Raw genomic sequence first — 225199 nt, forward strand, 5'->3', positions numbered from 1 at the left:
CCCGGCTGCCGGGAGGGCAGTCGTCAGGCGCGCGAAGCGCGTCAAGCCCGCTGCCGCAAGGTAAGCAGGAACCTCCCGGCTTCAGCCGGGAGAGCACTTCAAGGCGAGCTCACGAAGAGCCTCACCACCGACGAGGCGCCGTCGGCCGGGCACGGCCCGACGGGGGCGCACGCGGGGTCCGCGTTCCAGTACGGCTGGTGGAGTTACGTCGACAAGGACCTGCGCAAGGTCCTCGGGCAGGAGGTTGAGGGCCCACTGGCGAAGACGTATTGCGGCAACGGCGACCTCGCGGCTTGCCGCGACACCCTCCTCGCCACCCTGAAGCAGGCCGTCGCCAAGCCCGCCACGGAGGTCTACCCCGGCGACGACAGCTGCAAGGCGGGGGAGCAGTGGTGCGCCGACTCGATCGTGCACCGGGCGGTCGGCGGACTCACCCACCCCGCGATGCACTGGCAGAACCGCCCGACCTACCAGATGGTCATCGAATACCCGTCGCACCGCTGAGGGTTCCCGTAACTGGGGCGCTGCCCCGGACCCCGGTCCTCATGCGCCGGAGGGGCTGAAGTAGCCAGGGGAGTGGGGCTCCGCTCCAGGCCCCGGTCCTCAAGCGCCGGAGGAGCTGGGTTTGCCGGGCGGGGACGGATTTTGCGGCCCTGGCCGCAACGTTCACCCCGTCCGGCGAAAAGGCCCGCCGCAGGCGTTGGCCGGCGCTAGCCCCCCATCCGGCCCGCAGCCACCACCACCCGCGCCAGCTCCGCGTGCAAGATGTCGCTGTGCGCCCCCGACGGCGGCCCCCCGCGCCGCACGACCGCCGCCGCGTCCACATTCACGCACCCCGAGCCCGGGACCCCGTCCCGCAGCGCCTGCGCCAGCGTGAGCACAGGCGTGTCCCGCACCGCCTGGATCCCGCCGAAGCCGATCGCACCCCACTTACCACCCAGGCCGACCACCCCCGCCGAGTCACCCGCCAGCCGCGACGCCAGCGGATAGATGACGCCGAGCGCCGAGTCGTGGCGCGAGTAACAGGCCACCACGGGCCCGTCCACCCGCCGCTCCATCCCCCGCAGCGCGCCACCACTGCCCACCGCATGCGGCAGCCGCCCCGCGAACGCGTAGTGCGAGAAGGCGCCTTGGAGCAAGGTCACGGACTTCACGTTCCGTACGTCGCCGGGCAGCCCCCGCAGCGCGAAAGCGACCAGCCGCGCCCCCTGGCTGTGCCCGACCAGATGCACCCGCATCGACGGCGACGACCGGGCGAGCTGCCCGAGCAGCGGCCCGAGCCCCAGCCGGCCGACCGTCCCGGCCCGCCGTTTCATCTCGTAGTACGTCGCCTGGCGGAGCAGCTCCTTGGCCCCGTTCCAGACCTTCTTCAGACCGCCGCCGAACGACAGGGCCTGCGCCGCCGGCAGCGGCTCCGGCTCCGCGGCGCCGGTCTCCGCCAGCGCGGCTGCGAAGTCGCGGCACACGGTGAGCGTGTCGTCGTACAGCATCCGCGGCAGCGCCTCCGCCTCCATGTCGGACGCGTCGGAGCCGTGTACCGCTACGAGCCCGCCCCCAGAAACCCCGGCCAACCTGCGCACCAGCACCCCGAATTCCTCGAACGCCGCCACCTCCTCCGGCCGCGCGTCGAGCAGCTCGGCCAGCCGCTCCACGATCTGCTCACGGCCGGGGAAAGCCTCGGCCAGCGCCTGCCGGGTGTGCTGGTCGAGGCCGGGACCGGCGTCGGCGGCCGGGACGGCGCTCCGGTCGAAGTCCGGGATCGGTTCGTCCGCGAACCGGATCGACGGCCACACGATGCCCGCATAGCCGAGCCGTACGCCGGGCGAGTCCGTCAGCAGACCAGGAAAGGGGGCGTAGAAACGGTCGTACATCCTGGTCGCCACCGAGCGGTTGCTGTTCCAGCCGTGCGCGAACATCACCAGGTCGGTGACATCGAGTTCCGCCAGCCGGTCGCGCTGACGCGTGTTCACGTCACCGTCCGCGTCGAACGTGATCTCCCGGTACGGCTCCACACTCACACCCGCCATGGCGCACCCCTCGGGTCCGTGCGGGCCCGCTACCCGCAGGCTCAGCATCCCGCTGGACCGCAGGACTGGCCATACGTCACGTCAGAGCAGATCGGCCGCAGTGATGCGCCGCAGGTGGACGAGTACGTCGTACGAGGGAGCCAGCGCCACCCGCTGCTGACGGAACGAAGAACTCGGTGGAGCTGTGCGTGGCTTCGCCGAGACCGACGAGCTCACCCGTCTCTTCAGGGTGTAGCCGGCTACACCCACGCCCACACCCGGACCCTCAGCGGTACAGCAGATACTCCCGGCGTACGGAGCTGAACGCCGCGAGGTCGGAACGCCAGGCGTCCACCACCTCGCCCGTCCCGGCCCCCGCGTTGATCATCGTGCGGACCCGCGTATTGCCCGTCAGCTTGTCGACCCAGTTGTCGGCCCGCCACGCGAAGCCGCTCCAGCTCTTCTTCGCCGTGATCAGCAGCGCGATGCCGGTGCGCACAGGGTCGTACGCCTCCCGGTCGTGCACATGCAGCTGTACGCCGCCGATCGTCTTCCCCTGGAACTTGGAGAACGTCGGAGCGAAGTACGCCTCCCTGAAGTGCACACCGGGCAGCCCGGCGGCGTTCGCGGTCTCCGCCCACCGGCGGTCGATGCCCTCCGCGCCCAGCAGTTCGAACGGCCGGGTGGTGCCCCGCCCCTCCGACAGGTTGGTGCCCTCGAAGAGGCAGGTGCCCGAATACACGAGCGCCGTGTCGGGCGTCGGCATGTTGGGACTCGGCGGCACCCACGGCAGACCCGTCGAATCGAAGAAGTCGCCGCGCCGCCAGCCCGTCATCCTCACCGTCTCCAGCGCCACCGGCCGTGCCAGGAACTCGCTGTTGAAGAGCCGCGCCAGCTCGCACACCGTCATCCCGTGCGCCTGCGCGATCGGCTCGCGCCCCACGAACGTCGCGAACGCTTTGTCGAGCACCGGACCGAGCGCGGCGCGCCCCGTCACCGGGTTCGGCCGGTCGAGCACCACGAACCGCTTGCCCGCGAGGACGGCCGCCACCATGCAGTCGTACAGCGTCCAGATGTACGTGTAGAAGCGCGCGCCCACGTCCTGGATGTCGAAAACGATCGTGTCCACGCCCGACGCTGTGAAGATGTCCGCGAGCGGCTGCCCGCTCTTCAGGTACGTGTCGTACACCGGAAGCCCGGTCGCCGGATCGTCGTAACGCCCCTGCGAGCCGCCCGCCTGCGCCGTGCCGCGAAAGCCGTGCTCGGGCCCGAAGACGGCGGCCAGGTTCACCCGGTCGTCGGCGTGCATGACGTCCACGATGTGGCGCACGTCCGAGGTGATGCCCGTCGGATTGGTGACGACGCCGACCTTCTGCCCCGCCAGGAGCGCGTAACCGTCGGCGGCCAGCCGGTCGAAGCCGGTACGCACCCGCAGGTGCCCGGGCCGCCCAGGGTGCCCGGCGGCGGCCGCTGGGGCCGCGGCACCGAGTGCTCCCGCCGCTCCCACGGCTCCCGCCGCCCCGGTGGCGGCCAGCAATCCGCGTCTGGACAGGTTCATCCCAGTACCTCCGTGATCGGCGCCGTCTGTCATGGCCACGCACGCTAGCGCGCGTGGCCGCGCCGGGGAACGAGCCGGGCACGGCGGGTTGTGACCTTCCGACCTCTTCCACTGCTCCATACCGACCGGTTAGTCTGCCGAGGCTGTCGGCAGGAGAGGTGGGCCTCAAGGATGAGCCAGTTCCAGGACGCGGGAGTCGTCGTCACCGGTGCGGGAGGCGGCATCGGTGCCGCCCTCGCCCGCAGATTCGCGGCTGAGGGGGCACGGGTCGTCGTCAACGACCTCGACGCGCAGAAGATCAAGGCGATCGCCGACGAGACCGGCGCCACCGCCGTCGCGGGCGACGCCTCCGCGATCGTCGAAGAGGCCCGCGAGGCACTCGGCGGCAAGGTCGACGTGTACTGCGCAAACGCGGGCCTCGCCTCGCCCGGCGACGCCTTCGCCGACGAGGAGGTCTGGGCCGCGGCCTGGGACGTCAACGTCATGGCCCACGTCAGGGCGGCCAAGGCGCTGCTCCCCGACTGGCTGGAGCGCCGCAGCGGCCGGTTCGTCCCCACCGTCTCGGCGGCCGGCCTGCTGACCATGGTCGGCGCGGCCCCGTACAGCGTCAGCAAGCACGGCGCGCTCGCCTTCGCCGAGTGGCTCTCGCTGACCTACCGACACCGCGGCGTCAAGGTCCACGCGATCTGCCCACAGGGGGTACGCACCGACATGCTGACCGCCGCGGGCTCGGCCGGCGAGCTGGTCCTCGCGCCCACCGCCATCGAGCCGGAGGACGTCTGTGACGCACTCTTCGACGGTATGGCGGCCGACCGTTTCCTGATCCTGCCGCACGCCGAGGTGGCCGGTTACTACCAGGCACGCGCCGGGGACCCGGACCGCTGGCTGACCAACATGAACCACCTTCACCAGAAGTGGGAAGAGGCAGCGCGATGAGCGGGACGACGACCGGGACGACGGCCGGGACCACCAGCGAGTCGATTTACGCGGCCAAGCCCTGGCTCGCCCAGCTCACCGACGCCCAGCGGGCGCCCATGGACCCGCCGGCCACCCTGCTGCACGCCTTGAAGAACGCGGTGAACCGCGCGCCGGACCACCCCGCCCTCGCCTACTTCGACGGCCGCCTCACCTACCGCGAGACCGACGAGCTCTCGGACTCCGTCGCGGGCCACCTGGCCGCCAAGGGCCTGCGGCACGGTGACCGGGTCGCGGTCATGCTCCAGAACAGCCCGCACTTCGTCATCGCGCTGCTCGGCGCCTGGAAGGCCGGCGCTGTCGTCGTACCGCTCAACCCGATGTACAAGTCGGCCGAGGTCGGTCACGCGCTCGGGGACGCCGAGGCGACCGCGCTGGTCTGCTCGGACCGCGCGTGGGAGGCGTACCTGCGCGAGACCGCGGAGGATTCTCCCGTACGAATCGTCCTCACCGCCTGCGAACTCGACCTCCAGACCAGGAACGACACCCGCGTCCTCAATTTCGAGCGGGCGGCTGCGGCCTCCGACGCGGACGACCTGGTGACCGTCGCACGCCTGGGCCTCCCGGCGCCGGCGGACCGCGAGCTCACGGCCACCGACGTGGCGCTGATCAGCTATACCTCGGGTACCAGCGGCACCCCCAAGGGCGCTATGAACGTCCACGGCGGGATCATGTACAACGCCGAGCGCCAGCGCACTGGGCACCCCATCGCCGAGGGTTCGGCGTACTTCGCGCTCGCACCCCTTCTTCCACATCACCGGCATGGTCTGTGAACTGGCCGTCTGCGTCGCCAACGCCGGCACGCTCGTCCTCGCCTACCGCTTCCACCCGGGCGTAGTCCTCGACGCGTTCATCGAGCACCGCCCCGCCTACACCGTCGGCCCCTCCACCGCCTTCATGGCGCTCGCCGCCACTCCCGGAGTCACGCGGGAGCACTTCGAGTCCTTCGAGGTCATCTCGTCGGGCGGCGCGCCCGTGCCGCCGGCCCTGGTGGAGAAATTCCGCGAGGGATTCGGCCCGTACATCCGCAACGGTTACGGCCTCACCGAGTGCACCGCGCCCTGTGCGGCCGTGCCGCCGGAGAAGGAAGCCCCGGTCGACCCGGCCTCGGGGACGCTTTCCGTGGGCGTGCCCGGGCCGGACACGGTCCTACGTATCGTCGATGAGAAGGGCGCCGATGTGCCCTTCGGCGAGCAGGGCGAGATCGCCGTCAGCGGTCCGCAGGTCGTCCCCGGCTACTGGCGCCGCCCCGAGGCGACGGCCGAGGCCTTCCCGGGCGGCGAACTGCGTACCGGCGACATCGGGTTCATGGACGAGGACGGCTGGCTCTACGTCGTCGACCGCAAGAAGGACATGATCAACGCGTCCGGCTTCAAGGTCTGGCCGCGCGAGGTCGAGGACGTCCTCTACACCCACCCGGCGGTGCGCGAGGCGGCCGTCGTCGGCATTCCCGACGCGTACCGGGGAGAGAGCGTCAAGGCGTACGTGAGCCTGCGCCCCGGAGCTGAGGTGGCGCCTTCGGAGATCTCCGCGTACTGCGAGGAGCGGCTGGCCGCGTACAAGTACCCGCGCGAAGTGGAGATCCTGCCCGAACTTCCCAAGACGACGAGTGGGAAGATCCTCAGGCGGGAACTGCGTTCCCGTTCCTGAACCCTCATTTGGTTGTTTCGACGAAAGGCAGGTGGCGGCACATGGCCAGGACGACGGACGGAAGCGGCATCCCCGTCCCACAGCGGCTGCTGGCCGCCGCCACCCGCCTGTTCGCCGAGCGTGGATACGACCGCACGTCGGTGCAGGAGATCGTCGAGGCGGCCGGCGTCACCAAGGGTGCGCTCTACCACTACTTCGGCTCGAAGGACGACCTGCTGCACGAGGTGTACGCCCGTGTCCTGCGGCTCCAGCAGGAGCGGCTGGACGCGTTCGCTGACGCGGACGCGCCGGTGGAGCGGCGGTTGCGGGACGCGGCGGCGGATGTGGTGGTCACGACCATCGACAACCTCGACGACGCGTCGATCTTCTTCCGGTCCATGCACCACCTGAGTCCGGAGAAGGACAAGCAGGTGCGGGCGGAGCGGCGGCGGTATCACGAGCGGTTCCGGGCGCTGGTGGAGGAGGGCCAGAAAGCGGGGGTCTTCTCGACGGCGACCCCGGCGGATCTGGTGGTGGACTACCACTTCGGCTCGGTCCACCACCTGTCGACGTGGTACCGGCCGGACGGCCCGCTGACGCCGCAGCAGGTGGCGGATCATTTGGCGGATCTGCTGCTGCGGGCGTTGCGGCCGTAGGGGCCGGCGCCGCGGGGTGGATGCGGGTGCGGGCCGCTGCGCAGGGCCTTTTCCCCACCCAAAACCGCCGGAGGGGCTGGATTTGCCGCTCAGCGGCACTATCCAGCCCCTCCGGCGTTTGCGGAGCGGCCGCCGCAGGCGCACCCGCACCCGCCCCACCCCAGCCGCGCTAGACGTACTTCTTCAGCTCCCGCCGCGCCAGCGACCGCTGATGCACCTCATCCGGCCCGTCCGCCAGCTTCAGCGTCCGCGCCGCCGCCCAAAGCTCCGCCAGCGGGAAGTCCTGGCTGACGCCACCCGCCCCGTGCAGTTGCACCGCCTTGTCGATGATGTCGACAACCGCCCGCGGCGTAGCGATCTTGATCGCCTGGATCTCCGCGTGCGCCCCGCGATTGCCGACCGTGTCCATCAGCCACGCCGTCTTGAGCACCAGCAGCCGCAGCTGCTCGACGGTCACTCGCGCGTCCGCGATCCAGTTGTGTACGACGCCCTGCTGGGCCAGCGGCTTGCCGAAGGCCTCGCGCGACACCGCGCGGCGGCACATCAGCTCGATCGCACGCTCGGCCATGCCGATCAGCCGCATGCAGTGGTGGATCCGGCCCGGGCCGAGCCGCGCCTGGGCGATGGCGAAGCCGCCGCCCTCCTCGCCGATCAAGGCGGAGGCAGGCACCCGCGCCCCGTCGAAGACGACCTCCGCGTGCCCGCCGTGGTAGTGGTCCTCGTACCCGTACACCCGCATGGCGCGCCGGATCTCGACGCCGGGCGTGTCACGCGGCACCAGGATCATCGACTGCTGACGGCGGACGTCCGCACCGTCCGGGTCGGTCTTGCCCATCACGATGAAGATCTTGCAGTCCGGGTTCATCGCCCCGGAGATGTACCACTTGCGGCCCGTGACGACGTACTCGTCACCATCACGCTCGATCCGGGTCTCGATGTTCGTCGCGTCCGACGAGGCGACCTCCGGCTCGGTCATCGCGAACGCCGACCGGATCTCGCCCGACAGCAGCGGCTCCAGCCACTGCTTCTTCTGCTCGTCGGACGCGAACTGCGCCAGCAGCTCCATGTTTCCCGTGTCCGGCGCCGCGCAGTTCAGCGCGGTCGGCGCCAGGTGCGGGCTGCGGCCGGTGATTTCCGCGAGCGGAGCGTACTGCAGATTCGTGAGCCCGGCGCCGTACTCGGCGTCCGGAAGGAAGAGGTTCCACAGGCCCTGCCTCCGCGCCTCCGCCTTCAGGTCCTCCACGACCTGCGGCGTGTCCCACGGCGACGCGAGCTGCTCGCGCTGCTCGTCGGCGACGGGCTCGGCCGGGTACACGAAGTCGTCCATGAAAGCGAGAAGCTTGCCGCGGAGCTCTTCGGTCCGTGCGTCGTATGCGAAATCCATGGTGGTGTCTCAGCCTTCCTGAAGGGTGGTCAGGCCGTGCTCGATGAAGACGGGCACGAGGTCGCCGATCCGGTCGAAGCCGGCGCCGACGGTCTGCCCGAGCGTGTAGCGGTAGTGGATGCCCTCGAGGATCACGGCGAGCTTGAACCAGGCGAACGCCGTGTACCAGGCGATGGCGGAGGTGTCCCGGCCGGACCCGGCGGCGTACCGCTCGACGATCTCGCGCGCCGAAGGGTGACCGGGCGCGCCGGCCGTCGTGGAGACGGGGGAGTCGGGCAGCCCCAGCTCGGCGCTGTACATCACGAGCAGTCCGAGGTCGGTGAGCGGGTCGCCGAGGGTCGACATCTCCCAGTCGAGGATGGCGTTGATCCGGTCGTCGGCGCCGCCGATCAGGACGTTGTCGAGACGGTAGTCGCCGTGTACGACCGTGGGCGCGGGGGAGTCGGGCAGCGAGCGCCCGAGCGCCGCGTGCAGCTCGTCGATGCCGGCCAGTTCGCGGTTGCGGGAGGCGTCGAGCTGCTTGCCCCAGCGGCGCAGCTGCCGGTCGAGGAAGCCCTCGGGGCGGCCGAAGTCGCCCAGACCCACCGCCTCCGGATCCACGGCGTGCAGCGCGACGAGGGTGTCGACCAGGCCCAGTACGGCGGCGCGGGTACGTTCGGCGCCCAGCGCGGCGAGCTCGTCGGCCGTACGGTACGGAACGCCCTCCACGTACTCCATGACGTAGAACGGCGACCCGATGACCGACTCGTCCTCGCACAGCAGCAGCGGCGCGGGCACCGGCACATCGGTCGGGTGCAGAGCGCTGATCACCCGGTACTCGCGCTTCATGTCGTGCGCGGTCGCCAGCACATGCCCGAGCGGCGGCCGCCGCACCACCCACCGGGACGTGCCGTCCGTGACGGCGTACGTCAGGTTCGACCGGCCGCCCTCGATGAGCCGGGCGCTGAGCGGTCCGCTCACCAGCCCCGGCCGCTCGCGGTCGAGATGACCGCGCAGTTGCTCGGGATCGAGACCTGGCGGGTGGACTGCGCTCATGGGGGCACCTCCGAGGGCGAACACTGCTGACAAGACGACGTCGCGACTCATCATGCCGACCAGTCGGTATGCCGTCCAGTGTGCCGACGTACCCCGAGACGCGGATCACGCGTGGCAGGCGACAGGCTTCCCGCCGTTCATGGCCGCCATGTCGCCGAAGACGACGACCGGATCGAGCGGCGAGCCCTCCGGCAGACCGTCCAGTTCGGCGTACGCGCGGTGCAGATTGGCGACGAGCCGTTCGCTCTCGCGCAGGCCGGCGAAAGTGCCGAGGTCGGCCTCCCGGGCGGTCTCCAGGGGCGTACGGCCCTTGGCGTGCCCGGCCTCGGCGAGCTCGGCGACGTACCGCAGGTAGCTCTCCGTCGCGTCGTACGCCGACGGGTCGGTCACGGGGCCGTGACCGGGCACGACCGTCTCCGCGCCGAGCGAGCGGAGCACGTCGAGCGCGCGCAGTGACCCGCTCAGCGATCCCATCGGGACGAAGGGGGTGCCGCCCTGGAAGACCAGATCGCCGGTGAAGACGATCCCGTACTCCGGCAGGTGAACGATTGAATCGCCGGTGGTGTGCGCGACGCCCGGGTGGATCAGCCGCACCTCGGTGCCGCCCGCGTGGACGGTGAGGCGCTCGCTGTACGTGAGGGTGGGCGCGGTGACGGTGATGTCACCGAAGTCGGTCTCCGGCCACATCAGGTGCAGCTGGAGCCCGACGGCGAGGACCTCGGCGCGGCAGGTGTCGTGCCCGATGACCGTGGCTTCGGGTACGAAGACGCTGTTGCCGTAGGTGTGGTCGCCGTGGTGGTGGGTGTTGACGACGGTACGGGGGAGCGGCGCGCCGGTCGCGAGGAGCGCTTCGCGCAGGGCGTGCGCGCGGCGCTCGGTGGCCGCGGTGTCGACGAGCAGGGTCGAAGCGCCGTCGCTGACGAACCCGGCGTTGTTCAGGCACCAGCCGCCGTCCGGCTGGATGTACGCGTGCACTTCGGGCGCGAGCTGAACGATGTACGGGTCCGTGGCGGGCACGGGGGTTCCCCCGGGTCGGGTCGCGTCGGGTCGACGGATCAGTCAATGGCCGAACTGGTCGGGGAGAGCCTGCCAGTTCGTGCCCGCCCGGGGGAAGGCAGGTCCGGGACATGGACCTCGTGCTCAGTGATCGTCCCAGTGGCCGTCGTGAGCGGCGTGGCGGTGGCCGTCGTGGACGTAGTCGACGTGATCGCCGTGCGTGACGGCGCTGTGCCCGCAGTTCTTGCCGTGCTCATGGGGGTGACTGCTGTGGGTGACGTGATCCGTGGACTCGCATTCGTCCCAGTGTCCGGAGTGCTCGCGGTGCATGTGCCCGTTGTGCGCGTAGTCGGTGTGGTCGCCGTGCGGTACCGCGACGTGCCCGCAGACGGGACCGTGGATGTGCTCGTGAGTGGGGTGCTCCTGGTGGAGGGCGGTCATTATGCTCACCTCTAGTGTGATTGCGGATACTTTGCGATACCTCCAGGCTAGTCCCGGACGACCGCTTCATCCGTCTCCCACCCCTGCGCCGCGGCGAATTCGTCACCGTGTTCCGCCGACCACCTGCCCAACGCCCGGATCGGCTCCAGGAGACTCGCGCCGAGCTCGGTCAGCCCGTACTCGACGCGCGGCGGTGCCTCGGCGTAGGCGTGGCGCTCCACCAGGGCGTAACCCTCCAGGCGGCGCAGCGTCTCGGTGAGGACCTTGGCGCTGATGCCGCCGATCTCGGCGCGCAGCTCGCCGGGGCGGCGCGGGCCCTCGCCGAGCGCGTAGATGACGACGCCGTTCCAGGTGTTCGCCAGTAGATCGAAGCCGAGCCTGGCCCGGCAGTCCGCGAGCAAGCTGTTCACAACCACTGTCCCCCCACGGCCCGTTGGGCACCGATCGGTAACCAACGGATCTCCTAGCGTCCTGTCCTGACACGTTACGTGGGAGAGGAACACACATGCGCATCGGAATGCTCGGTACGGGCAACATGGCGGACGCACTCGGCACCCAGTGGGCCAGGGCGGGCCACGACGTGCTGGTCGGCGGCCGCTCGGCGGACCGCGCGGCCGAACTGGCCGCCCGTATCGGTGGCCGGGCGGGCACCCTGCGCGAGGCCGCCGCCTTCGGGGACGCGACGCTGCTCGCCGTCCCGCACGACAGTGTGCCCGCGGTTCTGAATGAGGCCGCGGGCGCGGACGAAGGCGGCGACGGTGGCGGCGTACTGCGCGGCCGCGTCCTGATCGACTGCACCAACGCGGTCGGTCCCGGCTTCGTCCTGACGACACAAGGCGGCCCGGGTGCGGCGGAACGTATCGCCGCCGCGACCGGCGCGCACGTCGTCAAGGCCTTCAACCACTGTGCCGACAGCGTCTGGCGGCTGACCCCGCCCGCCTTCGCCGACGGACCGCTGGCTGTGCCGCTGTGCGGGGACGACGAACGGGCGCTGGAGACGGTACGGACGCTCGTACGGGACATGGGCTGCGAACCGCTGGCCGCGGGGGGCCTCGACCGGGCGGTGTACGTCGAGACCGCGACGGCCTTCCTCATCGGACTGTGGGTGAACGGCGAGGACCCGCGCCGGATGCTGCCGCCTTTGGCGGCGGCCACGGCCTGAGCCGGCCCGACCTCTCAGACGACGATCGCCACGGCGAACCCGGCGAGCGCGATCGTGCAGGCCGTCGCTGTCATCGCGGCGCGCACCGACATCGGCGCGGGTCTGGCGGTGCTGCCGACAGCCTGGATGCGGTGGTGGGCGACCCGCAGGAACCCCAGCCAGACCAGCACGCAGAGCGCCGTGGCGATCACCCCGGCTACGCTGATCCCGTCATGGACCGCCTGCTTCGCCGCCAGTACGGCCACCACCGTGCAGGCCAGCGTGGTCCTGCGCCAGGCGAGCCGGGTCCGCTCCGGCTGAAGGCCGGGGTCCCTGGCGGGGTCGGGGTCGGGGGCGGCCGGGCCGGTCAATTGCGGCCGTCCCAGCCGAAGAGGACGATCACGACCATGACGACGGCGACGAAGGCCACCACGAGGCTCAGCACGGTCGGAAAACGGGTGACCGGGAGGTCGTCACCGCGCCGCATGGCCTGCTCGCAGCGCACCCAGTGATTGACCGCCCGCAGCGCACACAGCACACCGGCCGCCAGCAGTCCGAGCGCCATGCCGGCGCGCACGCCCCAGGCGAGTCCGGGCAGGAACTGATCGACCGCGAAGCCGCCGCCGATGAGAGCAAGCGCGGTACGGATCCAGGCGAGGAAGGTGCGCTCGTTGGCCAGCGAGAAGCGGTAGTCGGGGGTCTCGCCCTCTTCCCGGATGCGCTGCGGCGCGAACCAGAGCCGCAGACTCCGCACGAACTCGATCACGCGCCGCACCTTACCGGGCGGGATTGTCAGTGGCCGCTCCTGCTTGGTTGCCGCAACGCGGCACTATCCAGCCCTTCCGGCGTTTGATCGCCGCGGCGCACGCGGACGCCCTGGCGGGCAGGGCGGCGAAGGTACGGACGGAGGTACGGTCAGGCCTGCCCAGCACCTGACGAGGGCAGCGGACCGGGGCCTGCGAACGCGCGCAGCCGTTCCCACGCCGCGAGACCGTCCGGCACCCACTCCCACTCCCGCCCCGACTCCGGTTCGGCGAGCCGTCGCTCCAGCTCCGCGCGGGTCAGGAAGCCGTGCCACGCGACCTCCTCCGCCTGCGGATTCACCGGCAGATCGCACCGCACCTCGTAGACGTACGACCACCAGGTCTGCGCGCCGTCCTCGCTCTCGTAAAGGAACTTGAACAGCGGTACGGGCGCGGGCAGCCCGGACACACCCAGCTCCTCCTCCGCCTCACGCAGCGCCGCCTCGCCGTACGACTCGCCCGCGCCGACGACCCCGCCCACGAACATGTCGTACATCGAGGGGAAGACCAGCTTCACGGGCGTCCTGCGGTGCACGAAGTACCGGCCCTCGCCGTCCCGCGCCAGGACGAAGACGCAGCGATGGCGCAGGCCGCGGGCGTACACCTCGCCGCGCGGGGCCTGTCCGACGACTTCGTCGTTCGCGTCAACGACGTCCAGAATCTCCTCAGCGGGAGTCATACGACCCATCCAACCTCACCGCTGTGTACCCACCGGTTGATGCCCCGGCCGCCTCTGCCGAAGATCTGACGCACGAGTAACTTCTCTCCACTTCGCCCCGGCAAGGACGGAAACCATGGCGTACGACGCTGATGTGATCGTGATCGTGATCGGGGCGGGCCTGGCAGGCCTGGCGGCCACCGCGGAGCTGGTCGACGCGGGCCGCAAGGTGATCCTGCTCGACCAGGAGCCCGAGCAGTCCATTGGCGGTCAGGCGCACTGGTCCTTCGGCGGGCTCTTCTTCGTCGACTCGCCCGAGCAGCGCCGCATGCGCATCAAGGACAGCCGCGAGCTGGCGCTCCAGGACTGGCACGGCACGGCGGGCTTCGACCGCGAGGAGGACCACTGGCCGCGCAAGTGGGCCGAGGCGTACGTCGACTTCGCGGCCGGCGAGAAGCGGGCGTGGCTGCACGGGCAGGGCGTGCGCTTCTTCCCGGTGGTGGGGTGGGCCGAGCGCGGCGGTTACGACGCCACCGGGCACGGGAATTCCGTACCGCGCTTCCACATCACCTGGGGCACGGGCCCCGGCATCGTCGCGCCCTTCGAGCGCCGGGTGCGCGACGGGGTGGCCCGCGGCCTCGTCCAGCTGAGGTTCCGCCACCGCGTCACCGGCCTCACGCGCAGCGCCGGGTCCGTGGACACGGTCACCGGCGAGATCCTGGAGTCCTCGGCCGCCGAGCGTGGGGCCGCCAGCAGCCGCGAGGCGACCGGGTCCTTCGAGCTCAGGGCGCAGGCGGTGATCGTCACCTCGGGCGGGATCGGCGGCAACCACGATCTCGTACGCGCCAACTGGCCACAGCGGCTGGGCACCCCGCCCGCCTCGATGCTCTCCGGTGTACCCGCGCACGTCGACGGCCTGATGCTCGGCGTCACGGAGGCGGCGGGCGGCCGCATGATCAACCGCGACCGGATGTGGCACTACACGGAGGGCATCCAGAACTGGAACCCGATCTGGGCCAAGCACGGCATCCGCATCCTTCCCGGCCCTTCCTCCCTCTGGTTCGACGCGCGTGGCAAGCGCCTGCCCGTACCTCTCTTCCCGGGCTTCGACACCCTGGGCACGCTCGACCACATCATGAAGACGGGGTACGACTACACCTGGTTCGTCCTCGACCAGAAGATCATCGGCAAGGAGTTCGCGCTCTCGGGTTCCGAACAGAACCCGGACCTCACGGGCAAGTCCGTCCGGGAGGTCATCGGCCGGGCACGGGCCGATGTCCCCGGCCCGGTCAAGGCGTTCATGGACAAGGGCGCGGACTTCGTCGTCGAGAAGGACCTGTCCGCGCTGGTTCGCGGCATGAACGCGCTCACCAAGGAGCCGCTGATCGACGAAGCGGCGCTGCGCCGCGAAATCACCGCCCGGGACCGGGAGATCACCAATACCTTCACCAAGGACCTCCAGGTGATGGCGATCCGCGGCGCCCGCAACTACCTGGGCGACAAGCTGATCCGTACGGCCCCGCCGCACCGCATCCTCGACCCCAAGGCGGGCCCGCTCATCGCCGTACGCCTGCACATCCTTACCCGGAAGTCGCTCGGCGGCCTGGAGACCGACCTGTCGTCGCGGGTGCTGACGGAGGGCGGCGCCGTGCTGCCGGGCGTGTACGCGGCGGGGGAGGCGGCGGGGTTCGGCGGCGGCGGCGTCCACGGCTACCGCTCCCTGGAGGGCACGTTCCTGGGCGGCTGCCTCTTCTCCGGCCGCACGGCGGGCCGCGCGGCGGCGAGGGCGGTGGCGTAGGGGCGTGCGCCTGCGGCGGGCTGGGGCGCTGCCCCAGACCCCGCTCCTCGCCCCGCTCCTCAAGGGGATTGCCCCCAGTTTCGGGAAGGGGCGGGGCAGGGGAAGAAGCCCGCCGCAGGCGTACCGCACCGCCTACCCCGCCCCGCCCAACCGCTCCACCACCCGGAACCGCTCCGCCACAACCACCGTCGTGTCGTCGACCGTGAACTCCGGGTCGCCCAACGCCTCCCGCATCTCGTCCCCGTGCCAGAACCTCTCGTGCCCCGCACGCCAGTCCGCGACCGACGTGTAGCCCTCGCCCTCGTCCAGCGCGTGCTGGAGATCGACGTCGCCTAGCGCCAGCACCCGCACCTCGGTCAGCTCGATCACCGCCACCTCGCGGCCGTCCGAGTCGATCACCACGGACCGCTCGCCGACCGGCGGCAGCTCCTCCTTCTCGGCCTCGTACTCGGCGAGCAGGCCGGTCGTCGAGACCTTCTCGCCGGACAGCACAGCGGCGACCAGCCGGTCCCGCAGCGGTCCGGGAAAGGCGAACAGACACGGCGGCAGTGACGAGTGCTCAGACATGGGGGCAAGACTAGGCCCTGAGGCCGGCGGGTAAGCGGTTGTGGCAGCTCAGTGCCGGTTTCAACTACCGCCGCACCGCACAAAGTTGGTTTAGACCGCTCTTGACGCGGACTACCCCCTACCGCTTTGCTGTGCGTGATCAAACGCTCGCACTCTGCGCCGTGGAGGACCCGCGGATGCCCCCTCCTCCGCCACCCCTCGGCCGCTCACGCCGCCGTACCGACCGCTTCTTCGACCCCGCGCTCGACGACGCCGAACTCGTCACCGTGCGCACCCAGCTGGCCCAGGGCCGCTGGACCAGAGCCCGTTCCCTGCTCGCCGAGACCGGCGACGACTGGGACCGCCGGAGCCACCGTCTCGTCGTACTCGCCCAGGCCACCGGCGCCGCTGCCTGGGCGGGCGACTGGCTGCTCGCAGAGCCCGAGAGCGCCGACGCCGTCACTCTCATCGCCTGCGCCACCGTCCTCGGCGCGCTGCGCCGTAAGGAACCCGAGGACCGGGCGCGCGAGGCATGCCGCCGCGCCGCCGAGCGCTCACCCGCCGACCCGACCCCGTGGCTCGGCCTACTGCTCCTGGCCCGCTCGCTCGGTACGGAGGAGGAGGTCGCCCAGCTCTTCGACCAGGTACGGCTGCGCCACCCCGAGCACCACCACGCCCACCACCTGATGGCCGCCCGCCTCGCCGAACGCAGGCCGGACATAGGCAGCGACCCCCTCCACGAGGTGTACGACTTCGCCGCCTGGGCCGCCGAACAGGCCCCCGCCGACTCTCCCCTGGCCGTACTCCCCGTGGTGGCCCACGCCGAGCGCTACCGCGCCCTCGCGGTAGCGGGCCAGGTGCCGAAGGACCCCGCGGCCTCCGGCCACTGGTCCGGCCGCCGCGCCCGCCAGGTGATGAAGGCGGCGTTCGACTGGTGGCTGGAGTGGGAGCACGAGGGTCACCCGCGCCGCCTCATCGACCTCAATTACCTCGCCCACGCGAAGCTCTGCGAGGGCAGGCCCGCCGAGGCGGCCGCACTCCTCAACCGCATAGGCCCGCACGCCACCGAGGGCCCGTGGTCGTACCCCGAACGGGACCCGCACCAGGCCTTCCGCGCCGCGCGCAGCGCCGCGCTCGGGATCGCATGACTCAGCAGTTCGACCTCATCCACCGAAGTGAAGGGACAACCCCGCCATGTCGACGGGCAGTTCTAGCACGAGCGAAAGAAGCAGAGACACCAGCGCCGGCGAGATCCGTACGTACAAGGGGCAGGAGCGAGCCCTGCGAGCCGGCCGCCTGGGCACCACGGGCCTCCTCCTCTCCGTACTGGCCGCGAGCGCCCCGCTCATGGTCGTCGCAGGTGTCATGCCCACCACATACGGCCTGATGGGCATCGTCGGCCAGCCCCTCCTCTTCGTGATCCTCGGCGTGGTCCTGATGCTGTTCAGCGTCGGATACGCCGAGATGAGCCGGCACGTCCACAACGCCGGCGCCTTCTACGCGTACATAGCCCGGGGCCTCGGCCCGACCGCCGGCGCCGGAGCGTCCCTGGTCGCCCTCGTCGCGTACAGCGCCATGCAGGTCGGCATCTACGGCATCCTCGGCTTCGAGATCTCCGGCCTCTTCGCCACCTACCTCGACATCACCATCGCCTGGTGGATCCCCGCGCTCGTCGCCGTGCTGGTCGTCGGCGCGCTCGGCTGGCTCAAGATCGATCTCAACGCCAAGGTCCTCGGCGTCCTGCTGGTCGTCGAATGCGCGCTCGTCGTGATCTTCGACGTGGCAGCGATCGCCGACCCGGCCAAGGAGGGCCTGTCCCTCCAGGCGTTCAACCCCGAGACCCTCACCGGCGCCGGACTCGGCACCGCGCTCTGCTTCTGCATCGCCGCCTTCGTAGGCTTTGAGCAGGCCCCGGTGTACGCCGAGGAGACCAGCCGCCCGCAGATCGTCGTCTCGCGCGTGATGTTCCTCGCCGTCGGCTACGCCGCGCTCTTCCTGGCTCTCAGCGCCTGGGCGCTCAGCGTCGCCACCGGACCCGGCCAGATCGTCAAGGTCGCGGGGGAGCAGGGACCCGGACTCCTCTTCACCCTCACCGAGAGCAGGCTCGGCTCCACCTTCACCGACGTACTCCACGTCCTCTTCGTGACCGGCATGTTCGCCGCCCTGCTCAGCTTCCACAACGTCGTCGCGCGGTACGCGTTCGCCATGGGCCGCGAGGGCCTGCTGCCGGCCTCCTTCGGGCGTACGAACAAGACGAGCGGCGCCCCGGCCGCGGGCTCCCTGCTCCAGTCCGGCGTGTCCCTGGTAATCGTGCTGGCCTTCGCCTTCACCGACGACACCCCGGCCGGCGACCCGACCGTGCCCGTGCTGCACCTGTTCACGTGGATGGGCAACGTCGGCGCGCTCGGCGTCATCCTGCTGATGGCCGCCGCGTCGTTCGCGGTCATCGCCTTCTTCGTACGCCGCGGAGCCGGCCGCGCGCAGGCGGGACGCCTCGCGGCCTCCGGCATCGCGGCGGTCGCGCTCCTGGTCATCGCGTTCTACACGGTCAAGGACTTCGACGTGCTCGTGGGCGCGGGCCCCGGCTCCGCGCTGAGCTGGATCCTGCCGGGCATCATCGGCGTCGCGCTCGTCGGAGGCCTGGTGTACGGCGCGGTACTGCGCTCGGCGAAGCCCGAGGTGCATGCCCGCATCGGCCTCGGCAACGAGGCGTTCCAGCTGGAAAAACAGGCCACCGAAGTCTGACGGAAGTCTGACGGACCCCCGCGGTCGCTGGCTCTTGGCGGCCGCGGGTGTTCGAATTGTTCTGTGACTCCTCAACCACCGGCCGGCCCGGACAGCGGTGGCGCACCCGTCGGCCGCCGCGTCGTCCTCGGCATGCTGGGCCTCGGGGCCGCGGGGCTGGCAACCGCGCCGTACCTCCAGAGCGGGCTGGACTCCTTCCTCGGCGCCGCCGCGGACAAGGACCCCACCGGCCTGACCGGCCTCCTCCCGAACGGCGGCGGCTTCCGCTACTACTCAGTCGCCTCCTCCGTACCGCACAAGGGCCCGGAGAACTACCGGCTGAAGATCGACGGCCTGGTCGACAGGCCCGCCACCTACACCCTCGACGACCTGCGCGCGATGAAGCAGACGCGCATCGTGCGCGACGTCCAGTGCGTCACGGGATGGCGGGTCCCGGACACGCCGTTCGAGGGCGTACAGCTGTCGCGGCTGCTGGCCGCGGCAGGCGTGAAACCGGAGGCCAAGGCGATCCGCTTCACCTGCTTCGACGGTACGTACAGCGAAAGCCTCACCCTCCAGCAGGCCCGCCGCAAAGATGTACTGGTCGCTCTGCGCATGCAGGACAAGCCACTCAGCCACGCGCACGGCGGCCCGGTGCGCCTCTATGTCGCGCCCATGTACTTCTACAAGTCGGCGAAATGGCTCTCCGGTATCACCGTCACGCCCGAGGTGCGGCCCGGGTACTGGGAGGAGCGCGGCTATGACGTCGACGCGTGGGTCGGCCGCTCGAACGGACGCGACGATGCTCCTACGGTCTGAACTTCCCACCCGCCTCAGACGCTTCACCCGCTCCGAGCGCTGGGTACACCGAGCCACCGCAGGCCTGGTGCTGCTGTGCATCGCGACGGCGGCCTGTCTGTACGTACCCCAGCTCGCCGAACTCGTCGGCCGCCGGCACCTGGTGGTCACCGTGCACGAGTGGTCGGGGCTGCTGATCCCCGCGCCGTTCCTGCTCGGCCTGGCCTCCCGCGCCTTCCGCTTGGACCTGGGCAGGCTCAACCGTTTCGGGCCGCACGACCGGCAGTGGCTGCGGGCCGCGCTGCGCCGCGACATGAGCCCCGCGTCGCGCCCCGCGGGGAAGTTCAACGCGGGCCAGAAGCTCTACGCGGGCTGGATCGCCGGCGCGGTGCTGGTGATGCTCGGCACCGGGCTGCTGATGTGGTTCACGGACCTGGCCCCGCTGGTCTGGCGTACGAGCGCCACCTTCGTCCACGACTGGCTCGCCCTCGCCATGGGCATCGTGATCGCCGGACACATCGCAATGGCCCTCATGCGGCCGGAGTCCCGGCGCGGCATGCGCACCGGGACTGTCGACCGCGAATGGGCGGAGCTGGAACACCCGCTGTGGGCAGAGGAGTTGAAAAACTCACCGGACCTAAAGGACGAGTGACAACAGCAGCACGAAGCCCAGCGAGACCACCGAAATGATCGTCTCCATCACCGACCAGGTCTTGATCGTCTGGCCGACGTCCATGCCGAAGTACTCCTTCACCAGCCAGAACCCCGCGTCGTTGACGTGACTGAAGAAGAGCGAGCCCGCACCCACCGCGAGCACCAGCAGCGCGGAGTGCGACGGCGACATGTCGGCCGCGAGCGGGGCGACGAGACCGGCCGCCGAGATGGTGGCCACGGTCGCCGAGCCCGTCGCGAGGCGGATGGCGACAGCGATCAGCCAGGCCAGGAGCAGCGTCGGAATCGCCCAGTCCTTGGAGAAGTCCAGGATCATCTGGCCGACGCCCACATCGATGAGCGTCTGCTTGAAGCCGCCGCCCGCGCCGACGATCATCAGCACGCCCGCGATCGGGGCGAGCGACTTCTCGACGGTCGAGGAGAGACGGTCCTTGGTGAACCCGGCGGCGCGGCCCAGCGTGAAGAGTCCCACCACTACGGCGGCGAGCAGCGCGATCAGCGGCGAGCCGATGACATCGGTGACCCGCTGAACAGCGTTCTCGGGGTTGTCGACGACGATGTCGACGAGCGCCTTGGCCAGCATGAGCACGACCGGCAGCATGACGGTGGCGACGGTCGCGCCGAAGCCGGGACGGCGCTCCAGGTCCTCGGAGGGGCGCTGAAGAACCATCTTCTCGGGCACCGGTACGTCGACCTAGCGGGCGGCGTACTTCGAGAAGACCGGCCCCGCGATGATCACGGTCGGGATCGCCACGACCACGCCGAGCGCCAGCGTGACGCCCAGGTTGGCGCCGATCGCGTCGATCGCGACCAGCGGACCGGGGTGCGGCGGGATCAGCCCGTGCATGACGGACAGGCCTGCCAGCGCCGGGATGCCGATCCGCATGAGGGAGTAGTTGCCGCGCTTGGCGACGAGCAGCACCACCGGGATCAGCAGCACGATGCCGACCTCGAAGAAGAGCGGCAGACCGATGATGCTCGCGATCAGCACCATCGCCCACGGCATCGCCCGGCCGCTCGCCTTCGCGAGGATCGTGTCGACGATCTGGTCCGCGCCGCCGGAGTCGGCGAGCAGCTTTCCGAGGATCGCGCCGAGCGCGATCAGCACGCCGACGCCCGCGACCGTATTGCCGAGGCCGGTCGAGAAGCTGGTGATGGCCCTGTCGAGCGGGGCGCCCGCGAACGCTCCGAGCGCCAGCGACCCGATGGTCAGCGCGAGGAAGGCGTGGAGCTTGAACTTCGTGATGAGCAGGACGATGACGGCAATGCCGGCGAGGACGGCTATCCCCAACTGGCCGTTGCCCGCCGAGGTGATCGGCTCGACGACGCCCGCTGCCAGCGTCTCGACGCTGAGACTGGTCACGGCTCTCTACTTTCTGAAGTCTTGGGAGTCTTGGCGGTCGAGCCGGCGCAGGGCCGCGACGGCTCGTTCGGTGATGTCGTCCGGAGACCCCGAGACGTCCACGGACACGCCCGCCTCGTCCTCCTGGAGCGGTTGCAGGGCGGCGTACTGCGAATCGAGCAGGGTGGTCGGCATGAAGTGCCCCTTGCGCTCCCGCATCCGCTCCTCGATCAGCTCCCGGTCGCCCGTGAGGTGCAGGAATACGGCGTCGGGGGCGGCCGCGCGCAGCCGGTCGCGGTAGGCCCGCTTGAGCGCGGAGCTGCTCACGACTCCGCCGAGCCCGGCCCTGCTGTGTGCCCACTGGCCGATCGCGTCGAGCCAGGGCCACCGGTCCGAGTCGTCCAGCGGGGTGCCGGCCGACATCTTGGCGATGTTGGCCGACGGGTGGAAGTCGTCGCCCTCGGCGTACGGGACGCCGAGCCGGGCGGCGAGCAGGGGGCCGATGGTGGTCTTGCCGGTCCCTGCCACGCCCATCACCACGACGACGTGGGGGCTGTTCATGAGTGGAGTGCCTCGCTGTCTTCTTCGACATCGGTCCGTCGCGCTACTGAAACCTATTAGGTACGACGTATTCAAGACCCTGTGACATAAACGTCGTACTTATGCTTCCCGGAGGGCGCCCCGTAGGCTGAGCCCCATGACCAACCAGGCCCGGGGACTGCACTCCCAGCTGCTGGAAAGCCTCGGTCCCGCGATCACAGCCGGTGAGTATCCGCCCGGCAGCGTGTTGCGTACGGACGAGCTCGCCCAGCGCTTCGACGTATCGCGCACGGTGATCCGCGAGGCGGTCCGGGTCCTGGAATCGATGCACCTCGTGGAGTCCCGCCGTCGGGTGGGCGTGACCGTACGCCCACCCGAGGAGTGGAATGTCTACGATCCGCAGGTGATCCGGTGGCGGCTGGCCGGCGCCGACCGCCCCCGCCAGCTGCGCTCCCTCACCGTCCTGCGGTCCGCCGTGGAGCCGGTGGCGGCGGGACTCGCCGCGCAGTTCGCGACCCCGGAGCAGTGTGCGGAGCTCACCGAGCGCGCGCTCGGCATGGTGGCGACCTCGCGGGGCCGGCAGCTCGACGCGTACCTCGTGCACGACATCGCGTTCCATCGCGTCGTACTGCGTGCATCAGGCAATGAAATGTTCGCCCGGCTCGGTGATGTGGTGGCCGAGGTCCTCAGTGGACGCACCAGGCACCAGGTGATGTTCGAGGATCCGGACCCCGCGGCCGTCACGCTGCACGTCCAAGTCGCCGAAGCGGTAAGGGAAGGCGACGCGGCGCGGGCGGAACGGCTGACCCGCGAGATCGCGGTCGGGGCGCTCCAGGAGCTCGACGTACTCGCCCCCTAATTCGCCCGGAATGTCCACTCCCTTATCCTTCTGTTCGTCTTAAATCAACTCTCTGAACACTCTTGACGCTTGCATGTCCGACCTCCGAGCATTCTCCGCATGGTCTTGTCAGACAGCCGGACAGGTGGCGGCGCACCCCGGCGCATCAGCGCGATGGAAGCCGTCCTCACCCACCTCCGGGACGCCATAGAGCGGGGTGAACTCGTCGTAGGCGAGAAGCTCCCGACGGAGGCAGAGCTCGGAAAGCACTTCGAGGTCAGCCGCTCCGTCGTACGGGAGGCCCTGCGCGCGCTCCAGGCGCTCGGTCTCACGGTGTCCCGGGCCGGCAAGGGCACGTACGTCGCGGCCAGCGGCGCCGACCAGAACCCGATCTTCGGTGCGTACTCCGCCCGGGATCTGATCGAAGTGCGACGGCACGTCGAGATCCCCGTCGCGGGTTACGCTGCTACCCGTCGCACGCAGGACGACGTAGACCTGCTGACGCACCTGATCGGGAAGATGGAGCAGGAGCCCGACCCCACCGCCTGGGTGGCGCTCGACACGCTCTTCCACATTTCCGTCGCCCAGGCGTCGGGCAACCCTGTCTTCCTCAAGATCATCGAAGAGATCAGGGACGCCCTTGCCCGGCAGTCCACCCTTCTGAACCAACTCGGGGACCGACGACGCCAGTCGGACCTCGAGCACCGGGCCCTCGTAGAGGCGATCGTCGGCGGCTCCGAGGGAACGGCGGTGCAGGCCATGGCCGCGCACCTCGAACACGTCGAGATCACGCTCAACACGATCGTGCGGCCCGGTACCGCACAGCACCCCCCCAAATGAAGGCGAAGAAACAGCATGAGTGACCGCACCCTGTCTGCGGCCCCCGCCGGTCCCGCCGATCCCGTATCGACATCCCCACATGTCGATGCGGGTGACGAGGGTTACAGTAAGGACCTGAAGTCCCGCCACATCAACATGATCGCCATCGGCGGAGCGATAGGCACCGGCCTGTTCCTGGGCGCGGGCGGCCGCATGGCCGGAGCAGGCCCTTCTCTCGCCATCGCGTACGCCGTCTGCGGCGTCTTCGCCTTCTTCGTGGTCCGCGCGCTGGGCGAGCTGGTCCTCTACCGCCCGTCGTCGGGCGCGTTCGTGTCATACGCCCGTGAATTCATGGGTGAGAAGGGCGCCTTCGCCGCCGGCTGGCTGTACTTCCTCAACTGGTCGACGACGGCAGTGGCCGACATCACAGCGGCCGCGACGTACGCCCACTTCTGGGCCATGTTCAGCGACGTACCGCAGTGGGTCCTGGCCCTGATCGCGCTCGCCGTCGTCCTCACCGCGAACCTGATCTCGGTGAAGTACTTCGGCGAGATGGAGTTCTGGTTCGCGATCGTCAAGGTCGCCGCCCTGGTGGTCTTCATGGCCATCGGCATCTACCTGGTCGTCACCCAGCACCAGCTCGACGGCCACACCCCCGGCTTCTCCACGATCACTGACGGCGGCGGCCTGTTCCCGGTCGGCATGCTGCCGATGCTCCTGGTCATCCAGGGTGTCGTCTTCGCGTACGCCTCGGTGGAGCTGTGCGGCGTCGCGGCGGGCGAGACCAAGAACCCCGAGAAGATCATGCCGAAGGCGATCAACTCGATCATGTGGCGCGTCGGCATCTTCTACGTCGGCTCGGTCATCCTCCTCGCGCTGCTGCTTCCGTACACGGCGTACTCGGGCGGCGAGAGCCCCTTCGTCACCGTCATGAACAAGCTCGGCGTCGCGGGCGCCGCGGACGTCATGAACCTCGTCGTCCTGACGGCGGCCCTCTCCAGCCTGAACTCGGGCCTGTACTCCACCGGCCGCATCCTGCGCTCCATGGCCCTCTCGGGCTCTGCCCCCAAGTTCACGGGCCGCATGAACAAGGGCCAGGTCCCGTACGGCGGCATCCTCCTGACTGCCGGCTTCGGTGTCCTGGGCGTCGGCCTGAACTACGTCATGCCGGGCGAGGCCTTCGAGATCGTCCTGAACTTCGCGTCGATCGGCATCCTCGGTACGTGGGGCATGATCATGCTCTGCTCTCTGCTCTTCTGGCACCGCTCGAAGGACGGCCGGGTCACGCGCCCGTCGTACCGCCTTCCCTGGGCCCCGTACACCCAGATCGTCACCCTCTTCTTCCTCGCCAGCGTCGTCGTCCTGATGTGGTGGGGCGGCGGAGTCGGCCGTACGACCGTGATGTGCCTCCCGCTGATCGCGGCGGCGCTGGTGGGCGGCTGGTTCGTGGTCCGCAAGCGGGTCGCCACGCTGGCCGCGGACCACAAGGGCGCCTAGCCCCGCACCGGCGGGACTGCTTCCCGCTCCGCCGAGTGCGGACGGGAGCAGCCCCCGGGGACGCTCCCGGGCGTGTCCTCAATCGCCGGAACGGGCTTGATTTCCGCCCGGACCCGACTCTGCCGACGCGGCTCAATCCGAGTCGCGTCGGCAGAGTCGCTTCCACAAGGTTCGGACCGCGCCTCGCAAGGGTCAGCCCGGGCGTATTCAGCCCGTCCGGCGTTTGAGGACCGGGGTCCGGGGCGGAGCCCCCGACGCGGCGGAGCCGTAAATGTCGCGGCCGGAACCGGGCGGGGTGGGGGAAAGAACCGCCTCCAGCCGAGCCGCGGCCGCCGCCAGCACCATCTCCAGCGCCGCCGGATACCCACTGCGGCCCATCTCCGCCACCAGCACCGGCGCGGTCGCGGCGATGTTCGGATGGCTGTCGGCAGGCAGTCGCGCGTACGTCTCCCGCCAGGCCCGCGCCTCCGTCTCCTGGGCAGCCGATGGCAGCGTGAGCGTGGACGCGTCCAGCGCCGCGAACGCCAGCGTCTGGTCGACGAAGGCGTGATAGACCCGTACCGCCTCGGGGTCGGGGAAACCCGCCCCGCGCAGGATGCCCAGGATCGTCTCCACCGACCGCGTCTCGTTCTCCCGCCCGGTCACCCGCGCGCAGGTCAGCATCGCCGCCTGCGGATGCGCCTGATAGTCGGCGTGCATCATCAGACCCAGCGTCCGCAGGTCCGCCCGCCACTCACCCGTCGGCCGGAACCGCCGCAGCGTACGGCCGATCAGCTCGTCGGCGACCGCGAGCAGCAGGTCGTCGGTGTCCCGGAAATACCGGTAGAGCGCGCTCGGGTCGGCCCCCAGCGCCGCCCCCAGCCGCCGCACGGTGAGCGCCGCCGCCCCGTGCTCGTGGATCAGCCGCAGCGCCGTATGGACGATCAGCTCCTCCGACAGGACCGTGCCCTGCTTGGTGGGCCGCCGGCGCCGCCGCCCCTCCTCCGGCACCACTCGCTCACTCATGGCGCGCACGTTACGACAACACCGTTGACGTGTGAAGGCCCCGCGGAGTTCGATGTGCCGCCCTCGGGGCCGTTGTGGCCCCCCGGTGAAGGAGCTGGCGATGACGCCATCGAAGACCCCGTACGGCAGCGACCCGCCCGCACCCGCCACGCTCACCAGGACCCTCGGCGTCATGACGGCTTCGCCAACGCCGCCTCCAGCACCGCCGCCACTACCAGCATCGGCATCGGCCTGGGCGTCACGGCGGGCGTCGTCTGCCTGCATATGCGTGCCGATGCTCAGCGCGGCCGTCCTGCTCGCCCTCGGCGGCTACCTCTGCTGGACCTTCTCCACCTACCTCCGCCGACCACTTCGAAATCAGCCCGGACAACGGCTGGTTCATGCTCGCGTGCCCCGCCGTGATGGTGCTGAGCGGATTCGTGGCGGCGGCCTGGGCGAAGCGGGTCCGCAAATCCTCTACTTCGTCACCGGCCGCGGCACCGACCCCGACGCGGTCCCCCTGACCGTCTGGCCTTTTCCACCCCGCCACTCCTACCGAAGGAACCCGCACCATGCGCCACAACCCCGCCGACCTCGTCTTCACCGGCGGCCCCGTCCTCACCCTGGACGCCGCCCGCAGCCGCGCCACCACTGTTGCCGTCACGGGCGACCGCATCACCGCAGTCGGCCACGACGAGGTACACGACCTCATCGGCCCGAAGACCGAAGTCGTCGTCCTCGCCGGGCGGTTGCTCGTGCCCGGCTTCCAGGACGCCCACATCCACCCCGTGTCGGCCGGCCTGGAACTGGCGCAGTGCGACCTGACGGCCGTCCGTACGGCGGCGGAGACAACCGCCGCCGTACGGACGTACGCCGACGCCCACCCCGACCGGGAGTGGATCACCGGCGGCGGCTGGTCAATGGAGGCGTTCGCCGGCGGCAGCCCCACCAAGGACCTGCTCGACGCGGTCGTTCCCGACCGCCCCGTCTACCTGCCCAACCGGGACCACCACGGCGCCTGGGCCAACACCCGTGCCCTGCGCCTCGCGGGCATCGACCGCACCACCCCCGACCCCGCCGACGGCCGTATCGAGCGAGACGCCCACGGCGAGCCCACAGGCCTCCTCCAGGAGGGCGCGATGGACCTGGTCGCCCGCCTCACCCCACCGTCCACCCCCGCCGACCGGCTCGCCGCCCTGCTCCGCGCCCAGCGACTGCTCCACTCGTACGGCATCACCGCCTGGCAGGACGCCATCGTCGGCACCTTCGGCGCGATGGAAGACCCCGCCGACGCGTACGTCGCCGCCGCCCGCGACGGCTCACTCACCGCCCGCGTCACCGGCGCCCTCTGGTGGGACCGCGAACGCGGCGCCGAGCAGATACCGGAACTGGTCGCACGCCGGTCGGAACTGAGCCACGGCCGCTTCCGCGCCGGATCCGTGAAGCTCATGGTCGACGGAGTGGCCGAGACGGGCACCGCCGCGCTCCTCGATCCCTACCTGGACAGCTGCGGCTGTGCCACGGCCAACCGGGGCACCAGCTTCATCGACCCCGCCGACCTGCGCCGGTACGTCACGGAGCTGGACGCCCTCGGCTTCCAGGCCCACTTCCACGCGCTCGGAGACCGCGCCGTACGTGACGCCCTGGACGCGGTCGAAGCGGCCCGCAGCGCCAACGGCCACCGGGACACCCGCCCCCACCTCGCCCACCTCCAGATCGTCCACCCGGACGACATCGCCCGCTTCAGGGAGCTCGGCGCCACCGCCAACATCCAGCCCCTGTGGGCGGCGCACGAACCGCAGATGGACGAACTCACCATCCCCTTCCTCGGGGACGAACGAGCCGGATGGCAGTACCCGTTCGGCGCACTGCTGCGCTCCGGTGCCACCCTCGCCGCGGGCAGCGACTGGCCGGTCAGCAGCCCCGACCCGATGCACGGCATCCACACGGCGGTCAACCGCGTCGAGCCGTACGGCGACGGCCCCGTCTTCCTCCCGGAACAGCGCATCGGCCTCACGGACGCCTTCGCCGCGTACACGGCCGGCTCCGCGTACGTGCACCACCTCGACGACACGGGAAGCATCCGCCCCGGAGCTCTCGCCGACCTGGCCGTGCTCGACCGCGACCCGTACGCCGCGCGGCCCGAGGAGATCGCGGCGACCCGCGTCGCCCGCACCTACGTCGGCGGGCGGAAGGTCTACGACGCCGGTCTGTAGAGCGAGTACGGTGCGGGAAACGGGGGCGTACTCGTCGCGCGAGGAAGGAAGTTCACCTATGACACAGCAGGTCCAAGGCGTAATCGCACCGGGGAAGAACGAGCCGGTGAGGGTGGAGACCATCCTCGTCCCGGACCCGGGACCGGGCGAGGCCGTCGTCAGGGTCCAGGCGTGCGGCGTCTGCCACACCGACCTGCACTACAAGCAGGGGGGCATCAACGACGACTTCCCCTTCCTCCTCGGCCACGAGGCGGCGGGCATCGTCGAGTCGGTCGGCGAGGGCGTCAGCGACGTCGCCCCCGGCGACTTCGTCATCCTCAACTGGCGTGCGGTGTGCGGCCAGTGCCGGGCGTGCCTGCGCGGACGTCCCCAGTACTGCTTCGACACCCACAACGCCGAACAGAAGATGACCCTGCTGGACGGCACCGAGCTGTCCCCGGCGCTCGGCATCGGCGCGTTCGCCGAGAAGACCCTCGTCGCGGCAGGCCAGTGCACCAAGGTCGCCCCGTCCGTCTCGCCGGCCGTCGCGGGCCTGCTCGGCTGCGGCGTCATGGCCGGCATCGGCGCGGCCATCAACACCGGCCAGGTCGGCCGCGGCGACTCGGTCGCCGTCATCGGCTGCGGCGGTGTCGGCGACGCGGCCGTTGTCGGGGCCAGGCTCGCCGGCGCGGCGAAGATCATCGCGGTCGACATCGACGACCGCAAGCTGGAGACCGCCCGCACCATGGGCGCCACCCACACCGTCAACTCCCGCTCCACGGACCCCATTGAAGCCATCCGCGAGCTCACCGGCGGATTCGGCGCCGACGTCGTCATCGAGGCGGTGGGCCGCCCCGAGACGTACAAGCAGGCATTCTACGCCCGCGACCTGGCCGGCACCGTAGTCCTGGTCGGCGTACCGACTCCCGACATGCGGCTCGACCTCCCACTCATCGACGTCTTCGGCCGCGGCGGGGCCCTCAAGTCGTCCTGGTACGGCGACTGTCTGCCCTCCCGCGACTTCCCGATGCTGATCGACCTGCACCAGCAGGGCCGTATCGACCTCGCCGCCTTCGTCACCGAGACCATCGGCCTCGGCGACATCGAGAAGGCCTTCGCGCGCATGCACGAGGGCGACGTACTGCGCTCGGTGGTGGAGTTCTCATGACGGCCGCATCCGCACCCTCACCCGCCCGCATCGACCACCTGGTCACCTCGGGCACCTTCTCCCTTGACGGCGGCACCTGGGACGTCGACAACAACGTCTGGATCGTCGGCGACGACACCGAGGCGATCGTCATCGACGCGGCCCACGACGCGGACGCCATCGCCGCCGCACTCGGCGGCCGTACGCTGCGCGCGATCGTCTGTACGCACGCCCACAACGACCACATCGACGCCGCTCCGGCCCTCGCCGCCGCCACCGGCGCCCCCATCCTGCTCCACCCCGACGACCTGCCGCTGTGGAAGCACACCCACCCCGACCGCGCCCCCGACGGCGAGCTCACCGACGGACAGACCCTCACCGTCGCCGGCACCACGCTGACCGTCCTGCACACCCCGGGCCACGCGCCCGGCGCCGTCTGCCTGTATGCGCCGGAACTGGCCACCGTCTTCACCGGCGACACCCTCTTCCAGGGCGGCCCCGGCGCCACCGGCCGGTCCTTCTCCCACTTCCCGACGATCGTCGACTCGATCCGCGACCGGCTGCTGACCCTGCCGCCGGACACGGAGGTACGTACCGGCCACGGCGACGCGACCACCATCGGCGCGGAGGCCCCGCATCTTCAGGAGTGGATCACCAGGAGGCACTGAGAAACAGAAAAACCCCCAGTTCAACTGGGGGTTTTCGCTGGTGTCCGAGGGGGGACTTGAACTCTCCACTCGGGCACCAGCTCATTAGTTAGCTGACCTGCGAGAACGTACCCTCTGAGTCCCCTTCGAGGCTGTGAGGGTCGGTCAGCTCACCTGCTGTTTCTGCCCGCTCCTGGCCGCTGTTGGTCATGCGTTGGCCACGTGGCCAACCGTTCCAGCTCAGGCCAATAGAGCCTCCCGCCTGGTCGAGGACCACGCTCACTCAGTCCAGGGACGCCAACGCACCCGCTATCAGAGAACGTGCCGCAGCTCCCCGCGCGGCCCCCTGCGAGAGCCGCTCAAAGGCTCGGGCGTACAGCTCGACCTGGCTGGGCTGCGTGAGGGTGGAAGCAGCATCCAACGTGTCCGCGTGCACCCTGGTGTCGTCGAAGATCGTGAAGGTTGGCATGGGCCACACAGTCCGTTGCGCTGAAAACGGGACGATACCCACGGCAACGTTCTGGAGATCCATAACCCCGAGCAAGTGGCCAAGCTGCGCGGCCATGGTCTCGGCGCTGCACAGCCGGTACCGCAACACCGCCTCCTCCAGTACGAACGAGAAGCGCCGGGAGCCGTTGCTCAGCACCGCGTTACGCCTTATGCGGGCCACGACCGCATCACTCACGTCGTCCGGGGTTCCCCGGAAGTCCGCGATGGATGACAAGAGGGCAGCGGCGTATCCGGGTGTCTGGAGGAATCCAGGGATCACGTCAGAGACGTAGACGCGAAAGATCTTGGTTTGTTGGTACAGGTCGCCTGTGGACTCTTGCAGGCGACGGAGACCGCTCCGCTGGAGTCGCCTCCACTGCACATGAGCATCGGCGGACTGCCTGTTTGCCGCGATCAAGTCAGGGGCCTGATCATCAGTGGCGCAGGCCCGGCACCACGCTTTGATGTCCGTGTCAGAGGGAGGGGTCTTTGCGTTCTCAATCCGGGACGACTTCGACTCTGACCAGCCGCACCTGACAGCCAGCTCCCGCCCGCTGATCCCCGCATCCTTCCGAATCTCACGCAGACGCCCGGCAAGATCTTCGCGGGCCTTCTGAACGCTCGAAGAGGGGTGCGGGGGCATGGAGCTGGCCTTCGTCAGATCTTGTAGAGGTGGTGCGGGATCGCTCGCTCCCAGACTGCTTCGAAGGCAGCGGAGCACAGCTTTACGGTCTCCGGCTCGGCTGTGATCTCATCCTCGACCACCGCGCCGTCACCAGAGAAGTGGTGCACACGGAGAAGCGTGCCGTCGAACAGCCAGAAGTCATTTCCCGGCAGGGGGATGCTGGTGGCCCGTCGTCGTGACAGCCACCGAACTTCCTCACCCGCCGTGACGTTGGCGTGAGTGACGTAGTGCTCCCAGCGGATGTACTCCGATACGGGCTCGGAGACCACCCGGGCCCGTCGGACCGCTACGCCCCGGGCCACGGTGTCCGTGATCAACTGGTCATAGGGATGCCACCAGGATTCGCGGTCCTCCCAGTTGATCCGCTCACCACGCTTCCACGCCTCGAACCGGTCTGTCGAGGCGTAGGAGTCGCGTAGCTCCAGGTGGACGGCAGACCGCTCACACTGGCCAAGCAGCTCAGCGAAGCTGGGCACGCTCGACGGCATCACACGCCTCCCTGATCATCGGGATCATCCGGGCCGGAATCCTGACGATGGCTTCGCTGTCAGGCACCGGGCCGTTCGCGGGGCTGCTTGCCTCGCACTCCGCCTGAGTCTCGGTGCTCGGCTTCCACCCCTGCAACAAGATCTCCTGAGCTTCCGCGTCCGCCCACACGGTGGGGCAGTGGTCCCGGTCGGTGTCGGGGTCGATTCCAACGAACTCTACGGCCATGGCTGGCTCCCTGGTCTAGGTGCTTGCTCGGGCTTGCATCAGCTTCGTTGAACTGTGGAGACAGCGTCAATACCGCTATCAGTCATGCCAATTGGCGTGCAAGCTCATGCAAGTTTGTAGAGCCCGACACTCGCCACTTCCTACGGTCGGCACATCGACGCGGAATCGACTGGGAGGGCGGGCCATGGTGGGCGAAGGCAGGATGCACGACACGCGAGCGACTGATCACATGGGCAGCAGCGAGGCCCGACGGTTTCTCTCCCGTCTCTCCGGGGCTCTGGGAGTCGGCGGCGTGCTCATGGTGCGCAAGTCCGGCCCTGGACCGGAGGGGGCGGACGTTGTCCCTGGCGACGGACTGAAGTGGCCTAAGTGCGAGTGCGGAAGCCCCCGTTGCCCGGACTACGTCCTCCCGGCGAAGTCCGCTACGGAAGACCTGAGTCCCAGGGTGGCCGAAGCCAACAGGCGGAGTCGTAGGGGCGGACTGTGAGCATCAAGACGGCCATGCGGTACGTGGTGCACCGGATCATGGAGCACCCGGATACGGACGTGAGCTTTGGGGCCGAGTGCCTTCACTGCATGTGGAAGGCGACGCCTGCCGATGACTCGGCGGCTGTCGATGTGGAGTGCATGACCCACACCGGCCGGTCTGGCCACGCTGCCTTTCGGCGCATCCGTACGTCGTTCGCGATGGTGGTTCGCGCCGAGTAGAGACCCCCGCCCCGGTGGATCACGGCCCTAGGACAGCCAGAGTGCCCGCCGGGGCGGGTCAGCAAGTGCAGTGCACCACTCCCATTTGAGAGAGGTACCACGCATGACCGCAGTCCCCGAATTCGAGTTCCGCACGTCGAGCGCGTGCCAGTACAACAACAATGACCCGCGCTGTGTCGAGGTCGCGACCAACGTCCCCGGCACGGTCGCGGTCCGCAACTCCGTGACCGGCCGAACGGTTGAGTTCACCGCCGTGGAGTGGGCGGAGTTCCTTCCCGGTGCCAAGCTGGGGGAGTTCGACGTCACAGCGTAGGGAGTCGTCATGCAGCAGTGCCCCCGGTGTGGTGGCAGCGCGGAGAGAGACCCGGAGCACTCCGGGGTGATGCGCTGCCTGTCGTGCTGGGAAGTGTGGGCACTGCCGACTGAACGACGTTGTCCAGGTGTAGGCCGGGGCACCTTCGCCTCCGCGCTGCGGTTGTTGGAGGAGCACCGGGATCTGAACCGCTGATCCAACAAACGAATGCCCCTGCCGTGATCGGCAGGGGCATTCTTTGGTTTGTTCGAGCGGTCAGAGCAGAGCGCGGAACGGGTTGGCGGCAACGACAGGAACGGGAGCGGGCGACCGCTTCACCTGAACGGGGGTCTCCTTCAGATCCGGTCGATAAGCGTCCATCTGGACGACCTTGGCCCCGTTGCTTTCCATTACTGTCCGCTTCGCCGGCCCCGGCTCCTTGGGCAGCGCTGCGTGACGGGAATCGCCATCGCGGACAGTGAAAACGGTGGCAGGGCGACCGGTCTTCCCTGACCGTTCGACAGTTACGACGATTTCGGGAAGGGCCTTGACCTCACTCGCACTTGCTCCCACATACGGAAGGACCTGAGACGACGTGGCCCGACCGCCGTGCATCTCGATGCGGGCACGTACCTTGTCCGCGAGGCTGAGCGGCTGACGCTTCACCTTCGGAGCATCAGCCCCCTTGGTGATGCGTACCGCGTCCTGGACGGAGCGACGTACGAGCGTGAACGCGGCCGACAGCATCTCTTCCGTGATGGTCTCGGAGCACTCGGAGGCGGCCAGACAGGCCGCGACCCTGAGCGTCTGCTCTGCTGTCCGTTCGATGAACACGGCTTGTCCCTCGGGCAGAGTCTCACCCAGGATGCGGGCGTACCGGCGCACGATCCGCCACAGCGGCCGGGCGTCTTCCGCAAGCGTGATCACACGGGGCCGGGCAGTGGCCCAGCCGTAAGCGTCGGACAGTTCCCTACCGTCCACCTCGGGCAGGCTCACTCGGTCGTCATCGAGCATCGGCACCGAACCGAGGAGGAAGGGAAGGATGCGGTTGTACGAGCCTCCGGCCGCTTCCGACTCACCCACGTACTTGGCCCAGTCGGACGGCGTTATGTGGGAGTGGAGCACCATGGCAGGGTCTCGGACTTCCTGAGCCTCTTCCTTGGTGGTGTTGCGCAGCGTTGTCCCATCCCACGCCGCCCGGAGTTTGGTTGTGAACGAGGGGTCACGCTTGACCCGCTTCAACACCTCCGTCCACTCCTCTTCAACCACGACACAGCGTCGGTCGGTCCCCGCCTCTGTCTCCGCTGTCGCTTCCTGTTGCTGCCACAGGTGATGCACCATGCTCGCGCCAGAGGTGATGCCGGATGTGGTGTGGGTGGCCAGGAAGCGGCCTAGCGACCGGTCCAGGACGTGAAGCGCTGCGCGGAGCGCGGTTCCCTTTCCCCTGCCCGTTCCGGCCACCAGGGCCGACCACAGGAGCACGGGGCGAGCGTTGCCACGGGATGACACCTTGACCGTGCCGCCGATGGCAGCCGACCACATCGACAGTGCGGCGACGTACACCCCCAGCGCGTCCGCTTCCAGGAACGGGGCGATCTTGCGGACCGCGCGGCCGATCGGACCGTACAGAACGGGGGTGTTCATGCTGCCTCTATCTCAAGAAGGGTTAGTTGGGTAGCCACTGGCCGGGGGTGCCGGGCGCACTCAGGGCCCGGCACGGTGAACGCGGCACTCAGGCCGCTGCCGCTTTTCCCTCGGATGCGTCCTGGTGGGCCAGGTCGTACGCGTGCCTGACGTGCATCGGGACGCGTCCCTGAGCGGACAGGTTCGGCCAGCCGTTCTGTCGGGCCCATGTCCGGATCATCCGGTTGCGCTCCCGCTCACTCATCCCGGAACCGTCCACCCCGGCAGGCTCGGGAAGTGGGTCACGACCGACCAACTCACCGGCACGGACAGCTGATTTGAACGTGCCAGGCTCCCGCACGTCCATGCAGGGGATGCCACGCTCCTGCGCGTCCCTCAGCTTGGTTGCGTTGCGCTCCCCACCCTCACCCAAGATGAGCAGAGCCGTGCTGTCATCGGCACGTCCGACCACCTGATAGCCAAGGTTCCGGACAGCTTCCCGCGCGTCGTCCCAGTCGTACCCCGGTACCTCACCGGCCAGCATCACGGACCGGACAAGCTCAGGCTCAGTCGCTTCCTCGCACTCCGCACCGCCCGGCAGATACGGGCACAGGAACAGAAGTACCCGACCGTGGACGACGACCAGACAGGGCGATTCCTGGGCTCGGTGTGGGAGCCGTGCGGCAATCGGGCCTGTGACGGCGGCCTGGCTCACCACTGCCTCCGGGACGCTCCCCTGTGGACGGTCTACGCCGCCGCTGGTGTCCGCCGCAGTGAAGCTCTGGGCATGAAGTGGTCGCTCGTCCGCTGGGACGAGGGGGCTATTGAGCTGGGGTGGGTCGTGGTCGAGGAGGGCAACACCTATCGGCTCCGGAAGCTCACCAAGGACGGCGACGACAACGCCGTCATCTACGTGGATCAGTCCGTGATGAGCGTCCTGAAGCGGCAGAGGGAGCGCCAGGACGCCGAGCGGAAGCGGCTCGGCTCCGCGTGGGTCGATCATGACCTGGTGTTCGCTCGTGACGGCTTCAAGCTCTACCGGGGTGAGGCAGGCGGCCCGCAGGACCCCGAGAAGGTCTCGGCTCGGTGGCGCACCCTGCGCAGCCGGTTGAAGCTGCCTGAGGAGTTCCGCATTCACGACTGGAGGCACAGCAAGGTCACGAACGATCTGGAGGCCGGGGAGAACCCTGTCGAGGTCTCCGCGAACGTTCGACACCACTCGCCGGGCTACACCATGTCCCGGTACGGCCACTCACGTAAGGACGGAGCCCGGAAGCTCGCCGCCTCCGGTGCGGGCCGACTCGGCCTCTCATCCCTGGTCTGACCAGGCGATTCACTGGGCTGTTGGTCACGTGGTTGGTCACGCCACAGCCCTGAAATGCAGAAAACCCCACGTGAAGTGGGGTCTCAGCTGGTGTCCGAGGGGGGACTTGAACCCCCACGCCCGATAAAGGGCACTAGCACCTCAAGCTAGCGCGTCTGCCATTCCGCCACCCGGACAAGGTGTCTGTCTCGCGGCCCTGGGCCGTTCCGACGTGGAAAACCATAGCAAACATTCAGACCCCCTGATCACACCCCTGGTCAGCAGCGGGAGGATGAGGGGGACCACCAGCAACGCCAGTGGGAGGAAGCAGCGTGAGCGAGTCGAAGACGGCCGGCCAGGACAGGACGGTCTCGGGCGAGGACGAGGTCGTCGATCTCTGTCGTGACCTGATCAGGATCGACACCAGCAACTACGGAGACCACTCGGGGCCGGGGGAGCGGGCGGCGGCGGAGTACATCGCGGAGAAGCTCGCCGAGGTGGGGCTCGAACCGCAGATCTTCGAGTCCCACCCGGGGCGGGCCTCCACCGTGGCCAGGATCGAGGGCGAGGACCCGTCGAAACCCGCGTTGCTCATCCACGGGCACACCGACGTCGTACCGGCCAACGCCCAGGACTGGACGCACCACCCCTTCGCGGGCGAGATCGCGGACGGCTGTGTGTGGGGCCGGGGCGCGGTGGACATGAAGGACATGGACGCGATGACCCTCGCGGTCGTACGCGACAGGATGCGCAGCGGCCGCAAGCCCCCGCGCGACGTCGTGCTGGCCTTCCTCGCAGACGAGGAGGCGGGCGGTACGTACGGGGCGCGGCATCTCGTCGACAAGCACCCGGGCCTCTTCGAGGGCGTCACGGAGGCGATCGGCGAGGTCGGCGGCTTCTCCTTCACCGTCAACGAGAACCTGCGGCTGTATCTCGTCGAGACCGCGCAGAAGGGCATGCACTGGATGCGGCTCACCGTGGACGGCACGGCGGGGCACGGCTCGATGACCAACAACGACAACGCGATCACCGAGCTGTGCGAGGCCGTGGGGCGGCTCGGGCGGCACAAGTGGCCGGTCAGGATGACCAAGACCGTACGGTCCTTCCTGGACGAGCTCTCCGACGCGCTCGGCACCCCGCTCGACCCCGAGGACATGGACGCGACGCTCGCGAAGCTCGGCGGCATCGCGAAGATGATCGGCGCCACGCTGCGCAACTCCGCCGCCCCGACGATGCTCGGTGCCGGGTACAAGGTGAATGTGATCCCCGGGCAGGCGACGGCGCATGTCGACGGGCGGTTCCTGCCCGGGTACGAGGACGAGTTCCTCGCCGACCTCGACCGGATCCTCGGCCCGCGCGTGCGGCGCGAGGACGTGCACGGCGACAAGGCCCTGGAGACCAGCTTCGACGGGGACCTCGTCGAAGCGATGCAGCTGGCGCTGAGGGCCGAGGACCCCATCGCGCGGGCCGTCCCGTACATGCTCTCCGGCGGCACCGACGCCAAGTCCTTCGACGACCTGGGGATCCGCTGCTTCGGCTTCGCGCCGCTGAAGCTGCCGCCCGAGCTGGACTTCGCCGGGATGTTCCACGGCGTCGACGAGCGAGTCCCGGTGGACGGGCTGAAGTTCGGCGTACGCGTCCTGGACCGCTTCCTGGGCCAGTGCTGACCGGCTAAGTGCTGAAACGACTTTCCAACTAATCGGCCGGACGTGCTATTTGACTGAAAAGAGTGAAAGGGAACATACGCTAGTAGCCCCGGCACTTTTCCTTCGTTACTCGGTGTGCGGTCCGCGGCTGGGATCGCATTTGCCAACTAGGAGGAAACGTAATGATCAAGAAGGTCGTCGCTGCTGCGGCTGCTACTGGTGGTCTGGTTCTCGCCGGCGCGGGTATGGCCGTCGCTGACTCGGGTGCCCAGGGTGCTGCTGTCGGGTCCCCCGGCGTGCTTTCGGGCAACGTCGTTCAGGCCCCGATCCACGTGCCGGTGAACGTGTGCGGCAACACGGTCTCCGTGATCGGGCTGCTGAACCCCGCCTTCGGCAACACCTGTGTCAACAAGTGACGTTGTGCATGAACCCGTAAGGGTCTGAGTCCCGGGTGGCCCCGGAGTGCGCTGCAACGCACTCCGGGGCCACTGGGAATTCGGCTCGCGGCCGGCACAACGTTCCGCGGGCATTCGGTGAAGGTAAGAGGCAGAGGAACGTACCAATGCGTCAGGTAACGAGAAAGAGCCTGATCACCGTGGCGGCCGCGAGTGGTCTGCTGGCCATGAGCGGCGGCAACGCGCACGCCGGCTCAGGGGCCGAAGGGTCCGCTTCGGACTCCCCGGGCGTGCTCTCCGGGAATTCCGTGCAGGCTCCCGTGCATGTCCCGGTCAATGTGTGCGGGAACACCGTGAACGTCATCGGTGTGCTCAATCCGGCGATGGGCAACAGCTGCGCCAACGGCTCGCAGAGCTCGCACCCCGGCAAGAACAACGGCGGCGGATCGACGGCCAAGGGGCGCACGAGCGACTCACCCGGTGTCGGCTCTGGCAACAACGTCCAGGCACCGGTCCACGTGCCGGTGAACGCCTGCGGGAACACGGTCACCGTCGGCGGCCTCGGCAACGCGGCCACGGGCAACGACTGCGCCAACGACTCGACAGGTACCCCGCCGGGGCACGGCCCCGGGAAGCCTCCGGGCAAGCCGGGCAAGCCGGGCAAGCCGGGTGAGCCGGGCAAGCCGGGTGAGCCGGGCAAGCCCGGAGAGCCGGTGGAGCCCACGGAGCCGGGTAAGCCGGGGACTCCGGGCGAACCCACGGAGCCCGGAGTGCCGGCGGACCCGGACGAGCCGGCGACGCCCGGCAAGCCGGACAGTCCGAACGGCCCGGACACCCAGACCGTCACGCAGCCCAAGGGCAGCGACGTGCTCGCGCAGACCGGCGCCGGCGCTCCGCTCGGCGTGGTGATCCCGGCGGGTGCGGGGCTGCTGCTGGCCGGTGCGGTGCTGTACCGCCGGTCGCGCTCAGCGACGTAAGGCAGGAAATGTGCCGGTACGGCCGGCATGGAACGGAGCGGGCCCCGCGATCGCGAGGCCCGCTCCGTCTTCACCAGGTGGCACGCAGCTGGCGAATGATCCGCCTGCGCAGCCGCACGCGACGGCTGCCGTCCCGGCGCAGAGTCAGTCGGTCCAACTCCCAGTGTCCGTACTCGGCATGGTCGGTCAGCAGGCGCGTCGCATCCTTGCGGGAGACCCCGCGTGGCACGTACACGTCGACAAATTCGTATTCCGGCATCGCATCTATTGTGCGTGCAGAGCCCCAGTACGGATAGCGTCTGCACTATGTCTGATGCTGCGCAGCCCACCGCTGCCGAGGTACGCGCCGCCGCCGAGGCGGTCAAAGTCGCGCTCGACCGTCACCTCGACGCGGTCGAACGCCGCACCGGGGACGACGACCCTGCCGTCTACGACGCGTTCAACGAGCTTGCCGCGGCCGCCGAGGCGTACGACGAGCGGCTCTACGACCGCTATGACGAGGTCACGCCCTTCGAGATTCCGGGATCCGACGACTCCCTGCCCCCTTACACCGGGCCGGAGGAGCCCAATGCGGTCACCATCCTGATCCGCCGCGACTACGCGGTGGTGGAAACCCAGCGGCTGCTCGCGCAGGCGCAGCGGATCGCCGATCTCGACCCGGACGTCGACGCCCCGGCGATCGAGGTCGAGGTCGAGGTCGATGCCGAGGTTGGCTCCGAGGAGCGCGGCAACGCGGTGGCGATCGTCGGCGGCAGCGTCCATGCGGCGCTCGGAGTGCTCTTCGGGGAGTACGAACCGGATGAAATCGCTTCCCGGCACCAGGAATTCGGCCTGGAGGAGGGCGACTCCACCCTGTGGGTGGCCGCCTCGGACGACCTGCCCGAGCCGGGGGAGTGGCTGAGCGCCCCCTTCGAGCAGGTCGATCCGCAGCGGGTCGTGTGCCGCTTCGACGTCAGCTCCGTCTTCGACGACGAGTTCGACGAGACCGACGGTCCCGACCAGGGCTGACCGCCTCTGACCGCCGGCCCGCACCGGGTGTTCTAGGGCGCCGGCTGCTCGGCCGGGGGCTGGAGCAGGGTGCGCAGACGAGTGGTACGGGGCCGGTCCGGGATTTCGGTCACCGCGCGGGGCAGGGCCTGGTCGACGCCGTGGACCACGGACAGGTGCCGTTCGCCGCGGCTGAACGCGGTGTAGATCCACGGGCGGCTCAGCGCCGGGGCGGCGTCGCCGGGCAGCACGACCACGACCGCGGGCCACCGCATCCCGGTCGCCTGGTGCGCCGTGAGCGCCCAGGCGTGCCGCACCGCGGTCTCCACCCTCTCCTTGGGTACGACGATGGGCGTGCCCTCGCAGTCGAGGTGCAGGCCGTCGGCGTCTGCCGATACGACCGAGCCGGGCAGCGTCCGGCCGGGCGCCGGGACGTACGCGACCCGGTCTCCCGGGTCGAAGCCGCCGAAGCGGCCCGGGCCGGGGTTGAGCCGCTGCTTGAGCGCGGCGTTCAGCGCTCGGGTGCCCGCGGAGCCGCCGTGGCCCGGGGTGATCACCTGGGTCTGGGCGGGGGAGACCCCGAAGGCGCGCGGCACCGAGTCGGCGACCAGCTGGACGCTGCGGTGCACCGCCTCGCCCGCGTCACGCACGGGGACGATCACCACCTCCTTGCCGGGCGCCTCCACCTGGTTCAGCTCCCCGATCCCGATGCCGGAGACCAGCTCGCCGATCGGCCCGGGATCGGGCGTACGCGAGACGACATGCGGGCACGCGCGGGCGGCCAGCAGGTCCGCGAAGACCCGGCCCGCGCCTGCGGAAGACAGGACGCCGGGGTCGCCGCTGAGGACGAGCCGGGTGCCGTCCGCCAGCGACTCCACGAGGACCGCGGCGGTCTCGACGTCCAGCTGCGGGGCGTCGAGCACGACCAGTAGATCGAGGGCGAGTGTGCCGTCCCCGTCCCGGCCGGGGCCTTCGGTTCCGGCGACCAGCCCGGAGAGGGTGACGGACGCCGACGCGTCGCCGATCGCCGCGGCGACGCGCCGTCGGCCGTCGGCGCTGTGCGACGCGGCGTACGCCCGAGGGCCGGCCCCGCGCGCGACGGCGACCAGCGCGGCCGGTTCGGCGCGGGCGGCCTCGCCGCCGCTGTGGGCGACCAGGCCGTTCGCCGCGACGACGCGGACCAGCTCGGCGGCGGAGGGCGGGACGGGCCCCGCGTCCCAACCAGCGGTTTCCTTCGCCTCATTGCCGAACGTACTGGCCAGCCGGGCGAGGCCGTCGGCGAGACTTTCCTCGGCGAGGGCGTACCGCTCGAGCCCCAGCAGAACCTCCACGGGCTCGTCGCCCTCGGCGCCCTCGTCGGCTCCGCCGTCCTGGAAGACCAGCACCACACCCTCGGCGACAGCGTTCTGAATGGCCTCGTCCGGGTCGGGCACCTTGTGCTCGGCAAGCGCCTTGCGGACGGCGCCGGACTCCAGGGCGGTGTGGCCCTGGACCGCCGCCCGCTCCAGGAGCCAGCCGACGAGCGCCGCCGTCCTGCGCTCGTCGGCTGGACCGCACTCCGCGCCGAGCAGGGCGCGCGCGAACCCGTCGGCCTGTTCGGGCCGCACAGCGGGTACGGACAGCAGCTGCCAGGGGTCGTCGCGCAGCACCTGCCCGGCCTGCTCCCCGAGGACGCCCGCGACCGCCCCGGCGAGCGCCTCCGGGGCACCGCCCTCGGCCAGCACGGCCCGTACGGAAGCCACGGCTTCGGGCGCGACGGTGACCGCCCCGGCCGCCTGCGCCACCGGCGTGGGAGCCGGAGTGGGCGGGGGCGCGGGCGCGACACGGCGCGGCGCGGGCGCCGGGGACGCGAAGAACGCCTCCCCGGACTTGGCGCCGCTCTCCACGGCCCGTACGGCCGCGAGCAGATCGGCGGCCTGCCCGCTCAGCTTGGCACCGGCCTCCACGGGCGCGGTCTTCTCGGCCTTGCGCCGCTCAATCCGCTCCCGCAACGCCCGCTGAGCAGCAAGCTCAGCCTCAGCCTCGGACAACTGCGGCACAGTGGCCGCTTCTTCCCCCTCCGCCGGGCTTCCACCGACACCGTCCGAGGCCCCTTCACCGGTCCCGGCGGGGTGGCCTGCGGTGTCGCCGCTGTCCAAGTGCTCTTCGGAATCCGCCGCGCCAGCGTCCGCATGGCCGTGACCGCCGTCGGCGGACGGCCTTGCGGTGCCCGCCGCGTTTTCGTCGGGACCGCCTGAGCGCCCTTCGTGGGCGCTGTTCGAGGGCTCCTCGGCGTCTGCCGCGCCCGCGCCGGTGTCCGTCGACCGGCCGGCGGGGCTGTCACCGGCGTCGGCGGACGGCCCTTCGGCGGCTGCCATGTCGGTGGCGGTGGCGGCTGGTTCGCCCGTGGTGTTCTCGGCGGCATCCGCTTCGGCGGTGGGGTGGGGGTTGTCGGCGGCGTGCACGTTGGTACCTGCGTTCTCGTTCGCGTCCGTCGGGGCCGCTGCCGCACGCGCGTCGGCCGGGGCGTCGGCTCCGGGGCCGGGCTCGGTGTGTGTCTTCGCGTTGTCCCCGGCGGCTCCCGGCGCCGGGACCGCCGGCTCGGCGGTCGGCTCGGTGTCGGCCGCCGCGGTCGTGTCGCGGTGTTCGGCCGGGGATCCGGGGGTTGCCCCCCGGGGAAGCGCAGTCACAGCGTGCTCCAGTCCTGGTCGGGATAGCGGTGCACGGGCGCCGACACATCGTCGAGCGCCTGGCAGATCTCGTCTGGAAGACTAAGCGCCTCCACTGACAATGCCTCCGCGAGCTGCCGCGCGTTGCGCGCGCCCACGATCGGGGCCACCACCCCCGGCCGGTCGCGGACCCACGCGAGGGCCACCTGGAGAGGGGTGGTGGCCAGGCCGTCCGCCGCTGTCGCCACCGCGTCCACGATGCGGCTCGCCGCCTCGTCGAGGTACGGCGCGACGAACCCGGAGAGGTGCTCCGAGCCGCCGCGCGAGTCCGGCGGTACGGAGCGCCGGTACTTGCCCGTGAGTACGCCCCGGCCGAGCGGCGACGACGGCAGCAGACCGACCCCCAGATCGAGCGCGGCCGGCAGCACCTCCCGCTCCACACCGCGTTGGAGCAGCGAGTACTCCATCTGCGTGCTGGCGAGCCGGGTGCGTACACCGGGTGCCGCGAGCTGCCAGGTGGCGGCCTTCGCCAGCTGCCAGCCGGAGAAGTTGGACACCCCCGCGTACCGCGCCCGGCCGCTGCCGACCGCGATGTCGAGCGCCTGCAGCGTTTCGTCGAGCGGCGTCGCCGAGTCGAAGGCGTGCACCTGCCACACATCGACGTAATCCGTGCCGAGCCGCTCCAGCGACGCGTCGAGTGCCGCCAGCAGATGGCCGCGGGAGCCGTCGAAGCGCCGGTCCGGGTCGGGCACGCTGCCCGCCTTGGTCGCGATGACCAGATCCCGCCGCGGAACGAGCCGTTCCACGAGCTGGCCGAGCAGATACTCCGCGTCCCCGTCGCCGTACACGTCCGCCGTGTCGACGAGCGTGCCGCCCGCGTCCCAGAAGGCCTTCAACAGGTCGGCGGCGTCGTGCTCGTCGGTGTCCCGGCCCCAGGTGAGGGTGCCGAGCCCGATTCTCGATACGCGCAGGCCCGTGCGGCCGAGATGCCTCTGCTCCATGGGCGCTGAGATTACTGGCCAAGGGCCGGTGGGCAGCAGACCCTGTGGACAACTCGCACGGGAGCCGGGCGCGGGACGCCCCCTGACGGATCGCGCCCCCGCGCGTTAGAGTCCCCGGCACAGGGAGTTACTGATCAGTAAAGGGAGTGGCTATGCGGCTCGGCATCAATCTCGGTTACTGGGGCGCCGGGATGGACGGCGACAATCTGGCCGTCGCCCAGGAGGCGGACCGGCTCGGCTACGACGTCTGCTGGGCCGCCGAGGCCTACGGCTCGGACGCCGCCACCGTGCTCTCCTGGGTCGCCGCCCAGACCGAGAGCATCGACGTCGGCTCCGCGATCTTCCAGATCCCCGCCCGTACGCCCGCCATGACCGCGATGACCGCCGCCACCCTCGACTCCCTCTCCGGCGGCCGCTTCCGCCTCGGCCTCGGCGTCTCGGGCCCGCAGGTCTCCGAGGGCTGGTACGGCGTGAAGTTCGACAAGCCGCTGGCCCGCACCCGCGAGTACGTCGAGATCGTCCGCAAGGCCATGACCCGCGAGCGCCTGTCGTACGAGGGACAGCACTGGACGCTGCCGCTGCCCGACGGCCCGGGCAAGCCGCTGAAGCTCACGGTCCACCCGCAGCGCGAGCACATCCCGCTCTACATCGCCGCGATCGGCCCCAAGAACCTGGAGCAGACCGGCGAGATCGCCGACGGCGCTCTGCTGATCTTCCCCTCCGCCGAGCACATCGAGGACACCGCGCTCCAGCACATCCGCGCGGGCCGCGAGAAGGCCGGCAAGAGCATGGACGGCTTCGACGTCTGCCCCACCGTGCCGCTCGCGGTCGGCGACGACGTCAGCGCGCTGGCCGACACGTTCCGCCCGTACACCGCCCTGTACGTCGGCGGCATGGGCAGCCGCAAGCAGAACTTCTACAACCAGCTCGCGCAGCGCATGGGCTACGAGAAGGAAGCCGCCGAGATCCAGGACAAGTACCTGTCCGGCGACAAGAAGGGAGCCGCCGCCGCGATCCCGCACCAGCTGATCGACCAGACGACCCTGCTCGGCACCGTGGAGCGGATCGCCGAGCGGATGCAGGCGTACGCCGCTGCCGGAGTGACGACGCTGACGCTGGCCCCCGCGGGCTTCACGCTCGATGAGCGGATCACCGCCCTGCGGGCCGGCACCGACGCTCTGGAGCTCGCCGGTCTGGCGTAATCCCGCAGGATGAGAAAGCTGACGAAAAAGATCTGCGGCCGTGGTGGGGGCTCGGGGGGTCTTCCCCGCCACGGCCGTCATGCACAACAACGCCCGGGGGCCCGCTGGGGTTACGCCCCCGCACCACCCCGGGTTCGTAATTCTGGCTGAGTTGACCGCCGCAGCTGTTGCCTGCCGTCCTGTACCGCTCTTGACTTGTTCTTTGCGGACGCCTGCACGGAGGTACACGGAGGTATTCAGTGATGCTGTCGGCCCGAAGTATCTTTCAGGAAATTCTGGACAACGACGAGTCCTTCCGGCTCTTCTGCTCCATCGCCGCCAGCGGCGAGAGCCAGGGCGGCTGGGAGAACGGCCGCATCGCGGCTCTGGTGCCCGAGAGCATGAAGCATCTCGCTCCCAAGATCACCCGGCACGGCGCCGACGAGGACAAGCACGGCCGGCTCTTCAACGCCCTGCTCAACAAGCGGGACCTCGAACCCGTCCCGGTCCCGCCGGAAACCGACTACACGATGCTGCTCGAAAAGCGCGGCATCGGCCTGGCCCACGACAAGCTGGGCCGCGACGAGCCGCTGACCGAGCAGGACATCCTTGTCTACCTCTCGCACAGCCGGCTGACCGAACAGCGGGCGGCCGACCAGATGGACATGCTGGTCAAGTACTTCGGTGAGCATCCCGAGGTGGGCAAGTCGATCAGGATGATCTGCCACGACGAGGAGAACCACCTCGCGTACTGCCACGAGGAGCTGCTCCGGCTGGCCCGCGCGGGACACGGCCGTACGATCCAGCGCGTCCTGCGCGAGTGCGCCATGGCGGAGTGCCGCGTCTACCGGGACGTCAGCCTCGCCGTCATGGCCCACATGGGGCGCATCCTGAAGTGGCCGAAGGCCAAGTCCGCCGCCCTCGCCGCGGGCATCCACGCCATGTACACCTACGAGCGCCTGGGCGGCTGGCGGCGCATGGTGAGCCTGACGATGCCGGAACGGCGGGACGCGCTGGGCGGCCCGGCGACGACGTCCGCGGCCGGAATCGCCTGAGGACCGCTGAGCACCGCTGAGCACCGCACCGCGCCACGGCTGCCGGTCAGAGCCACCCGCGGCGCTTGAACAGCCGGTACAGGCCGATCTCGCACATCACCATCAGCAGGATCACGGCGGGATAGGCCCACACCCAGGTCAGTTCTGGCATGTGATCGAAGTTCATGCCGTAGATCCCCGCGACCATCGTGGGGACCGCGGCCATCGCCGCCCACGCCGAGATCTTCCGCATGTCGTCGTTCTGCCGCACGCTCATCTGGGCGAGATGCGCGGACAGGATGTCGGACAGCAGCCGGTCGAGCCCCTCCACCTGCTCGTTCGCTCGGGTGAGGTGGTCGCTGACGTCCCGGAAGAACGGCTGCGCGTGATCGTCGACGAACGGCAGGCCGGGGTTCGACAGCCGCAGCATCGGCTGGGCGAGCGGCCCCGTCGCGCGGCGGAATTCGAGCACCTGCCGCTTGAAGGTGTAGATCCGCGCGGCCGTGTTCTTGGAGTCGCGGCTGAACGGCGCGAAGACCTCCGCCTCCAGCTCCTCCAGGTCGGTCTGGAGCTCGGCGCCGACCTCTATGTAGTGGTCGACGACGGCGTCGCTCACGGCGTACAGGACGGCGGTCGGACCGTGCCGCAGTACGTCGGGTTCGGCTTCGAGGCGGTGGCGTACGGCGGCCAGCGGTGCGCCCTCGCCGTGCCGCACCGTCACCACGAATGAGTCGCCCACGAAGACCATCAGCTCGCCCGTCGTCACGGTGTCGGTCTCCGGTTCGTAGATCACCGGCTTCAGCACCGCGAACAGCGAGTCGTCGTACACCTCCAGCTTGGGCCGCTGGTGGGCCGACAGCGCGTCCTCGACGGCCAGCGGATGCAGACCGAACTCGCTGCTCACGAGATCGAATTCCTTCTCGGTCGGCTCGTGCAGCCCGATCCACAGGAAGGCGTCCCCGGCGGAGGCGGCCCGCGCCTCGGCGAGGGCGTCGGAGAAGTCGGAAGGGCCTTCGGTACGGCGCCCTTCCCGGTAGATGGCACAGTCGACGATCACGGCGCGCATTCTCCCCCGGTGCGGGCCCGGGCACACCCCGGAGCCGGCTTCGGCCTAGGCTGGCGGCCATGGCCACGCTGATCCTCGTACGCCACGGACGTTCCACCGCCAACACCGCAGGGCTGCTCGCCGGCTGGACGCCAGGTGTCCTGCTCGACGAGCGCGGCGCCGCGCAGGCGGCCGCGCTGCCCGGGCGGCTGGCCGACGTGCCGCTCGCCGCCGCCGTCACCAGCCCCCTCGAACGCTGCCGCCAGACCCTTCAGCCGCTGCTCGACGCGCGGCCGGGTCTCCCGTCGCACACCGACGAACGGATAGGGGAGTGCCACTACGGCGACTGGTCGGGCCGCAAGCTCGCCGAGCTCTCCGACGAGCCGCTGATGGCCGCCGTACAGCAGCACCCCTCCTCGGTGACGTTCCCGGGAGGGGAGTCGATGCGGGCCATGCAGGCACGCGCGGTCGAGGCGGTACGGGACTGGAACGCGCGCATCGAGGCCGAGCACGGCGAGGACGCCGTGTATCTCATGTGCTCTCACGGCGACCTCATCAAGTCCGTCGTCGCGGACGCACTCGGCCTTCATCTCGACCTCTTCCAGCGGATTCACGTGGACCCGTGTTCCCTGACAGTCATCCGGTACACCGGGCTCCGCCCCTTTCTCACGCGTCTCGGCGACACGGGCGACCTCTCCTCGCTGGCGCCGCGTGAGAGCGGCGATGACGGGGACGCGGCCGTAGGGGGCGGCGCAGGCGCACCGTGATCGATCGGCGCAGTAGGGTGGACGCGCCCCAAGACCGCGCATACACACGATTTCAGCGCTTGGATGAGTACAAGGGAGATCAGGACGTGTCCCGTCAGGTATACCTCTACGACCCGCCGGACCGCTTCGTCGCCGGTACGGTCGGGCTGCCTGGACGTCGTACGTTCTTCCTCCAGGCATCCGCGGCCGGCCGCGTCACCAGCGTCGCCCTGGAGAAGACCCAGATGGCCGCGCTCGCCGAGCGCATCGACGAGCTGCTCGACGAAGTGGTACGCCGCACCGGAGGCAACGCCCCCGTGCCGGCCGTGGCTCCGGCCGATGTCACTGACAGCGCCCCCCTTGACGCCCCCGTCGAGGAGGAGTTCCGCGTCGGCACCATGGCGCTCGCCTGGGACGGTGAGGAACAGCGCATGATCGTCGAAGCGCAGGCCCTCGTCGAGCTGGACGTGGAGACCGACGAGGATCTCGCGGAGGCCGAGGAACGGCTGCTCCAGGACGAGGAGAACGGCCCGCCGATGCTGCGCGTCCGGCTCAGCGGCGCCCAGGCCAGAGCCTTCGCCAAGCGCGCCCTCGAAGTCGTCAACGCCGGCCGGCCGCCGTGCCCGCTCTGCAGCCTGCCGCTCGACCCGGAGGGACATGTATGCCCGCGTCAGAACGGATACCGCCGCGGAGCGTGACTCCGGCGGACGACGGCCTCCTCACCGTTCTGGCGAAGGGGCAGCTGACGGTGCGCGGACGCGTCCGTGAGGCGTCCAACGCGGTGCTGTACTGCGCGATCGAGTACGACGGCGTATCGGCGTCCTGCGTGTACAAGCCGGTCGCCGGTGAACGGCCGTTGTGGGACTTCCCCGACGGCACGCTCGCACAGCGCGAGGTGGCGGCGTACGAGATCTCCGAGGCGACGGGGTGGGGGCTTGTGCCGCCGACTGTGCTGCGGGACGGGCCGTATGGGGAAGGTATGTGCCAGTTGTGGATCGAGACGGCGGCCGGGGCCGACGGTGATCCGGGGCTGCTGGCGCTCGTCGAGGACGAGGAGCCCGGTGAGGGCTGGAAGGCGATCGCCTTCGCCGAGGTGGGGGAGGGGCGCACGGCGCTTCTCGTCCACGCCGACGATCCGCGCCTGCGGCGCCTGTCGGTCTTGGACGCGGTGATCAACAATGCCGACCGCAAGGGCGGGCATCTGCTGCCGACGGCGGACGGGAAGCTGTACGGCATCGACCACGGGGTCACGTTCAACGTGGACGACAAGCTTCGTACGCTGCTGTGGGGGTGGGCCGGGGAGCCGTTGACGGCCGAGGCCGTCGAGGTGGTGGGCCGGCTGTCGCAGGAGCTGGCCGAGGGGCGGCCGCTCGCCACCCGTATGGCCGAGCTGATCACTCCGGCGGAGGTGGCGGCGCTGCGGGCGCGGGTGGCGGCGCTGCGGGACACGGGGCGTCACCCGGAGCCGAGCGGGGAGTGGCCGGCCATTCCTTGGCCGCCGGTGTAGGTGCGGGTCGGGGAAAGCCCGCCGCAGGCGCCCCGTGCAAGAGTGCGTAACCGGACACGTTTCCGTATCCGGTTCGTATCCGGAACGTGCGTCCGGTTACGCTCAAGGCATGCATGCCTGGCCCGCTTCTGAGGTCCCCGCCCTGCCTGGCAAGGGCCGCGACCTCCAGATCCACGACACCGCGACCAGTGGGTTGGTTTCCCTCGACCCCGGTCCCGTCGCCCGTATCTATGTCTGCGGCATCACGCCGTACGACGCGACCCACATCGGTCACGCGGCGACCTACAACGCGTTCGACCTCGTGCAGCGCGTGTGGCTCGACACCAAGCGGCAGGTTCATTACGTCCAGAACGTCACGGACGTAGACGATCCGCTGCTTGAGCGGGCGATCCGCGACGGACAAGACTGGACCGAACTCGCGGAGCGCGAGACCGCGCTGTTCCGCGAGGACATGACTGCCCTGCGGATGCTTCCGCCGCAGCATTACATCGGCGCCGTCGAAGCGATACCGGGCATCGTGCCGCTCATCGAGCGGCTGCGGGACGCGGGCGCGGCGTACGAGCTCGAAGGGGATGTGTACTTCTCCGTCGAGGCCGACCCGCACTTCGGCGAGGTGTCCCGGCTCGACGCCGACGCGATGCGGCTGCTGTCCGCCGAGCGCGGCGGCGACCCCGAGCGCCCCGGCAAGAAGAACCCGCTCGACCCGATGCTCTGGATGGCCGCCCGTGAGGGCGAGCCGAGCTGGGACGGTGCCTCGCTGGGCCGCGGCAGGCCCGGCTGGCACATCGAGTGCGTGGCGATCGCCCTGGATCACCTGGGTATGGGCTTCGACGTGCAGGGCGGCGGATCGGATCTCGCCTTCCCGCACCACGAGATGGGCGCGTCCCACGCCCAGGCGCTGACCGGCGAGTACCCGTTCGCCAAGACGTACGTACACGCCGGAATGGTCGCTCTGGACGGCGAGAAGATGTCGAAGTCCAAGGGCAACCTGGTCTTCGTCTCGAAGCTGCGCCGCGACGGCGTGGACCCGGCCGCCATCCGCCTCACTCTGCTCGCGCACCACTACCGGGCCGACTGGGAGTGGACGGACCAGGTGCTCGAAGACGCCCTGGAGCGGCTCGGCCGCTGGCGCGCGGCCGTGTCCCGGCCTGACGGTCCCTCCGCCGACGACCTGGTGGAGGAGATCCGCGAGGCGCTCTCCAACGACCTCGATGCCCCGGCCGCCCTCGCCGCCGTGGACCGCTGGGCCGCCCTGCAGGCGTCCGAAGGCGGTACGGACGAAGGCGCGCCCGGTGTCGTCTCGCGCGCCGTCGACGCGCTGCTCGGCGTGGCTCTGTAGTCGTTTTTCGCTCCTGCCGCCCCTGGACCTCTCACGGAGAGGGCCGGGGCGGCTGCGTTTTCCGGCCAAACGCTGCGGACAAATGCCCTCGTGTGATGAGGTGTTCGCTTTCGCAGAACGCTTGTCGGAAAGGGCGACCTCATGCACCGTTCCTTAGATCGTCGAAGACTGCTCACCGCCGGTGCGGCTCTGGGCGGTGCCGCACTGCTAGCCCCGTTCGCGGGTGTTGCCCACGCGGCCGAAAGCGCCGGAAAGGGCTGGCCGGCCCGGCTGGCGCTGCCGGACGGCTTCCAGCCCGAGGGCATCGCCATCGGCTCGCGCCCGTACGCGTACTTCGGCTCCCTGCGCGACGGTTCCGTGTACGCCGCGAGCCTCGCGACCGGCCGTGGCCGGATCATCAGTGACGGCACGGGCGCGATGTCCGTCGGTCTCAAACTCGACGGCGCGGGGCGCCTGTTCATCGGCGGCGGCTATTCCCGCCAGATCAGGGTTGTCGACACCCACGGCGGCGCGATCCTCGCGACGTACGACGTCGGCACGCCCACCAGCATGATCAACGACGTCGTACTGCGGCCGGGGATCGCCTGGTTCACCGACTCCTACCGCCCCGTGCTCTATGGGCTGCCGCTCGGCCGCCACGGCGAACTGCCGCCGGCGGACCGGATCATCACCCGGAGCCTCACGGGCGAGTGGCTCCAGGGCGCCGACTTCACGGCCAACGGTATTGAGCGCACTCCCGACGGCCGCGCCCTGCTGGTGGTCAACGTTGCCCTGGACGGCGGCGCGCTGATGCGTGTGGACCCGCGCACCGGCGACGCCCGCAAGGTCGACCTCGGTCCGCTCAAGATCCCCAACGGCGACGGCCTCCTGCTGCTCGGCCGCCTCCTGTACGTCGTCCAGCAGGCCCAGAGCGCGATCGACGTCGTACGCCTCAACGAGGCCGGTACAAAGGGCGTTCTGGTCACCCGGATCACCGACCCCGGCTTCAGGATCCCCACGACGGCGGCGGCCTGGGGCGACCGGATCTACCTGCCGAACGCCCGCTTCGACGTGGAGCCCACGCCTGACACCGACTACGACGCGGTGTCCGTAGCCCGGATCTGAGCCCGGATCTGAGCCCGGAACATGACGACTGCGGGGCGGCGCCGACCGGCGCCGCCCCGCTTCACTCCTCTGTGGAGTCTTCCGTTCCGTCCGCGCCGTCAGAGGGCGGCTCCGCGCGAGGCGGCTTCGGCGGTCTCGTACGGCCGCTGGAGCTGTCGCGCAGGTACGTACCGGAGCCCTCGCCCCCGTCCGTCGCGTGACCGTGGCCGGTGCCCGGCCCGCCGCCGGGCCCGGGCCCGGGCCCGCCGTCACGCCGTCGCAGATACCGCTCGAACTCGCGGGCGATGGCCTCGCCCGTCGCCTCGGGAAGCTCCGCGGTGTCCCGCGCCTCCTCCAGCGACTGCACGTACTCCGCCACCTCGCTGTCCTCGGCGGCCAGTTGGTCCACACCGACCTGCCAAGCCCGTGCGTCCTCCGGGAGTTCGCCGAGCGGAATCCGCAGATCGATGAGGTCTTCGAGGCGGTTGAGGAGCGCCAGCGTGGCCTTGGGGTTCGGCGGCTGCGACACGTAGTGCGGCACGGCGGCCCACAGGCTCACGGCAGGAACGCCCGCGTGCGTACAGGCCTCCTGGAGGATTCCGACGATGCCCGTGGGGCCTTCGTACCTGGTCTCCTCCAGATCCATGGTCCGCGCCAGATCCGCGTCCGACGTCACGCCGCTGACCGGCACCGGCCGCGTGTGCGGGGTGTCGCCGAGCAGCGCGCCCAGGATCACGATCATCTCGACGCCCAGCTCGTGGGCGAAGCCCAGGATCTCGTTGCAGTACGAGCGCCAGCGCATGGACGGCTCGATGCCGCGGACCAGCACGAGGTCACGGGGCTTGTCGCCGCCGATCCGTACGACGGAGAGCCGGGTAGTGGGCCAAGTGATCTTGCGGACGCCGCCGTCGATGAACACCGTGGGCCGGTTGACCTGGAAGTCGTAGTAGTCCTCGGCGTCGAGCGCCGCGAAGACCTCGCCCTTCCATTCCCGGTCCAGATGCGCGACCGCGGTGGAGGCTGCGTCGCCGGCGTCGTTCCAGCCCTCGAACGCGGCCACCATGACCGGGTCGATCAGCTCGGGAACCCCCTCGAGCTCGATCACCCAGTGCCCCCTTTCGAAGTTCCCTTGTGCACGCACCAACCTTAAGGCTTCCGCCAGGTGCGGTGACGCCTGATGCGAATGAGGGAAGCGTGCCCTGCGCCCGCCGAATCATTCGAGATCAGAGCCCCGACGTCTGCGGCGCCCTACAGCGTCGAGCGCAGCCACTGCTCGACGCTCGCGATGTGCACCGTCGCCCACGACCTGGCGGCTTCTACGTCCTGGTCGCGCAGGGCGGCGAGGATCGCGCGGTGTTCGTGGAGCGTACGGCTGACCGCGTCCTCCTGGGTCAGTCCGCGCCAGATGCGAGCCCGGGTTGTCGGCCCGGAGAGCCCGTCGAGCAGCGAGCACAGGACCGAGTTGCCGGAGCCCTGCACGATGCGGCGGTGGAATTCGAGGTCGCTCGCGACCAGCTCCTCGACCGACGGGTGCGGCCCCAGGGCGTCCAACTGGGCGCTCAGCGCGTCCAGTTCCGCCTCGCTGATCCGGGTGGCGGCCATCGCGGTGGCGGCCGGCTCCAGGATGCGGCGTACGGCGAGGAACTCCAGCACCGTGTCGTCCCGGTGGAAGTCCACGACGAAACTCATCGCTTCGAGCAGGAGTTGCGGATCGAGGCTGGTGACGTACGTGCCGTCCCCCTGGCGTACGTCGAGGATGCGGATCAGCGACAGGGCGCGTACCGCCTCGCGCAGCGAATTGCGCGACAGCCCCAGCTCGGCGGCGAGCTCGCTCTCCTTGGGGAGACGGTCGCCCGGGCGCAGGGCCCCCGAGACGATCATTTCCTTGATCTTCTCGATCGCCTCGTCGGTGACAGCCACGGTGTGTCTCCTAGTTGCTTCGCTCAGACATCCGATGTCTGGCCTCATTATGCAGGTACGAAGCGACCATGAGTAAGCCCGTGAGTCAGCCCACGGGTAAGGGGCAGCCACTATAGGCGGCTGCCCCTTACCAACCTTGGTGCGCGCAGGGCGTCAGGACCTGCGGCCCAGCACGTCCTCGACCTCGGCGCGGATCTCGTCCGTGGCCAGCCCCCGGATCGTCAGCGTCGTACGGCGGCGCAGTACGTCGTCCGCCGTCTCGGCCCACTCGTGGTCACGGGCGTACACGACCTGCGCCCAGATCTCCGGCGCGTCCGGGTGGATGCGCTTGGCCAGCGCCGTGTCCTCGTTGGCCAGGCGCGCGATGTCGAAGGACAGCGAGCCGTAGTGCGTGGCCAGGTGGCGTGCCGTGTCCGCGGCCATCCGCGGGCCCGGCGTACCGCCGTCGACGAGCAGCCGGTGGGCGACCGCGTTCGGGTTGGATATGCCCGGCAGCGGCTGCTTCTTCGGCAGGCGCGAGATCGGCTCCATGTCCTCGCCCAGCGGGTGGCCGGGCAGGGCGGCGAGCTTGTTCATGACGGTGCGCCCGATGTGACGGAACGTCGTCCACTTGCCGCCCGCGACCGACAGCATGCCGCCGCGTCCCTCGGTGACGACCGTCTCGCGCTTGGCCTTGGAGGTGTCGCCGGGACCGCCGGGCAGCACCCGCAAGCCCGCGAAGGAGTACGTGATCAGGTCGCGGGACAGCTGCTGGTCGCGGATCGAGTAGGCGGCCTCGTCCAGGATCTGGGCGATGTCCTTCTCGTTGACGGCGACGTCCGCCGGGTCGCCCTCGTACTCCTCGTCGGTCGTGCCGAGCAGGAGCTGGTCCTCCCACGGCAGGGCGAAGGTGATGCGGTACTTGTCGATGGGCGTGGCCAGCGCGGCCCGCCAGGGGGCGGTGCGCTTGAGGACCAGGTGGGCGCCCTTGGAGAGGCGGATGGAGGGAGCGGAGTCCGGGTCCTCCAGCTTGCGCAGGTGGTCGACCCACGGACCGGTGGCGTTGAGCACCAGACGGGCCGTCACACCGAATTCCGAGCCGTCCAGGCGGTCCTTGAGCTCCGCGCCCGTGACCCGCCCGTTGGTGAAGCGCAGCCCGGTGACCTCGGCGTGGTTGAGTACGGTCGCGCCCGACTCGACGGCGGCACGGACGGTCATCAGGGCCATGCGCGAGTCGTTCATCTGGTCGTCGCCGTAGACCGCGACGGCCTTGAGGTTGTCCGTACGGAGCTCGGGCACCTCACGCGCGGCCTTCGCCGCGCCGATGACATGTCCGACTCCGTCGCCGAAGGCGGACAGCGCCGAGTAGGCGAAGACGCCCGCGCCGAGCTTGGCCGCACCGTGCGGTCCCCCCTTGTAGACGGGGAGGTAGAACTTCAGCGGGTTGGCCAGGTGCGGCGCGACGTCCCGGGAGACGGCGCGCCGCTCGAAGTGGTTCTCCGCGACGAGCTTGACCGCGCCGGTCTGGAGGTAGCGCAGTCCGCCGTGGAGCAGCTTGGAGGAGGCGGAGGAGGTGGCGCCGGCGAAGTCGCCGGCGTCCACCAGGGCCACCCGCAGCCCCGACTGAGCGGCGTGCCAGGCAGTGGAGATGCCCAGGATGCCGCCGCCGATCACCAGGAGGTCGTACGTCGCCTTGGAAAGCTGGTCCCGGGTTTCGGCGCGGCTCGTGGTGGAACCGTCGGCCGGGCGCGTCCCGAGGGCCGGGACGCTCTGCAGGGTGGTCATTTTCGTAACTCCTCGTCAGCTCTCGTCGTCGAGCCAGCCCATGGACCGCTCAACGGCCTTGAGCCAGCTCTTGTACTCGCGGTCCCGCGTGGCCGCGTCCATGCGGGGGGTCCACTCGGCGGCCCTGCGCCAGTTGGCGCGCAGTTCGTCCGTGCTGGACCAGAAGCCGACGGCGAGGCCGGCGGCGTAGGCGGCGCCGAGGCAGGTGGTCTCGGCGACCATCGGGCGCACGACGGGTGCGTCCAGGAAGTCCGAGAGTGTCTGCATCAGCAGGTTGTTGGAGGTCATGCCGCCGTCGACCTTGAGGGCAGCCAGCTCGACGCCGGAGTCCTTGGTCATGGCGTCACTGATCTCGCGGGTCTGCCAGGCGGTGGCCTCCAGGACGGCACGGGCGATGTGCGCCTTGGTGACGTACCGGGTGAGGCCGGCGATCACACCGCGGGCGTCGGGACGCCAGTACGGGGCGAAGAGGCCGGAGAAGGCGGGCACGAAGTACGCGCCGCCGTTGTCCTCGACTGAGGAGGCCAGCGTCTCGATCTCGGCGGCCGACTTGATCAGGCCCATCTGGTCGCGCATCCACTGGACGAGCGCGCCGGTGATGGCGATCGAGCCTTCGAGGGCGTAGACGGGCTTCTGGTCGCCGATCTGGTATCCGACGGTCGTCAGCAGGCCGTTGTACGAGTTGACGGGCGTGTCACCGGTGTTCATCAGCATGAAGGTGCCGGTGCCGTACGTCGACTTGGCCTCGCCCTCGGCGAAGCAGGTCTGGCCGAACAGCGCCGCCTGCTGGTCACCGAGCGCCGAGGCGACGGGGACGCCCTTCAGCGGGCCGGCCTTGGCGACGCCGTACACCTCGGCGGAGGAACGGATCTCCGGCAGCACGGCGGCCGGAATGTCCATCGACTGGAGGATCTTCTCGTCCCACCGCATCTCGTGCAGGTTCATGAGAAGGGTGCGGGAGGCGTTGGTGACGTCGGTGACGTGTACGCCGCCGTCGGTGCCGCCCGTCAGGTTCCAGATGACCCAGGAGTCCATGGTGCCGAAGAGGATGTCGCCGGCCTCGGCGCGCTCACGCAGGCCCTCGACGTTGTCGAGCAGCCAGCGGACCTTGGGTCCCGCGAAGTACGACGCGAGCGGCAGGCCGGTCTCGCGGCGGAAGCGGTCCTGGCCGACGTTGCGGCCGAGCTCCTTGCAGAGCGCGTCGGTGCGGGTGTCCTGCCACACGATGGCGTTGTGGACGGGCTCGCCGGTGTTCTTGTCCCACATCAGCGTGGTCTCGCGCTGATTGGTGATGCCGATCGCCTTGACGTCGGCGGGCGTGATGCCGGCCTTGCTGATCGCGCTGGCGACGACTTCCTGGACGTTGGTCCAGATCTCGGTCGCGTCGTGCTCCACCCAGCCCGGCTTCGGGAAGATCTGCTCGTGCTCCTTCTGGTCGACCGCGACGATCCGGCCGTCCTTGTCGAAGACGATGCAACGGCTGGAGGTGGTGCCCTGGTCGATGGCCGCGATGAACGGGCCGGTGCTGTGTACGTCGTTCACGGTGTGCTCCCGGAGGTCTGTAGAGGGTCGGCCGGTCGGCTCAGACAAACGCGATGTTGTAGATACCCGCGGCGAGGGCTCCGCCGACCAGCGGGCCGACAACGGGGATCCAGGCGTAGCTCCAGTCGGAGCCGCCCTTGTTCGGCAGCGGGAGCAGGGCGTGCACTATGCGCGGCCCCAGGTCACGGGCCGGGTTGATCGCGTAGCCGGTCGGGCCACCGAGCGAGAGGCCGATGCCGACCACGACGAGGGCGACCATCAGTCCGCCGACGGCGCCAAGACCCTTGCCGCTGTCGTTGAGGCCCTGGGTGAGGACCGCGAGGACCAGCACCACGGTGCCGATGATCTCGGTGGCGAGGTTCTGCCAGACGTTCCGTACTTCCGGGCCGGTGGAGAAGATGCCCAGCACGGGTCCGGCCTTGGGGGCGGCCTTCTGGTCGACCATGCCTTCCTCGGCGGGCTGCTCCGCGAGGATTTCCGGGTCTGTGAGATGGGCCTGGAACTGGCCGTAGTACGCGATCCAGACCAGGGTGGCGCCGATCATCGCGCCGAGTAGCTGGCCGGCGAAGTAGACCGGAACGTTGCTCCAGTCGCCGTCCTTGAGCGCGATGCCGACGGTGACCGCCGGGTTGAGGTGAGCGCCGGAGAGGCTGCCCGTCATGTAGACGGCAGTCAAGACCGCGAAGCCCCACCCGAAGGTGATGGCCAGCCAGCCGGCGTTCTGAGCCTTCGAGCGCTTGAGCACGACGGCGGCGACGACGCCTGCGCCGAGCAGGATGAGTACGGCGGTACCAATGATCTCGCCGATGAAGATGTCGGAGGTAGACACCCGCGACTCCTTTGTCCTTGCGTCCAGGGGAAAGGCGAACCCCGGGTCCCTCCGGGTGGTTCGCGCCCTCGGTGAGGGCCTAGCCCGGTCCCTTGGCGTTGCCACACTCTAGCGCGTATTGCCGGTAGGTGTTCGGCATTGCCGACCGATGAACGGCAGTTTTGCCCCCGGTTAACACGCACGTCAAGAGTTCTGCGACCGGGTGTCGCGATCGTTACCAGCGTGACAGGAGAGGGCGCTGCGCGCCTCAGAAACGCCCGGCGCCCAGGTCCCGGGACACCGCACGGGCGCAGTCCCGTACGGCCGCTACGAGGTCGGGGCGGAGCTCTCCGCCCTCACCGCAGACCCGCTCCACCGCGCCGGTGACGCCGACCGCGCCGACGGGCATCCGCCGGCGATCGTGGATGGGCGCGGCGATCGAGGCCACCCCGTCCCAGGTCTCCTCCACGTCGGCGGCCCACCCGCGCGCGCGGGTCAGGTCGAGCACCTTCTCGAAGTCGTCCACGTCCGTGATCGTGCGCGGAGTGAAGGTCTTGCGCTCGGTCTCGACGACCTCGTTGTGCGCCACCGGGTCGTACGCCGACAGCACCTTGCCCAGGGCGGAGGAGTGCAGCGGCTGCATCGCGCCGACCTCCAGCACCTGCCGGCTGTCGTCCGGCCGGAAGACGTGGTGAACGATCAGTACGCCCTTCTGGTGCAGTACGCCCAGGTAGACGCTCTCGCCGCTGGAGCGCGCCAGGTCGTCGGTCCACACCAGCGCGCGGGCGCGCAGCTCATGGACGTCCAGATAGGTGCTGCCCAGGCGCAGCAGCTCGGCGCCCAGCTGATAGCGGCCGGACGCGGAATCCTGTTCGACGAAACCCTCCGCCTGGAGGGTGCGAAGGATGCCGTGGGCCGTACCCTTGGCAAGTCCGAGGGACGAGGCCACTTCGGACAGGCCGAGCCTGCGCTCGCCACCCGCGAGCAGACGCAGCATCGCTGCCGCCCGCTCGAGCGACTGGATGTTCTTCGCCATGCTCGGCCACCTCCACCTCGGTTCGACAATGCTGAACACTATCGGCTCATGCCGACCTGGTGTCACCGCCAGGGGTTGGCCCAGCGACCGTGAGCCATCAGAGCACGACAACCGTCCGCCCCGTGGGACGCCTTCACGCCATGGACGGGGTCACGGCTACGCTGGCCAGGTGCGCCTTCCGCCGGGAAGCCGCAAAGCCGACAGCCGTCGCACCCCAGGGAGCAGATCCATGGCCTCGTTGCCAACCCCAACGCCTGCCAGCCACAGCAGCCGCGCAGACGCCCTCCGCGAAGCACTCGCCAGTCGAGTCGTGGTCGCCGACGGGGCGATGGGCACCATGCTCCAGGCGCAGGACCCCAGCCTCGAGGACTTCGAGAACCTCGAAGGCTGCAACGAGATCCTCAACATCACCCGCCCCGACATCGTGCGCACCGTCCACGAGGAGTACTTCGCGGTCGGCGTGGACTGCGTCGAGACCAACACCTTCGGCGCGAACTTCGCCGCGCTCGCCGAGTACGACATCCCCGAGCGCGTCTTCGAGCTGTCCGAGTCGGGCGCCCGCATCGCCCGCGAGGTCGCGGACGAGTTCGCGGCCAAGGACGGCCGCCAGCGCTGGGTGCTGGGCTCCATGGGACCCGGTACGAAGCTGCCGACGCTGGGCCACGCCCCGTACATCACGCTGCGCGACGCCTACCAGCAGAACGCCGAAGGCATGCTCGCGGGCGGCGCTGACGCGCTCCTGGTGGAGACCACCCAGGACCTGCTCCAGACCAAGTCGGCGATCATCGGCGCCCGCCGCGCCATGGACGTCGCCGGCATCAGCGTCCCCCTGATCTGCTCCGTGACGGTCGAGACCACCGGCACCATGCTGCTGGGCTCCGAGATCGGCGCCGCGCTGACCGCGCTGGAGCCGCTCGGCATCGACATGATCGGCCTGAACTGCGCCACCGGCCCGGCCGAGATGAGCGAGCACCTGCGCTACCTCGCCCGCCACTCGCGCGTCCCGATCTCCGCCATGCCCAACGCCGGCCTGCCCGTCCTCGGCAGGAACGGCGCGCACTACCCCCTGTCGGCCGAGGAGCTGGCCGACGCCCAGGAAGCCTTCGTCCGCGACTACGGCCTCTCCCTGGTGGGCGGCTGCTGCGGTACGACGCCCGAGCACCTGCGCCAGGTCGTCGAGCGGGTACGCGACCTGACCCCGACCGCCCGCGACCCGCGCCCCGAGCCCGGCGCCGCCTCCCTCTACCAGACCGTCCCCTTCCGTCAGGACACGTCGTACCTGGCCATTGGCGAGCGTACGAACGCCAACGGGTCGAAGAAGTTCCGCGAGGCCATGCTGGAGGGCCGCTGGGACGACTGCGTGGAGATGGCCCGCGACCAGATCCGCGAGGGCGCGCACATGCTCGACCTGTGCGTCGACTACGTCGGGCGGGACGGCGCCGCCGACATGGCCGAGCTGGCCGGCCGGTTCGCCACCGCCTCCACCCTGCCCATCGTGCTGGACTCCACCGAGCTGGACGTGCTGCGGGCCGGCCTGGAGAAGCTCGGCGGGCGCGCCGTCATCAACTCGGTCAACTACGAGGACGGCGACGGCCCCGAGTCCCGCTTCCAGAAGGTCACCAAGCTGGCGCGGGAGCACGGCGCCGCGCTGATGGCGCTGACCATCGACGAGGAGGGCCAGGCCCGCTCGGTCGAGCACAAGGTCGCCGTCGCCGAGCGGATCATCGACGAGCTGACCGGCAACTGGGGCATCCATGAGTCGGACATCCTCATCGACTGCCTCACGTTCACCATCTGCACCGGCCAGGAGGAGTCCCGCAAGGACGGCGTCAACACGATCGAGGCCATCCGCGAGCTCAAGCGGCGCCACCCCGACGTGCAGACCACGCTGGGTCTGTCGAACATCTCCTTCGGCCTCAACCCGGCCGCCCGCATCGTCCTGAACTCCGTGTTCCTCGACGAGTGCGTGAAGGCCGGCCTGGACTCGGCCATCGTGCACGCGAGCAAGATCCTGCCGATCGCCCGCCTCGGCGAGGAGCAGATCAAGGTCGCGCTGGACCTGATCTACGACCGGCGTGCGGAGGGTTACGACCCGCTGCAGCGGTTCCTGGAGCTGTTCGAGGGCGTCGACACCAAGTCGATGAAGGCCGGAAAGGCCGAGGAGCTCCTCGCACTGCCGCTCGACGAGCGGCTTCAGCGCCGCATCATCGACGGCGAGAAGAAGGGCCTGGAGACCGACCTCGACGAGGCGCTGACCGAGCGGCCCGCGCTGGAGATCGTCAATGACACGCTGCTGGCGGGTATGAAGGTCGTCGGTGAGCTCTTCGGCTCCGGCCAGATGCAGCTGCCGTTCGTGCTCCAGTCGGCCGAGGTCATGAAGACCGCGGTGGCCTATCTGGAGCCGCACATGGAGAAGACGGACGACGAGGGCAAGGGCACCATCGTGCTGGCCACCGTCCGCGGCGACGTCCATGACATCGGCAAGAACCTCGTCGACATCATCCTGTCCAACAACGGCTACACCGTCGTCAACCTCGGCATCAAGCAGCCCGTCTCCGCGATCCTGGAGGCCGCCGAGGAGCACCGCGCCGACGTCATCGGCATGTCGGGTCTCCTGGTCAAGTCCACCGTGATCATGAAGGAGAACCTCCAGGAGCTCAACCAGCGCAAGATGGCCGCCGACTTCCCGGTCATCCTCGGCGGTGCGGCGCTGACGAGGGCGTACGTCGAACAGGATCTGCACGAGATCTACGAGGGCGAAGTCCGCTACGCCCGCGACGCGTTCGAGGGCCTGCGCCTGATGGACGCCCTCATCGGCGTCAAGCGCGGCGTCCCCGGCGCCAAGCTCCCCGAACTCAAGCAGCGCCGCGTGCCGACGAAGGCCACGATCGCGGTGCTCGAAGTCGAAGAGCCCGAAGGTTCCGTACGCTCCGACGTCTCCGTCGACAACCGGATCCCGGAGCCGCCGTTCTGGGGCACCCGCGTCGTCAAGGGCATCGGCCTGAAGGAGTACGCCTCCTGGCTCGACGAGGGCGCGCTGTTCAAGGGGCAGTGGGGCCTCAAGCAGGCGCGGACCGGCGACGGGCCGACGTACGAAGAGCTCGTCGAGACCGAGGGCCGCCCGCGGCTGCGCGGCTGGCTGGAGCAGCTCCACACCAGGAACCTGCTCGAAGCCGCCGTCGTCTACGGGTACTTCCCCTGTCACTCCAAGGGCGACGACCTGATCCTCCTCAACGACGACGGATCCGAGCGCACCCGCTTCACCTTCCCGCGCCAGCGCCGCGGCCGCCGCCTGTGCCTGGCCGACTTCTTCCGCCCGGAGGAGTCCGGCGAGACGGACGTGGTGGGTCTCCAGGTCGTCACCGTGGGGTCGAAGATCGGCGAGGCCACGGCCGAGCTGTTCGAATCGAACTCCTACCGTGACTACCTCGAACTGCATGGCCTTTCCGTCCAGTTGGCGGAGGCCCTCGCCGAGTACTGGCACGCCCGCGTCCGCAGCGAGCTCGGCTTCGGGGCCGAGGACCCGGACGCCGTCGAGGACATGTTCGCGCTGAAGTACCGCGGTGCGCGTTTCTCGCTCGGTTACGGCGCCTGCCCCGACCTGGAGGACCGCGCGAAGATCGCGGAGCTGCTTCAGCCCGAGCGCATCGGTGTCCACCTCTCGGAGGAGTTCCAGCTCCACCCCGAGCAGTCCACCGACGCGATCGTCATCCACCACCCCGAGGCGAAGTACTTCAACGCGCGCTAAGTCCGGACGAGTCGTACACTGGTCGGTCCAGTGCAGGCCGGTCGCCTTCCCCCTGGGGAGACGGCCGGCCTTCTCGTCCCTTCAGGAGGTGTGCCCGGATGACCAGTACCGTCCCCGCGCCCAGTACCCGTATGGCCGAAGGCTCGGCCCTGCAGGCCGTTTTTCTCGACATGGACGGCACCCTGGTCGACACCGAGGGATTCTGGTGGGAGGCCGAGGCCGAGGTTTTCGCCGATCTCGGCCACGTGCTGGACGAGGCGTGGCGCGACGTGGTGGTCGGCGGGCCGATGACACGCAGTGCGGGCTACCTCATCAAGGTGACCGGCGCGGACATCACACTGCCCGAGCTCACGGTGCTGCTCAACGACCGCTTCGAGAAGCGCATCGGGCGGGGAGTGCCGCTGATGCCGGGCGCGGCGCGGCTGCTCGCGGAACTGGCGGCGCACGAGGTGCCCACCGCCCTGGTCTCCGCCTCGCACCGGCGCATCATCGACCGCGTCCTGGAGTCGCTGGGGCCGGAGATGTTCACCCTCACGGTCGCGGGCGACGAGGTGGCCCGTACGAAACCGCACCCGGACCCGTATCTGCACGCCGCCGCGATGCTCGGCGCCGAGCCCGGCAGATGCGCGGTCGTCGAGGACACGGCGACCGGTGTGGCGGCCGCCGAGGCGGCGGGCTGCCGCGTGGTGGCCGTCCCGTCCGTCGCGCCGATCGCGCCCGCGCGCGGCCGGATGGTCGTGGGATCGCTCGAAGAAGTCGATCTCGCCTTTCTCACGACTTTGATCACACGGATGAACCGAACCGCGCACTGAGCGTATTCGCGCATCGGGCGGAAACTGAGGGCATTGGGCCGTGCGTTTTACGTGACACACGGAACCGGAAATGCACAGTCGGTCATAAGCCCTGATCGGGTGACGTTAGTCACCCCCAGGCCTGCCCCGATCGGCGCCCAAGGGCGTCAAAGCGGCCTTCTCGGGCCGTATTTGGCGCCCTTGTGTCCTGATTGGTGGAGTAGTGTACGAATCATTCCCGTCCCGCGGTGATGACCCGCCGGGAATCGTGATCGCCGGCCGATAACGGGTCGGCCCGGCCCCGGTAAAGCCCTCCGGGCGATTCCCACTAATCTCAACACGAGAACTTCGCCGCATCACCACGTGCCTCAACACTCAACCAGTTGCTGGGGCCACGGAACCGATCGCTCTGATCCGGCCCGATCGCTCCGCCCCGACCGGGCGGCCGCGGCGGAGTGTCCCGTACACCGCTGAGACCCAGTGCCGGATGAGGGAGAACGTCCAGGATGAACCGCAAGACTTTGGTGCTGCCGGCTGTGATTGGCCTGCTCGCGCCCGTGCTCGCCGGGTGCGGCGGCGCGGACAGCGGAGGCAAGGGCGGTGCCATTGTCGTGGGCACCACGGACCAGTTCGTGGCGACGAAGGACGCGCCCGCGCCCTTCGACCCGGCGTTCGCCTATGACGCCGGCGCCTGGAACGTCCTGCGGCAGACCGTCCAGATGCTGATGCGCGTCCCGCGCGGCGGCGGCGAGCCGGTGCCGGACGCGGCCTCCAAGTGCGGCTTCACGGACACCCAGAACGAGAGCTACCGCTGCACCCTGCGCAGCGGGCTGAAGTTCGCCGACGGTGACGCGCTCACCGCCGAGGACGTCAAGTTCTCGATCGACCGCGTACTGAAGATCAAGAACAACAACGGACCGATCGCACTGCTGTCGAACATCGACACGATAGAGACCAACGGGGACCACGGGATCGTCTTCCACCTGAAGACGCCGGACGCCACGTTTCCGTACAAGATCGCGACGCCTGCCGCCGGGATCGTCGACTCCGACACGTACAAGACGGACAAGCTCCGGGACGGATTCGACGCCGAGGGCTCGGGCCCGTACACGCTGAAAACCGAAACCGAGGGCGAGCGGGTCGTCAGGGCGGTCTTCACCAAGAACCCCGAGTACAAGGGCGACTTGGAGCTCCGCAACGACAAGGTCGAACTGCGGTCGTTCGCCGACACCCGGTCCATGGAGAAGGCGCTGCGGGACGGCGACATCAGCATGATGACGCGCACCCTGCAGCCCGAGCAGATCAAGGACCTGTCGGAGAACCCGACCAAGGGCATCGAACTCGTCGAGATGCCCGGCCTGGAAATCCGCTACCTCGGCTTCGACACCGAAGACTCCACGGTGAAGAACAGGGCGGTGCGCCAGGCGCTGGCCGCCGTCGTCGACCGCGGGGAGCTCGCGAGCGAGGTGTACCCGGCCACGGCCGAGCCGCTGTACTCGCTCATCCCGAACACCATCACCGGGCACCAGAACGCGTTCTTCAACAAGTACGGCGAGCCGAACCGGCCGAAGGCCGCGGGCATCCTGAGCGCGGCCGGCATCAGCACGCCGGTGAAGCTGACGCTGAACTACACGAGTGACCACTACGGCACGGCGACGAAGAAGGAGTTCGAGGTGCTCCAGGAGCAGCTCAACGCCACGAAGCTCTTCGACGTCAGCATCAAGGGCACCGTGTGGTCGAAGTTCCGTGACAGCCAGAAGCGCGGCGAGTACGCCGTCTACGGCATGGGCTGGTTCCCGGACTTCCCGGACGCCGACAACTACGTCGCGCCGTTCCTGGACAAGGACAACTTCCTCAACACCCCGTACGTGAGCAGCGAAACCAGGAACAAGCTCATTCCCGAGTCGCGCCGCGCGGCCGACCGGGCCTCGGCCGCGAAGCCGTTCGAGCGGATCCAGGAAATCGTCGCCAACGACGTACCGGTGCTGCCGCTGTGGCAGGGCAAGCAGTACGTAGCCGCTCGCGACAACATCACCGGCGTCGAGTGGGTACTCAATTCCTCGGCCGACCTGCAGCTGTGGGAGTTGGGCCGCGGCGTCTCCTGACGCCGGCAGTATCCGGCCGCGAAACCCGCGTCGCCGGTGGGTAATTCATCGAATGTGTGAGGCAAGGATCCGTGAAAAGGCGTAACCAGTGGCTGACGGCACCGCTTGCGGCGGGACTGGCGGCGGGGCTGCTCAGCGGTTGTGGCACCGACGAGGGCAGCTCGGGGGGCACTGACGGCGGCGTGGTCATCGGAATGTCGGACGAGGTGCTGGCCACCGACCCGGCATCGGGTTACGACCCAGGTTCCTGGCTGCTGTTCAACAACGTCTTCCAGTCGCTGCTGAGCTTCCCCAAGGGCAGCACCTCTCCGCAGCCGGAGGCCGCCGAGACCTGTGACTTCGACAAGGGCGGCAGCACGGTCTTCCGCTGTACGCTCCGTGACGGCCTGACGTTCAGCAACGGCAACGAGCTGACCTCGAAAGACGTCAAGTACTCCTTCGAGCGCTCGCTGAAGATCAACGACAAGGCCGGCCCCGCGGGCGTCATGCTCGGCTCCATCGACCGGATCGAGACGCCGGACGAGAAGAACGTCGTCTTCCACCTCAAGGTGCCGGACGCCACCTTCCCGAGCAAGATCGCCTCGGGCGCCGGCTCCATCGTCGACCACCGCGAGTACGCCTTCGACCAGCTGCGCACCGACGATCAGGCGGTCGGCTCGGGACCGTACAAGCTGGACAGCCTCGGCGAGGCCCAGGCGGACTTCTCCGTGAACGAGAACTACAAGGGCACCGCCGAGACGAAGAACTCCGGCGTCACCATGAAGTTCTTCCACGGCGACCAGAAGGCGCTCGCCGCTTCCCTCAAGCAGCGTGACGTGGACGTCGCCTACCGAGGCCTCACGCCGGACGACATCGCTGAACTCGAGAACTCGTCGGCCGACGACGCCCAGGGCATCGAGGTTGTCGAGGGCACCAGCGCCGAGGTCCAGCACCTGGTCTTCAACATGAAGGACCCGGTCGTCGGCAAGCCCGCCGTGCGCAAGGCCATGGCGTTCCTCATCGACCGAGACGCCCTGGTGCGGGACGTGTACCAGTCCACCGCCACCCCGCTGTACTCGATCATCCCGAGCGGCATCGACGCCCACAACACGGCGTTCTTCGACGCCTACGGCGGCAGCCCGCAGCCCGCCAAGGCCGAGCGGGTCCTGCGCGGTGCGGGCATCACCGGCAAGGTGAAGCTCACCCTCTGGGCCACGCCCAGCCGCTACGGACCCGCCACGGTCCACGAGTTCGAGACGATCGCCAAGCAGCTCAACAAGAGCGGGCTCTTCGACGCGACCGTCAAGTCGGCCGAGATCAACGAGTACGAGAAGAACATCGCGGCCGGCAAGTACGGCGTATACGTGAAGGGCTGGGTCCCCGACTACCCGGACCCGGACAACTTCACCCTGCCGTTCTTCGGCAAGGACAACGTCCTCGCCAACAACTATGAGAACCGCCGGATCACCGACGGGATCATCCCGGACACCGCCGCCGCGACCGAGCGACCCACGGCGGAGGAGGACTTCGGCAAGCTCCAGGACATCGTCGCCGATGAGGTGCCGATCATTCCGCTGTGGCAGGGCAAGCAGTACGCCGTGGCCTACGAAGACATCTCGGGCCTGGAGTGGACCCTGGACGCGTCGACCGTCTTCCGTTTCTGGGAGATCAGCAAGGGCTGACGGCAAGAACGCCGGGACCCGGCCCCGCATGGGGCCGGGTCCCGGCGTCCTGGCGTCCCGGCGTCCGCTACTGGGCGCCGGGCCTGACCAGGCCGCTCTCGTACGCGTACACCGCGGCCTGCACACGGTCGCGCAGGCCGAGCTTCGTCAGTACGTGCCCCACATGCGTCTTCACCGTCGTCTCGCTCACGAAGAGGTCGGCGGCGATCTCCGCGTTGGACAGCCCGCGGGCCACCAGCTTGAGCACCTCGACCTCACGGTCGGTCAGCGTGTGCAGCGTGTCCGGAACCTGCTCCTCGCCGGACGGCAGGTGATCCGCGTACTTGTCGAGCAGCCGGCGTGTGATGCTCGGCGCCAGCATCGCCTCGCCGGCGGCCACCACCCGGATCGCCTGCACGAGCTCGTTGGCCGGCGCGTCCTTCAGCAGGAAGCCGCTGGCCCCGGCGCGCAGCGCCTCCACGACGTACTCGTCGAGGTCGAAGGTGGTCAGCACGAGCACCTTCGCCGGACCGTCCTTGCCGGGACCACTGATCTGACGGGTCGCCTCCACGCCGTCCATCCGCGGCATCCGGATGTCCATCAGGACTACATCGGGCTGCAGCGCCCGGACCTGGTCGAGCGCCTGGAGACCGTCTCCGGCCTCACCGACGACCGCGAGATCCTGCTCGGCCTCCAGAATCATCCGGAAGCCGGTGCGCAGCAGGGGCTGGTCGTCGACCAGTAGGACGCGGATAGCCACGGAGTCTCCTTCTCTAGACCGGGTCCATTCTGCCCTGGCCGCCCTCGGCCGGATCAGCCGGATCAGCCGGATCAGCCGGATCAGCGGGATCGGCCTGGCGCACCGTGATGGCGACGGACAGCGGGTACACCGGGGGAGTGCCGCCGAATTCCGGGCAGACCGCCCGGTGGTCGCACCATCCGCAGAGCTTGGTCGGGCGCGGCCGCCAGTTCCCCGTCTCGGTGGCTTCCTTGATGGCGTCCCACAACGCGAGCAGCTTGCGCTCCACCCGCTCCAGATCCGCCTCGACCGGGTCGTACGTCACCACATCACCGCTGCCGAGATACACCAGCTGCAGCCGGCGCGGTACGACGCCCTTCCACCGCCAGATCACCAGCGCGTAGAACTTCATCTGGAACAGCGCGCCCTCGGCGTACTCCGGCCGGGGCGCCTTGCCCGTCTTGTAGTCGACGATCCGCACGTCACCCGACGGCGCCACATCCACCCGGTCGATGATGCCGCGCAGCCGCAGCCCCGACTCCAGCTCCGTCTCGACGAAGAGCTCCCGCTCGGCGGGTTCGAGGCGGGTCGGGTCCTCCAGCGTGAACCACCGCTCGACCAGCTCTTCGGCCTCCACCAGCCAGCGCGCCAGCCGCTCTCCCTCCGGATCCTCGGCGAAGAGCTCCGTGAGCTGCGGCTTGGACTCCAGGAGCCGGTTCCACTGACCGGGCACCAGCGCCCTGGCCCGCCCTGCCGTACGCTCCGTCGCCGGATCGTCGAAGAGCCGCTCCAGCACGGCATGCACCAGCGTGCCCCGCGTCGCCGCCTCGCTCGGCTTCTCGGGCAGCTTGTCGATCACCCGGAACCGGTAGAGCAGCGGACACTGCATGAAGTCGCTCGCCCGTGAGGGGGAGAGCGACATGGGGCGCTGGGCAGCGTCGGCCCGACCGGAACTCGTAGTCATGTCCAAGACCCTACGGCCCGCCACTGACACTCGTCCGCATACCATCGACGGCAGAACCTCTCGCGCTGCACGGTCGGCTGATCACCGGGTGCGGCGGCGAGTGACGCCTGCGAACGAAGGGCCCCTGTGAACGAGAGCGGCGAGCGCGACAAGCGCGGCGAGAGCGACGGGAGCGGCGACAAGCCGCAGCGCCCGCGCGAGCCGGGCGGCGGCCTCCTCATGGGCCGCCCGTTCGGCGTGCCGGTCTACGTCGCCCCCAGCTGGTTCCTCGTCGCGGCGCTCATCACCTGGGTCTTCGGCGGCCAGCTCGACCGTGTGCTCCCGGAGTTGGGCAACCTCCGCTACCTCGTCTCCCTCTTCTTCGCCGTCGCGTTCTACGCCTCCGTACTGGTCCACGAACTGGCGCACACCGTGGCGGCGCTGCGCTTCAAGCTGCCGGTGCGCCGCATCCAGCTCCAGTTCTTCGGCGGGGTGTCGGAGATCGAGAAGGAGTCGGAGACACCGGGGCGCGAGTTCATCCTCGCCTTCGTCGGCCCGCTGCTCTCGCTCGTACTGGCCGGTGTCTTCTACGCCGGCATGCGCGTCGTGGAGCCCGGCACCGTGCCCGGCGTCCTGCTGGCCGGCCTGATGATCTCCAACCTCATCGTGGCCGCCTTCAACCTGCTGCCCGGCCTCCCGCTGGACGGCGGCCGGATGCTCCGCGCCATCGTCTGGAAGCTCACCGGCAAGCCGATGAGCGGCACCATCGCCGCCGCCTGGGTCGGCAGGGCGCTCGCCGTCGCCGTCCTCATCGGCCTCCCCCTGCTCACCCACACCGGCGCCCTCGGCAACGCCACCGAGGACATCGGCGGCATGGAGACCGTCACCGACGCCCTGCTCGCCGCCATCCTCGCCGCGATCATCTGGACCGGCGCCGGCAACAGCCTGCGCATGGCGCGGCTGCGCGAACACCTCCCCGACCTGCGCGCCCGTACGCTCACCAGGCGCGCCGTCCCCGTCGAGTCCGCCACCCCGCTCTCCGAGGCCCTGCGCCGCGCCAACGCGGCAGGAGCGCGCGCCCTGGTCGTCGTCGACGGGCAGGGGGAGCCCACCGGCGTCGTCCGCGAGGCGGCCATCGTCGGCGTACCGGAACACCGCAGGCCCTGGGTGGCGGTGAGCGGTCTCGCGCAGGACCTCACCGAGGACATGAAGATCGCGGCCGAGCTGGCGGGCGAGGCCCTGCTGGAGCGCCTGCGGGCCGCCCCGGCCACGGAGTACCTGGTGGTCGAGGAGACGGGCGAGATCTACGGCGTGCTGTCCACCGCCGATGTGGAGCGCGCCTTCGTGTCGGCCATGGCCCGCCCGCAGTAAGCAGTCCCGGCACACAGCCCCGGCCCCTCCGACGGCGTACCGCGGCGAATCCGGCCACCAAAAGACCGGTAGGCTGTTCACATGTCCGAACCGACCGGTGCCGCCCGACGTCGCGGCCCCTTCCAGGTCGGGGATCAGGTCCAGCTCACCGACCCCAAGGGACGCCACTACACGTTCACGCTCGAGGCCGGGAAGAATTTCCACACCCACAAGGGTTCCTTCCCCCACGACGAGCTGATCGGTGCTCCCGAGGGCAGTGTTGTCCGTACCACGGGAAACGTCGCCTACCTCGCGCTGCGCCCCCTGCTCCCCGACTATGTCCTGTCCATGCCCCGCGGTGCCGCCGTGGTCTACCCCAAGGACGCGGGGCAGATCCTGGCCTTCGCCGACATCTTCGCCGGCGCCCGCGTCGTCGAGGCGGGGGTCGGCTCCGGCTCGCTGAGCAGCTTCCTGCTGCGCGCCATCGGTGACCAGGGCATGCTGCACTCCTACGAGCGCCGCGAGGACTTCGCCGAGATCGCCACGCAGAACGTGGAGCGCTACTTCGGCGGTCCGCACCCCGCCTGGCAGCTCACCGTCGGCGACCTCCAGGACAACCTGTCCGACACCGACGTCGACCGCGTGATCCTGGACATGCTCGCCCCGTGGGAGTGCCTGGACGTCGTCCGCAAGGCGCTCGTCCCCGGCGGCATCCTCTGCTGCTACGTGGCCACCACCACGCAGCTCGCGCGCACCGTCGAGTCCATCCGCGAGATCGGCTGCTTCGCGGAGCCGACTGCCTGGGAGTCGATGATCCGCAACTGGCACGTCGAGGGTCTGGCCGTGCGCCCCGACCATCGGATGATCGGCCACACCGGCTTCCTGCTGACCGCCCGCCGCCTCGCGGACGGCGTGGAGGCCCCGCTGCGCCGGCGCCGTCCCGCCAAGGGCGCGTACGGCGAGGACTACACGGGTCCCGGAAGCGAGAGCGGGTCGGCCTCCCGAGGCTGACCCGACAACGAGCAAGCGCCGCCGCTGAGTTCCCCGACCGACCGGGGAACTCAGCGGCGGCGCTTTTCCGTTACCGGATGTCTGTTACGGGATTTCTGTTACGGGTACGGACCCCGCCGTTCCGCCGCGCTGTGACGTGTGGCACGATGCTCGCCACCCCACCGGTACAGCCCCCCAGGAGACACACCGCGTGCAGACCTCCGCCACCCTGGACCTCGCGCACACCCGGCCCCGCCCGGTGCACTGGCTCGCCACCGCCGCCGCCATGGCCGCGGTCGTCGCCGCCGCCGGACTGCTCCAGCCCGAAGCCGCCACCGCCTCCCAGACGGCCCCGGGCGCCGGACCGGTCAAGGCCGCCGCCGCAGCCGCCCCCGATGCGTCGAGCGCGGTATACCCACTGGACTGCCACGGCGAGAAGCCGGCCGTGGTCAAGCAGGGCTCCGGCGACCTCGACGGCGACGGCCGGCCCGAGGCCGTGGCTGTCGTGCGCTGCGCATCGGGAATCGGGACCCCGCCGAGCGGCGTCTTCGTACTCACCGGGCCCGCGTCACGCGTCGTGGCGACCCTGGTGGACCCCGCGGACGGCCTGGGCATCAGCGATTTCGCCGTGAGCGCGGGCGTGGTCTCCGCGACCCTGCTCGGCTACTCGTCGCCGGACGTGCCGCGCTGCTGCCCGGACCGGCAGGAGAAGGTCAAGTGGCAGTGGAAGGGCGGCAAGTTCGCCAGAACCGTCCTGCCGGACGCGCGCAGTATGTGATCCGTCACTCCGCGTCGGGGCCGTAGACCTCGACCCTGTCCGAAACGCGGCGTACGTGGATGCAGTCGCCCGGGCACTCCTTCGCCGAGTCGACGACGTCCCTCAGAAGCGTCAGGGGCACGGGCGTTGTGGCGCCGGGGCTCTGCAGCAGTTCGTCGCCGGAGCTCTTCACGTACGCCAGGCCGTCGATGTCGAGCTCGAAGACCTCGGGGGCGTACTGGACGCAGATGCCGTCGCCTGTGCAGAGATCCTGGTCGATCCACACCTCGAGCGGGTCACCGGTCTGTGCGCCGTCGTCGGTGGGAGCCTTCTGCTGCACGGTCATATCTCCTGCCGTTTCCTGCGCGGTTGTAGCAATTGAAGCCAGCCCTGACGGGTGTTGACCACTTCGACGATACAACCGGCCGCTTTGCCATGTTGATGGGTGGGTATTCCCCTGGTGTGAGCGAGTACGCAAGGGTGAAGATCGGACACACCCCGCAGTCTTTGTGATCTAGGGGTTTCAACCAGCACCCGCCCAGGTAGGGTCAGGAAGCGTCCAGCTCCCCTTGGAGGAGGTGAGGACCGTGGCAGCCCACGACGACGACATCAACCGCGGCATCCGGCCCGGGCGAGGGTCTGAGGACCCCGCCGGCCAGGTTGCCTATCTCGAGCAGGAAATCGCCGTCCTGCGCCGCAAGCTCGCCGACTCTCCGCGTCATACGAGGATTCTCGAAGAGCGGATCGTCGAGCTGCAGACCAACTTGGCCGGCGTGTCCGCACAGAACGAGCGGCTCGCCAATACGCTCCGTGAGGCCCGCGACCAGATCGTGGCCCTCAAGGAAGAAGTCGACCGGCTCGCGCAGCCGCCGGCCGGCTTCGGTGTCTTCCTCATGGCGAACGAGGACGGCACGGCCGACATCTTCACCGGTGGCCGCAAGCTACGGGTGAACGTCAGCCCCAGCGTGGAGCTCGAAGAGCTCCGGCGTGGCCAGGAAGTCATGCTCAACGAGGCCCTCAATGTGGTCGAGGCCATGGAGTACGAGCGCGCCGGGGAAATCGTCACCCTCAAGGAAATCCTCGAGGACGGCGAGCGCGCCCTGGTGGTCGGGCACACCGACGAGGAACGGGTGGTGCGGCTCGCCGAGCCGCTACTGGACGTGATCATCCGCTCCGGCGACGCCCTGCTGCTGGAACCCAGGTCCGGTTACGTCTACGAAGTCATCCCGAAGAGCGAGGTCGAGGAGCTCGTCCTCGAAGAGGTCCCGGACGTCGACTACTCCAAGATCGGCGGCCTGGGCAACCAGATCGAGCTGATCCGCGACGCGGTCGAGCTTCCGTACCTCTACCCCGACCTCTTCAAGGAGCACGAACTGCGGCCCCCGAAGGGCATCCTGCTCTACGGTCCGCCCGGCTGCGGCAAGACGCTGATCGCGAAAGCCGTCGCCAACTCCCTTGCCAAGAAGGTCGCCGAGGCGACCGGCAAGCCCGCGGGGAAGAGCTACTTCCTCAACATCAAGGGCCCCGAGCTCCTCAACAAGTACGTCGGTGAGACCGAGCGGCACATCCGCCTCGTCTTCCAGCGTGCCCGGGAGAAGGCGAGCGAGGGCACCCCTGTCATCGTCTTCTTCGACGAGATGGAGTCGCTCTTCCGCACCCGTGGCTCCGGTGTCAGCTCGGACGTGGAGAACACCATCGTTCCGCAGCTGCTCGCCGAGATCGACGGCGTGGAGGGCCTGGAGAACGTCATCGTCATCGGCGCCTCCAACCGTGAGGACATGATCGACCCGGCGATCCTGCGGCCGGGCCGGCTCGACGTCAAGATCAAGATCGAGCGTCCGGACGCCGAGGCGGCGAAGGACATCTTCGCGAAGTACCTCAGGTCCACCCTGCCGCTGCACTCGGACGACCTGGCCGAGCACACCGGCTCCAGGGAAGCCGCGGTTCACGGCATGATCCAGTCGGTCGTCGAGCAGATGTACGCGGAATCCGAGGAAAATCGCTTCCTCGAGGTCACGTACGCGAACGGCGACAAGGAAGTCCTGTACTTCAAGGACTTCAATTCCGGCGCGATGATCCAGAACATCGTCGACCGGGCCAAGAAGATGGCCATCAAGGCCTTCCTCGACCAGAACCAGAAGGGCCTTCGGGTCTCCCACCTCCTCCAGGCTTGCGTGGACGAGTTCAAGGAGAACGAGGACCTGCCGAACACTACGAACCCGGACGACTGGGCCCGTATCTCCGGAAAGAAGGGCGAGCGGATTGTATTCATCCGCACGCTCGTCACTGGAAAGCAGGGCGCGGACACCGGACGCTCCATCGACACGGTGGCAAATACCGGTCAGTACCTGTAGATCGCAGACCGGCTGCGGGTACCCGCTCGGGTATCCGCAGCCGGTTGTTTTCTCGCCACTACGGGCCGCCACACCGACCACACCAGAGCAATGACGCAATTGATCTCCCCACCAGCGCAAAGGCGTTCTAGGCTGGCTCTTCGGTACCGCCGAGTCGCGCAGTGCGGGCACCGCACACGCACCGGAGAACCAGCGGTACTTGAGTGCCGCCCCCGTCCGGGGGCGACGCGGGCAAGGAGGGCCGCATGACCGTACGGCGAGTAATGGGCATCGAGACGGAGTACGGGATCTCCGTCCCCGGCCACCCGAACGCCAATGCCATGCTCACCTCGTCCCAGATCGTCAACGCCTACGCGGCGGCGATGCACCGGGCGCGACGCGCCCGCTGGGACTTCGAGGAGGAGAACCCGCTGCGGGACGCGCGAGGCTTCGACCTCGCCCGGGAGGCCGCCGACAACAGCCAGCTCACCGACGAGGACATCGGCCTCGCCAATGTCATCCTCACCAATGGCGCGCGGCTGTACGTCGACCACGCGCACCCCGAGTACAGCTCCCCGGAGGTGACCAACCCGCTGGACGCGGTGCTCTGGGACAAGGCCGGCGAGCGGATCATGGCGGAGGCCGCGGAGCGCGCCGCCCAGCTGCCTGGCGCCCAGCCGATCCACCTCTACAAAAACAACACCGACAACAAGGGCGCGTCCTACGGCACGCACGAGAACTACCTGATGAAGCGGGAGACCCCCTTCTCGGACATCGTGCGCCACCTGACGCCGTTCTTCGTGTCCCGGCAGGTCGTCACGGGCGCCGGCCGGGTGGGCATCGGCCAGGACGGCCACGAGCACGGCTTCCAGATCAGCCAGCGGGCCGACTATTTCGAGGTCGAGGTAGGCCTGGAAACGACCCTCAAGCGCCCCATCATCAACACCCGCGACGAGCCGCACTCCGACGCCGAGAAGTACCGCAGGCTGCACGTCATCATCGGCGACGCGAACCTCTCCGAAATCTCGACGTACCTGAAACTGGGTACGACGTCCCTGGTGCTCTCGATGATCGAGGACGGCTTCATCAATGTCGACCTCGCGATCGACCAGCCGGTGCGCACCCTGCACCAGGTCTCGCACGACCCGACGCTGCAGCGGCTGATCACGCTGCGCAGCGGCCGGACACTCACCGCTGTCCAGCTTCAGATGGAGTACTTCGAGCTGGCGCGCAAGTACGTCGAGGAGCGGTTCGGCGTCGACGCGGACGACCAGACCAAGGATGTCCTGGGGCGCTGGGAGGACGTGCTGAACCGGCTGGAGAACGACCCGATGAGCCTGTCGGGCGAGCTGGACTGGATCGCCAAGCGGGAGCTCCTGGAGGGCTACCGCAGGCGCGACAGCCTCGACTGGGACGCCCCCAGGCTCCACCTGGTGGACCTGCAGTACGCCGACGTACGCCCCGAGAAGGGCCTGTACAACCGTCTGGCGGCCCGCGGGAAGATGAAGCGGCTCCTGGACGAGGGCGGGGTGCAGCGGGCCGAGACGAAGCCTCCTGAGGACACCAGGGCGTACTTCCGCGGCCGCTGCCTGGAGCAGTACGCGGACGACGTCGCGGCGGCCTCCTGGGACTCGGTGATCTTCGATCTGCCGGGCCGGGATTCGCTCCAGCGCGTCCCCACCCTGGAACCGTTGCGCGGTACACGTAATCACGTCAAGGAACTCCTCGACCGGTGCAGGACGGCGGAAGACCTGGTCCGGGTGCTCTCCGGCGGCTGAAAGGGGCGGCGGGTGGGAATCATCGAGGTGGTCCCCACGCGTTGTGAAAGTACGGCGCGGATGTCAGACCCCGCTTGTAGGGTCTGATCAAGGACATCGAACCGAGCGAGCGGGGTGAGGTAGAGATGGCGACCAAGGACAGCGACGGCGGACAGCAGAAGGCGACACGTTCCACCGAGGAGGTCGAGGAGACCGCGCAGGACGCGCAGGCTTCCGAGGACCTCAAGGAGCGGCAGGAAAAGCTCTCGGACGACGTGGATTCCGTACTCGACGAAATCGACGACGTCTTGGAAGAAAATGCCGAGGACTTTGTTCGGAGTTTTGTGCAAAAGGGTGGTCAGTGACAAATGCCCGAATTGCTCGCCGAGAAGGGCTGCTCGACTTGTCGGCGAGTGCTGCCGGTCAGTGCATTCGCGGCTAACGGATCGAGGCCCGACGGTCTACAGGCCGTCTGCCGTGAATGCGCTGCCGAGTATTACAGGCGTCGACAAGCAACCCTTGGTAAGGCTGTCCGTGTGAAGGTGGATGTCCCCGACGGCCACAAGCACTGCCGGCAGTGCGGTCAGGTGAAGCCGCACAGCGAGTGGCATCGGAACTCGACCGCTTCTGATGGGCTGTCGACACGCTGCAAAGCATGCAGGGCTATTCAGGGGCGAGCGGGCCATCTGAAGCGTCAGTACGGCTTGACGGAAGCTGAACGCGACGAAATGATCTCCGCGCAAATGGGGATCTGCTCGATCTGTCTGGCTGCTCCCGCAGTACATGTGGATCACTGCCATGAGACGGGTAGGGTCCGTGGCGTACTGTGCTTCAACTGCAATTCGGCCATCGGCAAGTTGGGGGACGATCCCGACACCTTGCGTCGGGCCGTCGCATACCTGGAGGGAAACGCGTGGAAGCCAACACTCGTAGCACCGGGCGTCTACCAGCTGCCTTCCTGACGCCGGGCTCGTCGTCGTTCATGGACTTTCTGGGCGATCATGCGCCCGACATGCTGCCGGGACGGCGCGTCCTGCCGCCCATGAAGGGCGTCATAGAGGCTCCGCACGGCACGACGATCGTCGCCGCCGCGTTTCCCGGCGGCGTGGTGCTCGCCGGTGACCGGCGGGCCACCATGGGCAACATGATCGCCCAGCGCGACATCGAGAAGGTCTTCCCCGCCGACGAGTACTCGGCGGTGGGCATCGCCGGCACCGCCGGTCTGGCGGTCGAGATGGTCAGGCTCTTCCAGCTGGAGCTCGAACACTTCGAGAAGGTGGAAGGCGCCCAGCTCTCCCTGGAGGGCAAGGCGAACCGGCTCTCCACCATGATCCGCAGCAACCTCGGCATGGCCATGCAGGGCCTGGCCGTCGTCCCGCTCTTCGCGGGCTGGGACGTCGACCGGGAGAAGGGCCGCATCTTCTCGTACGACGTGACGGGCGGCCGCTCCGAGGAGCACGGATTCGCGGCGACGGGATCCGGGTCCATCTTCGCCCGCGGGTCGATGAAGAAGCTCTACCGCGACGATCTGACGGAGCAGCAGGCGACCACGCTGGTGGTCCAGGCGCTGTACGACGCAGCCGACGACGACTCGGCGACCGGCGGCCCGGACGTGGCCCGCCGTATCTATCCGATCGTCACCGTGATCACCGAAGAGGGCTTCCGGCGGCTCACCGAGGCGGAGTCCTCCGAGCTGGCCCGCTCGATCCTCGAGCGGCGGCTGGAGCAGCCCGACGGTCCCCGGGCCGCGCTTCTCTGACGGCTCCTGTCCTTGGAATCAACGTGATAACGACAGAAAGGGACGGATAGCCGGTGTCGACGCCGTTCTATGTCTCACCCCAGCAGGCCATGGCCGACCGGGCGGAATACGCCCGGAAGGGCATCGCCCGCGGTCGCAGCCTTGTCGTGCTGCAGTACGCCGACGGCATCGTATTCGTCGGCGAGAACCCGTCCCGCGCACTGCACAAGTTCAGCGAGATCTACGACCGGATCGGCTTCGCCGCCGCCGGCAAGTACAACGAGTACGAGAACCTGCGGATCGGCGGCGTCCGGTACGCCGATCTGCGCGGATACACCTACGACCGTGAAGATGTGACGGCCCGTGGCCTCGCCAACGTCTACGCGCAGACGCTGGGCACGATCTTCTCCAGCAACGCGGAGAAGCCCTACGAGGTGGAGCTGGTCGTCGCCGAGGTCGGGGCCCGCCCCGAGGGTGATCAGATTTACCGGTTGCCTCATGACGGTTCGATCGTGGACGAGCACGGCTCGGTCGCGGTCGGCGGCAACGCCGAGCAGATCAGCAGCTTCCTTGACCAGCGCCACCGCGACGGGATGACGCTCGCGGAGGCGCTCAAGCTCGCCGTGCAGGCGCTCTCGCGGGACACCAACGGCAGCGAGCGGGAGATCCCCGCCGAGCGGCTCGAGGTGGCGGTCCTGGACCGTACGCGCCCGCAGGAGCGCAAGTTCAAGCGCATCGTCGGCCGTCAGCTGTCGCGTCTGCTGGAGGCGGACGGTGACGCGGCCGCGCCCACCAACACTCCTTCGGACACCGAGGAGTCGTAGCTCCGGCCCTGTGTCGGCCTGTGCCCCGGACCGCTCAGCGGCCCGGGGCACCGTCGCGTCGGGAACCGGTCAGACGCGGGCGGTGGAGCCGCGCACCATCAGTTCCACCGGGAGGTCGCCGCCCTCGGGCCGCCGGCCGTCGAGGACGGCCAGCAGCGCCGCCATGCCGCGCTCTCCGACCTGCTCGGCGGGCAGCCGCACGGTGGTGAGTTCGGGCTCCACGGCAGTCGCCAGGGCCAGGTCGTCGAAGCCGGTGACCGAGACGTCCTCGGGCACCCGCAGCCCGAGGCGCCGCACCGCCTTGCAGGCGCCCGCCGCCAGGATGTCGTCGTCACAGACGAGCGCGGTGGGCCGTGGGCCGGGCCCGGTCAGCGCCAGCTCCGCGGCCTGCCTGGCGCCGTGTACGTCCAGGGGCGCCGGCACGGTGCGTACGACGGCGTCGGGGGCCCGGCGTAGCGAGTCGTGGAGCGCCGCGGCGCGTACGTCGAAGGTCCAGGAGTCCACGGCCGACGCGAGATGAACGAACCGGCGGTGGCCGAGGGCGAGCAGATGCTCCGTCACCAGGCGCATTCCGTCGGCGATGTCGAGGTTCACGTGCGCGGCGGCGCCCGAGTCGTCCGGGTCGCTGTCGAGCATCACGAGCGGAAGCCCCGCGCCGCGGATCGCGCCCAGCGCCTCGGCGGCCATCGAGGACGCGATGACGCCGTCGAGGGCGGCCTGCGCCGACGCGAACGGGTCCCTGGCGGGCTGGGTGCCCTCGGGGGAGGGGTAGAGGACGACGCCGAAATCGTGCTCGGCGGCGGTGCGGGCGGCGCCCGCGTAGACCCGGGCGAAGAATTCGTTGGTCAGCGCGGGCACGACGAGCAGCGCGGTCCTGGTCCGGCCGAGCCGGAGGTTCCGGGCGGCGAGATTGGGGCGGTACCCGAGCTCCCGCGCGGCCCCCCGCACGAGATCCGCGGTGCGCTCCGACACACGCCCGCGCCATTTGTCGCCCAGCACCAGCGACACGGTCGCCTGCGAGACGCCGGCGGCGCGGGCCACGTCCCTGCTGGTCGGCGGCGCGGCGGGCGCGCCGGCAGCGGCGGTGTCGTGGGTGTCGTCCCGGCTGGTCACTCGTGCCTCCGCAGCAACGGTTTTCTCGCCGCGAGGTGGACCCGCGGACTGGCTCATGGTACGTATGACACAGCACGTTATACGTAAAACCTCGGTTCGCGCCGGGGCAGAGAGGGGCAGACATGGCCGCCGGATACGCGGATCTCCTCAGGACGCGGTACGCCGCGCGCCTGCTGGCGGGCACTCTGGTGGGCCGGCTGCCCAACGCCACCGCCCCGATCGCGATCGTGCTCTTCACGCGAGCCGAGGGCGGCAGCTACTCGCTGGCCGGCGGACTCGCCGCGGTGTACGGGCTCGGGAACGCGGTGGGGCAGCCGCTGCTCGGCCGCGCCGTGGACCTGTACGGGCAGCCGCGCGTGCAGCTCCCCGCCGCCGTCCTGTCGGCGCTCGGCATGGTCCTGCTCACCTTCGCCGGAATCGATCCGCTGCCCCTCGCGTACGCCGCCGTGGCCCTCGCCGGCCTCTTCACCCCGCCCCTCGAAGGGGGTCTGCGGGCGCTGTGGCCCAACGTGCTCGGGCGCGAGGACCGGGTGCACCGGGCGTACGCCATGGACGCGGTGGCCCAGGAAATCATGTTCACTGTCGGCCCCTTGCTCGTCACGCTGCTCGTGGCGCTCCGGTCGCCGGCCGCCGCACTGCTCGTCATCAACGCGATAGGCGTGCTGGGCGCGCTCTCCGTCGTACTCTCCGAGCCTTCGCGCACCTGGCGTTCGGCGCCCCGCGAGGCGCACTGGCTGGGCGCCCTGCGCTCGCCGGGCCTGCTGGCCCTCCTCGGCTCGTTCTTCTTCGTCGGCCTCGCGCTCGGCTCGATCACCGTCGCGGGTGTCGCGTACGCCGACGACCACGGCCGCGAAGCGGTCTACGGCTGGCTGATGGCGGCGCTCGGCCTCGGCGCGCTCGCCGGTGGCATGGTGTACGGCGCCCGGCAGTGGGCCGGCGCCCCCGAACGGCGGCTGCGGTTCATCGTCGCCCTGCTCGCGGCCGGTTATCTGCCGCTGATGCTCACCCCCGGCATCCCCACGATGGTCGTGCTCGCCGCGGTCTCGGGAGTCTTCCTCGCGCCCGCGCTCGCCTGCGCCTTCATCGTCGTCGACCGGCACGCCCCGCGCGGCACCGTCACGGAGGCCTTCTCCTGGCTGGTGACCACCTTCGGCGTAGGCGCGGCGGTGGGAACCGGCGCCGCGGGACCGGCCGTCGAACACGGCGGCACCGCCGCGAGCTTCGCCGTCGCGGCGGCCGGCGGAGTGGCCGCACTGCTGGTCCTGCTGGCCACCCGGCGGGTTCTCGCGATTCCCCTCACGGCTCCCCTTCCCCACGACTCTGTCGTAATGCCTTGCGAAAATGATCGAATCGGTGCGGCCGAACCCGGTTTCAGGACAGGCCATCAGGCGTAATGTTCAGTCATGGACCGCCGCATTTTCGGGCTGGAGAACGAGTACGGCGTCACGTGCACGTTCAGGGGACAGCGCCGACTGTCACCTGACGAAGTGGCGCGCTACCTCTTCCGCCGTGTTGTGTCATGGGGCCGCAGCAGCAATGTCTTCCTGCGGAACGGCGCCCGCCTCTACCTCGACGTGGGATCGCATCCGGAATACGCAACTCCCGAATGCGACAACGTGACCGAGCTCGTCACCCACGACAAGGCGGGCGAGCGCATTCTCGAAGGCCTGCTCGTCGACGCCGAACGCCGCCTGCACGAGGAGGGAATCGCGGGCGACGTCTATCTCTTCAAGAACAACACCGACTCTGCGGGAAACTCCTACGGCTGCCACGAGAATTACCTCGTGGCCCGCCATGGAGAGTTCTCCAGGCTCGCGGACATCCTCATCCCGTTCCTCGTCACCCGCCAGCTCATCTGCGGCGCCGGCAAGGTGCTGCAGACCCCGCGTGGCGCGGTCTTCTGCGTCAGCCAGCGTGCCGAGCACATCTGGGAGGGCGTCAGCTCCGCGACGACCCGCTCCCGGCCGATCATCAACACCCGCGACGAGCCGCACGCGGACGCCGAGCGCTACCGCAGGCTCCACGTCATCGTCGGCGACTCCAACATGTCCGAGACGACCATGCTGCTCAAGGTCGGCGCCACCGACCTCGTCCTGCGCATGATCGAGGCGGGCACGGTGATGCGTGACCTCACCCTGGAGAACCCGATCCGGGCGATCCGTGAGGTCAGCCACGACATCACCGGGCAGCGCAAGGTGCGCCTGGCCAGCGGACGCGAGGCATCCGCCATAGAGGTGCAGCGCGAGTACTACGACAAGGCCGTGGACTTCGTCGACCGCCGCGGCATCCGTACGGGCACGGTCGAGCAGGTCCTCGAACTGTGGGGCCGCGCGCTCGACGCGATCGAGGCCGAGGACCTCGACCGGATCGGCACCGAAATCGACTGGGTCATGAAGTACAAGCTCATCGAGCGCTACCGCGCCAAGCACAACATGACCATGTCGCACCCCCGGGTCGCTCAGATAGACCTCGCCTACCACGACATCCACCGTCGGCGCGGGCTCTATTACCTGCTGGAGAAGAAGGGACAAGCCGCGCGTATCTGCAACGACTTGAAGATCTTCGAAGGCAAGTCGGTGCCGCCGCAGACCACCCGGGCGCGGCTGCGCGGAGACTTCATCCGCAGGGCCCAGGAACAGCGGCGGGACTTCACCGTCGACTGGGTACACCTCAAGCTCAACGACCAGGCACAGCGCACCGTGTTGTGCAAGGACCCCTTCCGGTCGGTCGACGACCGGGTGGAAAAGCTCATCGCCGGTATGTGATCCGGCCATTGCCGGATTTACCGGAACGCGACCCGGGCCCCGCACGTTCCTCGTGCGGGGCCCGGCCACGCCTTAGAGTGTCGGGCGACTACTGTGCCGTCTGAGATCTGAGGAACACGTGCGCCGACTTGCCGGCCTACTTGTCGTCCCCCTGCTGCTGCTCTCGACAGCGGCGTGCGGCAGCGACGACAAGGGCTCCGATTCCACCTCGTCAAAGAACGGACTGCCGGCGATCACCGCGGGCGAGAAGTTCGGCGAGAAGCCGACCCTCGCCAAGGGGGAGGGCGACCCGCCCAAGGAACTGAAGACCGAGGTCCTCAGCAAGGGCAAGGACGATGCTGCGACCCTCAAAAAGGGTGACGCCATCGAGGTGAACTACCTCGGCCAGCAGTGGGACTCCACGAAGCCCTTCGACAACAGCTTCGACCGCAAGCAGCCCTTCCCGCTGACCCTCGGCGCCGGCCAGGTCATCCCCGGCTGGGACAAGGGCCTGGAGGGCCAGAAGGTCGGCAGCCGCGTCCAGCTCGTCATCCCGCCGGAGCTCGGCTACGGCGCGCAGGGCCAGCCCCCCACGATCAAGCCCAACGCCACCCTGGTCTTCGTCGTGGACATCCTGACGGCCAAGACCATCCCCACGTCCGCCAAGGGCAAGGAAGTCGCGCAGGACAACATCGACCTGCCCAAGGTCGGCACCAACACCGACGGCAAGGCGCCGAAGGTCACCGTGCCGAAGAAGTCCGACCCGCCGAAGAAGCTCGTCTCCAGCTACGTGCTGGAGGGCGACGGCGCGACGGTGAAGGATTCCGACACGGTTTCCGTCGCCTACCAGGGGCTGGTGTGGAAGGACGGCAAGCTCTTCGACAGCACCTACGCCCAGGGCAAGACCCAGCAGTTCGCGCTGCCGCAGGTCACCCTGAAGGGTCTCAAGAACGGTCTGATCGGCAAGAAGGCCGGCAGCCGCGTGCTCCTCGTCATCCCGCCGGACCAGGCCTTCGGCGACAAGAAGCAGCAGTCCATCCCCGCGAACTCGACGCTGGTGTTCCAGGTGGACATTCTCGCGGTGATGTAAGACTGTCCAGGTTGCCCATTTCGTAGTACAGAGGAGCATTTCAGTGAGCATCGAGAAGCCCGAGATCGACTTCCCGGGCGGCGAGGCGCCGACGGATCTGCAGATCCGTGACATCTGGGAGGGCGACGGCGCGGTGGCCAAGGCCGGCGACAAGGTCAGCGTCCACTACGTCGGCGTGGCCTTCTCCAGCGGTGAGGAGTTCGACGCCAGCTGGAACCGCGGCACGCCGCTGCAGTTCCAGCTCGGTGCGGGCCAGGTCATCGCCGGCTGGGACCAGGGCGTGCAGGGCATGAAGGTCGGCGGCCGCCGTGAGCTGATCATTCCTCCGCAGCTCGCGTACGGCGACCGCGGCGCCGGCGGCGGCGCCATCAAGCCCGGCGAGACGCTGATCTTCGTCTGCGACCTCGTCGGGGTCTGACCCGGCAGCTGAAAAGCCATACAAGAGGGGCCCCATGCCATCCGGCGTGGGGCCCTCGGCTTTTGCCGCGACACCCCGGGGCGGTACGGTCGACGGTCGTAGAGCAAGAGAGAGGGTGCCGATGGCGATTGCCAAGGCCGAACGGTTGATGAATCTGGCGTTGTGCCTGCTCGGGACCCGGCGCCCGCTCAGCAAGCGCGAGCTCCGGGGGTCCATTGAGGCCTACCTGGAGGCCGGCACCGACGATTCCTTCAACCGGATGTTCGAGCGCGACAAAGACGATCTGCGCGAACTCGGTCTGGTCATCGAAACCGTCGAAAACCTCGACGGTGACGCCGGCTACCTGGCCCGCCGCGACAGCAACCGCCTCCCCGCCATCACCCTCGACGCCGAGGAGGCCGCCGCCCTCGGCCTCGCCGCGAAGGTCTGGCAGCAGGCCCGCCTCGCCGGCGCCGCCAGCGGCGCGCTCCAGAAGCTGCGGGCAGCGGGCATGCCGGAGGCGGAGGACCCCTTCGAAGGCCACCAGAGCGCCCTCGAACCCCGCATCCCGGTCCACGAGACGGCCTTCGAGCCGCTGATGCTCGCCTGCCGCGACCGGCGCCCCGTCGTCTTCGACTACCGCAAGGCCAACGCCGCCCGCCCCGAGACCCGGCACGTCGAGCCGTGGACGCTGGAGTGCTGGCGCGGCCACTGGTACCTCGCGGGCTGGGACCGCCAGCGCGGCGCCGAACGGGTCTTCCGGCTCTCCCGGATCACCGGCAAGGTCCGCTCCCGCGCCGGGTCCTTCACCGCCGAGGTGCCGGACGTCGTGACCGTACGCGAGACCGTCGAGAGCTGGGCGGGTGAGACCGCCACCCGCACCGCGCTGATCAAGCTCCGCCAGGGCTCCGGCTACCCGCTGCGGGCCAGGGCCACCGCCGTACGGGACCTGGGTGACGGCTGGGACGAGCTGGCGATCCCGTACGGGCACGGGCTCGATGCCTGGCTCGTCGAGCTCGGCCCCGAGGTCGTCGTACTGGAGCCCGCTGATCTGCGGGCGGACGTCGTGGACCGGCTGCGCGCCGTGGCCAAGGACTGAGGGGACCACGATTTCATGGCCACGAACGCGATCGACCAGACCCGGCGGATGCTCTCCCTGGTGACGTACCTGCGCGAGCGCCCCGGCGCGCACGTCAGTGATGTCGCCCGCGCCTTCGGGATCACCGAGGACGAGCTGATCTCCGACCTCGACGTCCTGCCCATGTGCGGAACCAGCTTCCGCGGCGGCGACCTGCTCGACATCGACACCGACGGCGACCGGATCTGGTGGCACAACCCGGATGATGTCGCGGAGCCGCTGCGGCTCGCCGCTGACGAGGCCACCGCGCTGCTCGTCGCCGCCCGCGCCGTCTCCACTCTCCCCGGCCTGCGCGAGGGCGACCGGCAGGCGCTGTTGCGCGCCACGGCGAAGCTGGAGGCCGCGGCGGGCGAGGCGGCGGGCGCCAGCTCCCGGCTCTCGGTGACCTTCGAATCCGAGGGCGGCGTCTTCGCCGACGTCGACCGGGCGATCGCGGAACGGCGCCGGCTGTGGCTGCGCTACTACTCCCCGGCGCGCGACGAGCTCACCGAGCGCGAAGTCGACCCGATCCGGCTCTTCGCCGTCGGCCACACGTACATGGAGGCCTGGTGCAGGCTCTCCGAGGCGCGGCGTACGTTCCGGCTCGACCGGGTCGCCGAGATCAGGCTGCTCGACGAGCCGTCCTCGCCGCCGGAGATCGAGCTCCGTGACCTGTCGGAGGGGCTGGTCCAGCCCTCGGCCGACGATCCGGAGGTCGTGGTGGAGGTCGGGCCCGGCGGGCGCTGGGTCGCCGAGTACTACCCGCACGACAGCGCGGAGGAACTGCCCGACGGCGGTCTGCGGATCACCCTGCGTACACCGGAACCGGCCTCGCTGCGGCGGCTCGCGCTGCGGCTCGGCAGGGACGGGCACATCGTCTCGCCGCCGGAGCTGGCGGTCAGCGCGCGCGAAGCGGCCCGCGAGGCGCTCGCGGCGTACGAAAGCCCCGGCCGGGCGTAACAAGGAGATTGGTGGACATGTCGCTACTGCCAAGGGTTCCCACCCAGGTGGGCCCCGTCCTCTTCAAGGCGGGCTGCCCCGACTGCGGCGCCCGCTTCGAACTGTCGGCGGGCTCGCTGCGCCTCGCGATCGGCGCCAGCCGCCGTACGACCTTCTACTCCTTCACCTGCCCCGAGTGCGAGGCGGCGGTGCGCAAACCGGCGGGCGAGCGGATCATCGAACTGCTCACCGGGGGCGGCGTGCGGACGCTGCGACTCCACTCCACTGTCTGACCGTCTAGGCTCTGCGCATGGTCTGGCCGATGCTCGCAATCGCTCTTGGTTTCTGTGGTCTCGCCGTGCTCGGCGTGCTGGCGATCCGGGTGTTCATGGAGGTCCAGCGCCTCGGGCGCCAGGTCGCCGCCACGTCGCGGGAGATCAACACGGCCGCGGAGAACCTCGAACGGGCGGCCGAGGGCCTGGCTCGCAGTGGCGAAGCCTGGCGGTAGGAAGCGGGGCTGCGATCGGCCGGTTCGGGGGGCGTAGGCTGGTTGAGCGGCTCTTGGAGCGAGGCGTGGGCCGCAATCCGGAGTAGGCACAGGCATTGCCCTGCGTTTACTCCTACGGGTTACGATCGCAGCCAGCGCGGCGTCCGGACATACGTCCGGCCGGTCGGGCATCAGACTCCCTGTCGCCTCGGTGAAGAAGGTAAAAAAAGCTATGGGTAGGATCGGCCCCACCGAGATCATTCTCGTCCTCCTGGTCATCATCTTGCTGTTCGGTGCCAAGAAGCTTCCGGACATGGCTCGTTCGCTGGGCAAGTCGGCCCGCATCCTCAAGAGCGAGGCCAAGGCGATGAAGAAGGACGACGACCAGAGCGCCCCTGCCGACCCGCCGCCGCACGCGACGGGCAACGCCCAGGACCACACCACGCCCGCGCCTCGTACGATCAAGGCCGCGCCCGGTGACGTGACGAGCTCGCGCCCGGTGGCCGAGCCCACTGACACGACCAAGCGCTGACACCTGGGCCGCCGCAGGCACCGTTCCGCGAAGAACGATGATCGCCTGCCGCACGAGATGAGGACGTGGGTTGCTCAAGTCTGCCCCCAAACTGGAGAAGGACCCCGAGGGGCGCATGCCTCTCGTGGAGCACCTGCGTGAGCTCCGCAACCGGCTCGCCAAGGGCGTGCTCGCGATCATGGCGGTCACGATTGTGGCCCTCGTGTACAGCGAGGACCTCATGAAGTTCATGACGAAGTCGGTGCCGAAGTGCCCGCCCAACGTCACCAGCGACGGTGGCAACTGCGCGATCGTCTCCTTCAACACGCTGACGGCTCCCTTCACCGTGACGATCCAGGTCAGCCTCGTCGCGGGTCTCGTTCTCTCGAGCCCGGTCTGGCTGTACCAGCTCTGGGCTTTCGTCGCGCCAGGGCTGCACAAGAACGAGAAGAAGTACACGTACGCGTTCGTCGGCGCCGCGGTGCCGCTGTTCTCGGCCGGCGCATACCTCGCGTATCTCATTCTCCCCATCAGCGTGAAGGTGCTCCTCAGCCTCACGCCGGGTGGTTCGGCGAACATCCTGTCTCTGGGCGACGTCCTCGACTTCACGCTGCGCATGGTGCTCGTCTTCGGCCTGGCCTTCGAGCTGCCGCTGATCCTCGTGATGCTCAACCTCACGGGCATCCTCACCGGCCGTCGCATGCTCGGGTGGTGGCGCGGTGTGATCATGGGGGTCTTCCTCTTCGGCGCGATCATCACGCCGACGACCGACCCGATCGGCATGCTCGCCCTCGCCGGGCCGATTACCTTCCTGTACTTCATGGCGGTCGGATTCTCGCTGCTGAACGACAAGCGACGGGAACGCAACAATCCCGACGCCGGGCTGGACGACGACGAAGCCTCCGAGCTCGACCTCACCCCCGAGGCGATCGGTGAGATCGAGACCGTCCCCGCCGCGCGCGCACTGCCCGAGCAGGCGGGGGCCGAGAGTGCCGGGTCGGGGCCGAAGCAGCTGCAGAGTTACGACGACGTCACCTGACCTTGTAGGGTCCGCCGGGTGACCAGTGAGATCACCCTCTTCGTCAATCCCACCGCCGGACGCGGCCGGGGCGCGCACGCCGCGCAGCCGGCCGCTTCTGCTTTGCGGGACGCGGGATTCTCCGTACGCACGGTCCTCGGCCAGGACGCGGACGACGCCCTGCGGCGGGCGCGCGACGCGGTCGCGGGCGGGACCGGGGCCCTGATAGCCGTCGGCGGGGACGGGATGGCCTCGCTCGCGCTGCAGGCCGTCGCCGGGACGCGAACGCCGCTGGGGTTGATCGCCGTGGGGACCGGCAACGACTTCGCCCGTACGCTCGGACTGCCCGTACGGGAGCCAGCCGCCGCCGGGAGACTGGCCGCCGAAGCGCTCAAGGGCGGGCGGATCATGGACGTGGATCTGGGGCGGGTGGGGGAGAAGTGGTTCGGGACCGTTCTCGCCTCCGGGTTCGACTCGCGGGTCAATGACCGCGGGAACCGGATGCGGTGGCCGAGCGGGCGGTTCAAGTACGACCTCGCGATGATTGCGGAACTGGCCTCCTTCAGGCCTATTCCGTACCGGATCACGCTTGACGGCGGCGACGTCCACGAGGTCGAGGCGACGCTGGTGGCCGTGGGGAACGGGACGTCGTACGGGGGCGGGATGCGGATCTGCGCCGATGCGCGGACCGACGACGGGCTCTTCGACATCACGGTGGTGGGGGACTGCTCCCGTACGACGCTGATCAAGGTCTTTCCGAGGGTGTACAGGGGCACCCATCTCAGCCACCCCAAGGTCTCCGTCCACCGGGCGGCCAAGGTCGAGCTGACGGCGGCGGGGGTTACTGGGTACGCCGACGGGGAACCGCTGGGGGCGCTGCCGCTGACCGCCGTGTGCGTGCCGGGCGCGGCCAGGGTGCTCGGTCCGCCGGTGCTCGGTCCGCGTATTTAAAGATCGGGCTGACTGTCATACGTGGCGGGTAGGCTCGAAGACAAGATGACAGAGGACCTTTCCCCAGCTGAGCGTTACGCCGCTGCCCGGATCCGTACAGCCGAGCAGGCCACCGCGCTTGCGCCCTTCCGCGAGCTGTACGACTTCGAGCTGGACCCGTACCAGGTCGAGGCATGCAAAGCCCTTGAAGCCGGCAAGGGCGTGCTCGTGGCCGCCCCGACCGGCTCGGGCAAGACCATCGTCGGCGAGTTCGCCGTGCACCTGGCGCTCGCCGAGCGCCGTAAATGCTTCTACACCACGCCCATCAAGGCGCTGTCGAACCAGAAGTACCAGGACCTCGTGCGGCGCTACGGCGCCGACAAGGTCGGGCTGCTGACCGGTGACAACAGCGTCAACCCCGACGCCCCGGTGATCGTCATGACCACCGAGGTCCTGCGGAACATGCTGTACGCGGGATCGCAGGCGCTGCGGGGGCTCGCGTATGTCGTGATGGACGAGGTGCACTACCTCTCCGACCGCTTCCGCGGCGCCGTCTGGGAAGAGGTGATCATCCATCTCCCCGACTCGGTGACGCTGGTGTCGCTGTCGGCGACCGTGTCCAACGCGGAGGAGTTCGGCGACTGGCTGGACACCGTCCGCGGCGACACCGAGGTGATCGTCTCCGAGCACCGGCCCGTGCCGCTGTGGCAGCACGTGCTCGCCGGGCGCAAAATGTACGACCTCTTCGAGGAGTCCGACGACGGCAGGGGCGGCAGGCGCGAGGTCAACCCCGACCTGGTGCGCATGGCGCGGATGGAGAACGGCAGCACGTCGTTCACGCGCGGTCGCGGCCGCGGGAACATGCGGGAGGCGGACCGGGAGCGCGAGCGCAGGCAGCGCAGCCGTATCTGGACGCCCGGGAGGCCCGAGGTCATCGAGCGGCTCGACGCCGCGGACCTGCTGCCCGCGATCACCTTCATCTTCAGCCGGGCCGGCTGCGAGGCCGCCGTGCAGCAGTGCATGTACGCGGGCCTGCGGCTCAATGACCAGGACGAGCGCCTGCTGGTCCGCGAGATCGTCGAGGAGCGGACGGCCTCCATCCCGGGCGAGGACCTGAACGTCCTCGGGTACTACGAATGGCTCGAAGGCCTGGAGCGGGGCATCGCCGCCCACCACGCCGGCATGCTGCCGACCTTCAAGGAGGTCGTCGAAGAACTCTTCGTGCGCGGGCTGGTCAAGGCGGTCTTCGCGACCGAGACGCTGGCGCTCGGCATCAACATGCCGGCCCGCTCGGTGGTGTTGGAGAAGCTCGTCAAGTGGAACGGCGAGCAGCACGCGGACATCACCCCTGGTGAGTACACGCAGCTGACCGGCCGGGCCGGGCGGCGCGGCATCGATGTCGAGGGCCACGCGGTCGTGCTCTGGCAGCGCGGCATGGACCCGGGCGCCCTCGCGGGACTGGCCGGGACGCGTACGTATCCGCTGCGCTCCAGCTTCAAGCCGTCGTACAACATGGCGGTGAACCTGGTGCAGCAGTTCGGACGGCACCGGTCGCGCGAGCTGCTCGAGACGTCCTTCGCGCAGTTCCAGGCCGACAAGTCGGTCGTCGGGATCTCGAAGCAGGTCCAGAAGAACGAAGAGGGCATCCTGGGCTACCGGGAGGGCATGACCTGTCACCTCGGGGACTTCGAGGAGTACGCGCGGCTGCGCCGCGAGCTCAAGGACCGCGAGACCGAGCTGGCCAAACAGGGCGCGACGCAGCGGCGGGTCGCGGCGGCCGCGTCGCTGGAGAAGCTGAAGGCCGGCGATGTCATCCATGTGCCCACCGGCAAGTTCGCAGGGCTGGCGCTGGTTCTTGACCCGGGGCTGCCCGCCGGGCGTGCCAACGGGCACCGCGGGTTCGACCAGCACGACGGGCCGCGGCCCCTGGTGCTGACCGCCGAGCGGCAGGTCAAGCGGCTCGCGTCGGTCGACTTCCCGGTGCCGGTCGAGGCGCTGGAGCGGATGCGCATCCCGAAGTCCTTCAACGCGCGCAGCCCGCAGTCGCGGCGCGATCTGGCTTCCGCGCTGCGGACCAAGGCCGGGCACATCGTGCCCGAGCGGCACCGCAAGCAGCGCGCGGCCGCGGCCGACGACCGTGAGATCGCGCGGCTGCGTACCGCACTGCGCGCGCATCCCTGCCACGGCTGCGACGAGCGCGAGGACCACGCCCGGTGGGCCGAGCGCTATCACCGGCTCCAGCGGGACACGAAGCAGCTGGAGCGTCGCATCGAGGGGCGGACGAACACCATCGCCCGTACCTTCGACCGCATCTATGCCCTGCTCACGGAGCTCGACTACCTGCGCGGCGACGCGGCCACCGAGCACGGCAAGCGGCTCGCCCGGCTCTACGGCGAGCTTGACCTGCTGGCGTCCGAGTGCCTGCGCGAGGGAGTGTGGGAAGGCCTGAAGCCGGCCGAACTGGCCGCGTGCGTCTCGGCGTTGGTCTTCGAGGCGCGCCAGGCGGACGACGCGGTCGCGCCGAAGGTGCCGACCGGGCCCGTGAAGATCGCGCTGGTGGAGATGGTCCGCATCTGGGGCAGGCTCGATGCCCTGGAGGAGGACTTCAAGATCAACCAGGCTGAGGGCGTCGGGCAGCGCGAGCCCGACCTCGGCTTCGCCTGGGCGGTGTACATGTGGGCCTCCGGCAAGGGGCTCGACGAGGTGCTGCGCGAGGCGGAGATGCCGGCCGGGGACTTTGTCCGCTGGTGCAAGCAGGTCATCGACGTACTGGGGCAGATCGCGGCGGCCGCGCCGTCCTCGGCGGAGGGCAGTACGGTCACGAAGAACGCCCGCAAGGCGGTCGACGCTGTGCTGCGGGGTGTTGTCGCGTACTCGTCGGTGGGCTGACGGTTCGCTTGAGTGTTACTGGTGCGCCGCTCCCCTGGAAGCTGAGAGGGGGCGGCGCATTGGTGTGTGTGGGGTCAACGGGGCCTGTGTGACGTGTGGTTGTGAGTTATCCACAGGGCTGGTGCGGTGTCGGACCTGTGCGCTTCCATGGAGTCACTCGTAGCGCACGACACGACGCGCGCCACCTGAGCAGGGGAGACCCGTCATGACCACCACGGACACCGGTGCGGCCGTCGGCGTACAGCCGAAGGGGCCAGGGATGACCGTGGCGGGCCCGCGCGGGGTGCCGGTGCTCGGCAATCTGCCGCAGTTCGGGAAGGACCCGCTCGCGTTCTTCGAACGGCTGAGGGCGCGTGGGGACTTGGTGCGCTGGCGGTTCGGGCCCAAGCCGTCGTTGTTCCTGGCCGATCCCGAGCACATCGGCGAGTTGATGACGGAGACGGAACGGACCTTCGACCAGCCGGAGCTCGGGATCGCATTCCGTACGGTGATGGGCAACGGGGTGGTGGTGGCGCGGGGGCCGGACTGGCGTCGAAAGAGGTCGCTGGTGCAGCCGTCCGTACGGCCCAAGCAGGTGCGGTCGTACGCCGCGACGATGGCCGGGTGCGCGGTGGAGCTCGCCGACCGGTGGTCGGACGGTGAACGGATCGACATCAAGCGGGAGATGGCCGCCCTCACCCAGCGGATCGCCGTCCGTACCATCTTCGGCGCGGACACCGATGCCGATGCCGAGGCGATCGGGCGGGCGATGGATGTCGCGCAGCGGGAGATAGGCGCGGAGTTCAGCGGGATCGGGGCGCTGCTGCCGGACTGGGTGCCGACGCGGGGGCGGGCCCGGATCCGGCGGGCCGCCGCGGTCATCGACGCCGAGGTCGCGCGGGTTGTCGCACAGCACCGGCAGGGTGACGGGGAGCGCCCCGATTTGTTGAGCCGGCTGCTCGCCGCGCAGGACGAGACCGGGGCGCGGCTCTCTGACGAGGAGATACGCGACGAGACCGTCACCCTGTACATCGGGGCCACGAGACGACCAGTAGCACGCTGGTGTGGGCGTGGTACTTGCTCGCGCGCAATCCGCGGGTGCGGGAAGCGCTCGCCGGGGAACTGGACCGGGTGCTCGGTGACCGCGAGCCGGGCTTCGAGGACTATGCGCAACTGACGTACGCGCAAGCGGTGGTGAAGGAGACGCTGCGGCTGTATCCGACGATCTGGCTGCTCACCGGGGTGGCCAAGGAGGGTGCGCGGATCGGTGGGCTGCCGCTGGTGCCGGGGACGCGGGTGTGGAGCAGTCAGTGGGCCACTCATCGCGACGCCCGGTGGTTCCCGGAGCCGGAGGAGTTCCGGCCCGAGCGGTGGGATCCGGACGGCGGGGACGAGATACCGGAGTACGCGTGGTTCCCGTTCGGGGGCGGGCCCCGGGTCTGCCTCGGGGCGCGGTTCGCCATGGTCGAGACCGTGCTTGTACTGGCCGTGCTGGCGCGGCGCTTCCAGCTGGACGTCGACCCCGGCGAGATACGGCCGGTGCCGACGCTCACCCTTCAGCCGGACCGGGAGGTGCTGGCCACGGTGCGGGCGCGGTAGGGGATACGGGACGCTGATCGAGATCGACAGACGGGGGGATGTGCGACGATCGGCGTTATGAGCACCACAGGGCGACGGGTCGGACGGCCGCGCGCCGACCAGCGGCCGGACAGCGGGCTCACGCCCCGTGAGGAACTCCTCAAGGCGGCGGCCGAGTTGTTTACCACCCGGGGTTACGCGGCCACGACGACCCGTTCCATTGCCGAACACGCGGGGATGCGTCAGGCGACGATGTACCACCACGTCACCGGCAAGGAAGAGTTGCTCGCCGGCCTCCTGGATTCGACGGTCGCTCCCTCTCTGGTCCTCGCCTGTCGCCTGCTGGCCGATGACACCGTGTCGGCGGAGGCCAGGCTGTGGCAGCTCTGCCGCTCGGACGTCGAGCTGCTGTGCGGCGGTCCGCACAATCTCGGCGCCCTGTACCTGCTGCCCGAGGTGCGCACGGAGGCCTTCGCCGGCTTCCGCCGCGTACGCGCCGATCTCAAGGACGCCTACGGGCAGTTGCTGGCCGCGACCAAGGCCTGCGGCGCGCTCGGCAAGGGCGAGCTGGCGCTCCGTACCGACCTCGTTTTCGGGCTCATCGAGGGCGTGATCCTGATCCACCGCTCTGCTCCTGACCGCCCGCCCGAGGCCTTCGCCGAGGCGACGGCCGATGCGGCACTGCGCATAGCGGGCGTCGCGGAGCGCCCGGCCGCCTGACGTTACGCCGGAGTCCTCACTCGGCTCTGCCGTGTGAGCGCCTTGGTTTTCACCGCGCGCAGGACGAGGAAGACCGGCAGGGCGAACGGTGAGAGCAGGATCGTCAGCACCAGCAGCGGGCCCATCACCAGCGGATGGATCGAGAGCCTGCGCGCTTCGAGGAACATCCACTGGCCGATCAGCAGGTCCCAGGCGATGATCTGGGCCCAGATCGCCCCGGCGCCGTTGGCTTTGGCCGCCAGTTCACGGAAGACGTCGATGTCGGGTGCCTTCACCGCCGCCCACAGCTCCGGGAAGACAGGGAGTGCCATGGCGAAATAGATGACGAGGACCGGAGCGACGGTCCACGGCGATGCCGCGAGCCGCGCGGTCGGTGCCCAGGCGGGGGCGAAGATCAGCAGCAGCCAGACCGGGGCGGCCAGCCAGAAGGTGATTTCGAAGAGCGTTCCGGTCATGCGACGAGCTCCTTGTCAGTGTCGTTCGCCCGTGCGCTTGCGGGAGTTGTGCGCAGCGATACGAGCGTTCCCGCGAGCGCGCCGGCCAGGATCAGCGCCGCGGCCGTCAGCGTCGCGCCGTCCGGGTGGATCAGGGCCTGGCCGCGCAGCGCCTGCCAGGTGACCAGGGCGAGGACGGCGGCGTACGACCCGGAGGCCACCAGGACCAGCCGCAGCCGTACGCGTTCGTCGCGCAGCCGGGCCAGGCGCGGGGCGAGGGCGATGAGGACCAGCAGGAAGAGGGGGATCAGCTGAAGGGCGTGCATGCCGACGAAGTGCGGTATGCGCAGGTCGCCGCCGGTCGTGGACCAGCCCGTCAGCGGCATCGAGGGGCCGCCCTCCGGTACGCCGACGCTGTGGGCCCCGACCACGTCGGAGACTCCCCGGCCGCCGGCCGCCTGCTGCTCGGGGGTTGGCTGCGACATCAGGTTGCCCAGGGCGGCCCCGATCAGCGCGATGACAGCGCCGAGCCGCATCGCCCAGGCGGCCGCGCGGCCGGCCTGCCGAGAGCGGAAGAGCAGGACCGATATGACCAGGGAGCTGATCCACAGCGTCACGATCGTCACGGCCATGACGTTGAACAACAGCCCGTCGAAGGCGGTTTCGTAGTTGAAGTGACTCCGCCTGCCGCGTACCACCTGGCCGACGATGATGACCATCTCGATCGCCCCGGTCAGGGCGACGACTGTGCCGGCCCACCACCCCACCCGGCGGCCGCGGGTGGCGAGCGACAGCATCCAGGCGAGCGTCATCGCGTACATGAGCAGCGATATCGAGAACTTGAGGGGTTTGAACCAGATGGGCGAGCCGACCAAGACCCGTTCGTCGACGGCCATCCCCACCGCCGAGACGACGGCCAGCACAGCCATCACGGCGGAGAAGATGAGCAAGGGCCGGTGCCAGGCGAGCCATGGGCGGGATGAAGGCGCGCTGAGCAGCATAGGGGTCCCCCTGGAGGAGTAATAGATAGTGGCGCTGTCCGCTATCCGATAGCGAGACTATCTATGATGAGATGGGGGTTGGCAAGCACGGAGAGGGCGAACGCGAAGTGCGCATCGGTGAGTTGAGTCGCAGGACCGGGGTTCCGGTGCCGACGGTCAAGTACTACGTACGGGAAGGGCTGCTGCCGGCCGGGCAGCTGACCAGCCCGAATCAGGCGAGTTACGACGAGACGCACGAGCGCAGGCTCCGGCTGATCCGCGCGCTGCTCGATGTGGGCGGGCTGAAGGTGGCCGCAATCCGGGACGTCCTCGCGGTGGTCGACGATCCCGCCCGGCCGGTTCACGGAATACTCGGCGAGGCCACGAACAGCATCATCAAGCGGTACGGCGAGGAGTCGGACGACGAGGCCGTGGCTGCCCGCGCCGAAGTGGACGCCCTGATCGCCCGACGTCACTGGCAGGTCGATCCGGACAATCCGGCCGCCGACGCACTCGCGGCGGCGCTGGCCGCGCTCGGCCGGCTCGGACACGGCGGCTTCAGCCAGGTGCTGGACGACTACGCCGATGCGGCCCAGACGGTCGCACGCGCGGATCTCGGTTACGTCGAGGGGCGGGCCGCGATGGACGATCTCGTGGAGAGCGTGGTGATCGGCACGGTGCTGGGGGACGCGGTGCTCATGGCGCTGCGCAGGCTCGCACAGGTGGACGAGTCCGCCCGTACCTACGGAGGCGACAAGACCCCCCGCTGAAGATCAGCGAGGGGCCGGGTCACTTCCGTACGGACAACAACGGGGGAGCGGACGGTCAGGCGGCGGGCTCCTGCTCGCGCTCGACCTGCTCGTTCCACTCGCGCTTGATCGCACGCCACGCGTCGTCGTCCTGGCCGAGGCGCCAGTAGCCCGAGATGGACAGCCGCTCGCGCGCGATTCCGCGGCCCATGCGCAGGTGGCGGCGGAGGTCCTTCACGAAGCCCGCCTCACCGTGGACGAAGGCGTGGACATCGCCCGCCGGGAAGTCGAGACCGCGCACCGCGGCGATCAGGGTGTCGCCCACCGGGCTCTCGCCCCGGTGCAGCCAGGTCACGTCGACGCCGTCGGGCGTGGAGATCTTCTGCTCCTCCTCGGGGCCCGCCACCTCGACGAAGGCGTGTACGACGGCGCCGTCCGGCATCCGTTCCAGGGAAGCGGCGATCGCCGGAAGCGCGCTCTCGTCGCCCACCAGCAGATGCCAGTCGGCCGCCGGGTCCGGCGCGTAGCCGCCACCGGGGCCGAGGAAGCGCACCGTCTCGCCGGACCGGGCCCGCGCCGCCCATGGGCCGGCCAGGCCCTCGTCGCCGTGCACCACGAAGTCGACGGTCAGCTCGCGCTGTACGGCGTTCCACGCCCGCACCGTGTACGTCCGGGTCACCGGCCACTGCTCCGCCGGGAACTCCTCGCGGATGCGGGCCATGTCGAACGGCTCCGGGTACACCGCTCCGGCCGCCGGGAACAGCACCTTGATGTAGTGGTCGGTGAACTCGTCGGCCGCGAAGCCGGCCAGCCCCTCACCGCCCAGGACGACGCGCACCATGTGCGGCGTGATCCGCTCGGTGCGCACCACCTGTGCCTCACGAACCTGCGGTGTCTTGCGGGCCGGTCGTTCTGCCACGGCGCTTTCCCCTGACTCTCGCTTGCTCCGACACTTGCATGCTTAGGCTTACCTAAGTTAGCAGTCTAGCCATGGAGAGTGTCGAGCAGCCGCTGCAGCGAGCTGCCGAGCCCCCACCGCGCCGCGAGTTCGTCGAGCGACGCGGGGTCGCGCGGCTCGGTGGGCAGCGCCGGATCGAAGTCCGGCAGTGGTACGTCGGAGGCGACGCGCACCACCTTCGGCGCGACGGCGATGTAGTCCCGCGCCTCGTCCAGCCGCTTGCGCTGAGACGGCGTCAGCTTGGACATGGGGTCGCCGACCGCCGCCATGATCCCGGCCAGGTCTCCGTACGCGTCGAGGAGCTTCGCGGCCGTCTTCTCGCCGATCCCGGGAACGCCCGGAAGTCCGTCGCTCGGGTCGCCGCGCAGGAGCGCCAGATCGACGTACCCGGGACCGTTCACCCCGTACTTGTCGCGCAGCCACGCCTCGTCGGTGACCTGAAGCGAGCCGACACCCTTCAGCGGATACAGCACCCGCACCTCACGGGCATCGTCGACCAGCTGGAAGAGGTCGCGGTCCCCGGTGACGATGTCCACGGGCCCGGTGGCCAGGCCGGTGAGCGTCCCGATCACATCGTCCGCCTCGTACGGCTCCACGCCCACCCGGGCGATTCCGAGCGCGTCGAGCACGTCCTCGATGATCGGCACCTGCGGGCTGAGCGTGTCGGGGATGACCTCCTCGTCCGGACCCGTCTCGGTCTCCTCGGCGACACGGTGCGCCTTGTAGGAGGGGATCAGGTCGACCCGCCACTGCGGCCGCCAGTCGGCGTCCATGCAGGCGACGAGGTCGTCGGGATGGTGGGTCTGGACGAGTTGGGTGATGAAGTTGAGCAGGCCGCGTACGGCGTTGACGGGCGTACCGTCCGGGGCGCGTACGGAGTCCGGGACTCCGAAATATGCGCGGAAGTAGAGGGAAGCGGTGTCGAGGAGCATCAGGCGTCGCGTCACACCCCGATGATGCCGTACGGCCCCAATGCCGTACGTCGCGAAAGTGGCCGGCAGGTGAAGTGGATCACCCCGCGTTTGGCTCGTGTAGGCAAGGGCAGGCGTCGCCTCGGAGCAGACCCATTGTGGATTCAACTTCTTGATGGCGAACTACCCGCAGCTGACCAGATGGTTCAAGAACTTCAAGCTGAGCGAGCAGCAGCTCGGCGGCCTGGAGAACGAGATCCACAAGCGTGGCACCGGGCATGAGGAGGAAGCAGTGAAGGCCTGGATGAAGGAGAACCCGGGCATCGCGGAGAAGATGGCGCCGGCCGCGGGCTGAGCCGGTGCCGACGCCGTAGCACCACCGAGGGGTGGGCATCGCCTGGCGGGCGATGTCCACCCCTCGGTGTGTCCTGACCTGGACAGGGGGGCCTTCCCTGACGTATGTACGAAACCGGCGCGCGAAGCTGCGTAGGCTGCACTCAGTGCCGATGAGTGATGACGACCACGAGACAGGGAGGGAGCCGGAGCGATGGACGACAAGGAAACTCTTCGGGTCGGTACGGCCGTCCGGAGGCGCCGCAAGTCCCTGGCCCTCACCCTGGCCACGGTCGCGGCCCGCAGCGGCCTCTCGGTGCCATTCCTCAGTCAGATCGAGAACGAGCGCGCAAGACCCAGCACCCGCTCCCTGGAGCGGGTGGCCCAGGCGCTGGAGACCTCGGCGGCCGAGCTGATCGCCGCCGCCGACTCGGGGCGTACGGTCGATGTCGTACGGGCCGGGGAGGAAGACGGCGACGGCGCGGCCGTGCGGTGTGTGGTGCGCGGCAGGCATCAGCTGCGCGCCACCGAATACATCGGCGAGCAGGACACCGGGCGCGAGTTCCAGCACCACGGCGACGAGCTGATGTACATCGCCGACGGCGCCGCCGAGGTGGAGGCGGAAGGCCGGGCGTACCGGCTGGAGCGCGGGGACACGCTGTTCCTGTCCGGTGGCGTACGGCACCGGTGGCGGGCCACCGAGCCGGGCACCCGGATCCTCGTCGTAGCGGCGGCCGGCACGGTCGGACACGGCGACGACGGCGACTCCGACGCCGACCCGCGTCAAGTCGGCTGACGGCGGGCAGGCCGCCGTGCGCCCACGCGTCGTCTCGCTCGTACCGTCCCTGACGGAGGCCGTGGCCGTCAGCGCGCCCGGCCTGCTCGTCGGGGCGACCGACTGGTGCAGCCACCCGGCGGACCTCGACGTCGTACGGATCGGCGGGACGAAGAATCCGGACGTCGAGGCGGTCGTACGACTGCGCCCCGATCTCGTGATCGCCAACGAGGAAGAGAACCGCGAGCCCGATCTGGCCGCCCTGCGGCAGGCCGGGCTCACCGTCATGGTCACCGTGATCCGCGATCTGCCCGAGGCCTTTGCCGAGCTGGAGCGGGTGCTGGTCGACGGCTGCGGTCTCAGCGCCCGACCCGCCTGGCTCGATGCGGCGGAGGCGGCCTGGGGTGACGTGCCGATGGGCGGCCTGCGGCTGAAGGCGGTCGTGCCGATCTGGCGCAGGCCCTGGATGGTGCTGGGGCGCGACACCTTCGCCGGGGACCTGCTGGCCAGATTCGGCGTAGACCACCTCTACGCCGGCCACGCCGAGCGCTACCCGCGCGTCCCCCTCGACGAACTGCGCGCCTCCGGTGCGGACCTGGTCGTACTCCCCGACGAGCCCTACCGCTTCACGGCCGACGACGGGCCCGAGGCCTTCCCCGGACTGCCCGCCGCGCTCGTCAGCGGGCGCCATCTCACGTGGTACGGGCCGTCATTGGCCGAGGCGCCCCGGGTGCTGCGAGCAGCGCTCCGCTGACCAGCCCGCGAGCCGTACGTACTCCGGCGACCGCCCAGGCCACGACGAGCGCCGCGTACAAGGCCGCCGCCAGCCAGCCGAGGGCGTCGAGGCCGGTGTGGCGGGCGAGTCCGGCGGCGCCCGTCACGCATGTACCGACGGGGAAGGTGAACGCCCACCACGTCATGGCGAACGTCATGCCGTTCCTGGCCGCCCTGACCACCATCGCCGCGGCGAGCGCCAGCCACAGCAGCGCGAAGCCCATCACGGGAACGCCGTAGAGGACCGCGAACGCGCCGAGTGCGTCGGCGTACGGCGCCTGCGTCGCTCCCGGCGCCACGTCCGCGAGGGAGTTGACCGCGGTGGTGGACTGGCCGAGCGGGCCGAGGACGAGGAACAGGGTCGGTGTCAGCGCGAGCGGAAGCGGGCCGTGCTGGAGGAGGCGCGCGAAGATCAGCGGCATCATCAGCAGCGTGGCGAGCAGGCTGAGCCCGAACATCCCGTAGCAGCAGAGCAGCATCGATTCCCGCCACTGGCCCGCGGGCAGATACGGGACGATCTGCGGCCCGAGCGCGGCCGAGACCATCGGCGCCACCACCGGCAGCAGCCACACGGGCGAGGCACTGCCGGGCTCGACACGGTGACGTACGACCATCAGGTACGGGATCGCGACGGCGGCCCCCAGACCGACGGCTGTCCCCGCGCCCCACAACACCGTGCCGGCGGCAACGGCGGCGTCGAGGCCGATGACGTCCCTGCCGACCGTCACCGTGGTGCCGCCGACCGACAACAGCGCCATGGCCAGGCAGCCGTAGAAGGGGGCGACGGCCGGGTCGAGGAGGTGGGCGCCCGCCTGGTCGCGGTGGTACGCCCAGTGCCCGGCGCGCGCGAGCAGCAGGGCGCCGAGCAGCAGCGCGGAAAGCCCCCAGACGACGGTGAGTGCGGGGCGCAGGCCGGGGACGGCGAAGGGGAGGGCGGCGCCGGCGTTGGCGACGATGGAGGTGCCCATGACCGTGGCGTACCAGTTGGGGCCGAGATGGCGCAGCGCGGGGAGCTGTCGTCCGGCGGGGGCGGCGAGGAGAGAGCGCGGCTGCGCATACGTGGCCATACGCCCACACTGGACGTACCGAGCGGCACCCACCAGAGACGGTCTTCCTATGAGGTCATAAACTGACCTTATGGCTTTCGATGACTCCATCCCCGCCTCCGGCGACAGGGCGCCGCTCGCGCACCGGGTGCCCGACCTCGGCGCCATGGAACTGCTGCTCGGTGTCGCCCGGCTCGGCAGCCTCGGACGCGCGGCGCGGGAGCTCGGCATCAGCCAGCCTGCCGCGAGCAGCCGTATCCGGTCCATGGAACGGCAGCTCGGTGTCGCCCTCGTCGACCGTTCGCCGCGCGGCTCGCGCCTCACCGAGGCGGGGGCGCTCGTCACCGACTGGGCGCGCCGGGTGGTGGAGGCGGCCGAGGCCTTCGACGCGGGGGCGCAGGCGCTGCGCGGGCGGCGGGACTCGCGGCTGCGCGTCGCGGCCAGCATGACGATCGCCGAGTATCTGCTGCCGGGCTGGCTGATCGCACTGAGCGGACAGCGCCCCGGTACGGCGGTGTCGCTGCTGGCGGGCAACTCCGCCGCCGTCGCGGAGCGCCTGCTCACCGGTGAGGCCGACCTGGGTTTCGTGGAGGGCCTGGCCATACCGGACGGTCTCGACGGCGTCGTCATAGGCCACGACCGGCTCGTCGTGGTCGCGGCCAAGGACCACCCCTGGGCGCGCCGGCGCCGTCCGGTGGACGCGCGGGAACTGGCCGAGGCGTCACTCATCCTGCGCGAGAAGGGCTCCGGCACCCGGCAGGTCCTGGACGCGGCGCTCGCCGGGTACGGCGGCCTGGCCGACCCGCTCCTCGAACTCGCTTCCACGACAGCGGTGAAGGCGGCGGCCGTCAGCGGCGCGGGCCCCAGCGTGCTCAGCGAACTCGCCGTGCGGGAGGAGCTGGCCTCGCGCCGCCTCGTCGAAATACCGGTCGATGGCGTGCGGCTGCGCCGCGACCTGCGGGCGGTCTGGCCGACGGGACCCCGGCCCACGGGGCCCGCGCGGGACCTGCTGGGGCTGACGCGCCCGGCTCCGGAGAAGGGCTGACTGTTTGTCATGGCCCTTAGCGGATACCCGAAGGGCATGACTGAACAGGACAAGAACACCAAGCCCAAGTCCAACGCCAACGCCACAGCGGCCCGTGCCTCCTCCGGGACCACCGCCTCCAGGACCACCGGAAAGGCCGCGGACACGGCGGGCGCGGCGAAGGCCGCGGCCGATGACGCCACCGCCAAGGCCGCGGACACGGCGGGCACGGCGAAGGCCGCAGCGGCCGACACCACCGCGAAGGCCACGGACGCGGTCGGTTCCGCGAAGGCCGCCGGAATCAAGGGAGTCGAGGCGGGCCGTCAGGCCCTGGACACCGCGGCCGGCAAGGTCGCGTCGACCGCGTCCACCGCGTGGGTGCTGCTCAACGCGCGCAAGGCCGTCATCGCGGGCGCGAGCGCCGGCGCGGTGGCGATCGGCGCCGCCTCGTTCGTGGCGGGCCGCAAGGCCGAACAGCGCACCATGGGCCCGGTCGCCCGCCTGCTGTCGGGGCGTATCTGACTCACGCGCGCGGCACGGCACGGCACAGCGCCCACGTTCGCCGACGAGAACGACCGGGCAGCGCCCCCGGTTCACGTGCTGCCGGACAGGACCATCACATAGCGCCGGCGGGCGCGTCAGGCGCGGAGCCGCACTGACCGATCGCCGCAGCCCCTGCCCGGGCGTAGGGGCGCGCGGCGGGCTCGTCCGTCCGACGGCTGCCGCTTACACAGCGGCGACCGCTGCCGCCGACACCAACGCCTCCATCACCCGCAGGTCCCCGCCCATCTCCGGGTGCCACTGGACGCCGAGCACCCATTGTTCGCCGGGCAGTTCGAGAGCCTCGGGCGTCCCGTCCGCGGCGTACGCCGACACCACCAGGCCGTCACCGAGCCGGTCGGCGGCCTGGTGGTGGTACGTCGGTACGCCGGTCTCCTCCGGTACGGCCGAGGCGTAGCGCGTGCCGGGCACCGGCTTCACCGCGTGCTCGCCGAAGACCCCCGGGCCGCCGGTGTGACCGTCCAAGTGCTGGACAAGGGTGCCGCCGAGCGCGACGTTCAGCAGCTGCATGCCGCGGCAGATGCCGAGCAGCGGCGTACCGGACGCCAAAGCGGCCTTGATCAGGGCGAGTTCCCACGCGTCCCGCTCCCGGGCCGGCGGCCCGGTGCGGGGGTGCGGATCGGCTCCGTACCGTACGGGCTCCACATCGGCGCCGCCCGCCACGACCAGGCCGTCGAGGCGGGCCACCACCTCCCCGGCGTACGACGGCGAGTCGGGCGGCACCATCGCGGCGAGGCCGCCCGCCGCCTGCACGAGGCGCGGATATCCGGCCGGGAGCAGGGCGGCGGGCAGGTCCCAGACGCCCCACTTGGCGGGCTCCAGGTAGGTGCTGATGCCGATGAGCGGCTTGGACACGGATCCTCCGGTCGGTGTGGGGCTCAGTGGTGATCAGTCGCGTTCGAGTTCGGCTTCGGCCTCCGCCAGGGCGGCGAACTCCTCCTCGGGAGCCGCGGCGACGAGCCGGTTGCGACTGTAGAACGCGAAGTAGGCGAGAGCGACGACGTACACCCCCAGCGCGATGAACGCCGCGTCCTTGTCCACCAGGAACGTCGCCACCAGCGCCGACAGCGCCAGCACGAAGGCCACGGACGACGTGACGACGCCGCCCGGCGTGCGGTACGGGCGGTGCAGTCCGGGCTCGCGGCGGCGCAGCACGATGTGGGAGAGCGCCATCAGGGCGTACGAGATGGTGGCGCCGAAGACCGCGATGTTCAGCATCCGCGCGCCGTCCCCGGTCCCCGCCGCCAGCGCGAAGCCGATCGCGCCGGGGATGAGCAGCCCGAGGTACGGGGCCTTGCGGCGGCTGGTCAGCGACAGGAAGCGGGGCAGGTAGCCGGCCCGGGAGAGGGCGAAGAGCTGCCGTGACCCGGCGTAGATGAGCGAGAAGAACGAGGCGACGAGGCCCGCCAGTCCCGCGTAGTTGACGAAGCGGCTGAGCGGCGTCGGATCGCCGTCGCCCTGGAGCGCCACGACCAGCGGATTGCCCGCGTCCTGGACTGCGGCCGAGCCGCGAGCGCCGGTGGCCGCGAAGAAGGTGATCAGGGCGAGCAGCGCGAGGACGGCCATGGAGATGGCGAGGGCGCGCGGCATGGAACGCACGGGGTCTTTCGCCTCCTCGGCGGCCAGCGGAACACCTTCCACGCCGAGGAAGAACCACATGCCGAAGGGGAAGGCGGCCCAGATGCCGAGCAGTCCGAAGGGCAGCCAGGAGTTGGCGCCGAGGGCTTCCTTGTCGACCGGGATGTCGTTGAGGTTGTCCGCGCTGAACTCCGTGAACGCGCCGACCGCGAAGATCAGCAGCGCGGCCACGGCGATGGCGGTCACGACGAGGCTGAAGCGCAGCGCCTCGCCGACGCCCCACAGGTGGATGCCGATGAAGATGACGAAGCAGGCCAGGTAGACCGGCCAGCCGGCGGTGAGCCCGAAGAGGTTCAGCGACTCGACGTACTGGCCGATGAAGATGGAGATGGCCGCGGGCGCCAGGATGTACTCGATCAGGATCGCGGTGCCGGTCAGGAAGCCGCCCCAGGTGCCGAGCGCGCGCCGGGCGAAGCCGTAGCCGCCGCCCGCCGTGGGAAGGATGGCGGACAGCTCGGCGAGTGAGAAGACCAGGCAGGCGTACATCACGCCCATCAGGAGGGTGGCGATCGCGAGCCCGCCGAAGCCGCCTTCGGCGAGGCCGATGTTCCAGCCGGAGAAATCGCCGGAGACGACGTACGCGACGCCGAGTCCGGTGAGCAGCAGCCAGCCGGCGCTGCCGCGGCGCAGGGTGCGCCGTTGCAGATAGCCGGCATCGGTATCGGTGGAGGCTGGTGCTGCTGTGGGTGGTGGGGTGCGCGAGTCGGTGCTGTCGGCCATGAGCCGCTCCTGCCTCGGGTCAATGCTCGGGTCAATGGTGGGTGGCCATACCTTTGTGGTTCGGCCGGTCCCAGCGCAAGACCTGTGCGTTAAGCCGCTGTTACGGATCCGCATCGTCCGGCGTCACATGTCCCATGCGGTCGCATGTCGCATGTCTTGTCACGTGAGGAATCCCCGCAGCAGCGCGGCCGTGCCCGAGCAGTGCTCGCGCATCACCTCGCGCGCCCCGTCAGCGTCGCCGTCGAGCACCGCCTCGACCAGTGCGGTGTGCTGCTGCTGAGAGTGCTCCAGGTTGCGCACGAGCAGCGGGATGCAGTCGAGCAGGCCGTTCACCGTCGCGCGTACGGCGGCGTACTGCGCGGTCAGGGTCGGCGACCCGGACAGCTCCGCGAGCGTGAGATGCAGCAGGGTGTCCAGCCGGCGGTAGTCGGCCAGCGGCGCGTCGTGCGTCGCGGCGAGCGCCGCCCGCAGCCGCTGTGCGCCGTCCTCGTCGAGCCCGTACGCCGCACACAGCCCGGCCGCACCGACCTCCAGCACCTCGCGGAAGCGCAGCGTGTCCTCCACGTCGACGGCCTCCACTCGCCGGCGCAGCTCGCCCTCCCCGGAGGCGTCCGGGTGCGGCAGCACGAACGTACCGCCGTACCTGCCGCGCCTGCTCTCGACGAGGCCCTGGTCCTGGAGGACCTTCAGGACCTCGCGCAGCGTGACCCGGCTGATCCGCAGGCGGTCGGCCAGCTCGCGCTCGGCGGGCAGCCGTTCCCCGACGGGCACCAGGCCCAGGCGCAGGACCTGGAGGATCTGCTCCAGCGCCTCCTCGAAGCCGTTCCCCGCCCGGACGGGCCGCAGGACGGGCGTCAGAGGGTCCATCGAGCCGATTTCATTCGCCACGTTGCGGTTTCCCCTTCCCAAGCAATGGTCTTCAGCAATACCTTATGGCTTCCGGCTGACCGAAGGAGGAACTTTCCGTGGCAGACCGCACACCCCCGCTAGCTCTTGAGGAGCTCCGTGCCCTCGTGGCGAGCGGTGAGATCGACACAGTCGTCCTGGCCTTCCCCGACATGCAGGGGCGCCTCCAGGGCAAGCGGTTCGCCGCCCAGTTCTTCCTCGACGACGTACTGGACCACGGCACCGAAGGCTGCAACTACCTCCTGGCCGTCGACACCGAGATGAACACGGTCGACGGATACGAGATGGCCTCCTGGGACCGCGGCTACGGCGACTTCGCCATGCACGCTGACCTCTCCACCCTGCGGCGCGTTCCCTGGAACGACGGCACGGCCATGCTCATCGCCGACCTGGCCTGGAACGACGGCGCACCGGTAGTGGCCGCTCCCCGCCAGATCCTGCGCCGCCAGCTGGAGCGCCTCGCCGAGCTCGGCTACACCGCACACGTCGGCACAGAGCTTGAATTCATCGTCTTCAAGGACAGTTACGAGGAAGCCTGGAACCGGGGCTACAAGGACCTCGTACCCGCGAACCAGTACAACATCGACTACTCGGTCCTCGGCACCGGCCGCATCGAACCTCTCCTGCGCCGCATCCGCAACGACATGACCGCCGCAGGCCTGACCGTCGAGTCGGCCAAGGGCGAGTGCAATCCCGGGCAGCACGAGATCGTCTTCAAGTACGACGAAGCCCTCGTCACCTGCGACCAGCACGCCATCTACAAGACGGGTGCCAAGGAAATCGCCTCACAGGAGGGTGTCTCGCTCACCTTCATGGCGAAGTACAACGAGCGCGAGGGCAACTCCTGCCACATCCACCTCTCCTTGCAGGATGCGGACGGCCGCAACGTCATGGCGGGCGACGACGCCCCCGACGGAATGTCCCCCGTCATGCGGCACTTCCTCGCCGGACAGCTCGCCGCCCTCCGTGACTTCGCGCTCCTCTACGCGCCGAACATCAACTCCTACAAGCGCTTCCAGCCCGGCTCCTTCGCCCCGACCGCCGTCGCCTGGGGCCACGACAACCGCACCTGCTCCCTGCGCGTCGTCGGCCACGGCCGCTCCATGCGCTTCGAGAACCGGCTGCCCGGCGGCGACGTCAACCCGCACCTCGCCGTCGCGGGCCTGGTCGCGGCCGGCCTCTACGGCATCGAGCACAAACTCGAACTCCCCGAGGTCTGTACGGGCAACGCCTACACCGGCGGCTACGAGCACGTCCCCACATCGCTGCGCGAGGCCGCCGGACTCTGGGAGAACAGCCCCATCGCCAAGGCGGCCTTCGGCGACGAAGTCGTCGCGCACTACCGCAACATGGCGCGGGTCGAACTCGAAGCGTTCGACTCCGCGGTGACCGACTGGGAGCTCCGCCGCTCCTTCGAACGACTGTGAGGCCCGCCGTGTCCCTCGAGCACCACATCCTCAACCCGGCCACCGAAGAAGTCATCGCCACCGTCGCGGCCTCGACCGCCGCCGACATCGACGCGGCGGTTGTACGGGCCACCGGGGCGCAGCGCGCCTGGGCGGCGGCCGCACCCGCCGACCGCGCCCGGCTGCTGCGCCGCTTCGCGGCCAAGGTCGACGAGCACATCGAGGAACTGGCTCAGCTGGAGGTCCGCGAGGCCGGGCACACCCTCGGCAACGCACGCTGGGAAGCGGGCAACGTACGCGATCTGCTCGACTTCGCCGCCGGGGGAGTGGAACGCCTCAGCGGCCGGCAGATCCCGGTCGCCGGCGGCCTGGACATCACCCTCCTCGAACCGCTCGGCGTCATCGGGGTGATCGCACCGTGGAACTTCCCCATGCCGATCGCCGCCTGGGGAACGGCCCCCGCGCTCGCCGCCGGTAACGCCGTCATTCTCAAGCCCGCCGAGACCACCCCGCTGACCGCCCTGCGCCTCGCCGGACTCGCCCTCGAAGCGGGCCTCCCCGACAACCTCTTCCAGGTCCTGCCGGGAGCGGGCGACGTGGCGGGCAACGCCCTGGTCGAGCATCCCGGCGTAGCGAAGATCGTCTTCACCGGCTCGACGCGTGTCGGCAAGCAGATCATGGCCAAGTGCGCCGATCGCGTGAAGCGCGTGACCCTCGAGCTCGGCGGCAAGAGCCCCAACATCGTCTTCGCCGACGCCGATATCGAGGCCGCCGTCGCCGCCACCCCCATGTCCTTCCTGGACAACTCCGGGCAGGACTGCTGCGCCCGTACGCGCATTCTCGTCCAGCGTTCGGCGTACGACCGCTTCCTGGAGCTCCTCGCCCCCGCGATCGAGGGCGTGGTGGTCGGCGACCCGTCGGACGACAAGACTCAGATGGGCCCGCTGATCTCCAAGTCCCAGCTGGAGCGCGTACGGTCGTACGTCCCCAAGGGCGCGGAGGCCATTCGCGGCAGCGCGCCGCAGGGGCCGGGCTTCTGGTTCGCGCCGACGGTCCTCACGGGCGTCGGCCCGGACGCGGCCGCCGCGACGGAGGAGGTCTTCGGCCCCGTCGCCGTCGTCCTGCCCTTCGACGACGAGGAGGACGCGGTCCGGCTCGCCAATGCCACCGAGTACGGCCTGTCCGGCTCCATCTGGACGCGGGACGTGGGCCGAGCCCTGCGCGTCTCGCAAGGCGTCAGGGCGGGCAACCTGTCCGTCAACTCGCACAGCAGCGTGCGCTATTCGTCCCCCTTCGGCGGCTACAAGCAGTCCGGGCTCGGCCGCGAACTGGGCCCCGACGCGCTCACCGCTTTCACCGAAACCAAGAACATCTTCATCAGCACGGAGGCCTGAGACCATGACTGCGACTGACTCGACCGACTCCATCGTCTGCCGCCGCCTGGTCGGACGTACCGCCGTCATCACCGGCGCCGGCAGCGGCATCGGCCTCGCCACCGCGCGCCGCCTGGCCTCCGAGGGCGCGCATGTCGTCTGCGGCGACATCGACGAGATCGCGGGCAAGGCCGCGGCCGACGAGGTGGGCGGCACGTTCGTACGGGTCGACGTCACCGACGCCGAGCAGGTCGACGCGCTGTTCAAGACGGCGTACGACACCTATGGCTCGGTGGACATCGCCTTCAACAACGCGGGCATCTCGCCGCCCGACGACGACTCGATCCTCACCACGGGGCTTGAGGCGTGGAAGCGGGTCCAGGACGTCAACCTCACCTCCGTATACCTGTGCTGCAAGGCCGCCATCCCCTACATGCAGCGCCAGGGGCGCGGCTCCATCATCAACACCGCGTCGTTCGTCGCGATCATGGGCGCCGCCACCTCCCAGATCTCGTACACGGCGTCCAAGGGCGGCGTCCTCGCCATGTCGCGCGAACTGGGCGTGCAGTTCGCCCGCGAGGGCATCCGCGTGAACGCGCTCTGCCCGGGCCCGGTGAACACGCCCCTGCTCCAGGAGCTGTTCGCCAAAGACCCGGAGCGGGCGGCGCGCCGGCTCGTGCACATCCCGGTCGGCCGTTTCGCGGAGGCGGACGAGATCGCGGCGGCGGTGGCCTTCCTGGCCAGCGACGACTCGTCGTTCATCAACGCGACGGACTTCCTGGTGGACGGAGGCATCGCGGGGGCGTACGTGACCCCGCTCTAGCCGTTCGCCGAGGGCCGGTCTGAAGATCAGCGTCCGAAGATCTCAGCCCGGCCCTCACCCTCTCGCCTTATAGGAACGTGCGGCCCTCGCCCCGGTACGTCGGTACGGTCGCCGTCACCGCATCGCCTTCGATCAGCTGAAGCGCGTCGAACCGCTCGCACATCTCGCCGGCCTTCGCGTGCCGGAACCACACCTTGTCACCGATCAGCAGATCGTCGGCCGCAAAGCCGATCAGCGGTGTCTGCACCTCACCGGCCCCCTCCTGGGGGTCGTACCGCAGCCCCTCCGGGAGATACGGGACGGGCGACCGGTCCGGGCCCGGGGCCCCCGAAGCGGGATAGCCGCCGCCGAGCACCGTCACCACACCCACGCCCGGCCTGCGGACGACGGGCTGGGCGAAGAGGGCGGCGGGGCGTCCCGTGAACGACGAGTAGTTGTCGAAGAGCCGCGGTACGAACAGCCCGGAGCCCGCGGCGATCTCTGTCACGGACCGCTCCGCGGCGGTGTGCTGGACGCTGCCGGTGCCGCCGCCGTTGACGAACTCCAGGTCCGGCGCCACGGCTCGTACCGCCCGTACGACGGCCGCCCGGCGGACCGCCAGCTCCCTGCGCGCGGCGCCCTGCATCATCCTGATCGCGCGGGAGCGCAGTGGCTGCCCCGCGATCTCGTCCCCGACCCCGGCGACATGACCCTCGTACGCCATGATGCCGACCAGTCGGAATCCCGGGCGGCGGGCCACCGAGCGGGCCAGCTCGGCGAGCCGGGCGGGTTCGCGCAGCGGCGAACGCAGGGCGCCGATCCGTACTCGGCCCCCGAGCAGCCGCAACGACGTGTCCAGCTCCAGGCAGACGCGGATCTCCTGCTGGCCGCCCTCCCTGGCCCGGTCGATCAGCTCCAGCTGTGCCGGATCGTCGACCATCACGGTCACGGCGGCGGCGAGCTTCGGATCCGCGGCCAGCTCGGCGAACCCGCTTCGGTCCGCAGACGGGTAAGCGAGCAGCACATCCTCGAACCCCGACCGCGCGAGCCACAGTGACTCCGCGAGCGTGAACGACATGATGCCCGCGAAGCCGTCCCGTGCCAGTACGCGCTCCAGCAGCGCCCGGCAGCGTACGGACTTGCTGGCCACCCGGATCGGCTTGCCGGCGGCCCGGCGGACCAGGTCGGCGGCGTTGTCGTCGAACGCCTCCAGATCGACGACGGCGACGGGAGCGTCGAGGTGGGCAGTGGCCCGGTCGTACCTGGCCCGGTCGGAAGCACGCGGTGTCATGGCCAGAGCTTGCCAGAGCGGATTACCGCTGGGTAGGGGGATGATCCGGTCAGATGCCGCGAGCCCGGGGACTGGTTCCCGCCTGGCCCGCGGCAGCCCGTAGAGTGGCGCTCACACGGTGAGGACGACTCGAACGGACCTGCCCCGAAAGGCGATCGGGCATCGCGGGGACAGGCCGGGCGAACCACGAACAGGGGGGCGGATGAGCACCGAGGCACACCGTGCCCCTCTCCCACCCCGCCCCACCACCCCACCACTCCCGGCCTCCTGGCACGCCCCGGACCACCCCACGCGGGCGCCGCGACCACAGCCCGCCGCCCCGGTGCCTTCACCAGCCGCTGCCGCGCCGAGCCCCCCTGGCCCGATGCCGCCACCCGCCGCGAGCCACGAGGCCGGTCCCGCTCCCAGCCCAGCATCACGCCACCCGGAGCCCTCTACCGACCCGCGCCACCCTGCCCCGCCCCCAGCGACCCCGACGCTTCCGCCCGCCCCAGGCACCCACGCCGGGCGCGCGGTGGCCGCTCCCCTTCGCTCCGCCTCCCCGCCGGCGCCCGAGGGCAGGAGGGACGTGCCGGGCGTTGAGACCACTGCGCGGCTGCGGCCCGTGCCCGCCGCGCCGGGGGCGCTGCCGCCCGAGGCTCCGCCGCCGCCCGCAGGGCTGCCCGTAACGCCGCTGCCCGGCTCCACCCGGCGCAGGCCCGTCGGGGCCGTCGACCTGGGTCCGCAGCCCGGTGCGCCCCGGCCCGCGCAGTTCGCCGCGCCGCGGCACTGGGGGGCGGGGGTGCCGGAGACGCCGGCCGAGACCACCACCCGGCTGCGGCCCGTCCGTACCCGGCGCCCCGCCCGCGTCGTGGCCGCCGCGGCCTGCCTCGTACTCGGGGTCGGCCTGATCGGCGGCGCCGTCACGGGCAGCTGGCTCACCGGCGGCGCGGACGCCGAGGCCGCCGCTCCCACCGGTTACGCCGAGGCGCGCGGCCTCTGGCACAGCGCACCCGTCGACACCCTCTTCCCGCCGAAGATCAAGGGTGACGGCGCGGGCCCCGGCGGCGCCGACCGGGTCTGGACGCGCGTCGCCGTCGCTCCCGACAGCGGCTGCGCGAAAGCCCTCGACCCGCTGCTGCTCAAGGCGCTCCAGCCGGTCGGCTGCCTGCGTCTCCTGCGCGCCACCTACACCGACGCCACCACCAGCAGCGTCACCACGGTCGGCATGATCTTCACCGAGGCCGACGCGCCGGCCATGAAGGCCCTGCGCGCGCGCTTCATCAACGAGGTACTCACCGACCGCGCCGACCTCATGCCCCGCACCTACCCGGCCAAGGGCACCGTCGCCGCCGGCTTCGGCGACCGGCAGCGCGCGAGCTGGACGGTGAGCGTGCTCACCGACGTACCCGTCGTCGTGTACGCCGTCTCCGGCTTCGCCGACGGCCGCACCGTCGCCGATCCGCAGCCCGCCAGTCGCGCCACCACCGCGGGTGCGACGAACGCCCCCGCCGAAGCGGGCCTCGGCCACGAGGCCGAGGGCATCGCCGAGCAGGTCGAACGCGGCCTGCGCAGGACCGCACGCCCGGCCACGGAGCCTCCCCGATGAACCACGTAACCGCCGCCGCACCCAAGGCCGCCCGTCGCACCCACACCCGCGCCGTCGCCGCCACCCTCGCCGCCACCGCCCTCGTCCTGCTCCCCGCGGCCCCCGTCGCCCACGCCGACAGCATCCGGGCCCAGCAGTGGGCGCTCGACGCGCTGCACACCGACGAGGCATGGCGTACGACCAAGGGCAAGGGCGTCACCGTCGCCGTACTCGACACCGGCGTCGACGGCAGCCACCCGGACCTCGAAGGCCGGGTACTGGCAGGCAAGGACCTCATAGGTTTCGGCGCGGGGAAGGGCGACCGCGCCTGGGCCCGCCACGGCACCGCCATGGCCGGGATCATCGCGGGCCACGGGAACGGCCCCGGCCGCGCCGACGGCGTCGTCGGCATCGCGCCCGAGGCGAAGATCCTCCCGGTCCGGGTGATCCTCGAAGGCGGCGACCCCGCCCGCAAGAGAGCCCGCAGCACCCGCGGCAACGCCCTCGCCCAGGGCATCCGCTGGGCCGCCGACCACGGCGCCGACGTCATCAACCTCTCCCTCGGCGACGACAGCAAGTCCGCCCACCCCGAGCCCGCCGAGGACGCCGCCGTCCAGTACGCCCTCGCCAAGGGCGCCGTCGTCGTCGCCTCCGCCGGCAACAGCGGCGAGGACGGCGACCACGTCTCGTACCCCGCCGCCTACCCCGGCGTGATCGCCGTGGCCGCCGTCGACAGCGTCGGCACCCACGCCTCCTTCTCCACCAGCCGCTGGTACGCGACCGTCAGCGCCCCCGGCGTCGACGTGATCATCGCCGACCCCGACCGCCGCTACTACGAGGGCTGGGGCACCAGCGCCGCCTCCGCCTTCGTCTCCGGCGCCGCCGCGCTCGTACGCTCCGCGCACCCGGACCTGACCCCCGCCCAGGTCAAGAAGCTCCTCGCGGACACCGCCCGCAACGCCCCCGCGGGCGGCCGCGACGACGCCCGCGGCTACGGCTTCGTCGACCCGGCCGCCGCCATCAAGGCCGCCGGCAAGCTCCGCCCCGCGGACCTGCGCCCGGCCTCGGCGCCGCACGGCAAGAAGTACTTCGGCGCGGGCCCCGACCCCCTGCGCGAGACCGGCGAACCGGCCGGCTGGCTCGCCCCCGTCGCCGGCGGCCTCGGCGCGCTCCTGCTGGCCGGCGCCGTAGCCCTCTGGCGAAGCGCCCGGGTCAGCGCGCCCCGCCGACAGCCCTGACGGCCGTACGCGCCACGTCCTCGACGAGGGTGATCCCCGCCTCCTTGGTGGTGTCGCCGTCCGAAAGTACGGCGACCAGCCAGACCCGCCCGTCGACCGTGACGCGCCCGATGCTGTTGATGTCCCACAGTCCGGTGGCGCTGCGCGGCAGCCACCCGTTCTTCAGTGCCCAGCCGTCCCCGGCCGCCGAAACACCCCAGTCCTGACCGGCGGCTATCTGCTTCATCAGCCCCTGGATGTACGTACGCGACTGCTTGTCCAGCTCCGATTCCTCGCCGAATACGGCTTCCAGCAGGGTGAGTTGATCCTGCGCGGTGGTCTGCGTCAGCCCCCACCGCTCGCCGTTGCCCCCTTCGGTGGAGACGAGCCCCAGCCGTTCGTTCGCGGCATCGAGCCCGTCGCTGCCGCCGATCGCGTGCCACAGGGCGGTCGCCGACGCGTTGTCGCTGTTCACGATCATGTTCCTGGCGTACGCCTTCTCCTGCGCGGTCAGCACCCGCCCGGTGTCCTGCGCCCGCAGCAGCAGCGCCGCCAGAATGTCCACCTTGACGATGCTCGCCGTGTCGTACGCCTGGTCCCCGTAGACCGCCGCGTCGCCGCTCTCCAGGTCGAGTACGCCGACGGACACCGACGCGTCCGTGTCCGCCGCCACCGGACCGACGGCCTTGGCCAGCACCGCGTCGAGATCCACGACCTCCGTCTCGGGTTCCTCGGGCTCCACGATCACCCGTTCTCTCTCCAGTGCGGAGTACTGGGGCGCGCTGCCCGCAGACGGCTCCGACACCGGATCCGGCGGCTTCCGCTCCACGAGGTTCGTATTCGCGGCGACCGTACAGGTCACCAGAATCACGGCCGTCAGTAAGGAGGCTCTCTGTCGAGGCATGAGCCGGACGCTAGGAAAACAAACTTGGCGTCGGCTGTGCCGCAGATTAAACCCCGATGAGAAAACCCTCACCGCCCGGCGGCTAGGCTCGACGTGTGGCGCTCAAGAACATCCCTGACCCCGGTTTCTCCGACGACGACGGCACCGCCGACCCCCGGCTGACGGCGGCGCTCGCCGCCTGGTCCGCCGACAGATCGGCCGAACCGCAGGTCCTGGAGGCGCTCAAGGGCGCCCGGCTCCTGGTCCCCGTCGTCGCCGTACTCGGAGAAGCCGAGACCGACGAGAAGAGCGGGCTGCGCCGCGAGAAGAGCAGCGACATGGCCGTGCCGACCCTCCAGGCCGGCGACCGCCGCGCCCTCCCCGCCTTCACCTCCACCGAGGCCCTGGCCCGCTGGAACCCCGAGGCGCGCCCTGTCGCCGTACCGCTGCACCAGGCGCTCCAGGCCGTCGCCCACGAGCGGGCCGACACGCTGGTCCTCGACCTGGCCGGCCCCGTGCCGTACCAGCTCACCGGGTCCGCGCTGCTCGCCGCCGCCGAGGGACGCACCAGCGCGGTGCCGCTCAACGACCCGGCCGTGACCTACGCGGTACGGGCCGCTGTCGCCGCGGAGCCCGCTGTGCTGCGCGCCCACCTCGGCCCGGGCAGCGCCGACGGCACCCTCGCGCTGGTCCTCGCGCCCGGCGCCGAACCGGCCGAGGCGGCCCGCCGCGTCGCCGAGGCACTGGCCGCCGACGAAACGCTGAGGGCCCGCCTGGTGCGCGGCCTCGACCTGGCATTGCTGCCGGCCGGGGTCACGCCTCCGGGCGAGCCCTTGTTCGTACGGGGATAATTCTTCGATCAGCCGTAAACCGGGCCCGTGTACTTCTCGCCCGGGCCCTGGCCCACCTCGTCCGGTACGGCGGATGCCTCGCGGAAGGCCAGCTGCAGGGACTTGAGCCCGTCCCGCAGCGGCGCCGCGTGGAACGAGCTGATCTCGGTCGCGCTGGCGTCCAGCAGGCCGGCCAGCGCGTGCACGAGCTTGCGGGCCTCGTCGAGGTCCTTGTGCTTGTCGCCGTCCTCGGTCAGGCCGAGCTTCACGGCGGCGGCGCTCATCAGGTTGACCGCCACCGTCACGATCACCTCGACGGCCGGTACTTCCGCGATGTCGCGCGTCATGGCGTCGAAGTCGGGGGCTTCGTCGGGGGATTCACTGGGGGAGGTCGCGTCACTCATGAGGCACACGATATGCCCCGGACAGTGAGGCTCTGGCCCCAGTCCGGCCGGGGTCGCCCCTCCCCCCGAGAGCTGCTAACCTTGTGTAACGACCGGCCGGACACCTGTGTGCCCGGCCCACAAGTGGAGGCTCCGATCTCCCACCTGGCTGTCCTCACGGACGGCGGGTCACCGGTCAGGCGGTCCCCATCGTTCCGTACGGACGATGGAGCGCCGCTCGATATTGCGCCCCGCGGTAGATGCGCGGTGGTGCTCCGGTACATCCAGGAGCCCCGCCTGTGTTCCCGTCCGGGGCATTTTTCATGGCTCCCTGAGGTTGGTCTCACGAAACAGACGTTACGTGGCTGTCTGCCAGACAGTCGTGTGGTGCTACTGAGGAGGATCCATCAGCGCTGAGCCCCGCATTAACGACCGGATTCGCGTTCCCGAGGTGCGACTCGTCGGACCCAGCGGCGAGCAGGTCGGCATTGTGCCTCTTGCGAAGGCCCTGGAGCTTGCGCAGGAGTACGACCTCGACCTGGTCGAGGTCGCGGCGACCGCCCGTCCGCCCGTGTGCAAGCTCATGGACTACGGGAAGTTCAAGTACGAGTCGGCCATGAAGGCCCGTGAGGCGCGCAAGAACCAGGCGCACACGGTCATCAAGGAAATGAAGCTCCGGCCGAAGATTGACCCGCACGACTATGACACCAAGAAGGGTCATGTCGTCAGGTTCCTCAAGCAGGGCGACAAGGTCAAGATCACGATCATGTTCCGTGGTCGTGAGCAGTCCCGCCCCGAGCTCGGCTTCCGACTGCTTCAACGTCTGGCTTCGGACGTCGAGGACCTTGGCTTCATCGAGTCGAATCCCAAGCAGGACGGCCGGAACATGATCATGGTTCTCGGCCCGCACAAGAAGAAGACCGAGGCCATGGCCGAGGCGCGCGAGGCCCAGGCGGCCCGCAAGGCCGAACGCCAGGGCTACGCCACCGACGACGCCGAGCAGGCCGAGTCGACGGACGAGGTCGCCGAGGCCCCGGCCGAGGCGCAGACCGAGACCCCTTCCGAAGCGTGATCCAGGGGCTGCCATCCAGGCGGCCCCGGGTTCGGCCCGGAAGCCACATACCAACGATCTGACGCTCCCGCTTTCCGGTAGGTACCGGGGGAGCGCCACTGACGAGGAGAGAACGGCGCTATGCCGAAGAACAAGACGCACAGCGGTGCCAGCAAGCGCTTCAAGGTCACCGGCTCCGGCAAGGTCATGCGCGAGAAGGCCGGCAAGCGCCACCTCCTGGAGCACAAGTCCTCCAAGAAGACCCGCTCGCTGACCGGCGCTGTCGTGGTGTCCCCGGCGGACGCCCCGAAGATCAAGAAGCTTCTCGGCAAGTGATGTCGCAGCTCCGGGCGACCGGGGCGCGACGTCGAGACCGAGACCAATACGTTTCCGGGCCGTGTGAGTTCACCCGCGGCCCCGCTACAAGGAGTTAACAAGTGGCACGCGTCAAGCGGGCAGTCAACGCCCACAAGAAGCGCCGGGCAATTCTCGAGGCGGCCAAGGGCTACCGCGGTCAGCGTTCGCGCCTGTACCGCAAGGCCAAGGAGCAGGTAACCCACTCCCTGGTCTACAACTACAACGACCGCAAGAAGCGCAAGGGCGACTTCCGTCGGCTGTGGATCCAGCGCATCAACGCCGCTGCCCGCGAGAACGGCATGACGTACAACCGCCTCATCCAGGGTCTGAACGCCGCCAACATCGAGGTGGACCGCAAGATCCTGGCCGAGCTCGCGGTCAACGACCCGAACGCGTTCGCCTCCCTCGTAGAGGTCGCCCAGAAGGCGCTCCCGAGCGACGTCAACGCCCCGAAGACCGCCGCCTGATCCAGGCGAGCGACACCGTCTTCAGACCGGACCCGCAGGCGTGCGCCGCCTGCGGGTCCGGTGCGTTGTACCGCACGTGCACGACCCCCTTCGTACGCAGAGAAGTGAGCCGCCGACCATGGGCACCCCCGAGCTGATCTCCCCGCGATCCCCGCGCGTCACCGCCGCCAAGCGACTGGCCAAGCGGAGCTTCCGCGGCAAGGAGCGCAGGTTCATCGCCGAGGGGCCGCAGGCCGTCCGCGAGGCGGTCGAGCACCGCGGTGACAGCGGGGAGGCGACCCTGATCGAGCTGTTCGCCACCGTCGATGCCGCCGAGCGGTACGCCGACATCGTCGACGCCGCCCGCGCCACCGGCGCCCGGGTGCACCTGGCGCCCGACGAGGTGCTGGCGGAGGTCTCGCAGACCGTCACCCCGCAGGGCATCGTCGGCGTCTGCCACTTCCTGGACTCGCCGTTCGAGGAGATCCTCGACGCGAAGCCCCGGCTCGTCGCCGTCCTCGCGCACGTCCGCGACCCCGGGAACGCCGGTACGGTGCTGCGCTGCGCGGACGCGGCCGGGGCCGACGCGGTCGTCCTCACCGACGCGTCCGTCGACCTCTACAACCCCAAGTCCGTCCGCGCCTCGGTCGGCTCGCTCTTCCACCTGCCGGTCGCCGTCGGCGTCCCCGTCGAACAGGCCGTCAGCGGGCTGAAGAGCGCGGGCGTACGCATCCTGGCGGCCGACGGCGCGGGCGACGACGACCTCGACGACGAGCTCGACGCGGGCACCATGGGCGGGCCCTCGGCCTGGGTCTTCGGCAACGAGGCCTGGGGTCTGCCGGCGGAGACCCGCGCACTCGCGGACGCCGTGGTGCGCGTTCCGATCCACGGCAGGGCCGAAAGCCTCAACCTCGCCACGGCGGCCGCTGTGTGCCTCTACGCCTCCGCGCGTGCGCAGCGCGCTTCCGGAGGGTGCCGCAGCGTTACCTCCAGCTAGTAGGGTGACGGCTCGGGGGCCCTCCCCCAAGCTCTCGGCTCCGCTCGAGCAGGGAGGTACCCCCTCCGCTCTTCGGAAGAGGTGGGATACGGGGATGGCTGTCGGCACGAGTGGTCCGTCGAGCCCGTCGAAGGCGGGCGGTGACGCCTTACCGCGTCCGTACGCGCAGGACGGCAACGGCATCGATCCGGACGACCTCCCCGACGGCCTAGCCGTCGCCGACGAGAGCGGCCGCGTCGTGTGCTTCAACGCCGCCGCGGTGCGGATCACCGCCATCACCAAGGACGACGCTCTTGGCAGACCGCTGGAGACCGCGCTGCCCCTCGAAGACCTGGAAGGCCGGCGCTGGTGGGGCCTGACCGATCCGTACGGCGGACTCGCCACCCGGAGCGGGCAGCCCGAACGCAATCTGCTGCTGCCCGGCGGCCGCGAGGTCCTGGTCTCCGCACGGTACGTACGCCACGAGCCGACCGGGCCCGTGCGGCGGGTCGTCGTCTCCATCCGCGGCACCGACGCCCGGCGCCGTACCGAGCGCAGCCACGCCGAGCTGATAGCCACCGTCGCCCACGAGCTGCGCTCCCCGCTGACCTCGGTCAAGGGGTTCACGGCGACGCTGCTCGCCAAATGGGAGCGCTTCACGGACGACCAGAAGAAGCTGATGCTGGAGACCGTCGACGCCGACGCCAGCCGGATCACCCGGCTGATCGCCGAGCTGCTCGACATCTCGCGCATCGACTCCGGACGCCTTGAGGTGCGCAGGCAGCCCGTGGACGTACCGACGGCCGTCGGGCGCCACATCCAGGCGCACATCTCCAACGGCCAGCCGCCGGACCGCTTCCTGGTCCGTATCCAGCAGCCGCTGCCCGATCTCTGGGCAGACCCGGACAAGATCGACCAGGTCCTCGGCAACCTGCTGGAAAATGCGGTGCGGCACGGGGAGGGAACGGTCACCATTGAGGTGAGCGCAGCCCCGATGAAGACCGCCGACCACTCTGTGAAGGGAACAGCCGTGACCGTGAGCGACGAAGGCGCCGGCATTCCCGAGGAGTCGATGGGGCGCGTCTTCACCCGGTTCTGGCGGGGCAGCAAGCGCGGCGGCACCGGCCTCGGCCTGTACATCGTCAAGGGCATCGTCGAGGCGCACGGCGGCTCGATCACCGTCGGGCGCGGACCCGGTGGCGGCGCCCAGTTCCGATTTATTCTGCCCGTCGGCGCTCCGGCCTATCTCGCCTGAGCAGCCCACGGGCTTCTTCACCTCTCGCGGCCTTTAGACTCGACCTTTGGCACCTTTGCGTCCTCAGTCGTCGAGCGGGGGCCACGCCACCAGCCAATCGGAAGTACGGGAAGAGATGTCCGCACCCAATAAGTCGTACGACCCTGTTGAGGTCGAGGCGCTGAAACCGGAAGAGATCGAGCGCATGCGGGACGAGGCGCTCGCCGCCTTCGACGCCGCGGCGGATCTCGACGCGCTCACGCACGCGAAGACCGCGCACACCGGCCCCACCTCGCCGCTCTCGCTCGCCAACCGTGAGATCGGCGCCCTGCCGCCGGCCGCCAAGGCCGAGGCCGGCAAGCGCGTCGGCATGGCGCGCGGCGCCGTGAACAAGGCCCTCGCCGCCCGCCTCGCCGCCCTGGAGGCCGAGCGCGACGAGCGCGTACTGGTCGAGGAGGCGGTGGACGTCACGCTGCCGTACGACCGCGTACCGGCCGGCGCCCGGCACCCGCTGACCACGCTGATGGAGCGTGTCGCCGACGTCTTCGTGGCCATGGGCTACGAGGTCGCCGAGGGTCCCGAGGTCGAGGCGGAGTGGTTCAACTTCGACGCCCTCAACTTCGTGCCCGACCACCCGGCGCGCCAGATGCAGGACACCTTCTTCGTCCAGGGTGCCGACGGGTCGAAGAGCGACGAGTCCGGTGTCGTGCTGCGTACGCACACCTCTCCCGTCCAGGCCCGCGCGCTGCTCGACCGGGAGCCGCCCGTGTACGTCGTGTGCCCCGGCCGCGTCTACCGCACGGACGAGCTCGACGCCACGCACACCCCGGTCTTCCACCAGATCGAGCTCCTCGCCATCGACGAGGGCCTCACCATGGCCGACCTCAAGGGCACCCTCGACCACATGGTCCAGGCGCTCTTCGGCGAGGGCATGAAGACCCGGCTGCGCCCGAACTACTTCCCCTTCACCGAGCCGTCCGCCGAGATGGACATGGTCTGCTACGTCTGCCGCGGTGAGTCCGTCGGCAACCCGGACCGTCCCTGCCGCACCTGCGGCAGCGAGGGCTGGATCGAGCTGGGCGGCTGCGGCATGGTCAACCCGAAGGTGCTCGTCGCCTGCGGCGTGGACCCCGCGAAGTACAGCGGATTCGCCTTCGGGTTCGGCATCGAGCGGATGCTCATGTTCCGCCACAACGTAGAAGACATGCGAGACATGGTCGAGGGTGACGTCCGGTTCACTCGGCCCTTCGGGATGGAGATCTGATGCGGGTCCCGCTTTCCTGGCTGCGGGAGTACGTCGATCTCCCCGCCACCGAGACCGGCCGTGACGTACAGGCCAAGCTCGTGTCCGCGGGCCTGGAGGTCGAGACGGTCGAGCAGCTCGGCGCCGGCCTCAAGGGCCCCCTGGTCGTCGGCAAGGTCCTCACCATCGAGGAACTGACGGAGTTCAAGAAGCCCATCCGCTTCTGCACTGTCGACGTCGGCATGGCCAACGGCACCGGTGAGCCGCAGGAGATCGTCTGCGGCGCCCGCAACTTCGCCGTCGGCGACAAGGTCGTCGTGGTCCTGCCCGGCGCCGTCCTGCCCGGCGACTTCGCGATCGCCGCGCGCCAGACGTACGGCAAGACCTCGCACGGCATGATCTGCTCCGGCGACGAGCTCGGCATGGGCGACGACGGCACCAACGGCATCATCGTGCTCCCGCCGGAGTACGAGGTCGGCACCGACGCCATCGAGCTGCTCGAACTCGTCGACGAGGTCCTGGACATCGCGGTCACGCCCGACCGCGGCTACTGCCTCTCCATGCGCGGCGTCGCCCGTGAGGTCGCCACCGCGTACGGGCTGCCGCTGCGCGACCCGGCGCTGCTCGACGTGCCCGCCCCCAACTCGTACGGCTACCTCGTGAAGGTCGCCGATCCGCAGGGCTGCGACCGCTTCACCGCCCGTACGGTCGTCGGCCTGGAGCCCGAGGCCCGCTCCCCGATCTGGCTGCGGCGCAGGCTGCAGAAGGCCGGGATGCGGCCGATCTCGCTCGCGGTCGACGTCACCAACTACGTGATGCTGGAGCTCGGGCAGCCGCTCCACGCGTACGACCGGTCCCGCATCGACGGGCCGATCGGCGTCCGCCGCGCCGAGCCGGGCGAGAAGTTCACGACGCTCGACGGCACCAAGCGCGTCCTCGACGCCGAGGACCTGGTGATCACCGACAACCGTGGCCCCATCGGTCTCGCGGGTGTCATGGGCGGCGCCAACACCGAGATCGCCGACTCCACCACCGACGCCGAGACGGGCCAGGTGCACGGCACCACCGAGGTCGTCATCGAGGCGGCGCACTTCGACGCGCTCTCCATCGCCCGTACGGCGCGCCGGCACAAGCTCTCGTCCGAGGCGTCCAAGCGCTTCGAACGCGGCACCGACCCGCAGACCACCTCCGCGGCCGCCCAGCGGACCGTCGACCTGCTGGTGCTGCTCGCGGGCGGCACCGCCGAGGCCGGCGTCACCGAGGTCATCGCGCCCTCCGCGCCGCGCACGATCTCCATGCCGGCGAACCACCCCGACCGGGTGGCGGGTGTCGACTACGGCCGGGAGACCGTCGTACGACGCCTCCAGGAGGTCGGCTGCGACGCGTACGGGCAGGACGAACTGGTCGTGACCGTGCCGTCCTGGCGCCCCGACCTGGCCTTCCCGAACGACCTGGCCGAAGAGGTCATCCGGCTGGAGGGTTACGAGAACCTGCCCTCCACTCTGCCGACGCCGCCCTCGGGCCGCGGGCTCACCGACCGGCAGCGGCTGCACCGCCGCATCGGCCGTGCGCTGGCAGGCGCCGGTTACGTCGAGGCGCTGAACTACCCGTTCATCGGCGAGGCAGTGCTCGACCAGCTCGGCCTGGCGGCGGACGACGACCGCCGCCGCACGGTCAAGCTCGTCAACCCGCTCTCCGACGAGGAGCCGGCGCTGCGCACCACGCTGCTGCCCGGTCTGCTCGGCGCGCTGCGCCGCAACGACGGCCGCGGCTCGCACGACCTGGCGCTGTTCGAGGCCGGTCTCGTCTTCCGGCCCACGGGTGAAGAGCACAAGGCCGCGCGGCTGCCCGTCGACCGCCGGCCCACCGACGAGGAGATCGCCGGTCTCAACGCCACCCTGCCGCGTCAGCCGCGCCGCGCCGCCGTCGTCCTCGCGGGCGCCCGCGAGCAGGCCGGCTGGTGGGGCAAGGGCCGCCCTGGCAACTGGGCGGACGCCGTCGAGGCCGCTCGTACGCTTGCCCGCGAGGCCGGCGTCGAGCTGATCGTGCGCGCAGACCAGCACGCGCCGTGGCACCCCGGCCGCTGCGCCGCGCTGTACGTCACCGTGAACGGCGAGGAGACCCTCGTCGGGCACGCCGGTGAGCTGCACCCGCGCGTCATCAAGGCGCTCCACCTGCCGGAGCGCACCTGCGCGATGGAGGTCGAGACCGACGTGCTGGAGCAGGCCGGTACCGGACCCCTGAAGGCTCCGCGGATCTCTGCCTTCCCGGTGGCGACCCAGGACGTCGCTCTGGTCGTCGACGAGGGCGTGCCCTCGGTGGACGTCGAGGCGGCGCTGCGCGAAGGCGCCGGTGAACTCCTCGAAGCGCTGCGGCTGTTCGACGTGTTCACGGGTGAGCAGCTCGGTGAGGGCAAGAAGTCGCTCGCGTACGCGCTGCGCTTCCGGGCCGCCGACCGCACGCTGACCGTCGAGGAGGCCACGGCCGCCCGCGACGCCGCCGTCGCGCTCGCCGGCGAGCGCACGGGCGCGGTGCTGCGCGGGGCGTAACACCTGGTGAAGCGGTAGTGCTGAGGGGCGTGTCCGGAGTTACGGATGCGCCCCTCACTCATATGGGTGAGAAGTGAGGTGGGGTACGCGAACAGGTACGGACGGTCGACACAATCATTTCGGCCGACGAGGGCCAGCGTCGTACAGGCAGCGTCGTACAGGGCCAGGGCCTAGGGGGCCGTCGGGATGATCCGTACAAAGACCTGGCGGAGCGTGCGCCGCGCGTGCGTCCCGTACGCGCGGCGCGCCCTCGTCTTCGGGCTGCCCGCCGTCTGGCTCGTCGCCGCGACCGTCTGGGAGCTGACCTGCCCGTTCGCCTCCCACGACGGGATGGCGCCCCGCTTCGTGACCTGCGCCGCGTTCATCGCGCTGGTCGCCTATCTGCTGACGAGCGTCCGGCTCGGCCTCGTAAGGGAGTTGCGCCGGGCCCGTGAGGTCGCGCGCGCCGCCCAGCAGGTGCTGCTGCGGCCGCTGCCGCCCCGGCTCGACGGGCTCGCCCTCGCAGCGGGACAGCTGTCCGCGAGCCGCGGGGCGACGGTCGGCGGTGATCTGTACGAGGCCGTCGCCACCGTGCACGGGGTGCGGGTCGTCATCGGCGACGTACGGGGGCACGGGCTTGCCGCCCTCGGGGCGGTCGCCGCGCTGCTCGGCAGCTTCCGCGAGGCCGCGCACGACGAGGCCGAACTGGCGGGCGTCATGCGGCGGCTGGAGCGGGCGCTGCAACGGCACCTGCGGGAGCGGGCGCGGTCCGAGCACCCGTCGGTGAGCGGCGCGGACCCGGACAATCCGGTGGCCGAGGAATTCGTCACCGTACTGCTGCTGGAAATCCACGAGGACGGCGAGGTACTGGCGCTCAACTGCGGCCACCCGTGGCCCTACCGGCTGCGCAGGACCGCCGAACAACTCGCAGGCGGCGACCCCATGCCGCCGCTCGGCATGTTTCCGCTGCCCGCCGACCTGTCCGCGCACCGCTGTACGCGCCTGCTTCCCGGCGACGCGCTCGTTCTGCACACGGACGGGGCCGAGGACGCCAGGAACGCCGCCGGGGCGTTCTTCTGCCTCCAGCGGGCGCTCACCGAGGCCGCCGCGCTGGGCTCGCCGGTATCGCCGGCCGTGGTGGTGCAGCGCGTGCACACGGCGCTGCTGCGGCACACGGGCGGGCGGCTCGCCGACGACGTCGCTCTGCTGGTCGTGCGCAACGACCGCAGGCGAATGCCGGCGCAGCCCGGGGATCAGGGGCTGCGCCGCTCGCGCGCGGAATCCTCCAATCGGTGACCGGCCGTCGCTCCGGCACCCGCCGGCACGGCTCCGTCCGCCCTGCCGCGGAGTGTCGGGCAGACCGGCAGGGCGGACGGTGCAGGATCGGGCCGCCGCACTGTACGAGGGGGAGCCGGCGGCCCGGCCGCCTCTTTTAGGAGGCGCCTCAGAGTCAATCGGATGCGGGGTGTGGTGCGGCAGAGCGCGCGGGGCACGAACGCGGGCACTTGGTTCACACCCCGTGTGAAAGCAGCCCTACTACGATTGGCCGCACCGAGCCACCGGAGAGGCCCATGCAGCCGAATACTCTGCTCGACGCCCTGCTCGACGAGGCGGGCATCTCCAACGCCGGCCTCGCCGCCCATGTGAACCAGGCGGGCAGCGCGAGAGATCTGGCGCTGAGATACGAACACACCGCCGTCGCACGGTGGTTGAAGGGCCAGCGTCCTCGCGGCCAGGTGCCCGACCTGATCTGCGAGGTCCTCGCGGCCCGGCTGCACCGGCCGATAACGCTGGACGACATCGGGTTCGGCATGCCGGGCGAAGAAGCCATGCCGCACGGCTCCCCGCTGACCGGCTTCGTGGAGCGGGCCACCGCGCTGTGGCGTTCCGACGAGCAGCAGCGGCCCCACATCCTCGGCGCACCGGCGGTGACCGGGACTCCGGCGGTGATGCCCGTATGGGAGTGGGAGAACCCGCCGGAGGACGCGGACGTCTCGCGCAAGGGACAGACACGCGTCAGCGTCGCCGACATACAGATGCTGCGCGCGGCGAGAGCGCACTACGAGCTGATGTACCGCAAGGCCGGCGGCATCGCGACCCGGTCGCGCATCGTGGGCTTCCTCAACGCCGAGACCGCGCCTTTGCTGAGGGGCAGTTACTCCAATGCCATGGGGCGCCACCTGCACCGTGCCACGGGCGGGCTGGTGGCGGTGGCCGGCATCTGCGCGTACGACTCGGACGCGCAGGGACTCGCTCAGCGGTACTTCCACCAGGCCCTGCGGCTCGCGAAGGCCAGCGGGGACCGGGGACTTGGCGCGTACATCATCGCGCTGCTCGTCAACCAGTCGCTGTTCATGGCCGAATACCGCCAGGCGGTGGCCTTCGCGGAGGCGGCGCTGCGCACGGCGGGCAAGCAGATCACGCCGGCGCTGGCCGCCGATCTGCACGCGATGCAGGCCAAGGCGTACGCCCATCTCGGCGACGGCAAGGGCGCGTTGTCGTGCATCCGGCGTGCGGAGAGCGAGGCCGAGTGCATCAGGCCGGGCAGCGAACCGGACGAGACCGGCTACGTCCAGCCGGGCCTGGTGAACGTACAGGTGGCCGAGGCGCTGCTGAGCCTGGGTGATCTGCCCGCCGCGCGCGAGCACGCTGACGCGGCGGTCGGTTCTCCCGCGCACGACAGGGGCCGGGTGCACCGGCTCGCCATGCTCACCCACATCGAGCTGCGCCAGGGCAAGGCCGACCGGGCGGTGGAGATCGCGACGGAGATGGCGCAGCGGGCCCAGGGGATGGAGTCGCAGCGGCTGCGCGACCGGTTGCGGGCGGTGCGCGAGCACCTGGTGGGAAGCGGGTGCTCCGGCGCCGAAGAGGCGGCCGAACTGATCGACGGGGCACTGCGCGTTCCGCTGTGACCGTGATCCTGCTGCGATGTTGCCATCTACTTGTCGGAAGGTGGCAAAACAGTGCAGTGGACGAACTTAAGCGAACAGACTGTGTACAAGAACCGTTGGTTCCGGATCAACCTCGCGGACGTCGAACTCCCCGACGGCCGGCACCTCGACCACTTCGTCATACGGCTGCGTCCGGTGGCCGTGGCGACGGCGGTCAACGAGGCCAACGAGGTGCTGTTGCTCTGGAGGCACCGCTTCATCACCGACAGCTGGGGCTGGGAACTCGCCGCCGGAGTCGTCGAGGACGGCGAGGACGTCGAGACCGCCGCGGCGCGTGAGATGGAGGAGGAGACCGGCTGGCGGCCCGGGCCGCTGCGCCATCTCCTCACCGTCGAGCCGTCCAACGGCCTCACCGACGCCCGGCACCACCTCTACTGGGCCGAGGAGGCGACGTACACCGGCCATCCCGAGGACGACTTCGAGTCGTCGCGGCGCGAGTGGGTCCCGCTCAAACTCGTCCCCGACATGGTGGCCCGGGGCGAAGTCCCGGCCGCCAACATGGCGGCCGGGCTGCTGATGCTTCACCACCTGCGCCTCGGCTAGAGCGCCCGCGTCCCTAGCGGCCCAGGGCCTGCCAGAGGGCCACCGCGAGAGCTCCCGCCGCGGTGAGTGCCGAGATGGTGGGCAGGGGCCAGCGGTGGTGCTCCAGGGCCGTCACACGCGCGGCCAGGTCGGCCAGGTCGCTGTCGGCCTGGTCGCCCCGGTGGGCCAGCAGCGCCAGATTTCCGTCGATCCTGGTGAGCCCCACGTCGAGGCGGCGACGTAACTCGGCGTACTCCTCGACGACCACGGTTTGATCGGTGTCGATACTCACGGCTCGCTCCTTCTTCCGACAGGGCCGTCCGGCGGCCCTGTGCATGTGGCACAGAGCCAACTCGCCCTGTGCCCATGGCGGGAGCGTGTGTGCGGGGCATATGCGTGTACGCCCCGCACACTCCGTGCGAATCAGGAGTAGGGGTAGAAGCCGGAGCCCGTCTTGCGCCCGAGCCTGCCCGCGTCCACCATGCGCTGGAGCAGCGGCGGAGCGGCGTACAGCGGCTCCTTGAACTCGGCGTACATCGAGTCGGCGACCGAGGCGACCGTGTCCAGGCCGATGAGGTCCGCCAGCTTGAGCGGGCCCATCGGGTGGGCGCAGCCCAGCTCCATGCCGTTGTCGATGTCCTCGCGGCTCGCGATGCCCGACTCGAACATCCGGATCGCCGAGAGGAGGTACGGGATGAGGAGCGCGTTGACCACGAAGCCCGAGCGGTCCTGGGCGCGGATCGGGTGCTTGCCGAGCACGTTCTGCACCACTGCCTCGGCGCGCTTGACCGTCTCCTCGGAGGTGGTCAGGGCCGGGATCAGCTCGACGAGCTTCTGCACCGGGGCCGGGTTGAAGAAGTGGATGCCGATGACCTGGTCCGGGCGGGAGGTCGCGACGGCCAGCTTCACCAGCGGGATCGAGGAGGTGTTGGAGGCGAGAATCGCGTCCGGCCGGGTCACCACCTGGTCGAGGACCTGGAAGATCTCGGTCTTGATCGACTCGTTCTCGACGACTGCTTCGATGACGAGGTCGCGGTCCGCGAACTCGCCGAGGTCGGTCGTGAAGCTGAGGCGGCCGAGCGTCTCGTCGCGCTCCGCCTCGGTGATCTTGCCGCGCTCGGCGGCCTTCGAGAGGGAGTTGTAGAGCCGGGTGCGGCCGATCTCCAGGGCCTCGCCCGTGGTCTCGGCGACCTTCACCTCGAGGCCGCTGCGGGCACACACCTCGGCAATGCCTGCGCCCATCTGGCCGCAGCCCACTACTCCGACGCGCTGCACATCCGCCATGGAGTCCGTCACATCGTGCCTTTCGCTGATCAACAGTTCGGCAGGCCCCGGCCCTGCCGGTGCCCGCCTCGGCCCCCGACGTTACTCCGGACCCACGTGTGCGTGACGGGCCGGGGCGGGCATGCTCTGCGGATACGACGGGACGTATGCACCTAGTAAGGGGCGACATATGGGTCACATCGGTCGAAGAGGGTTGTTGGCGGCAGCGGTCGGGGTGCTGCCCATGCTCGCCGTCACCGGGGACGCGGCAGCCGCCGCCCCCGACCGGCGCCGGGCGCCGAAGCCCGAGCTCCGGGGGATGTGGCTGGCGAGCGTCGCCAACCGCGACTGGCCCTCCAGGGCCGGCCTGACCGCCGACGAGCAGAAGGCCGAGCTGCTGGCCCATCTGGACACGGCGGTACGGCGCAGGCTGAACGCGGTGATGTTTCAGGTACGGCCGACCGCCGACGCCCTGTGGCCTTCGCCGTACGAGCCCTGGTCGCAGTACCTCACCGGCGTACAGGGCAAGGATCCGGGCTGGGACCCGCTGGGGACGGCGGTGGAGGAGGCGCACCGGCGGGATCTTGAGCTGCACGCGTGGTTCAACCCGTACCGGGTCGCCAATCACACGGATCCGTCGCTGCTGGTCGCCTCGCATCCGGCGCGCGTGCACCCGGAGTGGGTCCTGCCGTACGGCGGGAAGCTCTACTACAACCCGGGGCTGCCGGAGGTCAGGAGCTTCGTGCAGGACGCGATGATGGACGCCGTACAGCGCTACGACATCGACGCCGTGCACTGGGACGACTACTTCTACCCGTATCCGGTCGCCGGGCAGGTCTTCAACGACGACGAGGCGTACGCGCGCCACGGCGCAGGCTTCCCGGACCGGGCCGCCTGGCGGCGTGACAACACCGACCGGCTGGTGAGCGAGATGGCCGCCCGGATCAAGGCGGTCAAGAAGGACAAGAAGGTCCGCTTCGGGATCAGCCCCTTCGGGGTCTGGCGCAATGCCGCGACCGACCCGCTCGGCTCACAGACCCGGGCCGGGGTGCAGACGTACGACGATCTGCACGCCGACACCCGGAAGTGGGTGAAGGAGGGCTGGATCGACTACATCGTGCCGCAGCTCTACTGGAACATCGGTTTCGCGGCGGCCGACTACGCCACGCTGCTGCCCTGGTGGGCCGACGTCGCACGCGGCACGAGCGTCCACCTGTACGCGGGCGAGGCCCTCTACAAGGCCGGTGACCCGGCGCAGCCCGAGGCCTGGCAGGATCCGGCGGAACTCTCGCGCCATCTCACGCTCGGCAAGAGTTACGCAGAGGTGCGGGGCCATGTCTTCTTCTCGGCGAAGGAAGTCGCGGCGGACCGCATCGGGGCGATGGACCGGGTAGTGGCGGACCACTACCCGGACAGAGTAAAACCGCCCAACTGACGCGGCGGCCGGTTGCCTGCCGCCGCGGGGATTCCGGGATTCGGGGGTTATTCCGTCGGACTCTTGTGCCGTACGACGGAGTCCGGACCCGGCGACACCAGCGCCTCGTGTCCGTCGTCGAAGCGGACACGGTACGGCGGGTTGCCCTCGGACCCCAGCACCTCGACGATCTTCGCGACCTTGTCCTCGTGACCCACGGTCCTGCCGTGAACCAGCAGCTGGTCGCCCACGCTCGCTTGCATCGGGACTGCCCTTCTCGAGGCCGACTCTAGGTAAGGCCAGTCTATGACCGGGGGCGGGAGTTGGCGCTTCGCTGCTGCGCCGTTCAGGTCCGCGCGCGCTGGGTGACCGCGATGCAGACGAGTACGCCGACGGCCGCGAGGGGGGCGGCGGGCGACAGGTGCTCGCCTAGGAGGGCGACCGACCAGAACAGGGTCAGCAGCGGCTGGGCCAGCTGGATCTGGCTGGCCTTGGACACGCCGATCTCCGCCATGCCCCGGTACCAGACGACCAGGCCCAGGAACTGCGAGCCGATCGCCACCCACAGGAGCCCCGCGACGCTGTGCGCCGTGAAGTGCACCGGCTCGAAGGCCAGCGCCACGGCCGCCACCGGTACGGCGAGCGGCAGGCACAGGACCAGCGCCCAGCCGATGACCTGCCAGCCGGCCATCTCGCGCGCCAGCCTGCCGCCCTCGGTGTAGCCGGCGGCGCACACCAGCAGGGCGCCGAAGAGGTACAGATCGCCGGTGGACAGCGCACCGCCGCTCTCGCGCACCGTGAAGGCGATCACCACGGCGGCGCCGGCGAGGGCCGCCAGCCAGAACGCGCGCGAGGGGCGGGCTCCGGTGCGCAGCGCCGACATGGCGGCGGTGGTCAGCGGCAGCAGCCCGACCACCACGGCGGCGTGCGAAGTGGTGGACGTCTGGAGAGCGAGCGTGGTCAGCATCGGGAAGCCGAGGACCACGCCGCCGCCGACCACGGCGAGACCGGCCCAGTGGCGGCGGGCCGGTACGGGTATCCGCAGGGCGAGCAGGGCGGAGCCGGCGACCAGGGCGGCGAGGACGCTGCGTACCGCTACGAGCGACCAGGGGCCGAAACCTTCGAGACCCCAGGCGGTGGCCGGGAAGGTGAGCGAGAAGGCGACGACACCGAGCGCGGCGAGAAGCGTTCCGCTGCGGGTCGCTCCGGTAGTGCCTACTGCTACTGCCGTGGTGCCGATAGCGCTATTCTGTACTGTCATGCATGAGCGTAGCAGCGTCGCGGAACTGGCCGAATCCCTCAGGCGGGAACTCAACCACTACTCCCCGGGTGGAAAGCTCCCGTCGAGCCGGGTGCTCGTGGACCGCTACCGGGTGAGCCCCGTGACGGTCGCGCGGGCCCTCGCACAGCTCGCCGCCGAGGGCCTGGTGGTCACCCGGCCCGGCGCGGGCGCGTTCCGTACGCAGCCGCGTACGGACACGGCGGCGCCCGGCGACACCTCCTGGCAGGAGGTCGCGCTCAGCGCCGACGCCACGAGCGAGCTCGTACCGCGCTCGGTCGACGCTTCCGGCGTCCTGGTCACCCTCGCCGCCCCGCCGCCCGGCGTCATCGAGTTCAACAGCGGCTACCTCCACGCCTCCCTCCAGCCGGAGCGCGCGATGGCAGCCGCCCTGGCACGGGCCGGCCGGCGACCCGGCGCCTGGGGCAGGCCTCCCATCGACGGCATCTTCGAGCTGCGCGAATGGTTCGCCCGGGGAATCGGTGGAGCCATCACGGCCGCCGAAGTCCTGGTGGCCGCCGGCGGCCAGAGCGCGCTGACGACCGCCCTGCGCGCGCTGGCCCCGCCCGGTGCACCGGTGCTGGTCGAGTCGCCGACGTATCCGGGCATGCTGGCGATCGCCCGCGCGGCGGGACTGCGTCCGGTACCCGTACCGGTCGACTCGGACGGCGTACGCCCCGAACTCCTCGCCGCGGCCTTCAACGCCACCGGCGCGCGCGTCTTCGTCTGCCAGCCGCTCTTCCAGAACCCGACCGGGGCGGTGCTCTCGGCGGAGCGCCGCCTCGAGGTGCTGCGCATCGCGCGGGAGGCCGGGGCTTTCGTGATCGAGGACGACTTCGTACGGCGGCTCGTCCACGACGACGCGGGGCCGCTGCCCCGGCCGCTCGCCACGGACGACCACGACGGCGTGGTCGTGCACGTCTGTTCACTGACCAAGGCGACCTCGCCCAGCTTCCGGGTGTGCGCGCTGGCGGCGCGCGGGCCCGTGCTGGAGCGGCTTCGGGCCATCCAGGTCGTCGAGAGCTTCTTCGTGCCGCGGCCCCTCCAGGAGGCGGCTGTCGAGCTGGTCGGCTCCCCGGCGTGGCCGCGCCACCTGCGCACGGTCGCGGCGGAGTTGAGGGGCCGCCGCGACACCCTGGCCGCCGCGCTGCGCCTCGACCTCCCCCAACTCGCCCTCCCGCACATCCCGGCGGGCGGCTACAACCTGTGGCTGCGCCTGCCGGACGGCGCGGACGAGAGCGCGGTGGTCTCGGCGGCGCTCCGGGCGGGGGTCGCGATCGCGCCGGGGCGGCCGTACTTCAGTGCGGAGCCGAGCGCGGGGCACGTCCGGCTGAGCTTTGCCGGGGTGGCGGGTCCCGCGGAGATCAACGAGGGCGTACGGCGGCTGCGGGGCGCGTGCGAGGGGCTGCTGGCGGGCGGGTAGGCCCTGCGGGGGTGCGACCTGGGACGCTGCCCCAGACCCCGCTCCTCAAACGCCGGAGCGGCTGGACGGGTGCGGCGGCATCCAGCCGCGCGCGGCAAAAAACCAGCCCGTCCGGGACAAGCCCCGCGCAGCGGCTACCGCCTGACCGCTCGCAGGACCACGAACTTCGGGTCGCTCGCCACCAGTTCGCTGTTGCCGAAGATCCGCCGCAGCATCACGTGATAGCCAAGGTGCCGGTTCCCGATAACCCACAGCTCTCCACCGGGCCGCAGCGCATCCCGCGCCCCGCCGAACATCCGCCGCGCCGTCGCGTCCGTCGTCGCCTGATGGCTGTGGAACGGCGGATTGTTCAGCACGAGATCCACCGTCCCCTCCGGCACGACCGACAGACCGTCGCCCACCAGAAACTCCGCCTTGCGGTCCGCCCCGGCATTCGCCCGGAACGTGGCCTCCGCGGATGCCACCGCCTGGAACGACTCGTCGGTGAACACAACCTCCGCCTCCGGATTGGCGAGCGCAGCCGCCAACCCCACCACACCGTTTCCGCAGCCCAGGTCCACGACACGCTCCGCGCCACGGCGCCGGGGGAGGTGGCGCAGGAAGAATCGCGTGCCGATGTCGAGTCGCTCGGCGCAGAAGATGCCCGCGTGGTTGGTGACCGTAAGACCGGACACCACACCGACATCGGACGGCAGCGCATAGCTGTGCGGCCACGGGTCGCTGCCCCGGGCGAGCCCCGGGTCCGGCGTACAGAAGATGAGCCGGGCCTTCTTCGCCGCCAGTGACGTCCGCGTCGTACCGAGGATCCGCTCGAACAGCCTGAGGGTCGAGGTGTGGATCTCCTTGACCATCCCCGTGCCGACGACAACCGTGCCCGCGTGGACGTGCGGAGCGAGCCGGTGCAGCTGGTCCTCAAGGAGCGCGAGGCTCTTCGGCACCCTGATCAGCAGTACGTCGATCCGCTCCGGCGGGGCCTCCCGGGTGGAGAGCAGACGTACCGCCGACGCGTCGATCCCGTTGCGCTCCAGGTTCACCCGGGTCGCCTGCTGGGTGAGGAACGAGTCGGTGATCTGCGTGGGACGGCACGCGGCGAGCGCGGTGGCCAGGGCGCCCCAGCGGTCGCCCACCACGACGACGGTGCCGGACAGGTCCGCGCGAGGAGCGTCGCCGGTTCCGTCGCCGGCTCCTTCAAGATGCCGCAGCAGATACTCGTCCGCCGCGTCCCAGGCGCGCAGCCTGTCGCGAGGGTCCTCGGGGAAGCGAACGAGGTCGTACTCGCCCAGTGACGTCGTCAAATGGTTCATTGTGCCCTCAGGCTAGCCGAGCGCCCGTCCGCGCCTCACTCCCGCTGGGACGGCGGCCTGGCGATCACACTGAAGGCGGTGCCGAACGGATCGGTGATCTCCGCGTACCGGCCGTACGGGGAGTCCGCCGGTTCGCCGGCCGCGCCTCCCGAGGCGACCGCACGCTCCGCCACCGCGTCGGTGTCCGCGACCTCGAAGGTGGTCTGCCAGGCGGAGGCGGCGGCGGTGGGGTCGCCGAAGATGCCGCCGATCTCGTGACCGTCGGGCCGGCGCAGGAAGGTGAAGTCGAAGCCGGGGAGGTGTTCGTTGCCGTCGAGGGTGAGGCCGAAGAGCGCGGTGTAGAAGTCCCGCGCGCGGCCGGGGTCGGGCGTACTCAGATCGTTGCGGACCAGTGAGCCGGGTTCGTTCACGATCCGGCAGCCGGGGTGAGTGCGTCCCTGCCAGAGTCCGAACCGGGCACCTACGGGGTCCAGGGCGAGAGCCACGCGCCCCCGGTCCGCGATGTCGACCGGAGCCTGCGTCAGGGTGCCGCCCGCGTCCACGACGCGCTTGGCGGTGGCGTCGCAGTCCTGGGTGGCGAAGTACACGCACCAGAAGCCGGGGGCCGGATCTCGCGCGGAGACGAGCTGGAAGCCGGCCACGGCCCGGCCGCGCAGCAGACATGTCGTGTAGCCGCCGGTCTCGGTGGTGGGGGCGGCTGTCTCGAAGTCCCAGCCGAACAGCGCGCGGTAGAACTCCGTCGCGCGGTCCAGGTCAGGGACGTCGAGGTCGATCCAAGTGGGGGTGGAGTCAGGCTGGTTGCTGTCGACGAGGCTCATCGCTGCTCCTGCTTTCCGGGGCTGGTACGCCGAGGCTAGGCCGGGTATAGGACAGCTTCTGGCCTAGACGCGGCGGCTGGTCGCCGGCCCGGTGGCGCCGCGGATCAAGTGGACAGCGAGAAGGCGGCGACGAAGAAGGCCACGTAGAGCACCAGGGCCGCGACCGCCCCGCCGACCACCACGAGGACGACCTTCATCACTGTCTCTATGGGCCGACGGGCAGGGCGGGCGGGGAACGCGGGAACTTCGGGAGACCGCTCGTGCTCACTCATGGAGCCCATTGTCTTGATCGCGGTGGCGGTCCCGCAATCCGTAGAAGTACTCATGTCCTGAGCGGGCGTTAGCCTGACCCGCATGGACGAGCTCGACGGAGTGGAGATCATCGCCTTCGCGGACGCCCAGGCGTTCGAGAGCTGGCTGGCCGGGCATCACACGCTCCACGAGGGTGTGTGGGTCAAGGTCGCCAAGAAGAAGTCCGGCATCGCGACGGTCACCGACGACGAGCTGGTCGACATCGGTCTGTGCTACGGCTGGATCTCCGGGCAACGCCGGTCTCTCGACGAGCAGTACTACCTGCAGAAGTACGTGCCACGTCGGCCCAGAAGCCTGTGGTCGCGGGTGAACGTGGACAAGGTCGCGATGCTGACGGCCACGGGGCGGATGCGCGAACCCGGGCTGGCCGAGGTGCGCAGGGCGCAGGAGGACGGGCGTTGGGCGGCGGCATACGAGTCGCAGAAGACGGCAACGGTGCCGCCCGACCTCGCGGCGGCGCTCGATGCGAACCCTGAGGCCAAGAAGGCGTTCGAGGCGCTCGACAAGACCGGGCGCTACCAGGTGATCCTGCCGTTGCTTCAGGCGCGCACGCCGCAGACCAGGCAGATTCGGCTCCAAAGAGCCCTGCACCTGCTGGTGAACGGTGAGGACGAGGGCAACCGCCGCGACCTGTGAGGCGGAGCGCGCGACGGCTTCTCGGGGTCGTACGTGGCGCGTCGGGCACGCCCGCCCGGTGCGGGGCGGCTCGCGGGGTTACCGTCGGCGGCATGGACGGTGATCGCCGGGGGTGGCGGCAGTGTTTGCTCGGCGGGGCGGTGTTCGCCGTGTGCATGGCCGGCACCACGCTGCCGACCCCCCTCTACGGCCTCTACCAGGAGAAGTTCGGGTTTTCCGAGCTGATGGTGACCGTCGTGTACGCCGTGTACGCCTTCGGGGTCATCGGCGTGCTGCTCCTGGCGGGCAACGCCTCGGACGCCGTGGGCAGGCGGCCGGTGCTGCTGGCGGGCCTGGGATGCGCGGCCGCCAGCGCCGTCTGCTTCCTGAGTGCCGACGGGCTGGACTGGCTGTATGCCGGGCGGCTGCTGTCGGGGCTGTCCGCCGGCCTGTTCACCGGGGCAGCCACGGTGTACGTGATCGAGTCGGCGCCGTACGGCGGCATCTCCCGGGCCACGTTCGTGGCGACCGCCGCCAACATGGGCGGGCTGGGCTGCGGTCCGCTGCTCGCCGGAGTGCTCGCGCAGTACGCCGCCTGGCCGCTGTATCTGCCGTTCGCCGTACACCTCGCACTGGTGGCCGGCTCGGCCGCCGTCCTGCTGTGGCTGTCGGAGACCGTACGCGAGCGGCGGCCGCTGAGCACTGTACGGCCGCAGCGGCCCGGCCTGCCCTCGCAGGTGCGGGCGGTGTTCGCGCCGGCCGCGATCGCCTCGTTCGTGGGATTCGCACTGTTCGGGGTGTTCACGTCGGTCAGTCCGGCGTTCCTCGCGCAGTCCCTGGACGTGCACAATCACGCCGTGAGCGGGCTGGTCGTCGCGCTGGCCTTCTTCGCCTCGACCGCGGGGCAGCTGGCGGTCGGCCGGGTCGGGGTGGGGCGATCGCTGCCGCTGGGCTGCACCGGGCTCCTGGCCGGGCTGGCGCTGCTCGCGGGCGCGCTGCGGTGGGATCTGCTGCCGCTGGTGGTGCTGAGCGCGCTCGTCGGCGGGGGCGGGCAGGGGCTGGCCTTTCGCGGGGCGCTGTCCGCGGTGGCCGAGGCGTCGCCCCCGGACCGTCGCGCGTCAGTGGTCTCGACGCTGTTCGTGGTGGCGTACGCGGGTATCTCGGTGCCGGTGATCGGGGTGGGAGTACTGGCGGGTCCGATCGGCCTGGAGGGTGCGGGGCTGGTGTTCATCGCGTGCATGGCCGCCCTGGTCTCGACCGCGGCCGTCTACCTGCTCCGGCGGCCGGTACGGGCGAGAGTGTGAGCACGTGCGGACGCCGTTACCCGCACGGCGCCCGCACGCGGGCCGCGACCGAGAAGCGGTCAGGTGGCCCATGCGCCCTGTGCGGCGGCGCTGTGGGCACAGTCGGAGAAGTCCCGGGGCCGCCCGGCCGAGTACCTGCCGTACATCGTCGGTGAGCCGGGCCAGGCTGCCGGAACGTACCTGCTCGTACGGGCCGACCAGCACCCGCACCCATTCTTCGGGCACGCCCTGCGCGCGCTGTTCGTCCGCGTACGCTGGACCGTTGAAGCACTGGCAGCGAAGACGGGCGTGTCCCGGGCGGCGTTGGCCCGGCGTTTCACCGCCCTCGTCGGCAGCCCCCGATGACCTACCTGTGCGAGCAGCGCCTCGCCACCCGGCGCACCGCTTTCAAGAAGGCACGCGGCATCAGCCCGGGCGAACACCGGGCAGTCGCGGGCATCGTTGCATAAAACTGCGGTGGTGCGTATAGTCATGCCATCGACGAGGAGGACTCGATGGTGGTACGTGCAGCAGTCGCAGGGGCGAGTGGATACGCGGGCGGGGAATTGCTCCGTCTGCTCCTCGCCCACCCCGGCGTGGAGATCGGCGCCCTGACCGGCCATTCCAACGCCGGGCAGCGACTGGGCTCTCTCCAGCCGCATCTGCTGCCGCTGGCCGGCCGCGTGCTGGAGCCGACCACCGCCGAGGTGCTGGCCGGGCACGATGTCGTGTTCCTGGCGCTCCCGCACGGCCAGTCCGCCGCCGTGGCCGAGCAGCTCGGCGACGACGTGCTCGTCGTCGACATGGGCGCCGACTTCCGGCTCCAGAACGCGGCCGACTGGGACCGGTTCTACGGTTCGCCCCACGCCGGGACCTGGCCGTACGGCCTCCCTGAGCTCCCCGGCGCCCGCGCCGCGCTCGAAGGCTCCAAGCGCATCGCGGTGCCGGGCTGCTACCCGACCGCCGTCTCGCTCGCGCTCTTCCCGGCGTACGCCGCCCGGCTCGCGGAGCCCGACGCCGTGATCGTCGCCGCGACCGGTACCTCCGGCGCGGGCAAGGCGCTCAAGCCGCATCTGCTCGGCAGCGAGGTGATGGGCTCCATGTCGCCGTACGGCGTCGGCGGCGGCCACCGCCACACCCCCGAGATGATCCAGAACCTCAGCGCCGCCGCCGGGGAGCGCGTCACCGTCTCCTTCACGCCCACGCTGGCGCCCATGTCCCGCGGCATCCTCGCCACCTGCAGCGCGAAGGCGAAGCCTGGCGCGACGGCGGCGAGTGTGCGGGAAGCTTATGAGAAGGCGTACGCCGACGAGCCGTTCGTACACCTCCTCCCGGAGGGGCAGTGGCCCGCGACCGCCTCCGTGTACGGCTCCAACGCCGTCCAGATCCAGGTCGCGTACGACGAAAGCGCCGGCCGCGTCATCGTGATCAGCGCCATCGACAACCTCACCAAGGGCACCGCCGGCGGCGCGGTGCAGAGTATGAACATCGCCCTCGGACTCCCCGAGGACACAGGTCTTTCCACGACAGGAGTGGCACCGTGAGCGTCACGGCACCGAAGGGATTCACCGCGGCGGGCATCGCCGCGGGGATCAAGGACAGCGGCAACCCCGACCTGGCCCTCGTGGTCAACAACGGGCCCCGCCTGGCCGCCGCGGGCGTCTTCACCTCCAACCGCGTGAAGGCCGCGCCGGTCCTGTGGTCCGAGCAGGTCGTCAAGGGCGGCCGGATCTCGGCCGTCGTCCTCAACTCCGGCGGCGCCAACGCCTGTACGGGCCCCAAGGGCTTCCAGGACGCCCACGCCACCGCCGAGAAGGCCGCGCAGGTGTTGGAGGGCCACAGCGCCGGTGAGATCGCCATCGCCTCCACCGGCCTCATCGGCATCAACCTCCCCATGGACAAGCTCCTGCCGGGCATCGAGAAGGCCGCCGCCGAGCTCTCCGCGCACGGCGGCGAGAAGGCCGCCATCGCCATCAAGACCACCGACACCGTCCACAAGACGGCCGTCGCGGGCGACGAGGGCTGGACCGTCGGCGGCATGGCCAAGGGCGCGGGCATGCTCGCACCCGGCCTCGCCACCATGCTCGTCGTGCTGACCACCGACGCCGATGTCGAAGCCGACGTCCTCGACAAGGCGCTGCGCGACGCCACCCGCCTCACCTTCGACCGCGTCGACTCCGACGGCTGCATGTCGACCAACGACACCGTGCTGCTGCTGGCCTCCGGCGCGTCCGGAGTGACGCCCGGATACGACGAGTTCGCCGCCGCCGTACGCACCGTCTGCGACGACCTCGCCCGCCAGCTCATCGGCGACGCCGAGGGGGCCAGCAAGGACATCCGCATCGAGGTCATCAACGCCGCGACCGAGGACGACGCCGTCGAGGTGGGCCGCTCCATCGCCCGCAACAACCTCCTCAAGTGCGCCATCCACGGCGAGGACCCAAACTGGGGACGGGTGCTGTCGGCGATCGGCACCACGCGGGCCACCTTCGAGCCCGACGAGCTCAACGTCGCCATCAACGGGGTCTGGGTCTGCCGCAACGGCAGTGTCGGTGACGACCGCGACCTCGTCGACATGCGCTACCGCGAGGTCAAGATCACCGCGGACCTGGCCGCCGGCAGCGAGTCGGCCGTCATCTGGGCCAACGACCTCACCGCGGATTACGTCCACGAGAACAGCGCGTACAGCTCATGAGCACTCGCAAGCACACCGCACTGCCCAAGGCGCAGATCCTCGTCGAGGCGCTGCCCTGGCTCACGCGCCACCACGGCCGGACCGTCGTCATCAAGTTCGGCGGCAACGCCATGATCGACGAGGACCTGAAAGCCGCCTTCGCGCAAGATGTCGTCTTCCTGCGGCACGCCGGCCTCAAGCCGGTCGTCGTGCACGGCGGCGGCCCGCAGATCAGCGCGCAGCTCGACCGCCACGGCCTGGTGAGCGAGTTCAAGGCCGGGCTGCGGGTCACCACGCCCGAGGCCATGGACGTCGTACGCATGGTCCTGGCCGGCCAGGTCCAGCGCGAGCTCGTCGGGCTGCTCAACCAGCACGGCCCGCTCGCCGTCGGCATGACCGGCGAGGACGCGCACACCATCACCGCCACCCAGCACTACCCGCGGATCGACGGCGAGTCCGTCGACATCGGGCGGGTCGGCGAGATCACCGCCATCGACACCGGCGCCATCCAGGCCCTGCTCGACGACGGACGTATCCCGGTCGTCTCGTCCATCGCCCGCAGCGCCGACGACCACCACGTGTTCAACGTCAACGCCGACACGGCGGCAGCCGCGCTCGCCGCCGCGCTCGGGGCGGAGACGCTGATGGTGCTGACCGACGTAGAGGGCCTTTACGAAGACTGGCCGAACAGCGACGAAGTGATCAGCCGGCTCACCGCCAGGGAGCTGGAGAAGCTGCTGCCCGAGCTCTCCAGCGGCATGGTCCCCAAGATGGAGGGCTGCCTGCACGCCGTACGCAACGGGGTCAACACGGCCCGCGTCATCGACGGCCGCGTGCAGCACTCGATCCTGCTGGAGATCTTCACCGACGAGGGCATCGGCACGATGGTCGTGCCCGACGAGCACGAAGGGGGAACGGCGAAGTGACCGCGAACCAGGAGCTGACGCAGCGCTGGCAGGGCGTCATGACGGACAACTACGGCACGCCGAAGCTGGCTCTCGTACGCGGTCAGGGCGCGAAGGTGTGGGACGCCGACGGCAAGGAGTACACCGACTTCGTCGGAGGCATCGCCGTGAACGCGCTCGGCCACGCGCACCCCGCGATCGTCGAAGCCGTCTCCCGCCAGGTCGCCTCCCTCGGCCACGTCTCGAACCTGTTCGTCGCCGAGCCGCCCGTCGCACTCGCCGAGCGGCTGATCCAGATCTCCGGCCGCCCCGGCCGCGTGTTCTTCTCCAACTCCGGCGCCGAGGCCAACGAAGCCGCCTTCAAGATCGGGCGCCTCACCGGCCGTACGCACATGGTCGCCACCGAGGGCGGCTTCCACGGCCGCACCATGGGCGCCCTCGCCCTCACAGGACAGCCCGCCAAGCAGGCGCCCTTCATGCCCCTCCCCGGTGACGTCACGCACGTGCCGTTCGGAGACGTCGAGGCACTGCGGGCAGCCGTCACCCCCGACACCGCGCTGCTGATCATCGAGCCGATCCAGGGCGAGCTGGGCGTCGTCGTCCCGCCCGAGGACTACCTGAAGGCCGCCCGCGAGATCACCCGCGCCACCGGCACCCTGCTCGTCCTCGACGAGATCCAGACGGGCATCGGGCGTACGGGCCGCTGGTTCGAGCACCAGGGGCACGACGGCGTCGACCCCGACATCGTCACCCTCGCCAAGGGGCTCGGCGGCGGACTCCCGATCGGCGCGACGATCGCCTTCGGCGACGCCGCCGACCTGCTCAAGCCCGGCCAGCACGGCACGACCTTCGGCGGGAACCCCGTCGCGTGCGCAGCCGGACTCGCCGTACTGGACACCATCGCGGCCGACGGACTCCTCGACCACGTGAAGCGGATCGGGGAGAAGCTGCGCGACGGAATCGAGTCACTCGGGCACCCGCTTGTCTCCCACGTCCGTGGTGCGGGTCTGCTCCTGGGTATCGTGCTCACCGAGTCCCTTGCTCCCCAGGTGCAGCAGGCGGCTCAGGACGCCGGTCTCCTGGTGAACGCGCCCGCCCCCGATGTCGTACGGCTCATGCCGGCGTTCCTCATCGGAGACGAAGAGGTGGAAACGTTCCTCCGGGCCCTGCCCGGCGTTCTTGACACCGCACACGGGGACCAACGATCCGGAGAATGACACCGATGACCGAGGCGCAGGCGCAGGACAACGAGCACGGCGGCCAGGCGGTACCGCAGACCCGCACTGCCAGGCACCGCCGGATCGTGGACATCCTGAACCGGCAGCCGGTGCGCTCGCAGAGCCAGCTCGCGAAGCTCCTCGCCGACGACGGGCTGAGCGTCACCCAGGCGACGCTCTCCCGCGACCTCGACGAACTGGGCGCGGTGAAGATCCGCAACACGGGCGGCGAGCTGATCTACGCCGTACCGAGCGAGGGCGGCTTCCGCACCCCGCACGCGCCGCTGGGCGAGTCCGCCAAGGAGGAGCGCATGCGGCGCCTCTCCGGCGAACTGCTGATCTCCGCCGAGGCCTCGGCCAACCTCGTTGTTCTGCGTACGCCGCCGGGCGCCGCCCAGTTCCTGGCCTCGGCCATCGACCAGGCCGAGCTGAACGCGATCCTCGGCACGATCGCGGGCGACGACACGCTGCTCCTGATCAGCCGAGACCCGGCAGGCGGCCAGGCCCTGGCCGACCACCTCCTGCGCCTGGCCCAGAACGACCGCTAGCCGCCGCCTGGTGGGATACGGCTGGACGGCAAGCGCTACGCCCTGGCCGCCAGCGGCCGGCTGTGTTCCCGGATCTGGTCCGGTGTCAGGTACACCGAGGTGTTCTCGAAGTCCTGGAGCGTGCCGGCCCGCCGGGCCTGGAAGTCCGTACGGACGAAGTCGTCGCCGGCGACCGCGTTGAGCGTCCAGTTGGTCATGACGCGGGTCCTGGCGGTCATGGTGGGCAGGGCAAGCAGGTGGTAACCGCGGGCCACGGCCTGGGCGGGGAGGCCGTGCAGTTCCATGCCCAGGGGTTTGGAGACCGCGTCCCGGCCGCCGAGGTCCACCACCAGGCCGAGGTCCTTGTGGACGTACGGCTTCAGCGGCATGCCGCGCAGCCCGGCGACGATGTTGTCGGCGAGGACCTTGCCCTGGCGCTGGGCGTGCTGCGCGGTCGGCGGGCACAGCGCGTCGCCGCCCTTCGCGACGTCGGGAACCGCGGCCGCGTCGCCCGCCGCGAACAGGCCGTCGAAGCCGGGGACGGTCAGCCGGGGCGTGGCGGCGAGCCGGCCGCGTACCGTCTCCGCTCCCAGCGTGGCCACCAGAGGGCTCGCGGCGACTCCGGCGGTCCAGATCAGGGTGTGCGACGGCAGCGTACGGCCGTCGGTGAGCTTGACGGACGTCGCGTCGACGGAGGCGACCGAGGTGCCCAGGGAGAACTCGATGGCCCGGTAGCGCAGCATTGCCATGGCCTTCTCGCCCAGCTTCTCGCCGAGTTCGGGCAGCAGCCGCGGAGCCACGTCCAGCAGATGCCACTTGATCTGCGCACGGTCCAGATTCGGGTAGCGCCCGACGGCGGCGGAGGTGAGGCGTTGCAGGCAGGCGGCGGTCTCGGTGCCGGCATAGCCGCCGCCGACCACCACGAACCGCAGCCGCGCCGCGCGCTCCGCGGCGTCGGTCGTGGCGGCGGCGATGTCGAGCTGGGCGATGACGTGGTCGCGCAGATGGGCCGCCTCGGCGAGGGACTTCATGCCGCGTCCGTGGTCCCGCAGGCCGGGGATGTCGAAGGTGCGGGTGGTGCTTCCCGCCGCGAGGACGAGCTGGTCGTACGGCTCAGTCATTACCTCGCCCGTGATCTTCCTGATGACGCACACCTTCGCCTCGGCGTCGATGCCGATGGCGCCGCCGGGGCAGATCCGGGTGCGGCGCAGCCGGCGGCGCAGGGACACCGCGACCGACTGCGGGGTGAGGACTCCGGCCGCCACATGCGGCAGCAGCGGGAGGTAGAGCTGGTAGTCGGACGGGGAGACCAGTACCAGCTCGGCCTCGCCGGGAGACAGCTTGCGTTCCAGCCGCTGTAGGCACTCGACCCCGGCGAAGCCCGCGCCGACCACGAGGATCTTCGGTCGCGTCATGGTGAACACTGCTCCCCTACGGTTACCGACAGCTGCTCGTCCCACCTTCGATGCCGGAGCCGGCAGCCGCGCGTCGGCGGCGGCATTCGGGGGCCGTCAGCCGCGCCGGCCGGCGCGGAAGGCGTCCACGACGGGGCCCTCCGCCTGCTGGGCACGGCACAGGAACCGGTAGTGGTCGCTGGTTTCCATCAGCTCCGCGTGGCTTCCCGCGGCGACCACCTCGCCCGCGTCGAGCACGACGATCAGATCCGCGGCCCGGATGGTCGAGAACCGGTGAGCGATTACCAGCAGCGCGCATTCCGTGGAGGTCTGCCGGATCGACCGGCGAAGAGCCGCCTCGTTGACGGCGTCGAGGTGGGCGGTCGGCTCGTCGAGCAGCAGCAGGCTGGGCCGGGTGAGGAGGGAGCGGGCGATGGCGATGCGCATGCGCTCGCCGCCCGAGAGCGCCATGCCGTGTTCTCCGGCATCGGTGTCGAGACCGCGTGGCAGCCGGGACGCCGGCTCCGTCAGCTGGGCCAGCTCAACCACCCGGGCGAGTTCGTCCGCCCCGGCCTCCGGGGCGGCGTAGAGCAGGTTCTCCCGCAGCGTGCCGTACAGCACCGGGGCGTGCTGCTCGACGAGCCCGATCCGCGCGCGGTGCTGGGCACGGCTGAGGGTCCGTACGTCGCCGCCTTCGAACAGGATCAGGCCGTGGTCGGGGTCGTAGAACCGCTCAGCGAGCGCGAAGACAGTGGACTTGCCCACGCCGGAGCTGCCGATCAGGGCGACATGGCCGCGCTCCGGCACCTGGAAGGAAACGCCGCGCAGCACCGACCTGCGCGGGTCGTAGCCGAACCACACGTCCCGGAACTCCAGAACCGGTGGGCGGGGGCCGCCCTCCGGCGTCGGGGCGACGCCGCGCAGGGGCGCGGTGTCCGGCTCTTCCGGCAGGTCGAGGATCTCGGTGATCCGCCGCAGCGCGCCCGCGCCCTGCTGCATGGTGCTCACCGCCTGGAAGACCGCGCCGACCGGCCCCACCAGATAGAGCATGTAGAGCAGGAAAGCGGCCAGGTCCGCGACCGAACCGCCCTGCCCCGCCACCCGTACGCCGCCGACGAGCAGGACCACCAGGAAGGAGCCGTGGACGGTCAGTTCGATGACCGGTGCGACCACCGCGTCGAGCTTTCCCACCCGTACGCTCGCCGAGAACGCGGACCTTGCCTCCGCTCCGATGCGCTCGGCCTCCCGCTGTTCGGCCCGGCTGGCCCGTACGGTCCGGATGGCGCCCAGGGCCCGCTCCAGCTCCGCGGTCATCGCGCCCGTGGCCTGCTGGGCGACGAGTGAGCCACGTGCGATCCCGTGCAGCACCGAAATGACGGTCAGTCCACCGAGGACGATCATGGCGATGACGATGAGGAAGAGGGCCCAGTCGAGCCACACCATCAGGGCGACCACACCGAGCAGGCCGATGCTGCCGGTGACCGCGTCGGTGAAGCCTTCGGCTATGAGCAGGCGCAGGGCTGTGCTGTCGGTGCCGGCGCGTGAGATCAGGTCGCCTGTCCGGTGCCGGTCGTACGTCCTCATGGGCAGCCGCAGCAGGCGGTCGATGAGGTTGAGGCGGATGCCGAGCACCACTCCTTCGCCGGTGCGCGCGAGGACGTAGCCCGCCACCGCCTGGACCAGTGCCTGGGCGACGAACAGAGTGACCAGCAGGCCGACGTATCCCCCGATGCCCGATCCCGCTCCGGACGACTCGATCACTCGCCTGACCACCAGCGGCTGGGCCAGGCCCAGGGCCGAGGCCACCAGCGTGAGCGCCACAGCGCCGGCGATCCACCGCCGGTGACCACGGAGCACGCGCAGGACCTGGCGGGGTCCGGTCAGGCGGCTGGTGTCGCCGCTCATGTCACGGTCCATGTCACGGCTCACGGCACGGTGAAGAAGGCCCGGAAGTAGTCGGGTGGATGGCCTTCGCCGACCGGTACGCCCTCGGCCTCCACCCAGGCATGTGCCGCGAACGGCGGTATCCGCCGCGCCCCCACGCACCAGGTAGGCCACTGCCCGTGCAGGCGGCACAGCATGGCGGTGGCCAGTGACCGGGGCAGGCAGCCCTCGGGCGCCGCACAGGTGAGGCTGACCGAGACCACCGCGTCCCGGGCCGCCTCGGTCTCGCCGTAACCCGCTGGCCGGGCGCCGTTGCTCACCCGGCCGAGCACCGAGCGGATACGTCGTGGGGGGCGGCGGGCCAGCAGCCGGGCAAGGCCCACGACAAGGAGCGCCTGGACCCGGCGCGCGGGCGGCACCGCGCGCGGCTTGTGGGCGACAGCTTGGGGAAGGGGCACCGGAAATCTCCTCTGCGGTTTCTACCGTTCCACCAGCCCGGACGAGTCGAGCGCCTCGATCAGACCCTGTACGTCCTCACGGGCGCTCTCGGCATCGACGTCGCAGGCGCCGGTCAGTTCCCGCACCGCCTCCTCCGAGGTGCCGCCCGCCAGCAGCGTCCGTACGACCTGGGCGCCGGTGGGGTTCAGTTCCCAGTACTCGCCGCTGTCCTCGTCGAGCAGCGCGATCCCGTACTCGGTGTCGGCACAGGAAACGCCGGTACGCAGCTTGAGTGTCATAGCATCGCTCCCGCTTTCGGGTGGGTGGCGGCCCGCTCCCAGGTGCGCAGCCAGATTTCGCAGGCCACGGCCTGGTAGAGCGCGTCGTGCAGGTCGTAGGGGTGCGGTCGCAGCGGTCCGGTGCACAGCTTGCGCAGCGCGGCCGCGTCGATCAGCCCGGTCCGGCCCAGGCGGGAGTCCTCGAACAGGGCCAGCAGCTCCGCGCGATTGTGTCGCAGCGCGGCGTCCAGGTCGCAGGTGCCACCGGATTTGGCCTGCCGGCCGAGGATCCGGGCGGGAACGATGCCGCGCATCGCCTCCTGGATCAGCGGCTTGTACCCCCATGGGGGGCGCTTCTCCTCGCGCCGCACCGCGAGCGCCGCTTCGAGCACTCGGTCGTCGTAGTAGGGCGCCGAGAGTGTGAGTCCGATCCGGGCGGCGAGCCGGCTGATCTGGCGGACGGGACGGGCCGAGTCACGTATCCCGACCAGGTCGTCATGCAGCCCCCGCGGCCCGAGCGGCCGCGCGGTCGCGGCCTCGGTCCGGATCAGTTCCCGTACGGCGTCGGCCGCGTCCGGGGTGACCCACGGAGCCAGCCGCGGCGTCGGGCCCCAGTCGAGCGCGGGTGCCGTGTCGGGCGGTGGAGGTGTGGTGAGCCGGTCCGCGGCCCCGTTCAGCCACCTGCCGTACGAAGTGCCGTCGCACAGCTGCCTGAGCATCTGGCCGCGCGGCCACCCATACTTGGCGGCGAACCCGCGCAGTTGGAGCAGGGCCGTCACCGGGCGGTGGCGCAGCAGCGTACGCAGATGAGACGTGGCGCAGCCCAGCGTCTCGTCACCGCCGAAGCCGGTCAGGTGCAGCCGCGATCCGTGACCGGCGGCCCGGCCGGCGATGGTGAGCCACCGGGCGTAGTCGGCTATGCCCCCGCAGGGCTCGTCCAGCAGCTCGTCCAGCGGCTCGTTCATGTCCAGCAGACCGTGATAGATCAGTGGCATCTCGTCGGCCGGGATGATGTGGTGCTCGATGCGGCCGATCGCGGCCGCTGTGAGCTGAGCCCACTGCACGTCGTCGTCGAGCGGATCCGGGCTGGCGGCGGTGCAGGCGATCACCTTCGGGCCGTCCCGGGCCGCCAGGCAGCACAGCGACGTCGAGTCCAGACCGCTCAGATCGCTGCTGACCAGCTCGCGCCCACCGGTCCGGACGCCCACGGCCGCTGTCAACGCCTGCCTGAGCGCTGCGGCGCCTTCGGCCAACGGCAGTTCAGGTTCGGGCGGAAACCACCACTGGACCTGGTGCGACCGGCCGTCGGTGTCCAGCACCAGGTAACTGTCGGGCGCCACGAACCCCACATCCCGCCACACCGGGCGGTACGTGAGGGGATGGAGCACGGGCGGGTCCAGGAGATGGAGGGCGAGCCGCTGCTCGTCCAGGCCCGTCCGGCCGAGCAGGGCCAGTACATCGGCCCGGTCCGACGCCACCGTGATGCCGTCGATGTCAGCCCGGAACAGCCGCCGAAAACCGGTCACCGAGCCCTGGGCGCGTACCCGCCCGTCCACCGACGCGATCAGATGGAAGCTTCCCGCGAGTCGGCGTGCCAGGGCGTCGACGTCGGCGACCGTACGCACGTGTGCCGCGGCCTCGGCAAGACGGCCGGTGGTGACGTCGAACTCCCCCAGTACCGCCAGCTTGTTGGCGCCCGCCTGCCCGCAGGCCATGTGCTGCTCGCCCCACCGTCCCATCAGCCAGGGGCGTCCGGAGGGGTGATGGACAGTCAGCTCCGCGCGGTCCCGCAGCGTGTTGTCCGTGCCGACAGCTGACGGGCAGTCCGGAAGAACGACGAACCAGGAGGGAATGGAATCGAGTTCGGAGAATCCCGGCACCGCGCACCGCCCTTCCGCCCAAGCCGGCGACGGGTGCTCACGCGCCTGTCGCCGGTTTTCCCGGATTTCCCGGATTTCCCGGTTCCTCAGACCTCAGAGGAGGTTGCCCTTGATGACGATGTCGGGCGGACCTTTGCCCTTCCTGAACGGCTTACCGGTCTCCTTCGCGAAGGAGCCGACCCGAGTCAGCGTCGGGCGCTCGTATGCGCGCATCTCAGTACACCTCCTTCCTTTTCCCGGATCATGCGGGAGCGGCCGTGTCGGCTGACCGCAAAGGACGTACTGGAATGGTTCACGGATCCGGACGTAGCAGACATACGTGGCCAACAGTCCGGTCAAGCGGCTTCTCTCCGGCGACAGGCCCTCAAACACTGAAGGGCGTCCAGCCGTGTGGAGTTGGGCGCGATGACCCCGTGCATTTCCAGGCTAGACCCTTCTGTGAGGTCGGTCATCCGGAGCGGCACTGTCAGGCCCCTCGGGGCCGCATTGACGAAACATACGGTGGAGTGCATACTTATACCCATCACCGCATGCATCGTAAGGAGAAACCCGTGACCGAGCGCGTCGTACTCGCCTACTCGGGCGGCCTGGACACCTCCGTCGCCATCGGCTGGATCGCCGAGGAGACGGGCGCTGAGGTCATCGCCGTTGCCGTGGACGTCGGCCAGGGCGGCGAGGACCTGGACGTCATCCGTAAGCGCGCGCTCGCCTGCGGTGCCGTCGAAGCCGAGGTCGCGGACGCCAAGGACGAGTTCGCCGAGGAGTACTGCCTCCCGGCGATCAAGGCCAACGCTCTCTACATGGACCGCTATCCGCTGGTCTCCGCCCTCTCGCGGCCGACCATCGTCAAGCACCTGGTCGCCGCCGCCAACAAGCACGGTGCCTCGATCGTCGCCCACGGCTGCACCGGCAAGGGCAACGACCAGGTCCGCTTCGAGGCCGGCATCTCCGCTCTCGGCCCCGACCTGAAGTGCATCGCCCCGGTCCGCGACTACGCGATGACCCGTGACAAGGCGATCGCCTTCTGCGAGGAGAAGAACCTCCCGATCGCGACCACCAAGAAGTCCCCGTACTCCATCGACCAGAACGTCTTCGGGCGCGCCGTCGAGACGGGCTTCCTGGAGGACATCTGGAACGCCCCGATCGAGGACATCTACGAGTACACCTCGAACCCGGCGCTCCCGCGCGAGGCCGACGAGGTCGTCATCTCCTTCAAGGAGGGCGTCCCGGTCGCCATCGACGGCAAGCCCGTCACCGTCCTCCAGGCGATCCAGCAGCTCAACGAGCGAGCGGGCGCGCAGGGCATCGGCCGGATCGACATGGTCGAGGACCGGCTCGTGGGCATCAAGTCCCGTGAGGTGTACGAGGCCCCGGGCGCGATCGCACTGATCACCGCCCATCAGGAGCTGGAGAACGTCACCGTCGAGCGCGAGCTGGCCCGCTACAAGCGGCAGGTCGAGCAGCGCTGGGGCGAGATGGTCTACGACGGCCTGTGGTTCTCCCCGCTCAAGCGGGCGCTGGACGGTTTCATCAACGAGGCCAACCAGCACGTCACCGGCGACATCCGGATGACCCTGCACGGCGGCCGCGCCGTCGTCACCGGCCGGAAGTCCGACGAGTCGCTGTACGACTTCAACCTGGCGACGTACGACTCGGGCGACACGTTCGACCAGTCCAAGGCCCAGGGCTTCATCGAGATCTTCGGCCTGTCGTCGAAGATCGCGGCCAAGCGTGACCTTGCCTAGAAGGCCGATGAAGATCTTGAAATCGCGCCCGGCTTGCACCGGTTCAGCCCGATTGACATTTACCGGCAATCCGGGGTGAGTCGGGCGGTCCGAGCAAGATCTTCAGGAGTCTTCTAGTCAGTAGCCTTAAAACCGCCTTCCCGTCCTCCGCGGCGGGAAGGCGGTCGCACATCCCCACCCTTGAGGAGCAGTAGCTGTGAGCAGCAACAACGGTGACGTCCGGCTCTGGGGCGGCCGTTTCGCCGACGGACCGGCCGAGGCCCTGGCCAAGCTGTCCGCGTCCGTCCACTTCGACTGGCGTCTCGCGCCGTACGACATCGCCGGTTCGCGCGCCCACGCGCGCGTGCTCCACAAGGCGGGGCTGCTCACCCAGGACGAGCTGGAGCGCATGCACGCCGGTCTCGACCAGCTGGAAGCCGACGTCGCGGAGGGCTCTTTCGTCGGCACCATCGCCGACGAGGACGTCCACACCGCCCTGGAGCGCGGCCTCCTGGAGCGCCTCGGCGCCGACCTCGGCGGCAAGCTGCGCGCGGGCCGCTCCCGCAACGACCAGGTCGCCACGCTCTTCCGGATGTACCTGCGCGACCACGCCCGCATCATCGGCGGCCTGATCGCCGAGCTCCAGGACGCGCTGGTCGGCCTCGCCGAGGCGCACCCGGACGTCGCCATGCCGGGCCGTACGCACCTCCAGCACGCCCAGCCGGTCCTGTTCGCCCACCACGTCCTGGCCCACGTCCAGTCCCTTTCCCGGGACGCCGAGCGGCTGCGCCAGTGGGACGAGCGTACGGCCGTATCGCCGTACGGATCCGGCGCCCTGGCGGGGTCTTCCCTCGGCCTGGACCCGGAGGCGGTCGCCGCCGACCTCGGATTCGAGCACGGCTCCTCGGGCAACTCCATCGACGGCACGGCGTCGCGCGACTTCGTGGCCGAGTTCGCCTTCATCACCGCGATGATCGGCGTCAATCTCTCCCGGATCGCGGAAGAGATCATCATCTGGAACACGAAGGAGTTCTCCTTCGTCACCCTCCACGACGCCTTCTCCACCGGCTCGTCGATCATGCCGCAGAAGAAGAACCCGGACATCGCCGAGCTCGCGCGCGGCAAGTCCGGCCGCCTCATCGGCAACCTCACCGGCCTGATGGCGACCCTGAAGGCGCTGCCGCTCGCGTACAACCGCGACCTCCAGGAGGACAAGGAGCCGGTCTTCGACTCCTGCGACACGCTCGAAGTCCTGCTGCCCGCCTTCACCGGCATGATGGCCACGCTCACCGTCAACCGCGAGCGCATGGAGGAGCTGGCGCCGGCCGGCTTCTCGCTCGCCACCGACATCGCGGAGTGGCTGGTCCGTCAGGGCGTGCCGTTCCGGGTCGCGCACGAGGTCGCCGGTGAGTGCGTCAAGGAGTGCGAGCAGCACGGGATCGAGCTCGACCAGCTCACCGACGAGCAGTTCGCCAGGATCTCCCCGCACCTCACCCCCGAGGTGCGTACGGTCCTGAACGTCGCCGGGGCTCTCGCCTCCCGCAACGGACGCGGCGGCACCGCGCCTTCGGTGGTCGCGGTCCAGCTCGCCGAGGTGAAGGCCGACTTGGCGACCCAGCACGCCTGGGCCACCGCCAAGAACTGAACCGCGCGGTCCGGTTGAGTACGGTAGTGAGGGACCGTACTCGACCGAACACGCGCGGAGGCCCACGATGCCCTTTGCCCGTCTGGCGACGGCGACCACTGCCACCGCCCACATCGGACTTGGCCTCGCGGCCGTCGGCCGTCCGGGGTACATCACGCCCGACCGGGACTGTGATCTGCCTGCCGGCCGCACCCCCGACGCCCTGCGCGAGCGCGCCCACGAACTGCTGGACGCCGCCTACGCGCAGGGCGTGCGCTATCTGGACGTCGCACGCTCGTACGGCCGGGCGGAGGAATTCCTCGCGGAGTGGCTGCGCGCCAGGCCCGACGTGCAGGACGTGGTGATCGGCAGCAAGTGGGGCTACACGTACACCGCCGACTGGCGTACCGACGCCGAGGTCCACGAGGTCAAGGACCACAGCGTGGCGGCCTTCGAACGGCAGTACGCCGAGGCCGCCGCCCTGTTGGGCGACCGCCTCGACCTCTACCAGATCCACTCCGTCACGCCCGACAGCCCGGCGCTGACCGACCCCGCGCTCCACGCCCGTCTGGCGGAGCTGGCCGCCAACGGTGTCACCGTCGGCATTTCCACCAGCGGCCCCGCCCAGGCGGAGGCCATCCGGGCGGCGCTCGCCGTCACGGTGGACGGCAAGCCGCTGTTCCGTACGGTCCAGGCGACGTACAACCTGCTGGAGACCTCGGCGGCGGCAGCGCTGGCCGAGGCGCACGACGCGGGCCTGACCGTGATCGTGAAAGAGGCCCTGGCCAACGGCAGGCTCGCCGGGCCGGGCGCGCCGCCCGCGCTGCGGGCCGTCGCCGGCGAAACGGAAGCCACCTGCGACGCCGTCGCCATCGCGGCGATCCTCCGGCTGCCGTGGGCCGGCGTCGTCCTTTCGGGCGCGGCCACAGCGGTCCAGCTTGCGTCGAATCTGCACGCCCCGGTGGTCGACCTCGACGAGGGGCATCTGACCCGGTTGGGGGAGCTGGTGGAGGAGCCGGCGACGTACTGGAAGCACCGCTCGGAACTGCCCTGGAGCTGACTCGCCCTTAGGCCAAAATAGAACACATTGCTACAATACGCTCATAATTGGTCACCCTCTGTTTCGCTGTCGCCGGGCAGCCGATCGGCGCCCTCTTGCACGAAGGAGACAGAAACAGAATGAAGATCACGAGCGGCATTCTGAAGCGCGTCGCTGTCCCGGCTGCCGTCATGGGTATGGCACTGCCCCTGGCTCTCGCCGGGTCGGCTGCCGCCCAGCAGCCGGGTCCCGCCTCCACCGTCACCCGCGCCTTCGGGCAGGTCTCGTACACCGCGTACAGCGGTGAGGACAACAAGCTCACCGTCACTGCCGAGACGGACGCCAACAACAACACGGTCCTGGTGGTCACGGACCTCGAGGGCATCGGCGCCGGTCCGGGCTGTCAGCAGGCGAGCCCCAATGCCGCCGTGTGTGGCCTGGCCGGCTCTGTCACGCGGATCAGCGCCCGGCTGGGCGACGGCATGGACACCGCGTACATCGCGGTGGACATCGCCAGCTCGGTCGACGCCGGCGCCGGTGCCGACATCGTGGAGACCTCTGGCGGAAACGACACGATCAACCTCCGGGACGGTGTGAGCAACAATGACTCCGCGAGCTGCGGCGGGGGAACGGACGCGGCCTCCGGCAACATCGGCGACCGCATCTCCACCAACTGTGAGCGCCGGGCCACCTACTAGAACGTAGCGAGCGAGGCGTGAGGTGCTGCGACGCGCACGGGCCCCGGGAGGGGTGCCGGTCGTGCGCGTCGCGAGCTTTCGAGACATAAATGTCTCATTCGGGTTATGGTTGTCTCATGACTGTCGATCGCGAGCAGGTGCTCCGCACCGCGGCCGCCCTCCTCTCCCGCAAGGCGACCGCGACCATGGACGAGGTGGCCAAGGCGGCCGGCATCGGCCGGGCCACCCTGCACCGCCACTTCGCCGGGCGTGACGCCCTGGTCGAGGCGCTCGAAGAACTCGGCATCCGTGAGTTCGAGGCCGCGCTCGACGCCGCCCGGCTCGATGAGGGACCCGCCGAGGAAGGCCTGCGCCGCCTCGTCGCCGAGATCGAGCCCGCCGCCGGTCTGCTCGCCTTCCTCGTCACCGAGAACCAGCTCTTCGAGGGTGCCCATGTCAACGAGGGATGGGGCCGTCTGGACGCGCGCGTCTCCGCGCATTTCCGGCGCGGACAGCAGCAGGGCGCGTTCAGGATCGACCTCACCCCGGCCTGGCTGACCGAGGCCCTGTACGGGCTCATCGGCACCGGCGCGTGGGCCGTCCAGGACGGCCGGGTCGCGGCCAAGGACTTCCAGTACATGATCGTCGAGTTGCTGCTCGGCGGAGCACGTCGGAACGTGGAGCAATGACCAGTAGCGGCCGGCACCAGATGGCGCGGAACGCCATCCATCATCCCGGCCGCTGGCTCGCCCTCGGCGTCCTCGTCCTCGCTGTGCTGCTGGTCGCCGTCGACGCGACCGTACTCGGCCTGGCGACGCCCTTCCTCAGCGAGGACCTCCAGCCCTCCGGCACCCAGCTGCTGTGGATCGGCGACGTCTACTCGTTCGTCATCGCCGGCCTGCTCGTCTCGATGGGCAGCCTCGGCGACCGCATCGGCCGCAAGAAACTGCTGCTGACCGGCGCGGTCGCGTTCGGCGCGGTCTCCGTGCTCAACGCCTACGCGACCAGCCCCGAGATGATGATCCTCGCCCGCGCGCTGCTCGGTGTGGCCGGTGCGACGCTGATGCCCTCCACGCTCGCGCTGATCCGCAACATCTTCCACGACGCGGAGGAACGCAGCTTCGCCATCGGCATCTGGGGCGCCGCGGCCTCGGCGGGCGCGGCCGTCGGCCCGGTCGTCGGCGGCTTTCTCCTGGAGAACTTCTGGTGGGGCTCGGTCTTCCTCATCAACGTGCCCGTGATGCTGATCCTGGTCCTCGTCGGCATCAAGCTGCTGCCCGAGTCGAAGGACCCGTCGCCGGGCCCGTGGGACCTGCTCAGCGTCGGGCTTTCGCTGGTCGGCATCGTGTGTGTCGTGTACGCCGTCAAGGAGGCGGCGGCGCACGGTTTCCGCTGGGACATCGGGCTCACGGCGGCGGTCGGTGTGGCGGGGCTCTTCTGGTTCGTACGGCGCCAGCTCACGCTTCCGTCGCCGCTGCTGGACATGCGCCTGTTCCACCACCGCGGGTTCTCCGGCGCGGTCCTCGCCGACCTGCTGACCATCCTGGGCCTGTCGGGCCTGGTCTTCTTCCTCTCGCAATTCCTGCAACTCGTCCAGGGGCGCACACCCCTGGAGTCGGGCCTCATCGAATTGCCCGCCGCGGCCGGTGCGGTGGCCGCCGGTCTGGCGGCCGGCTGGGTGGCGCGCAGGCTCTCGGTCCGCATCGCGGTGACCGGTGGCCTGATGGCGCTCGGGCTCGGTCTCCTGACCTGCACCATCGTCACGGCGGACACCGGCGTGACCATGCTGGTCGCGGCCATGATCGTCGGCGGCATCGGGGCGGGCCTGGCCTTCACCGTGACGGCGGACGTCATCCTGTCCAGCGTTCCCAAGGAGCAGGCCGGAGCCGCGTCGGCCGTATCCGAGACGGCGTACGAACTGGGCGCGGCGCTCGGCATCGCCCTGCTCGGCTCGATCGTGACCGGCATCTACCGCGGTTTCGAGGTGCCCTCGGGCACCCCCGCCGAGGTGGCGGACGCGGCGCACGATTCGCTCGGCGGAGCCGTGGAGTCGGCGGCGGCGCTCCCGGCCGACCGGGCCGCCGCGCTGATCTCCGCCGCGCAGGACGCCTTCACCGACGGCTTCCAGGCGGCGGCGTGGGTTGGCTCGGTGGTGCTGTTCGCGACGGCGGTCGCCGCGTGGTTCATGCTGCGGGGCCAGAAGCTGGCGGTGGGAATCGTCGCGGACCTGGACTGAGGGACGGACGTCGCAGGTACGACGAAGGGGCCGCGCCACTGATGCGGCGCAGCCCCTGAGTCGTACGTACGGGCAGCCTCAGGCAGCCTTCGCCTTGGTGGCGTACATGTCGACGTACTCCTGACCGGAAAGCCGCATGACCTCGGCCATCACCGAGTCCGTCACCGCGCGCAGCACATAGCGGTCGCGGTCCATGCCCTCGTACCTCGAGAACTCCATCGGCTCACCGAAGCGCACCGTCACCTTGCCGGGGCGCGGGAGGCCCGCGCCGCCCGGCTGGAGCTTGTCCGTACCGATCATCGCGAACGGCACCACCGGCGCGCCGGTCATCAGCGTGAGGCGGGCGATGCCCGTACGGCCGCGGTAGAGGCGGCCGTCGGGGGAGCGGGTGCCCTCCGGGTAGATCGAGAAGATCTTGCCCTCTTCGAGGACCCGGCGGCCGGTCATCAGCGCCGCGACACCGCCGCGGCCACCGTCCCGGTCCACGGGGATCATGCCGCAGCTGGTGAAGAACCAGGCCATCAGCCGGCCCTTGAGCCCCTTGCCGGTGACGTACTCGTCCTTGCCGATGTAGTAGACCTGCCGGTCGCAGCAGATCGGCATGATCATCGAGTCGATGAACGTCAGATGGTTGCCCGCCAGGATGACCGGACCGGTCCCGGGAATGTTCTGGGCGCCCTCCACCTGTGGGCGGAACATCAGGCGCAGGATCGGTCCGAGCACTGCCTTGATGAGCGCGAGACGGGACAACGGTTCCTCCGGTGTCGTGGCCGGGTCGGGCTGGCGGCCTGTTCTGGATGAAGTCTGTGCAGGTGAGGACGATACTCGCGGTGTCCGCCCGACCGCACATCGGGTTCATCACTTCGATACGCAGTGTTGACGTGTGTTTCCACTGCGTTCCGTCCACGGCCTCGTCTGCGTAAGACGTAGGCGCCTACGATCGGGCCCTTCATTCTTGGCAGGTGCGGGACATGACAGAGGAGCGTTCATGACACAGGGCGGACAGCGAAACCCCGGGCGGCGCACGGTTCTTGGCGCGGCCGTACTCGGGGCGGGCGGAGTCACCCTCGGCCTGCCGGGTACGGCGAGCGCCGCCGAGGACTCGTCGTCGTACCGTGATCTTCCCGTACCCACCGTCGTGGCGCACCGCGGAGCCAGTGGTTACCGTCCCGAACACACGATCGGGTCGTACCAGCTCGCCCTCGACATGGGCGCGCACGTCATCGAGCAGGACCTCGTCCCCACCAAGGACGGGCACCTGGTCTGCCGCCACGAGAACGACATCACGGGGACCACGGACGTCGCGGCGCACCCCGAGTTCGCGTCCCGCAGGACGACGAAGTCCGTCGACGGCGTCTCCCTCACCGGCTGGTTCACCGAGGACTTCACGCTCGCCGAGCTCAAGACGCTGCGCGCCAAGGAGCGCATCCCCGGCACCCGGCAGGAGAACACCCTCTACGACGGCCGCTGGACGATTCCCACCTTCGAAGAGGTACTGCGCTGGGCCGAGCAGGAGGGACGGGCCCGCGGCCGGCGGGTCTGGCTCCACATCGAGACGAAGCACCCCACGTACTTCCGCGGCCTCGGCCTCGGCCTGGAAGAGCCGCTGGCCAAGCTGCTGCGCAAGTACGGCCGGCACAAGAAGAACTCGCCGAACTTCCTCCAGTCGTTCGAACCCAGCAGCATGCAGCGCCTCGCCGAGCTCGTCGCGGCGCCCCGCGTCGTCCTGCTGTCCGGGGCCGGCACCCGGCCCTGGGACTTCGAGGTGGCGGGCGACCCGCGCAAGGTCGCCGACCTGGTCAAGCCCGAGGGCCTGAAGTGGATCGCCGGCTTCGCCCAGGGGCTCGGCCCCACCCTCGACCTGATCATTCCCAAGGACGCGGCGGGCAAGCTGGGCACGCCGACGACGCTGGTACGGGACGCGCACGCGCAGGGCCTGATCCTGCACCCGTACACGATGCGCAACGAGAACACCTTCCTGCCCGCGGACTTCAGGCGCGGCACCGACCCGGCGGCGTACGGAGACGCTTTCGGGGCCTTCAAGGTGTACTTCGAGCAGGGCATCGACGGGATCTTCTCCGACAACCCGGACACGGCGCTGCTGGCGGCGGCGGACTTCACGAGCCGTTGACCATTGGGCGCTGGACAGGGCCGGTTTCCACGGACGGGTGACTGTGGCGCCGCGCGGCAACCGCCGGCCGCCGGCGCCACGTCCCGCCTGGCATGACCTTCACCGTGCCCGCCGCCCCGCCCACGGCCGCGTCGTCCGCCCTGTTCAGTACGCTGCGCCCCCTGCTCGCCGCCGAAGCCGTGGCCGAGGCCGCGGGCGGGGGAGTCGAGCCCGGCGACCTCGAACAGGCCGTATGGCTACGCCTTCTTGAGCTCCTCGACGGGTCGGGCCCGCCGTCCGACCCGGCGGGCTGGCTGCTGCACGCCGTACGGGCCGAGGCGAGCCTGGCCCGCCGTGCGACACGGCGCGAACTGCCGCATCCCGCTCCGCCGGCCGAGACGACGGACACCGCCTGCCCGGAACGCGCCGCCCTGAGCGCCGAGCGGCGGCGCGTGCTGCGTGCGGCGGTGCGCAGGCTGCCCGGCAGGTGTCCACGGCTGCTGGCCGCGATGCTGTCGCCGGACGATCCCACGTACCGGGAAATCGCAGGGGAGTTGGGAATGTCACAAGGCAGTTTGGGGCCCATGCGTTCCCGTTGCCTGGGATGCCTGCGCAGAATGCTGGCGGCGGAGGTTGCAGCTCCTGGGCAAAGGGGAATGGAGCGATAAGCAACCGGCGTATCAGGCGAGCGGGAGGCATGCACACATGGGCATGAGCGTGACCATCTCAGCGGCAACGGCGCAGGATGCCGAGCAGATCCTGAAGTTGCAGTACCTGTGCTATCAGAGCGAGGCCGAGCTCTACGGCGACTACAGCATCGAGCCGCTCACCCAGACCCTCGACGACCTGCTGGCCGAACTCGCGCGCAGCCACGCGCTGGTGGCGCGGCTCGGGGACGAGGTGGTCGCGTCGGTGCGCGCGGCGGTCGACGAGGCGGGGACGGCGAGGATCGCCAAGCTCATCGTGCACCCCCGGATGCAGCGGCACGGGCTCGGCGGGCGGCTGCTCGACGCGATCGAGGAGTACTTCGCGGGGGAGCCGGCGGCGAAGCGCTTCCAGCTCTTCACGGGGCACCGGAGCGAGGGCAATCTGCGGCTCTACCGCAGCCACGGTTACGCCCCGGTCGCCACGGAGCAGATCGCCCCCGGCTTCGCCCTGGTCACCCTCCAGAAGGAGACGGTGGCGGCGGAGGCGTACGCGGCGAGCGCGTAGGCCGACGCCCCCGGACGCCCTGCGGGGGCGTGTCCTCAAGCGCCGCACGGGCTGGAAATCCAGCCCCTCCGGCGTTTGAGGAGCGGGGTCTGGGGCGGAGCTCCAATCGGGAAGGGGCGGGGTGGGGAAAGCCCGCCGCAGGCGCACGCACGCCCTACCCCCGCCGCGCCTTCCGCAGCCACGCGATGCCCGTGACCGGCAGCAGTACCGGGATGAACAGGTACCCCATCCCGAACCCCGACCACACCGTGGCGTCCGGGAACGCCGACGGCTCGATCACCGTCCAGGTCCCCACCACCAGCACCCCCAAAAGCTCCGCACCGCAGCACACCAGCGCCGCCCGCCGAGCCGCCTCCCCGCCCCGTACCAGGGTGTACGTAATGAACGCGTACACCACCGCAGCCACGCCCGACAGCGTGTACGCCAGCGGCGCCCGGTCGTACTCCGTGGCGACCTGGTAGATCGACCGGGAAACCGCGCCGACCGACATGACGCCGTACAGCCACACCAGCAGCAGCCCCGGCCCCTTCACCAGCCGAGTGACAGACTCACTCACGGTCAGCCTCCCCAGATGTCGTGAAGCCGGACTTCGAGCACGGCCAGCACGACCGCGCCGGACGCGACCGTCACCGAACCCCAGCGAGTCCGCTCCGCCAGCGAGAGGAAGCCGGCCGCGGGGACCGCCGCGAGCGCCCCGACGAGGTACGAAACGAAGATCACCGCACCGTCGTGCGGCTTCTCGCCGCGTGACAGCTGCACGACGCCGACCACCACTTGGGCGAGCGCGAGCACGGTCACCACGGCCATGCCGATGAAGTGCCAGTCCTTGGTGGGCTGATCGCGGTAGGCGGCGTAACCGCACCACGCGGCGAGTACGAGCGCGGCCACGGAGACCGCGACCGTCAGGGCGTCAAGCATGACGACGAGCGTATTACGGCCGTTTACGTCCGCGACAACGGGTGGGCGTAGGGTCGTTCCCCATGAAGATCCACGCCGAAGCTCTCCTGTTCGACAACGACGGAACGCTCCTCTCCTCCCTGGAGTCGGTGATCCGCTGCTGGACCCGCTGGGCGGGGGAGTACGGCATATCGGCGGAGGAATTCGCGGCTGTCGAGCTGCACGGACGCCCCGCCGCCGAGATCGCCAACGATCTACTGCCGGCGGATCTGGTGCCGGGCGCGGTCGCCCGTATCGAACAGCTCGAGGTCGAGGACGTGACCCGCCCCGGGGGCGCCGTGCTGCTCCCCGGCACTGCCGAGCTGCTCGCGAGCCTGCCCGCCGACCGCTGGGCCGTCGTCACCTCCGCCACCCGCAGGCTCGCCGAGGCCCGCTTGGCCGAGGTCGGCATCCACCCCAAGGCGATGATCGCCGCGGACGACATCACCCGCGGCAAGCCCGACCCCGAGCCCTACCTCCTGGCGGCCCGCAGGCTGGGAGTCGACCCGGCACGCTGCGTGGTCTTCGAGGACGCTCCCGCCGGGCTCCAGGCCGGCCGCGCGGCGGGCATGAGAACCGTGGCATTGGCCACAACCCACGACCGCTCGGAGCTGGTCGCGGACATCGTCGTGAGCGACCTCTCGGCGGTGTCCGCGCAGGCCACGCACGACGGCGTGGAGATCGTCGTCGCGGACTGACCGCGACCGACCGGGGTCCGCCGCCGAGACAGAAGTGTCCGCTATTCGGACAGCGTAGATCGATGCGTACGCACGTCTGGTTTACTCATCGCATGACCACGACGAGCAGCCGCACCCTTGCGACCGAGGCGACGATGACGCCCGGTGCTCGTTGTATGTGTCGAATGTGCGCCTTCTGAGGGCCCCTGCTTGAGCCTCGCGCCCCGAAGCGAGACCCGACAGCCGCGCCCCGCGTCCACCCGAGTGCGTCCGTACTCAAAGGACCGGGCCCGCCTGCCCCGCGCACGCGTTGCCTCCGGTACCCACCGACCCAGCCGTGCCACGTCCACAAGACGAATGCCCCGTGCCCGGCGGACACTTCGCCGCGCACTCGACAGTGACGGAAACCCTGTGATCACCACTACGGGCCTCACCAAGGTCTACCCATCGCGTGGCCGCGAAGTCACCGCCCTGGACGGCGTCGACCTGCATGTCCGTGAGGGCGAGGTGTACGGAGTCATCGGCCAGAGCGGCGCCGGGAAGTCCTCCCTCATCCGCTGCGTCAACCTGCTGGAGCGCCCCACCGCCGGCACGGTCACCGTCGACGGACAGGACCTCACCGCACTCGCCGGCCGGGGCCGCCGCGCCGGCAAGGAGCTGCGCGAGGCGCGCAGCCGCATCGGCATGGTCTTCCAGCACTTCAACCTCCTCTCCTCGCGCACCGTGAAGGACAACGTCGAGCTGCCGCTGGAAATCCTCGGCATATCCGGGCAGGCGCGCTCCCGCAAGGCGCTCGAACTGCTCGACCTCGTCGGCCTCGCCGACAAGGCCAAGGCCTACCCGGCCCAGCTCTCCGGCGGCCAGAAGCAGCGCGTCGGCATCGCCCGCGCCCTGGCCGGCGACCCCAAGGTGCTGCTCTCCGACGAGGCCACGTCGGCGCTCGACCCGGAGACCACCCGCTCGATCCTCCAGCTCCTTCGCGACCTCAACCAGCAGCTCGGCCTCACCGTCCTGCTCATCACGCACGAGATGGACGTCGTCAAGACGATCTGCGACTCGGCGGCGCTGATGAAGAAGGGCCGGATCGTCGAGTCGGGCACGGTGAGCGAGCTGCTGGCGACGCCGGGGTCCGAGCTGGCGCACGAACTCTTCCCGGTGGGCGGGCAGGCGTCAGGCCCCGGCCGCACTGTCATCGACGTCACTTTCCACGGTGAGGCCGCGACGCAGCCGGTGATCTCCCAGCTCTCCCGTACGTACAACATCGACATCTCGATTCTGGGCGCCGCGATGGACACCGTCGGCGGCAACCAGATCGGCCGGATGCGCATCGAGCTGCCCGGACGGTACGAGGAGAACGTCGTCCCGGTCGGCTTCCTGCGCGAGCAGGGGCTCCAGGTCGAAGTCGTCGACGAGGACGTGCTTGCAGAGACCCCCGTGGAGACCCCCCTGCTGGTCAAGGAAGGTGCCAAGTGAACTGGTCGGAGATGCAGCCGCTGCTGACGCAGGGCACCATCGACACCCTCTACATGGTGCTGTGGTCCACCGTGGTCTCGGTCATCGGCGGTCTGCCGCTCGGCATCCTGCTCGTCCTCACGGACAAGGGCGGACTGCTCCAGAACGTGGCGGTCAACAAGGTCATCGGCGTGATCGTGAACATCGGCCGCTCGCTGCCGTTCATCATCCTGCTGATCGCGCTCATTCCCTTCACGACGCTGGTCGTCGGTACGTTCATCGGCCCCAGCGCGATGATCGTGCCGCTCGCCATCGGCGCCATCCCCTTCTTCGCCCGGCTCGTCGAGACCGCGATCCGAGAGGTCGACCACGGCCTGGTGGAGGCGGTACAGGCGATGGGCGGCGGCGTACCGACCGTCGTCTTCAAGGCGCTGCTGCCGCAGTCCCTGCCGTCTCTGATCTCCGCCGTCACCACCACCGTCATCGTGCTCGTCGGCTACTCGGCGATGGCGGGCGCGGTCGGCGGCGAAGGCCTCGGCAGCAAGGCCGTCACGTACGGATACCAGCGCTTCGAGACCGAGTTCATGCTGGTCACCGTGGTCGTCCTGATCGCGATCGTGACCGTTGTGCAGCTCATCGGCGACGGCGCGATCCGGCTCCTGGCGCGTCGCGGACGTACCGCCTCCTAAGACTTTCTCTCCCCAAGAAGCCCGCACTCCTTGTCCGGGCGACCACCACCGCAACACCAGAAAGAGGCACTTTTCGTGCGTAAGAACATCAAGATCACCGCAGCTGCCGCCGCCTCCGCCGCCCTCGCCCTCGGCCTCACCGCCTGCGGCACCGCCTCCGACCCGGGCGCCAAGACCGAGTCCGGCGGCAAGGCCGACGCGTCCAAGGCGCTCGTCGTCGCCGCGTCCCCGACGCCGCACGCCGACATACTCAACTACGTCAAGGACAACCTGGCGGCCAAGGCCGGCCTGAAGATTGAGGTGAAGGAGTTCACGGACTACGTCCTGCCGAACACCGCCACCCAGAGCGGCGAGGTCGACGCCAACTTCTTCCAGCACAAGCCGTACCTCGACGACTTCAACAAGAAGAAGGGCACGACCATCGTGCCCGTCGCCAATGTCCACCTCGAGCCGCTGGCCCTCTTCTCCAAGAAGGCCAAGGACATCAAGGACATCAAGCCCGGCCAGACGGTGGCGGTGCCCAACGACACCACCAACGAGGGCCGCGCGCTCAAGCTGCTCGCGGACAACGGCCTCATCACGCTGAAGGACGGCGCGGGCCAGGACGCCAAGCTGACCGACATCAAGGACAAGAAGGGCCTTGAGTTCAAGGAGCTGGAGGCGGCCACGCTGCCCCGCGCCCTGAACGACGTCGACGCGGCGGTCATCAACGGCAACTACGCCATCGAGGCCGACCTCGAGCCCGCCAAGGACTCGCTGGCGATCGAGAAGGCCGAAGGCAACCCGTACGCCAACTTCCTCGCGGTCAAGAAGGGCAACGAGACGGACGCGCGCGTGCAGAAGCTCGCCAAGCTCCTCAACTCCGACGAGGTCAAGAAGTTCATAGAGGACAAGTACGCCGGCTCGATCGTGCCGGCCTTCGGCGCCGTCAAGTCCTGACGCCCGTACGGTCCTTGTGAGCCAGGGCCCCGCCAGCCACCGCCGGCTGCGCGGGGCCTTCGCGTGCCTGCGGCGCCGCCACCCGACCATGCGCACGGCGGGGATGATGCTGCATGCTGTGCCTTTAGCCTTTACGTCCTTTACGACGGTCCACGGCATGGAGCTGAGCATGACTACCACCTTCCCGGACATCTCCATCAGCACGGACCGGCTGGTGCTGCGACCCTTCGACGAATCGGACATCCCGGCGCTCACCGAGATGATGAACGACGAGATGGTCACCGCCTGGACGTCGGCTCCCCACCCGTACACGACGCTCGACGCCGAGCGCTGGGTCCGCAGGATCGCTCCTGCGGAACGCACCCAGGGCCGTGGAATCGCGCTCGCCGTCACCGAATTCCTCACCCAGCGGCTCGTCGGGACCGTCCACCTCCAGCACACCGACTGGCGCACCCGTGCCACCGAGGTCGCCTACGTGACGGCCCCGTGGGCGCGCGGCGAGGGCTACGCCACCGAGGCGGTGCTCGCCGTCGCCCAGTGGATCTTCCGCGACCTGCGGTTCGAGCGCCTGGAACTGCGCACCGCCGCAGACAACACCGCCTCCCAGCAGGTCGCGCAGAAGATCGGCTGTATCAGCGAGGGCGTCCTGCGCAACGCCTGGATAGCGCGTACGCGGACCGAGAACGGCACCGACGGCGGCTGGACCGACATCCGCACCGACTTGATCGTATGGAGCCTGCTGCCCGAGGATCTCGAAGGCGTCGCCGACCGGATGGCCGACGCCGGCGGCTACGGCTCGTACAACGACTGGAACTGACCGCCCGCCCGGGGCCGCCCTGGTCTGTACCAGGTACTGTCACCCCCTGCCCGCGCCGCACGCCTCAGGCCGCCGCGACTACCGTACTGACCACCGCACCAACCAGCGACGACTCCAGGAGACTGACAGGATGGCCGACCGGGTCACGGTGATCGGCTGGGACGGTTCGCCGCTCACCGCTGCGGCCAGGTCCGCCCTCGCGGCCGCGACGCTCGTCGCGGGCGCCGCACACCACCTGGCGCTCCCCGAAGTGCCGCCGGGCGCCGAGCGCATCCGCCTCGGCAGCGTCGACCTGGCCGCCCGCCGCATCGCGGGGCACCGGGGCACCGCCGTGGTCCTCGCCGACGGAGACCCCGGCTTCTTCGGCGTCGTACGGACGCTCCGGGCGCCCCAGCACGGCCTGGAGGTCGAAGTGGTGCCCGCCGTCTCATCGGTGGCCACAGCCTTCGCCCGCGCCGGGATGCCCTGGGACGACGCCCAGATCGTCGTCGCCCACCGCCGCACGCTGCGCCGCGCCGTCAATGTGTGCCGGGCGCACACCAAGGTCGCTGTGCTCACCTCCCCGGGCGCCGGGCCCGCCGAACTCGCGCTGCTCCTCGAAGGAGTCCACCGCACCTTCGTCATCTGCGAGGAGCTGGGCACGGCCCGCGAGCAGGTCACCGTCCTCACTTCCGACAAGGCTGCCGACCACGCCTGGCGCGACCCCAATGTCGTCATAGTCATCGGAGGCAGCGCCGGACCCGCTTCTCCCGCTCCCGTCGCCGGCCCGGGCGGTCCGGGCGGCGGCTGGATCGGCGGCCGCGATCCCGGCTATCCGCCCGCCGTACGGGGCTGGGCGCTGCCCGCGCGGGAGTACGGCGACGGGCAGAGCGAGCGACCTCAGGGGCCGGGGCACGCGTTCGGGGAGGGCGAGTCCGCAGGCCTGCGCGCCGCCCAGCTGGCCCGCCTGGGACCGCGTACGGGCGATCTTGTCTGGGACATCGGCTCGGGCAGCGGGGCGCTCGCCGTCGAGGCGGCGAGGTTCGGCGCGGCGGTCATCGCTGTCGACGCCGACCCGGACGCGTGCGACCGTACGGCGGCCGCCGCGCGGCGTTTCGGCGTACAGCTCCATGTCGTGCACGGGCGGGCGCCGTACATTCTGGAGGACCTGCCCGAACCCGATGTCGTACGCATCGGGGGCGGGGGAGTGCCCGTCGTCTCCGCGTGCGCCGACCGCAGGCCCGAGCGGATCGTGACGCACGCGTCTACGCGCGACGAGGCGGAGGCGATCGGCCGGGCGCTGGCCGAGGGCGGCTACACCGTCGAATGCGCGCTGCTCCAGTCCGTCGAACTCGACACCGGGGCCTGGTCGGAGCGCGACCGCTCGGTGGTCTTCCTGCTCTCCGGCGTACAGGAGCGGCGCGAAGCGTCTCGGTGAGCCGTGGTGCGCCCGGTGTGAGCGTGCGCACTGGATTGCGCCCCGTGACCATGCCGCTGCGCGCGCGGGGTAGGCTGGCCGATCGTTGTACCGCAGCTGGCCGTTCGGCGCTTCGTTCGTCAATGTCCGGAAAAGGGGCCCGTTTTGGAGCTCTATGTGGTACGGCGCAGCCGGGGGGCGCGCAACGTGGCGCAGCCCACAGCGGGCCGTGGCGGGACTTCCTGCCCTGGCGGCGAACGGCCGCGAGAATGCATGGTGTCCGCGGGGCTTTCGTGCCGCGTGACGGGGACGCTCGTTGTTGTTTTGACGGGTGCCGAACGTGCCGCGAGCGGGCGTCCCGTGCGAAGGGCCGAAGGAGCACAAGCGATGGGCGAGGGGTACGCATGACTGACACCGGCCGGGTCCCGGGCGAGGGACTGCCGGAGGACGCAGGCATGGTGGCGCAGCCGGGTATCTCAGCTCCGGGCGCGTACACCTTCCTCGAACCCTCCGAGAGCGCAGCCGAGGACGACGACCTGCTGCTGATGCCGGGCGCGCAGGGCGCGTGGAGCGACCCGCAGGTCGTGCCGGCGCCGCAGGCCCAGCAGCAGATAAATGAAATGCCGCAGGCGCAGCCACAGCCGCAGCACGCGCTGCAGGCTCCCGAGGTGCCGCAGGCGATGCCGCAGATGCAGTCGGCACACCAGGTGGCAGAGGCTCCCGAGCCGCAGCCGGCCCCTGTCCCGGAGCCGGCCCAGCCGCTGCCGCAGGCTGAGATGGGTGAACCCGGCGCGCACGAGGCCGGTGGCCGCGATTCCGGTTCCTTGGACCTCACGGTCGTACGCACTCCGCAGCCGGCGCCCGCCGCTGCCCAGACGCCGGCCCCGGCACGCCGCCCGCTGCACCTCGGCCCGCCGATGCCGGAGGCGACAGGCGGTGTCGTACGCTCGCTGGCCGACCGTGGGCCCGCTGGTGGTGCCGGCGGCGGGGTGGCGATGCCGCCGCAGAATCCGGTGCCCGTACGGCAGCCGGGACCGGCGGTCACTGGTCCTGAGTACCTGGACATTCCGAGCGACGAGGTGGCTGCGCTGCCCGGGCCGCAGCTCGGCGCGATTCCGTCACAGGCTGCCATGCCGTGGCCTCAGCCTCAGGAGTCTCAGGCTCCTCAGGAGACCCCTGCAGAAACGGTCGTTCCGGAGGCTGTAACTCCGGAACCGCAGCCCCAGGCTGCCCCGGAGCCCGCGGTTGAGCCCGCTCCGGCGCCTGCGCCGGTTGCGGAGGAGACCGTGAGCGTGGCGGCTGAGCCGGAGCTGGTGGCCGCCGAGCCGCAGCCGGAGCCGGTGGCTGCAGTCGAGCCGGTCGCGCCGGAGCAGTCCGAACCGCAACACCCTGAGCCCCAGCCCCAGCCCCAGCCCCAGCCCCAGCCTGAGCCCGAGCAGCACCAGACGCCGCTGCCGCCTCAGGAGCCACAGCCCGTCGGCCAGTTCGTCTCGGTCGAGGGCTCGATCCCGACCGCGCCGCACCTGGTCCCGGCGCCGGCAGAAGAGCCGGCCGCCGTGCCGGAGCCCGCGCCCGAGCCGCTGCCGGAACCGGTGACAGTTGCCGCCGAAGCGCCCGAACCCGAAGCGGCGGAGGCGGAGGCCGCACCCGCGCCCGCCCCCATGCCGGTACTCCTTCCGGAACCCGCCGAGACTCCGGCGCCGGAACCGGAGCCCGTAGCGGTGGCGGCCCCGGAAGAGCCCGTGACCGAACCGGCCGCCGTAGTCATAGAGCCGGAGCCCGCCCCGGACCCGGAGCCAGAGCCCGCTCCCGAGCCGGCCCCTCTCCCGGAGCAGCTGGCCGAGCCCGTGACCGCAACCGCCGCCCCCGTCTCCGTCACCGTTCCCAGCCCGCGCGACGGTGCGGCGGAACTCCCGGTGCAGCAGGCCCCGGAGGCTGAGCCATCGGCAGCCGCCGAGCCCCCCCAGCCAGAAGCGGCTCCCGACCCCGAGCCTGAACCCCAGCCGGTGGTCGCTGACCGCGAAACCGAAACCGCCCGCGCCCCGGGCTACGACGACGCCGAGCGCGAAGCGGTCCTGCGCGTGATGCGCGAGCGCCGCGACATCCGCAACGGTTTCCGCAGCGACCCCATCCCGCACGACGTCCTCCTGCGTGTCCTCGAAGCCGCGCACACCGCGCCGAGCGTCGGCCACTCCCAGCCCTGGGACTTCGTGGTCATCCGCTCAGCCGAGACCCGCCGGACGATGCACGAACTCGCCGTCCGCCAGCGCGACGCGTACGCCAAGTCGCTGCCCAAGGGCCGGGCGAAGCAGTTCAAGGAACTGAAGATCGAGGCCATCCTCGACACCCCGGTGAACATCGTCGTCACCGCCGACCCGACCCGCGGCGGCCGCCACACCCTCGGCCGTCACACGCAGCCGCAGATGGCGCCGTACTCCTCCGCCCTCGCGGTCGAGAACCTCTGGCTCGCGGCCCGCGCCGAAGGACTCGGCGTCGGCTGGGTCAGCTTCTTCGACGAGCGGGAGATGGTCCGCGCCCTGGGACTGCCGGAGCACCTCGAAGTAGTCGCGTACCTCTGCGTCGGCTACGTCGACGAGTTTCCGGAAGAACCCGAGCTGATGCAGGCGGGCTGGTCGAAGCGCCGCCCCCTCTCCTGGGTGGTCCACGAGGAGACGTACGGGCGCCGCGCCCTGCCCGGCGAGGAGCCGCACGACCTCCTCCAGGAGACCGTCTCCAACATCCGCCCCCTCGACGCCAAGGCGCTCGGCGAGGCGTGGGAACGCCAGAAGCGCATGACGAAGCCGGCAGGCGCGCTCGGGATGCTCGAAATCATCTCGGCCCAGCTCAGCGGCCTCTCCCGGATGTGCCCGCCCCCCATCCCGGAGCCGGCGGCGGTCGCGATCTTCGCGGGCGACCACGGCGTGCACGCCCAGGGCGTCACGGCCTGGCCCCAGGAAGTGACCTCCCAGATGGTCGCGAACATCCTCGGCGGCGGTGCGGTCTGCAACGCGTTCGCGAGCCAGGTAGGCGCGGAGGTCTGCGTGGTCGACGTCGGCGTGGCGGGCGAACTGCCCTCCACTCCGGGCCTGTTGCCCCGCAAGGTGCGCCCGGGCACGGCCGACTTCACCACAGGTCCGGCCCTCACCCACGAGGACGTGCTCGCCGCGATCGAGGTCGGCATCGAAACGGCGCGCGATTTGGTGGCGGCGGGCAACAAGGCGCTGATCACCGGTGAGATGGGCATCGCCAACACCACTGTCTCGGCCGCTCTGATCGCCGTCTACACAGGCCAGGACCCGGCCGAGATCACCGGCCGGGGTACGGGCATCAACGATGAGATGCACGCCCGCAAGGTCGACGTCGTACGCCGCGCCCTGGAACTCCACCAGCCGGACCCGGCGGACCCGATCGGCGTCCTGGCGGCGGTCGGCGGCCTGGAGCACGCGGCACTGGTCGGCTTCCTGCTCGGCGGGGCGTCCCTGCGTACTCCCGTCATTCTGGACGGCGTGAGCACGGGAGCGGCGGCGCTGGTAGCCCGGGCGATCGCCCCCGAGGCGCTCGCGGCCTGCATCGCGGGCCACCGCAGCGCGGAACCGGGCCATGTGGCCGCCCTCAACAAGCTGGGCCTGCGCCCTCTGGTCGACCTGGACCTCCGCCTTGGCGAGGGCACGGGCGCGCTGCTGGCACTGCCGGTGGTTCAGAGCGCGGCCAGGGCGATGCACGAGGTGGCTACGTTCGACTCCGCCGGAGTAACCGAAAAGTAGGCCCCACCTGTGCCTCGCCGTGCCCCTCGCGCTCCCGCGTGAGGGGCACGGCGCTGCCCGGGGCAAGGCACCTCTCCGGGCGAGCCACGGGCTGGGGGGCAAGCAGGGCTGCCCCAACACCTCCACGGTGCCAGGAGGGGACGTGTCGGGGCTTCCCGCAGGGTGTCGAACGCAACGCGCCCGAATACAAAATCCAGTGCCCGAACGTTCGGCACCCGAGGAGACGCCCCGACGCGGCACCGACCCCCTGGGGGGTGGCAGAGTGAAGGCGCCCCGGGCGGAGCATTTTTCCCCCACCCCGCCCCTTCCCGTAACTGGGGCCGGCCCCAGACCCCGGTCCTCAAACGCCGGGCGGGCTGAAAGCGGCCAGGGGAGGAGACGTGGGCCAGCCCGAGAAGCCGGGTCTCTCGCGCCGCGCGGGGTGGATGTGGCGGGGGTGGAGACGTGGGCCAGCCCAGACCCGGTGCTCAAACGCCGGGCGGGCTGAAAGCGGCCAGGGGAGGAGACGTGGGCCAGCCCGAGAAGCCGGGCCACTCGCGCTGTGCGGGGTGGATGTGGCGAGGGGTGGAGACGTGGGCCAGCCCAGACCCTGGTCCTCAAACGCCGGCCACGACTGGATGTGGCCGGGGGAGACGGCCCTGGACGCCGGTTTGCAAGCGCCGCACGGGCCGGGAGTGGTCAGGCTCCGCCCCCACCACCGCTCCTGGCCGCCGGTGACCTCTTCGCTCCCGGCCCGTAAGGTATTCGCTGGGGCCCGCCCCCGCCCCCACCAGCCGCTTCACCGTCGCAGCGGCGCAAGGCCCCGAGCCGCCGCACCCACCTCCCCGCCCCGAGGAGCCGCACGCCATGACCGCGTCGAATGCCGCCGCAAGCGACCCCCACCCTGCCTACCCCGTCGGACTCCGCCTCGCCGGCCGGCGCGTAGTCGTCATCGGCGGCGGCCAGGTCGCCCAGCGACGACTCCCCGCACTCATCGCGACCGGCGCCGACATCGTCCTCGTATCGCCGACCGCCACGCCCTCCGTGGAAGCGATGGCAGTAGCAGGCGAGATCCGCTGGGAGCGCCGCCCATACGCAGAAGGGGACCTGGCAGAAGCCTGGTACGCCCTGGTCGCGTCCAGCGACACCGCCGCCAACACCGCCGCCTCCGCCGAAGCAGAACGCACCCGCACCTGGTGCGTCCGCTCCGACGACGCGGAGGCCGCCACCGCCTGGACCCCCGCCACCGGCCGCTCCGAGGGCGTGACCGTGGCCGTCCTCACCAGCGGAGGCCCGGACCCCCGCCGCACCGCCGCCGTACGCGACGCCATTGTCGAGGGCCTGCGCGACGGCACCCTCGTCGCCCCGCACCACCGCACCCGCACCCCCGGCGTCGCCCTCGTCGGCGGCGGCCCCGGCGACCCGGACCTGATCACGGTCCGCGGCCGCCGCCTCCTCGCCGAGGCGGACGTCGTTATCGCAGACCGCCTCGGCCCGCGCGACCTCCTCGACGAACTCCCGCCGCACGTCGAGGTGATCGACGCCGCGAAGATCCCGTACGGCCGCTTCATGGCCCAGGAGGCCATCAACAACGCGCTCATCGAGCACGCAAAAGCAGGCAAGGCGGTCGTACGTCTCAAGGGCGGCGACCCGTTCGTCTTCGGCCGGGGCATGGAAGAGGCGCAAGCCCTCGCCGAGGCCGGCATCCCGTGCACCGTGGTCCCCGGCATCTCCAGCTCCATCAGCGTCCCGGGCGCGGCCGGAATCCCCGTGACCCACCGGGGAGTGGCGCACGAGTTCACGGTGATCAGCGGCCACGTCGCACCCGAGGACTCGCGCTCCCTCGTCGACTGGAAGGCGGTCGCGGGCCTGCGCGGCACGCTCGTACTCCTCATGGCCGTCGAGCGGATCGGCGCGATCGCCGAAGCCCTGACGGCGTACGGCCGCTCGCCCGAGACGCCCGTGGCGATCATCCAGGAGGGCACGATGGCGGCCCAGCGCCGCGTGGACGCGACGCTCGCGACCGTCGCCGAGAAGGCCAGGACCGAGGACGTACGCCCGCCGGCGGTCATCGTCATCGGCGAGGTGGTCACCGTAGGCCCGAACCAAGCGAAGTAACCGAAGTAACCAAGGCAAGCGGGAGCCAACCGTAACCCCAGGTTAACCCGCCCCAGCCGCCCACCCATTGGCACCGCACCCACGACAAGGCAGTATCACCCTGTGGCCGATCTCATCACCATCGACGACCCCGACGACCCCGACGACCCGCGTCTGAGCGACTACGCGGGCCTGACCGACGTCGAACTCCGCCGCAAGCGCGAACCTGCCGAGGGCCTCTTCATCGCCGAGGGCGAGAAGGTCATCAGGCGGGCCAGGCACGCCGGTTACGAGATGCGGTCGATGCTGCTTTCCGCCAAGTGGCTGGACGTCATGCGCGACGTGATCGACGAGGTCCCGGCCCCGGTGTACGCCGTGAGCCCGGACCTCGCCGAACGCGTCACCGGTTACCACGTCCACCGCGGTGCCCTCGCTTCGATGCAGCGCAAGCCGCTCCCGACCGCCGAGGACCTGCTCGGCACAAGCAGCCGCGTCGCCGTCTTCGAAGACATCGTCGATCACGCCAACCTCGGGGCCGCCTTCCGCAACGCGGCAGCCCTCGGGATCGACGCGATCCTGCTCAGCCCGCGCTGTGCCGACCCCCTCTACAGGAGGTCGGTGAAGGTCTCGATGGGAGCCGTCTTCCAGGTCCCGTGGACCCGGCTGGAGTCCTGGCCGAAGGACGTCGAGCTCCTGCGGTCCGCGGGGTTCACGACTGCCGCGTTCTGCCTGAGCGAGCAGTCGATCACCCTCGACGAGCTCGTCGAGCGGCGGCACGAGAGGCTGGCCCTCATCTTCGGCACCGAAGGGGACGGGCTCACCCCCGAGGCACTGATGGCGGCTGACGAGCACGTCCGCATCCCGATGGGCGCCGGAGTCGACTCACTCAACGTGGCTGCCGCCTCTGCCGTCGCCTTCTACGCGACGCGGGTACGGTCCACCTGACCCCGAAGCGGCTGTGGCTCAGAGGGCCCCCGGGCCCTCCGTCCCCGGCCGCGCCTCCACCTCTAGCGATACGCCGAGACTCCTGGCCGGGCCCTGACACCCCTGCGCCGCCGCGATCCCCAGCGCCACCAGGAGCGTCACGACGACGAAGACGACGAGGCGCTGCCGCAGCAGCCTCGGGTTCGCCGGACGCCGCCCGGTTGATGTCGTCCTGGTCCCCGGTCTCGTCGCGGGACGGCCGTTCGTACGGCCGCCGGAACGTGTCGTGTTGCGCGCGGCCGGGGGGCGTGAACCCGCCCGTGGGGCCGATGCGCGCGGGGCCTGCGCGCGCGGCGTGGGAGTGCCCGCCGCGCGCCCCCGCTCTGTGTCCTGTTCGACGTACTGCTCGGCGTAGCGCTCGACGTACCGCTCCGCGAGCCGACCGGTGGGCCGGTCGTGATCGGCACGGGGAGCGGACGGCCTGGCCTCGCTGACACCCTGGGCCTCACGGGCCGCGATCTCCTTGAGCCGCATGGAGAGCTGAAGCGTGCTGGGCCGCTCCTCCGGATCCTTGGCGAGGCAGGCCCGCACGAGCGGCGCGAGCGCGTCGGGTACGCCGTACAACTGCGGCTCCTCATGCACCACGCGGTACAGCATGACCTCGGAACTGCCCTGCCCGAAGGGGGAGTCGGCGGTCGCCGCGTACGCCAGCGTGGCCCCCAGCGCGAACACGTCCGTGGCCGGCGTGACCGCCGCCCCGCGCACCTGCTCGGGCGCGAGGAAACCGGGGGAGCCGACCGCCGTACCGACATGGGTGAGGGTGCTCGCACCGGTCGCCCAGGCGATGCCGAAGTCGATGATCCGCGGCCCCTTGGGCGACAGCAGGATGTTGGACGGCTTCAGATCGCGGTGGACAACACCCGCCTCGTGCACAGCCACCAGCCCCTCGGACAGCGCCGCCCCGATCGAGGCCACCTCCGAGGCGACCAGCGGCCCCTCGTCGACCACCTTGTCGTGCAGCGACGGTCCCGGAACGTACTGCGTCGCGAACCACGGCCGGTCCGCCTCCAGATCGGCCGCCACCAGCCGCGCCGTACACCCGCCGCGGATCCGCCGCGCGGCGGACACCTCGCGCGCGAATCGCGACCTGAACTCCTGATCCTCGGCCAGGTCCGGCCGGATCACCTTCAGGGCGACGCGCTGGCCGCGCCGGTCGGAGCCCAGATAGACGACTCCCATGCCGCCCGCCCCGAGCCGCCGGTGAAGCCTGAACGAGCCGACGACACGCGGGTCCTCGCGCCGGAGCCGCATCATCGCCATGTCCGTCCCCTACCTCTGGTGAGGCCTCCCCCACCCCGCTGCTGACCGGTCCGTCCGACGTCGCACAGCTTACGTACCTGCGGCCCGGTGTGCTCATAGGCCGCGCCCTCGCGAATCGATCGATTGTCAGTGCCGGGTGGGAAACTTGAAGAGTGGTCAGGGGGCGGCCGATCCGTCGCCCCCGGCCCGTGCGAGATCTCAATGGTCCGTCGCAGAAGGGGGATTGGATCAATGAAGGGCGATCGCGTGGAGATAGTGGTCGACGCGGGAGACACGACCCGTACGTACGAGGTGGTGGCCTCCCGGGCAGGCCGACGGGTGGAAACGGCGGTCCGCAGGGGAGTGGTGGAAGTGAGCGAAGTCACCCGCAGCGGCTCTGTGGTGCGCACCGCGCGCTTCATGGCGACCAGGGTGCTCGCCCTGGTCGAACAGCCGGTCCCCAGGGAGGACGCCTCCGAACACTCCGAACACTCCGAACGCTCCGAAGGCGCGACGAGGCGGCGTCCCCTCCGGGAAGACCCCAAGACGTAGGGCGCTCTCTCCACCCTGGGGAGTACGCCGCAGGGCTGTCGCTCATCCTCCGGGAGGCCCGGCAATCAGTACGCGGGCATGACGACCCGGTCCTGAGCGGCCCCTAATGTTGAGGTCAAGCGGCGGGTGGAGCACTCGTCCCCCGAGGTCAGACACCCGCCGCTGCCAACAACGAAAGGAGAGGGCCATGGCGGACACGGCATCACGAACGATGATCCGTACGCAGGGACGCAGGGCATTCGCCTCGTTCGGCGACCGTCCGTCAGGCACGCGTCACCCCCTGGTGGCGACGGCCATGGCTCTTCCCCTCGCGGCGCTGCTCGTCGTCCTCTTCGGAGGCTGGGAAGCAGTGGTCACACAGGCGTCGTCCGTGGGCGTGATGCTCGGGCGCTGAGCGGCGCCCACGGCCCGGTAGAGCGGACCGGTCCAGGACATCCGGCCATTTCAATACCCGGTGGGGACGGGGGTGCGGCGGACGACTGCGTTTGCCCGGACAGCTGGGGAGCTGTCCGGGCAACGCCTTTTCCCGTCCCGGGGCGGCAAAATCCAGCCCGTCCGGCGTTTGAGGACATGCCCAGAGGGCGTCTGTGTGGTCTGGGGGCTGTGGTCTGGGGCTGGGGGCTCGCCCCCAGTTCGGGAAGGGGCGGGGTGGGGAAGAAGCCCAGCGCAGCGCGTAGGCTCCCGGGCGGCACCGACCGCACCGCATGCCCTGGGGGGACTGTGACCGTATCCGTAGCGCAAGCGCTGAGCGAGGCGGCGCACGACATCACACCCCGCCCTCCGCGCAACGCAACACCCACACCCTGCCCCTGCGCCCACCCCCACATCCTGGCCGACAGGCCGGACGGCACGGTCGTACGCCACCACGACGTCGTCGCCAAGTCCCACGCCCCCGACACGGACCGCGCCGCCCTCACCGCACGTGTCGCCACCGCCGCACACCCACTCCTCACCGGAATCCTCCTGCCACCCCTGCCCGTGCCGGCCGAAAAAGGGGACGCCCGCGTCACCGTGCTGCACGGCCGGCCCCTCACCCTGTGGCCGTACGGAAGCCCCGTCGACCCCGAGGACCCCGACGCCGCCCCCTGGGAGGACGCCGCGAAACTCCTCGCCCGGCTGCACGCAGTCGCCCCCGGCGCGCTCCAACTTCCCGCACCGCTCCCGCCCATGCGCGGCCCCGCGAAGGCCGCCCTCGCCATCGCTCGTATGAAGGCGGCAGAACCCCACCCCGCCACCTCCGCCGTGCTCCGGGCCTGGACCCGCCTCCCCGCGTGGGCCCGGAACGAAGCCCCGTCGCCCCACGACCGCGCGGCCCTCTGCCACGGCGACCTCCACCTCGGCCAACTCGTCCGCCACCCACCCAACGCCGCCGCCGAAGGCCACTGGCTGCTGATCGACGTGGACGACATGGGCATCGGCGACCCCGCCTGGGACCTGGCCCGCCCCGCCGCCTGGTATGCCGCCGGCCTTCTCGCACCGGACATCTGGGACCGCTTCCTCGGCACGTACCGGGCCGCAGACGGTACGGCCGTGTGCCCGGACGGCGGCGATCCCTGGCCCCAACTCGACGTACCCGCCCGCGCGCTGACCGTCCAGACCGCCGCCCTCGCCCTGGCCAAGTCCGCCGCCGAGAACCGGCCGCTGGACGAGGTGGAGGAGATGATGATCGAGGCCTGCGCCCGAATCGCGGCCCTACCGGCCGAGTTGGAGTCCGAAGCCACGTCGTAGGGTGAACGGACCGTCGCCGGGCATGCATTCCGGCGATGCCGAACCGACGGCGAGGAGTTGACCCGACCATGCAGTGCCCCAAGTGCCATGCACCCATGCACACGTACAACCGCAATGGTGTCCAGATCGAGCAGTGCAGTGGTTGCCGCGGGATCTTTCTCGACTACGGCGAGCTGGAGTCGCTGACCCGCCTGGAGTCGCAATGGACCCAGCAGGCCCCGCCTCCGCCCCCGGCCCCGCAGCAGCCCTACCCCGCCGCTCCCGCACCCGCCTGGGGCGCCCCGCAGCACGGTCACCACGGTGGTCACCACGGCGGCCACCGACAGAAGGGCTTCGGCCGGATGCTCTTCTCGTCCTGACCATGAACACAAAGCAGCCCCGGCCGTGGATCACGGCCGGGGCTGCTTGCGGGTGGTGCGCGATACTGGGATTGAACCAGTGACCTCTTCCGTGTCAGGGAAGCGCTCTCCCGCTGAGCTAATCGCGCGGGGGTGTTCAGTTGATCATGCGGTACTGCGAACTGCGTGCGCGATACTGGGATTGAACCAGTGACCTCTTCCGTGTCAGGGAAGCGCTCTCCCGCTGAGCTAATCGCGCGGGACGGACACCCGGTCAAAGTACAGCCGGGATCCAGTGGACGATACTGGGATTGAACCAGTGACCTCTTCCGTGTCAGGGAAGCGCTCTCCCGCTGAGCTAATCGTCCTTGGAGGTGGAGACGGGATTTGAACCCGTGTAGACGGCTTTGCAGGCCGTTGCCTCGCCTCTCGGCCACTCCACCAGGAGTGAATGACAGGGGGTCGGGAAGATCCCCCACACCGAGCGGACGACGAGATTCGAACTCGCGACCCTCACCTTGGCAAGGTGATGCTCTACCAACTGAGCCACGTCCGCTTGTCTTACCCGGGGCGTTTCCATGTCCCGGCGACGTGTTGAACTCTAGCGGATTCCGGGGCCAGTACAAAAACGCGTTTGTGCAGCGTGCTGCGGTGCGTCCGCCCCGGCGCAGGTCATCGCCGTCCGCTCTAGACTCGGGGCCGTGCACGACCTTCCCTCTTTGGCCCGCTTCGGCGGCCTTGTCGCCTCTGATCTGCGCGATGTGACCAGCGATCCAGCCGCACTCGACTCCGCCGGCTTCTGGGCCGTCACCGCGGACTTCGAGGGCCGTCTCGTCTGCGCCCGCTTCGGCGACGTACGCCCCGAGCCGGTCCCCGCTCCCGTGCCCGGCGCCTGGCACGGCCCCGCCGCCGGTGACTGGACGTCGTCGATGGACCGCGCCGCGTACACAGCGGGCGTACGCCGCATCCGTGAGCACATCGCGGCCGGCGAGGTCTACCAGGCCAACCTCTGCCGCGTCCTGGCCGCGTCGCTGCCCGACCGCGCCGGCGCACGCGCCGACGTCGACGCGCTCACCGCCCTCCTCGCCCAGGGCAACCCGGCGCCGTACGCAGGAACGATCCGGCTCCCCGCGCACGGCGTGGAGATAGCCACCGCGTCACCCGAGCTCTATCTCCGACGCGACGGGCGAACCGTCGAGTCGGGGCCGATCAAGGGCACCGGGCGGACCGCCGGGGACCTCCTGGAGAAGGACCACGCCGAGAACGTGATGATCGTGGACCTGGTCCGCAACGACCTGGGGCGGGTCGCCGTCCCCGGCTCCGTGACCGTTCCGGAGCTGTGCGTCATCGAGCCGCACCCGGGCCTCGTCCACCTCGTGTCCACCGTGCGCGCCGAGCTCGCACCCGACGCCGGCTGGGCCGAGCTGCTCGCCGCGACGTTCCCGCCCGGCTCAGTGACGGGCGCCCCCAAGTCGAGCGCCCTCACGATCATCGAGGCGCTGGAGACCGCACCGCGCGGCCCGTACTGCGGCGGCATCGGCTGGGTCGACGCCGACCGAGGCACCGGCGAGCTGGCCGTCGGGATACGGACCTTCTGGATCGACCGCACCCTCCCCGGCGGCCCGGTTCTCAGGTTCGGTACGGGCGCGGGCATCACCTGGGGCTCCGACCCCGAGCGCGAATGGGAAGAGACCGAACTGAAGGCCTCCCGGCTGCTCGCGGTAGCGTCGGGCACGTACCGGGAGATGGGAAGGACCGCGTCATGAAACTTTGGGTCGACGGCGGGCTGCAGGATGCGGCGACCGCCAGGGTGTCCGTACTCGATCACGGTCTGACCGTGGGCGACGGAATCTTCGAGACGGTGAAGGCGACCGCGGGACGGACCTTCGCCCTCACCCGGCACCTGGACCGGCTGGCCCGCTCGGCGCGCGGTCTCGGTCTGCCCGAGCCCGACCTCGACGAGGTACGCCGAGCCTGCGCCGCCGTCCTGGACGCCAACCCCCTTCCCACGGCACTCGGCCGGCTGCGGATCACCTACACCGGAGGCCTCTCGCCGCTCGGCTCCGAGCGCGGGGACACCGGCCCCACCCTGATCGTCGCCCTCGGGGAGGCCGACCGGCGCCCCGACAGCACCGCCGTGATCACCGTCCCCTGGACGCGGAACGAGCGCGGCGCCCTCACCGGGCTCAAGACCACGTCGTACGCCGAGAATGTCGTCGCACTGGCCCGCGCGCGCGAACAGGGCGCCTCCGAGGCACTGTTCGCGAACACCGTCGGGCAGCTCTGCGAGGGCACGGGGTCGAACGTCTTCGTCGTACTCGGCGGGCGGCTGCTCACCCCGCCCGTCTCCTCCGGCTGCCTCGCCGGGATCACGCGCGCCCTGGCCGTCGAATGGACCGGCGCCGAAGAGGCCGACCTGCCGCTGGACGTGCTGGAGCGGGCCGACGAGGTCTTCCTGACCTCCACGCTGCGCGACGTGCAGGCGGTGCACCGGGTCGACGGGCGCCAACTGCCGGGTGCGCCGGGCCCCGTGACCGCCAAGGCCATGCGCGTCTTCGACGAGCGGGCGGCGTCGGACCTGGACCCGTAAAACGCCGGAAATTTTGGATGACGGGTGGCCGTGCGGCGGGTACAACTCCCCTGATGACCACAACTCTGCGGCCCACAGCGCCGCTTCACCAAGGCGCCGACGGCGCGAAGTCGCGTACGTACGAAGTGTGCGTGAACAGCCGCCCGGTCGGTGCCGTCGAGCTGTCCACGGATCCCCGCTTCGGGGCCGCCGTCGGCCGTGTCGCCGGACTGCTCATCGACGAGGCCGACCGGCGCCGCGGGAGAGCGACGGTCGCCGCGCTCGCGGCCGAGGAGGTGCTGCGCGGCTGGGGCTGCGGCCGCGTGGAGATCTCCGTCCCGGCCGAGGCGGCGGCCGCGCAGCGCATGGCGGCCGCGCTCGGCTACACCGAACGCGGCCGCAACATGATCAAACCCCTGCCCGCGCGGCCTCCCGCACTGCCCGAAGGGGTCGTGGGCAGGCCGATGAGCGAGAGCGAATTCGAGACCTGGCTCGCCCACACCAAGGTCGGCTACGCCCGGTCCCTGACCGAGCGCGGACTCTCCGAGGAGGCGGCGCGGGCCAAGTGCGACGCCGACCACGCGGCCGCTCTCGCCGACGGAGTCGCCACCCCGGACACCTACCTGGGCGCCCTTGTCCGGGACGACAAGGTGGTGGGCACGCTCTGGCTGGCGCTGCGGCACCCGCACCCCGGCCAGAGCGGTGCATACGTCTTCGACGTCGAGATCGCCGAGGAGTACCGCGGTCAGGGGCTCGGGCGCGCGCTGCTGCTGCTCGCAGAGCGCGAAGCGCTCGCGGCCGGGACCGAGCGCATAGGCCTCAACGTCTTCGCGGACAACACGCCGGCCCTACGGCTGTACGAATCACTCGGCTACGAGCCGGTGTCGTACCACCTCTACAAGCAGCTGCTGTGAGGGCGGCCGCGCGTGTCAGGCGAGCAGCCGGTCGACGATCTCCTCGATGCGCTCGCGCAGCCCTTCCTGGCTCTTGCCGCCGTCCAGCCGCTCGCCGTCGATGACGTACGTCGGCGTGCCGGTCACGCCGATCGCCTTGCCCTCGGCCTGGTCGGCGTCGACGATCAGGAGGTGCCTGCCGTCGATCAGCGCTGTGTCGAACTCCTCGGCGTCCAGCCCCAGTTCGGCCGCGACCTCCAGCAGGACGGGCTCGCCCTTCGCCGCCAGCTCCTCGGTACGGGCGAGGACCGCCTCCACGTACGGCCAGCCCTTGCCCTGGTCGACAGCCTCCTCGGCGGCCTGCGCGGCGGCGTAGGCGTGCTTGTGCTTCTCGAGGGGGAAGTGGCGCAGGCGTACGTCGAGACGGTCGCCGTAGCGCTCACGCAGGGCGCGCACGTCGTCCAGCGCGGAGCGGCAGTCGGGGCACTGGAGCTCGCACCAGATGTCGAGGACGACGGGGCGGGCGGGCGAGGCGGGGGAGGAGTCGGTCATGGGTCCAGTCTTCCAGCCCGGTACGCCGCGCCCCAACCGGGACCTGGGGAGGAGGGCGCCCCGGATATGTCCCTGAGGTCGTACGGGGGCGTGGCCGGGGTGGCCTCGTCCGGTGCAGGATGGAGGGGAACGTACCCCGTACACCCTGGCACTGGAGGACCGGATGCTGGCAGAGACGATCTGTTCCGCGGCGTCCGCGGCCGGTCTGGGCATCGCCGCGATCACCGCGTACCGCAGGCGATTTCTGGCCGCGGCACGCATCGCCGCCTATTCGCTCGTGCCGGTCGGCCTGGTGATGACCGGCGTCGTCGAGTGGGTTTCCGGCATCGCGTTCAAACCGGGGGTCTGGGTGGGCTTCGGCGTGCTCGGCCTCTCCTGGCTGCTCTTCATGACGACCAGGGCGGTGGAGCGCCGCACCGGTGGCACCCGCCAGGAGCGCAGGGCGGCGCGGGCCGCTCGGCGCGAAGCGGTCGCCCCGCAGGCGTCCGCGCCGTCGCTCGGTGCGGGCCTCACGGGGGCGGCGGAGCCGAAGCAGCCTCAGGCCGGGGCAGGCAAGGCAGCCAAGCCGGCCAAGTCGACCAAGGAGGGGCAGACGCAGTCGGAGGACTTCAGCGACATCGAAGCGATCCTGAAGAAGCACGGCATCTGACGGGAAACCTGGCAACTCGGACGCCGAAGCGATCACTGGAAGATCGCGAATGGTCAAGATCCGGCGAACTCCCGTCGCAGGTGGGCGTGTTGGTCGTCGCTGGTGGTCGGGCTGCGCCATCATCGGCCCGAGATGCTGGACACAACCCGGGGCGAAGCCCCCGCACCCACCGAAGAAGAACCGCGCGGCTGCCTTTTCGCGCTTTCCCAGCCACCCCTGATGATCTTCCTCGCGCTCATCGGCTTCCTGCTGCTGATGGCGGCGATGCACGACCTCTTCCTGCTGTGAGCGGGCTGTGAGCGGGCGAGGCCTCAGCCCGCGGCTTCCTTGCGCCGAGCCCGGTACGCCGCCACATGCAGCCGGTTCCCACAGGTGCGGCTGTCGCAGTAGCGGCGGGACCGGTTGCGCGAGAGATCGACGAAGGCCCGCCGGCAGTCCGGCGCCTCGCAGCGGCGCAGCCGCTCGTGCTCGCCGGAGACCACGATGAAGGCCAGCGCCATTCCGCAGTCCGCCGCGAGATGGTCCGCGACCGAGGCGCCGGGGGCGAAGTAGTGCACGTGCCAGTCGAAGCCGTCGTGGTCGGTGAGCCGCGGCGTGGTGCCGGCCGCCGCCACGAGCTGGTTGATCAGCTCGGCGCAGGTGCGGGGGTCGGGCGCCGCGAACGCGTCCGCGAAGCGCCCTCGCACGTCCCGTACGGCCCTCAGGTCCGCCTCGGTGAGCCTGCCGACGTCGCTGATGTGATGGAGCCGCACAAAGCCGTACAGCGCCTCGATGTCTTCGAGCCGGTCGCCGTTCTGGTCACTCTCCGGCGCCGTGTTCACCAGATCGACGACGACGTCGAGGGCGCGCCGGGTGTCGTGGGGGATCAGCACGATTCGCTCCCTGGCCTGCTGCGGGCGGGCGCCCGCAGATGCCGGTCGACTTTAGCGGCTCGCGCACGAAGCGCACCGGCGCCGTCCCCGCGGTGGAATCCGCGGAGACGGCGACGGTGCATACCGTGTTCCGTATGCAGTTGTCCGCCCCACGCCGTCGCCCCGAGTCGGACGGCGGTGGGTGGCTCTCGGTCTGGCTCAGTTCTCCGCCAGGATGTGTGAGAGTTCCGTGTCGAGATCGAAGTGACGATGCTCGGTGCCGGGTGGTACCGCGGCGTCCGTCCGCTTCAGGAACGACTCCAGGGCCCGCGCCGGGGCTTCGAGCAAGGCTTCTCCTTCCGGGGAGCTCAGGGCGATGCACACGACGCCCTGGCCATGACTGCGGGACGGCCAGACTCTGACGTCGCCGGTACCGGTGGGCCGGTGAAGGCCCTCGGCGAGGAGATCGCGGGCGAACACCCACTCGACGGTTTCCTCGGCTCCGGTGTGGAAGGTGGCATGCACGGCGTAGGGATCGGCCGTGTCATACCGCAGGCCCGCGGGTACAGGCAGTGATGACTCGCTCGACACTACGAGGCGCAGGTGCAGCTCGCAGCTGACCGTGGTGTTCATAAGCGCCAGGGCCTTTCGCTCAGTGTGCGCTCGGGGATTCGCACGTCGGCGAAATCGACATGCCACCTACGGTGTCGTTGTAAACCCCTCTGACCTTTTTGTGGCTCTTCAGGTACCTCGTACGGCGGAGTGACACTTGAGGCAGTACGACCATTTCGGCGGGGTGATCCAGTCCGGTAGGTTGGGCCCTATGAATGCGGAGAGTAACGAGCGGGAAGAAGTCGTCGACCCGGCGGCGGCAGTGCCCGCCACGGGGGGCGCGACGGGGGCCGAGCGCGAGCTGGGCTCACGGGCGCCGCAGGTCATCAAGCGCTACAGAACGCTGCACCTGAGCTGGCAGGTCGGTGTGTTCGTCATCGGCCTGGCGGTCGTGGCGGCGGGCGTGGTCATGCTGCCGCTGCCCGGGCCCGGCTGGCTGGTGATCTTCGGTGGCATGGCGATCTGGGCCACCGAGTTCGTGTGGGCGCAGCTGGTGCTGCGCTGGACGAAACGGAAAGTCACCGAGGCGGCCCACAAGGCGCTCGATCCCAAGGTCCGGCGGCGCAACATCATCCTCACCACGATCGGCCTGGTGATCGTCGCGGTGCTGGTCGGGATCTACGTCTGGAAGTTCGGCATGGCGATGCCGTGGAACATCGACCAGTGACCGACGGGTGACGGACAAGTGACCGGTAATGGGTTCGGGGGACCCGCTGACATGGGGTAATGTTTGCGGAGCGCCGGGGCGATTAGCTCAGTGGGAGAGCGCTTCGTTCACACCGAAGAGGTCACTGGTTCGAACCCAGTATCGCCCACCCGGACTGAAGGCCCGGAAGACGAAAGTCTTCCGGGCCTTCGCCGTTCCCGGGCCGGGAACGGCCGGCCCTCAGCGCATCCGGCCCAGGGTGTCCCGCAGCCGTCGCGCGTCGCGCAGGCGCTGTTCGTATGTCGCCCCCACGGCCAGCAGGAGCAGGCCCGCCAGGGCCGGCGGCAGCCAGCGGGGGAGTGCGCCGACGACCTGGACGACGTACGGCGCGAGCTCGTGCAGCGCGACCAGGGTGAGCACCGCGGAGCCCAGCACCAGCAGGGCCTGGAGCCGCTGCCTGGCGCCCGTGAGGGTCACGGCGAGGGCGGCCGCCCCGAGGAGCAGCGGGCGCAGCCAGTGCTCGTCGCCCCAGGCCGCGATCAGGCTCGGCAGGAGGGTCGCGGCCAGCCCCGGTCCGTACGCCGTCCAGGACGAGGCCTGCGGGTCGCGCCGGCGCCGCAGCACACCGATCGCGAGCGCCGGGATGGTGACGGGCAGCGTGTACGCCTCGGGCGTGACGACGTCCGAGGCGCCGAGGCGGACCCAGGTGGCCAGTACGAAGAGCGCGGCCGCCGCGTACCCGACGGGGCGGCGGTCGGCCCGTACGGCGGTGCCCGCGGCGATGACGCCGGACAGGGCCAGGACCAGTGCGAGGGTGGGCGCGTGGCTCACCGTGAGGCCGATCGCGAGCAGCCCCGCCGCGGCGCCCGTGACCTCCATGGGCAGGGCGGTGACGTGGTCGCGGATACGGGCGGCGAGCACGGCGGCCGCCGCCGGGACGGCGAGGATCGCCAACCCCGCGTGATGGGGCGCGAGTTCGGCCGAGGCGGCGGCGGCGCCGGCCAGCCCGGTCGCGTACACAATGGCCGCCGCGGCGGCGACCGGCGGCGTAACGGCCCCCTTGGCGAGCACGGCTGCCGCGCCGAACAGGGCGAGCATGACGCCGAGCACGGCGAAGGTGGCGGCCTGGGCGGCCAGCGCCAGCAGCGAGACGGAGAGCGCCGACGCGACGGCGCAGGCCAGCGCGGTGAGCGCGAGGGGGGAGCCAGGTGCCGTGGCGCGGACCGCCAGGGCCAGGGGAGCGGCGGCCAGGAGCACGTACAGCGTTACGGCCGCCGGGTAGCCGAGGTCCAGCGCGGCCGGGGTGGCGTACGCCGCCGCCCAGGCCAGCGCGAGAGCCACGCATGCCGCCGGGGCCCGCCGGGTGGAGTCGGGTGCGCTCAGGCGGCGCGTTGCCGCGGCGACGGCCGCCACGGTCAGCAGGACCAGTGGGGCGGTGGACGTCCGGGACCAGGGCAGCTCGGACGAGAGCGCTTCACGGACGCCTGCCGGGGCACCGGACCATGCGCGCTGCGCCCACTCGCCGGGGCCGAGCAGTGTGACCGCGACCAGCGGCAGCGCCCACACGGCGCCCGCCGCCAGCACCGCACCGGACGAACCGGCCAGGCCCAGGACCATGGGGCGCGGCAGGTTCGCCCGTACTACGGCCAACAGGGCCACTGCGCACAGCACGTACACGGGCACGGCCCAAGCGTCCGGCACGCCGGGCCGCAGCACCCCACCGACGGCCGCCAGCACCGCGAGCCCGGCAACCGCCGAGGCCGCGACGGCGTGCGACGACCAGCCGGCGGCGCGCGGAGCGGGCGCGGCGTGCGGCGCCGGGGCGATTGTGTGCGGCGGGGTTTCGCTGTCCGGCGACGACGGGGCCCGACCGTCCGGCGACGGCGTAACAGTGTGCGACGAGGGCGCCTCGCTGCCGGATGTCGCCGCCGCGGTCTGCGGCAGGGGTGCCGCCGTCTGCGGCGCAGGGGCGCGCCACGCGGCGAACAGGGCGAGGGCCGCGACCGCCAGCAGCAGTACGCCAGGGCGCAGCGCGTCCGTGGAGTTCGTCGCCGCCACCGACATGGCGCCGGCGCTGAGCAGCGCCCCCGCGCCCGTCAGCCAGGCCCCGGCACACGCCAGCGGGCGTACCGCGCGGCCGGTGCCCCACAGGGCCACGGCGACATCGAGCCCGGCCGTGGCCAGCAGTGCCCAGGTGAGCGTAAGAGGGCTCGCGTCAGCTGCCAGCGCCCAGAGGACGAAGGGGAGTTGAGCGGTGATCAGTGCGGCGGGCAGCGGCAGGCGCAGCCGGCCGAAGCCCAGACCGTACGCCGCCCAGAGCGCGGCCAGTGCGGCCGAGCTGACCGCGGCGTACGCGAGACCGTCCGTGTCCGGCGCCGCGACGCGGTGCACCGCGTACGCGTCGAGCACCGTGAGAGCCAGCCCGAGCGCGCCCACCGACTCGGCGGTCGAGACGAGCCCGCGGCGAAGCAGCAGGGCAGGCGCGGCCAGCGCCAGGGCCGTCACCGCGCCCAGCACCGCCGAGCGGCCGCCGATGCCCATGTGGCCCCAGCTGACCAGGGTGAAGGCGACCGCGGCGATGGTCAGCAGGATGCCACCGAGCGTCAGCAGCACGTTCTGCGCACTGCGCGGTGAGGCGTCGTTGTGCGGGGCGTGCTGCGGCGCGAAGGGGTTCTGCGGGGCTATGGGCTGCTGCATGGCACTGAGCAGCCAGGCCCTGCGGGCCAGCAACTGGGCGCGACGGGCTTCAATTTGTCCCAGTTCGCGGTCGAGGATCACCAATTCCTCGGCGGGTGGTGGCGCGTTCTCCATGGTTGAGGAGTGTGGCGCCCGACACACGGCGGGGCATGGGTGCTGATACTCAGATCCGAAGTGAGTACGCATGGACACGCGTGCCGCGCGCAGACTTCGGGGATGGACCGGAACCATTACCGCTTCCGCAGCGTGTGGGACCTGCACGCCCCGCCCGGCGCGGTCTACGCCGCCCTGGAACAGGTCGACGCGTACCCGCGCTGGTGGCCACAGGTGCGGCGGGTCACGCGCCTGGACGACAGGACCGGCATCGTCCGGGTGCGTTCGTTCCTGCCGTACGAACTCGTCTTCACCCTTCACCAGAAGCGGCGCGCACCGGAAGCCGGCGTACTGGAAGTGGACATGACCGGCGACATGGAGGGCTGGGCGCGCTGGACCGTGCGGCCGCGCGGCAGTGGCACACGCGCCCTCTACGAGCAGGAAGTGCGGGTGCGCAAGGCGCTGGTGCGCCGGCTCGCCGTACCCGGGCGCCCCCTGCTCATCGCCAATCACGCGCTGATGATGCGCAGTGGGCGGCGCGGGCTGGCCGCCGCCCTCGCGGTTTGAACCAACCCGGTGAGGGCCTGTATGGTTCAGTCCGTTCCCGGGCGATTAGCTCAGTGGGAGAGCGCTTCGTTCACACCGAAGAGGTCACTGGTTCGAAACCAGTATCGCCCACCCGGGGAAGGCCGGTCCGTCACCGACGGACCGGCTTTTTTGTGTTCCGTGCGCCGTCCGCTCCGGGCCCGCTCAGGCTGCCGCCGCCGGCATCTCGGGACGCAGGGGCCACGCCGGATTGACCGCCTCGTCCGACCCGTTGCGCGCGAACCACGCCTGCAGGCCGCGCGCCTGCGCCGCGTGCCACACCGCCTGGAGGGTGTGCAGCTCGGCCGGGGAAAGCCGGTCCAGACGCGCGGCGAAACGGCGCCCCAGGGCCCGCATGACCTCGAGAGAGGCCGTCGCGTCGGCTGCCGCGTCGTGCGCGCCGTCCAGCTCCACCTCGTACTGCGCGCACAGATCGGTGAGCGTACGGCGGCCCTTGCGGTAGCGGTCCAGATGCTTGTCCAGTACGCGCGGATCCAGCACGCACAGCGGACGGCTGTCCAGATAGCGCGTCAGCGACGACGCCCGGTGGCGCCTCAGCTCGCGGTCCAGCAGCGTCAGATCGAACGGCGCGTTCATCACCACCAGCGGCCGGCGGGCGATGCTCTGCTCGGCGAGGCCCCTGGCTATCTCCTCCACTACCGGCGCGGGCCAGCGGCCGTTGCGCTGAAGGTGATCGTCCGTCAGCCCGTGGATGGCGGCCGCCTCCGCGGGCACCGGAATGCCCGGATTCACCAACCAGCGCGTCACCCGCACCCGCCCGCCCGGCGTGTCCTGCACGACCAGCGCGGCGGAAACTATGCGGTCCTCCTCGACATCCACGCCCGTGGTTTCGGTGTCGAACGCGGCCAGGGGTCCTTCGTACCAGCACGTCATGTCGAACTCCTCTTGCTCCCTTGGCAGATGGCGTGCGTCCCCCTGCCCGAACCGGTGATACCCGGCTCGTTTGTGCGGTACGCCGTTTGCGGGGCAGCCGGAGCGGAGACAACACAGGTGACGGGGCGTGTGATTGACGACCCGTCGCGGGAAACTGATAGGCACAGCCCGGAAGGCACCGTCAGCCATGGCGCTCGCGCAGCCCGAACCGGGCGGGCTGCTGCCCGAGCGGATCGCACCGCTGCGCGGCGGACTCGCCACCACCGCCTGCATGGAGACTCTTCAGGTGGGCTATCTGCACGCGGTCGCGGCGGCCGCGGGATGTTCTCTCTCACAGCCGTTTCCGGACAACGGCATCGACTGGCACGTGAGCCACAGCGCTCCCGAGCACACCGTCGATGACGAAGTCACCATCAAAGTGCAGCTCAAATGCACCTACCAGATCCCGCCGCACCCGGCAGGGGGCGCGTTCTCCTTCACGCTCGACAACGCGCACCTGGAGAAGCTCGCCCGGAGCCCGGTCTCGGTGCACAAGATCCTGGTCGTGATGCTCGTACCGCGGACCCAGGAGGACTGGCTGCGCGCCGGTCACGACCGCCTCGATCTGCGGCACTGCTGTTACTGGACCAACCTGGCCGGACACCCGGTGACGGGCAGGCGCAGGACAACTGTGCGGATCCCGACCTCGCGGATATTCGACGACCGAGCACTCTGCGAGATCATGACCCGGGTCGGGGTGGGAGGGAGACCCTGATGCAGCACCGGCCGATCGACGAGCCCGTACGACCACACCCGAGCACGGAGTCCGACAGTGGCTTCGCCACGGGTGCGGGGGTCTGGGATGCGGGCGCGGGGCCCGACCCCGCCAAGGTGGACCCCGCCGTGCTCGGCGTGCTGCTGGCCCGGCACGGCTGGCGGCGGCGCGGGGGAGCGGCGGGGCGCTACGCGCGCTGGACCGCGCCCGGACCGTCCGGCGGCGGGACGAGCCTGCTCGTACCGGAGAGCAGGGCGTTCCCCGACAGCGACGACCTGCTCGGCGAGGCACTGACCGCGCTCGCCCGGTGCGCCGCGCCCTCCGCCCGTGAGGTGCTGGTCGCACTCGCCGTCCCGAGCGACGAGATCAGGTGGTGGCGCGACGTACCGGAAGGCCCTTCCGGAGCCGCCTCGTGGACCGCGCAGGAGCAACTGCGCTCGGCGGCACGCCAGATGCTGCTCGCGGCGGCGCTCGCCGCGCGCGGGCGCGCCGGGTACTACGGCGCGCGGCACCGCAGGCAGGCGCAGACGTCGCTGGAGGGCGTGCTCGTGGGGCCGGCGCCCGGTGGGCGCGCGCTCACGGCGTTCGTACCGGTGGAAGCGGGGCGCGGCGCTGTCGTACGGCTGCACCACGCCCTTCACGCGGCCCGCGAGGCCGTCGACTACAAGCGGGCCACCGGCGGCATGGAGGCCTTCGACTCGGCCGTCGAGGCCGGTGTGAGCCGCGAGCTGACGGACGCGGTGATCGCGCTGGTGCACGGCTCGGAGGGCACGCGGATCGGGCTGGAGTGGTCGCCCGGCGCCGGGGTGCCGGAAGGATGCGCGGCGCACCCGGAGGCGGTGGAGTTCTCGCCGGGCGACCTGCCGGCGCTGCGCGAGGCGGGTGCGCGCTACACGCTCGACGAGCCGTCCGTGGCGGTACGGATCACGGGTGCGGTGGTACGGATGCGGCGCTCGGGACCGGGCGGGGCGGGCACGGTGCGGCTGCGGGTCCTGGCGGGGGCGGAGGTTCCGTACGTACGAATGGTGCTCGACGAGGAGGCGTACCGGATCGCGGGCCACGCCCATCTGGTCGGGCTGCCGATCAGGGTGCACGGGCAGCTGGAGAGCCGGGGCGGCTTCCGGCGGCTCACGGGGGCGGACGGTGTGGTGCCGGTGCAGGTGGACGACGCGGAGCGGGACCGGCTGATGAAGTCGCTCCAGGAGAATCTGGACTATTTCGAGGAGGCGTGCGGCGGGGAGTAGCGGCAGGGAACAACCGTTTAGCGATGTGGTCGCCGGGCTCGGTACGATTCAGGGGCGCGCAGTCTCCTCTGTCGCGACCCCCTCAGTCAGGAGTGACCGGTGTCAGACGTCCGTGTGTTCATCCAACGCGATTCCGAGCGGGAAGAGCGCGTGGTGACCACGGGCACTACGGCGGCGGAACTCTTCCCCGGCGAGCGCACCATCGTGGCCGCGCGCGTGGGCGGCGACCTGAAGGACCTGGCGTACGTCGTCGCTGACGGCGAGGAGGTCGAGCCGGTCGAGATCTCCTCCGAGGACGGCCTGAACATCCTGCGCCACTCGACCGCGCACGTCATGGCACAGGCCGTGCAGGAGCTCTTCCCCGAGGCCAAGCTCGGCATCGGCCCGCCGGTCAAGGACGGCTTCTACTACGACTTCGACGTCGAGAAGCCGTTCACCCCCGAGGATCTCAAGGCCATCGAGAAGAAGATGCAGGAGATCCAGAAGCGCGGGCAGCGCTTCTCGCGCCGCGTCGTCTCGGACGAGGCCGCGCGCGAGGAGCTTGCGGACGAGCCGTACAAGCTGGAGCTCATCGGTATCAAGGGCTCCGCGTCGACCGACGACGGCGCGAATGTCGAGGTGGGCGGCGGCGAGCTGACCATCTACGACAACCTCGACGCCAAGACCGGTGACCTGTGCTGGAAGGACCTGTGCCGCGGTCCGCACCTGCCGACCACCCGGAACATCCCCGCGTTCAAGCTGATGCGCAACGCCGCCGCCTACTGGCGCGGCAGCGAGAAGAACCCGATGCTCCAGCGCATCTACGGCACCGCGTGGCCGTCGAAGGACGAGCTGAAGGCGCACCTGGAGTTCCTCGCCGAGGCCGAGAAGCGCGACCACCGCAAGCTCGGCTCCGAGCTGGACCTCTTCTCGATCCCCGAGCAGATCGGCTCCGGCCTCGCGGTCTTCCACCCCAAGGGCGGCATCATCCGCCGGGTCATGGAGGACTACTCGCGCCGCCGGCACGAGGAGGAGGGGTACGAGTTCGTCTACACCCCGCACGCGACCAAGGGGAAGCTCTTCGAGACCTCGGGTCACCTGGACTGGTACGCCGACGGCATGTACCCGCCCATGCAGCTCGACGAGGGCACGGACTACTACCTCAAGCCCATGAACTGCCCGATGCACAACCTGATCTTCGATGCGCGGGGCCGGTCCTACCGTGAACTGCCGCTGCGCCTCTTCGAGTTCGGGACCGTGTACCGGTACGAGAAGTCGGGCGTCGTGCACGGCCTGACCCGGGCCCGCGGCTTCACGCAGGACGACGCGCACATCTACTGCACCAAGGAGCAGATGGCGGAGGAGCTCGACCGTACGCTCACCTTCGTCCTCGGGCTGCTGCGCGACTACGGCCTGACCGACTTCTACCTTGAGCTGTCCACCAAGGATCCGGAGAAGTTCGTCGGGTCGGACGAGATCTGGGAAGAGGCCACCGAGACCCTGCGCCAGGTCGCCGAGAAGCAGGGGCTCCCGCTGGTCCCGGACCCGGGCGGCGCCGCGTTCTACGGCCCGAAGATCTCCGTGCAGTGCAAGGACGCCATCGGCCGTACGTGGCAGATGTCGACCGTCCAGCTCGACTTCAACCTGCCGGAGCGCTTCAACCTGGAGTACACCGGCCCCGACGGCAGCAAGCAGCGTCCGGTGATGATCCACCGCGCACTGTTCGGCTCCATCGAGCGGTTCTTCGCGGTGCTTCTGGAGCACTACGCGGGTGCGTTCCCGGCGTGGCTGGCTCCGGTGCAGGCGGTCGGCATTCCGATCGGCGACGCGCACATTCCGTACCTTCAGGAGTTCGCCGCCGAGGCGAAGAAGAAGGGGCTGCGGGTCGACGTGGACGCCTCCTCGGACCGTATGCAGAAGAAGATCAGGAACCAGCAGAAGCAGAAGGTTCCGTTCATGATCATCGTCGGTGACGAGGACATGAGCGCGGGCACGGTGTCCTTCCGCTACCGCGACGGATCGCAGGAGAACGGCATCCCGCGTGACGAGGCGCTGGCGAAGCTCGTCGATGTCGTGGAGCGTCGCGTCCAGGTCTGACCTTTCCGCGAGCGTTTCTCAAGCCCCCGGTGAGCACTAGCCCGCCGGGGGCTTCTTCTCGTCCTCGCGCGCGAACGTCTGGATCAGCCAGGACGAGAACGAGCCCGTCACCGCGCCCAGCAGCGCCAGGCCACCCGCCATCAGGCCGGCCGCGATGACGCGTCCGCCCCAGGTCACCGGCGACACATCGCCGTACCCGACCGTCGTCAGGGCCGAGCAGGCCCACCACACGGCGTCCCCGAAGGTACGGATCGTGGCTCCGGGAGCCGCGTGTTCCTGCTGGTAGACGGCCAGCGCGCCGGCGAAGCTCAGCAGCAGCGCGGTCAGGCCCGCGTACGTGATCACGCGCGCGTGCAGGCTCAGCCGGGGCCGGTCGCGTCTGCGCTGCACCGCCGTGTACACCCGCACCATGCACAGCGGGCGCAGCAGCGGCATCAGCAGCACCACGGTGTCCAGCCAATGCGTACGTACGAAGCCCAGCCTCCACCCCGCCAGTCGCCACCGCACCAGATAGTCGGCGGCGAACAGGCTCCACAGGAGCACGATCGCCACCACGCACGCGGTCCGCCGGCCCGTGGGCAGGCCGTGGGCGAGGACCAGGACCGCGTACGCGGCGAGGAAGAGCAGGGACGCGGCGAGGAGGGGGATCTCGCTGCGCTGCTCCCAGCGCCGCACCGGGCTGCTTTCGTGATCGGCGTCTATCGCCTCAGCATGGCCGGGCGGCCCCTGGTTGGCGCCCCGGCGACACGTTCGGCGGGTACCAAGTCATATGCTGCACTCCATGACGATTGAGCCGGAGCAGCAGATCGGAGTCGGGACGCCGGACGCGTTCCAGCGCCTGTGGACGCCCCACCGGATGGCGTACATCCAGGGGGAGAACAAGCCGACCGGTCCGGGGGCCGAGGACGGCTGCCCGTTCTGCTCGATCCCGGCGAAGTCCGACGAGGACGGGCTCGTCGTCGCGCGCGGTGAGCAGGTGTACGCGGTGCTGAATCTTTACCCGTACAACGGCGGGCACCTGATGGTCGTCCCGTACCGCCATGTCGCCGATTACACGGACCTGGACGACGCCGAGACCGCCGAGCTCGCTGCCTTCACCAAGCGCGCGATGGCGGCGCTGCGTACGGCTTCCGGGGCGCAGGGGTTCAACATCGGGATGAACCAGGGTGCGGTCGCCGGGGCGGGTATCGCGGCGCATCTGCACCAGCACCTCGTGCCGCGCTGGGGCGGGGACACGAACTTCATGCCGGTCGTCGGGCACACGAAGGTGCTGCCGCAGCTGCTGGGGGACACCCGCAAGATGCTGGCCGAGGCCTGGCCGGCGGCCTGACCCACGGGCGCCCCGCCCCACGTCACGCGTCGTACACGTCGGCCTTCCTCGGTGACGCGTCCTGGACCAGGCCGCTGAGGATCAGGGAACGGTTGCTGAAGCGGTCGGTGTCCACGCCGTGGTCGTCGAGCACGCGGATGGCCGCCGCGTGGACGACGCGCAGTACGGGCGTGGCCGCGCGCATCGCGTCGTCGGCCATGAACCGGTGCCGCCATGGCTTCTCCGCCCAGGCGTGCCGCAGGCCGAAGGGCTCCGGGAGCACGATCTTGCCGCCGAAGTAGTCGAGCAGCGGCGGGAACCAGGTGAACGGGGCGCGGACGGCCAGCCGTACCACTTCGTTGGCGTCGACGAGCGGCAGCTTCTTGTCCACCGTCTCCCAGAACTTGACCGGCTTGCTCACGGTCACCGTCTTGGCCGCGGGCTTGGTGGTGAAGAGGGAGTGGACCGGGCCCAGCGCGTGGCCCGTGACCTCGATGCGCAGTGTCTCGTGCAGCACGGTGACGGTGATCAGCATGGTGATGACCAGCTGGCCGTCCCAGAGTGTGAACTGCACGCCCAGATAGTGGCGGTTTCCGGCGCCGAACTGCTGCTCGTTGCAGATCCGCTGAATCTCGTGGCCCTTGATCTGGAACGCGTCGGCGTCCTGGCCGCCGGGCCGGGTCACCTCGGCCGCGTTCTCGCCGATCGGGGCGACGACCCAGTGCCGTACGGACGGCTTCGGGAAGCCGCCGGTGTGCAGGGGGCCGCGCTCCAGCATGCGCAGCTGGTCGTGGATGGCGCGTATGACGTCCCAGCTGCGGAATCCGTGGATTTCCTTGCCGGGGTCCCGTGAGACGAGGTCTTCGGCGAGCTGCCAGCTGCCCCATCGCGTGCCCATGCCGAGTATTCCCTTGGGGCCCGCGTAGAAGACCGAGTTGCTGTACTGCTCGGCGGTGAGCGTGGCGAGCGACTGGCGCAGCTGCTCGGCGGCGGACTCATTGGGGTCGCGCGGTACGGCTTCGGGGATCTTGGCGCCCACGCCGCCGCCCGACAGCAGTGCTTCCCAGCGCGTCCGCATGTCCTTGGCCGTCGACTCGCTGATCTGCTTCGCCCACAGCCAGCCGATGACCGGGGCGACGAGCATCGCCCGCAGATAGATCGCCCAGAAGCCGCCGAAGGGCAGCTTGATGAGGGCGATCACGGCCAGTCCGCCGACGGCGACCAGGGCGGCGGTCGCGAGGGCGCCGGCCGGCTTGTCCTTGGAGCCCGCGATCGTACGGCGCAGCTGGAAGACGCCCAGCCAGATGAGCAGCCCGGGCAGGAAGGCCAGGCCGAAGAGCGCCATGACGCCGGTGAGTTTGGTGTCCCGTTCCTTGCGGATGCGGGTCGCGGCGAGGCAGTGCTCGACGGCGGTCTGCGGTTCGGTTCCGAAGGACTGGATGAGCGGCTTGCGGGCCCCGCCGAGCATGCGTACCTGCACGGCGCGTGAGAAGGCTTCGCCCAGGTTCGGTTCGAGGAGGGAGAGCTTGCCCTTCTTCACCTCGGACTTGTGCCACTCGCTGTTGGCCTTGAGGATCTCGGTGACCGGGCTGTCGCGGTACGCCGCCGAGGCGAGGGCCTGCGTCGCCGCCGTCTGGCCCGCCGATCCCTGGAGCGGGACCTGCGCCCCCGGTGAGAAGTCGAACCCGTCATCCGCCACTGCTGCCCCCATCGCCGCACGTAACCGCCCCTGCGGCCTCTTCCCAACTGCTTGTCCAGTAGTGTCCCTGCCCGTCATGGGACAGTGAAATGCCGCCCGCCGCAAGAGAATTCGGCGGGCGGCCTGTCAACTATGGGGCTATGTTCCCTTTTCTGCCTGTTCGCGAATCTTGCCCGCCAGCTGGGGCGGCATCGGTTCGTGGCGGGCGTACGAGCGGCTGAACCGTCCGGTGCCGTGCGAGACCGACCGCAGGTCCAGGGCGTACCGTCCGAGTTCGATCTCCGGAACCTCCGCCCGTACGAGCGTGCGCCCCTGCCCGCCCGCCTGCTCTGTTCCGACCACCCGGCCCCGCCGTCCCGACAGGTCGCTCATCACCGGCCCGACGTACTGGTCGGGCACCAGCACCAGCACCTCGGCGACCGGCTCGAGGAGGTGGATCTTCGCATCGGCGGCGGCCTCGCGCAGCGCCAGGGCGCTCGCCGTCTGGAACGCCGCGTCGGAGGAGTCGACCGAGTGGGCCTTTCCGTCGAGCAGCGTGACGCGTACGTCCACGAGCGGGTAGCCGGCGGCGACCCCACGTGCCGCCTGGGCGCGTACCCCCTTCTCGACGGACGGGATGAACTGGCGTGGTACCGCGCCGCCCACCACCTTGTCGACGAACTCGATCCCGCTGCCCGGCGGCAGCGGCTCCACCTCGATCTCGCAGATCGCGTACTGGCCGTGGCCGCCGGACTGCTTCACATGCCGCCCGCGGCCGACCGTGCCGGCGCCGAACGTCTCGCGCAGCGAGACCTTGTGGGGTACGACGTCCACCCGCACTCCGTACCGGCTGCGCAGCCGCTCCAGCGCCACGTCGCGGTGCGCCTCGCCCAGGCACCACAGCACCAGCTGGCGGGTGTCCTGGTTCTGCTCCAGGCGCATCGTCGGGTCCTCGGCGACCAGCCGGGCCAGCCCCTGGGAGAGCTTGTCCTCGTCCGCCTTGCTGTGCGCCTGGATGGCGAGCGGCAGCAGCGGGTCGGGCATGGTCCACGGTTCCATCAGCAGCGGGTCGTCCTTCGAGGACAGGGTGTCCCCGGTCTCCGCGCGCATCAGCTTCGCGACGCTGGCGATGTCGCCCGCGATGCAGCGGTTCAGGGTGCGCTGGTGCTTGCCGAACGGGGAGGACAGTGCGCCGATCCGCTCGTCCACATCGTGGTCCTCATGGCCCCGGTCCGTGAGACCGTGCCCCGACACGTGCACCGTCTCGTCGGGCCGCAGGGTGCCGGAGAAGACCCGCACCAGGCTGACCCGCCCGACGTACGGGTCGGACGCCGTCTTGACGACCTCGGCGACCAGCGGCCCGTCGGGGTCGCACGTGACCGCCGGGCGGGGCCTGCCGTCGGGGGTCGTGACCACCGGTGCCTCGCGCTCCGCGGGCGTCGGGAAGCCGCCGGTGATCAGCTCCAGCAGCTCGATCGTGCCGATGCCCTCGCGGGTGCCTTCGGCCGCCGGCGCGGCGGCGAGTACCGGATGGAAGGTGCCGCGTGCTACGGCTCGTTCCAGGTCGTCGACGAGAGTCTTGTAGTCGATCTCCTCACCGCCGAGATAGCGGTCCATGAGGGTCTCGTCCTCGCTCTCGGCGATGATCCCCTCGATCAGCCGGTCGCGCGCCTCCGCGATCCGGGGCAGCTGCTCCCCGTCCGGCGGTGTGTCCTTCCGCTCGCCGGAGGAGTAGTCGAAGATCCGTTGCGAGAGCAGGCCGACGAGCCCCTTCACCGGGGCGTGCCCGTCGGGGCCCTTGGGCCCGTACAGCGGCAGGTACAGCGGCAGTACGGCGTCGGGGTCGTCGCCGCCGAAGGTCTGCGCGCAGACCCGGGTCATCTCGTCGAAGTCGGACCTGGCCGCTTCGAGGTGGGTGAAGACGATCGCCCGCGGCATGCCGACGGCGGCGCACTCCTCCCACACCATCCGGGTCGAGCCGTCCACGCCGTCCGATGCCGAGACGACGAAGAGGGCGGCGTCCGCCGCCCGCAGACCGGCCCGGAGTTCCCCGACGAAGTCGGCGTATCCGGGAGTGTCGATCAGATTGATCTTTACGCCGCCCCATTCGACCGGCAGCAGCGACAGCTGCACCGAACGCTGCTGGCGGTGCTCGATCTCGTCGTAGTCGGAGACGCTCGTGCCGTCCTCGACGCGGCCCGCCCTGTTGACCGCTCCCGCTGCCAGCGCCAGGGCCTCGGCCAGGGTGGTCTTGCCGGATCCGCTGTGGCCGACCAGCACGACGTTGCGTACGGACGAGGGCCGGTCGGCCGCTACTGCCCTGCCGGCGGCCCCGGGGTGTGAATGCGTCTTGTCGCCCATGATTCTGCCTCCCAGTGAGCACGGTGAGGAGAGGGGGCGCGGACATGTGGGAGCCGCAGTGGCGAGGCGACACCAGTGACGCCCGCGGTCATTCGAGCTTTCCACTCGCGCCACGGCACGTCCATACGTAGTACGCGATCGAGAGGCGCCAGGAGGCCCTGTGGCGGCCCGGCGGTGCCCCGGCAGTCTCCCGGAACCATCGTCGCTACGATGGGCCAGCCGGTGGCCATAGGGGCCGCACGGCCACCGAACCCTCGGGAAGGCCATGCTGAACAAGTACGCGCGTGCATTCTTTACGCGTGTCCTCACACCGTTCGCCGCGTTTCTGCTCCGCCGTGGGGTGAGCCCCGACGCGGTGACGCTCATCGGTACGGCCGGAGTGATGGCGGGTGCGCTGGTCTTCTTCCCCCGGGGAGAGTTCTTCTGGGGCACGATCGTCATCACGCTCTTCGTCTTCTCCGACCTCGTCGACGGCAATATGGCGAGGCAGGCGGGGGTTTCGAGCCGCTGGGGCGCCTTCCTGGACTCGACGCTCGACCGGGTCGCCGACTCGGCCGTCTTCGGGGGAATCGCGCTCTGGTACGCGGGCACCGGCAACGACAACGTCCTGTGCGCCGTCGCCATCTTCTGCCTGGCCAGTGGCCAGGTCGTCTCGTACACCAAGGCACGGGGCGAGGCGATCGGCCTGCCGGTCGCGGTCAACGGCCTGGTGGAGCGCGCCGAACGGCTCGTCATCACGCTCGTCGCCGCCGGACTGGCCGGACTGCACAGCTTCGGGGTGCCCGGCATCGACGTACTGCTGCCCATCGCCCTGTGGGCCGTGGCCGCGGGCAGCCTGGTGACACTCGGGCAGCGGGTCGTGACCGTACGCAGGGAAGCGGCGGAGGCGGACGCCGCAGCCGCGCCGGGGAGCGAGGCCACGTCGTGAGCGGCGCCAGGGAACGACTGACGGACACGCTGTACGGCCTCGGCTGGGCAACGGTCAAAAAGCTGCCGGAACCGGTGTCCGTCGCCCTCGGGCGCACGATCGCCGACACGGTATGGAAGCGGCGCGGCGCGAGTGTGCTGCGGCTGGAGTCCAACCTCGCACGGGTCGTGCCGGACGCGGGCCCCGAGCGCCTCGCCGAGCTGTCCAAGGCCGGCATGCGCTCGTACATGCGCTACTGGATGGAGTCCTTCCGGCTGCCCGCGTGGAGCCCGGAGCGCGTGAAGAACGGCGTCCAGATCCAGGACACAGACCGCCTCACGGACGCGATCGCCTCCGGGCGGGGCGTCATCCTCGCGCTGCCGCACCTGGCGAACTGGGATCTCGCGGGCGCCTGGGTCACCACCAAGCTGGAAATTCCGTTCACGACGGTCGCGGAGCGGCTCAAGCCCGAGACGCTGTACGACCGGTTCGTCGCGTACCGGGAGGGCCTCGGGATGGAGGTCCTGCCGCACGAGGGCGGCAGCGCGTTCGGGACTCTCGCGCGGCGACTGCGGGCCGGTGGCCTCGTCTGCCTGGTCGCCGACCGCGACCTGTCCGCGTCCGGCACCGAGGTGAAGTTCTTCGGCGATACGGCGCGCATGCCCAGTGGGCCCGCACTGCTGGCGCAGCAGACCGGGGCGCTGCTGCTCCCCGTGACCCTCTGGTACGACGAGTCGCCGGTGATGGGTGGCCGGATCCACCCGCCCGTCGACGTACCGGAATCAGGGACGAAGGCCGAGAAGACGTCTGTCATGACGCAGGCGCTGGCGGACGCCTTCGCCACCGGTATCGCCGGCCACCCCCAGGACTGGCACATGCTGCAACGGCTGTGGCTCGACGATCTCGAGCCGCGTCAGGAGAGCTCGTGAAGATCGGCATTGTCTGCCCGTACTCGTGGGACGTGCCGGGCGGCGTCCAGTTCCACATCCGTGATCTGGCCGAGCATCTGATCCGGCTCGGGCACGAGGTCTCCGTCCTGGCTCCCTCGGACGACGAGACGCCGCTGCCGCCGTATGTCGTGTCCGCCGGCCGGGCTGTGCCCGTGCCGTACAACGGCTCGGTCGCGCGCCTCAACTTCGGCTTCCTGTCGGCCGCTCGGGTGCGGCGCTGGCTGCATGACGGCAGGTTCGACGTGATCCACATCCACGAGCCGACCTCGCCGTCGCTCGGGCTGCTCGCGTGCTGGGCCGCGCAGGGGCCGATCGTCGCCACCTTCCACACCTCGAACCCGAAGTCCCGGGCGATGATCGCGGCGTACCCGATCCTGCAGCCCGCACTGGAGAAGATCAGCGCGCGTATCGCGGTGAGCGAGTACGCGCGGCGCACCCTGGTCGAGCACCTCGGCGGGGACGCGGTCGTCATCCCCAACGGCGTCGATGTCGACTTCTTCGCGAAGGCCGAGCCCGAGGCGCGGTGGCAGGGCCACACCATCGGCTTCATCGGCCGCATCGACGAGCCGCGCAAGGGCCTGCCCGTCCTGATGCGCGCCCTGCCGAAGATCCTGGCCGAGCGCCCGGACACCCGGCTGCTGGTCGCGGGCCGGGGCGACGAGCAGGAAGCGGTCGCATCGCTCCCCAAGGAGATGCGCGACCGCGTCGAATTCCTCGGAATGGTGAGCGACGAGGACAAGGCGCGGCTACTGCGCAGTGTCGACCTGTACGTCGCCCCGAACACCGGCGGCGAGAGCTTCGGCATCATCCTCGTCGAGGCGATGTCGGCGGGCGCGGCGGTGCTGGCGAGCGACCTGGACGCGTTCGCGCAGGTACTGGACCAGGGGGCGGCGGGCGAGCTCTTCGCCAACGAGGACGCGGACGCGCTCGCCTCGGCGGCGGTGCGGCTGCTGGGGGACCCGGAGCGGCTGGTGGAGCTGCGGCTGCGGGGCTCGGCGCACGTACGGCGTTTCGACTGGTCGACGGTGGCCACGGACATCCTGTCCGTGTACGAGACGGTGACGGACGGCGCGGCGTCGGTGGACACGGACGAACGCTCGGGCCTGCGAGCACGGTTCGGCCTGGCTCGCGACTGAATCCAGCCAAGCTGCGGCGGGTAATGTGCCGCCGTGACCGTAACCCTCATCTGGATCGTCGTAGCCCTCTTCGCCATCGGGCTGTACCTCAGCTGGACCGCGGGCCGGCTGGACCGCCTGCACGCCCGTATCGACGCTGCCCGCGCCGCGCTCGACGCCCAGTTGCTCCGCCGTGCGTCGGTCACCCAGGAGCTGGCGACCTCCGGTGTGCTCGACCCTGCCGCTTCGATCCTGCTCTACCAGGCCGCGCACGCCGCCCGGCAGGCCGAGGAGGACCACCGGGAGGTCGCCGAGAGCGAGCTCAGCCAGGCGCTGCGGGCGGTCTTCGGGGAGGCGGCGCAGGTGGACGCGGTCAAGGAGGCGCCCGGCGGCGAGGAGGCCGCGGAGGAGCTGGCGGCAGCCGTACGGCGCGTCCCGATGGCCCGGCGCTTCCACAACGACTCCGTACGCGCCGCCCGTGCCCTGCGCCGCCACCGCAAGGTCAGGTGGTTCCGGCTTGCGGGCCACGCTCCGTTCCCGTTGGCATTCGAGATGGACGACGCACCTCCTGTGGCGCTGGCCGACCGCCCCGGCAGCCAGTAAAACGATCCACCGGCTACACATTGGCCCTTGCGGTGGACTGGTCGGGCGATGTTCTCTCGGAGAGAGCAAAAACCTTCTTTCCTTCGAGTGAGGTCCATCCGTGTCCAGCACCAGCAACTTCCAGGCCCCCGAGACCGGCACCGCACGCGTGAAGCGCGGCATGGCGGAGCAGCTCAAGGGCGGCGTGATCATGGACGTCGTCAACGCCGAGCAGGCGAAGATCGCCGAGGACGCGGGCGCCGTTGCCGTCATGGCGCTGGAGCGGGTGCCCGCCGACATCCGCAAGGACGGCGGCGTGGCCCGGATGTCCGACCCCAACATGATCGAAGAGATCATCGAGGCCGTCTCGATCCCGGTCATGGCGAAGTCCCGCATCGGCCACTTCGTCGAGGCCCAGATCCTCCAGTCCCTCGGCGTCGACTACATCGACGAGTCCGAGGTCCTGACCCCGGCCGACGAGGTCAACCACTCCGACAAGTGGGCGTTCACCACCCCCTTCGTCTGTGGCGCCACCAACCTGGGTGAGGCCCTGCGCCGTATCGCCGAGGGCGCGGCCATGATCCGCTCGAAGGGCGAGGCCGGCACCGGCAACGTCGTCGAAGCCGTGCGTCACCTGCGCCAGATCAAGAACGAGATCGCCAAGCTGCGCGGCTACGACAACAACGAGCTGTACGCCGCCGCCAAGGAGCTGCGCGCCCCGTACGAGATCGTCAAGGAGGTCGCCGAGCTCGGCAAGCTTCCGGTGGTCCTGTTCTCCGCCGGTGGCGTCGCCACCCCCGCCGACGCCGCGCTGATGCGCCAGCTCGGCGCCGAGGGCGTCTTCGTCGGCTCCGGCATCTTCAAGTCCGGCGACCCGGCCGCCCGCGCCGCCGCGATCGTGAAGGCCACCACCTTCTACGACGACCCCAAGATCATCGCGGACGCGTCGCGGAACCTGGGCGAGGCCATGGTCGGCATCAACTGCGACACCCTCCCCGAGTCCGAGCGCTACGCCAACCGCGGCTGGTAGTCCCTGTGATGAGCAACCCCGTGATCGGAGTCCTGGCTCTCCAGGGCGACGTACGGGAGCACTTGGTCGCCCTGGCCGTGGCGGACGCCACGGCCAGGCCGGTCCGGCGCCCCGAGGAACTCGCCGAGGTCGACGGCCTGGTCATTCCCGGTGGCGAGTCCACCACCATGTCCAAGCTGGCCACGCTCTTCGGCATGCGTGAGCCGCTGCGTGAGCGCATCAAGGACGGCATGCCGGTCTACGGCACGTGCGCCGGCCTGATCATGCTCGCCGACAAGATCCTGGACCCGCGTTCGGGCCAGGAGACCTTCGGCGGCATCGACATGATCGTGCGCCGCAACGCCTTCGGACGGCAGAACGAGTCGTTCGAGGCGGGCGTCGAGGTCGAGGGCATAGCGGACGGTCCCGTCGAGGGCGTCTTCATCCGCGCCCCGTGGGTGGAGTCGGTCGGCGCCCGCGTCGAGGTGCTCGCGGAGCACGACGGCCACATCGTCGCCGTACGTCAGGGCAATGCTCTCGCCACGTCGTTCCATCCCGAACTGACGGGCGACCACCGGGTGCACCAGCTCTTCACAGAGATGGTGCGCGCCGTAGGCTGACGGGATCCCGGTAGGATCTCTGCCGAACGCAGCAGTATTTGGTGACGCGAAGGAGACAGGCGGATGTCCGGCCACTCTAAATGGGCTACGACGAAGCACAAGAAGGCCGTGATCGATGCCAAGCGCGGCAAGCTCTTCGCGAAGCTGATCAAGAACATCGAGGTCGCGGCCCGCACCGGCGGGATCGACCCCGAGGGCAACCCGACGCTCGTCGACGCCATCCAGAAGGCGAAGAAGAGCTCCGTCCCCAACAAGAACATCGACTCCGCGGTCAAGCGCGGCGGCGGTCTTGAGGCGGGCGGTGTCGACTACCAGACGATCATGTACGAAGGTTACGGCCCGAACGGTGTCGCGGTGCTCATCGAGTGCCTCACCGACAACCGCAACCGCGCCGCCTCCGACGTACGCGTCGCCATGACCCGCAACGGCGGTTCGATGGCCGACCCGGGTTCCGTCTCGTACCTCTTCAACCGCAAGGGCGTTGTCATCGTCCCCAAGGGCGAGCTGTCCGAGGACGAGGTCCTGGACGCCGTCCTGGAGGCGGGCGCCGAGGAGGTCAACGACCTCGGTGAGTCCTTCGAGGTCCTGAGCGAGGCCACCGACCTGGTCGCGGTCCGCACCGCGCTCCAGGACGCCGGCATCGACTACGACTCGGCGGACGCCAACTTCGTCCCGACCATGCAGGTCGAGCTCGACGAGGAAGGCGCGCGGAAGATCTTCAAGCTGATCGACGCGCTGGAGGACAGCGACGACGTGCAGAACGTCTTCGCCAACTTCGACGTCTCGGACGAGGTCATGGAGAAGGTCGACGCGGCCTGAGGTTTGATCAGCACGTCGACTGTGCCTTGCGCACGTGCACACACGGACGGGCCGACGGGACACGCTCCCGGCGGCCCGTCCGTGCGTTGTCAGCGCCAGCCGCTACTGTGCTGATCAGTCGAAAGAGTGAGGGGGCGGGACGCGATGCGCGTACTGGGCGTGGACCCGGGGCTGACCCGGTGCGGCGTCGGCGTCGTCGAAGGTGTCGCGGGCCGTCCCCTGAAGATGCTCGGGGTCGGAGTCGTGCGTACGCCGTCGGCTGCCGAGTTGGGGGAGCGTCTGGTGGCCATCGAGCGCGGCGTCGAGGAATGGCTCGACGAGCATCAGCCCCAATTCGTGGCCGTGGAGCGCGTGTTCAGTCAGCACAACGTCCGTACGGTCATGGGTACGGCCCAGGCCAGCGCGGTCGCGATGCTGTGCGCCGCCCGCCGCGGGCTGCCCGTCGCCCTGCATACGCCCAGTGAGGTCAAAGCGGCGGTCACCGGCAACGGCCGGGCCGAGAAGGACCAGGTCGGCGCGATGGTGACCCGGCTGCTGCGGCTGGACGCCCCGCCCAAACCGGCCGACGCCGCCGACGCCCTCGCGCTCGCCATCTGCCACATCTGGCGCGCCCCCGCGGTCAACCGCCTCCAGCAGGCGCACGCCGCGGCCCGCACGCCCCGCATCCCCGTACGGAAGGTCACGCGATGATCGCGTTCGTCAGCGGCCCGGTCGCCGCACTCGCCCCCACCACGGCGGTCATCGAGGTCGGCGGCATCGGCATGGCCGTGCAGTGCACCCCGAACACCCTGTCCACCCTGCGCATGGGCCAGGACGCGAAGCTCGCGACCTCGCTCGTCGTACGGGAGGACTCGCTGACCCTCTACGGCTTCGCCGACGACGACGAGCGGCAGGTCTTCGAGCTGCTCCAGACCGCCAGCGGCGTCGGCCCCCGTCTCGCCCAGGCCATGCTCGCCGTGCACTCGCCGGACGCGCTGCGCCTGGCGGTCTCCACGGGCGACGAGAAGGCACTCACCGCCGTCCCCGGCATCGGCAAGAAGGGCGCCCAGAAGCTGCTCCTTGAACTCAAGGGCCGCCTCGGCGAGCCGCTCGGCGCCGGCGGCCACGTCGGCGCCCAGCGCGTCGCTTCGGGGCCCGCACCGTGGGGCGAGCAGCTGCAGGCCGCGCTCATCGGCCTCGGGTACGCGTCGCGCGAGGCCGAGGACGCGGTAGCGGCGGTGGCCCCGCAGGCCGAGGCGGCCCTGGCCGGGGGCGGCCAGCCGCCGGTGCCGCAATTGCTGCGCGCCGCGCTCCAGACCCTCAACCGCGCCCGCTGATTCGAGAGATCCGTACATGAACTGGGACGAGACCGGACCCGACACCGACCAGCGGCTGGTCGACTCCGGCGCCGACGGCGAGGACCAGGCCGTCGACGCCGCGCTGCGCCCCAAGGACCTCGACGAGTTCGTGGGCCAGGAGAAGGTCCGCGAGCAGCTCGACCTGGTCCTGAAGGCGGCCCGCGCGCGCGGCGCCACCGCCGACCACGTGCTGCTGTCCGGTGCCCCCGGGCTCGGCAAGACCACCCTCTCGATGATCATCGCGGCCGAGATGAACGCCCCGATCCGCATCACCTCGGGCCCCGCCATCCAGCACGCCGGCGACCTCGCCGCGATCCTCTCCTCCCTCCAGGAGGGCGAGGTCCTCTTCCTCGACGAGATCCACCGGATGTCCCGCCCGGCCGAAGAGATGCTCTACATGGCCATGGAGGACTTCCGCGTCGACGTGATCGTCGGCAAGGGCCCCGGCGCCACCGCCATCCCGCTGGAACTGCCGCCCTTCACCCTGGTCGGCGCCACCACCAGGGCCGGTCTGCTGCCGCCCCCCCTGCGCGACCGCTTCGGCTTCACCGGCCACATGGAGTTCTACGAGCCCGCCGAGCTGGAGCGGGTCATCCACCGCTCCGCGCGCCTCCTCGACCTGGAGATAGACGTGGAGGGCGCCGCGGAGATCGCCGGACGCTCCCGCGGTACGCCCCGCATCGCCAACCGTCTGCTGCGCCGCGTCCGTGACTACGCCCAGGTCAAGGCCGACGGCGTCATCAACCGCGAGATCGCCGCCGCGGCCCTCAAGGTGTACGAGGTCGACGCCCGCGGCCTCGACCGCCTCGACCGGGCGGTGCTGGGGGCACTGCTCAAGCTGTTCGGCGGCGGACCGGTGGGTCTGTCCACGCTCGCGGTGGCCGTGGGAGAGGAGCGGGAGACGGTCGAAGAGGTGGCCGAGCCGTTCCTCGTACGGGAAGGCCTGCTGGCCCGTACGCCGAGGGGCCGGGTGGCCACGCCCGCCGCCTGGGCACACCTCGGCCTCGTACCGCCGCGGCAGGGTAACGGAGGAAGCGGACAACAGGGTCTATTCGGGACGTGACGGACGTGACGGCGCGGAGGGTCGCCCTGTCAGGAACCACGGTGCGATGCTGGGCGTTGTTCCATTGATGCGGACTCGCTTAGACTCCGCCGATGCCGTCCTTCCAGGGTCGGCGTGCCCACCCCCGTAGATCAGGCCGCCTCCCAGCGCGGTCGTGCGAAGGAATTTCGTCCCGTGGATATCTTGACCTTCCTCCCCTTCATCGTGCTCATCGGGGCCATGTTCCTGATGACCCGGTCCGCCAAGAAGAAGCAGCAGGCGGCTGCGCAGATGCGCAACGAAATGCAGCCCGGCACCGGCATCCGGACGATCGGGGGCATGTACGCCACCGTCAAGGAAGTCCACGACGACACGATCCTCCTCGAGGTCGCGCCCGGCGTGCACGCCGTCTACGCCAAGAACTCCGTCGGTGCCGTCCTCGACGACGAGGAGTACAACCGCATCGTCCACGGCGAGAGTGCCGGCCTTGAGGTCGACGCTCCGGTCGTTCCCGACGACGCCTCGTCGCTGACGGACACGGACACGGACTCCGACGTGGACGACGCCGCCCGCATCGACCTCGGCAAGAAGCCCGAGGCTGACAAGGCCGACGACGTCACCGCCGCGGCCGGCGACGAGTCGAAGGACAAGAAGACCGACGGCGAGAGCGACGCGAAGTAGTCACGTAGGGGGACCGCGGCGCGCCCACCGGCGTACCCCGGTCCCCGGATCGTGTCGACTTCCGCGGGGCTGGGCCCCACATACTTCGTGGCCGCCTTGGCGCTCACCCGGCGCGGGGGCGGTTGGACAGGGAGAAACGAGAAGGTGGCAGCACCGAAGAAGGGCCGCAGGCCCGCGGGGGCTCCGGGCAGGCCAGGGCGCGCCCTGGCTCTGATCGTGATCGCCATGGTCGCGCTCACCAGCGGGATGTTCGCGGCCGGTGAGCTCACGCCGCGTCTGGGCATCGATCTCGCCGGCGGCACGAGCATCACGCTCAAGGCCGAGCCGGAGCCGGGCAAGCCGAACGCCATCAACAAGACCAACATGGACACCGCGGTCGGCATCATCGACCGCCGTGTCAACGGTCTGGGCGTTTCTGAGGCTGAGGTTCAGACTCAGGGCGAAGAGAACATCATCGTCAACATCCCCAAGGGGACGAACGAGAAGCAGGCCCGGGAGCAGGTCGGCACCACCGCTCAGCTCTACTTCCGGCCGGTAGTCACGTACACCACCGGTACCCCGACGCCCGACGCCACGCCCTCCCCGAAGGCCTCGACGAGCGGCAAGGACGGCAAGGACGACAAGTCCACGCCGACCGCGACGCCGTCGGCCAGTGCCACCACCCAGGGCCGCGCCGTGACGGACGGGCTCAAGAAGGCCCCGACGCCGACTCCCACGGGCAGCGCTTCCAAGAGTCCGGACCAGACCGGGAAGCCGTCGGCCACGCCGTCGGCCGATCCCGCGACCTCCGCGCTGGAGAAGAAGTTCGCGGCTCTGGACTGCACCAAGAAGACCGACCGTGTCCAGGCCAACCGGGGCGTCAAGCCCGAGGACCCGATGGTCGCCTGCGGCAAGAACAACGCGGGTGAGTGGGAGAAGTACATCCTGGGCCCGGCCGAGGTCAACGGCAAGGATGTCGACGACGCCAGCGCCACCCTGGACACCCAGCGCGGTGGCGGCTGGAAAGTGAACATGGAGTTCACCGACGCCGGCTCCAAGAAGTTCCAGGAGATCACCAGCAAGCTGTCGCAGCAGCAGCCCCCGCAGAACCAGTTCGCCATCGTCCTCGACGGCGAGGTCGTCTCGGCCCCGTCCGTCAACGAGACGCTGAGCGCCAACGCCGAGATCTCCGGCAGCTTCACCCAGGAGTCGGCCCAGGACCTGGCCAACATCCTTTCGTACGGCGCGCTGCCGCTCACCTTCAGCGAGGAGACCGTCACCACGGTCACCTCCGCGCTCGGTGGCGAGCAGCTCAAGGCCGGCCTGATCGCCGGTGCGATCGGTCTCGCGCTGGTCGTCATCTACCTGCTCGCGTACTACCGCGGCCTGGCGTTCGTCGCCATCGTCAGCCTCATCGTCTCGGCGATCCTGACGTACACGATCATGACGCTGCTCGGCCCGGGCATCGGCTTCGCGCTGAACCTCCCCGCGGTGTGTGGTGCGATCGTTGCCATCGGCATCACCGCGGACTCGTTCATCGTGTACTTCGAACGCATCCGTGACGAGATCCGCGAAGGCCGTACGCTCAAGCCCGCCGTGGAGCGTGCCTGGCCGCGTGCCCGGCGCACGATCCTGGTCTCCGACTTCGTGTCGTTCCTCGCCGCCGCGGTGCTGTTCGTCGTGACCGTCGGCAAGGTGCAGGGCTTCGCGTTCACGCTCGGCCTGACCACCCTGCTCGACGTCGTCGTGGTGTTCCTCTTCACCAAGCCGCTGATGACGCTGCTGGCACGTACGAAGTTCTTCGGCCAGGGCCACCCGTGGTCCGGCCTGGACCCCAAGCGGCTCGGCGTACAGCCCCCGCTGCGCCGTACCCGTCGCGTCTCCGCCCCCATCGACCCGAAGGAGGCCTGAGATGTCCCGACTTGGAAGCCTCGGCGCCCGCCTCTACCGCGGTGAGGTCGGTTACGACTTCGTCGGCAAGCGGAAGATCTGGTACGGCCTTTCGATCCTGATCACCATCACGGCCATCGTCGGCCTGGCGGTGCGTGGTCTGGTCATGGGCATCGAGTTCGAGGGCGGCGCCGTCTTCACGACGGACAAGACGAATGTCTCCGTCGCCCAGGTACAGGAAGAAGCCGAGAAGGCGTCCGGGCACGAGGCGATCGTCCAGGAGCTCGGCAACGGCGGCATGCGTGTCCAGATCAGTGGTCTGGACACCGACACCGCCAACCCGGTCAAGGACGAGCTCGCGAAGGACCTCGGCGTCGCGCCGGACGACATCACCTCCGAGTTGGTCGGTCCCAGCTGGGGTGAGCAGATCGCCAACAAGGCCTGGACCGGCCTCGCGATCTTCATGGTCCTGGTGGTCGTCTACCTCGCCATCGCCTTCGAATGGCGCATGGCCGTGGCCGCCCTCATCGCCCTGATCCACGACCTCACGATCACCGTCGGTGTGTACGCACTGGTCGGCTTCGAGGTCACACCGGGCACCGTGATCGGTCTGCTGACGATCCTTGGTTACTCCCTCTACGACACCGTCGTCGTCTTCGACGGTCTCAAGGAGGGGTCGAAGGACATCACGAAGCAGACGCGCTGGACGTACAGCGAGATCGCCAACCGCAGCCTCAACGGCACGCTGGTGCGTTCCATCAACACCACGGTCGTCGCGCTGCTCCCGGTGGCGGGCCTGCTGTTCATCGGTGGCGGTGTGCTGGGCGCGGGCATGCTCAACGACATCTCGCTGTCGCTCTTCGTCGGCCTGGCCGCCGGTGCGTACTCGTCGATCTTCATCGCCACTCCGCTCGTCGCCGACCTGAAGGAACGCGACCCGCAGATGAAGGCCCTGAAGAAGCGCGTGCTCGCCAAGCGTGCGGCCGCGATGGCCAAGGGCGAGTGGCCGGACGCCGACGGCTCCGTCGGCTCCGACGAGCCGCAGGACGACGCGGGGAACGACACGGCGCCCGCCGGGGCGGTCGTCGGCCGGCCCCGTGGCGGCAGCGGTGGCCGCGGCAGGCCTTCGGGCAAGCGGCGATGACGACAACCACGCAGGAACTCCTGCTCAGCCGCATCCGTGACGTACCGGACTATCCGAAGCCCGGTGTGATGTTCAAGGACATCACCCCGCTGCTCGCGGACCCGGTGGCGTTCACGGCGCTGACCGACGCCCTCGCGGAGCTGTGCTTACGCCACGGCGCCACGAAGATCGTCGGTCTGGAGGCGCGCGGCTTCATCCTGGCCGCGCCCGTCGCGGTCCGCGCCGGCCTCGGCTTCATCCCCGTACGCAAGGCGGGGAAGCTGCCGGGTGCGACGCTTTCGCAGGCGTACGAGCTGGAGTACGGCACCGCGGAGATCGAGATCCACGCCGAGGACCTGGCCGACGGTGACCGTGTCATCGTCATCGACGACGTCCTCGCCACCGGCGGCACCGCCGAGGCCTCGCTGGAGCTCATCCGGCGGGCCGGAGCCCAGGTCGCCGGGGTCGCGGTGCTCATGGAGCTCGGATTCCTCGGCGGTCGCAGCCGCCTGGAACCGGCGCTGCGGGGTGCTCCGCTGGATGCCCTGATCACGGTCTGACGTGGTCTGACCAGCACGGCTGTACGTGAGAGGCGGGGCCCGGAGGAATTCCGGGCCCCGCCTTTCGCGTTGGCTCATGTAACAGGCCCGGGGGGAATCAGAAGCCAGGCATCGCTACCATGGGCTTTCCGGGCCTGACCGGGGGACCCGGACCCGCACGAGGAGCGCTCTTGCCAGACGAGGCCCAGCCACTCTCCCCCAGCTCCCGTCCGGGGGACGCCGCAGCCGCGCAGCCCGACCAGCGGCAGCAGGCCGCCAAGGCCGCGGCGAGCCCGGCCACGCCCGCGGCCAGCCCGCCGGCTCCGCCCGCGAAGAGCGGCATCCCCGCGAGCGGCCCACCGGCCACCAAGAGCGCCGCCCCCGACAAGAACCCCGCGCCCACCGGCAAGCCGAAGACCGCCCCCGAGCGGGCCGGCAGCGCCGCCACGGGCTCGACGCCGCCCGCCGTTTCCGCGCCCAAGCCGGTCCAGGGCTCCACCCCGCGCACCACCGGCGGCTCTTCCAACCGCGTACGGGCCCGGCTCGCCCGGCTGGGCGTACAGCGCTCCAGCCCGTACAACCCGGTCCTCGAACCGCTGTTGCGGGCCGTGCGCAGCAACGACCCCAAGATCGAGACGTCGACGCTGCGCCAGATCGAGCGCGCGTACCAGGTCGCCGAGCGCTGGCACCGGGGCCAGAAGCGCAAGAGCGGCGACCCGTACATCACCCACCCCCTCGCCGTGACGACGATCCTCGCCGAGCTGGGCATGGACCCGGCCACCCTGATGGCGGGGCTGCTGCACGACACCGTCGAGGACACCGAGTACGGCCTGGACACCCTGCGCCGCGACTTCGGCGACCAGGTCGCCCTCCTGGTCGACGGCGTCACCAAGCTCGACAAGGTCAAGTTCGGCGAGGCCGCGCAGGCCGAGACCGTACGCAAGATGGTCGTCGCCATGGCCAAGGACCCGCGCGTCCTGGTCATCAAGCTCGCCGACCGACTGCACAACATGCGCACCATGCGCTATCTCAAGCGGGAGAAGCAGGAGAAGAAGGCCCGCGAGACGCTTGAGATCTACGCGCCCCTGGCTCACCGCCTGGGCATGAACACCATCAAGTGGGAGCTGGAGGACCTCGCCTTCGCGATCCTCTACCCCAAGATGTACGACGAGATCGTGCGGCTCGTCGCCGAGCGCGCGCCCAAGCGCGACGAATACCTGGCCATAGTGACCGACGAGGTCCAGTCCGACCTGCGCGCCGCCCGCATCAAGGCCACCGTCACCGGACGGCCGAAGCACTACTACAGCGTCTACCAGAAGATGATCGTCCGCGGCCGTGACTTCGCGGAGATCTACGACCTGGTGGGCATTCGTGTACTTGTCGACACGGTTCGTGACTGTTACGCGGCCCTCGGCACCGTCCACGCGCGATGGAACCCGGTCCCCGGCCGGTTCAAGGACTACATCGCGATGCCGAAGTTCAACATGTACCAGTCGCTGCACACGACGGTCATCGGCCCCAGCGGCAAGCCGGTCGAACTCCAGATCCGTACGTTCGACATGCACCGCCGCGCCGAATACGGCATCGCCGCCCACTGGAAGTACAAGCAGGAAGCCGTCGCCGGCGCCTCCAAGGTGCGTACCGACATCCCCAAGCACACCGGGCGCGGCCAGGACACCGTCAACGACATGGCGTGGCTTCGGCAGCTCCTGGACTGGCAGAAGGAGACCGAGGACCCCAGCGAGTTCCTGGAGTCCCTGCGCTTCGACCTCTCCCGCAACGAGGTCTTCGTCTTCACGCCGAAGGGCGACGTCATAGCGCTGCCGGCCGGTGCGACCCCCGTCGACTTCGCGTACGCCGTCCACACCGAGGTCGGCCACCGGACGATAGGAGCGCGGGTCAACGGGCGGCTCGTACCGCTCGAATCGACCCTCGACAACGGCGACCTGGTGGAGGTCTTCACCTCCAAGGCGGCCGGCGCGGGCCCGTCCCGCGACTGGCTCGGCTTCGTCAAGTCGCCGCGCGCCCGCAACAAGATCCGCGCCTGGTTCTCCAAGGAGCGCCGCGACGAGGCCATAGAGCAGGGCAAGGACGCCATCGCGCGGGCCATGCGCAAGCAGAACCTGCCGATCCAGCGCATCCTCACCGGCGACTCCCTCGTCACGCTCGCGCACGAGATGCGCTACAGCGACATCTCCTCGCTGTACGCCGCGATCGGCGAGGGTCACGTCACGGCCCAGAGCATCGTCCAGAAGCTGGTGCAGGCGCTCGGCGGCGAAGAGGCCGCCACCGAAGACATCGCCGAGAGCGCGCCGCCCTCGCGCGGCCGCGGCAAACGCCGCTCGAACACCGACCCGGGCGTCGTGGTCAAGGGCGTCGACGACGTGTGGGTCAAGCTGGCCCGCTGCTGTACGCCCGTGCCCGGCGACCCGATCATCGGGTTCGTCACGCGCGGCAGCGGCGTATCGGTGCACCGCGCCGACTGCGTCAACATCGACTCGCTGTCGAAGGAGCCGGAGCGCATCCTCGACGTCGAGTGGGCCCCGACCCAGTCCTCGGTCTTCCTGGTCGCCATCCAGGTCGAGGCGCTGGACCGGTCCCGGCTGCTGTCCGACGTCACCCGCGTCCTGTCCGACCAGCACGTCAACATCCTGTCCGCCGCCGTCCAGACGTCCCGCGACCGGGTGGCCACGTCACGCTTCACGTTCGAGATGGGCGACCCCAAGCACCTGGGACACGTCCTGAAGGCGGTGCGCGGCGTGGAGGGCGTGTACGACGTCTACCGCGTCACCTCGGCCCGCCGGCCGTGACGCTGTACACACGAGGGGCCCCCGGTACGAATTCCGCACCGGGGGCCCTCGTCTTGGGACATCAGCCATCAATTGAGCAACTCCCACGGCGAGCAACCACCTCCGCGAGAGCGGCGGCGGCTTAGCCGCAAAGGGGTGTCAGCCGCCGAACTCCTGCAGGCCCTTCAGCGCCTGGTCCAGCAGCGCCTGCCGGCCTTCCAGCTCGCGCGCGAGCTTGTCCGCCTTGGCGTTGTTGCCCGCCGCGCGTGCCGTGTCGATCTGCGAGCGCAGCTTGTCGACCGCGTCCTGGAGCTGGCCCGTCAGACCCGCGGCGCGGGCGCGCGCCTCAGGGTTCGTACGGCGCCACTCGTTCTCCTCGGTCTCCTGGAGCGCCTTCTCCACCGCGTGCATCCGGCCCTCGACCTTCGGGCGGGCGTCGCGCGGCACGTGGCCGATGGCCTCCCAGCGCTCGTTGAGGGAACGGAACGCGGCCCTGGCCGCCTTCAGGTCCTTCACCGGCACCAGCTTCTCGGCCTCGGCCGCGAGCTCCTCCTTGAGCTTGAGGTTCTCGGACTGCTCCGCGTCCCGCTCCGCGAAGACCGCGCTGCGCGCCGCGAAGAAGACGTCCTGGGCGCCCCGGAAGCGGTTCCACAGGTCTTCCTCGGCCTCGCGCTGGGCGCGGCCGGCGGCCTTCCACTCGGTCATCAGGTCGCGGTAGCGGGCAGCCGTCGCGGCCCAGTCGGTGGAGCCCGAAAGGCTCTCCGCCTCCGCGACCAGCTTCTCCTTTGCTTTGCGAGCCTCCTCTCGCTGAGCGTCCAGCGAGGCGAAGTGAGCCTTGCGCCGCTTGGAGAACGCCGAGCGGGCGTGCGAGAAGCGGTGCCACAGCTCGTCGTCGGACTTCCGGTCGAGCCGCGGCAGGCCCTTCCAGATGTCCACGAGCGCCCGCAGCCGCTCACCGGCCGACCGCCACTGCTCGCTCTGGGCGAGTTCCTCGGCCTCGACGACCAGCGCCTCCTTGGCGTGCTTCGCCTCGTCGGTCTGCTTCGCCTTCTCGGCCTTGCGCTCCTCGCGGCGCGCCTCGACGGTCGCGACCAGCGCGTCCAGCCGCTTGCTCAGCGCGTCGAGGTCACCGACAGCGTGGTGCTCGTCGACCTGCTGTCGCAGATGGCCGATCGCCACCTGGGCGTCCTTGGCCGACAGGTCGGTGGTCTTCACCCGCCGCTCGAGGAGGCCGATCTCGACAACCAGGCCCTCGTACTTGCGCTCGAAGTAGGCCAGGGCCTCCTCGGGAGAGCCCGCCTGCCAGGATCCGACGACCTTCTCGCCATCGGCCGTACGCACGTACACGGTGCCGGTCTCGTCGACACGGCCCCACGGGTCGCTGCTCACAGCGCCTCCTCCACATGACGCCTGCGAGGGGCTGTTCGCCCCTGGGCATCGTCCACAGTTTCTTTCGCGGGGCCACAGACGCCCTGCACACCGCCAACATAGGCGAACGGCAGGGCGGCTGTCCGCATCCCGCACTTCCGGATTTACTTGGTGACGGTCGCCTTGTCGATGACGACGGTGGCATTCGGCGCCCCGTCGCCCCGACCGGTCGCCTCACCCGCATCAGCGATCTTCTTCAACACGTCCTGACCACCCTTGATGGTTCCGAACGGTGTGTAGTTGGGCGGCAACTTGCTGTCCTGGTAGACGAGGAAGAACTGGCTGCCGCCGGTCCCCGGACCCGCGTTCGCCATCGCGACCGTGCCCGCCGGGTAGACGCCGCCCTTGAGCTTCGGGTCCTTCAGGTTCTCGTCCGGCAGCTTGTAGCCGGGCGTACCCGAGCCCTGTGCGGTCGGGTCGCCGCACTGCAGGACGTAGATGCCGCTGGTCGTCAGCCGGTGGCACTTCGTGTGGTCGAAGTAGCCCTTGGAAGCGAGGAAGTTGAAGGAGTTCACCGTGCGCGGGGCCTTCGCCGCGTCCAGGCCGAGCGTGATGTCACCGCACGTCGTCTGCAGCTTCATCGTGTACGACGCGGACTTGTCGATGGAGAGCGCGGGCTCCTTCTTGTACGACAGCTTCTTGACCGATCCCGCGGCGGGCTTGGCACAGGGGTCGGTGGCAGCTTTGCTGTCTTTCTTGTCGTCCCCGCCGCTCAGCGCACCCGTCGCGTACGCCGTCGCTCCCGCCGCGAGCACCACGGCGAGCGTCGAGGCGATCACGGTGTTGCGGCGGCGCGCCTTGCGCCGGGCCTCGGCGCGGCGCTGCTGCTGGCGTTCGAACTTTTCCCGGGCGAGCTGCCGCCGCCGCTGATCGCTGCTGACCACCGGTGTTCTCCTCGTACGTCTCGTCTGTCACTGCTGTCCGGCCGAGCCGAGCTTGCCCGTACCGTATATGGGTTCGCTGTGGGTTGAGCGGCGCCGGTAGGCTCTGACCTGTTGCGAATCAATCCAGCAACCTCCCGCCGGACGACATATTGAGGACGATCGTGCTTATTGCCGGGTTCCCCGCCGGGGCCTGGGGGACCAACTGTTACCTGGTCGCCCCCGCCGCAGGCGAGGAGTGCGTGATCATCGACCCGGGCCACCAGGCCACCGCGGGCGTCGAGGAAACGCTCGCGAAGCATCGCCTGAAGCCCGTCGCGGTCGTTCTCACCCACGGCCACATCGACCACGTCGCCTCGGTCGTCCCGGTGTGCGGAGCGCACGACGTACCGGCGTGGATCCACCCCGCCGACCGGTACATGATGAGCGACCCCGAGAAGGCGCTCGGCCGCTCGATCGGCATGCCGCTGATGGGCGAGCTGACCGTGGGCGAGCCGGACGACGTCAAGGAGCTGACCGATGGCGCGGAGCTGAAGCTGGCGGGTCTCGAATTCACCGTCTCGCACGCGCCCGGCCATACGAAGGGGTCGGTGACCTTCAGGATGCCCGAGCAGGCCGACATCCCGTCGGTCTTCTTCTCGGGCGACCTGCTGTTCGCCGGCTCCGTCGGACGCACCGACCTGCCCGGCGGCGACCACGCCGAGCTGCTCGAGTCGCTGGCCCGCGTGTGCCTGCCGCTCGACGACTCGACCGTGGTGCTGTCCGGCCACGGCTCCCAGACGACCATCGGCCGCGAGCGCGCCACCAACCCGTATCTGAACGGTCTGGCCGCTGCTCCCCGACGAGGAATGTGACGAGACAAGTCCCATGAGCACCTTCAAGGCCCCCAAGGGCACGTACGACCTGATCCCGCCGGACTCCGCGAAGTTCCTGGCGGTGCGCGAGGCCATCTCCGCGCCGCTGCGGAACTCCGGCTACGGCTACATCGAGACGCCGGGCTTCGAGGACGTCGCCCTCTTCTCGCGCGGTGTCGGTGAGTCCACCGACATCGTGTCCAAGGAGATGTACGCCTTCGAGACCAAGGGCGGCGACAAGCTCGCGCTGCGTCCCGAAGGCACCGCGTCCGTGCTGCGCGCGGCCCTCGAAGCCAACCTGCACAAGAGCGGCAACCTCCCGGTCAAGCTCTGGTACTCCGGCTCGTACTACCGCTACGAGCGCCCGCAGAAGGGCCGCTACCGCCACTTCTCGCAGGTCGGCGCCGAGGCGATCGGCGCGGAGGACCCGGCGCTGGACGCCGAGCTGATCATCCTGGCCGACCAGGCGTACCGCTCGCTGGGCCTCTCGCAGTTCCGCATCCTGCTGAACTCGCTGGGCGACAATGAGTGCCGGCCCGTCTACCGGGAGGCGCTCCAGGGCTTCCTGCGCGATCTCGAACTGGACGAGGACACCCGCCGTCGCATCGAGATCAACCCGCTGCGGGTGCTGGACGACAAGCGCGACGACGTACAGAAGCAGCTGGTCGGCGCGCCGATGCTGCGCGACTACCTGTGCGACGCGTGCAAGGCGTACCACGAGCAGGTGCGCGAGCTGCTGAACGCGGCGGGCGTCGCCTATGAGGACGACGAGAAGCTGGTGCGCGGTCTCGACTACTACACCCGTACCACCTTCGAGTTCGTCCACGACGGGCTCGGCTCGCAGTCCGCGGTGGGTGGCGGCGGGCGCTACGACGGCTTGTCCGAGATGATCGGCGGCCCCGCGCTGCCGTCCGTCGGCTGGGCGCTCGGCGTGGACCGCACTGTCCTCGCCCTGGAGGCGGAGGGCGTCGAGCTCGACCTGCCGGCCACGACCAGCGTGTACGCGGTGCCGCTGGGCGAGGAGGCGCGCCGCGTTCTGTTCGGTACGGTCACCGAGCTGCGCAGGGCTGGTGTCGCGGCGGACTTCGCTTACGGCGGCAAGGGCCTCAAGGGCGCGATGAAGAACGCCAATCGCTCGGGCGCGCGGTACACGATCGTCGCCGGCGAGCGGGATCTGGCGGACGGCCAGGTCCAGCTGAAGGACATGGAGACCGGCGAGCAGGTGCCGGTGGCCCTGGACGCGATCACCGCTGAAATCCAGCGCCGCCTGTCCTGAGTACCGCACGGGACACGGGCCCGGCCGTCCACCAGGGCGGCCGGGCCCTGCCGTTCGCCCGTACCGTCAGCTGAAGCGGTAGCAGAGCAGGGCAATACGTCTCCTGGGCGGTGGCGGGCACGGACAGGCGTGGGGGTCAACATGGTGCGCGCGGATTCGTCCTGCCGGGCCATGCCGGTTCCGGACAGACCCGTACGGTCCTCCTGCGCCAAGCCGGCCCCCAGGATCGTTACTTCCCGCCGGTCACAGCCCTGCCGGAGCCAAACCGGCGGGACGTATGTGCGTACGTCCTTATGTTTATCGAACGGTGGCCACGAGCGGCGGTGCGGCAGAATGACTCTGTCCGGCAGCCCACTCAGCGACGGAACGGCGATATGACGACTGCATCGGTAGACGACCGCACCTCCAACGGTGCGCAGGAAGGCCCGACGGGCACGACCGGCAGCGGCCGCCCCTTCGCCCTGCTGCTGGTGATCACGGGTCTGGCCGGGCTGCTGGCCTCCTGGGTCATCACGATCGACAAGATCAAGCTCCTCGAGGACCCGAACTTCACTCCGGGCTGCAGCCTCAACCCTGTTGTCGCGTGCGGCAACATCATGAAGAGCGAGCAGGCCGAGGCCTTCGGATTCCCCAATCCGATGCTCGGCCTCGTCACTTACTCGATGGTCGTCGCCATCGGCGTGGGTCTGCTGGCCGGGGCGCGCTACCGCCGCTGGTTCTGGCTCGGGCTGAACGCGGGAACCCTCTTCGGCGTCGGCTTCTGCACCTGGCTCCAGTACCAGTCGCTGTACAACATCAACTCGCTGTGCCTGTGGTGCGCTCTGGCCTGGGTCGCCACCATCGTGATGTTCTGCTACGTCACCACGCACAACATCAAGCACCGGATCCTCCCGGCCCCCCGCGGCCTGCGCAGCGCCCTGATGGAGTTCCACTGGGTGCCGCCGGTCATGTGGATCGGGATCATCGGCATGCTGATCCTGACCCGCTGGTGGGACTTCTGGACCAGCTGAGCCGCCTTCGCTCTCGCGGCGTTGTCAGTGGGCTGACATAGGCTTCATGCGTGGAGCCAGACCTGTTCACCGCAGCCGCGGAAGACCGCCAGCTCAAGGATCCGTCCAGCAGCCCTTTGGCCGTACGGATGCGTCCGCGCATCCTCGACGAGGTCGTCGGCCAGCAGCATCTGCTGAAGCCGGGAGCCCCGCTGCGCAGGCTGGTGGAGGAGGGCGGCGGCGGTCCCGCCGGGCCATCCTCAGTGATCCTCTGGGGGCCGCCCGGCATCGGAAAGACGACTCTGGCGTACGTCGTCAGCCTGGCCACCCAGAAGCGCTTCGTGGAACTCTCCGCGATCACCGCCGGAGTGAAGGAAGTCCGGGCCGTCATCGACGGCGCCCGCCGCGCCTCCGGGGGCTACGGCAAGGAGACCGTCCTCTTCCTCGACGAGATCCACCGCTTCAGCAAGGCCCAGCAGGACTCGCTGCTCCCCGCCGTCGAGAACCGCTGGGTCACGCTCATCGCGGCGACCACCGAGAACCCGTACTTCTCGATCATCTCGCCCCTCCTCTCCCGCTCCCTCCTGCTCACGCTGGAATCGCTGACCGACGACGATCTGCGCGCCCTGGTGCACCGCGCCCTCACCGAGGAGCGCGGTCTCGGCGGCGCGGTCACGCTCTGCGGTGATGCCGAGGCTCATCTGCTGCGCATCGCGGGCGGCGACGCCCGGCGCGCGCTCACCGCGCTCGAAGCGGCGGCGGGCGCCGCCATCTCCAAGGGCGAGAAGGAAATCACGCTCGAAACGGTCGAGGAGGCGGTCGACCGCGCTGCGGTGAAGTACGACCGTGACGGCGACCAGCACTACGACGTGGCGAGCGCCCTCATCAAGTCCATCCGCGGCTCCGACGTCGATGCGGCGCTGCACTATCTGGCCCGCATGATCGAGGCGGGGGAGGACCCCCGGTTCATCGCCCGGCGCCTGATGATCTCGGCGAGCGAGGACATCGGCCTCGCCGATCCGACCGCGCTGCCGACGGCCGTCGCCGCTGCCCAGGCCGTCGCCATGATCGGCTTCCCGGAGGCCGCCCTCACCCTCAGCCACGCGACGATCGCGCTGGCGCTCGCGCCGAAGTCCAACGCCGCGACGAACGCGATCTTCGCCGCCCAGGCCGACGTACGGAAGGGAATGGCCGGCCCGGTCCCCGCGCACCTGCGCGACGGGCACTACAAGGGCGCGGCCAAGCTCGGCCACGCGCAGGGCTATGTGTATCCGCACGACGTGCCCGGCGCGATCGCCGCCCAGCAGTACGCCCCGGACGCCGTGCAGGGCCGCCATTACTACGAACCCACGCGCTACGGAGCGGAAGCGCGTTACGCCGACGTCGTCGAGAAGGTGCGCGGCCGGCTGCGCGGCGACGGTCAGTCCGAAACGCGCCCTTGACGCCCGGCCGCTTCACTGCGAAGCGGCCGCCTCGAAAAGCTGGTGCATGGCGCGGCGCAGTCCGATGATGTCGCGCACCGGTTCGCGGAAGTCGAACCGCGCGTCGAAGACCCGTCCGCCGGCGCCGCCGCTGAAGCGCACCCGCAGCCCGAACCGGTCCACCGCCAGCGGCACCGCGCTCGTCCCGGCGGCCCGGTCGCCCACCAGACCGCACAGCTGCCGCACCTGGTCGCTGTGCGCCGCGTGCAGATGCTGGAGCAGTTCGGCCTCGTGCTCGACGAGCGGATCGGCGGCAGCCGCCACGAACCCCTCCGGGTCGACCATCCCCGTCCCCCACAGGTCGTCCACGCGGGCCTCGCCGACCTCCAGCCGCAGCAGCATGCGCCCCGGCTCCGCCACTCCGCGTACGCAGGTGAGCCAGCCGGAGACCCAGGCGCGGCCCCGGATACGGTTGGGGACCGAGACCGGTGCGACATCGGTGATCTCCAGCACCACGCGCAGCTCGTCGTCCTGTGCGTGCGTGGCGGCCCGTACGGCCGGTGAATCCGCGGGGTAGACCAGCAGCACTTCACCGTCGGGCCCTACGCTCCGCTCCTCGGGCACCAGCTGGTCAGGACGGGCCACGACAGGGCCCGGGAGAAGCAGTACCGCGGACGAGGTACTCTGTACGAGAGTTCGTGTGCGCTCGGCTGCTGACGGCATCCGCGCGATTTCAAGTCCGCTGGGACGCGGCTGACCACGATCTGATCGGACCTCCGTCGCGTCGACACTCTGATTGTCGGCCTTCTTTGTGTTGTCCGTGACGTGACTGGTGTTCCCCGGGCGAGACATGCGATCTCCTTGAGTAAGGTGAGCCTAACCTAACCTACAACGGAGGTCTGGAGAACGTGCCTAACCAGTCGCGTCCCAAGGTCAAGAAGTCCCGTGCGCTCGGCATTGCGCTGACGCCGAAGGCTGTCAAGTACTTCGAGGCCCGCCCCTACCCGCCGGGCGAGCACGGCCGTGGACGCAAGCAGAACTCGGACTACAAGGTCCGTCTGCTCGAGAAGCAGCGTCTGCGCGCCCAGTACGACATCAGCGAGAAGCAGATGGCCCGCGCCTACGACCGCGCCAAGAAGGCCGAAGGCAAGACCGGCGAGGCCCTGGTCATCGAGCTCGAGCGCCGCCTCGACGCCCTCATTCTTCGTTCGGGCATCGCCCGCACGATCTACCAGGCCCGTCAGATGGTCGTTCACGGCCACATCGAGGTCAACGGTGGCAAGGTCGACAAGCCGTCGTTCCGTGTCCGTCCCGACGACGTCGTGATGGTCCGCGAGCGCAGCCGCGAGAAGCACCCCTTCCAGGTTGCTCGCGAGGGTGGCTACGACACCGACGGTGAGACGCCGCGCTACCTCCAGGTGAACCTGAAGGCCCTGGCCTTCCGCCTGGACCGCGACCCGAACCGCAAGGAAATCCCGGTCATCTGCGACGAGCAGCTCGTCGTCGAGTACTACGCCCGCTGATCCAGCGGCTGTAGTCGGGCAATTGCCTCAGCCCGTCGTCTCCTCGTTCCGTACGGAACGGGAGGCGGCGGGCTCTCGCGTGTGCGGGGCACTGTTCCTGGCTGCCGGCGCCGCGACGCGCGGCAGCGGCGGGGCAGGCACCGGACGGGGCGGCCCTTCGATCGCCCTCGCCACCGCCGCGTCCAGACCCAGCGAGGCGCCCTCGCACCGGAACGTCTCGTACCGGCCGTCGCCGAGCCGCTCGCGCGCCTTCTCCTCGCACAACGCGTGCGGAGCGTTGTAGTACGCCGAACCGAACAGCGGCAGTCCCACCGACGGCCAGATCCGCTCGGCCGCCCCCTGAAGCACGGCCGCCTCCGCCGGATCGCCGGCGTCGAGGGTGACCAGCGCCAGCAGCTCCAGGGCGAGCACCGCGCCGAGCAGATCGTTGAAGGCGTGGTCGATGGCGAGGCACTCCACCAGCAGCTCCCTCGCCCGGTCCGGGCGGCCGTCCGTACGCTCCGCATAGGCGCGGACGTACAGCGCGTACGCGAGAGCCCAGCGCTCCCCGTGGTCCTCACAGACCTCGCTGACCTCCTCGCAGATCGCGACGGCCTGCGCCAGATCCCCGCGGAACGCCACCGCCATCGCCAGTTCGACCTGCCCCATCAGCACATTGCTGTTGAGCTCGCCGATCTCCTCGTACCGCGCGAGCGCCTCCCGCAGCAGCTCCTCCGCGCGCGGCATGTCGTCGGTGACCAGCGCCAGGCAGCCGGACCGGTGCACCGCGTACGCCGCCGCGAGGGCGTTCGCGCTGAGCTCGGCGCCCTCCCGGCACTCCTGAAGGGCGGCGAGCGCCCCGATCGCGTCGCCCTGGAGCACGGCCACATAGCCGAGCACCCACAGCGCCTTCAGCCGGTGCGCCTCGTGCTCGCCCTCTGCCTCCAGCGCGTGGTCCAGCCAGTGCCGCCCCTCCGACAGGCGCCCGCAGCCGACCCAGTAGAACCAGAGCGTGCCCGCCAGATACTGGCCCAGGTGCACGTCCTCGGCGTGATCGAGCGAGTACTCCATCGCCCGGCGCAGATTCGGCAGTTCACTGTCGACGCGCGCCGCCACCTCGGCCTGGCGGGGGCTGAACCAGTCCAGCTCGCACCAGGTCGCGAGCCCGAGGTACCAGTCGCGGTGCCTGCGGCGCACGCGCTCCGCGTCGCCCATGGCCGCCAGCCAGTCGGCGCCGTACTCCCTGACGGTGTCGAGCATCCGGTAGCGGGCCCCCGCCGGCGTGCTGACGGACTCGCGGACCACGACGGACTGCGAGATCAGATCGGTGAGTACGTCGAGCACACCGCTGTCCGGGAGTTCGGGCCCGCCGCAGACGTACTCGGCCGCCTCCAGGTCGAACTGCCCCGCGAACACCGAAAGCCGCGCCCACAGCAGTCGCTGCTCCGGCGTGCACAGCTCGTGGCTCCAGCCGATCGCCGTACGCAGCGTCTGGTGGCGGGGGAGCGCGCCACGGGTGGAGCCGGTCAGCAGCCGGAACCGGTCGTCGAGCCGGTCCAGCATCTGCTCGACGGAGAGCGCCTTCAGCCGCCCGGCCGCCAGCTCCAGAGCGAGCGGAATCCCGTCCAGGCGGCGGCACAGCTCGTGCACGGCGCCGCTGTTGGCGTCCGTCAGCCGGAAACCGGGCTGCCCCGCGGTGGCCCGGTCGGTGAAGAGCCGCACCGCGTCCGGGTCCGGCATCGGCGGCAGGGGGAAGGTCTGTTCGCCGTCGACACACAGCGGCAGCCGCCCGGTGGCCAGTACCGTCAGCCCGGGAGCGCGCCGCAGCAGCTCTCTGACCAGCCCGGCGACCGCGTCCACCAGGTGCTCGAAGCCGTCGAGTGCGAGCAGCAGCCGGCGCCCCGCCAGATGTTCCACCAGCACAGTGCGTGGCGGCTTGCTGGTGTGGTCGGTCAGCCCCAGTGCCTCGACGACCGCGTGCTCCAGCAGACCGGGGTCGGTGAGTGCGGACAGCTCGGCGAGCCGGACCCCGTCGCAGTACCGTTCCTGCGCGTCAGAAGCGGCGCGCAGTGCGAACCGCGTCTTGCCGACGCCGCCGACCCCGGTCACGGTGACCAGCCGGGCGTTCTCCAGCAGGCGGCCGAGCTCCGCCAGTTCCTCGCGGCGCCCGATGAACGGATTCAGCTCCGCCACAAGGCCGTCGTGCGCGGAGGAGTGGGGCACGGAAGGGGAAGTGCGTCGCATGGAACACGGAGCGTACTGATCCGTAAGCACTCCGTACAATCACCCCGGCGGCGGCCGCTGTGCCTGCCCGTAATGCGGTACGGACCCGGAGCCCTGGCGCGATAGGCTCGCAGAACGACTTTTCTCACGTACAGGGAGCGGTGCAAAGTGTCCGGTGGAGAGGTGGCCGGCATCCTGGTGGCCGTCTTCTGGGCGATCCTGGTCTCCTTCCTCGCCGTGGTGCTGGTGAGGCTGGCCCAGACGCTCAGGGCGACGACCAAGCTGGTGGCGGATGTGACCGAGCAGGCCGTCCCGCTGCTGGCGGACGCCTCCGCGACCGTGCGCTCCGCGCAGACCCAGCTCGACCGGGTGGACGCCATCGCGACGGACGTCCAGGAAGTCACCTCCAACGCGTCCGCGCTCTCGACGACCGTCGCGTCGACCTTCGGCGGCCCGCTCGTCAAGGTCGCCGCCTTCGGGTATGGCGTACGCCGGGCGATGGGACGCGGCAAGGACGCTCCGGCGACGACGGAGCAGCCGTCGCGTCGCACTGTGATCGTCGGCCGGACCGTGCCGTCCGCCCGGCGCAGGAAGCGGAAGGGCTGAAGCCGCAATGTTCCGCCGTACGTTCTGGTTCACCGCAGGCGCCGCAGCCGGCGTGTGGGCCACCACCAAGGTCAACCGCAAGCTCAAGCAGCTGACGCCCGAGAGTCTCGCCGCGCAGGCCGCCGACAAGGCGGTCGAGGCAGGCCACCGGCTCAAGGACTTCGCGCTCGACGTCAAGGCGGGAATGGCGCAGCGCGAAGCCGAACTCGGCGAAGCCCTCGGCCTCGAAGCGCAGAACGACCCCAAAGTCATCGAGCACCGACGCGTCGCTGCTCTCGACCACTCACAGCATTCGTACAACCGGAATGAGGACCACTGATGGAGTCGGCTGAAATCCGCCGCCGCTGGCTGCGCTTCTTCGAGGAGCGCGGACACAACGTCGTGCCTTCGGCGTCGCTCATCGCGGACGACCCGACCCTGCTGCTGGTCCCCGCGGGCATGGTGCCCTTCAAGCCGTACTTCCTCGGCGAGGTCAAGCCGCCCGCCCCGCGCGTCACCAGCGTGCAGAAGTGTGTGCGTACGCCGGACATCGAAGAGGTCGGCAAGACCACCCGCCACGGCACGTTCTTCCAGATGTGCGGCAACTTCTCGTTCGGCGACTACTTCAAGGAAGGCGCCATCGAGTACGCCTGGGAGCTGCTCACCAGCTCCGTGGCGGACGGCGGCTACGGCCTCGACCCCGAGCGGCTGTGGATCACGGTCTACCTCGACGACGACGAGGCCGAGCAGATCTGGCGCGACAAGATCGGCGTACCGGCCGAGCGTATCCAGCGCCTGGGCAAGAAGGACAACTTCTGGTCCATGGGCGTGCCCGGACCCTGCGGCCCGTGCTCGGAGATCAACTACGACCGTGGCCCCGAGTTCGGCGTCGAGGGCGGCCCGGCCGTCAACGACGAGCGGTACGTGGAGATCTGGAACCTGGTCTTCATGCAGTACGAGCGGGGCGCCGGCGACGGCAAGGAAGACTTCCCCATCCTCGGTGACCTGCCGTCGAAGAACATCGACACCGGCCTCGGTCTCGAGCGTCTGGCGATGATCCTCCAGGACGTGCAGAACATCTACGAGATCGACACCTCGATGGTGGTCATCGACAAGGCCACCGAGCTGACCGGCGTCCGGTACGGCACCGACCACGCCTCCGACGTCTCGCTGCGCGTCGTCACCGACCACATGCGTACGTCGGTGATGCTCATCGGCGACGGCGTCACCCCCGGCAACGAGGGCCGCGGCTACGTGCTGCGCCGCATCATGCGCCGCGCCATCCGCAACATGCGCCTCCTGGGCGCCACCGGCCCAGTCGTCGCCGAGCTCGTCGACACCGTGATCACGTCGATGGGCGCGCAGTACCCGGAGCTCCTCACCGAGCGCAAGCGCATCGAGACGGTGGCCCTCGCCGAGGAGGCCGCGTTCGTGAAGGCCCTCAAGGGCGGCACGAACATCCTCGACACCGCCGTTACGGAGACCAAGGCCGCCGGCGGCAAGGTCCTCTCCGGCGACAAGGCGTTCCTGCTCCACGACACCTGGGGCTTCCCGATCGACCTCACCCTCGAGATGGCCGCCGAACAGGGCCTCTCGGTGGACGAGGACGGCTTCCGGCGCCTGATGAAGAAGCAGCGGGACATGGCCAAGGCCGACGCCAAGGCCAAGAAGACCGGTCACGCCGACGTCTCCGCCTACCGCGAGGTCGCCGACACCTCCGGCACCACCGAGTTCACCGGCTACACCCACACCGAGGGCGAGTCGACCATCGTCGGCCTGCTCGTGGACGGGCTGCCCTCGCCGGCCGCCACCGAGGGCGACGAGGTCGAGGTCGTCCTCGACCGCACGCCCTTCTACGCCGAGGGCGGCGGTCAGCAGGCCGACACCGGCCGCATCAAGCTGGACACGGGCGCCATCATCCAGGTGCGCGACGTGCAGCAGCCGGTCCCGGGGGTCTCCGTCCACAAGGGCTCGGTCCAGGTCGGCGAGGTGACCGTGGGTGCCTCCGCCTACGCCGCCATCGACCTGAAGCGCCGCCGCGCCATCGCCCGCGCCCACAGCGCCACGCACCTCACTCACCAGGCGCTGCGCGACGCGCTCGGCCCGACCGCCGCCCAGGCCGGTTCGGAGAACTCGCCGGGCCGCTTCCGCTTCGACTTCGGCTCGCCGAACGCCGTACCGGGCACGGTCCTCACCGACGTCGAGCACAAGATCAACGAAGTGCTCGCCCGTGAACTCGACGTCCAGGCCGAGGTCATGTCGATCGACGAGGCCAAGAAGCAGGGCGCCATCGCGGAGTTCGGCGAGAAGTACGGCGAGCGCGTGCGCGTCGTGACCATCGGCGACTTCTCGAAGGAGCTGTGCGGCGGTACGCACGTCCACAACACCGCCCAGCTGGGTCTGGTGAAGCTGCTCGGCGAGTCGTCGATCGGCTCGGGCGTGCGGCGCATCGAGGCCCTGGTGGGCGTGGACGCGTACAACTTCCTCGCCCGTGAGCACACGGTCGTCGCCCAGCTCCAGGAGCTGGTCAAGGGCCGTCCGGAGGAGCTGCCGGAGAAGATCTCCGGGATGCTCGCCAAGCTCAAGGACGCCGAGAAGGAGATCGAGAAGTTCCGCGCGGAGAAGGTCCTCCAGGCCGCCGCGGGTCTCGCCGCCGGTGCCAAGGACGTGCGCGGCGTCG

The 225199-nt window shown here is 70.2% G+C and carries 214 protein-coding genes, 8 tRNA genes and 4 pseudogenes (1 of these 226 cut by a window edge); 147 read left to right on the plus strand and 79 right to left on the minus strand.

Annotation, left to right across the window (positions count from 1 at the left end):
• A pseudogene (locus J7E89_RS24075) lies at positions 1-504 on the plus strand (penicillin acylase family protein); the annotation flags it as partial.
• Between the two features lie 206 nt (positions 505-710).
• On the opposite strand, the gene J7E89_RS24080 reads toward J7E89_RS24075, so the two are convergent.
• Positions 711-2027 carry a serine-threonine protein kinase gene (locus J7E89_RS24080; protein WP_214976474.1) on the minus strand — a complete coding sequence of 439 codons (1317 nt, stop codon included), beginning with the start codon at positions 2025-2027 and terminating at the stop codon, positions 711-713.
• A gap of 265 nt (positions 2028-2292) precedes the next feature.
• The gene (locus tag J7E89_RS24085) at positions 2293-3564 is read right to left on the minus strand and encodes an exo-beta-N-acetylmuramidase NamZ domain-containing protein (RefSeq protein WP_214976475.1); all 1272 of its coding nucleotides are present in this window, start codon (positions 3562-3564) and stop codon (positions 2293-2295) included.
• Positions 3565-3735: 171 nt separating this feature from the next.
• On the opposite strand from J7E89_RS24085, the gene J7E89_RS24090 reads away from it, so the two are divergent.
• The 3 genes and pseudogenes from J7E89_RS24090 to J7E89_RS24100 all read left to right on the plus strand — a co-directional run bounded on the left by J7E89_RS24090 (position 3736) and on the right by J7E89_RS24100 (position 6824).
• The gene (locus J7E89_RS24090) at positions 3736-4500 is read left to right on the plus strand and encodes an SDR family oxidoreductase (protein WP_214976476.1); all 765 of its coding nucleotides are present in this window, start codon (positions 3736-3738) and stop codon (positions 4498-4500) included.
• Positions 4497-6189: pseudogene (locus J7E89_RS24095) on the plus strand (class I adenylate-forming enzyme family protein). Before J7E89_RS24090 ends, J7E89_RS24095 begins: the two are co-directional and overlap by 4 nt.
• 41 nt (positions 6190-6230) lie before the next feature.
• Positions 6231-6824, plus strand: coding sequence for a TetR/AcrR family transcriptional regulator (locus J7E89_RS24100; RefSeq protein WP_214976477.1), 594 nt, complete (start codon positions 6231-6233; stop codon positions 6822-6824).
• A 169-nt stretch (positions 6825-6993) separates the two neighbouring features.
• Here J7E89_RS24100 and J7E89_RS24105 read toward each other — a convergent pair whose 3' ends face one another.
• The 5 genes from J7E89_RS24105 to J7E89_RS24125 all read right to left on the minus strand — a co-directional run bounded on the left by J7E89_RS24105 (position 6994) and on the right by J7E89_RS24125 (position 11096).
• Complete coding sequence (locus tag J7E89_RS24105) at positions 6994-8208, minus strand: acyl-CoA dehydrogenase family protein (protein ID WP_214976478.1); 1215 nt, start codon at positions 8206-8208, stop codon at positions 6994-6996.
• A gap of 9 nt (positions 8209-8217) precedes the next feature.
• Positions 8218-9243 carry a phosphotransferase family protein gene (locus tag J7E89_RS24110; protein ID WP_214976479.1) on the minus strand — a complete coding sequence of 342 codons (1026 nt, stop codon included), beginning with the start codon at positions 9241-9243 and terminating at the stop codon, positions 8218-8220.
• A 105-nt stretch (positions 9244-9348) separates the two neighbouring features.
• Positions 9349-10260: an MBL fold metallo-hydrolase gene (locus J7E89_RS24115; RefSeq protein WP_214976480.1), complete on the minus strand. Its 912-nt coding sequence runs from the start codon at positions 10258-10260 to the stop codon at positions 9349-9351.
• Between the two features lie 123 nt (positions 10261-10383).
• Positions 10384-10680 carry a hypothetical protein gene (locus tag J7E89_RS24120; protein ID WP_214976716.1) on the minus strand — a complete coding sequence of 99 codons (297 nt, stop codon included), beginning with the start codon at positions 10678-10680 and terminating at the stop codon, positions 10384-10386.
• Positions 10681-10727: 47 nt separating this feature from the next.
• Positions 10728-11096, minus strand: coding sequence for a helix-turn-helix domain-containing protein (locus J7E89_RS24125; protein WP_214976481.1), 369 nt, complete (start codon positions 11094-11096; stop codon positions 10728-10730).
• Positions 11097-11185: 89 nt separating this feature from the next.
• Between J7E89_RS24125 and J7E89_RS24130 the strand changes: the two genes are divergently transcribed.
• Positions 11186-11842, plus strand: coding sequence for an NADPH-dependent F420 reductase (locus J7E89_RS24130; protein WP_214976482.1), 657 nt, complete (start codon positions 11186-11188; stop codon positions 11840-11842).
• Positions 11843-11856: 14 nt separating this feature from the next.
• On the opposite strand, the gene J7E89_RS24135 is transcribed toward J7E89_RS24130, so the two are convergent.
• The 3 genes from J7E89_RS24135 to J7E89_RS24145 all read right to left on the minus strand — a co-directional run bounded on the left by J7E89_RS24135 (position 11857) and on the right by J7E89_RS24145 (position 13303).
• The gene (locus J7E89_RS24135) at positions 11857-12192 is read right to left on the minus strand and encodes a DUF202 domain-containing protein (RefSeq protein WP_214976483.1); all 336 of its coding nucleotides are present in this window, start codon (positions 12190-12192) and stop codon (positions 11857-11859) included.
• Entirely contained in the window at positions 12189-12587 is a 399-nt protein-coding gene (locus J7E89_RS24140) for a DUF202 domain-containing protein (protein WP_214976484.1), read from the minus strand. Before J7E89_RS24140 ends, J7E89_RS24135 begins: the two co-directional genes overlap by 4 nt.
• A gap of 149 nt (positions 12588-12736) precedes the next feature.
• A complete protein-coding gene (locus tag J7E89_RS24145; protein WP_214976485.1) occupies positions 12737-13303 on the minus strand; it encodes an NUDIX domain-containing protein in 567 nt (188 codons plus the stop codon).
• Between the two features lie 115 nt (positions 13304-13418).
• Between J7E89_RS24145 and J7E89_RS24150 the strand changes: the two genes are divergently transcribed.
• On the plus strand, positions 13419-15080 hold the full coding sequence (locus J7E89_RS24150) for an FAD-binding dehydrogenase (protein ID WP_214976486.1): 1662 nt from the start codon (positions 13419-13421) through the stop codon (positions 15078-15080).
• A gap of 132 nt (positions 15081-15212) precedes the next feature.
• Here J7E89_RS24150 and J7E89_RS24155 read toward each other — a convergent pair whose 3' ends face one another.
• Positions 15213-15647: an ASCH domain-containing protein gene (locus J7E89_RS24155; RefSeq protein WP_214976487.1), complete on the minus strand. Its 435-nt coding sequence runs from the start codon at positions 15645-15647 to the stop codon at positions 15213-15215.
• A gap of 176 nt (positions 15648-15823) precedes the next feature.
• On the opposite strand from J7E89_RS24155, the gene J7E89_RS24160 reads away from it, so the two are divergent.
• The 4 genes from J7E89_RS24160 (at position 15824) to J7E89_RS24175 (ending at position 19800) form a co-directional block, all read left to right on the plus strand.
• Positions 15824-16774, plus strand: a complete 951-nt coding sequence (locus J7E89_RS24160) for a hypothetical protein (RefSeq protein ID WP_214976488.1) — start codon at positions 15824-15826, stop codon at positions 16772-16774.
• A gap of 46 nt (positions 16775-16820) precedes the next feature.
• Complete coding sequence (locus J7E89_RS24165; protein WP_214976489.1) at positions 16821-18371, plus strand: APC family permease; 1551 nt, start codon at positions 16821-16823, stop codon at positions 18369-18371.
• 132 nt (positions 18372-18503) lie between these two features.
• Positions 18504-19169 carry a molybdopterin-dependent oxidoreductase gene (locus J7E89_RS24170; RefSeq protein WP_214976717.1) on the plus strand — a complete coding sequence of 222 codons (666 nt, stop codon included), beginning with the start codon at positions 18504-18506 and terminating at the stop codon, positions 19167-19169.
• On the plus strand, positions 19153-19800 hold the full coding sequence (locus tag J7E89_RS24175) for a cytochrome b/b6 domain-containing protein (protein WP_214976490.1): 648 nt from the start codon (positions 19153-19155) through the stop codon (positions 19798-19800). Before J7E89_RS24170 ends, J7E89_RS24175 begins: the two co-directional genes overlap by 17 nt.
• On the opposite strand, the pseudogene J7E89_RS24180 reads toward J7E89_RS24175, so the two are convergent.
• Together J7E89_RS24180 and J7E89_RS24185 are read right to left on the minus strand one after the other, a co-directional pair.
• Positions 19786-21183 (minus strand): annotated as a pseudogene (locus J7E89_RS24180) (gluconate:H+ symporter). The gene J7E89_RS24175 and the pseudogene J7E89_RS24180 overlap by 15 nt on opposite strands.
• A 6-nt stretch (positions 21184-21189) precedes the next feature.
• On the minus strand, positions 21190-21723 hold the full coding sequence (locus tag J7E89_RS24185) for a gluconokinase (RefSeq protein ID WP_214976491.1): 534 nt from the start codon (positions 21721-21723) through the stop codon (positions 21190-21192).
• Positions 21724-21859: 136 nt separating this feature from the next.
• Between J7E89_RS24185 and J7E89_RS24190 the strand changes: the two genes are divergently transcribed.
• The 3 genes from J7E89_RS24190 (at position 21860) to J7E89_RS24200 (ending at position 24856) form a co-directional block, all read left to right on the plus strand.
• The gene (locus tag J7E89_RS24190) at positions 21860-22561 is read left to right on the plus strand and encodes a FadR/GntR family transcriptional regulator (protein WP_214976492.1); all 702 of its coding nucleotides are present in this window, start codon (positions 21860-21862) and stop codon (positions 22559-22561) included.
• Between the two features lie 99 nt (positions 22562-22660).
• Positions 22661-23380: a FadR/GntR family transcriptional regulator gene (locus J7E89_RS24195; protein WP_214976493.1), complete on the plus strand. Its 720-nt coding sequence runs from the start codon at positions 22661-22663 to the stop codon at positions 23378-23380.
• A 15-nt stretch (positions 23381-23395) separates the two neighbouring features.
• The gene (locus tag J7E89_RS24200; protein WP_214976494.1) at positions 23396-24856 is read left to right on the plus strand and encodes an amino acid permease; all 1461 of its coding nucleotides are present in this window, start codon (positions 23396-23398) and stop codon (positions 24854-24856) included.
• A 207-nt stretch (positions 24857-25063) separates the two neighbouring features.
• On the opposite strand, the gene J7E89_RS24205 is transcribed toward J7E89_RS24200, so the two are convergent.
• A complete protein-coding gene (locus tag J7E89_RS24205; protein WP_214976495.1) occupies positions 25064-25861 on the minus strand; it encodes a TetR/AcrR family transcriptional regulator in 798 nt (265 codons plus the stop codon).
• A 551-nt stretch (positions 25862-26412) separates the two neighbouring features.
• On the opposite strand from J7E89_RS24205, the gene J7E89_RS24210 reads away from it, so the two are divergent.
• Genes J7E89_RS24210 through J7E89_RS24220 form a run of 3 tightly spaced genes read left to right on the plus strand, consistent with a single transcriptional unit; the run spans position 26413 to position 29850 of the window.
• Complete coding sequence (locus tag J7E89_RS24210; RefSeq protein WP_214976496.1) at positions 26413-28056, plus strand: amidohydrolase; 1644 nt, start codon at positions 26413-26415, stop codon at positions 28054-28056.
• A gap of 58 nt (positions 28057-28114) precedes the next feature.
• Positions 28115-29203 (plus strand): S-(hydroxymethyl)mycothiol dehydrogenase, encoded by a 1089-nt coding sequence (locus J7E89_RS24215; protein ID WP_214976497.1) that lies wholly within the window; start codon positions 28115-28117, stop codon positions 29201-29203.
• On the plus strand, positions 29200-29850 hold the full coding sequence (locus J7E89_RS24220) for an MBL fold metallo-hydrolase (protein WP_214976498.1): 651 nt from the start codon (positions 29200-29202) through the stop codon (positions 29848-29850). The genes J7E89_RS24215 and J7E89_RS24220 overlap by 4 nt, the downstream gene beginning before the upstream one ends.
• A gap of 262 nt (positions 29851-30112) precedes the next feature.
• On the opposite strand, the gene J7E89_RS24225 is transcribed toward J7E89_RS24220, so the two are convergent.
• The 3 genes from J7E89_RS24225 to J7E89_RS24235 are packed head-to-tail and all read right to left on the minus strand — an operon-like array spanning position 30113 to position 31717.
• Positions 30113-30961, minus strand: coding sequence for a helix-turn-helix transcriptional regulator (locus tag J7E89_RS24225; RefSeq protein ID WP_214976499.1), 849 nt, complete (start codon positions 30959-30961; stop codon positions 30113-30115).
• A 14-nt stretch (positions 30962-30975) separates the two neighbouring features.
• The gene (locus J7E89_RS24230; RefSeq protein WP_214976500.1) at positions 30976-31491 is read right to left on the minus strand and encodes a DUF6879 family protein; all 516 of its coding nucleotides are present in this window, start codon (positions 31489-31491) and stop codon (positions 30976-30978) included.
• A complete protein-coding gene (locus J7E89_RS24235; RefSeq protein WP_214976501.1) occupies positions 31463-31717 on the minus strand; it encodes a hypothetical protein in 255 nt (84 codons plus the stop codon). Before J7E89_RS24235 ends, J7E89_RS24230 begins: the two co-directional genes overlap by 29 nt.
• A 483-nt stretch (positions 31718-32200) precedes the next feature.
• Here J7E89_RS24235 and J7E89_RS24240 point away from each other — a divergent pair, with 483 nt between their 5' ends.
• Entirely contained in the window at positions 32201-32425 is a 225-nt protein-coding gene (locus J7E89_RS24240) for a hypothetical protein (RefSeq protein WP_308315585.1), read from the plus strand.
• Positions 32426-32528: 103 nt separating this feature from the next.
• Complete coding sequence (locus tag J7E89_RS24245) at positions 32529-32738, plus strand: DUF397 domain-containing protein (RefSeq protein WP_214976502.1); 210 nt, start codon at positions 32529-32531, stop codon at positions 32736-32738.
• A gap of 255 nt (positions 32739-32993) precedes the next feature.
• Here the strand turns inward: J7E89_RS24245 and J7E89_RS24250 are convergent, their stop codons facing one another.
• Both J7E89_RS24250 and J7E89_RS41040 read right to left on the minus strand, forming a co-directional pair.
• Complete coding sequence (locus J7E89_RS24250) at positions 32994-34361, minus strand: DUF3987 domain-containing protein (RefSeq protein WP_214976503.1); 1368 nt, start codon at positions 34359-34361, stop codon at positions 32994-32996.
• A gap of 88 nt (positions 34362-34449) precedes the next feature.
• The gene (locus tag J7E89_RS41040) at positions 34450-34605 is read right to left on the minus strand and encodes a hypothetical protein (protein WP_251061008.1); all 156 of its coding nucleotides are present in this window, start codon (positions 34603-34605) and stop codon (positions 34450-34452) included.
• A gap of 366 nt (positions 34606-34971) precedes the next feature.
• On the opposite strand from J7E89_RS41040, the gene J7E89_RS24260 reads away from it, so the two are divergent.
• Positions 34972-35664, plus strand: coding sequence for a tyrosine-type recombinase/integrase (locus tag J7E89_RS24260; RefSeq protein WP_214976505.1), 693 nt, complete (start codon positions 34972-34974; stop codon positions 35662-35664).
• An 88-nt stretch (positions 35665-35752) separates the two neighbouring features.
• Here the strand turns inward: J7E89_RS24260 and J7E89_RS24265 are convergent.
• Positions 35753-35840: transfer RNA gene (locus J7E89_RS24265), tRNA-Leu, on the minus strand.
• 135 nt (positions 35841-35975) lie between these two features.
• Here J7E89_RS24265 and J7E89_RS24270 point away from each other — a divergent pair.
• The 3 genes from J7E89_RS24270 to J7E89_RS24280 all read left to right on the plus strand — a co-directional run bounded on the left by J7E89_RS24270 (position 35976) and on the right by J7E89_RS24280 (position 38661).
• Positions 35976-37310, plus strand: coding sequence for a M20/M25/M40 family metallo-hydrolase (locus J7E89_RS24270; RefSeq protein WP_214976506.1), 1335 nt, complete (start codon positions 35976-35978; stop codon positions 37308-37310).
• A 161-nt stretch (positions 37311-37471) separates the two neighbouring features.
• A complete protein-coding gene (gene chpH, locus J7E89_RS24275; protein ID WP_214976507.1) occupies positions 37472-37705 on the plus strand; it encodes a chaplin ChpH in 234 nt (77 codons plus the stop codon).
• A gap of 146 nt (positions 37706-37851) precedes the next feature.
• Complete coding sequence (locus J7E89_RS24280) at positions 37852-38661, plus strand: chaplin (protein WP_214976508.1); 810 nt, start codon at positions 37852-37854, stop codon at positions 38659-38661.
• 70 nt (positions 38662-38731) lie between these two features.
• Here the strand turns inward: J7E89_RS24280 and J7E89_RS24285 are convergent, their stop codons facing one another.
• Positions 38732-38920: a DUF5703 family protein gene (locus J7E89_RS24285; protein ID WP_214976509.1), complete on the minus strand. Its 189-nt coding sequence runs from the start codon at positions 38918-38920 to the stop codon at positions 38732-38734.
• Positions 38921-38967: 47 nt separating this feature from the next.
• Here J7E89_RS24285 and J7E89_RS24290 point away from each other — a divergent pair, with 47 nt between their 5' ends.
• Positions 38968-39669 carry a hypothetical protein gene (locus tag J7E89_RS24290; protein WP_214976510.1) on the plus strand — a complete coding sequence of 234 codons (702 nt, stop codon included), beginning with the start codon at positions 38968-38970 and terminating at the stop codon, positions 39667-39669.
• Positions 39670-39701: 32 nt separating this feature from the next.
• Here the strand turns inward: J7E89_RS24290 and J7E89_RS24295 are convergent, their stop codons facing one another.
• Both J7E89_RS24295 and J7E89_RS24300 read right to left on the minus strand, forming a co-directional pair.
• Entirely contained in the window at positions 39702-42005 is a 2304-nt protein-coding gene (locus J7E89_RS24295; protein WP_214976720.1) for an ATP-binding domain-containing protein, read from the minus strand.
• A gap of 308 nt (positions 42006-42313) precedes the next feature.
• Positions 42314-43297 carry an aldo/keto reductase gene (locus J7E89_RS24300; RefSeq protein ID WP_214976511.1) on the minus strand — a complete coding sequence of 328 codons (984 nt, stop codon included), beginning with the start codon at positions 43295-43297 and terminating at the stop codon, positions 42314-42316.
• A 152-nt stretch (positions 43298-43449) separates the two neighbouring features.
• On the opposite strand from J7E89_RS24300, the gene J7E89_RS24305 reads away from it, so the two are divergent.
• Both J7E89_RS24305 and J7E89_RS24310 read left to right on the plus strand, forming a co-directional pair.
• Entirely contained in the window at positions 43450-44499 is a 1050-nt protein-coding gene (locus J7E89_RS24305; protein WP_214976512.1) for an LLM class F420-dependent oxidoreductase, read from the plus strand.
• A gap of 242 nt (positions 44500-44741) precedes the next feature.
• Positions 44742-45533 carry a ferritin-like domain-containing protein gene (locus J7E89_RS24310; RefSeq protein ID WP_214976513.1) on the plus strand — a complete coding sequence of 264 codons (792 nt, stop codon included), beginning with the start codon at positions 44742-44744 and terminating at the stop codon, positions 45531-45533.
• A gap of 46 nt (positions 45534-45579) precedes the next feature.
• Here the strand turns inward: J7E89_RS24310 and corA are convergent, their stop codons facing one another.
• Positions 45580-46578, minus strand: coding sequence for a magnesium/cobalt transporter CorA (gene corA, locus J7E89_RS24315; protein ID WP_214976514.1), 999 nt, complete (start codon positions 46576-46578; stop codon positions 45580-45582).
• Positions 46579-46637: 59 nt separating this feature from the next.
• On the opposite strand from corA, the gene J7E89_RS24320 reads away from it, so the two are divergent.
• The 5 genes from J7E89_RS24320 (at position 46638) to J7E89_RS24340 (ending at position 51253) form a co-directional block, all read left to right on the plus strand.
• Positions 46638-47324 carry a histidine phosphatase family protein gene (locus J7E89_RS24320; protein WP_214976515.1) on the plus strand — a complete coding sequence of 229 codons (687 nt, stop codon included), beginning with the start codon at positions 46638-46640 and terminating at the stop codon, positions 47322-47324.
• Positions 47325-47410: 86 nt separating this feature from the next.
• The gene (locus J7E89_RS24325; RefSeq protein ID WP_214976516.1) at positions 47411-48001 is read left to right on the plus strand and encodes a DUF3090 domain-containing protein; all 591 of its coding nucleotides are present in this window, start codon (positions 47411-47413) and stop codon (positions 47999-48001) included.
• A complete protein-coding gene (locus J7E89_RS24330) occupies positions 47965-48810 on the plus strand; it encodes an SCO1664 family protein (protein ID WP_214976517.1) in 846 nt (281 codons plus the stop codon). Before J7E89_RS24325 ends, J7E89_RS24330 begins: the two co-directional genes overlap by 37 nt.
• A 109-nt stretch (positions 48811-48919) precedes the next feature.
• On the plus strand, positions 48920-50149 hold the full coding sequence (mshC, locus tag J7E89_RS24335) for a cysteine--1-D-myo-inosityl 2-amino-2-deoxy-alpha-D-glucopyranoside ligase (RefSeq protein ID WP_214976518.1): 1230 nt from the start codon (positions 48920-48922) through the stop codon (positions 50147-50149).
• Positions 50150-50290: 141 nt separating this feature from the next.
• Positions 50291-51253, plus strand: coding sequence for a superoxide dismutase (locus J7E89_RS24340; protein WP_214976519.1), 963 nt, complete (start codon positions 50291-50293; stop codon positions 51251-51253).
• A gap of 61 nt (positions 51254-51314) precedes the next feature.
• On the opposite strand, the gene J7E89_RS24345 is transcribed toward J7E89_RS24340, so the two are convergent.
• The 6 genes from J7E89_RS24345 to J7E89_RS24370 form a co-directional block, all read right to left on the minus strand.
• Positions 51315-52337, minus strand: coding sequence for a PAC2 family protein (locus J7E89_RS24345; protein WP_214976520.1), 1023 nt, complete (start codon positions 52335-52337; stop codon positions 51315-51317).
• A gap of 143 nt (positions 52338-52480) precedes the next feature.
• Positions 52481-53152, minus strand: coding sequence for a FadR/GntR family transcriptional regulator (locus J7E89_RS24350; RefSeq protein ID WP_214976521.1), 672 nt, complete (start codon positions 53150-53152; stop codon positions 52481-52483).
• Positions 53153-53305: 153 nt separating this feature from the next.
• On the minus strand, positions 53306-54916 hold the full coding sequence (locus J7E89_RS24355) for a glycerol-3-phosphate dehydrogenase/oxidase (RefSeq protein ID WP_214976522.1): 1611 nt from the start codon (positions 54914-54916) through the stop codon (positions 53306-53308).
• A 15-nt stretch (positions 54917-54931) separates the two neighbouring features.
• Positions 54932-56458 carry a glycerol kinase GlpK gene (gene glpK / locus J7E89_RS24360; protein WP_214976523.1) on the minus strand — a complete coding sequence of 509 codons (1527 nt, stop codon included), beginning with the start codon at positions 56456-56458 and terminating at the stop codon, positions 54932-54934.
• Positions 56459-56498: 40 nt separating this feature from the next.
• Positions 56499-57287, minus strand: coding sequence for an MIP/aquaporin family protein (locus tag J7E89_RS24365; RefSeq protein ID WP_214976524.1), 789 nt, complete (start codon positions 57285-57287; stop codon positions 56499-56501).
• Between the two features lie 247 nt (positions 57288-57534).
• On the minus strand, positions 57535-58302 hold the full coding sequence (locus J7E89_RS24370) for an IclR family transcriptional regulator (RefSeq protein WP_214976525.1): 768 nt from the start codon (positions 58300-58302) through the stop codon (positions 57535-57537).
• Between the two features lie 229 nt (positions 58303-58531).
• Between J7E89_RS24370 and metH the strand changes: the two genes are divergently transcribed.
• The 4 genes from metH (at position 58532) to J7E89_RS24390 (ending at position 66607) form a co-directional block, all read left to right on the plus strand.
• Positions 58532-62050 (plus strand): methionine synthase, encoded by a 3519-nt coding sequence (metH, locus tag J7E89_RS24375; RefSeq protein ID WP_214976526.1) that lies wholly within the window; start codon positions 58532-58534, stop codon positions 62048-62050.
• 98 nt (positions 62051-62148) lie between these two features.
• Positions 62149-62862 carry an HAD family phosphatase gene (locus J7E89_RS24380; RefSeq protein ID WP_214976527.1) on the plus strand — a complete coding sequence of 238 codons (714 nt, stop codon included), beginning with the start codon at positions 62149-62151 and terminating at the stop codon, positions 62860-62862.
• A 485-nt stretch (positions 62863-63347) separates the two neighbouring features.
• On the plus strand, positions 63348-64946 hold the full coding sequence (locus tag J7E89_RS24385) for an ABC transporter substrate-binding protein (protein ID WP_214976528.1): 1599 nt from the start codon (positions 63348-63350) through the stop codon (positions 64944-64946).
• A 71-nt stretch (positions 64947-65017) separates the two neighbouring features.
• Positions 65018-66607, plus strand: a complete 1590-nt coding sequence (locus J7E89_RS24390; RefSeq protein WP_214976529.1) for an ABC transporter substrate-binding protein — start codon at positions 65018-65020, stop codon at positions 66605-66607.
• 67 nt (positions 66608-66674) lie between these two features.
• Here J7E89_RS24390 and J7E89_RS24395 read toward each other — a convergent pair whose 3' ends face one another.
• Both J7E89_RS24395 and J7E89_RS24400 read right to left on the minus strand, forming a co-directional pair.
• A complete protein-coding gene (locus J7E89_RS24395) occupies positions 66675-67346 on the minus strand; it encodes a response regulator transcription factor (RefSeq protein ID WP_214976530.1) in 672 nt (223 codons plus the stop codon).
• 13 nt (positions 67347-67359) lie between these two features.
• Positions 67360-68289, minus strand: coding sequence for a RecB family exonuclease (locus J7E89_RS24400; protein WP_251061012.1), 930 nt, complete (start codon positions 68287-68289; stop codon positions 67360-67362).
• A 126-nt stretch (positions 68290-68415) separates the two neighbouring features.
• Between J7E89_RS24400 and J7E89_RS24405 the strand changes: the two genes are divergently transcribed.
• From J7E89_RS24405 to J7E89_RS24415, 3 genes are all read left to right on the plus strand, one after another.
• Positions 68416-69639, plus strand: a complete 1224-nt coding sequence (locus tag J7E89_RS24405) for a site-2 protease family protein (RefSeq protein WP_214976532.1) — start codon at positions 68416-68418, stop codon at positions 69637-69639.
• 81 nt (positions 69640-69720) lie between these two features.
• The gene (locus J7E89_RS24410) at positions 69721-70629 is read left to right on the plus strand and encodes a tRNA (adenine-N1)-methyltransferase (RefSeq protein ID WP_214976533.1); all 909 of its coding nucleotides are present in this window, start codon (positions 69721-69723) and stop codon (positions 70627-70629) included.
• A gap of 190 nt (positions 70630-70819) precedes the next feature.
• Positions 70820-71386, plus strand: coding sequence for a hypothetical protein (locus J7E89_RS24415; protein ID WP_214976534.1), 567 nt, complete (start codon positions 70820-70822; stop codon positions 71384-71386).
• 4 nt (positions 71387-71390) lie between these two features.
• Here the strand turns inward: J7E89_RS24415 and J7E89_RS24420 are convergent, their stop codons facing one another.
• Complete coding sequence (locus J7E89_RS24420) at positions 71391-71711, minus strand: ferredoxin (RefSeq protein WP_214976535.1); 321 nt, start codon at positions 71709-71711, stop codon at positions 71391-71393.
• Between the two features lie 241 nt (positions 71712-71952).
• Here J7E89_RS24420 and arc point away from each other — a divergent pair, with 241 nt between their 5' ends.
• From arc to prcA, 6 genes are all read left to right on the plus strand, one after another.
• Complete coding sequence (gene arc, locus J7E89_RS24425; protein ID WP_214976536.1) at positions 71953-73719, plus strand: proteasome ATPase; 1767 nt, start codon at positions 71953-71955, stop codon at positions 73717-73719.
• A gap of 245 nt (positions 73720-73964) precedes the next feature.
• A complete protein-coding gene (dop, locus tag J7E89_RS24430) occupies positions 73965-75476 on the plus strand; it encodes a depupylase/deamidase Dop (RefSeq protein WP_374196874.1) in 1512 nt (503 codons plus the stop codon).
• A 125-nt stretch (positions 75477-75601) separates the two neighbouring features.
• Entirely contained in the window at positions 75602-75820 is a 219-nt protein-coding gene (locus J7E89_RS24435) for a ubiquitin-like protein Pup (protein ID WP_214976537.1), read from the plus strand.
• 3 nt (positions 75821-75823) lie between these two features.
• Positions 75824-76417 carry an endonuclease VII domain-containing protein gene (locus tag J7E89_RS24440; protein ID WP_214976538.1) on the plus strand — a complete coding sequence of 198 codons (594 nt, stop codon included), beginning with the start codon at positions 75824-75826 and terminating at the stop codon, positions 76415-76417.
• Positions 76369-77214 carry a proteasome subunit beta gene (gene prcB, locus J7E89_RS24445; RefSeq protein ID WP_214976539.1) on the plus strand — a complete coding sequence of 282 codons (846 nt, stop codon included), beginning with the start codon at positions 76369-76371 and terminating at the stop codon, positions 77212-77214. The genes J7E89_RS24440 and prcB overlap by 49 nt, the downstream gene beginning before the upstream one ends.
• Positions 77215-77267: 53 nt before the next feature.
• Entirely contained in the window at positions 77268-78017 is a 750-nt protein-coding gene (prcA, locus tag J7E89_RS24450) for a proteasome subunit alpha (protein WP_214976540.1), read from the plus strand.
• Between the two features lie 69 nt (positions 78018-78086).
• Here prcA and J7E89_RS24455 read toward each other — a convergent pair whose 3' ends face one another.
• Positions 78087-79130, minus strand: coding sequence for a LacI family DNA-binding transcriptional regulator (locus tag J7E89_RS24455; protein ID WP_308315586.1), 1044 nt, complete (start codon positions 79128-79130; stop codon positions 78087-78089).
• 122 nt (positions 79131-79252) lie between these two features.
• Here J7E89_RS24455 and J7E89_RS24460 point away from each other — a divergent pair, with 122 nt between their 5' ends.
• The 14 genes and pseudogenes from J7E89_RS24460 (at position 79253) to J7E89_RS24525 (ending at position 93529) form a co-directional block, all read left to right on the plus strand.
• Positions 79253-80524 carry an MFS transporter gene (locus J7E89_RS24460; RefSeq protein ID WP_214976542.1) on the plus strand — a complete coding sequence of 424 codons (1272 nt, stop codon included), beginning with the start codon at positions 79253-79255 and terminating at the stop codon, positions 80522-80524.
• Between the two features lie 9 nt (positions 80525-80533).
• Entirely contained in the window at positions 80534-81895 is a 1362-nt protein-coding gene (gene pafA, locus J7E89_RS24465) for a Pup--protein ligase (protein WP_214976543.1), read from the plus strand.
• Between the two features lie 118 nt (positions 81896-82013).
• Entirely contained in the window at positions 82014-82964 is a 951-nt protein-coding gene (locus J7E89_RS24470; protein ID WP_214976544.1) for an FKBP-type peptidyl-prolyl cis-trans isomerase, read from the plus strand.
• A 43-nt stretch (positions 82965-83007) separates the two neighbouring features.
• Positions 83008-83382 (plus strand): FKBP-type peptidyl-prolyl cis-trans isomerase, encoded by a 375-nt coding sequence (locus J7E89_RS24475; RefSeq protein WP_214976545.1) that lies wholly within the window; start codon positions 83008-83010, stop codon positions 83380-83382.
• Positions 83383-83503: 121 nt separating this feature from the next.
• Positions 83504-84460, plus strand: a complete 957-nt coding sequence (locus tag J7E89_RS24480) for a YafY family protein (RefSeq protein WP_214976546.1) — start codon at positions 83504-83506, stop codon at positions 84458-84460.
• Between the two features lie 15 nt (positions 84461-84475).
• Positions 84476-85438 carry a YafY family protein gene (locus J7E89_RS24485; protein WP_214976547.1) on the plus strand — a complete coding sequence of 321 codons (963 nt, stop codon included), beginning with the start codon at positions 84476-84478 and terminating at the stop codon, positions 85436-85438.
• Positions 85439-85455: 17 nt separating this feature from the next.
• Positions 85456-85710, plus strand: a complete 255-nt coding sequence (locus tag J7E89_RS24490; protein ID WP_214976548.1) for a phage terminase large subunit family protein — start codon at positions 85456-85458, stop codon at positions 85708-85710.
• Between the two features lie 17 nt (positions 85711-85727).
• Complete coding sequence (locus tag J7E89_RS24495) at positions 85728-85925, plus strand: hypothetical protein (RefSeq protein WP_214976549.1); 198 nt, start codon at positions 85728-85730, stop codon at positions 85923-85925.
• Between the two features lie 211 nt (positions 85926-86136).
• A complete protein-coding gene (gene tatA / locus J7E89_RS24500; RefSeq protein ID WP_214976550.1) occupies positions 86137-86436 on the plus strand; it encodes a Sec-independent protein translocase subunit TatA in 300 nt (99 codons plus the stop codon).
• Positions 86437-86551: 115 nt separating this feature from the next.
• Positions 86552-87454: a twin-arginine translocase subunit TatC gene (tatC, locus tag J7E89_RS24505; RefSeq protein ID WP_214976723.1), complete on the plus strand. Its 903-nt coding sequence runs from the start codon at positions 86552-86554 to the stop codon at positions 87452-87454.
• Positions 87455-87472: 18 nt separating this feature from the next.
• Positions 87473-88384, plus strand: coding sequence for a diacylglycerol kinase (locus J7E89_RS24510; RefSeq protein ID WP_214976551.1), 912 nt, complete (start codon positions 87473-87475; stop codon positions 88382-88384).
• Between the two features lie 45 nt (positions 88385-88429).
• Positions 88430-91252 carry an RNA helicase gene (locus J7E89_RS24515; protein WP_214976552.1) on the plus strand — a complete coding sequence of 941 codons (2823 nt, stop codon included), beginning with the start codon at positions 88430-88432 and terminating at the stop codon, positions 91250-91252.
• Between the two features lie 205 nt (positions 91253-91457).
• A pseudogene (locus J7E89_RS24520) lies at positions 91458-92830 on the plus strand (cytochrome P450).
• A 57-nt stretch (positions 92831-92887) separates the two neighbouring features.
• Complete coding sequence (locus J7E89_RS24525) at positions 92888-93529, plus strand: TetR/AcrR family transcriptional regulator (RefSeq protein WP_214976553.1); 642 nt, start codon at positions 92888-92890, stop codon at positions 93527-93529.
• Positions 93530-93531: 2 nt separating this feature from the next.
• On the opposite strand, the gene J7E89_RS24530 is transcribed toward J7E89_RS24525, so the two are convergent.
• Positions 93532-93984 carry an ABA4-like family protein gene (locus tag J7E89_RS24530; RefSeq protein WP_214976554.1) on the minus strand — a complete coding sequence of 151 codons (453 nt, stop codon included), beginning with the start codon at positions 93982-93984 and terminating at the stop codon, positions 93532-93534.
• Positions 93981-94892, minus strand: a complete 912-nt coding sequence (locus J7E89_RS24535; protein ID WP_214976725.1) for a hypothetical protein — start codon at positions 94890-94892, stop codon at positions 93981-93983. Before J7E89_RS24535 ends, J7E89_RS24530 begins: the two co-directional genes overlap by 4 nt.
• Positions 94893-95035: 143 nt before the next feature.
• On the opposite strand from J7E89_RS24535, the gene J7E89_RS24540 reads away from it, so the two are divergent.
• Positions 95036-95713, plus strand: coding sequence for a MerR family transcriptional regulator (locus J7E89_RS24540; RefSeq protein ID WP_251061014.1), 678 nt, complete (start codon positions 95036-95038; stop codon positions 95711-95713).
• Positions 95714-95768: 55 nt separating this feature from the next.
• Here the strand turns inward: J7E89_RS24540 and J7E89_RS24545 are convergent, their stop codons facing one another.
• Both J7E89_RS24545 and J7E89_RS24550 read right to left on the minus strand, forming a co-directional pair.
• The gene (locus J7E89_RS24545) at positions 95769-96611 is read right to left on the minus strand and encodes a siderophore-interacting protein (protein ID WP_214976555.1); all 843 of its coding nucleotides are present in this window, start codon (positions 96609-96611) and stop codon (positions 95769-95771) included.
• Positions 96612-96676: 65 nt separating this feature from the next.
• A complete protein-coding gene (locus J7E89_RS24550) occupies positions 96677-97582 on the minus strand; it encodes a 5'-3' exonuclease (protein WP_214976727.1) in 906 nt (301 codons plus the stop codon).
• Positions 97583-97736: 154 nt separating this feature from the next.
• Here J7E89_RS24550 and J7E89_RS24555 point away from each other — a divergent pair, with 154 nt between their 5' ends.
• From J7E89_RS24555 to J7E89_RS24565, 3 genes are all read left to right on the plus strand, one after another.
• Positions 97737-97916, plus strand: coding sequence for a glycine betaine ABC transporter substrate-binding protein (locus J7E89_RS24555; protein WP_214976744.1), 180 nt, complete (start codon positions 97737-97739; stop codon positions 97914-97916).
• Between the two features lie 192 nt (positions 97917-98108).
• Positions 98109-98690 (plus strand): helix-turn-helix domain-containing protein, encoded by a 582-nt coding sequence (locus J7E89_RS24560; protein ID WP_214976556.1) that lies wholly within the window; start codon positions 98109-98111, stop codon positions 98688-98690.
• 16 nt (positions 98691-98706) lie between these two features.
• A complete protein-coding gene (locus tag J7E89_RS24565) occupies positions 98707-99423 on the plus strand; it encodes a helical backbone metal receptor (RefSeq protein ID WP_214976557.1) in 717 nt (238 codons plus the stop codon).
• Here J7E89_RS24565 and J7E89_RS24570 read toward each other — a convergent pair.
• Positions 99362-100510, minus strand: coding sequence for a TDT family transporter (locus J7E89_RS24570; RefSeq protein ID WP_214976558.1), 1149 nt, complete (start codon positions 100508-100510; stop codon positions 99362-99364). The two genes, J7E89_RS24565 and J7E89_RS24570, sit on opposite strands and share 62 nt — an antisense overlap.
• Positions 100511-100580: 70 nt before the next feature.
• Between J7E89_RS24570 and J7E89_RS24575 the strand changes: the two genes are divergently transcribed.
• Entirely contained in the window at positions 100581-101534 is a 954-nt protein-coding gene (locus tag J7E89_RS24575) for a LysR family transcriptional regulator (protein WP_214976559.1), read from the plus strand.
• Positions 101535-101570: 36 nt separating this feature from the next.
• Positions 101571-102035, plus strand: coding sequence for a hypothetical protein (locus J7E89_RS24580; protein ID WP_214976560.1), 465 nt, complete (start codon positions 101571-101573; stop codon positions 102033-102035).
• Positions 102036-102239: 204 nt separating this feature from the next.
• On the opposite strand, the gene J7E89_RS24585 is transcribed toward J7E89_RS24580, so the two are convergent.
• The 3 genes from J7E89_RS24585 to J7E89_RS24595 all read right to left on the minus strand — a co-directional run bounded on the left by J7E89_RS24585 (position 102240) and on the right by J7E89_RS24595 (position 105299).
• Positions 102240-102929 carry a gamma-glutamyl-gamma-aminobutyrate hydrolase family protein gene (locus J7E89_RS24585; RefSeq protein WP_214976561.1) on the minus strand — a complete coding sequence of 230 codons (690 nt, stop codon included), beginning with the start codon at positions 102927-102929 and terminating at the stop codon, positions 102240-102242.
• A 33-nt stretch (positions 102930-102962) separates the two neighbouring features.
• Positions 102963-104432, minus strand: coding sequence for an ethanolamine permease (eat, locus tag J7E89_RS24590; protein WP_214976562.1), 1470 nt, complete (start codon positions 104430-104432; stop codon positions 102963-102965).
• Between the two features lie 159 nt (positions 104433-104591).
• Entirely contained in the window at positions 104592-105299 is a 708-nt protein-coding gene (locus J7E89_RS24595) for a FadR/GntR family transcriptional regulator (RefSeq protein ID WP_214976729.1), read from the minus strand.
• A gap of 98 nt (positions 105300-105397) precedes the next feature.
• Between J7E89_RS24595 and J7E89_RS24600 the strand changes: the two genes are divergently transcribed.
• The 3 genes from J7E89_RS24600 to J7E89_RS24610 are packed head-to-tail and all read left to right on the plus strand — an operon-like array spanning position 105398 to position 108940.
• Positions 105398-106765: a glutamine synthetase family protein gene (locus J7E89_RS24600; protein WP_214976563.1), complete on the plus strand. Its 1368-nt coding sequence runs from the start codon at positions 105398-105400 to the stop codon at positions 106763-106765.
• Complete coding sequence (locus J7E89_RS24605; RefSeq protein WP_214976730.1) at positions 106732-108138, plus strand: aldehyde dehydrogenase family protein; 1407 nt, start codon at positions 106732-106734, stop codon at positions 108136-108138. The genes J7E89_RS24600 and J7E89_RS24605 overlap by 34 nt, the downstream gene beginning before the upstream one ends.
• Positions 108139-108142: 4 nt before the next feature.
• Positions 108143-108940 carry a 3-oxoacyl-ACP reductase gene (locus J7E89_RS24610; protein ID WP_214976564.1) on the plus strand — a complete coding sequence of 266 codons (798 nt, stop codon included), beginning with the start codon at positions 108143-108145 and terminating at the stop codon, positions 108938-108940.
• 67 nt (positions 108941-109007) lie between these two features.
• On the opposite strand, the gene J7E89_RS24615 is transcribed toward J7E89_RS24610, so the two are convergent.
• The gene (locus J7E89_RS24615) at positions 109008-110210 is read right to left on the minus strand and encodes an amino acid deaminase/aldolase (protein WP_214976565.1); all 1203 of its coding nucleotides are present in this window, start codon (positions 110208-110210) and stop codon (positions 109008-109010) included.
• A gap of 568 nt (positions 110211-110778) precedes the next feature.
• Between J7E89_RS24615 and J7E89_RS24620 the strand changes: the two genes are divergently transcribed.
• Both J7E89_RS24620 and mycP read left to right on the plus strand, forming a co-directional pair.
• Positions 110779-111798, plus strand: a complete 1020-nt coding sequence (locus J7E89_RS24620) for a hypothetical protein (protein WP_374196876.1) — start codon at positions 110779-110781, stop codon at positions 111796-111798.
• The gene (gene mycP, locus J7E89_RS24625; protein WP_214976566.1) at positions 111795-113015 is read left to right on the plus strand and encodes a type VII secretion-associated serine protease mycosin; all 1221 of its coding nucleotides are present in this window, start codon (positions 111795-111797) and stop codon (positions 113013-113015) included. The genes J7E89_RS24620 and mycP overlap by 4 nt, the downstream gene beginning before the upstream one ends.
• On the opposite strand, the gene J7E89_RS24630 is transcribed toward mycP, so the two are convergent.
• Positions 112990-113898, minus strand: a complete 909-nt coding sequence (locus J7E89_RS24630) for a serine hydrolase (protein ID WP_214976567.1) — start codon at positions 113896-113898, stop codon at positions 112990-112992. The genes mycP and J7E89_RS24630 overlap by 26 nt on opposite strands.
• 95 nt (positions 113899-113993) lie before the next feature.
• Between J7E89_RS24630 and J7E89_RS24635 the strand changes: the two genes are divergently transcribed.
• Positions 113994-114728, plus strand: a complete 735-nt coding sequence (locus J7E89_RS24635) for an SseB family protein (protein WP_214976568.1) — start codon at positions 113994-113996, stop codon at positions 114726-114728.
• A gap of 8 nt (positions 114729-114736) precedes the next feature.
• Here J7E89_RS24635 and J7E89_RS24640 read toward each other — a convergent pair whose 3' ends face one another.
• Entirely contained in the window at positions 114737-115111 is a 375-nt protein-coding gene (locus J7E89_RS24640) for a DUF1844 domain-containing protein (RefSeq protein ID WP_214976569.1), read from the minus strand.
• Positions 115112-115496: 385 nt separating this feature from the next.
• On the opposite strand from J7E89_RS24640, the gene infC reads away from it, so the two are divergent.
• The 10 genes from infC (at position 115497) to J7E89_RS24690 (ending at position 126419) form a co-directional block, all read left to right on the plus strand.
• Positions 115497-116162, plus strand: coding sequence for a translation initiation factor IF-3 (gene infC / locus J7E89_RS24645; RefSeq protein WP_308296014.1), 666 nt, complete (start codon positions 115497-115499; stop codon positions 116160-116162).
• A 120-nt stretch (positions 116163-116282) separates the two neighbouring features.
• Complete coding sequence (rpmI, locus tag J7E89_RS24650; protein WP_028815428.1) at positions 116283-116477, plus strand: 50S ribosomal protein L35; 195 nt, start codon at positions 116283-116285, stop codon at positions 116475-116477.
• 101 nt (positions 116478-116578) lie between these two features.
• Complete coding sequence (rplT, locus tag J7E89_RS24655) at positions 116579-116965, plus strand: 50S ribosomal protein L20 (protein ID WP_138898714.1); 387 nt, start codon at positions 116579-116581, stop codon at positions 116963-116965.
• 118 nt (positions 116966-117083) lie between these two features.
• Positions 117084-117941, plus strand: a complete 858-nt coding sequence (locus J7E89_RS24660) for an RNA methyltransferase (RefSeq protein ID WP_214976570.1) — start codon at positions 117084-117086, stop codon at positions 117939-117941.
• A gap of 94 nt (positions 117942-118035) precedes the next feature.
• Positions 118036-119175, plus strand: a complete 1140-nt coding sequence (locus J7E89_RS24665) for an ATP-binding protein (protein ID WP_214976571.1) — start codon at positions 118036-118038, stop codon at positions 119173-119175.
• Positions 119176-119290: 115 nt separating this feature from the next.
• The gene (gene pheS, locus J7E89_RS24670) at positions 119291-120418 is read left to right on the plus strand and encodes a phenylalanine--tRNA ligase subunit alpha (protein WP_214976572.1); all 1128 of its coding nucleotides are present in this window, start codon (positions 119291-119293) and stop codon (positions 120416-120418) included.
• Positions 120418-122946, plus strand: a complete 2529-nt coding sequence (gene pheT / locus J7E89_RS24675) for a phenylalanine--tRNA ligase subunit beta (protein WP_214976573.1) — start codon at positions 120418-120420, stop codon at positions 122944-122946. The genes pheS and pheT overlap by 1 nt, the downstream gene beginning before the upstream one ends.
• 186 nt (positions 122947-123132) lie before the next feature.
• Entirely contained in the window at positions 123133-124221 is a 1089-nt protein-coding gene (locus J7E89_RS24680; RefSeq protein WP_214976574.1) for a PP2C family protein-serine/threonine phosphatase, read from the plus strand.
• Between the two features lie 275 nt (positions 124222-124496).
• Positions 124497-125837 (plus strand): lipopolysaccharide assembly protein LapB, encoded by a 1341-nt coding sequence (locus J7E89_RS24685; protein WP_214976575.1) that lies wholly within the window; start codon positions 124497-124499, stop codon positions 125835-125837.
• Between the two features lie 51 nt (positions 125838-125888).
• Positions 125889-126419 (plus strand): NUDIX hydrolase, encoded by a 531-nt coding sequence (locus J7E89_RS24690; protein ID WP_214976576.1) that lies wholly within the window; start codon positions 125889-125891, stop codon positions 126417-126419.
• A gap of 13 nt (positions 126420-126432) precedes the next feature.
• On the opposite strand, the gene J7E89_RS24695 is transcribed toward J7E89_RS24690, so the two are convergent.
• Together J7E89_RS24695 and J7E89_RS24700 are read right to left on the minus strand one after the other, a co-directional pair.
• On the minus strand, positions 126433-126690 hold the full coding sequence (locus tag J7E89_RS24695; protein ID WP_214976577.1) for a hypothetical protein: 258 nt from the start codon (positions 126688-126690) through the stop codon (positions 126433-126435).
• Positions 126691-126821: 131 nt separating this feature from the next.
• Positions 126822-127682: a 3-hydroxybutyryl-CoA dehydrogenase gene (locus tag J7E89_RS24700; protein ID WP_214976578.1), complete on the minus strand. Its 861-nt coding sequence runs from the start codon at positions 127680-127682 to the stop codon at positions 126822-126824.
• 169 nt (positions 127683-127851) lie between these two features.
• Between J7E89_RS24700 and J7E89_RS24705 the strand changes: the two genes are divergently transcribed.
• Complete coding sequence (locus J7E89_RS24705) at positions 127852-129096, plus strand: glycoside hydrolase family 10 protein (protein ID WP_214976579.1); 1245 nt, start codon at positions 127852-127854, stop codon at positions 129094-129096.
• A 47-nt stretch (positions 129097-129143) separates the two neighbouring features.
• Here the strand turns inward: J7E89_RS24705 and J7E89_RS24710 are convergent, their stop codons facing one another.
• Positions 129144-129338 (minus strand): DUF1918 domain-containing protein, encoded by a 195-nt coding sequence (locus tag J7E89_RS24710; protein ID WP_214976580.1) that lies wholly within the window; start codon positions 129336-129338, stop codon positions 129144-129146.
• Positions 129339-129421: 83 nt separating this feature from the next.
• Positions 129422-130336 carry a DMT family transporter gene (locus J7E89_RS24715; RefSeq protein WP_214976581.1) on the minus strand — a complete coding sequence of 305 codons (915 nt, stop codon included), beginning with the start codon at positions 130334-130336 and terminating at the stop codon, positions 129422-129424.
• Between J7E89_RS24715 and J7E89_RS24720 the strand changes: the two genes are divergently transcribed.
• Complete coding sequence (locus J7E89_RS24720; RefSeq protein WP_214976582.1) at positions 130335-131777, plus strand: PLP-dependent aminotransferase family protein; 1443 nt, start codon at positions 130335-130337, stop codon at positions 131775-131777. The genes J7E89_RS24715 and J7E89_RS24720 overlap by 2 nt on opposite strands.
• A gap of 134 nt (positions 131778-131911) precedes the next feature.
• Here J7E89_RS24720 and J7E89_RS24725 read toward each other — a convergent pair whose 3' ends face one another.
• From J7E89_RS24725 to J7E89_RS24735, 3 genes are all read right to left on the minus strand, one after another.
• Entirely contained in the window at positions 131912-133081 is a 1170-nt protein-coding gene (locus tag J7E89_RS24725; protein ID WP_214976583.1) for a methyltransferase, read from the minus strand.
• 35 nt (positions 133082-133116) lie between these two features.
• Entirely contained in the window at positions 133117-133899 is a 783-nt protein-coding gene (locus tag J7E89_RS24730; RefSeq protein ID WP_214976584.1) for a VOC family protein, read from the minus strand.
• 104 nt (positions 133900-134003) lie between these two features.
• Positions 134004-134171 carry a hypothetical protein gene (locus tag J7E89_RS24735; RefSeq protein WP_214976585.1) on the minus strand — a complete coding sequence of 56 codons (168 nt, stop codon included), beginning with the start codon at positions 134169-134171 and terminating at the stop codon, positions 134004-134006.
• 82 nt (positions 134172-134253) lie between these two features.
• Here J7E89_RS24735 and J7E89_RS24740 point away from each other — a divergent pair, with 82 nt between their 5' ends.
• The 8 genes from J7E89_RS24740 to J7E89_RS24775 all read left to right on the plus strand — a co-directional run bounded on the left by J7E89_RS24740 (position 134254) and on the right by J7E89_RS24775 (position 141453).
• On the plus strand, positions 134254-134847 hold the full coding sequence (locus J7E89_RS24740) for a YdeI family protein (RefSeq protein ID WP_214976586.1): 594 nt from the start codon (positions 134254-134256) through the stop codon (positions 134845-134847).
• 92 nt (positions 134848-134939) lie between these two features.
• Positions 134940-136130 (plus strand): MFS transporter, encoded by a 1191-nt coding sequence (locus tag J7E89_RS24745; protein WP_214976587.1) that lies wholly within the window; start codon positions 134940-134942, stop codon positions 136128-136130.
• Between the two features lie 63 nt (positions 136131-136193).
• Positions 136194-136475, plus strand: coding sequence for a hypothetical protein (locus J7E89_RS42440; protein WP_374196877.1), 282 nt, complete (start codon positions 136194-136196; stop codon positions 136473-136475).
• A gap of 149 nt (positions 136476-136624) precedes the next feature.
• The gene (gene argC / locus J7E89_RS24755) at positions 136625-137653 is read left to right on the plus strand and encodes an N-acetyl-gamma-glutamyl-phosphate reductase (RefSeq protein WP_214976588.1); all 1029 of its coding nucleotides are present in this window, start codon (positions 136625-136627) and stop codon (positions 137651-137653) included.
• Positions 137650-138804, plus strand: a complete 1155-nt coding sequence (argJ, locus tag J7E89_RS24760; protein ID WP_214976589.1) for a bifunctional glutamate N-acetyltransferase/amino-acid acetyltransferase ArgJ — start codon at positions 137650-137652, stop codon at positions 138802-138804. The genes argC and argJ overlap by 4 nt, the downstream gene beginning before the upstream one ends.
• Positions 138801-139709, plus strand: a complete 909-nt coding sequence (gene argB / locus J7E89_RS24765) for an acetylglutamate kinase (RefSeq protein ID WP_214976590.1) — start codon at positions 138801-138803, stop codon at positions 139707-139709. The genes argJ and argB overlap by 4 nt, the downstream gene beginning before the upstream one ends.
• A gap of 38 nt (positions 139710-139747) precedes the next feature.
• A complete protein-coding gene (locus tag J7E89_RS24770; protein WP_251061040.1) occupies positions 139748-140905 on the plus strand; it encodes an acetylornithine transaminase in 1158 nt (385 codons plus the stop codon).
• Between the two features lie 5 nt (positions 140906-140910).
• The gene (locus J7E89_RS24775; RefSeq protein WP_069929634.1) at positions 140911-141453 is read left to right on the plus strand and encodes an arginine repressor; all 543 of its coding nucleotides are present in this window, start codon (positions 140911-140913) and stop codon (positions 141451-141453) included.
• A gap of 35 nt (positions 141454-141488) precedes the next feature.
• Here the strand turns inward: J7E89_RS24775 and J7E89_RS24780 are convergent, their stop codons facing one another.
• The 6 genes from J7E89_RS24780 to J7E89_RS24805 all read right to left on the minus strand — a co-directional run bounded on the left by J7E89_RS24780 (position 141489) and on the right by J7E89_RS24805 (position 147519).
• Positions 141489-142847: an NAD(P)/FAD-dependent oxidoreductase gene (locus J7E89_RS24780; protein ID WP_214976592.1), complete on the minus strand. Its 1359-nt coding sequence runs from the start codon at positions 142845-142847 to the stop codon at positions 141489-141491.
• A 96-nt stretch (positions 142848-142943) separates the two neighbouring features.
• Positions 142944-144731 (minus strand): ABC transporter ATP-binding protein, encoded by a 1788-nt coding sequence (locus J7E89_RS24785; protein WP_251061017.1) that lies wholly within the window; start codon positions 144729-144731, stop codon positions 142944-142946.
• Between the two features lie 20 nt (positions 144732-144751).
• Positions 144752-145168: a lasso peptide biosynthesis B2 protein gene (locus J7E89_RS24790; RefSeq protein ID WP_214976594.1), complete on the minus strand. Its 417-nt coding sequence runs from the start codon at positions 145166-145168 to the stop codon at positions 144752-144754.
• A 21-nt stretch (positions 145169-145189) separates the two neighbouring features.
• Positions 145190-145447 carry a lasso peptide biosynthesis PqqD family chaperone gene (locus J7E89_RS24795; protein ID WP_214976595.1) on the minus strand — a complete coding sequence of 86 codons (258 nt, stop codon included), beginning with the start codon at positions 145445-145447 and terminating at the stop codon, positions 145190-145192.
• Positions 145444-147306 carry an asparagine synthase-related protein gene (locus J7E89_RS24800; protein WP_214976596.1) on the minus strand — a complete coding sequence of 621 codons (1863 nt, stop codon included), beginning with the start codon at positions 147304-147306 and terminating at the stop codon, positions 145444-145446. The genes J7E89_RS24795 and J7E89_RS24800 overlap by 4 nt, the downstream gene beginning before the upstream one ends.
• A gap of 93 nt (positions 147307-147399) precedes the next feature.
• The gene (locus J7E89_RS24805; RefSeq protein WP_214976597.1) at positions 147400-147519 is read right to left on the minus strand and encodes a keywimysin-related RiPP; all 120 of its coding nucleotides are present in this window, start codon (positions 147517-147519) and stop codon (positions 147400-147402) included.
• Between the two features lie 338 nt (positions 147520-147857).
• On the opposite strand from J7E89_RS24805, the gene J7E89_RS24810 reads away from it, so the two are divergent.
• The 6 genes from J7E89_RS24810 (at position 147858) to J7E89_RS24835 (ending at position 154606) form a co-directional block, all read left to right on the plus strand.
• Positions 147858-149051 (plus strand): argininosuccinate synthase, encoded by a 1194-nt coding sequence (locus J7E89_RS24810; RefSeq protein ID WP_028815400.1) that lies wholly within the window; start codon positions 147858-147860, stop codon positions 149049-149051.
• 196 nt (positions 149052-149247) lie between these two features.
• A complete protein-coding gene (gene argH, locus J7E89_RS24815) occupies positions 149248-150675 on the plus strand; it encodes an argininosuccinate lyase (RefSeq protein WP_214976598.1) in 1428 nt (475 codons plus the stop codon).
• A 67-nt stretch (positions 150676-150742) separates the two neighbouring features.
• The gene (locus J7E89_RS24820; RefSeq protein ID WP_214976599.1) at positions 150743-151714 is read left to right on the plus strand and encodes an aldo/keto reductase; all 972 of its coding nucleotides are present in this window, start codon (positions 150743-150745) and stop codon (positions 151712-151714) included.
• Between the two features lie 119 nt (positions 151715-151833).
• The gene (locus J7E89_RS24825; protein ID WP_214976600.1) at positions 151834-152391 is read left to right on the plus strand and encodes a hypothetical protein; all 558 of its coding nucleotides are present in this window, start codon (positions 151834-151836) and stop codon (positions 152389-152391) included.
• 116 nt (positions 152392-152507) lie between these two features.
• Positions 152508-153059, plus strand: coding sequence for a TetR/AcrR family transcriptional regulator (locus J7E89_RS24830; protein ID WP_214976601.1), 552 nt, complete (start codon positions 152508-152510; stop codon positions 153057-153059).
• Entirely contained in the window at positions 153056-154606 is a 1551-nt protein-coding gene (locus tag J7E89_RS24835; protein WP_214976602.1) for an MFS transporter, read from the plus strand. Before J7E89_RS24830 ends, J7E89_RS24835 begins: the two co-directional genes overlap by 4 nt.
• 78 nt (positions 154607-154684) lie before the next feature.
• Here the strand turns inward: J7E89_RS24835 and J7E89_RS24840 are convergent, their stop codons facing one another.
• Complete coding sequence (locus J7E89_RS24840) at positions 154685-155356, minus strand: 1-acyl-sn-glycerol-3-phosphate acyltransferase (RefSeq protein WP_069929641.1); 672 nt, start codon at positions 155354-155356, stop codon at positions 154685-154687.
• 238 nt (positions 155357-155594) lie between these two features.
• Between J7E89_RS24840 and J7E89_RS24845 the strand changes: the two genes are divergently transcribed.
• The 3 genes from J7E89_RS24845 to J7E89_RS24855 all read left to right on the plus strand — a co-directional run bounded on the left by J7E89_RS24845 (position 155595) and on the right by J7E89_RS24855 (position 157928).
• Positions 155595-156737 carry a glycerophosphodiester phosphodiesterase gene (locus tag J7E89_RS24845; RefSeq protein WP_214976603.1) on the plus strand — a complete coding sequence of 381 codons (1143 nt, stop codon included), beginning with the start codon at positions 155595-155597 and terminating at the stop codon, positions 156735-156737.
• A gap of 92 nt (positions 156738-156829) precedes the next feature.
• Positions 156830-157384 carry a sigma-70 family RNA polymerase sigma factor gene (locus J7E89_RS24850; protein ID WP_214976604.1) on the plus strand — a complete coding sequence of 185 codons (555 nt, stop codon included), beginning with the start codon at positions 156830-156832 and terminating at the stop codon, positions 157382-157384.
• A gap of 37 nt (positions 157385-157421) precedes the next feature.
• Entirely contained in the window at positions 157422-157928 is a 507-nt protein-coding gene (locus tag J7E89_RS24855) for a GNAT family N-acetyltransferase (protein WP_214976605.1), read from the plus strand.
• Between the two features lie 154 nt (positions 157929-158082).
• On the opposite strand, the gene J7E89_RS24860 is transcribed toward J7E89_RS24855, so the two are convergent.
• Both J7E89_RS24860 and J7E89_RS24865 read right to left on the minus strand, forming a co-directional pair.
• Positions 158083-158418, minus strand: a complete 336-nt coding sequence (locus J7E89_RS24860) for a hypothetical protein (protein WP_251061042.1) — start codon at positions 158416-158418, stop codon at positions 158083-158085.
• A gap of 68 nt (positions 158419-158486) precedes the next feature.
• Positions 158487-158846: a hypothetical protein gene (locus J7E89_RS24865; protein ID WP_214976606.1), complete on the minus strand. Its 360-nt coding sequence runs from the start codon at positions 158844-158846 to the stop codon at positions 158487-158489.
• A gap of 62 nt (positions 158847-158908) precedes the next feature.
• On the opposite strand from J7E89_RS24865, the gene J7E89_RS24870 reads away from it, so the two are divergent.
• The 9 genes from J7E89_RS24870 (at position 158909) to J7E89_RS24910 (ending at position 171619) form a co-directional block, all read left to right on the plus strand.
• On the plus strand, positions 158909-159562 hold the full coding sequence (locus J7E89_RS24870) for an HAD family hydrolase (RefSeq protein ID WP_214976607.1): 654 nt from the start codon (positions 158909-158911) through the stop codon (positions 159560-159562).
• Positions 159563-159952: 390 nt separating this feature from the next.
• Complete coding sequence (locus J7E89_RS24875) at positions 159953-161014, plus strand: methionine ABC transporter ATP-binding protein (RefSeq protein ID WP_214976608.1); 1062 nt, start codon at positions 159953-159955, stop codon at positions 161012-161014.
• Positions 161011-161682 (plus strand): methionine ABC transporter permease, encoded by a 672-nt coding sequence (locus J7E89_RS24880; RefSeq protein WP_214976609.1) that lies wholly within the window; start codon positions 161011-161013, stop codon positions 161680-161682. Before J7E89_RS24875 ends, J7E89_RS24880 begins: the two co-directional genes overlap by 4 nt.
• Positions 161683-161757: 75 nt before the next feature.
• Complete coding sequence (locus J7E89_RS24885) at positions 161758-162621, plus strand: MetQ/NlpA family ABC transporter substrate-binding protein (protein WP_214976610.1); 864 nt, start codon at positions 161758-161760, stop codon at positions 162619-162621.
• A gap of 169 nt (positions 162622-162790) precedes the next feature.
• Entirely contained in the window at positions 162791-163438 is a 648-nt protein-coding gene (locus J7E89_RS24890; protein ID WP_251061020.1) for a GNAT family N-acetyltransferase, read from the plus strand.
• A gap of 130 nt (positions 163439-163568) precedes the next feature.
• Positions 163569-164855 (plus strand): precorrin-6y C5,15-methyltransferase (decarboxylating) subunit CbiE, encoded by a 1287-nt coding sequence (cbiE, locus tag J7E89_RS24895; protein WP_214976611.1) that lies wholly within the window; start codon positions 163569-163571, stop codon positions 164853-164855.
• A 383-nt stretch (positions 164856-165238) separates the two neighbouring features.
• Entirely contained in the window at positions 165239-168598 is a 3360-nt protein-coding gene (gene cobT / locus J7E89_RS24900) for a nicotinate-nucleotide--dimethylbenzimidazole phosphoribosyltransferase (RefSeq protein WP_214976612.1), read from the plus strand.
• An 846-nt stretch (positions 168599-169444) separates the two neighbouring features.
• A complete protein-coding gene (cobA, locus tag J7E89_RS24905) occupies positions 169445-170695 on the plus strand; it encodes a uroporphyrinogen-III C-methyltransferase (RefSeq protein WP_214976613.1) in 1251 nt (416 codons plus the stop codon).
• Between the two features lie 102 nt (positions 170696-170797).
• Positions 170798-171619 (plus strand): RNA methyltransferase, encoded by an 822-nt coding sequence (locus tag J7E89_RS24910; RefSeq protein WP_214976614.1) that lies wholly within the window; start codon positions 170798-170800, stop codon positions 171617-171619.
• An 18-nt stretch (positions 171620-171637) separates the two neighbouring features.
• Here J7E89_RS24910 and J7E89_RS24915 read toward each other — a convergent pair whose 3' ends face one another.
• A complete protein-coding gene (locus J7E89_RS24915) occupies positions 171638-172918 on the minus strand; it encodes a serine/threonine-protein kinase (protein ID WP_214976615.1) in 1281 nt (426 codons plus the stop codon).
• A 231-nt stretch (positions 172919-173149) separates the two neighbouring features.
• On the opposite strand from J7E89_RS24915, the gene J7E89_RS24920 reads away from it, so the two are divergent.
• The 4 genes from J7E89_RS24920 to J7E89_RS24935 all read left to right on the plus strand — a co-directional run bounded on the left by J7E89_RS24920 (position 173150) and on the right by J7E89_RS24935 (position 175536).
• Entirely contained in the window at positions 173150-173449 is a 300-nt protein-coding gene (locus J7E89_RS24920) for a hypothetical protein (protein ID WP_214976616.1), read from the plus strand.
• Positions 173450-173636: 187 nt separating this feature from the next.
• Entirely contained in the window at positions 173637-173843 is a 207-nt protein-coding gene (locus tag J7E89_RS24925; protein WP_214976617.1) for a hypothetical protein, read from the plus strand.
• 326 nt (positions 173844-174169) lie between these two features.
• Positions 174170-175177, plus strand: coding sequence for an aminoglycoside phosphotransferase family protein (locus tag J7E89_RS24930; RefSeq protein WP_374196878.1), 1008 nt, complete (start codon positions 174170-174172; stop codon positions 175175-175177).
• 68 nt (positions 175178-175245) lie between these two features.
• A complete protein-coding gene (locus J7E89_RS24935; RefSeq protein ID WP_214976619.1) occupies positions 175246-175536 on the plus strand; it encodes a zf-TFIIB domain-containing protein in 291 nt (96 codons plus the stop codon).
• Positions 175537-175589: 53 nt separating this feature from the next.
• On the opposite strand, the gene J7E89_RS24940 is transcribed toward J7E89_RS24935, so the two are convergent.
• The 5 genes from J7E89_RS24940 to J7E89_RS24960 all read right to left on the minus strand — a co-directional run bounded on the left by J7E89_RS24940 (position 175590) and on the right by J7E89_RS24960 (position 176071).
• Positions 175590-175664, minus strand: a tRNA-Val gene (locus J7E89_RS24940).
• A 38-nt stretch (positions 175665-175702) separates the two neighbouring features.
• Positions 175703-175774 (minus strand) — tRNA-Val (locus J7E89_RS24945).
• A gap of 37 nt (positions 175775-175811) precedes the next feature.
• Positions 175812-175883: transfer RNA gene (locus J7E89_RS24950), tRNA-Val, on the minus strand.
• Position 175884: 1 nt separating this feature from the next.
• Positions 175885-175958, minus strand: a tRNA-Cys gene (locus tag J7E89_RS24955).
• A 40-nt stretch (positions 175959-175998) separates the two neighbouring features.
• A tRNA-Gly gene (locus J7E89_RS24960) sits at positions 175999-176071 on the minus strand.
• A gap of 145 nt (positions 176072-176216) precedes the next feature.
• On the opposite strand from J7E89_RS24960, the gene J7E89_RS24965 reads away from it, so the two are divergent.
• Genes J7E89_RS24965 through J7E89_RS24975 form a run of 3 tightly spaced genes read left to right on the plus strand, consistent with a single transcriptional unit; the run spans position 176217 to position 178998 of the window.
• Entirely contained in the window at positions 176217-177281 is a 1065-nt protein-coding gene (locus J7E89_RS24965) for a chorismate-binding protein (RefSeq protein WP_214976620.1), read from the plus strand.
• Positions 177278-178105, plus strand: coding sequence for an aminotransferase class IV (locus J7E89_RS24970; protein WP_214976621.1), 828 nt, complete (start codon positions 177278-177280; stop codon positions 178103-178105). Before J7E89_RS24965 ends, J7E89_RS24970 begins: the two co-directional genes overlap by 4 nt.
• 53 nt (positions 178106-178158) lie before the next feature.
• A complete protein-coding gene (locus J7E89_RS24975; protein ID WP_214976622.1) occupies positions 178159-178998 on the plus strand; it encodes a GNAT family N-acetyltransferase in 840 nt (279 codons plus the stop codon).
• Between the two features lie 15 nt (positions 178999-179013).
• Here the strand turns inward: J7E89_RS24975 and J7E89_RS24980 are convergent, their stop codons facing one another.
• Positions 179014-179529, minus strand: coding sequence for a DsbA family protein (locus J7E89_RS24980; protein WP_214976623.1), 516 nt, complete (start codon positions 179527-179529; stop codon positions 179014-179016).
• A gap of 163 nt (positions 179530-179692) precedes the next feature.
• Between J7E89_RS24980 and J7E89_RS24985 the strand changes: the two genes are divergently transcribed.
• Positions 179693-180178: a hypothetical protein gene (locus tag J7E89_RS24985; protein ID WP_214976737.1), complete on the plus strand. Its 486-nt coding sequence runs from the start codon at positions 179693-179695 to the stop codon at positions 180176-180178.
• Between the two features lie 132 nt (positions 180179-180310).
• Positions 180311-180466: a hypothetical protein gene (locus J7E89_RS24990; protein WP_214976624.1), complete on the plus strand. Its 156-nt coding sequence runs from the start codon at positions 180311-180313 to the stop codon at positions 180464-180466.
• A gap of 23 nt (positions 180467-180489) precedes the next feature.
• Here the strand turns inward: J7E89_RS24990 and J7E89_RS24995 are convergent, their stop codons facing one another.
• Positions 180490-181050, minus strand: coding sequence for a CGNR zinc finger domain-containing protein (locus J7E89_RS24995; protein WP_214976625.1), 561 nt, complete (start codon positions 181048-181050; stop codon positions 180490-180492).
• A 198-nt stretch (positions 181051-181248) separates the two neighbouring features.
• Positions 181249-181662, minus strand: a complete 414-nt coding sequence (locus J7E89_RS25000) for an SsgA family sporulation/cell division regulator (protein WP_003987206.1) — start codon at positions 181660-181662, stop codon at positions 181249-181251.
• Between the two features lie 190 nt (positions 181663-181852).
• Here J7E89_RS25000 and J7E89_RS25005 point away from each other — a divergent pair, with 190 nt between their 5' ends.
• Positions 181853-182308 (plus strand): TIGR02611 family protein, encoded by a 456-nt coding sequence (locus tag J7E89_RS25005; RefSeq protein WP_214976626.1) that lies wholly within the window; start codon positions 181853-181855, stop codon positions 182306-182308.
• Positions 182309-182384: 76 nt separating this feature from the next.
• Positions 182385-182456, plus strand: a tRNA-Val gene (locus tag J7E89_RS25010).
• Between the two features lie 71 nt (positions 182457-182527).
• Here the strand turns inward: J7E89_RS25010 and J7E89_RS25015 are convergent.
• Positions 182528-185098, minus strand: a complete 2571-nt coding sequence (locus tag J7E89_RS25015) for an SCO7613 C-terminal domain-containing membrane protein (protein WP_214976627.1) — start codon at positions 185096-185098, stop codon at positions 182528-182530.
• Positions 185099-185200: 102 nt separating this feature from the next.
• Here J7E89_RS25015 and J7E89_RS25020 point away from each other — a divergent pair, with 102 nt between their 5' ends.
• Together J7E89_RS25020 and J7E89_RS25025 are read left to right on the plus strand one after the other, a co-directional pair.
• Positions 185201-185644 carry an SRPBCC family protein gene (locus J7E89_RS25020; RefSeq protein ID WP_214976628.1) on the plus strand — a complete coding sequence of 148 codons (444 nt, stop codon included), beginning with the start codon at positions 185201-185203 and terminating at the stop codon, positions 185642-185644.
• A 39-nt stretch (positions 185645-185683) separates the two neighbouring features.
• Positions 185684-185755: transfer RNA gene (locus J7E89_RS25025), tRNA-Val, on the plus strand.
• Positions 185756-185827: 72 nt separating this feature from the next.
• Here J7E89_RS25025 and J7E89_RS25030 read toward each other — a convergent pair.
• Entirely contained in the window at positions 185828-186556 is a 729-nt protein-coding gene (locus J7E89_RS25030; protein WP_214976629.1) for a 3'-5' exonuclease, read from the minus strand.
• Positions 186557-186743: 187 nt separating this feature from the next.
• Here J7E89_RS25030 and J7E89_RS25035 point away from each other — a divergent pair, with 187 nt between their 5' ends.
• The 3 genes from J7E89_RS25035 (at position 186744) to thrS (ending at position 190630) form a co-directional block, all read left to right on the plus strand.
• A complete protein-coding gene (locus J7E89_RS25035) occupies positions 186744-187310 on the plus strand; it encodes a DUF4365 domain-containing protein (protein ID WP_214976630.1) in 567 nt (188 codons plus the stop codon).
• A complete protein-coding gene (locus tag J7E89_RS25040) occupies positions 187310-188554 on the plus strand; it encodes a hypothetical protein (RefSeq protein WP_214976631.1) in 1245 nt (414 codons plus the stop codon). Before J7E89_RS25035 ends, J7E89_RS25040 begins: the two co-directional genes overlap by 1 nt.
• 99 nt (positions 188555-188653) lie before the next feature.
• Positions 188654-190630 (plus strand): threonine--tRNA ligase, encoded by a 1977-nt coding sequence (thrS, locus tag J7E89_RS25045; protein WP_214976632.1) that lies wholly within the window; start codon positions 188654-188656, stop codon positions 190628-190630.
• A 36-nt stretch (positions 190631-190666) separates the two neighbouring features.
• On the opposite strand, the gene J7E89_RS25050 is transcribed toward thrS, so the two are convergent.
• On the minus strand, positions 190667-191305 hold the full coding sequence (locus tag J7E89_RS25050) for an ion channel (RefSeq protein WP_308315589.1): 639 nt from the start codon (positions 191303-191305) through the stop codon (positions 190667-190669).
• Positions 191306-191399: 94 nt separating this feature from the next.
• Between J7E89_RS25050 and J7E89_RS25055 the strand changes: the two genes are divergently transcribed.
• Positions 191400-191960 (plus strand): HIT domain-containing protein, encoded by a 561-nt coding sequence (locus J7E89_RS25055; protein ID WP_214976633.1) that lies wholly within the window; start codon positions 191400-191402, stop codon positions 191958-191960.
• 22 nt (positions 191961-191982) lie between these two features.
• Here the strand turns inward: J7E89_RS25055 and J7E89_RS25060 are convergent, their stop codons facing one another.
• Together J7E89_RS25060 and J7E89_RS25065 are read right to left on the minus strand one after the other, a co-directional pair.
• Positions 191983-193650 (minus strand): hypothetical protein, encoded by a 1668-nt coding sequence (locus J7E89_RS25060; protein WP_214976634.1) that lies wholly within the window; start codon positions 193648-193650, stop codon positions 191983-191985.
• Positions 193651-193776: 126 nt separating this feature from the next.
• Positions 193777-195978: an elongation factor G-like protein EF-G2 gene (locus tag J7E89_RS25065; RefSeq protein ID WP_214976635.1), complete on the minus strand. Its 2202-nt coding sequence runs from the start codon at positions 195976-195978 to the stop codon at positions 193777-193779.
• Between the two features lie 265 nt (positions 195979-196243).
• Here J7E89_RS25065 and pgsA point away from each other — a divergent pair, with 265 nt between their 5' ends.
• From pgsA to J7E89_RS25140, 15 genes are all read left to right on the plus strand, one after another.
• A complete protein-coding gene (pgsA, locus tag J7E89_RS25070) occupies positions 196244-196906 on the plus strand; it encodes a phosphatidylinositol phosphate synthase (protein WP_214976636.1) in 663 nt (220 codons plus the stop codon).
• Positions 196903-197814 carry a phosphatidylinositol mannoside acyltransferase gene (locus J7E89_RS25075; RefSeq protein ID WP_214976638.1) on the plus strand — a complete coding sequence of 304 codons (912 nt, stop codon included), beginning with the start codon at positions 196903-196905 and terminating at the stop codon, positions 197812-197814. Before pgsA ends, J7E89_RS25075 begins: the two co-directional genes overlap by 4 nt.
• Positions 197811-198971 carry a glycosyltransferase family 4 protein gene (locus J7E89_RS25080; protein ID WP_214976640.1) on the plus strand — a complete coding sequence of 387 codons (1161 nt, stop codon included), beginning with the start codon at positions 197811-197813 and terminating at the stop codon, positions 198969-198971. Before J7E89_RS25075 ends, J7E89_RS25080 begins: the two co-directional genes overlap by 4 nt.
• A 33-nt stretch (positions 198972-199004) precedes the next feature.
• Positions 199005-199553: a hypothetical protein gene (locus J7E89_RS25085; RefSeq protein ID WP_214976641.1), complete on the plus strand. Its 549-nt coding sequence runs from the start codon at positions 199005-199007 to the stop codon at positions 199551-199553.
• Positions 199554-199713: 160 nt separating this feature from the next.
• Positions 199714-200562 carry a pyridoxal 5'-phosphate synthase lyase subunit PdxS gene (gene pdxS / locus J7E89_RS25090; RefSeq protein WP_251061052.1) on the plus strand — a complete coding sequence of 283 codons (849 nt, stop codon included), beginning with the start codon at positions 199714-199716 and terminating at the stop codon, positions 200560-200562.
• A gap of 5 nt (positions 200563-200567) precedes the next feature.
• Positions 200568-201161 (plus strand): pyridoxal 5'-phosphate synthase glutaminase subunit PdxT, encoded by a 594-nt coding sequence (gene pdxT, locus J7E89_RS25095; protein ID WP_308315590.1) that lies wholly within the window; start codon positions 200568-200570, stop codon positions 201159-201161.
• Between the two features lie 63 nt (positions 201162-201224).
• Positions 201225-201980: a YebC/PmpR family DNA-binding transcriptional regulator gene (locus J7E89_RS25100; RefSeq protein ID WP_214976646.1), complete on the plus strand. Its 756-nt coding sequence runs from the start codon at positions 201225-201227 to the stop codon at positions 201978-201980.
• Between the two features lie 144 nt (positions 201981-202124).
• A complete protein-coding gene (gene ruvC / locus J7E89_RS25105; protein WP_214976648.1) occupies positions 202125-202670 on the plus strand; it encodes a crossover junction endodeoxyribonuclease RuvC in 546 nt (181 codons plus the stop codon).
• Positions 202667-203296, plus strand: coding sequence for a Holliday junction branch migration protein RuvA (gene ruvA, locus J7E89_RS25110; protein WP_214976651.1), 630 nt, complete (start codon positions 202667-202669; stop codon positions 203294-203296). The genes ruvC and ruvA overlap by 4 nt, the downstream gene beginning before the upstream one ends.
• A gap of 16 nt (positions 203297-203312) precedes the next feature.
• Positions 203313-204380 (plus strand): Holliday junction branch migration DNA helicase RuvB, encoded by a 1068-nt coding sequence (gene ruvB / locus J7E89_RS25115; RefSeq protein ID WP_214976653.1) that lies wholly within the window; start codon positions 203313-203315, stop codon positions 204378-204380.
• Positions 204381-204554: 174 nt separating this feature from the next.
• On the plus strand, positions 204555-205040 hold the full coding sequence (gene yajC / locus J7E89_RS25120) for a preprotein translocase subunit YajC (RefSeq protein WP_214976655.1): 486 nt from the start codon (positions 204555-204557) through the stop codon (positions 205038-205040).
• Between the two features lie 144 nt (positions 205041-205184).
• Positions 205185-206930, plus strand: a complete 1746-nt coding sequence (secD, locus tag J7E89_RS25125; RefSeq protein WP_214976657.1) for a protein translocase subunit SecD — start codon at positions 205185-205187, stop codon at positions 206928-206930.
• A gap of 1 nt (position 206931) precedes the next feature.
• The gene (gene secF / locus J7E89_RS25130) at positions 206932-208053 is read left to right on the plus strand and encodes a protein translocase subunit SecF (RefSeq protein WP_214976659.1); all 1122 of its coding nucleotides are present in this window, start codon (positions 206932-206934) and stop codon (positions 208051-208053) included.
• A complete protein-coding gene (locus J7E89_RS25135; RefSeq protein ID WP_214976660.1) occupies positions 208050-208592 on the plus strand; it encodes an adenine phosphoribosyltransferase in 543 nt (180 codons plus the stop codon). Before secF ends, J7E89_RS25135 begins: the two co-directional genes overlap by 4 nt.
• Positions 208593-208762: 170 nt before the next feature.
• Positions 208763-211381, plus strand: a complete 2619-nt coding sequence (locus J7E89_RS25140; RefSeq protein WP_214976663.1) for a bifunctional (p)ppGpp synthetase/guanosine-3',5'-bis(diphosphate) 3'-pyrophosphohydrolase — start codon at positions 208763-208765, stop codon at positions 211379-211381.
• A 138-nt stretch (positions 211382-211519) separates the two neighbouring features.
• On the opposite strand, the gene J7E89_RS25145 is transcribed toward J7E89_RS25140, so the two are convergent.
• Together J7E89_RS25145 and J7E89_RS25150 are read right to left on the minus strand one after the other, a co-directional pair.
• Entirely contained in the window at positions 211520-212749 is a 1230-nt protein-coding gene (locus J7E89_RS25145; protein ID WP_214976665.1) for a DUF349 domain-containing protein, read from the minus strand.
• 143 nt (positions 212750-212892) lie between these two features.
• Complete coding sequence (locus J7E89_RS25150) at positions 212893-213672, minus strand: peptidylprolyl isomerase (RefSeq protein ID WP_214976667.1); 780 nt, start codon at positions 213670-213672, stop codon at positions 212893-212895.
• Positions 213673-213833: 161 nt separating this feature from the next.
• On the opposite strand from J7E89_RS25150, the gene J7E89_RS25155 reads away from it, so the two are divergent.
• The 4 genes from J7E89_RS25155 to J7E89_RS25170 all read left to right on the plus strand — a co-directional run bounded on the left by J7E89_RS25155 (position 213834) and on the right by J7E89_RS25170 (position 218230).
• Positions 213834-214523, plus strand: coding sequence for an MBL fold metallo-hydrolase (locus J7E89_RS25155; protein WP_214976669.1), 690 nt, complete (start codon positions 213834-213836; stop codon positions 214521-214523).
• Positions 214524-214536: 13 nt separating this feature from the next.
• On the plus strand, positions 214537-215799 hold the full coding sequence (gene hisS / locus J7E89_RS25160; RefSeq protein ID WP_214976671.1) for a histidine--tRNA ligase: 1263 nt from the start codon (positions 214537-214539) through the stop codon (positions 215797-215799).
• A 374-nt stretch (positions 215800-216173) separates the two neighbouring features.
• Positions 216174-216809, plus strand: coding sequence for a vitamin K epoxide reductase family protein (locus J7E89_RS25165; RefSeq protein ID WP_214976672.1), 636 nt, complete (start codon positions 216174-216176; stop codon positions 216807-216809).
• A gap of 50 nt (positions 216810-216859) precedes the next feature.
• Entirely contained in the window at positions 216860-218230 is a 1371-nt protein-coding gene (locus J7E89_RS25170; protein ID WP_214976674.1) for a replication-associated recombination protein A, read from the plus strand.
• A 12-nt stretch (positions 218231-218242) separates the two neighbouring features.
• Here the strand turns inward: J7E89_RS25170 and J7E89_RS25175 are convergent, their stop codons facing one another.
• Positions 218243-218932 (minus strand): DUF2470 domain-containing protein, encoded by a 690-nt coding sequence (locus J7E89_RS25175; RefSeq protein ID WP_214976675.1) that lies wholly within the window; start codon positions 218930-218932, stop codon positions 218243-218245.
• Between the two features lie 185 nt (positions 218933-219117).
• Here J7E89_RS25175 and rpsD point away from each other — a divergent pair, with 185 nt between their 5' ends.
• On the plus strand, positions 219118-219732 hold the full coding sequence (rpsD, locus tag J7E89_RS25180; protein ID WP_028814090.1) for a 30S ribosomal protein S4: 615 nt from the start codon (positions 219118-219120) through the stop codon (positions 219730-219732).
• A gap of 27 nt (positions 219733-219759) precedes the next feature.
• Here the strand turns inward: rpsD and J7E89_RS25185 are convergent, their stop codons facing one another.
• On the minus strand, positions 219760-221955 hold the full coding sequence (locus tag J7E89_RS25185) for an AAA family ATPase (RefSeq protein WP_251061022.1): 2196 nt from the start codon (positions 221953-221955) through the stop codon (positions 219760-219762).
• Positions 221956-222102: 147 nt separating this feature from the next.
• On the opposite strand from J7E89_RS25185, the gene J7E89_RS25190 reads away from it, so the two are divergent.
• The 3 genes in view from J7E89_RS25190 to alaS are tightly spaced (at most 7 nt apart) and all read left to right on the plus strand, a layout consistent with a single transcriptional unit that may run on beyond the window.
• The gene (locus J7E89_RS25190; RefSeq protein WP_214976679.1) at positions 222103-222540 is read left to right on the plus strand and encodes a DUF948 domain-containing protein; all 438 of its coding nucleotides are present in this window, start codon (positions 222103-222105) and stop codon (positions 222538-222540) included.
• A gap of 7 nt (positions 222541-222547) precedes the next feature.
• Complete coding sequence (locus J7E89_RS25195) at positions 222548-222859, plus strand: DUF6167 family protein (protein WP_214976680.1); 312 nt, start codon at positions 222548-222550, stop codon at positions 222857-222859.
• A protein-coding gene (gene alaS, locus J7E89_RS25200; RefSeq protein WP_214976682.1) for an alanine--tRNA ligase crosses the window boundary here: on the plus strand, positions 222859-225199 show its 5' portion. Its footprint extends 329 nt past the window's final position; the window shows 2341 of its 2670 coding nt (coding positions 1-2341); it begins with the start codon at positions 222859-222861; its stop codon lies off the right edge, out of view. Before J7E89_RS25195 ends, alaS begins: the two co-directional genes overlap by 1 nt.

Source organism: Streptomyces sp. ISL-100 (genome assembly GCF_018614615.1).
In the GTDB taxonomy this organism is placed as follows: Bacteria; Actinomycetota; Actinomycetes; order Streptomycetales; family Streptomycetaceae; genus Streptomyces.

Bases quoted from the DNA above. Each gene is read 5' to 3' on its own strand.
- J7E89_RS24080 (WP_214976474.1), bottom strand. From the start codon at position 2,027: ATGGCGGGTGTGAGTGTGGAGCCGTACCGGGAGATCACGTTCGACGCG.
- J7E89_RS24085 (WP_214976475.1), bottom strand. From the start codon at position 3,564: ATGAACCTGTCCAGACGCGGATTGCTGGCCGCCACCGGGGCGGCGGGA.
- J7E89_RS24090 (WP_214976476.1), top strand. From the start codon at position 3,736: ATGAGCCAGTTCCAGGACGCGGGAGTCGTCGTCACCGGTGCGGGAGGC.
- J7E89_RS24100 (WP_214976477.1), top strand. From the start codon at position 6,231: ATGGCCAGGACGACGGACGGAAGCGGCATCCCCGTCCCACAGCGGCTG.
- J7E89_RS24105 (WP_214976478.1), bottom strand. From the start codon at position 8,208: ATGGATTTCGCATACGACGCACGGACCGAAGAGCTCCGCGGCAAGCTT.
- J7E89_RS24110 (WP_214976479.1), bottom strand. From the start codon at position 9,243: ATGAGCGCAGTCCACCCGCCAGGTCTCGATCCCGAGCAACTGCGCGGT.
- J7E89_RS24120 (WP_214976716.1), bottom strand. From the start codon at position 10,680: ATGACCGCCCTCCACCAGGAGCACCCCACTCACGAGCACATCCACGGT.
- J7E89_RS24130 (WP_214976482.1), top strand. From the start codon at position 11,186: ATGCGCATCGGAATGCTCGGTACGGGCAACATGGCGGACGCACTCGGC.
- J7E89_RS24145 (WP_214976485.1), bottom strand. From the start codon at position 13,303: ATGACTCCCGCTGAGGAGATTCTGGACGTCGTTGACGCGAACGACGAA.
- J7E89_RS24150 (WP_214976486.1), top strand. From the start codon at position 13,419: ATGGCGTACGACGCTGATGTGATCGTGATCGTGATCGGGGCGGGCCTG.
- J7E89_RS24155 (WP_214976487.1), bottom strand. From the start codon at position 15,647: ATGTCTGAGCACTCGTCACTGCCGCCGTGTCTGTTCGCCTTTCCCGGA.
- J7E89_RS24160 (WP_214976488.1), top strand. From the start codon at position 15,824: ATGCCCCCTCCTCCGCCACCCCTCGGCCGCTCACGCCGCCGTACCGAC.
- J7E89_RS24165 (WP_214976489.1), top strand. From the start codon at position 16,821: ATGTCGACGGGCAGTTCTAGCACGAGCGAAAGAAGCAGAGACACCAGC.
- J7E89_RS24170 (WP_214976717.1), top strand. From the start codon at position 18,504: ATGCTGGGCCTCGGGGCCGCGGGGCTGGCAACCGCGCCGTACCTCCAG.
- J7E89_RS24175 (WP_214976490.1), top strand. From the start codon at position 19,153: ATGCTCCTACGGTCTGAACTTCCCACCCGCCTCAGACGCTTCACCCGC.
- J7E89_RS24185 (WP_214976491.1), bottom strand. From the start codon at position 21,723: ATGAACAGCCCCCACGTCGTCGTGGTGATGGGCGTGGCAGGGACCGGC.
- J7E89_RS24190 (WP_214976492.1), top strand. From the start codon at position 21,860: ATGACCAACCAGGCCCGGGGACTGCACTCCCAGCTGCTGGAAAGCCTC.
- J7E89_RS24195 (WP_214976493.1), top strand. From the start codon at position 22,661: ATGGTCTTGTCAGACAGCCGGACAGGTGGCGGCGCACCCCGGCGCATC.
- J7E89_RS24200 (WP_214976494.1), top strand. From the start codon at position 23,396: ATGAGTGACCGCACCCTGTCTGCGGCCCCCGCCGGTCCCGCCGATCCC.
- J7E89_RS24205 (WP_214976495.1), bottom strand. From the start codon at position 25,861: ATGAGTGAGCGAGTGGTGCCGGAGGAGGGGCGGCGGCGCCGGCGGCCC.
- J7E89_RS24210 (WP_214976496.1), top strand. From the start codon at position 26,413: ATGCGCCACAACCCCGCCGACCTCGTCTTCACCGGCGGCCCCGTCCTC.
- J7E89_RS24215 (WP_214976497.1), top strand. From the start codon at position 28,115: ATGACACAGCAGGTCCAAGGCGTAATCGCACCGGGGAAGAACGAGCCG.
- J7E89_RS24220 (WP_214976498.1), top strand. From the start codon at position 29,200: ATGACGGCCGCATCCGCACCCTCACCCGCCCGCATCGACCACCTGGTC.
- J7E89_RS24225 (WP_214976499.1), bottom strand. From the start codon at position 30,961: ATGCCCCCGCACCCCTCTTCGAGCGTTCAGAAGGCCCGCGAAGATCTT.
- J7E89_RS24230 (WP_214976500.1), bottom strand. From the start codon at position 31,491: ATGCCGTCGAGCGTGCCCAGCTTCGCTGAGCTGCTTGGCCAGTGTGAG.
- J7E89_RS24235 (WP_214976501.1), bottom strand. From the start codon at position 31,717: ATGGCCGTAGAGTTCGTTGGAATCGACCCCGACACCGACCGGGACCAC.
- J7E89_RS24245 (WP_214976502.1), top strand. From the start codon at position 32,529: ATGACCGCAGTCCCCGAATTCGAGTTCCGCACGTCGAGCGCGTGCCAG.
- J7E89_RS24250 (WP_214976503.1), bottom strand. From the start codon at position 34,361: ATGAACACCCCCGTTCTGTACGGTCCGATCGGCCGCGCGGTCCGCAAG.
- J7E89_RS41040 (WP_251061008.1), bottom strand. From the start codon at position 34,605: ATGAGTGAGCGGGAGCGCAACCGGATGATCCGGACATGGGCCCGACAG.
- chpH (WP_214976507.1), top strand. From the start codon at position 37,472: ATGATCAAGAAGGTCGTCGCTGCTGCGGCTGCTACTGGTGGTCTGGTT.
- J7E89_RS24280 (WP_214976508.1), top strand. From the start codon at position 37,852: ATGCGTCAGGTAACGAGAAAGAGCCTGATCACCGTGGCGGCCGCGAGT.
- J7E89_RS24285 (WP_214976509.1), bottom strand. From the start codon at position 38,920: ATGCCGGAATACGAATTTGTCGACGTGTACGTGCCACGCGGGGTCTCC.
- J7E89_RS24290 (WP_214976510.1), top strand. From the start codon at position 38,968: ATGTCTGATGCTGCGCAGCCCACCGCTGCCGAGGTACGCGCCGCCGCC.
- J7E89_RS24295 (WP_214976720.1), bottom strand. From the start codon at position 42,005: ATGGCAGCCGCCGAAGGGCCGTCCGCCGACGCCGGTGACAGCCCCGCC.
- J7E89_RS24300 (WP_214976511.1), bottom strand. From the start codon at position 43,297: ATGGAGCAGAGGCATCTCGGCCGCACGGGCCTGCGCGTATCGAGAATC.
- J7E89_RS24305 (WP_214976512.1), top strand. From the start codon at position 43,450: ATGCGGCTCGGCATCAATCTCGGTTACTGGGGCGCCGGGATGGACGGC.
- J7E89_RS24310 (WP_214976513.1), top strand. From the start codon at position 44,742: ATGCTGTCGGCCCGAAGTATCTTTCAGGAAATTCTGGACAACGACGAG.
- corA (WP_214976514.1), bottom strand. From the start codon at position 46,578: ATGCGCGCCGTGATCGTCGACTGTGCCATCTACCGGGAAGGGCGCCGT.
- J7E89_RS24320 (WP_214976515.1), top strand. From the start codon at position 46,638: ATGGCCACGCTGATCCTCGTACGCCACGGACGTTCCACCGCCAACACC.
- J7E89_RS24330 (WP_214976517.1), top strand. From the start codon at position 47,965: ATGCCCGCGTCAGAACGGATACCGCCGCGGAGCGTGACTCCGGCGGAC.
- mshC (WP_214976518.1), top strand. From the start codon at position 48,920: ATGCATGCCTGGCCCGCTTCTGAGGTCCCCGCCCTGCCTGGCAAGGGC.
- J7E89_RS24340 (WP_214976519.1), top strand. From the start codon at position 50,291: ATGCACCGTTCCTTAGATCGTCGAAGACTGCTCACCGCCGGTGCGGCT.
- J7E89_RS24355 (WP_214976522.1), bottom strand. From the start codon at position 54,916: ATGACCACCCTGCAGAGCGTCCCGGCCCTCGGGACGCGCCCGGCCGAC.
- J7E89_RS24370 (WP_214976525.1), bottom strand. From the start codon at position 58,302: ATGGCGAAGAACATCCAGTCGCTCGAGCGGGCGGCAGCGATGCTGCGT.
- metH (WP_214976526.1), top strand. From the start codon at position 58,532: ATGGCCTCGTTGCCAACCCCAACGCCTGCCAGCCACAGCAGCCGCGCA.
- J7E89_RS24380 (WP_214976527.1), top strand. From the start codon at position 62,149: ATGACCAGTACCGTCCCCGCGCCCAGTACCCGTATGGCCGAAGGCTCG.
- J7E89_RS24385 (WP_214976528.1), top strand. From the start codon at position 63,348: ATGAACCGCAAGACTTTGGTGCTGCCGGCTGTGATTGGCCTGCTCGCG.
- J7E89_RS24400 (WP_251061012.1), bottom strand. From the start codon at position 68,289: ATGACTACGAGTTCCGGTCGGGCCGACGCTGCCCAGCGCCCCATGTCG.
- J7E89_RS24410 (WP_214976533.1), top strand. From the start codon at position 69,721: ATGTCCGAACCGACCGGTGCCGCCCGACGTCGCGGCCCCTTCCAGGTC.
- J7E89_RS24420 (WP_214976535.1), bottom strand. From the start codon at position 71,711: ATGACCGTGCAGCAGAAGGCTCCCACCGACGACGGCGCACAGACCGGT.
- dop (WP_374196874.1), top strand. From the start codon at position 73,965: ATGACCGTACGGCGAGTAATGGGCATCGAGACGGAGTACGGGATCTCC.
- J7E89_RS24435 (WP_214976537.1), top strand. From the start codon at position 75,602: ATGGCGACCAAGGACAGCGACGGCGGACAGCAGAAGGCGACACGTTCC.
- J7E89_RS24440 (WP_214976538.1), top strand. From the start codon at position 75,824: ATGCCCGAATTGCTCGCCGAGAAGGGCTGCTCGACTTGTCGGCGAGTG.
- J7E89_RS24460 (WP_214976542.1), top strand. From the start codon at position 79,253: ATGGCCGCCGGATACGCGGATCTCCTCAGGACGCGGTACGCCGCGCGC.
- pafA (WP_214976543.1), top strand. From the start codon at position 80,534: ATGGACCGCCGCATTTTCGGGCTGGAGAACGAGTACGGCGTCACGTGC.
- J7E89_RS24480 (WP_214976546.1), top strand. From the start codon at position 83,504: ATGGCGATTGCCAAGGCCGAACGGTTGATGAATCTGGCGTTGTGCCTG.
- J7E89_RS24485 (WP_214976547.1), top strand. From the start codon at position 84,476: ATGGCCACGAACGCGATCGACCAGACCCGGCGGATGCTCTCCCTGGTG.
- J7E89_RS24490 (WP_214976548.1), top strand. From the start codon at position 85,456: ATGTCGCTACTGCCAAGGGTTCCCACCCAGGTGGGCCCCGTCCTCTTC.
- J7E89_RS24495 (WP_214976549.1), top strand. From the start codon at position 85,728: ATGGTCTGGCCGATGCTCGCAATCGCTCTTGGTTTCTGTGGTCTCGCC.
- tatA (WP_214976550.1), top strand. From the start codon at position 86,137: ATGGGTAGGATCGGCCCCACCGAGATCATTCTCGTCCTCCTGGTCATC.
- tatC (WP_214976723.1), top strand. From the start codon at position 86,552: ATGCCTCTCGTGGAGCACCTGCGTGAGCTCCGCAACCGGCTCGCCAAG.
- J7E89_RS24515 (WP_214976552.1), top strand. From the start codon at position 88,430: ATGACAGAGGACCTTTCCCCAGCTGAGCGTTACGCCGCTGCCCGGATC.
- J7E89_RS24525 (WP_214976553.1), top strand. From the start codon at position 92,888: ATGAGCACCACAGGGCGACGGGTCGGACGGCCGCGCGCCGACCAGCGG.
- J7E89_RS24530 (WP_214976554.1), bottom strand. From the start codon at position 93,984: ATGACCGGAACGCTCTTCGAAATCACCTTCTGGCTGGCCGCCCCGGTC.
- J7E89_RS24535 (WP_214976725.1), bottom strand. From the start codon at position 94,892: ATGGCTGTGCTGGCCGTCGTCTCGGCGGTGGGGATGGCCGTCGACGAA.
- J7E89_RS24540 (WP_251061014.1), top strand. From the start codon at position 95,036: ATGGGGGTTGGCAAGCACGGAGAGGGCGAACGCGAAGTGCGCATCGGT.
- J7E89_RS24550 (WP_214976727.1), bottom strand. From the start codon at position 97,582: ATGCTCCTCGACACCGCTTCCCTCTACTTCCGCGCATATTTCGGAGTC.
- J7E89_RS24555 (WP_214976744.1), top strand. From the start codon at position 97,737: ATGGCGAACTACCCGCAGCTGACCAGATGGTTCAAGAACTTCAAGCTG.
- J7E89_RS24560 (WP_214976556.1), top strand. From the start codon at position 98,109: ATGGACGACAAGGAAACTCTTCGGGTCGGTACGGCCGTCCGGAGGCGC.
- J7E89_RS24570 (WP_214976558.1), bottom strand. From the start codon at position 100,510: ATGGCCACGTATGCGCAGCCGCGCTCTCTCCTCGCCGCCCCCGCCGGA.
- J7E89_RS24575 (WP_214976559.1), top strand. From the start codon at position 100,581: ATGGCTTTCGATGACTCCATCCCCGCCTCCGGCGACAGGGCGCCGCTC.
- J7E89_RS24580 (WP_214976560.1), top strand. From the start codon at position 101,571: ATGACTGAACAGGACAAGAACACCAAGCCCAAGTCCAACGCCAACGCC.
- eat (WP_214976562.1), bottom strand. From the start codon at position 104,432: ATGGCCGACAGCACCGACTCGCGCACCCCACCACCCACAGCAGCACCA.
- J7E89_RS24595 (WP_214976729.1), bottom strand. From the start codon at position 105,299: ATGGACCCTCTGACGCCCGTCCTGCGGCCCGTCCGGGCGGGGAACGGC.
- J7E89_RS24610 (WP_214976564.1), top strand. From the start codon at position 108,143: ATGACTGCGACTGACTCGACCGACTCCATCGTCTGCCGCCGCCTGGTC.
- J7E89_RS24615 (WP_214976565.1), bottom strand. From the start codon at position 110,210: ATGACACCGCGTGCTTCCGACCGGGCCAGGTACGACCGGGCCACTGCC.
- mycP (WP_214976566.1), top strand. From the start codon at position 111,795: ATGAACCACGTAACCGCCGCCGCACCCAAGGCCGCCCGTCGCACCCAC.
- J7E89_RS24630 (WP_214976567.1), bottom strand. From the start codon at position 113,898: ATGCCTCGACAGAGAGCCTCCTTACTGACGGCCGTGATTCTGGTGACC.
- J7E89_RS24640 (WP_214976569.1), bottom strand. From the start codon at position 115,111: ATGAGTGACGCGACCTCCCCCAGTGAATCCCCCGACGAAGCCCCCGAC.
- rpmI (WP_028815428.1), top strand. From the start codon at position 116,283: ATGCCGAAGAACAAGACGCACAGCGGTGCCAGCAAGCGCTTCAAGGTC.
- J7E89_RS24660 (WP_214976570.1), top strand. From the start codon at position 117,084: ATGGGCACCCCCGAGCTGATCTCCCCGCGATCCCCGCGCGTCACCGCC.
- J7E89_RS24665 (WP_214976571.1), top strand. From the start codon at position 118,036: ATGGCTGTCGGCACGAGTGGTCCGTCGAGCCCGTCGAAGGCGGGCGGT.
- pheS (WP_214976572.1), top strand. From the start codon at position 119,291: ATGTCCGCACCCAATAAGTCGTACGACCCTGTTGAGGTCGAGGCGCTG.
- pheT (WP_214976573.1), top strand. From the start codon at position 120,418: ATGCGGGTCCCGCTTTCCTGGCTGCGGGAGTACGTCGATCTCCCCGCC.
- J7E89_RS24680 (WP_214976574.1), top strand. From the start codon at position 123,133: ATGATCCGTACAAAGACCTGGCGGAGCGTGCGCCGCGCGTGCGTCCCG.
- J7E89_RS24685 (WP_214976575.1), top strand. From the start codon at position 124,497: ATGCAGCCGAATACTCTGCTCGACGCCCTGCTCGACGAGGCGGGCATC.
- J7E89_RS24700 (WP_214976578.1), bottom strand. From the start codon at position 127,682: ATGGCGGATGTGCAGCGCGTCGGAGTAGTGGGCTGCGGCCAGATGGGC.
- J7E89_RS24705 (WP_214976579.1), top strand. From the start codon at position 127,852: ATGGGTCACATCGGTCGAAGAGGGTTGTTGGCGGCAGCGGTCGGGGTG.
- J7E89_RS24710 (WP_214976580.1), bottom strand. From the start codon at position 129,338: ATGCAAGCGAGCGTGGGCGACCAGCTGCTGGTTCACGGCAGGACCGTG.
- J7E89_RS24720 (WP_214976582.1), top strand. From the start codon at position 130,335: ATGCATGAGCGTAGCAGCGTCGCGGAACTGGCCGAATCCCTCAGGCGG.
- J7E89_RS24715 (WP_214976581.1), bottom strand. From the start codon at position 130,336: ATGACAGTACAGAATAGCGCTATCGGCACCACGGCAGTAGCAGTAGGC.
- J7E89_RS24725 (WP_214976583.1), bottom strand. From the start codon at position 133,081: ATGAACCATTTGACGACGTCACTGGGCGAGTACGACCTCGTTCGCTTC.
- J7E89_RS24730 (WP_214976584.1), bottom strand. From the start codon at position 133,899: ATGAGCCTCGTCGACAGCAACCAGCCTGACTCCACCCCCACTTGGATC.
- J7E89_RS24735 (WP_214976585.1), bottom strand. From the start codon at position 134,171: ATGAGTGAGCACGAGCGGTCTCCCGAAGTTCCCGCGTTCCCCGCCCGC.
- J7E89_RS24740 (WP_214976586.1), top strand. From the start codon at position 134,254: ATGGACGAGCTCGACGGAGTGGAGATCATCGCCTTCGCGGACGCCCAG.
- J7E89_RS24745 (WP_214976587.1), top strand. From the start codon at position 134,940: ATGGACGGTGATCGCCGGGGGTGGCGGCAGTGTTTGCTCGGCGGGGCG.
- argC (WP_214976588.1), top strand. From the start codon at position 136,625: ATGGTGGTACGTGCAGCAGTCGCAGGGGCGAGTGGATACGCGGGCGGG.
- argB (WP_214976590.1), top strand. From the start codon at position 138,801: ATGAGCACTCGCAAGCACACCGCACTGCCCAAGGCGCAGATCCTCGTC.
- J7E89_RS24770 (WP_251061040.1), top strand. From the start codon at position 139,748: ATGACGGACAACTACGGCACGCCGAAGCTGGCTCTCGTACGCGGTCAG.
- J7E89_RS24775 (WP_069929634.1), top strand. From the start codon at position 140,911: ATGACCGAGGCGCAGGCGCAGGACAACGAGCACGGCGGCCAGGCGGTA.
- J7E89_RS24780 (WP_214976592.1), bottom strand. From the start codon at position 142,847: ATGACGCGACCGAAGATCCTCGTGGTCGGCGCGGGCTTCGCCGGGGTC.
- J7E89_RS24785 (WP_251061017.1), bottom strand. From the start codon at position 144,731: ATGAGCGGCGACACCAGCCGCCTGACCGGACCCCGCCAGGTCCTGCGC.
- J7E89_RS24795 (WP_214976595.1), bottom strand. From the start codon at position 145,447: ATGACACTCAAGCTGCGTACCGGCGTTTCCTGTGCCGACACCGAGTAC.
- J7E89_RS24805 (WP_214976597.1), bottom strand. From the start codon at position 147,519: ATGCGCGCATACGAGCGCCCGACGCTGACTCGGGTCGGCTCCTTCGCG.
- J7E89_RS24820 (WP_214976599.1), top strand. From the start codon at position 150,743: ATGCCCTTTGCCCGTCTGGCGACGGCGACCACTGCCACCGCCCACATC.
- J7E89_RS24825 (WP_214976600.1), top strand. From the start codon at position 151,834: ATGAAGATCACGAGCGGCATTCTGAAGCGCGTCGCTGTCCCGGCTGCC.
- J7E89_RS24830 (WP_214976601.1), top strand. From the start codon at position 152,508: ATGACTGTCGATCGCGAGCAGGTGCTCCGCACCGCGGCCGCCCTCCTC.
- J7E89_RS24835 (WP_214976602.1), top strand. From the start codon at position 153,056: ATGACCAGTAGCGGCCGGCACCAGATGGCGCGGAACGCCATCCATCAT.
- J7E89_RS24845 (WP_214976603.1), top strand. From the start codon at position 155,595: ATGACACAGGGCGGACAGCGAAACCCCGGGCGGCGCACGGTTCTTGGC.
- J7E89_RS24850 (WP_214976604.1), top strand. From the start codon at position 156,830: ATGACCTTCACCGTGCCCGCCGCCCCGCCCACGGCCGCGTCGTCCGCC.
- J7E89_RS24855 (WP_214976605.1), top strand. From the start codon at position 157,422: ATGGGCATGAGCGTGACCATCTCAGCGGCAACGGCGCAGGATGCCGAG.
- J7E89_RS24860 (WP_251061042.1), bottom strand. From the start codon at position 158,418: ATGTCGGTCGGCGCGGTTTCCCGGTCGATCTACCAGGTCGCCACGGAG.
- J7E89_RS24865 (WP_214976606.1), bottom strand. From the start codon at position 158,846: ATGCTTGACGCCCTGACGGTCGCGGTCTCCGTGGCCGCGCTCGTACTC.
- J7E89_RS24870 (WP_214976607.1), top strand. From the start codon at position 158,909: ATGAAGATCCACGCCGAAGCTCTCCTGTTCGACAACGACGGAACGCTC.
- J7E89_RS24890 (WP_251061020.1), top strand. From the start codon at position 162,791: ATGACTACCACCTTCCCGGACATCTCCATCAGCACGGACCGGCTGGTG.
- cbiE (WP_214976611.1), top strand. From the start codon at position 163,569: ATGGCCGACCGGGTCACGGTGATCGGCTGGGACGGTTCGCCGCTCACC.
- cobT (WP_214976612.1), top strand. From the start codon at position 165,239: ATGACTGACACCGGCCGGGTCCCGGGCGAGGGACTGCCGGAGGACGCA.
- cobA (WP_214976613.1), top strand. From the start codon at position 169,445: ATGACCGCGTCGAATGCCGCCGCAAGCGACCCCCACCCTGCCTACCCC.
- J7E89_RS24915 (WP_214976615.1), bottom strand. From the start codon at position 172,918: ATGGCGATGATGCGGCTCCGGCGCGAGGACCCGCGTGTCGTCGGCTCG.
- J7E89_RS24920 (WP_214976616.1), top strand. From the start codon at position 173,150: ATGAAGGGCGATCGCGTGGAGATAGTGGTCGACGCGGGAGACACGACC.
- J7E89_RS24925 (WP_214976617.1), top strand. From the start codon at position 173,637: ATGGCGGACACGGCATCACGAACGATGATCCGTACGCAGGGACGCAGG.
- J7E89_RS24935 (WP_214976619.1), top strand. From the start codon at position 175,246: ATGCAGTGCCCCAAGTGCCATGCACCCATGCACACGTACAACCGCAAT.
- J7E89_RS24970 (WP_214976621.1), top strand. From the start codon at position 177,278: ATGAAACTTTGGGTCGACGGCGGGCTGCAGGATGCGGCGACCGCCAGG.
- J7E89_RS24975 (WP_214976622.1), top strand. From the start codon at position 178,159: ATGACCACAACTCTGCGGCCCACAGCGCCGCTTCACCAAGGCGCCGAC.
- J7E89_RS24980 (WP_214976623.1), bottom strand. From the start codon at position 179,529: ATGACCGACTCCTCCCCCGCCTCGCCCGCCCGCCCCGTCGTCCTCGAC.
- J7E89_RS24985 (WP_214976737.1), top strand. From the start codon at position 179,693: ATGCTGGCAGAGACGATCTGTTCCGCGGCGTCCGCGGCCGGTCTGGGC.
- J7E89_RS24990 (WP_214976624.1), top strand. From the start codon at position 180,311: ATGCTGGACACAACCCGGGGCGAAGCCCCCGCACCCACCGAAGAAGAA.
- J7E89_RS25000 (WP_003987206.1), bottom strand. From the start codon at position 181,662: ATGAACACCACGGTCAGCTGCGAGCTGCACCTGCGCCTCGTAGTGTCG.
- J7E89_RS25005 (WP_214976626.1), top strand. From the start codon at position 181,853: ATGAATGCGGAGAGTAACGAGCGGGAAGAAGTCGTCGACCCGGCGGCG.
- J7E89_RS25015 (WP_214976627.1), bottom strand. From the start codon at position 185,098: ATGGAGAACGCGCCACCACCCGCCGAGGAATTGGTGATCCTCGACCGC.
- J7E89_RS25020 (WP_214976628.1), top strand. From the start codon at position 185,201: ATGGACCGGAACCATTACCGCTTCCGCAGCGTGTGGGACCTGCACGCC.
- J7E89_RS25030 (WP_214976629.1), bottom strand. From the start codon at position 186,556: ATGACGTGCTGGTACGAAGGACCCCTGGCCGCGTTCGACACCGAAACC.
- J7E89_RS25035 (WP_214976630.1), top strand. From the start codon at position 186,744: ATGGCGCTCGCGCAGCCCGAACCGGGCGGGCTGCTGCCCGAGCGGATC.
- J7E89_RS25040 (WP_214976631.1), top strand. From the start codon at position 187,310: ATGCAGCACCGGCCGATCGACGAGCCCGTACGACCACACCCGAGCACG.
- J7E89_RS25055 (WP_214976633.1), top strand. From the start codon at position 191,400: ATGCTGCACTCCATGACGATTGAGCCGGAGCAGCAGATCGGAGTCGGG.
- J7E89_RS25060 (WP_214976634.1), bottom strand. From the start codon at position 193,650: ATGGGGGCAGCAGTGGCGGATGACGGGTTCGACTTCTCACCGGGGGCG.
- J7E89_RS25065 (WP_214976635.1), bottom strand. From the start codon at position 195,978: ATGGGCGACAAGACGCATTCACACCCCGGGGCCGCCGGCAGGGCAGTA.
- pgsA (WP_214976636.1), top strand. From the start codon at position 196,244: ATGCTGAACAAGTACGCGCGTGCATTCTTTACGCGTGTCCTCACACCG.
- pdxS (WP_251061052.1), top strand. From the start codon at position 199,714: ATGGCGGAGCAGCTCAAGGGCGGCGTGATCATGGACGTCGTCAACGCC.
- J7E89_RS25100 (WP_214976646.1), top strand. From the start codon at position 201,225: ATGTCCGGCCACTCTAAATGGGCTACGACGAAGCACAAGAAGGCCGTG.
- ruvC (WP_214976648.1), top strand. From the start codon at position 202,125: ATGCGCGTACTGGGCGTGGACCCGGGGCTGACCCGGTGCGGCGTCGGC.
- ruvA (WP_214976651.1), top strand. From the start codon at position 202,667: ATGATCGCGTTCGTCAGCGGCCCGGTCGCCGCACTCGCCCCCACCACG.
- ruvB (WP_214976653.1), top strand. From the start codon at position 203,313: ATGAACTGGGACGAGACCGGACCCGACACCGACCAGCGGCTGGTCGAC.
- secF (WP_214976659.1), top strand. From the start codon at position 206,932: ATGTCCCGACTTGGAAGCCTCGGCGCCCGCCTCTACCGCGGTGAGGTC.
- J7E89_RS25135 (WP_214976660.1), top strand. From the start codon at position 208,050: ATGACGACAACCACGCAGGAACTCCTGCTCAGCCGCATCCGTGACGTA.
- hisS (WP_214976671.1), top strand. From the start codon at position 214,537: ATGAGCACCTTCAAGGCCCCCAAGGGCACGTACGACCTGATCCCGCCG.
- J7E89_RS25165 (WP_214976672.1), top strand. From the start codon at position 216,174: ATGACGACTGCATCGGTAGACGACCGCACCTCCAACGGTGCGCAGGAA.
- J7E89_RS25175 (WP_214976675.1), bottom strand. From the start codon at position 218,932: ATGCCGTCAGCAGCCGAGCGCACACGAACTCTCGTACAGAGTACCTCG.
- J7E89_RS25185 (WP_251061022.1), bottom strand. From the start codon at position 221,955: ATGCGACGCACTTCCCCTTCCGTGCCCCACTCCTCCGCGCACGACGGC.
- J7E89_RS25195 (WP_214976680.1), top strand. From the start codon at position 222,548: ATGTTCCGCCGTACGTTCTGGTTCACCGCAGGCGCCGCAGCCGGCGTG.